This window comes from Kingella sp. SNUBH-2017, assembly GCF_028680565.1.
In the GTDB taxonomy this organism is placed as follows: Bacteria; Pseudomonadota; Gammaproteobacteria; order Burkholderiales; family Neisseriaceae; genus Kingella_D; species Kingella_D pumchi.
This window is the reverse complement of record NZ_JAPHVK010000004.1, coordinates 1-163,304: the sequence shown is the minus strand read 5'-3', so window position 1 is coordinate 163,304 and position 163,304 is coordinate 1. Positions and strand designations below refer to the sequence as shown.

The window sequence follows — 163,304 nt, the reverse complement described above, 5'->3', positions numbered from 1 at the left end:
GCGGTTTGGTCCCACTCCTTCCCATCCCGAACAGGACAGTGAAACGAACCAGCGCCGATGATAGTACGGTCTCCCGTGTGAAAGTAGGTCACCGCCAAACCCTTATTCATACCCCCTGCCTAATAAATCATAGGCAGGGGGTTTCTGCTTGCGGGGGAGGAAGGACGTGTGGATTCACTAAAAACAGCATGAAAATCTAACAACCCCGTCTTAAAGACAGTATGAAAAACTTTTCAGGCTGCCTTTAGACTTTGACGTCAGGCAATTTTTTACAGCTTCAATACAAATTTACGATAAAGATATTCTCCGCCAAGCAAAAATCCCATTAGAACATAGGAAATAATGCCGGTATAAAGCGCCCATAGATGGTAGGCTTCAACAAATACCAGCAATGCGGCCAGACTGCCGTTTAGCAGAAAAAAAGCACACCATATCTGAGTGATTCGGCGTGTATAAACGACTCCTTCCGGAGGAAGGTCGGGATGCTGTAAGCGGGCGATTTTTTCGATCGCACTCTGTTTTTGGGTAAGGCTTAGTGTAAAGACAAACAACATTAAGCCGCTCACCCATACCGGATACCAATACATACTGTCCGGCAGCCTGAACAACAGGGTAAGGGCAAAAAATGCCGCAACCAATAGCGAAATGCGTTTTTGGATGCGGTCGGACTGAAGATAAGCGCGGCCGAGCCACAGCGCCATCATCAGTCCGGCCAAAGCGTAAAACCAACCCTGGCTGCGACCGTAATACCACAGCAGCGGGTAGATCAGGCTCAGCAGCGTGAGCAGGATTTTGGCGGTAGTACTCACTGGGTGGCGTTATCGGACTGGTAAAGTTTCAGTACCGCCTGCACCACATCGTCCACAGTGCGCACGTTGCGAAAATCGTCGGCCTGCAGTTTGTAGCCGGTTTGGCGCTTGATTTGGTCGAGCAGGTCGATGGCATCGATGCTGTCGATTTCCAAATCTTCATACAGATTGGTGCTGCCGGTGACATTGCTGGTGTCGATTTCAAACATGTTTTCCAGAATATCGAACAAAAAAGCGCGGATTTCGGTTTCGGTCATGGCAGATCCTCAGCTGGCACGTTGTTTTTCGATAAAGGCGGCAAGGGTGGAAACATTGGCGAAGCTGTCGCGCAGTTCCTGGTTTTCGCCGTCGAGCTGGAAGCCGAAATGTTTTTGCACGGCTAATCCCAGTTCCAGCGCGTCCACCGAGTCCAAACCCAGGCCTTCGTCGCCAAACAGCGGCGCCTGATCGTCAATATCGGCGGCGCTGATGTCTTCCAGCCCCAGGCTGTCGATAATCAGTTGTTTGATTTCTTGTTTCAAGTCAGTCATTTTTGCTTCTTTCGTTAAAGTAGTGTTGCAAATAATCGTTCAAACGGCGCGCGGCAATCGGCAACGGATGCTTGGCGAGCCAGTCTTGCGGGTCGATATCGTCGCCCACGCGGAAAACGTAAACCGGTTTTTGCAGCGGGATTTTGTACCACGGCTGGCCTTTTTTGAAATTGGGCGGTTGCATTCTGATGACCACCGGCGTGATGGTTTTTGCGCTACGCAAGCCCATCGAAACCGCGCCGCGGTGAAACTTCACCACTCCGTCCCAGCCGGTGCGGGTGCCTTCGGGGAAAACCAGCAGGCATTCTTCCTGCAAAATCTTATCCACCGCTTCGACAAAATCCATATCTTCATGGTTGGGCAGATAGCCGCAGGAGCGGATTTGGCCGATCATGGCCGGGTTTTTCAGCAAATCGGCTTTCACAATACAGTTGGCTTCCGGTACGCGGCTGAGCAGCAGCACCACATCCAATAGCGACGGATGGTTGGCCAAAATCAGCTGCCCCGGCCGGCCGAGCCGCTCGAATCCTTCAAAACGCACGCTCAAAATGCCCGCCGCAGTCAGATAATGGCTGAACCACAGCCAGGTTTTGGTTACCGTGCGCCGCGCCCGTTTGCGGCTGGCCAAATCGGGCGACGGATTGAGTAAAAACGGAATCAGAAACAGCTGCAGCAGCACGCCGAATACGCCGAAAAACACAAAACCCAGCCCGGTGGCAACCAGCCGCCATGCGCGATTGGCGCGGCTGCTTAAGGACGTTTTTTCTGCCATTGCCAAACCTTGTCCGCATAAAGGTGCTGCCATTCAAGGCAGCCTGAAAGCTCGTGTTGCAGCCACGACAGCGCGCCCCAATAGCCGTTTTGCGCCTGTTGTCCGGCTGCGGCAGGCATTGCGCTCAAACGCCAGCCGTCGCCGCGGCCCAGCAGCATCGAGAGCGCATAAGGGAAAGGTGCGCGTTCGGCAGGGGCGGCCGGATATTGCGCTTGCAAAGGCTCGTCCACCACCGCCACCAGCACCTTGTCGGTACCGTCGGCAAGAAAGCCCGCCGCTTCGGCCAGCGCCGCTTCCAAACCGTCGCCGCGCACCGACAGCGCGGTGTATTCGCTCATATCGCCGCGCAGCATCGACCATTGGCCGGCCAGCGCGTTGTGTACCGACAGCCCGAACGATGTGGGCGACACTTCATTTTCGCGCAGCAGCCCCACCCACAGCGCAAAGCTGCGGTTGATTTCGCCGTCGTGCGACGCCAGTACCAGCGGGCAGCGCTCGTTTTCGGCAACAAGCGGATGGGCAGCCTGAAACAGCAGCCGCGCCGAAACGCCCAGTCTCCGCCGCTGCATGGCGGGCAGGAAAGCCACCGGCGGCGGCGTGTCGGGCAAATCTTCCGCCCGCAGCCGTCCGCCTGCCCACGCCGCCCATTCTTCGCTGCTGTGCAGACGGGTGGACGCGGCATGCCAGCCGAGCAGGTTGAAAGAGAAAGAAAGGGAAGCGTTCATGCGTTTTCAGGCTGCCTGTGTTAAGCGGGCGGCGCATCAGATGCCGCCGCCGGACTGCCCGCTTTGCCGCGGGCGCAAGATGGCGCGGATTATAGCAAAAGGCAGCCTGAAACCCTATGCCCAAAAGGCGTTTGAACGGTTTTTCAGGCTGCCTGAAACGCACTCGGCAGCCTGAAAAGTATTTTGGGACGGCATCGCTGCCAAAGCGGCGCAAAGCAGCCTGAAAACGGCGGCGGCTTGATTGGAATCAGCCTGTGCCGCCGAATGCCGCCAGCTGCCGGTATGCCGGCTGCCGCCAGCGGCCGAATCCCTGCCAGTGTATCTGCACTTTCAGGCTGCCCGGCCACACGGCGGCAAGTAGGAAAGCCTGCTCGCCGGCGGCTGATTGGCAGCCTGAAAGCAAAGGACTGTTGCCAATCGCAAACACTTTTCCCGCCCAGTTTTCATCGTTTGCATGCAGCTGCCAAACGCCGTTATCCGAGCGGCGCAGGCCGACTGCGGCCATATCCGCCAAAACCAAACCGGCGGCTTTGAGCAGCGTTTCTTTCAGCGTCCACAGCAGGTAATGGCCGGCGGCATCGGCGCCGTTTTCTTCCAGCCAGCGGCATTCGTCGGCATGGAGTATCCACTCGCGCCAATGGGCGAAACGGCGCGGGCGCAGCGCTTCCAAATCAATGCCGACGGCAAAACCGTGGGCAAGCGCAAGCGCCGCATGGCCGCGGCTGTGGCTGAGCGAGGAAACGGCGCCGGCCTGCTGTTTGAGAAAACGGCTCACCTGCCAATCGGTGCTGCCGCCGCGCGTGGGATGGGCGGCAAGCAGGGCGCGGTCGGCAGCGGACAAATCCTGCGGCCGGTAACCGGCGGCGCAGTCGGGGCCGGCCAGATAGAGATGCAGGGTATTTTGCGATTGCTGCAAAGCGTTCATTTCAAGTAAACTGCGTTAAGTTTTGTAGCCGTTTGTCTAATCGTTTCACTTTTAGGAGACCGTAATGAAGAAAAGCCATTTTGTCCTGCCCGCGCTGATTGTAGCCGCTTTCGCCGTGAGCGGCTGTAAAAACAGCCAAAGCCCCGAAGACGGTGCCCGTAGCGACAGCCACAGCAGCCAGAGCGACAAAGCATCCAAACAAACTTCCGGCAGATACTGCCGCCTGCTCAAAGACGACGATCCCGGCCGCAAAGGCCGCAAAGTGGTGTACCGTTGCGACGGCCGCGCGGTGATGGCTTCCGAAGAAGCAAAACAACTGCTCGAACCCGGCATTCCGGTGAGCTTTGCCGGCGGCGGCCGCGTGATTGAATCCGGTCTGACCACCCGCCAGGCCGCCAACGCCACCGGCCGTTCCGATGAAGTCGCCTGCCAGCGCGCCTTTATCAACGCCGCCCACAAATTCCAGGAAACCGCCGCCAAACGCGGCGCCACCCGCGTGAGCAACTTCCACAGCATTTACGACCGCAAACCGATGCACGGCGGCCAGTACGACTGCGAAGTCGGCACCTTCCACGCCCGCGTGGTATTCAAAGGCGACCTTGCCCGCTAAACGCTTACAGCATCCGAAGAATGCAGGCAGCCTGAAAACCCTTTTGCCGCCCGAATCCGGCGGCGCAGCAGGTTTTCAGGCTGCTTTTTTTCCTTGGATAGGGAGGATTTATGCTGAAAACGCTGGCTTTATTCGTGCTGACCGCGCTGGCCGAAATCATCGGCTGCTGGCTGCCCTATCTGTGGCTGCGCCAGGGAAAAAGCGCCTGGCTGCTGCTGCCTGCCGCCGCTTCGCTGGCGCTTTTTGCCTGGCTGCTTACACTGCATCCGACTGCCAGCGGTCGCGTGTATGCCGCTTATGGCGGCGTGTATGTGTGCGTGGCGCTGCTGTGGTTGTGGCTGGCCGACGGCATCGCCCCGCGCCGCAGCGACTGGCTGGGCATGGCGCTGTGCCTGTGCGGCATGGCAGTGATAATGCTCGGCGGCAAACGGCTTTAAAGGGCGCAAAGCAGCCTGAAAACCTTTGCGCCGCTGTCGGGAGCCCTTGGAAAACGGGCAAAACCGTTTTCAGGCTGCCTGAAAGCACCGCCCGCGCGGGCATGACGCCGCAGCCGTTTGGCGGTAAAATCGTGCCCTAAATCCGCACCGCTTGCCGTTTTGTTTTGCCGGCAGCGGTGTTCTTGCCGTCTAAACGCCGCGTTGTTGCCCGGCCGCCGCCTGTTTTGCCGTTTCAGGCTGCCTTTTTTGTCTGCTGCCCATGAACATCATTGCCCTGATTCCCCACTACCGCCATCCGACCACCCTGCCGCAGGTGGTCGCCGCCCTGCGTGCTGCCGGCCTGCCGGTGCTGGTGGTGGACGACGGCTCGGGCGAAGAATACCGCGCAGCGGTGGAAGCGGTGTGTGGCGAGAGCGTTCAGGCTGCTTTCCGGCCGGTAAACGGCGGCAAGGGCAGCGCGGTGAAATGGGGGGTGAAACTGGCCGCCGAACAGGGCTACAGCCATGTGCTGCAAATCGACGCCGACGCCCAGCACGATTTTGCCGACATTCCGCGCTTTGTCGAAACCGCGCGCGCGCAGCCGCAGGCGGTGGTTTGCGGCCGGCCGGTGTACGATGGCAGCGTGCCCAAAGCGCGGCTTTACGGCCGCAAAATCACCGATTTTTGGAACGCGGTAAACACCTGCTCGCGCGACATCAAAGACGGCATGTGCGGCTTCCGCATCTATCCGGTTGCCCCGTTTTTGGACGTGGTGCATCACGAAAAGGTGGGTGATCGTATGGATTTTGACAATGAAATCCTGATCCGCCTGTACTGGCGCGGCCTGCCCTTTGTGTGGCTCGACACCCGCATCGCCTACCGCGAAGAAGGCATTTCCCATTTCAGGCTGCGTGCCGACAACTGGCTGATCAGCAAAATGCACACGCGGCTGTTTTTCGGCATGCTGGCCTGGCGCTTGGGCGGCGGCCGCAAAAAACGGCAGCGCCACTGGTCGGCGCAGCGTGAGCGCGGCAGCCCGCTGTTTCTGAAAATCAGCGTGTGGCTGGTGCGCTATCTGCCGCTGTGGATCGCCCGCCTGGTGTCGGCGCTGGTGGCGGCGTATTTTTATCTGACTTCGCGCAGCCAGCGCCGCGCCGTGCGCCAGTACCAAAGCAGCCTGAAACAGTCTTTTCCCGATGCGCCGCTGCCCGCACGCTTTGCCGTGTACCGCCAGTTTGCCGCCTTCGGTCAGGCGGTGGCCGACCGCTTTGCGGTGTGGCAGCGCAAAATCACCGCCGACAATCTGGTGTTGGAAGACCCCGACGGCCTGTTCTCCACCGTGCGCTGGCACGAAGGGCGCGGCCAGATTCTGATCTGCTCGCATCTGGGCAATATGGAAATCTGCCGCGCGCTGGTGTCGCGCCATCCCGGCTTCAAAATGAACGTGCTGGTGTATGACGCGCATTCCGCCGAGTTCAGCCAGGCGCTCAAAGCCGCCGGCGCCAGCTACATCCAGCTGATTCAGGTGGACAAGCTCGATGCCGCGCAGATGCTGTCGCTGTCGCAGAAACTCGATGCCGGCGAATGGATTGCCATCGCCGCCGACCGCACGCCGGTGCGCGGCAACAAAACTGTGGCCGTCGATTTTCTCGGCCGCCGCGCCGAGCTGCCGCAGGGGCCGTGGCTGCTGGCCGGCCTGCTCAAAGCCCGCACCAACACCATTTTCGTGCTGCGCGGCCGCGGCCGGCGCTACCATCTCTGTCTCAAGCACTTTGCCGACATTCCCGCCTGGACACGCGCCAACCGCGAGCAGCAGATTGCCGAAGCCGCCCAGCGCTATGCCCGCCTGCTCGAGCAATACGCCCGCCGCGCGCCGCTGCAATGGTTTAATTTCTACGATTTTTGGAATACCCCGCATGGCTAAACACGTTTATCTGCGCCACAGCACCGAGATGGAAGTCCCGTTTTTCGACGTTGATGTGATGAACATCGTCTGGCACGGGCACTACGTCAAATATCTCGAAGTCGCCCGCTGCGACCTGCTCGACTTTATCGGCTACAACTACGCGGTGATGCTCGAGCGCGGCTATATGTGGCCGGTGGTCAAGCTCGATCTCAAATACGTGCGCCCCGCCCGTTTCGGCCAGAAAATCCGCGTTGAAATGGCGCTTACCGAGTTTGAAAGCTGCCTGAAAATCGACTACACCATCTGCGACGCCCACAGCGGCGCCAAGCTCACCCGTGCCACCACCACCCAAGTCGCCCAGCGCATGGACAACGGCGAAATGCAGTTCCAAACGCCCGACTGCTGGCAGGACGCGCTGCGCGGCACCGCCGGTTTTCAGGCAGCCTGAAAACGCCGGCAGCAAAAACGGGATAAGGCTTTCAGGCTGCCTTTGCTTTTGCCCGAACAGGCAGCCTGAAAACGGCAAAAACGCCAAACGGCACGGTAAAAACCGTGCCGTTTGTTTTTCAGGCTGCCGGGAATCAGAAGCGGGTGCCGAGGCTGATGTGCCAGCGCAGCCGTTTGTCGTGGTGGCCGTAGGCGACGTCGAAAGAAAAAGGGGCAACCGGGCTGAACCAGCGCAGGCCGATGCCGGTGCCGTGGCGCATGGTCATGTCTTTGAAGTTGCGGGCAACGCCGCCAACATCGTGAAACAGCGCGAGGGCGAAACTTTCTTTAATCGGAAACTGATATTCGGCGCTGGCCACCGCCATTGCGCGGTCGGGCAGGATGGCGGAGCTGTCGCTTAAGCGGCGGCCGATGCTGTCGAGCTCGTAGCCGCGCACCGACGAGGCGCCGCCGGTGCGGAACATCAGGGTGGAGGGCACTTCGCCTTCGGTTTGTTTTTGGGTACTGTACACATAGCCCAGTTCGCCGCGCAGCACCAGCGTGCCGATTTTCTTGTTTTCCGGCGTGAAGTAGTAGCCGGCATTGGCTTTGACCCGCGCCAGCGGCGCCGAAGAGAGCAGCTTGCCGAGAGTTACGCCGACTTTGCCGTCGAGATAGTAGCCGTTGGCCGGGCGCAGCAGGGTTTCGATGTTCTGCCGCTTCCAAGATGCAGTGAGCATGGTAGCGTGGCTGCGGCCGATGCGGGTTTTGCTGTCGGGCACTTCGCTGTTTTCAAAAACGAACTCGATGCCCAGCCGCGCATCGATGCCGTCGCGGTCGCGCACGCGCCACAGGCCGCCGCTAACCGCGCGTTTTTCCAGCTTCTGCGTGGTGCTGCGCGAATAGCCCAGGCTGGTGGTGTAGTAGTAGCCGTGGTTGTTGCGCGGCTGGCTGATGCCGACGGAGGTATTGGTCTGGTAACGGTCGATGGAAGTGGACAGCGAGCCGACGTAGCCGCGCTTGAACAGGTTGTAGTGCGAATAGCCGAGGCTGCCGCCCAAGCCGTAGGCGGAATCAAAACCAAGACCGGCTTCGAATTTCTGGCGCTTGACTTCGGATACCGCCACTTTCACCGGCACGCGGTCGTTTTCCATGCGCTCGAAGTCGGCCTGCACCGAAGCGCCGGCGTAGTGGCCGTCGCCCTCGAGCGACTGCTGGTAGTCAAGCAGGCTGTCGAGGCTGTAGGGATCGCCCGGGCGGAATTTGGCCAGATCGCGCACTACGCTTTCGGGATAACGCTCGGTGCCGCTGATTTCAAAGTCGCCGAAATAAACCGGCTGCTTGCTGTCGATGGTTACTTTCAGATCGGCGCTGTTGGTGGCGGGATTGATGGTGGCGCGGGTGGTGGAAAATTCCGCCAGCGGGTATTTGCGCCGCGCCACCGCGCCGAGCACCGAAGTTTTGCTGCTCGACCAGTCTTCCTGGCGGAAAGGCGCGCTCACCGGCAGCCGCCAGCCGGAGAAGGCGTCTTTGTAGTAGCTGCCCAAATCGTCTTCCTGCAGGATGTCGCCCAACAGTGCCACCCCCACTTTGTCGATGCGGGTGCGCTTGCCCAGGTCGATTTTCAAAAGATAGCCCTTGCCTTCGGGAACAATGTTGATTTTGGCGTTGAAATAGCCTTCGGTTTTGAGCATGTTGAGCGCGTCGTTGGGCGCGTCTTCCAAAAGATAGCCGACTTGTTCGCTGTCCAAATCTTCGGTGCGCTGGTAGTGGATCAGCGGCAGGTGCTGTTCGAGCATTTTTTTGATGTCTTTGTCGGCCACTTCGATGCGCACGGGGTGGCGCGGCGTGTATTTGGGCGTGTCGTCGATATCGTCGTCGCTGTCGGCCGGTTTGAGCCAGCGCTCTCGGATGCGGCTTAACACGCCGGTTTTTTTGTCTTTGCTTTCTGCGGCGGCGCTTTCGGCGTTTTCAGGCTGCTTTTGTTCCGTTTGTTGAATGCTCTGTTCGGGCTGCGTTTGCGCGGCCGCCGGCGCCGAGGCAGCCTGAAAGCTGTCGTCGGCAAGGGCGGGCAGGCTCAGCCACAGGCTGAGGCAGAGCAGAAAACAAAAGGGGCGCTTAGACATGTGCGGGTGGTGCGGAAACAAAAAAGAGCCACATTCTAACATCGAACGGCAGCGTCTGCTTTTCAGGCTGCCTGCCGCGCCGAAGGCAGCCTGAAAACAGCGGCGCGATGCCTGCCGCTTTGCTGCGTTTTGCCGCCGCCCGGTTTTCAGACTGCTTTGCCCCGCGCGGCGCGGTGGCGCATGATTGCAACACACGGCTACCGCTGCCGTATCCGCGCGCCGTTTTTTGATACCGCTTCTTGTCGGCAGGCAGGGTTTCAGGCAAACTGCCCGCTTTTTCGCGGCACCGTTTCAGGCTGCCGGTTTTCCGTTTCCGATTTCCCCGATTTATGTCCGAATTTTCTTCCCGCAACCGGATCGACACCCTGCTGAAGGTGGAAACGCCCGAGGCTGTCGATATCTATCTGCGCCCCGCTTCAATATTCTCGCGCTCGCGCGCCTATCTTTTGGACTTGCTTATCCGCTTTATTTGGCTTTGGCTTTCAAGCTGGCTGCTGAGCCTTCTTATCGGCCTGCTCGGCGTGAATTCCGATGTGTTTATGATGCTGTTTTTTCTGAATCTGTTTTTTGTTTTGTGGCTGTACCACGTGCTGTTTGAAGTGCTGTGGAGCGGGCAGACGCCCGGCAAGCGCGTTTTCGGCCTGCGTGTGGTAAACGACGACGGCACGCGGGTGGGCTGGAGCGCGGCGATGATGCGCAATCTGGTGCGGCTGGCAGACGGCCTGCCGTTTTTGCACGGCGTCGGCATGGTGGTGGCGCTGTGCGACCCCTACGGCCGCCGCCTGGGTGATATGCTGGCGTCCACGGTGGTGGTTTATGCCGAGAAAAACCGCGCTGCCGCCGCGCGTTTGTCGCTGCGCGGCGTCGAAGCGGTGGCGCCGCCGGTGGTGCTGACGCGCGAGGAGCAGCAGGCGGTGCTCAGCTTTGCCGAGCGCCGCTCGTCGCTGGCGCCGGTGCGGGCGCAGGAGTTGGCGGAGATGATGGCGGTGTCGATTTTCGGCGGCCAAATCGGCGGCGACCCGCAGCAGCTGATACTGGGGTTGGCGAAATACTATGCCGGCGAAGAGCGTAAGCAGGAGGGCGTTGCGGCATGAGACAGCTGTTTTTTGAAGAGCAAAACAACGCTTTCTGGCAGAAATTCGAGCAGGATTTGCAGCTGCTGGAGCAGGACAAGCGCCTGCCGCCGGCGCGCACCGAGTGCTTTGTGCAGCACTACCGCACCGTCTGCCACCATCTGGCGCTGGCAAACGACCGCCATTATTCGGGCAGCCTGACTTCCTATCTGCAGGCGCTGTGCGAGCGCGGCCACCAGCTGCTTTACCGCGGCCAGCGCCAAAGCCTGCTGCCGCGCTTTGTCGAATTTGTCCGCAGCGGTTTTCCGCAGGCGGTGCGCGCCGAGAAAAAGCTGGTCATCGCCGCCCACCTGATGTTTTACCTGCCTTTTTTGCTGGCCTTTTTGCTGGTGCTGGTGCTGCCGGAGAGCAAGCTGGACGAGGTCCCGGGCTTCGATAGTTTTTCCGATTTGGAAACCATGTATAACGATATGCAGAAAGCCTATGGCGACGGCAGCAACCGCGATTTCAGCCAAAACATGATGATGTTTGCCTATTATGTGTTCAACAATATCGGCATCGCCTTTCGTGCGTTCGGCAGCGGTGTTATGTTCGGGCTGGGCACGGTGTTTGTTACCGTGTTCAACGGCTGGATGATCGGCGGCAGCATGGCCTATATGATCGGCAAACCCAGCGGCCCGGCGTTTTTCTCGTTTGTGATTACCCACGGCGCTTTCGAGCTGACCGGCATCGTGCTGTCGGCGGCCGCCGGTTTGCGGCTGGGCGCTGCGCTGCTTTACCCGCAGGGCTTGTCGCGCCGCGATGCCTTGAAAGTGCAGGGTAAAAAAGCCATCGCGCTTTTAAACGGCGCTTTTTTGATGCTGTTTATTGCCGCGATTATCGAAGGCTTTTGGTCGCCGCTCACCAGCGTCCATATGGCTGTCAAATATGTGGTCGGTCTGGGTATGTGGGTTTTGGTTTATGCCTATCTGATGTTTGCCGGCCGGCAGGGGGGCGCAGAATGAATATTTGGGAAACGCGCCTGAACTTCCGCCCGCGCAACGGCTGGGAAGCGCTGGATTTGGGCACGCGCCTGTTTCAGGAACGCCCGTTTCTGTACATGGGGCTGTGGGCGGTGTATTCGCTGCCGTTTTACGGCCTGCTGATGCTGGTGTTCTGGCAGCAGCCGGCGTGGGCGGGATTTCTGATCTGGCTCTTGAAGCCGGTGTTTGAAGCGCCGCTGCTGCAGCTGATGTCGCGGCAGGTATTTGAAGATCTGCCGGGCTTTTCAGGCTGCCTGAAAAGCAGCTGGCGCAGTCTGTGGCGGCCGCGGCTGATCGGCGATCTGACTTGGCGCCGCCTGAGCATCCGCCGCAGCCTGGTGCTGCCGCTGACGGTGCTGGAAGGCTTGGGCGGCAAAGCGTGGTCGCGCCGCAGCAGCGAGCTGTCGCGCCGCAGCAGCGCGATGGCCGGCTGGCTCACTTTCGTCGGCATCCACATCGAAATGATCCTGTCTTTCGGCCTGCTGCTGCTCGGCATCTGGTTGTGGTGGGAAGATCCGACTTCCACCTTCTTCGGCAATCCCTTTACCAATCTGCGGGCGTGGAACGAACTCGGGCGGCTGTTTGAAACCCTGTTTGTTACCGACGACGGCATCGTGGTCAACCGCATTTCCAATCTGATTTATGTGCTGGTGCTGTGCTTCTGGCAGCCGATTTATGTTGCCAGCGGCTTCAGCCTGTATCTCAATTCGCGCACGCTGGCCGAAGGCTGGGACATCCGGCTGGCGGCGCGCAAAATCCAAGAGCGGCTTACCAAGAGCAAAAGCGCGCTGTGGGCGCTGCTGCCGCTGGTGTTTGTCGTTTTCGCCCTTTCAGGCAGCCTGAAAGCGCAGGCTGAGCCGCTACCGGACGAGCAGAAAATCGAGCGCATCAAGAAAAACGAACTGTCGTCCAAACCCTTTCCCCGTCTCGAAAAAGAAACCAAATGGGTGAAGAAAGACCAGAAATACAAACCGCCCGAACTCGATGTCGCCCTGCCCAAAACCAAAGCCAAAGCGCCGGTGGGCGTCAATATGGTGATTTACCTGATTGCCGCGCTGGCGCTGGGCGGCGTGTTGTTTCTGCTGTGGCGCTGGTCGGCGCATTACTCGGGCAAACTCGAAGGCGTTGAAGTGCCCGATACCCTGTTCGGCATGAAAATCACCCCCGAGAGCCTGCCCGACGACGTGGCGGGCGAAGTGCTGCGCCTGTTTGAGCGCGACCCGCGCGCCGCGCTCAGCCTGCTGTACCGCGGCAGCCTGTCGCAGGTTGCGCGCCGTTACGGCATTCCGCTGCGCAGCAGCGATACCGAGGGCGAAGTGCAGCGCCGCATCGAGCGCCTGAAGCCGGAACTGTCCGCCTACTGGCGGCTGCTGACCACCAATTGGGTGGCGCTGGCCTATGCCCACTGGCAGCCCGACCGCGAAGCGGTGCACAGTTTGTGCCGCGACTACCGCCGCCTGTTTGCCCTTGCCGAGAGTGAAGGCAGCCTGAAAAACCATAAGCGCAACACGGCAGGAGGTGCGGCATGAGTAAAGTCAGAATCCTGCTGCTGGTGCTGGTATTGGCGCTGCTCGGCGGCGGGCTGTATTTCGCCACCGGCTGGGAGCGGCGCCAAGTTACCGTGTGGAAAAACGACGTCCGCGCAGAATGGAGCCATCGGGAAAAAGAGCTGCTGGGCGTGCAGGCGCTGCTCAAAGCCCAAGGCCGCCAGGACAAAGACATCGAGCTGGTGCAGTTAAGCGACAACGTCAATCTGATCGCCCCCGGTACCAACCAGCTGCTGATTGTGTCCGACAGCAACCTGAAAACCCGTACCGATGCCGAAATCCTGCTCGACTGGGTGGCGCGCGGCAACCATGTCGTCATCGAAACACCGACCGATTACAGCATAGCCGAAGACGACGATGAAGATGAAGAAGACGAGCAGGAAGAGCGCTACGGCTACAGCAAAGCCCTGTTCGAAACCCTGAAGCTGAAGCACGGCGAAAAAGAGTTTCCGGAAGCGGAAAAAGAGCAAGAGGCGGTTGCCATCCATCCGGCCTGCGCCGACAGCGAGAAAAAACGTCTTGCCGCCGCTGAGGTGATGTCCGATGACGAAAAACGGCTGGAACGCGATTTCAATCAGGACAAGTACGCCCGATTGAACGTCAAACAGTGCAGCTTCTACATCAACAGCATCAAGCTGCCTGAAGGCAAAACCCTGTATTTCGACAATAACCACCACGGCCGCCTGCTGCAGCCGCAGGCCGGCAGCCAGGTGATGTTCCAAGGCGAAAACCATCTGAGCGGCAGCCAGATTGTCCGCGTGCGCCACGGCGAAGGCAGCCTGACTTTCAGCAGCACCACCAGTTGGCTGAAAAACCCCGAATACCCGCCGCGCGCCGACAGCGGCCTGAAGCTCTACGACCACGCCTATCTGGTGTCTTATCTGGCGCAGGGCAAAAGCAAAATCGTGCTGCTGGGCGAATTGCGCAGCCGCACGCCGCCGCTGCGCAAGCCGGTGCTGTGGATTATTCTCACCAAATACGCCGCCCTAAGCTGGCCGCTGCTGGCGGTGCTGGCGCTGGCGGTATGGCGGATTGCTGCCCGCATCGGTCCGGTGCGCAGCCTGCCGCCCGCGCCCGAGCGCTATCTGGGGCAGCATCTGCTGGCGCAGGGTCGCTTCTTGGCGCGCCACTTCTCCGAGCGCTCGATTCTGGCCGATTTGCAGCAGGAACTGCTCGAACATCTGGAGCGCCGTTATCCGTCGTGGCACCAGCTGACGCCCGCCAAGCGGCTGGACTTTGTCTGCAGCCAGACCAAACTTTCCGCCGATACCGTCAAACCCTGGCTCGAGCCGCTGCCTGCGCACGTCGGCCCCGTCGAATGGCTGGCCATGCTTTCCAAGCACCGGCTGCTGATGCGCCGCCTGCCGCATAAATGGTACTGAATCAGGCAGCCTGAAACCGAAAAAGCAGCCTGAAAACCATCCGCAGCGCTTTTCAGGCTGCCTGCATCCCAAGCAATTATCCGCAATCCGAACCTTAAGGAAGAACCGATGAACGAAACCCCAAACACCCAGTCCGCCGCCGCCCCGATGCAGCAGGGCATGCGCGCTGTCCAAGTCCTGCGCCAGCGTTTGAACGACGTGCTGATCGGCCAGTCGAAAGTGGTGGACGAAGTGCTGACCGTCTTTCTCGCCGGCGGCCACGTCCTGCTCGAAGGCGTGCCCGGTACCGGCAAAACCCTGCTGGTGCGCTCGCTGGCGCAGACCTTTGCCGGCGAATTCCGCCGCATCCAGTTCACCCCCGACCTGATGCCGTCCGACGTAACCGGCCACTACCGCTACGACGCCCACAACAACCGCTTCGAGCTGCGCCAGGGGCCGGTGTTCACCCACCTGCTGCTGGCCGACGAAATCAACCGCGCGCCGGCGAAAACCCAGTCCGCGCTGCTGGAAGTGATGCAGGAGCGCAGCGTCACGCTCGACGGCAACACCCACCGGCTGCCCAGCCCGTTTATGGTGCTCGCCACCCAAAACCCCATCGAGCAGGAAGGCACCTACCCGCTGCCCGAAGCCCAGCTCGACCGCTTTATGTTCAAAGTGATGATCGGCTACCCCAACCACCAGGACGAAACCCGCATGGTCGGCGCCGTGATCGCCAGCAGGGGCAACGACATTCTCAACGACAACACCCCGCAGCATGTGTTCCAGCCGCAGCAGATCGAGCAGCTGCAAAAGCTCGCCACCCGCGTGCAGGTCGATCCGCAGATTATCGACTACGCCGTGCGTCTGGTGCAGTCCACCCGCGACTGGCCGGCGCTTTCCGTCGGCGCCGGGCCGCGCGCCGGCATCGCCCTGATCAGCTGCGCCCGCGCCTACGCGCTGATTGCCGGCCGCGAATACACCACCCCCGACGACATCAAAGCCGTGTGGCTGCCCGCCATGCGCCACCGCGTGCGCCTGTCCACCCAGATGGAGATGGAAGGCGTGCACGTCGAGCAGGTGCTGAACGAGCTGGCCGCCAGCGTTTCCGCCCCGCGGCTGTAAGGCGCTGCCATGAGACCGACCAGACGGCTGATTGCCGTAATGGCAGCCTGCGTTGCGATAGCCGCCTTCGGGCTGCTGCTGCAAAAACTGGGGCAGGGCAGCGTCGGACTGTTGGCGAAGCAGGCCGGTGCCGGCGGCGCGGTATTGGTGGCGCTGGCCGCGCTGTTTGACGCCTTTTCCAGACGCCATCCGCCCGCGCCCCAATTCGAGCGCCACCTGCCGCACCAGTTTGCCCAAGGGCGGGCGCATACCGTCGAAATCACCGTCAGTCCGCCAAACCAGGGCTTGTGGCGCCAGCCGCAGCAGCTGATGCTGGCCGACCACGCTCCGGCCGACTGGGAATGCAGCCCGCCGCTGCTGCACGTCGATACCCTGCCCGGGCGCATCAGCATCGCCCGCTACCAGGCCAGTCCGCGCCACCGCGGCCGCGCCTACTTTTCCCACATCGAATACTGGCTGCCCAGCCCCTTCGGACTTTGGCAGCGCCGCCACCGCGCCGAATTGCCCGCGCAAATCGACGTGCTGCCCGATTTCAGCCGCATTCTCGGCGCCGATTTGATCGGCCTGCAGCGCTGGCTCAATCTGGTCGGCGTGAAAAAACTGCCCCGCCTCGGCCTCGGCCAGGACTTCCACCAGCTGCGCGACTACCAAGACGGCGACGACATCCGCAATATCGACTGGAAAGCCACCTCGCGCATGAGCCGCCCCATCGTCCGCACCTATCAGGACGAACAAGACCAGCAGCTCTTTTTCCTGCTCGACTGCGGCCGCAACATGCGCCTGCAGATGGGCGACAAAAGCCATTTCGACCACGCCCTGCAGGCGATGCTGCTGCTCTCTTACACCGCGCTCAAGCACGGCGATGCCTCCGGCCTGCTCACCTTCGCCCACCCCGAAAGCCGCTTCGTGCCGCCGCACAAAGGCATCGAGCAGCTCGGCCGGCTGGTGCAGGGCGTGTTCGACATCGAACCCTCGCAGCAGGCCGCCGACTTTGAAAGCGCCGTCAATCTGCTGCTGCAAAAGCAGAAACGCCGCGCCCTAGTCGTCGTGCTCTCCCACATCGACCACGAAGACGACCAACGCCTGCTGCAGCACGTCCAGCGCCTGCGCAAGCACCACATGGTGCTGTTCGCCGCCCTGCGTCCGCACGCCGTGGACAGCGCGCGGCAGGATGCCGTAAACAGCGAAGACGACGCTCACCGCTATCTCGGCGCCCTGCATTACGAAAAACAAAGCGCCGAAATCATGCAGAAATTCCAGTTTGCCGGCATCCTCGCCATCAACGTGCTGCCCAAAGAACTGAGCAGCCAGCTGATCAACCACTATCTGAAACTCAAACGCGGCCGGGGTTGGTAGGCAGCCTGAAACGCCCGTCGGCACGCAAAAAAGCAGCCTGAAAAAGTTTCAGGCTGCTTTTTGTTTTACTGCCTTTCGTTTGGGGGCTGTCTGGCGGCGTTTTTTGCGTTTGGAGCGGCCGAAGTCGAAAATATCGAAGCAGTTGCAAAACTCCAAGGCGCAGTCGGCGCTGCGGCAGAAGCGGGATTTGAAGGCGGCGCTGTCGCCGCAGGTTTCGGGCAGATGCAGGACATCCGGCGCGCAGTCGGCAATATCGGGAACGCAGTCGCCGCGCTGGTGGTAGGCCATACCGCCGGCGCGGCGGCGCAGGTTTTCCGCCCGACAGCGTTCAAAGCGCTTTTGCAGCACCCGCCAGCCTTTGAGCAGGCCGTAGCGGCGGATCAGCCGCCGGCCGACGCCGGAGCAGCCGCTGCCGCCGTGCTTCAGCCGGTAGGCGCAGCCGTAGCCTTTGTGCGGCGAGATGCGGCGCTGGTAAACGGCAATCGCCGCCAGCACCAGGCGGGCGGGCAGTTTTTTCAGGCTGCAGAAAATGGCGTTCATGGCGGCGGTGTCGGGTTTGAAAGCAGCCTGAAAAGCCCAATCCGGCTTTCAGGCTGCCTGAAAGTGAAAAACGGTTTTCAGGCTGCTTGGGGTGTGGCGGCAGCCTGAAAGCTGAAGTTAAAAGGTGTAGCCGGTTTCCAGTTCGTCGTCGCCCACCAGCTCGAGCAGCAGGGCGTAGAGCGGGGCGAGGGCGGGGTAGCGGCGGGTGGTGCGGCGCAGATAGTTGAGAAAACGCGGAATCTCGGGGCGGTATTTGTCTTTGCCGTCGCGCCACCACAGGCGGGCGAAGATGCCGGCTACTTTGAGATGGCGCTGCACGCCCATGAATTCGTACCAGCGGTAGAAGGTGTCGAACTCGGCGGGCACGGGCAGGCCGGCGGCGCGGGCTTTTTCCCAGTAGCGGATAACGAGGTCGAGGGTGAATTCTTCTTCCCATTCGATAAAGGCGTCGCGCAGCAGGGAAACGAGATCGTAGCTGATCGGGCCGTAGAGGGCGTCTTGGAAGTCGAGAATGCCGGGGCGGCCGCCGGTGAGCATGATGTTGCGCACGATAAAGTCGCGGTGGACGAAGACTTTGGACTGCGCTTCGATTTCGGGCAGCAGCGCGTCCAAACCCTGCTGCCAAAGCTGGCGCTGTTTGAAGTTGAAGGGTTTGCCCAGCTCTTTGGCGGCGAACCAGTCGGGAAAGAGATTGGCTTCGCGCAGCAGGATGTCGCGGCTGTATTCGGGCAGCACGCCGGGGCGGGAGGCTTTTTGCAGGATGATTAACTCGTCCAGCGCTTTGAGCAGCAGGGCTTTGTGGGTTTCAGGCTGCGTATCGTGCTGCATGGCGGCGAGATACTGCACTTTGCCCAGGTCGTTGAGCGCGATAAAGCCTTGTTTTTCGTCGCGCGCGAGAATCTGCGGCACATTGAGCATGGAGAAGATTTCGCGCACGCGCACATAGGGTTCGGTGTCCATTTTGTCGGGCGGGGCGTCCATGCAGACAATGCTTCGCCCGTCGGCAAAACGGGCGCGGAAATAACGGCGGAAATCGGCGTCGGCGGCGGCGAATTCGAGGGCGAATTCCTGGCCGGGAAACTGCTGCTGCAGCCAACTTTTTAGCTGGGTCTCTCGTTGCATAATCGGATTTTCGGTTAAAATGGCCGCCATTTTAATGTAAAACCGCATACGGGGTATGATTTTGCCGCGTTTATCCGCACACACACCACTGGTTCTGGCTTTGGGCGCCGTTTTCTCAACGGCGGCCGCTGCCGAGGGCACCGCAACGGCGGCGGACGGCTGGAGCCGTTCGGATTTGAGCTGCCGTGCCGGCGCGCAGTCCGGCGACGATTTGCCGCCGGCCAAAGGCAGCGGCGGCGCGGTTTTGCCGGAAAACGCCACCCGCATCAGCGCCGATCGCATCGCCGGCCAGACCAATGTGCGCGCGCGGGCGGAAGGCGATGTCATCATCGAGCGCAACGACCAGACCCTGAACGCCGATTGGGTCGATTACGACCAGCAGGCCGATGTCGTGCGCGCCGGCGACAGCTTCACCCTGACCCGCGGCGACGGCCAGACCGTGCGCGGCAAGGAGCTTCATTACGATTTGTCGCGTGAAAGCGGCCGTACGGCGGATGCGCAGTTTGCCGTCGAACACGAAAGCCGCCGCCTGCAGGGCGTCAGCGCCGAAATGGAAATGCGCGACAAAAACCATTACGCGATGCGCGGCGTGAAGTTCAACACCTGCAATCCGGGCGACCGCTCGTGGTACATTCAGGCTGCCGAACTGAAAGCCGACCGCGAAAGTGGCATCGGCACCGCCCGCCACGCGCGGTTGGTATTCGGCGGCGTACCGGTGCTTTACACGCCGTGGGCGGACTTCCCGCTCAACGGCAACCGCAAAAGCGGCCTGCTGGTGCCGACCATTAAAATCGGCTCCGACGGCACCGAGCTCGAGCTGCCCTATTACTTCAATCTCGCGCCCAATTACGATGCCACACTCGCCCCGGGCATCATCACTGCGCGCGGCGCCACGCTCGGCGGCGAGTTCCGCTATCTGCAGGACAAATATTCAGGCAGCCTGAAAGCCAAATACCTGCCGCACGATCGTCGCAGCCCGCACCGCCACCGTTACGAAGCCGAATTCGCCCATCTGCACCGCTTCAATACCGACCTTTCCGGCGGCATCGACTACCGCCAGGTGTCCGACGATGACTATTACCGCGACTTTTACGGCCGCAACGAAATCGCCGAAAACGTCCACCTTAACCGCAGCGCCTGGCTGGACTACCGGCGCGACCTGTTCGGCCAGCCGGTGCAGATGCGCCTGTCGGTGCAGAGATACCAAACCTTGAGCGACGCGCAGGGGCGCAAGCAGCGGCCCTATGCCATCCTGCCGCGCTTCTCGGCCGCCTGGCAGAAAAATTTCGGGCTCGGGCAGTTTAATATCGACACCCAGTTCACCCGCTTCGAGCACAGCGAGCTGCAAAGCGGCAGCCGGCTGGTGATTTATCCTTCGTGGCAATGGGATTTCAGCCGCCCGTGGGGTTATGTGCGGCCGAAAATAGGCGTCCACGCCACCCGCTACTGGCTCAAGGGCAAAGACGGCTACGAGAGCCGCACGCTCTCTCGCGTGCTGCCGCTGACCAATGTTGATGCCGGCCTGGCTTTCGAGCGCAAAACCACGCTGTTTGGCAAAAGCTATCTGCAAACTTTAGAACCGCGCGCGTTTTACAACTACATCCCCTCCAAATCGCAAAACGATCTGCCCAATTTCGATACTTCGCTCAACGGCTTCAGCTATGCCCAGCTGTTTCGTGAAAACAGCTATTCCGGCCAAGACCGCATCAATGCCAGCAACAGCCTGTCGGTCGGCCTGCAGAGCCGTTTGATCGACGCCGCCACCGGCGCCGAGCGCTTTCGCGCCGGCATCGGCCGCAAATACTATTTCCGCGACGACAACGTGCTGCTGGACGGCAGCATCGAGCACGGCCGCCGCTGGCGCAGCGACATCGCCGCCTTTGCCGGCGGCCGCATCGGCGACAACTGGCACGCCGACCTTTCCTGGCACTACAACGAATCGGCCAAAGCCACCCAGCGTTTCGACATCGGCGCCAGCTACAATCCCGAGCCGGGCAAAGTCATCAGCGCCCGCTTCAAATACGGCGCCCGCGAAGAAATCTACACCGGCTTTTACGGCAAGCTCAAACACATCGACTTCGCCGCCCAATGGCCGATAAACGAGCGGCTTTACGCCATCGGCCGCTTCAACTACAGCCTGTCGCCGCACACTCCGCTCGAGCAGATGGCCGGGCTGGAATACAAAAGCGCCTGCGGCTGCTGGAGCGTGAGCGTGGTCGGCCAGCGCTATGTAAACGGGCTCAACAGCCGCAAAAACGCCTTTTTCGTCACCCTGCAGCTCAAAGACCTGAGCAGCCTGGGCAAAGACCCTTACGAACAGCTGCGGCTCGCCATTCCGGGCTACAGCAAAACCAACGAGGTAAACCGCAAATGAACGCACCCGTCCGCACCGTCGCCGCCCTGATGCTGGCCGCCGCCTTTCAGGCTGCCTTTGCCGCCGGCGACGCCATCCGCCCGCTCAATAGCATTGCCGTCGAAGTCAATTCCAGCATCATCACCTACGGCGACATCGCCCGCATGGTCAAAGAATTGCGTGCCAATCCCGCCAACAAAGACATTCCCGACGAACAATTAAGCCAAGCCGCCAAAAGCCGGCTCGTCGAACGCACGCTCTTGGCCGACGCCGCCCGCCAGCAGGGCTTGAAAGTGCCCGGCGCCGCGATAGACGCCGAACTTTCCCGCCGCGCGCAAGAGCAGAAAATCACCGTCGATGCCCTGTACCAGCGCGCCGCCGCCGCTGGCTGGAGCCGCAGCCAGTACCGCCTTGAAACCGCCAAAGACATGCTGATCGAGCGCATGTTCTACGACATCGGCAGCAGCGTGCGCGTCAGCGACGGCCAAATCCGCCAATACATCGACCAAGCCCGCGCCGCCGGTCAGCCGCTGCCCGCCGCCCAGCCCTACACCGTTTACACCGTGCGCCGCATCCTGCTCAACGCCGAGAGCGAAGCGCAGATGGATGGCGTCGGCCAGCGGGCGGCGCAGATTGCCCAGGCGCTGGCCAAAGGCAGTGACTTTGCCGCCGTCGCCCGCCGCTACTCGCAAGACAGCAGCGCCGCCAACGGCGGCCTGATTGAAGGTGTGAGCGACGGCATGCTGCCCGAGCGCGTCGAAGCCGTGCTGCACAGTTTGCAGCCCGGCCAGATGTCGCCGCCGATTGCCGCCGGCAAAAGCTGGCAGATTATCCAGCTGGTCGGCAGCCGCACCGAAAGCGATCCGGCCAAAGCCCAATATCAGGCGGTGCGCAGCAAGCTGGCCGGCGAAGCCCGCCAGCAGGCGCTGCAGCAGTTTGTCGGCCAGCTTCAGCAAAGCGCCGTAGTACGCGAATACTGATTACGCGGCAAGGTTCGTTTCAGGCAGCCTGAAAGCCGTTTTCAGGCTGCCTCCGATTAAGAGAAAACACCCGATGAAAAGACTACTCATCCCCCTGCTGCTTGCCGCCCTCGGCAGCAGCGCCGCCGCCCTCAGCCCCCGCGCGGGTACAGAAATCGAATGCCCCGTCGGCGGCGAAAAATTTTGGGCGCAGATGTACGACGACGTTCCCTACCAAATCTGCCCGGGCAACAAACTTGTCTTCAAAACCGACCGCTACGGCAAATTCACCCCGCAGGAGCTGGCGCGCTACCGCCGAATCGTAAACAGCCAAGCCTACCGCAGCCTGCCCAAAAATGCCGGCGACGAATACTATCTGGCCGCCTTTGCCGAACTTTCCGGCGAATACAGCGCCAGCCGGGTCGGCTATTTGTATTTTGAAGCCGCCAACGGCGCCGCAGATCTCAGCCGTACCGAAAAACAGCGTCTTTACGCCAAAGCCTTCCGCTATCTCAAACAGGCGTTGCGCGAAACCCACGACCCCATCGAGCTGAACAACACCCGCTACGCGCTGGCCAATATGTACCGCATCAGCGGCGACTTCGCCCAAGCCGGAAAAATACTGCAGCAGTTGCAAAAACAGCCCTTAAGTCCGCGCAACCGCAAGCAGCTGGAGTATGTTCTCGAGTCTGTCCGTCTCAAAGACCGGGGTCACATCCTCAGCGTATTCGACGGCAGATAGGCAGCCTGAAAATCCGTTTCAAAAGTTGAATGTCAACACGCCCTAGCCGTTCCATCCCCAAAAGGAGAAAGCATGAAACTCTATGTTTACGACCACTGTCCTTTCTGCGTCCGCGCCCGCATGGCCGCCGGTCTGCTCGGCAGCGAAGTCGAAACCCTGTACCTACCCAACGACGACGAAGCCACGCCGATCAGCATGACCGGCGTTAAAGTGCTGCCCATCCTGCAAAAGCCCGATGGCAGCTTTATGGGCGAGAGCCTGGACATCGTACGCTATTTCAACGAACAGGCCGCTGGCGACAAACTCGACGAAAACGTGCGCCCCGAAATCCAAGCCTGGTTCGACCGTATGCTCAAAGCCGTGCTGCCGCTGGTGTGGCCGCGCGACATCCAACTGGGTCTGCCCGAATTTCCCAACGATGCCGCCATCGCCTATTTCCGCGAGAAGAAAACCGCCGTTATCGGCGACTTTGACCGGCATCTGGCCGACACCCCGCAGCTGCTCGCCGGTATTGCCGCCGATTTGGCACAAATCGACGGTTTGATCCATTCTCCCGAATCCGTCGGCAGCCGCATCGGCATGGAAGACATTCTGGTTTTCCCGCTGCTGCGCAACCTGACCATGGTGCGCGGCCTGCAACTGCCGGCCAAAACCGCCGCCTATGTTGAAAACATGAGTAAAAAAAGCGGCGTGCCGCTGTTTGCCGAGCGCGCCGTTTAAGCCGGTTCAGGCAGCCTGAAAGCTGCCGACCGGACAATCCAAAACAAAAAGCAGCCTGAAAACCGGATTCCCGGTTTTCGGGCTGCGCGGCTTTCAGGCTGCGGCAAGAGAAAACCGCCGGCGGCCGAAGCTGCGGGCGGTTTTGGGCGTTTGCTGCTTTATACGTTGCGTTTGAACATATTGCCGTATTTCTGGTTGAATTTGTCCACGCGGCCGGCGGTATCGACGATTTTCTGTTTGCCGGTGTAAAAAGGATGGCATTGGGAGCAGACTTCGATGTTGAAGTCCTCTTTTTCCATGGTGGATTGGGTAGTGAATTTGTTGCCGCAGGAGCAGCTTACGTTCACTTCGTGGTAGTTCGGGTGGATGTTTTGTTTCATGGGGTTTCCTTTAGGGTTGCGGGCATAGGGAATGTGCCTATGCTTCAAGAAGCGGCGCATTATCCTGATTTCGGTGTCTTTTGGCAAGCAAAACCGCAGGATGGCCGCCGGATAGGCAGCGCAGATGGGGCGGTGGCGGACGGCTTTCAAGGGGGCGGCCGCGGCGGCGGGAATTGCAACGGGAATCTTTATAGTACAATCACGCCCTTTGAACGGAACCGAAGGCTGCCTGAAAGCATGAAAACCCTACCTTATTGGCTGCTGTCGCTGGCGGTGGTTGCCGCCGACCAAATCAGCAAATTCGCGGTGCTGGAGCGTTTTGCGCTGTACGAGCGGCTGAATGTGATCGACGGCTTTTTTGATCTGACGCTGGTTTACAATCCCGGCGCGGCGTTTAGCTTTCTCGCCAATATGGGCGGGGCGCAGCGCTATATTTTCGTGGTGCTGGCCTTTGCCATCAGCATCTGGCTGGGCTGGAACGTGGTCAAAGGCGGCTTCGGCCGCTTGGGCAACTGGGCGGCGGCGATGATTATCGGCGGCGCGATGGGTAATGTAATCGACCGCTTCCTGCACGGCCAGGTAGTCGATTTTCTGCTGTTTTACTGGCAGAACCACTATTACCCCGCGTTTAACGTGGCCGACAGCTTTATCTGCGTCGGCGCGTTTTTGCTGGTGTTGGAGAGTTTTGCGCAGGGGCGAAAAAACAAAGGGCAGGCAGCCTGAAAAGGCTCAGATACGGATTGCAGACATGGGCAACAAAACCATTATTCTGGCTAACCCGCGCGGCTTTTGCGCCGGCGTGGACCGGGCCATCAGCATAGTCGAAAAAGCGCTGGAAAAATTCGGCGCGCCGATTTATGTGCGCCATGAAGTGGTGCACAACAAATTCGTGGTGGACGGCCTGCGTGCCAAAGGTGCCATCTTTATCGAAGAGCTCAAAGATGTGCCGCCGGGGGCAACGCTGATTTATTCCGCCCACGGCGTTTCCAAAGCCGTGCAGGACGAAGCGGCCGAGCGCGGTTTCCGCGTGTTTGACGCCACCTGCCCGCTGGTTACCAAAGTGCACAAAGAAGTGGCGCGGCTCGATGAGCAGGGCTATCAGGTGATTATGATTGGCCACGCCGGTCATCCCGAAGTGGAAGGCACGATGGGGCAGCTGCCCGAAGGCGCGATTTTGCTGGTGGAAACCGTGGCCGATGTGGCCAAACTCGAAGTACGCAATCCCGACAAACTTGCCCATGTCAGCCAGACCACGCTGTCGGTGGACGAAACCCGCGACATCATCGCCGCCCTGCGCGAGCGTTTCCCCGCCATCAAAAGCCCGCACAAAGAAGACATCTGCTACGCCACCACCAACCGCCAGGAAGCGGTGAAAGCTCTGGCCGACGAATGCGACATCGTGATTGTGGTCGGCTCGCCCAATTCGTCCAATTCCAACCGCCTGCGCGAAGTGGCGGCGCTGCGCGGCGTTGAAGCCTATATGGTCGATAACGCCAGCTATCTGCAGCGCGAATGGTTCGACGGCAAAAAAAGCGTCGGCGTAACCGCCGGCGCGTCCGCCCCCGAAGTGCTGGTGCAGGAAGTGATCGACACCCTGAAATCATGGGGTGTGAGCGATTTGAAGCAGGGGCAGGGCACCGAAGAGAGCATTGTTTTCGTGCTGCCCAAAGAGTTGCGCGAATAAGGCACCCGCCGCCATCAAGGCAGCCTGAAAAAGCCTTTCAGGCTGCCTTGACTTTGCCTGCGCCGCCCCAATATCGGCGCCCATCTGTTATTTAACCCAATTTTAAACACACCATGAGCCAACAAGACTATTACGAAGCGCTCGGCGTTTCCCGCTCCGCCGGCGCCGACGAAATCAAAAAAGCCTACCGCAAGCTGGCGATGAAATACCATCCCGACCGCAATCCCGGCGACGCGGCGGCCGAAGAAAAATTCAAAGAAATCCAAAAAGCCTACGATGTTTTGTCCGACCCGCAGAAAAAATCCGCCTACGACCAGTTCGGCCACAGCGCCTTTGAAGCCGGCGGCGGCCAGGGCGGTTTTGAAGGCTTTGGCGGTTTCGGCGGCGCGCAGGGTTTTGACTTCAGCGACATCTTCAGCCAGATGTTCGGCGGCGGTGGCGGTCGCCAGCCCAGCTATCAGGGCGAAGACTTGCAGTACGGCATCGAAATTTCGCTGGAAGAAGCCGCTGCCGGCCTGAAAAAACAGATTACCGTGCCCAGCCACGAAGAATGCGGCGTCTGCCACGGTACCGGCGCCAAACCCGGCACCAGCGCCACCACCTGCCGCACCTGCCACGGCTCGGGCACCGTCCACGTGCGCCAGGCGATTTTCCAAATGCAGCAAACCTGTCCGACCTGCCACGGCTCGGGCAAGGAAATCAAAGACCCCTGCCTGCAGTGCCGTGGCGACGGCGTGGTGAAAAGCAGCAAAACCATCGACATCAGCATTCCCGCCGGCATCGACGACGGCCAGCGCATCCGCCTGACCGGCGAAGGCGAACCCGGCAGCCACGGCGCGCCCGCCGGCGATTTGTACGTCCACGTGCGTGTGCGGCCGCACAAAGTCTTCCACCGCGATCCCGAAAACCCCACCGACCTGCACTGCGAACTGCCGATCAGCTTCACCGTGGCCGCGCTCGGCGGCGAAGTGGAAGTGCCCACGCTCACCGGCAAAGTCAAACTCAACGTGCCCGCCGGCACCCAGGGCGGCAAACGCCTGCGGGTGAAAGGCAAAGGCGTCAAATCGGTGCGCGGCAACCATATTGGCGACCTGTACTGCCACATCGTTGTTGAAACACCGGTTAATCTGACCGACCGCCAAAAAGAGCTGCTCGAAGAATTCGAGCGCATCGCCACCGGCAGCGGTCACAACCAGCGCCCGCGCGAAAAAAGTTTTTGGGACAAGGTCAAAGACGTTTTCGACTAAACCCCGCCGCCACAAAGCAGCCTGAAAGCCGGTTTTCGGTTTTCAGGCTGCCTTTGCAAATGACTCAAAAGCAGCCTGAAAGTTCCCCGCATCCCATTCCCGCGCCGGCAGGCACCTTGCCCAAGCCGCTTTCAGGCTGCCTTTCTCCCTTTATTGCCCAGAGTATTGCCAACCATGAATCCGCCTTCTCCACCCGCCGGCGTGCTGCTTTTCGGCTTCGGCTTTGTCGGCCGGCCGCTGGCCGAACGCTTTTATCTGAGCGGCATCCCCGTGCGCGCGGTCAAGCGCCGCTGCGCTTCGGACGACGTCAATCTGCCGCTGGCCGTCGATTTCACCGATTTGTCGGCGCGGCCGTGGCAGCCTGAATGGGCGGATTTCCCAACGTGGATACTGCTGCTGCCGCCTTCGCAGCTGGCCGGCTATGCCGACGCGGTGGCGCATCTGGCCGACTGCGCCGACCGGCACGGCGTGCGCCATCTGCTGTTTGCATCCAGCATCAGCGTGTATGGCGACGAAGCGCGCCGCTGCGACGAAAACAGCAGCCTGAATCCGCAAACCGAGTCCGCCCGCCAGATCGCCGCCGCCGAACAAGCCTGCCTGGGCAGCGGCGTGGCGGCGGTGGACATTCTGCGCCTGGGCGGACTGTATGCCGCCGAGCGCCACCCGCTCGAGCGCCTGCTCGCACGCGGCGGCGCGATTGCCGGCGGTAACCGGCCGGCCAATATGCTGCACCGCGATGCGGCGGTGGACGCCTTTTTTCAGGCTGCCTTAAACCCCAACGGCCGGCGCATCCGCAATCTGGTCGAAACCCCGCATCCCAGCCGTAGGGACTTCTACACCGCCGAAGCCGCCAAACTCGGCCTGCCGCCGCCGCAGTTTGATCCGGCCGATGAGAGCGGCGGCAAAACCGTATTCAGCCTATACGCCGGCGAACCGTATGCGCCTTAGACTGCGGGCAGCCTGAAAAGGCTGCCCGCATTGGTTTTGCCGCGTCGGCAAACCTGCTTTCAGGCTGCCTTGAAATTGCCGCCGTTTGACTATCCCAAAGCAGCCTGAAAGCCGCAAATGGCGTTTTCAGGCTGCTTTTGCCCTTTGCGCGGCGGCGCCGGTTTTTTCGCACAGGAAATCGATGAAGCTGCGCACTTTGGCGCTGAGGAAGGTGCGGTTGGGGTAGGCGGCGTAGAGGGTGGCGGTGAGGATGTGCCAGTCGGACAGGATGCGCACGAGGCGGCCGCTTTCAAAGTCGCGGCGCACCGTCCATTCGGGCAGGTAGCCGATGCCGCAGCCGGCAAGCACCATCTGGTGCACCATCAGGGTGTTGTCGGCGCGTACGGGGGCGGCGGGGGCGAGGGTGAAGCTGTCGCCGCCGCGCGTGATGCGCACGCTATCCATGTCCACATAGCTGGGCAGAACGAAGTCGAGCCGCGCGGCCTGCTGCGGGGTGGCGGGGGTGCCGTGTGCAGCGAGGTAGTCGGGCGCGGCAGCGAGGTAGAAGCGGATGTCGGAGAGCGGGCGCACAATCAGGCTGGGCGGGAGATCGTCGGTGCTGACGCGCAGGGCGAGGTCGATGCCTTCGGCGATCAGGTCGGCCTTGCGGTTGTCGAGTATCAGGTCGAGGGAAACCTGCGGGTGGCGGCGGCGGTATTCGGCCAGCCAGCCGCTGAACACGGGGTTGGAGAACCACATGGGCATGGTGATTTTGAGACGGCCCTGCGGGGTGTCCGCGCCGCCGGCGGCGCGTTCGGCGGCGGTGTCGAGCGTTTCGAGGGCTTGGACGCAGCAGCGGTGGTATTGTTCGCCGGCTTCGGTGAGGTGCAGGTTGCGGCTGTTGCGTTGCAGCAGTTTGGCGCAGACCTGCTTTTCCAGATGGGAAACGTGCTTGCTGGCCATGGCGGTGGAGATGCCGAGCTTGTCGGCGGCGCGGGTGAAGCTGCCGCAGCGGATGACTTCGCGAAATACGCGCAGGCTGAACAGGGTGTCCATGTGTGTCTTTCGTTTCCTGTCGGGAAAGGTTGCGTCAATGCCGCGAGTATATATCTGCGGCGGGGCTTTATCTATAATGCCTGCTTTGTGATAATTGTTGTTATTTGAAAGGAAGTCCCCATGAACGCTTTGAACCGTTTCGCCCCCGCCGTGCTTTCCCTGCTGCGCATTGCTTCGGCCTATATGTTTATGCTGCACGGCACGGCCAAGTTTTTCTCTTTCCCCGTTTCGATGGGCGGCGGCTCGCCGTTGGGCATTTATCTGGCGGCGGCGATTTTGGAAGTGGGCGGCGGCTTGCTCTTGCTTTTGGGCTTGCTGACCCGTCCCGTTGCCTTTATTCTGTCCGGCCAGATGGCGGTGGCCTATTTTATGGCGCACGCTTCGCAGGGCAACGCGCTGTTCCCGATTGCCAACGGCGGCGAGTCGGCCGCGCTGTTCAGCTTCCTGTTTCTCTATTTTGCCGCAGCGGGCGGCGGTGCGTGGTCGCTGGACAATCTTTTGTGCAAATCCCGTTCCCAATAAGGAGTCCGATATGTCTTACCAAGCCCTGCAACAGGCGGCCGAAGCGCGCCGCTCGGTGTACGCCCTGAATAAAAACCTGCCGCTGCCTGCGGGCGAAGTGGCGGCGATTGTCGAGCACGCGGTGCGCCACACGCCCTCGTCTTTCAATTCGCAGTCCACCCGCGCGGTGGTGTTGTTTGGTGCGGAACACGAAAAACTGTGGCAGTTTGCCGAAGACGCGCTGCGCGCCGTCGTGCCCGCCGAGTCTTTCGAGCCGACGGCGCAGAAGCTGGCGATGTTTAAAGCCGCTGCCGGTTCGGTGCTGTTTTTTGAAGACCAGGACGTGGTAAAAGGCTTGCAGGAAAAATTCCCGCTTTATGCCGACAACTTCCCCGTATGGGCGGAACACGCCGACGCCATGCACCAGTATGCGGTGTGGACGACGCTGGCTGCCGCCGGTATCGGCGCCAATCTGCAGCACTACAATCCGCTGATTGATGCCGCCGTTGCCCGCGAATGGGGCATCCCCGCTTCGTGGATGCTGCGCGCGCAGCTGGTGTTCGGCGGTATCGCCGCGCCGGCAAGCGACAAAACCTTTGCGCCGCTGGATGGACGCTTTAAGGTGTTTGGCGCCTAATATCACGGCTTATACGCAAAGCGGCAGGCAGCCTGAAAATCTGGTTTAAAGGTTTTCAGGCTGCCTGTTTGCCGTTTTTCAGGCTGCTTGGACGGCGCAGCGTTTTCAGGCTGCCCGCCGCGGCGAAAACGGCTACAATCGGCCGCTGTCGCCCCCATCCGAAAGACTGCCATGCCGCCCAAGCTGCGTTCTGCCGCCGCCACCTTTGCGCTCACCCTGCTGCCTGCGGGCTTTTTGGCGCTGATGGTGGCGGCGCCGCTGTATTCGCTGCTCTCGTATCAGGAAGGCGTGCCGCTGTGGCGCGAAGTGGCGGGCGATGCCTATTACCGCCGCCGCCTGCTGTGGACGCTGCTGCAGGCGGCGGCCACCGTGCCGCTGACGATGATTATCGGCATCCCCGCCGCCTGGGTGCTGGCGCGGCTCAAGTTTCGCGGCCGCGCGCTGGTGCTGCGGCTGCTGATGCTGCCCTTCGTTACGCCGACGCTGGTGGCCGGCATCGGCGTGCTGGCGCTGTTCGGCAGCCACGGCGCGCTGTGGCCGGGCTGGGAAGACACGCCGTGGCTGCTGCTTTACGGCAATGTTTTTTTCAACCTGCCGGTGATGGTGCGGGCGGCCTATCAGGGGCTGCTGCAGGTGCCGGCCAACCGCCTGTATGCCGCGCAAACGCTGGGCGCCGGCGCCTGGCGGCAGTTTTGGCTCGTCGAGCGGCCGGTGCTGCTGCCCTGGCTGGCCGGCGGCGCCTGCATGGTGTTTCTCTACTGCTTTTCCGGCTTCGGGCTGGCGCTGCTTTTGGGCGGGCAGGACTACGCCACCATCGAAGTCGAAATCTACCAGCTTATCGCCTACCAGCTCGATATGGAACACGCCGCCGTGCTGGTGTGGCCGGTGCTGGCCGTCAGCGCGCTGGCCGGCGGCGGCTATGCGCTGGCCAGCCGCTGCAGCAGCGAAAACCGCGTCCGCCCGTGGCAGCCTGAAAGCGCCCGCGGCATCGGCCAGCACCTGCTGCAATGGGCGTCTTTGCTGCTGCTGGCGCTCTGCTGCGCCCTGCCGCTGGCGGCGGTGGCTTTTCAGGCTGCCCTGGCCGGCGCCGACGGCTGGCGTGTGCTGCTGGAAAAAGAAACGCTGGCCGCCGCCGCCAATACCCTGCGCTTTACCGCCGCCGCCGTCGCCCTGTCTGCCGTGCTCGGCGTGGCGCATGCCGCGCTGGCACGCCGGCTCGCCTGGGTGCGCGCGCTGACCTTTCTGCCGTTTATGGTGTCGCCGGTGTGCCTGTCTTTCGGCGTGCTGCTGCTGTATAACGACTGGGCGGCCGAATTGCCGATGCTGATCGCGCTTTATGCCCTGCTGGCCTATCCTTTCGTGACCAAAGACGTGCTCGCCGCCTGGGACGCGCTGCCGCAGGCCTATACCGACGCCGCCCGCGTGTACGGCGCCACGCCTTTTCAGGCTGCCAGCCGCGTTACCCTGCCGCTGCTGCTGCCCGCCCTGCGCCGCGGCCTGACGCTGGCGGCCGCCACCGGCATCGGCGAATTTGCCGCCACGCTGTTTTTGTCGCGCCCCGAATGGACAACGCTCACCACCCTGATTTACCAATATCTCAGCCGCCCCGGTGCCGAAAACCGCGCGCAGGCGCTGGTGCTGACGCTGGTGCTGATGCTGCTGGCCGCCGCCGTTTTCCTGCTGCTGGATGCCGCCGAAAGGCGCCGCCGCCGCACCTAAATTCCGTTCAGGCAGCCTGAAAACGGCTTTCAGGCTGCTTTTTCCCATTCCCATTCTCTACCCACCTTAAGGAGCAAAATATGCCCGCATTCAACCACCCCTATTTCGGCCTGCTCGATAGCGACGCCATTGAAGACGATGTCGATGTGCTGTGGGAGAGCGAAGCCGATGTTGCCGGCCGCAGCGTCGAAATTCAAATCTGGGCGCGGCAGGGCGCTGAAGCCGATGCCGCCGAGCTCGACCAGTTTGCCGAGCGCCTGCAAAACCTGGCCGAACTCGACCGCCGCGCCCGCGCCGCGCTGGTGCGGTATCTGCAAGACGATGGCGAATACATTAGCCTGCACCGCGAAGAAATGGACGGCGGCGACGCGCTGCCCGCCGAGCCTGCCGTCTTTGCCGATGCCATGACGCTGTACGGCATCGCCCTGTGGCACCAAGACCCCTTCGGCGAAGGCGATGCGCTGGTGCTCGACTATATGATCGACCCCGAGCGCAGCGACCAGATTCTCGCCGTGTCCTGCACCGCCGCCGGCGACATCACCGGCGTAAACTGGGAAAGCTGACGCCCCAAAAGGCAGCCTGAAAAGCACCAAACGGCTTTCAGGCTGCCTTAATCGTTTGAACAAACGTTAAAGCAGCCTGAAAATATCTTGCCGGCTTGGGTGTCGGTTAAACAGGTTTCAAACCGCCGCGCCGTTTGCCAGCGCCGCGCCGCTCTCAACGCCGGAAACAAAGCCTTCCACCAGCGCCGAAAAGCGCTCGGGATGGCTGAGAAACGGCGCGTGGGCGGCTTTGTCGAACACTTCCAGCCGCGCGGCAGGCAGTTTGGCGGCCAGATATTCGCCCATCCGCGGCGGGGTGATGGCGTCTTTGTTGCCGTAAACCAGCAGCACCGGCTTGCGGATATCCGCCAGCAGCGGCCGCGCGTCGGCCTGATTGACCGCGTCCAGCGCCTGCTGCAGCGCCGCGGGCGCGCCGTGGCGGACAACATCGGGCAGCACGGCGTCGATCATCGGCCGCGCGTCGGCGACGTTCAACAGCTGCAATTCAAGAAACTGGCGCATGTATTTCGGATAGTCTTCGCCAAACAGCGCCACCATGCGCTCGAACATGGTTTTGTGCACGCCCTCGGGATAGTCGGGCGCGGCGTGCAGCTTGGCAAACGACGCGCACAGCGTCAGGCTGCGGACTTTGTGCGGGTGGCGGGCGGCCAGATGCAGCGCCGTCAGCCCGCCGAGCGACCAGCCGAGAATATGCGCCGGCGCATCCAGCGACTGCGCCAGCGCGTCGGCGGCAGCTTCAACCGAAAACGCACCCTCCAGCGGCGCGTCGCCGTGGCCGGGCAGGTGGGGGGCGGCGGTTTCGCGCCGCGTAAAGTGCGGGCGCAGCAGGTCGAAAATCCGGCCGTTGGCGCCCCATCCGTGAATCATCAGCAAGGGGGAAGCGTTCATGTTGTCTTTCCTGTTTCCAAAGCGCTGCCTATTATGCCACGCCTTTCAGGCTGCCTCGCCACCCAAAGCGGGCTTGGACGGTCTGTGCGCGGGCTGCGCGGACGACTTGCGGCGGCTTTATTCCGATGCGGTCTCAGTATGCCCGCTGTGCGCCCTGCCCAGCGCGGCGGGCGCGGTGTGCGGTGCCTGCCAGAAACAGCTGCCGCCGCACGAAGGGCTGTGGGCGTCGCTGGCCTACCGTGCGCCGCTGGTGCAGATGGTGCACCAGTGGAAGCATCTGGGCGACAGCGCGATGCTGCGGCCGCTGGCGGCGCTGATGGCCGGCAACCCGCCGCCGTGGCTGAATGAAGCCGGCATCGATACGCTGCTGGCGATGCCCTTGAGCCGCGAGCGGCGGCTGTTTCGCGGCTTCAACCAAAGCGGCGAGCTGGCAGCGGCGCTCGGCGGCCGTTTCAGGCTGCTGGTGGCGGCGCAGGATGCGGTATCGCGCCGCCACCGGCCGCCGCAGAGCACGCTGCCGCGCGACGAGCGCCGCCGCAATGTGCGCGGTATTTTTCAGGCTGCCCCGTCGGAGTTGGCGGGAAAAAAAGTGTTGCTGATCGACGATGTGATGACCACCGGCGCGAGCGTGGCAGAACTCGGGCGCAGCCTGCGCCGCGCGGGGGCTGCGGCGGTTTTCGTGTGGATTCTGGCGCGAAATCAATAGGGTAATTTGGCAAAAAATATTTGACGTGCGGGCACGCTTTGCGGCATAGTTCGCTGGTTTTTTTGTTAGGAAAAGTGCAAAACACTTTATAAATCATAACAATAAAAACTATCGTTTGTTTTTTCAGATTTATGTTCGACGTCGTCCTCTACCAGCCCGAAATTCCGCAAAATACCGGCAACATCATCCGCCTGTGCGCCAATACCGGCTGCAGGCTGCATTTGGTGAAGCCGCTCGGTTTTCCGCTCGACAGCGCCAAGATGCGCCGCGCCGGGCTCGATTACCGCGAATTTGCCGAGCTGGCGGTGCACGAAAGTTTTGCCGACTGCCTGGCCGCCCTTTGCGGCCGCCGCATTTTCGCGCTGACCACCAAAGGGCAGAGCCGGCCGGATCGCACGGCTTTTCAGGCCGGCGACGTTTTTGTCTTCGGTTCGGAAAGCCGCGGGCTGCCGGCCGAAATTCTCGACACGCTGGCGGCGGAGCAGAAAATCCGCCTGCCGATGATGCCCGAGAACCGCAGCATGAATCTGTCGAACACCGTTGCCGTTACCGTTTTCGAAGCGTGGCGGCAACTCGGCTACGCCGGTTCCGTCTAGCGGGAGTTCCCGCAGGCAGCCTGAAACCGGCCGCGCCACCCACCCCTCCAACTCAAGAACTGGACTTCGTTTTGACCCAACTTAAAAATACTTTTTTCACCACCCTCACCGTTATGATGGCTTTGGGCAGCCTGAGTTCCTGCGCCTCCAAAACCCAAGCCCCGCAAGGCAGCGCCCAAAAGGCCGCCGCCCGCACCGTTTACAAAGCGCCGCAAAACGCGGAAAAACTGCATCCCACCGCCAATTTGAGCTACAAAGTGGCCGGCCGGCGCTACTATCCCCAAGCCCACGTCAAGAATTTCGTCCAAACCGGCCGTGCCTCGTGGTACGGCCCCGGTTTCCACGGCAGGAAAACTTCCAGCGGCGAGCGTTTCAACATGAACCAGCTGACCGCCGCCCATCCCACCCTGCCGATTCCCAGCTACGCCAGAGTCACCAATTTGGCCAACGGCAAAAGCGTGATTGTGCGCATCAACGACCGCGGCCCCTTCCACGGCAACCGCGCCATCGACCTTTCCAAAGCCGCCGCCTCCCAACTGGGCTTTCTGAAAAGCGGCACCGCCCAAGTGCGCATCGAGCAGGTGCCCTCGCCCAAACGCAACAACACGCCGGCCACCATCGTCGCCCAGCAGCAGCCCGACGACAGCACCGGCAAGGTTTACGGCAGCGGCAACGAGCTGTATGTCAGCCTGCGCACCTTCGCCGACAAAGCCGAAGCCCAGGCTTTTCAAGAGCTGACCGCTAGCCGCCTGAGCGCCGCCAAGCTGGAGCAGACCGCTTCGCTGGTGGAAGACAAAAGCGGCTACATCGTCCGCGTCGGCCCCTTCGCCGAGCAGCGCAAAGCCGACGAAATGCACAGCCGCCTGAGCCGCCAAAACGTGATTTAAGCCTTTTTCAGGCTGCCTGCAAGGCAAACGCCCGCACCGCAACGGTGCGGGTTTTTATTTGCCTGTTATCCGGCTGCGAACAGGACTTTCAGGCTGCTTTTACCGGATTCGGGCAGCCTGAAAGCTGCGGCGGCGGCAAAACGCCGTATAATCCGCCGTCCGCGCCGCCTGCCGCTTCAGGCAGCCTGAAACGACAGACAGCGCGTTTTTTTTTTCACACTTTTCCCCATCCGCCCATGATCAGCAGACTCTCCGGCACGCTGTTGGAAAAACAGCCGCCGCAAATCGTGATAGACGTCCACGGCGTCGGCTATGAAGTCGATGTTTCCATGCAAACCCTTTACAGCCTGCCCGCTATCGGCAGCACGGTGCAGCTTTACACCCAGCTGATTGTGCGCGAAGACGCGCATCTGCTGTTCGGTTTTGCCGAACGCGACGAGCGCGCCGCCTTCCGCCAGCTGCTGAAAGTAAGCGGCATCGGCGCCAAAACCGCGCTCGGCATCCTGTCGGCGATGAGCGTGGCCGAGCTGGCGCAGGCGGTGGCGCAGGAAGACGTGAAACGGCTGTCGTCCGCGCCCGGCATCGGCAAGAAAACCGCCGAGCGTATGGTGTTGGAATTGCGCGGCAAACTGGCCGGCGGCGACGGCCTGCCCGCTGTGGCCGCGGCAGCCGAAGGTGGCAGCGAAGACGTAGTCGGCGCGCTGCTGGCGCTGGGCTACAGCGAGCGCGAAGCCCGCGCCGCCGCCAAAGACCTGCCCGCCGGCACCGAAACCGGCGAAGGCGTGCGGCTGGCGCTGCGCAAGCTGCTGAAAAGCCAGTAACCGCCGTTTGTTATGGTTTTCAGGCTGCCCGCGCCGCCGGCAAAGGCAGCCTGAAAACCCCGTTTTGCCGCCTTTCAGGCTGCTTTTAAGGAACCCCGATGAGCGAAACCCCTTCCGTGCGCACCGTCGCCTGCCCCACCTGCCGCCGTCCGGTGGCGTGGACGGCCGAGAGCCGCTACCGCCCGTTTTGCAGCGAACGCTGCCGCCTGATCGACTTGGGCGCGTGGGCGGACGAGCGGCACGTTGTGCCCTGTGCCGACGACGATCCCGATTTCGACGGCCTGCCGCCGCATTGAAAGCGCACCATGAACGCAACCGATTTTGCCGTTTCCCCCAGCCATGCCGGCGTCGATGAAGCCGGCCGTGGCCCGCTGGCCGGCAGCGTGTTTGCCGCCGCCGTTATCCTGCCCGCCGCTTACGATCTGCCCGGGCTGGCCGACTCGAAAAAGCTCAGCGAAAAACAGCGCGACCGCCTGGCCGCCGCCATCAAAGAGCAGGCAACGGCCTGGAGCATCGCCAGCGCGAATGTGGCGGAAATACTCGAACTCAACATCCTGCACGCCACCATGCTCGCCATGCGCCGCGCGGTGGCCGGCCTGGGGCGGCAGCCTGAAAAAGTGTGGATAGACGGCAACCGCGTGCCGCCGGATTTGGCGGTGCCGGCGCAGGCGGTGGTGAAAGGCGACGGCAAAATCGCCGTGGTTTCCGCCGCCAGCGTGCTGGCCAAAACCGCGCGCGACGCCGAAATGTACGCGCTGGCGCAGCGCCACCCCGAATACGGCTTCGAGCGCCACAAAGGCTACGGCACCGCCGAACACCTGGCCGCGCTGCGCCGCCACGGCGCCCTGCCCGAACACCGCGCCGCCTTCGCCCCCGTGCGCGAAGTACTGGCACAGGGGCAGCTGTTTGGCGACAGTTAAACGCTGTATGATTCGCATTTCCGTCAAACATAAAGAGTCTGCCATGTCCCATTTCCGCCACGAAGACGCCGAACAATACGACCAGCGCATCAGTTTCGTTCTGCCCGGCCACGAGCTGCTGCACCAAAGCAGCGCCGCGCTGCTCGCCACCCTGCTGCCTGACGACGCCCGCATTTTGGTGGTAGGCGCCGGCACCGGTGCCGACGTGCTGGCGCTGCACCGCCAGAATCCGAGCTGGCATTTCACCTGCGTCGAGCCGCTGGAAGCGATGCTGGAGCAGGCGCGCGCGAAAACCGCCCACATCGTCAATCTGCATTTTCATCTGGGCTTTCTCGCCGAGCTGCCGCCCACCGAGCCTTTCGACGCCGTGCTCTGCCAGCTGGTGTCGCACTTTATTCCCGAGCGCGCCGCCAAGGGCGAATTGCTGGCGCAAATCGCCGCGCGGCTGAAACCGCAAGGCTGGCTGGTGCAGACCGACGTGGTGGAAAGCGACGAAATGCCGGCGCTGACCCAATTTGCCTTGGCCAAAGGCATGCCGCCCGAAGCCGCGCCGAGAATCGCCCAACGCTTTGCCGAAGACATCCACCCCCTAAGCGCCGAAGACTTCGAGCGCCTGGCCGGCGAAAACGGCTTTGCCGTGCGCAAACACTATTTCCGCAGCCTGACCGTTTCCGGCTGGCTGCTGCAGCGGCAGAACTAAGTGCCGCGCCAGCCCCGCCGCCAAACAAAAGCAGCCTGAAAGCCGTTTGCAATGGTTTTCAGGCTGCTTTGCGTGCGGGGTAGGGCGAATGCCATGCACCGTTTTGCATCGGTTTGCTGTTTGGGTGCGCGGAGCGTCCCTGCGGCTGACAGCGTAAGGCAAAAGCAGCCTGAAACCGCTTAAAACGGCTTTCAGGCTGCTTTTTATGTTTGCCGTTTCCGTAGGGTGCGCACCGCGCACCGGCTATCCGGTTGGGTTGCTTTGGTGCGCGGGGCGCACCCTACGGTTGTTGTGTTCGAAAGGGGGAAAACGACGTCGTACATCGGGCTTTCAGGCTGCTTTGCGTGTTTGCCGTTTCAGGCTGCCGGCAAGGTGGCAGGCAGCCTGAAAGTTTAATCTTCGCTGTCCAAAAAGTCGTGGCGTTTGTTGTGGTAGGACTCTTCGTTTTCGCCGTGGTGCCAGTAGGGGACGGCGTAGCAGCGGGCGGCGGGCAGCGACCAGTCGCGGCGGGCGCTGTGGCGCAGTTCGGCCACCATGCCGGCTTCGCCGGCGATCCAGACGAAGGTGTCGCTGTCTGCGGCGGGGCGCAGGCTGCGGAAGCGTTCGATCAGCGGCGCGGCCTGTTCCATGCCGCCGAAAAAGGTGTGCAGGCGCACGGCTTCGGGCAGCGGCAGCGCGGGCAGGTCGGCCTTTTCGGGCAGCCACAGCAGCACGTCGCCGGCGGCAGTTGCGGGCATGTCTTCAATCATCGAGCCGATGGCGGGCAGCGCCGACAAATCGCCGGCAAACAGGTAGCGGGCGGCGGGTTTGAGCATCGGCGAGGGGCCAGCGGGGGCGGAAACGCCGAGGGTTTGGCCGGCGGCGGCGTTGCGGGCGAAATCGGCGGCGGGGCCGGCGTCGCTGTGCAGGACGAAATCAATGCTGATGGTGCAGGCGTCGCGGTCGTAGCCGCGCAGGGTGTAGGTGCGGCCGATGGGGCGGGTGGATTTGTCTGCCCATTTGGGCCCCTGCGGCGTGGCTTCGGGCAGCACCGGCACTTCCTGGCCGGGCAGCGGCAGCAGCAGTTTGATGTGGGCGCCGTTGCAGACAAAGGGGTAGTCGGCCAAATCGGGGCTGTGAAAAACGATGCGCCGCAGGTTGGGGCTCAAATCCTGGTGGCTGAGCACGCGGATGTGGCGGGCGCGTTTGGGATTGGGGGCGGTCATGGTCGGAATCGGGATGGTGTGGTGGTTCGGATGCGGCGCGGCAGTCTGAAACGGCAAAACGCCGCGGCAAAGAGTTTTCAGGCTGCCTGTAATCCGCGCTGTTTGGCGCGGGCAACAGGCAGCCTGAAAGGTGCAAGCGGGTTTATTTCACGAAGCGGGCGTCGGCCTTGAAGGGCGCGCTGCTGGTGGGCTTGGCGGTGTAAAAGCGGGTGAAGGTGCTGTCGAGCTTGGTATGGATGTGTTTGCCGTCGACGGTGGCTTCGGCTTCGAGTTTCACGCCGCCGCCGCTGGCTTCGCCTTTTTTCATGTTCGGCAGCTCAAGCTCGCGGATGCGCAGCACGGGGTTTTCGACTTTGGCTTCTTTGCTCATCAGCTGTTTGCCGACCGGACGGATTTTGTCTTCGGCGCTGTGCGGGGCGGAGCCGCCGTCATCGTCCACCACGCCGATGTTCAGCAGGCGGGCATGGGCGATGTCGGCCTTACCTTTGACTACCGGCACGCCGATGAAGAGCTTGATGCCGCGGTGCACATAGGCGGTTTCGCGCCATTGGGTCTGGCCTTCTTTGGGCGGTTTGGTTTCGGCGGTAACAGAATAGGTACGACCCATCACCATGATTTTGTAGCCGGGGATTTTTTGTTTGCCCAGGCCGTCGGTGATGTCGTCCACCAGCTCGGGGGCGGAGAAGTCTTTGTTGGCGAGCACGCGGGCGGAGGTTTCGGCCAGATAGGCGGGTTTGCCGTCGATGCTCAGGGTTTGCTCGTGGCCGAAATCGGCCGCGGCGGCGGGCAGGGCGGCGGCGCCGAAAGCGGCGGCCAGCAGCAGGGCGGTTTTTTTCATGGTTTTGCCTTTCGTTAAAAGCGGTTGGGGGAAGAGCGGTTTTCAGGCTGCTTGGGTTTCAGGCAGCCTGAAAACCATAAAAACAATAAATATCAGGGCTGAGGCCGGCAGGTGTCATCGGCCTTGCAGCGGGCAAACAGCCATTTAAGGTTGTCGTTAATCGCCGGCAGCAGCACGGTGGCGTGGGTTTCCTGCGGATAGAGTTTCCATTCGCTGTGCAAAACCTGCGGCGGCACGGCGGAGAGCTCTTGGGCGATGTGGCGGGCGTCGCGCACCATGCCGCGTTTTTCCAAAAGCTCTTTGCGCGCGGCTTCCTGCGGCATCCACGGCACCAGCGTCTGCTCGTATTCGCCGACGGTAATGCGCAGCCCCAGCGGCGCGCGGCCGGCGGTTTGTTTTTTCAGCTTGGCGGCGTTTTTGACAAAGGGCGGGATGTTTTCAAGAATGCGGCGCTGGTTCCACCACACCGAAGGGCTGGCGGCCAGGTAGTTGTTGAAACTGTCGGGGTGGACGAGCAGGCTGTAGAGCGTAAACAGGCCGCCGTAGGAGTGCCCCATCAGCCATTGCTGGCTGCGGTTTACCGGATAGCGGGCGGCGATTTCGTCGCGCAGCCGGCCGGTGAGAAAACGGTGGAAATGCTCGCCGCCGCCAAAGCGCTTGCTCATGCGGTCGCCGCTTTGCGCGTAATCGGCCGAGGGCGGCGTGTAGTCTTCGGCACGGGCGGCGAAATCAAAAAGTTCGCCGTTGGGATAGCCGACGCCGACAATCAAGAGCGGCACGGCATTGTTCTCTTCTGCCCGCATCACCATGTTTTGTGCGGCGCCGGTAACCATCGGAAACAGCGCGTCGCCGTCGAGCACATACAGCACCGGATAGCCGCTTGCCGGCGCTTTGCCCACCGCCGCCACTTGGATGCGGTATTCGCGCTTTAGGCCGGCACTGTCGCGCAAGATAAATTCCTGCGCGCCCACTTGGGCGGCGGGATGGCTTTCAGGCTGCGCCGCCGGCGCGGCAAAGGGCAGCAGCAATAGGGCGGCGGCAAGGTATTTTTTCAAAGGTGAAGTCATGGTGTGTGCGGGTCGGCCAAAGCAGCCTGAAAAACAAACAGCACGGCATTCTGCAACAAATGCAAAAGATTATCAAGATTTGGCAGTTTTGCGTTAGCCGCGCGCTTTCAGGCTGCCTGCCGCGCAATCGGCTATAATTTGCCGGCATTGTTTTATTCAGTAGGGGTTTGTTTCATGCATCTTGACCGACTCGCCGGCCGCGATGCCCACCTGCGCGGGCTGCTGCATGCCGCGCGCCATTGGCAGCAGCTCGATGCGCTGTTCAAAAGCCTTCTGCCGGCCAATGTTGCCGCGCACTGCCATGCTGTTTGTGTGCGCGAAGGCAGCCTGGTGGTTTATGCCGACAGCGCGATGGCGGCGGCGCGGCTGAAAATGCTCGCCGGCAGCCTGCTGGCCGGCTTGCAGCAGGCCGATGCCGGCATCAGCGGGCTGAGCATCAAGGCGCGGCCGCAGCCTGCCGCCGCCGCGCCGGAAAAGGACTTTCACATCAGCGAGCAGGCGTTGGACTGCTTCGAGCGCACTGCCGGCGAGCTGGCGCACCATCCCGAGCTGGCCGCCGCCATGCGCGCGCTGGCCGAACGCCACCGCCGCTGAACTGCCGTTTCAGGCTGCCTGAAACGGCTTTTTGGTTAAACCAAAACAACGCCGCCCGCGGCACGAAATCCGCTAAAAACCGCCGCCAAGCCGGCGATAATTTACATCCTTTTACGCATTCCCGCATAAAACCTGATAATGGCTTTCAAAAAAGAGCGCATAATACGCGCTTTGCCGTTTCGCCCTTTGGCTTCCCATTCTTTTCTTTACCGTTTTAAGGAGTTTGTTATGAAATATTACATGAGCCTGATTGCCGCCGCTGCCCTGGCCTTGAGCGCCTGTGGCGACAACAAGCCCGCCGAACAGCCCGCCGCGCCGCCGGCGCAGGAAACCGTGGCTTCCGAAGCCGCGCCCGCATCTGATGCGCCTGCCAGCAAAGCTGCGTCCGCTCCTGCCAGCGAAGCCGCCGCTCCGGCTGCCGGCGAGTGCGCCACCGTGGTGGAAAGCAACGACGCCATGCAGTACAACGTGAAAGAACTCAACGTTAAAGCCTCGTGCAAAGAGTTCACCGTTACCCTGAAGCACACCGGTTCCGCCAAGAAAGCGGCGATGGGCCACAACATCGTAATCGCCAAAACCGCCGACGTATCCGAAATTCTCAAAGGCGCCAACGAAGCCGGTGCCGACAAAGACTACCTGCAGGCCGACGACCCGCGCATCCTTGCCCATAGCGGCATGATCGGCGGCGGCGAAGAAACCACGCTGAAGCTCGACACTTCCAAGCTGAGCAAAGACGGCGACTATGAATTCTTCTGCTCCTTCCCCGGCCACGAAGGCGTGATGAAAGGCAGCGTGAAGCTGGTGGACTAATCCCCGCATCCGAACCCAAGGCAGCCTGAAAAGCCCGCGCGGCGTTTTCAGGCTGCCTTTTTGCGCTCTGGCAGCGCCGTATCCGCTATATAATCCGCCCGCCGCACGGCCTTGCGCCCTGCTAAACCGTTTGTCCTTTTCCACCGCCGCCGAACAGGCAGCCTGAAAACTTCCCGCACCCGCCATCATGTTACGCAAACTCTATTCCGCCCTATGGTATTTCGCCGCCCCGCTGATCCGCCGCTATCTGCGCCGCCGCGCCGAGCAGGCGCCCGCCTATCTCGAGCATTGGAACGAGCGCTTTGGCGGCGCCTATCCCGATCCCGTGCAGGATGCCATCTGGGTGCACGCGGTGTCGGTGGGCGAAACCCGTGCCGCCGTGCCGCTGGTGGCCGAACTGCGCCGCCGCTTTCCCGACGCGCCGCTGCTGCTCACCCAGATGACCCCCACCGGCCGCACCGCCGCGCAAAGCCTGTTTGCCGATGCCCAATGCCGCTATCTGCCCTACGACCGCCCCGACTGGATCCGCCGCTTTCTGCGCGAACACCGGCCGCGCTTCGGCGTGCTGATGGAAACCGAATTGTGGCCGAACCTGCTCTACGGCTGCCGCGAAGAAAACGTGCCGCTGTTTCTCGCCAACGCCCGCCTGTCGCCCCAGTCTTTTGACAGCTACCGCAAAGTTTCGCGGCTGGTTACGCCGATGCTGGGGCAGCTTTCAGGCTGCTTTGCCCAAACTGAAGCCGATGCCGCGCGGCTGGCCGAGCTTGGCGCGCCGGCGCCGCTGGTGTGCGGCAACACCAAATACGATGTTGAAATCCCGCCCGCCGCCGAAGCGGTTGCCGCCGCGTTTCGCAGCCTGATTGGCGATCGGCCGGTATTGGTTGCCGCCAGCACCCGCACCCACGGCGACGAAGACGAAGCGGCGAAAATCCTTGCAGCCTGGCGCGCCTACCGCGGCGATGCGCTGCTGGTGCTGGTGCCGCGCCACCCCGAGCGTTTTCAGGCTGCTTTCGACAGCGCCGCGGCGCTCGGTTTCAAAGTGCAGCGGCGCAGCGACGGGCAGCCGCTTGCCGCCGACACCCAAGTGTGGATCGGCGACAGCATGGGCGAGATGTTTGCCTACTATCTGGCCGCCGATCTGGCGTTTGTCGGCGGCAGCCTGGTCGATACCGGCTGCCAGAACATCATTGAGCCGCTAGCCTGCGGCAAACCGGTGCTGTTCGGCCCGTCCACCTACCATTTTCAGGCTGCCTGCGAAGGCGCGCTGGCCGCCGGCGCTGCCCTGCAGGTGCAAAGTGCCGACGAATTAACCGCGCTGGCCGGCGAGCTGCTGGACAAGCCGCCGCGCTATGCCGAGCTGGCGGCGCAGGCGCAGGATTTTGTCGGCCGCCACCGCGGCGCCAGCGCCAAAACCGCCGATGCTGTCGCCCAAGCGCTGCGCCAACGGCAAGGCGTTCAGGCAGCCTGAAAAAACCAAACCTGTTGCGGTGCGGTTTTTTGCCATAAAAATGCGAAAATCAGGCGAAAAACGCGGCGGGCAGCCATTTTGTAGGCATTTTCCCGCCACTGTCCGCATTTTCGGGCGCCAAAGTTTGGGCAGCCCCGCCGCGATGGGCTAGAATCCCGCCTGCCGCCGCGCCTGCTGCGGCACCCGCTATTAGCTATTAAGGAGACCCCCCATGCGCCGCATTTTGCTGCCCTTTACCCTTTCCGCCGTTTTGCTCGGCCTGTCTGCCGCCGCGTCTGCCGGCGAAAGCATCCATTTCAACAGCCCCAGCGGCAAAATCCACTGTGCCGGCGATTCCCGCCTGGAGTTCGGCAAAGACGGCTGGTGGGGCGTTACCTGCGAAATCCGCGATTCCGTGGAAAACATCCGGCCGCAGCAAAAACGCCCGAGCGTTGAAGAATGCCCGCTCGATTGGGGCAACAGCTTTTCGCTGGAAGCCAACGGCCGGCCGACCGTCGATTGCCGCGGCGACACTTCCATGAAAGCCGGCAGCCCCACTCTGGCCTATGGCAAAACCATCCGCGGCCGCGGCTGGCAGTGCACCAGCCACCAAGACGGCATGCTGTGCAAAAACCGCAGCGGCCACGGCTTTAAGCTGAGCAGCAAGCTCCAGCAGTTGTTCTGATGCCGAATCTTTCAGGCTGCCTGAGCGTCTTTCAGGCAGCCGGCGCGGTTCGCGACTGTTAAATCTAACCATCTAAACCGATCTTTTTTCAGGCTGCCTGCCGGTTTTCAGGCTGCCTGTTACCCGCCACGGAATCCCGCCATGAGCGCCACACCTGAATACGAAACCTTCCGCCAAGCCTATCTGGACTACGCCGCAAGGCAGCCTGAAAACGACAAACGCTGCCTGCTGGCGGCTTTGTCGGCGGCGGATGCCCATTATCCGGCCGACGCGCAGACTTCTTTCGGCGAGCCTTTGCTCGCGCACCTTCTGGCGGCGGCGGATACGGCGGCGCAGATGGATCTGCTGCCCGACGCGGTGGCGGCAACGGTGCTGGCCGATATGCCGCGCCACTGGCCGCAATGGGAAGAAGAGTTGGCCGAATGCTGCGGCAAAACGGTGTGCACGCTGGTGCGTGGCATCGACGAAGTGCGCAAGCTCACCCATTTTGTCCGCGTCGATGCGCTGGCTTCGCCCGAAGAGCGCGCGGCGCAGGCCGAAACCATGCGCAAGATGCTGCTGGCGATGGTGTCGGACATCCGCGTGGTGCTGATTGCGCTGGCGCTGCGCACCCGCACCATGCAGTTTCTCGGCAGCGTGCCCGACAGCCCGGAAAAACGCGCCGCCGCCAAGGAAACGCTGGATATTTTCGCGCCGCTGGCCAACCGCCTGGGCGTGTGGCAGCTCAAATGGCAGCTCGAAGACTTGGGCTTCCGCCACCAGAATCCCGAAGAATACCGCCGCATTGCCAAGCTGCTCGATGAAAAGCGCGACGAGCGCCTGCAATACATCGACGCCTTTTTAGGCAGCCTGAAAGCCGAGCTGGCGGCGCACGGCATCCGCGATTACGACGTTGCCGGCCGCCCCAAACACATCTATTCCATCTACAAAAAGATGGTGAAGAAAAAGCTCGATTTCGACGGCCTGTTCGACATCCGCGCCGTGCGCGTGCTGGTGGGCACCGTGCCGGAGTGCTACACCGTGCTGGGTATCGTCCACAGCCTGTGGCAGCCGATTCCCGGCGAGTTTGACGACTACATCGCCAATCCCAAAGGCAACGGCTACAAATCGCTGCATACCGTGATCGTCGGCCCTGAAGACAAGGGCATCGAAGTGCAGATCCGCACCAAAGAAATGCACCAGTACAACGAATTCGGCGTGGCCGCGCACTGGCGCTACAAAGAAGGCGGCAAAGGCGATTCGGCCTACGAGCAGAAAATCGCCTGGCTGCGCCAGCTGCTCGACTGGCGTGAAAACATGGCCGAAAGCGGCAAAGAAGATCTGGCCGCCGCCTTCAAAACCGAGCTGTTCAACGACACCATCTACGTACTGAGCCCGCACGGCAAAGTGTTTTCCCTGCCCGCCGGCGCCACCCCCATCGACTTTGCCTACGCCCTGCACAGCGATTTGGGCAACCGCTGCCGCGGCGCCAAAGTGGACGGCCAGATCGTGCCGCTCTCCACCCCGCTGGAAAACGGCCAGCGCGTCGAAATCATCGCCGCCAAAGAAGGCGCGCCGTCGGTAAACTGGCTCTACGAAGGCTGGGTCAAATCTTCACGCGCCATCGCCAAAATCCGCGCCTACATCCGCCAGCAAAACGCCGACGCCGTGCGTGAAGAAGGCCGCAGCCAGTTTGAAAAAACCATCGCCAAGCTCGGCAGCAAGCCCAATTACCAGCAACTGTGCGAAAAACTCGGCTTCAAAAGCACCGACGAGCTTTACACCGCACTCGGCCAGGGCGAAATCACCCCCCGCGCCGTGCAAAAAGCCGCCGGCGCCCTGGACGAAACGCCAAAAGAGCCGGTGAGCGAGATCAGCATCGTCAAAAAATCCAAAATCAGCCAAGGCCGCAAAAACGGCATCCTGGTGGACGGCGAAGCCGGCCTGCTCACCACGCTGGCCAAATGCTGCAAACCCGCGCCGCCTGACGCCATCGTCGGCTTCGTTACCCGCGACCGGGGCATTTCCGTACACCGGCGCGGCTGCCCGTCTTTCGAGCATCTGGCCGCCACGCAGCCTGAAAAAGTGATGGCCGCCGAATGGGCGGCGCAGCACGACGGCAGCCAAGTGTTCGCCATCGACATCGAAATCCGCGCCCAAGACCGAAACGGCCTGCTGCGCGACGTTTCCGAAACGCTCTCGCGCCACAAAACCAACGTAACCGCCGTGCAAACCCAAAGCCGCAACCTGGAAGCCAGCATGCGCTTCACGCTGGAAGTCAAACAGGTAAACGACCTGCCGCGCGTACTGGCGGCGCTGGGCGAGATTAAGGGCGTAATCAGCGTGGCGCGGCTGTGAAAAAGCAAAAGGCAGCCTGAAACCTTTTCCCGCCCCAATCTCACCAAACAACGTCATTCCCGCGCAGGCGGGAATCTTGCTCGGTATTTGAAAATATTTGAAAAAACAAACCATTGCTGAAATTCCGACAAGATTCCCGCCTGCGCGGGAATGGCGTCGGGCGGGAAATTGGGTGTTTGGCAAAAGTAAAGCCGGCTTGGGTTTGTAATCTCAACTACGCTGATTTTTGAAGCAGCCTGAAAAAACAAGGCAGCCTGAAAACGTATTTTCCGTTTTCAGGCTGCCTTTTTATGCGGCCGAACTACAGCGCCAGCCAGCCGAAGCAGTACACCATAATCCCGGCAATCGCCACATAGGCCAGGGCATAGGGGATGGCGGAGCGCAGGAAGCTGCCTTCCTGGCCTTGCTGGTCGATGGCGGCGGCGGCGATGGCGATGCTCTGCGGCGAAACAATCTTGCCGCCGGTGGCACCGGCGGTGTTGGCGGCGGCCAGCCAGCTTTTGTCCACGCCGATCTGGTCGGCCACGGTGGCCTGCAGTTTGCCGAACAGGATATTGGACGAAGTGTCGCTGCCGGTGGCGAAGGTGCCGATGGCGCCCACCAGCGGGGCAAACAGCGGATACAGCCCGCCGGTGGCGGCAACCAGTGCGTTGGCAATCACGTTGATCATGCCGCTGTGGCTCATAATCGCGCTCATGGCCACCAGGCTGATGATGGTGGTGGCTGATGCTTTCATTTTCAGCGTGGTGGCGCCCAGAATCGCCATCAGCTTACCGGCTTTCACGCCCTGCACCAGGCCGCCGATAAAGGCGCCGAGAAACAGCATCAGGCCGGCATTGGAGAGCCAGCCGAAGTTGAAGGTTTTGCCTTCGGCGTAGATCGGCAGGTGGATTTTGCTCACCAGATGGCTTTTCAGAAAGCCGCTCACGGGGCCTGACAGCGGGCTGGCAAGGATGATAAACAGCAGGATAAAGCCGTACACCGCCCAGGCTTTGCCGATCTGCCCCCAAGTGAAGCTGCCGCCTTTGCCGCCTTCGGCAATTTTTGCATAGGCCACGATGAAGATAATGCAGGCGATGCTGCCCAAAATGGCCGGCGTTTCCGCGCCGATAAAGTAGGCGGCGGCAAACTGCACCGCCAGCGAAATCCCGCCGATAACGGCGGCCAGGATAATATTCGGAATCAGGTATTTGCGGCTGCGGTCAGTAAGAAACAGAATCACAAACGGCACCAGAAACATCAATACCGCCAACTGGATAACGGTATCGCCCGCCACGGCATGGGTTTGCGCGGCGGTCACTTCGGTGCCGTACACTTCTTTGGCCAGCGTCAGCACCGGCACGCCCACCGCGCCGAAGCCGGTGGCCACGCTGTTGCCGATCAGCGAAACCAGCGCGGAAAAGGCGGGCTTGAAACCCAGCCCGACCAAAATCGCCGCCGGAATCGCCACCGCCGTGCCAAAGCCCGCCATGCCTTCGAGCAGGCCGCCGAAGCCCCACACAATCAGCAGCACTTGCAGGCGCTTGTCTTCGGAGATGCTGATAAATTGCTGTTTGATCACGTCAATCTGCTTGCTTTCCAGCAGCACGTTGTAGCTGAACAGCGCCATCAGGATAATGATTAAAATCGGAAAAACGGCTTTGAGCACGCCTTCGGCAAACGCCCAGCCGACATAGGCGGCGGAATAATTTTTAGGCAGCGTGCCGAAGCCGTCCATATTCGGTACGGCAAATACCGCCACCAGGGCGGCGGCGGCCAGCGCCAGCAGCGCGCTTTTGTCGCCGCTCATTTTCAGCCACATCATCAGCACCAACAGCAGCAGAATGGGCAAAACAGAAAGCAAAATGCTCATGGTGTTCTTTATCCTCGGGTTGAAAGCCGCGATTGTAGCTTATTTCGCCCCGCGCATAGCCGGAATTGTTTGCGGCTAAGGGCTATATATCCGGCCGGCAAAAACGTAGTCGGCCTTGAGCCGCAATGCCCCGCCGTTTTTCAGGCTGCCTGCGGCTTTGGCTCGCAGTATAAAAAAGGCAGCCTGAAAGTCGGATTGGCGGTTTTCAGGCTGCTTTTGGTATCGCCGGAAAGTGAAAACGCCCCTGATGCGGATGGGGGGGGCGTTTGCCTTTTGGCGCGGTGCGGGCTTATCAGGACTCGAAGCGTTTGAACACCAGCGAGCCGTTGGTGCCGCCGAAACCGAAGGAATTGGAAACTGCGGCGCGGATGGGCATTTGCCGGGCTTGGTTGGCGCAGTAGTCCAAATCGCAGCCGCCTTCGATGTCTTGGTGGAAGATGTTGATGGTGGGCGGGGACACTTGGTGGTGAACCGCCAGCACGCTGTACACCGCTTCCACGCCGCCGGCGGCGCCCAGTAGGTGGCCGGTCATCGATTTGGTGGAATTGACCACCAGTTTTTTGGCATGCTCGCCGAACACGGCTTTGAGCGCATTGGTTTCGTTGGCGTCGCCCAGCGGTGTGGAGGTGCCGTGGGCGTTGACGTAGTCGATTTCGTCGGCGTTCAGGCCGGCGTCGGCCAGCGCGTGGCGCAGGGCGAGGGCGGGGCCTTCGGCATTGGGGGCGGTGATGTGGTGGGCATCGGAACTCATGCCGAAGCCGACCAGCTCGGCATAGATTTTGGCGCCGCGTTTTTTGGCGTGCTCCAATTCTTCCAGCACCAGAACGCCGGAGCCTTCGCCCATCACGAAGCCGTCGCGGTCTTTGTCCCACGGGCGGGAGGCGGTGGCGGGGTCGTCGTTGCGGGTGGAAAGGGCTTTCATCGCGGCAAAACCGCCGATGCCGAGGGTGCATACCGCGCCTTCGGCGCCGCCGGCCAGCATCACGTCGGCATTGCCGTATTTGATCAGGCGGGCGGAATCGCCGATGGCGTGGGCGCCGGATGTGCAGGCGGAAACGATGCCGTAGCTGGGGCCGCGGTAGCCTTTGAGAATGGTAACGTGACCGGAAATCAGGTTGATCAGCGAGGCGGGGATGAAGAAGGGGTTGATTTTGCGCGGGCCGTCGGCAAAAACGGCGCGGGCGGTTTCTTCGATGGAGGGCAGGCCGCCGATGCCGGAGCCGATATTGACGCCGACGCGGTCTTTGTCGAGAGTCGGGCAGTCGTCAAGGCCGGCGTCGGCCACCGCCTGCAGGGCAGCGGCGATGCCGTAGTGGATGAAGCTGTCCATGCGGCGCGCTTCTTTGGGGCCGATGTACTGGTTGATGTCGAAATCTTTGACTTCGCCGGCAATCCGGCAGGCGAGATCGGAGGCATCAAAACGGGTAATGGCGCCGATGCCGCTTTTGCCGGCCAGCAGGTTGTCCCATGCGCTCGGGATATCGTTGCCTACCGGCGAAACTTGTCCCAAGCCTGTGATGACTACTCGTCTTTGATTCATAAGTGTTTCTCTGTGTGATGTAAAGAATGCGCCGCCGCTGCCGGTTTTTGTGCCGGTCAAGAGTGCGACAGCCTCCGATGCAGGAATATCCTTAATCAGAGGCTGTGGCGTAAGTGCGGCGAAATTAGGCCTGGTGCGCTTTGATGTAGTCGATCGCGGCCTGAACGGTTCTGATTTTTTCGGCTTCTTCGTCGGGAATTTCGCAGCCGAAAGCTTCTTCCAGAGCCATTACCAGTTCAACCACGTCCAGAGAATCGGCACCCAGGTCGTCTTCAAAGGAAGATTCGGGTTTGATGTCGGCTTCTTGAACGCCCAGTTGCTCGGCAACGATGCTGATGACTTTTTGTTGGATGTCTGACATTTGTGTAGTCCTTAAAATGAAAACTAAGCCTTGCGGCGGGAAAATTAGGGAAGTATCGCTGCGGCGGCGAACGCCTAGAGCTTTTTACCTATAATTGATGCTGCGCGATTTTAAACGCAATTATGCGATTTTGGCTACTCTTGGCCGAAAAATCTTTTCAGGCTGCCTGTGCGCCGTGTTATTCGCTGATGGGAACGTAGCCGGCAACCGCATCGGCGCCGTCGCCGAAAAAGTAGTTTTCCATCTGCTGCGCCAGATACTGGCGGGCTCGGGGGTCGGCCAGGCTGAGACGGTTTTCGTTGATGAGCATGGTTTGGTGGCGCGTCCAAGCGTCCCATGCTTCTTGGGAAACGTTTTCGAAAATGCGCTTGCCCAGTTCGTTGGGCAGCGGCGGGAATTTCATGCCTTCGGCTTCTTTGCCGAGTTTGACGCAATGTACCATGCGGCTCATTTGGTGTTCTCCTAAAGAGGAATGTGTGGAAACCGGCGCGCATATTAGCAAAATTTGCCGTAGCCGTCATGCGCCGAACTTTGGCACATAGGTGCCGAAATTGAGCCGAAATAAATGAGAGTGAGTATATATTATATTGTTTATTCTTGATTTTTTGCTTTTTAGGCTGCTTTTTGCGTATGCGCTTGCGCTTGGTAGGGGTGAAACTTGACGTAAGTCAATGATTGTTGCCGTATTACGGGTAAAGGCGCTGAAATTGCTTCTAAGGGCGCATATCCCCGCAACAGCCGCAGCAGCGGCCGTTGCGCACACCCACAACCCCTTGAAGGAGCATTTATTATGTCTTTTATTTTCTGGACTGCCGATCTGGACACCGGCTTTGACGACATCGACGAGCAGCACAAAATCCTGGTTGACCACATCAACAAACTCTACGATGTCAACGAAACCGGCGATCGCGAACAGATTTTGAACGAAATCCAAGGCGTAATCGACTACGCCGGTGTGCATTTCGGCCTGGAAGAGCAGATGCTTGCCGAAGCCCAGTATCCGATGCTGGAGCCGCACAAAAAAGTACACCAAAACTTCGTTACCAAGATGGTTGATTTCCAAAGCCGCTATGAAAACGGCGACAACGAAGCCGTAGCCGAAATGCTGAACCTGCTCGACGGCTGGTTGTTCCGCCACATCCGTCTGAACGACCACGGCTATATCGACTGTGTGAAAAAATCCGGCGTGCGCCGTTAAGCCGCTATCCGATAAAAGCAGCCTGAAAACCATGATTGGGGTTTTCAGGCTGCTTTATTGTTTGAGCGTTCCCGCTTTGTATCCCGGCCGACCGCCGTTATTGCGCCGGTGATGACGAAAAAGCCGGCTGCGTGCGGTGGGTGGCGTTTGAAAAGGCAGCCTGAAAGGTTTTCAGGCTGCCTTTTGCCGTATGAATCGGGCTTTATTTCACAATCTGTGCCAGCTCGCCTTTGGCATAGCGTTCGGCCATTTTTTCCAGCGATACCGGCTTGATTTTGCCGGCTTGGCCTTCGCAGCCGAAGGCTAAGTAGCGGGCGATGCAGATGTCCTTCATTGCTGACACGGTTTTGGCCAGGTATTTGCGCGGGTCGAATTCCGACGGGTTTTCGGCCATAAAGCGGCGGATGGCGCCAGTGGATGCCAGGCGCAGGTCGGTGTCGATATTGACTTTGCGCACGCCGTATTTGATGCCTTCGACGATTTCTTCCACCGGCACGCCGTAGGTTTCGCCGATGCTGCCGCCGTATTCGTTAATCACTTTGAGCCATTCTTGGGGAACGGAGCTGGAGCCGTGCATTACGATGTGGGTGTTGGGCAGCGCTTCGTGGATTTCTTTGATGCGGTCGATGCGCAGCACGTCGCCGGTGGGCGGGCGGGTGAATTTGTAGGCGCCGTGGCTGGTGCCGACGGCAATCGCCAGCGCATCGACGCCGGTGTCTTTCACAAAACGCACGGCGTCTTCCACGCTGGTGAGCATTTGGTCGTGAGAGAGCTTGCCGACTGCGCCGACGCCGTCTTCTTCGCCCGCTTCGCCGGTTTCCAGATTGCCTAATACGCCGATTTCGCCTTCCACCGACACGCCGCAGGCATGGGAGAAATTGACTACCGTGCGGGTTACATCGACATTGTATTCGTAGCTGGACGGGGTTTTGCCGTCGGCCAGTAGCGAGCCGTCCATCATCACCGAGCTGAAACCGAGCTGGATGGAGCGCTGGCACACATCGGGCGAAGCGCCATGGTCTTGGTGCATCACCACCGGAATATGCGGGAACTCTTCCACCGCTGCGAGAATCAGGTGGCGCAGAAAGGGCGCGCCGGCGTATTTGCGCGCGCCGGCCGAAGCCTGCACGATTACGGGCGCGTTTACCGCATCGGCGGCTTCCATAATGGCGCGCATCTGTTCGAGATTGTTGACGTTGAAGGCGGGCAGGCCGTAGCTGTGTTCGGCGGCGTGGTCGAGCAGCTGGCGCATTGAAACGAGTGCCATAAAGCGGGTGCTCCTGTTGTAAGCAGTACGGGTAATTAGCGATATAACTGTAACGCTATGTAATGAAGCGCGCGATTATATCAGCAGCGCCAAAGGCAAACCAAGGGCGCAGGCAGCCTGAAAACGATAGCTGATTCAGTTTTTTTACTTTTATCCGCGTAAACTTGCTTGACAATAGCGTAAATTTTTTTAAAGATACGCAGCCGCGACCGCATGGTAGCGGCCGCCGTTTTTTTATTGCCTGTAGTCTGCGGTATTTTTTTTGAATTATCAGCCGGCTACGCACGCGGCGTATCGTAAAGGCAGCCTGAAAGCTGCCGCCACCCTCCCTCCGCGCTTTCGGGCTCGGGGGCAAAAGAAAAATAGCTGAAAGGATGGTATTCAAGTGAACCAAGCATATCGAATCTGGCTGGCCTTGGGGCTGGGCGCGGCGCTTGCCGCCTGCAGCGGCGAACCTGCCGCGCAAAAACCCATACAGGTGAGCAACGAACCGGCCGAAAAGCAGGAAATTGTGGTCAATAACGGCGCCGAGCCGGAAACGCTCGACCCGCACAAATCTTCCGGCGTGCCCGAAAGCAATATTCTCAACCAACTGCTGGTCGGTCTGACAGGCACCGATCCCGACGGCAAAACCGTTCCCGCGCTGGCGGAAAAATGGGAATCTGCCGACAACCAGACTTGGGTGTTCCACCTGCGCGAGGCGCAATGGAGTAACGGCGATCCGATTACCGCCGATGATTTTGTTTACAGCATGCGCCGCGTGGTCGATCCGCTGACCGCTTCGCCCTACGCTTCCTATCTGGGCGATGCCAAAGTGAAAAACGCCGAAGAAATCGCCAACGGCAAAGCCAAACCGGAAGAGCTGGGCGTAAAGGCGCTGGATGCCAAAACCCTGCAAATCACCCTGTCTTCGCCGGTACCGTATTTCCCCGATATGCTGGTGCACAGCTCCACCCGTCCGGTTAATGCCAAAGTAGTGGAAAAGCACGGCAGCAAGTGGACTCTGCCTGAAAACTTCGTCGGCAGCGGCCCTTTGCGTATTGCCGAGTGGGTGGTCAACGAAAAAATCGTGCTCGAGCGCAACGATAAATTTTTCGGTAACGCCGACAACAGCATCAGCCGCCTGACCGTTTTGCCGATTTCTTCGCCGATTACCGATGTCAACCGCTTTAAGGCGGGCGAAATCGATATGACTTACAACGATCTGCCCAGCGACCAGTTCAAGCAGCTGAAAGAAGAAATGGGCGATCAGATGAAAATCTCCCCCTATCTTTGCACCTATTATTACGAGTTCAACCACCGCCAGGCGCCGTTTGACAATCCGAAAGTGCGCCGCGCGCTGTCGCTGGCTTTCGACCGCGAGCTGTTTGTCGAGAAAATTGTCGGCCGCGGCGAAGCGCCGGCCTACCAGCTGACACCGACCGCCACCCAGGGCATGAAAGACTATGTGCCGGACTGGAAAGCCTGGGATAAGGCCAAGCGCTTGGAAGAAGCGAAAAAACTGCTGCAGGAAGCCGGCTACAGCGCCGAGAAGCCGCTGAAGTTTGAAATTCTCTACAACACCAACGAAAACCATAAGAAAAACGCTGTCGCCGTCGCCGCGCTGTGGAAAGAGAATCTCGGTTTTGTCGAAGCCGAACTCAACAACCAGGAATGGAAAACTTATCTCGACGGCAAGCGCAACGGCAAATTCCAAATGGCGCGCTCCGGCTGGTGCGGCGACTACAACGAACCGTCGGCCTTCCTTAACGTGTTCAAGTCCAACAACAGCAGCAACTACGGCCGCTACAACAGCCCGGCTTATGACGATTTGATGCGCCGGACGCTGGCACCCGGCGTCAGCAGCGAAGAGCGCGCCGAGCTTTATCACAAGGCCGAAGCTGAGCTCGACAAAGACAGCGCGTCGATTTTCGCCTACCACTATGTGAGCGCCCGTTTGGTCAAACCCTATCTGAGCGGCTATTCCGACCGCGACCCGCTGAACTACTGGCAGGCAAAAGACTGGAAAGTGATGAAACACTGACCGCCGCCGCTTGAGCTTCTCCCAATAAGGAAAAAGGTTTCAGGCTGTTCAGGCAGCCTGAAAACCGTTTTCCCATAATAAACTTCACAAACACTACCGCTATGCTGAAACTGATTCTCCGCCGCTTCTTGGAAGCCATTCCAACCATGCTGGTGCTGATTACCGTGTCCTTCTTCGTGATGCGGCTGGCGCCTGGCAGTCCCTTTACCGGCGAGCGTAACCTGCCGCCCGCCGTTCTGGCGAATATCGAAGCCAAATACCATCTGAACGACCCCATCTGGCTTCAGTATCTCAACTATCTCAAACAGCTGGCGCACGGAGATTTGGGGCCGTCCTTCAAATACAAGGACTACTCGGTCAACGAGCTTTTGGCGCAGGCGCTGCCGGTGTCTTTGGAAGTCGGCGTGTACGCCTTCATCATTGCCGTAATTGTCGGCATGCTGCTGGGCATTTTCGCCGCGCTCAAGCAAAACAGCTTTCTCGACTACGGCACCATGGCGCTGGCGATGACCGGCGTGGTCGTGCCCAGCTTCGTCAAAGGCCCGCTGATGGTGCTGGTGTTTGCCGTGATGCTCAAATGGTTTCCGGCCGGCGGCTGGAACGGCGGCGCGGTGCAGAATATGGTGCTGCCGGTGTTTGTGCTGTCGCTGTCGTATATCGCCGGCATTTCGCGGATTATGCGCGGTTCGATGATTGAAGTGATGAACAGCCCGTTTATCCGCACCGCCCGCGCCAAAGGCCTGTCCACTCCCTATATCGTGCTCAAGCACGCCCTGCGCCCCGCGATGCTGCCGGTGATTTCCTATCTCGGCCCGGCTTTCGTGGGCATCATCACCGGCGCGATTGTCATCGAGACCATCTTCGGCCTGCCCGGTATCGGCCAGCTGTTTGTCAACGGCGCGCTGAACCGCGACTACGGAATGGTACTCGGCCTGACCATTCTCGTCGGCGTCCTGACCATTCTCTTTAATGCGGTGGTCGACATCCTGTACGCGATGATCGATCCCAAAATCCGCATCGACTAAATCCCTGCCCGCCGCCGTGCAGCCTTTGCGCCAGCCCGATGCTGTCCCAAAGCGCTGCGCCGCCGCAGGCAGCCTGAAAAATACCCATACCGCAATCAAGGAACCATTTTGCTATGTTGAGCAAGAAACAAACCGAAGCCGTTGAGCAGATGGCGGCGGAAGCCGAAATCAAAGGCCGCAGCCTGTGGCAGGACGCCTGGCGCCGTTTCAAACGCAACAAGGCCGCGCTGGCCAGCGTGTTAATCGTCGCGCTGATTACCCTGTTCGTAATCTTCGTACCGCTGTTTTCCGGCTTCAATTACGCCGATCCCGACTGGAGCAATATGCAGATTGCCCCGTCAGTAGAAACCAAACACTATCTGGGCACCGACACCCTCGGCCGCGACCTTTTGGTGCGTGTGGCCATCGGCGGGCGCATTTCGCTGATGGTCGGCCTGGCCGGCGCGCTGGTGGCGGTGGTGGTCGGCACCGTGTACGGCGCGGTATCCGGCTATCTGGGCGGCAAGGTCGATACCCTGATGATGCGCTGGCTGGAAATTCTCGGTGCCTTCCCGTTTATGTTTTTCGTGATCCTGCTGGTTACTTTCTTCGGCCGCAACCTGATCCTGATTTTCGTCGCCATCGGCATGGTGTCGTGGCTGGACATCGCCCGTATCGTCCGCGGCCAGACCCTCGGCCTCAAGCGCAAGGAATTTATCGAAGCGGCGCACGTTTGCGGCGTGTCCGACGTCAATATCGTGCTGCGCCACATCGTGCCCAACGTGCTGGGCGTGGTAGTGGTGTATGCCTCGCTGCTGGTGCCCGGCATGATTATGTTCGAATCCTTTCTCAGCTTCCTCGGCTTGGGCGTGCAGGAGCCGATGACCAGTTGGGGCGCGCTGCTGCAGGAAGGCGCGCAGACCATGCAGGTAGCGCCGTGGCTGTTGCTGGTGCCCTCCGCCTTTCTGGTTACCACGTTGTTTTGCTTTAACTTCATCGGCGACGGCCTGCGCGACGCCCTCGACCCGAAAGACCGCTGAGTATTTTCAGGCTGCCTGAAACAAACGGAAAAAAACTATGGACACACCACTGCTGCAAGTACGCGATTTGCGCGTGCAGTTCAAAACCGAAGACGGCCAGGTTACCGCCGTCAACAATCTCAACTTCGCGCTGCGTCAGGGCGAAACCCTCGGTATCGTCGGCGAATCCGGTTCCGGCAAATCGCAAACCGCCTTCGCCATCATGGGGCTGCTGGCGAAAAACGGCATCACCTCCGGTTCGGTGCAGTACGACGGCCGCGAGATTCTCGGCCTGCCCGCCAAAGAGCTGAACAAAATCCGCGCCGAACAGATCGCCATGATTTTCCAAGACCCGATGACCTCGCTCAATCCCTATATGCGCGTCGGCGACCAGTTGGCCGAAGTGCTGCGCCTGCACAAAGGCATGAGCAAGTCCGACGCCTGGGCAGAATCGCTGAAAATGCTCGATGCGGTCAAAATTCCCGAAGCGAAAAAACGCATCGGCATGTATCCGCACGAATTTTCCGGCGGCATGCGCCAGCGCGTAATGATTGCGATGGCGCTGCTGTGCCGTCCGCGCCTGCTGATTGCCGACGAACCCACCACCGCGCTCGACGTAACCGTGCAGGCACAGATTATGGCGCTGCTGAACGAGCTCAAACGCGACTTCAACACCACCATCATTATGATTACCCACGATTTGGGCGTGGTGGCCGGCATCTGCGACCGCGTGCTGGTGATGTACGCCGGCCGCACCATGGCCTACGGCCCCACCCACGAAATCTTCTACCACCCCACCCATCCCTACACCATCGGCCTGCTCGGCGCCGTGCCGCGGCTGGACGGTAACGAAGCCGAACTCAAAACCATCCCCGGCAACCCGCCCAACCTGCTGCGCCTGCCGCAGGGCTGCCCCTTCCAAGAGCGCTGCAGCTATGTGATGGACATCTGCCGCACCACCCCGCCCGAACTCAAATTCCTGCCCAACGACCGCCAGCGCGCCTGCCATTGGGAACACCCGCACCACAACATCGCCATCGAACCCGCAGTCGTTCAGGAAGGAGCCGCACGATGAGCAGCCAGCCCCTATTGCAAGTACGCGACGTGCAAACCCACTTCAACATCAAGCGCGACGGCGCGATGTTCTGGCAAAAACCCGCCACCCTCAAAGCCGTCAACGGCGTGTCTTTCGATCTCAAAGCCGGCGAAACCCTCGGCGTGGTCGGCGAATCCGGCTGCGGCAAATCCACCCTTGCCCGCACCATTATCGGCCTGGTCAAAGCCCGCTCCGGCAGCATTTTGTTTGACGGCGAAGAGCTGGTCGGCCTGTCGCCCAAAGCCATGCGGCTCAAGCGCAAAGACATCCAGATGATCTTCCAAGACCCGCTGGCCTCGCTCAATCCCCGCATGAGCGTCGGCCGCATCATCGCCGAGCCGCTGCGCACCTACTATCCCAATCTCAGCGACGAAGAAGTCCAGCAGCGCGTGTATGTCATGATGGAAAAAGTCGGCCTGCTGCGCAGCCAGATCAACCGCTACCCACACGAATTTTCCGGCGGCCAGTGCCAGCGCATCGGCATCGCCCGCGCCCTGATCCTGCAGCCCAAGCTGATTATCTGCGACGAGCCGGTGTCCGCGCTCGACGTTTCCATTCAGGCACAGGTGGTCAACCTGCTCAAGCAGGTGCAAAAAGAAATGGGGCTGGCGCTGATTTTCATCGCCCACGACCTTTCCGTGGTCAAACACATTTCCGACCGCGTGCTGGTCATGTACCTGGGCAACGCCATCGAGCTTGGCACCGACAGCGCCGTGTACGACCACCCCACCCACCCCTACACCCAGGCGCTGATGTCCGCCGTACCGCTGCCCGATCCCGATGCCGAGCGCAGCAAAGTCATCCAGCTTTTGCCCGGCGATCTGCCCAGCCCCATCAATCCCCCTTCAGGCTGCGTCTTCCGCACCCGCTGCCCGATTGCCGACAGCGAATGTGCCGAAAGCAAGCCGGCCATGGTCGGCAACGACATCCACCAAGCCGCCTGCCTGAAAAACCGCGTCCCCGAGATTGCCCAGCGCTAAAGTACGGATGGTAAAAAGCAGCCTGAAAGCCCGCAAAAACGGTTTTCAGGCTGCCTTTGTTTTTCAGGCTGCTTTCTAGTAAGGCAGGTTGGGTCTTGACCCAACCTACGCTTGCTGCCCAACCATCCAAAAAAACTGGCTACCCTGCAAAGCAGCATCCGCACACTACTAAAACCGTTTCAGGCTGCTTTTTCCTTTGATATCGAAACCGAAACTCAAGGGCTGGTGCAGTATTTGGTCAGCCAGAAAGCCATTTCGTTCAACAACCAAACGGTCGTTTATAAGCGAAAGCACTAGTTGCCTATGCTTGCTTTCAGGCTGCCTTTATTCAAACGGCACAGGCAGCCTGAAAAAAACAGGCCGCGTTCTGAAGCATAGCGCCGAAAGTTCTATATCCGGCGGGCACCGGCCTTTACAATCCCGCCCTTTTACCGTGAAGGAGAGCATGATGCTGAAAAAAGTTCTGTTGGCTGCCGCGCTGGCGCTGGGTCTTGCCGCCTGCAGTCAGGAAAACGGCGCCCCCGCGCCAAGCAGCGCGCCGCAGCCTGAAGCCGCGGCCGGCAGCCTGATAAACAAAATCAACAATAAAGAAACCCTGCTGGTCGGCACCATGGGCACTTACGCGCCCTTTACCTACCACGATCAGGACGGCAAGCTCACCGGCTACGATGTCGAAGTTACCCGCGCGGTTGCCGCCAAGTTGGGGGTGCAGGTCGAATTTAAGGAAACGCCGTGGGATGCGATGATGGCCGGCCTGAAAGCGGGGCGCTTCGATCTGGTGGCCAACCAGGTGGCGCTGACCACGCCTGAGCGCCAGGCGACGTTTGACAAGGCCGAGCCCTACAGCTGGAGCGGCAAGATGATTGTCGCCCGCACCGACCACGCGCCGATTGCCAAGCTCGAAGACATCAAGGGCGTGAAAACCGCGGTGATGCTCTCGTCCAACTACGACGAAGTCGCGCAGAAAATGGGCGCCGACATCGTCCACACCGACACCATGGCGCAGGGGCTGCTGATCGTGCAGCAAAAGCGCGCGGAGATTACGCTGAACGACGAACTCTCGCTCTTGGACTACCTGAAGAAAACCCCCAACTCCGGCCTGAAATCGGTATGGCGCACGCCGTCTGAAGAGAAGCTCGGCGCCGGACTGGTAATCAACAAGGGCAACGATGAAGCGCTGGCGAAAATCAATGCGGCGATGAAAGAGCTGCAGCAGGACGGCACGCTGAAGAAACTCGGCGAGCAGTTTTTCGGCGAAGACGTCAGCGTGAAATAGGCAGCCTGAAAGCCTGTTTTGCCTGATAAAGCAGCCTGAAAGCGGGATAATCCGTTTTCAGGCTGCTTTTTGCCCGCCGTGCCGGCAAAACGGCATGTGCGGCGCCCTATTATTTGGTACCCTGCGTGCTGACCGTATCGGTATCGTTGCCGCCGTCCCTTTTTGCCCGACTGCCCGCCATGCGTATTCTCAGCTACAACATTCAGGCTGCCATCGCCGCCGACAGCTATCTCAGCTACCTCACCCGCCTGCACCGCCAAGTGCTGCCCGGCGCCGCCAAAGAGCGCACGCTCTCGCGCATCGCCGCCTATATCAGCGCGTTTGACGTGGTCTGCCTGCAGGAAATCGATCTCGGCGGCCTGCGCAACGGCTTCAAAAGCCAGGTGCGCCAGCTGCTCGATGCCACGCCGTTCAGCCATTATGTCGCTCAGACCAACCGCGCCGTCGGCAAGCTGTCGCTGCACGGCAATCTGATTTTGTCGAAACAGCCGCTGCGCGAAGTGTGCAACGTGCCGCTGCCCTCGCGCATTCCCGGCCGCGGCATGCTCGCCGCCGCCATCGGCCGGGGCGACGATGAAATCGTGGTCGCCAACGTCCATCTCAGCCTCGGCCGGCTCGACCAATACCGCCAGCTGCGCCACATCCGCCAAGCCCTGTCGCCCTACCGCCGCGTGTGCCTGCTGGGCGACTTCAACTGCCCGCCGCAGGCGCGCCAGCTTTCGGTGCTCACCGCCCACGGCTACCGCCACATCAAAGGTTGTCTGCCCACCTATCCCAGCTGGCGGCCGACGCAGGCGCTCGACCATATCTTTCTCAAAGGCAGCCTGAACGGCCACGGCCTGCCGCAATTATTTGTCGCATCCGACCATCTGCCGGTGGCGGTACTGGTGGAAACCGCAGTCGGTGGCGATATTTAACGGCAGCCTGAAAGCAGCAGCCTGCCGCATCCCCAAAGCAGCCTGAAAGCCGCAATCGTGCTTTCAGGCTGCTTTCTGCTGTGAAGCGTGCCGGCTGTGCCGTTCTCCGCGGCAGCCTGAAAACCGCAATGCCCCCGTTTTACACCGGCAGGCGGCGCCGCTTTCAGGCTGCCTGTATCCGGCCGCAGCCGCCGTTTTTCAGGCTGCCGGCACGCGGGGCAAAGGCAGCCTGAAAGGCGGGGCGGCGGCGGGGCTGTGTTAGAATCGCGCCTTTGTTTTTCAGGCTGCCTGCCATGTCCGCTCCCCGCTACATCCCCCTGCGCGCCCACAGCGAATTTTCGATTACCGACGGCATTATCCGCATCAAAGACCTGGTCAAACGCGCCGCCGCCGACGGCAGTCCGGCGCTGGGACTCACCGACCTGATGAACGTGTTCGGGCTGGTGAAGTTCTACAAAACCTGCATGGGCGCGGGCATCAAGCCGCTGATGGGCGCGGACGTGCGCATCGCCAATCCCGACCGCCCCGAAGCGCCCTACCGTGCGCTTTTGCTGATCCGCAACCACGCCGGCTATGTGCGCCTGAGCGAACTCTTAACCGCCGCCTACACCGATGCCGCCCGCAGCGAGCCGGCCTGTTTGCAGCCCGAATGGCTGGAAGCCGGCGACAACAGCGGGCTGCTGTGCCTGTCCGGCGCACATCTGGGCGAAGTGGGCGCGCAGCTGATGCTGGGGCAGCCTGAAAAAGCCGCCGCCGCCGCCCGCCGTTATGCCGCGCTGTTTCCCGATGCCTTTTATCTGGAATTGCAGCGCCTGCCGGAAAAGCCGGAATGGGAAACGGCGGTTTCAGGCAGCCTGAAACTGGCGCAGGAAATGGATTTGCCGGTGGTGGCGACCCATCCGGCACAGTTTGTGGCGCGCGAAGACTTCACCGCCCACGAAGCGCGGGTGTGCATTGCCGGCGGCTGGACGCTGGCCGACAAAAAACGGCCGCAGGAATTCGCGCGCAGCCAGTATTTCGCCACGCCGCAGGAAGTGGCCGAACGCTTTGCCGACGTGCCCGAGGCGCTGGCCAACACGCTGGAAATCGCCAAGCGCTGCAATCTCACGCTCACTTTGGGCAAAAACTTCCTGCCGCTGTTTCCCACGCCCGAGGGCATGAGTTTGGACGACTATCTGACCAAACTCTCCAACGAAGGCCTGCAGGAGCGCATGGCGCAGCTGTATCCCGACGAGTCCGAACGCGCGGCGAAAATGCCGGAATATCAGGCGCGGCTGGATTTCGAGCTGGGCATCATCATCCAGATGCAGTTTCCGGGCTACTTCCTGATCGTGCAGGACTTTATCAACTGGGCGAAGCAAAACGGCTGCCCTGTCGGCCCGGGACGCGGCTCGGGCGCCGGCTCGCTGGTGGCCTATTCGCTGAAAATCACCGATCTCGACCCGCTGAAATACGCGCTGCTGTTCGAGCGTTTTCTCAATCCCGAGCGGGTGTCGATGCCCGACTTCGATATCGACTTCTGCCAGTCCAATCGCGGCCGCGTGATCGAATATGTGCGCGAAAAATACGGCGCCCAGGCGGTGAGCCAGATTGTCACCTTCGGCACGCTGTCGTCCAAAGCGGTGATCCGCGACGTCGGCCGCGTGCTCGATCTGCCCTTTTCGCTGTGCGACAGATTGTCCAAGCTGATTCCGTTGGAAGCCAACAAGCCGCTGAGCCTGGAAAAAGCGATGGAAGCCGAACCGCAGATCCGCGAGCTGATCGAAGCCGAGGAAGCGGACGAGCTGATGGTGCTGGCGCAAAAACTCGAAGACCTGACGCGCGGCCTGGGTATGCACGCCGGCGGCGTATTGATCGCACCGGGCAAGATTTCCGATTTCAGTCCGGTGTATCAGGCCGATGCGTCGTCGTCGCCGGTATCGATGTACGACAAGGGCGACATCGAAGACATCGGCCTGGTGAAATTCGACTTTCTCGGCCTGCGCAACCTGACCATTATCGAAATGGCGCAGGACAATATCCGCGCCACCACCGGCGATGCCGTCGATGTGGCCGCCATCCCGCTCGACGATCAGGCGGCCTACCAGATTTTCCGCGACGCCAACACCACCGCCGTTTTCCAGTTTGAATCCAGCGGCATGAAGCGGATGCTGAAAACTGCCCACACCACCAAGTTTGAAGAACTGATCGCCTTTGTGTCGCTCTACCGCCCGGGGCCGATGGACAACATCCCCGATTTCGTCGCCCGCATGAAAGGCGAGAAATTCGCCTATATCCACCCGCTGCTGGAGCCGGTTTTGGAGCCGACTTACGGCATTATGGTTTACCAGGAGCAGGTGATGCAGGCCGCGCAGATTATCGGCGGCTACTCGCTCGGCGGCGCCGACCTGCTGCGCCGCGCGATGGGCAAGAAAAAGCCCGAAGAGATGGTCAAGCACCGCGAAATCTTCGCCGAAGGCGCCGCCAAACAAGGCATCTCCCGCGCCAAAGCCGACGAAATCTTCGACTATATGGAAAAATTCGCCGGCTACGGCTTCAACAAATCCCACGCCGCCGCCTATGCCCTGATTTCCTATCAGACCGCCTGGCTCAAAGCCCACTATCCCGCCGAATTCATCGCCGCCACCATGTCCAGCGAACTGGACAACACCGACCAGCTCAAAGTCTTTTTCGACGACGCCCAAAGCAGCCTGAACGGCATCACCTTCCTGCCGCCCGACATCAACGAATCCGACTACCGTTTCGTACCCGACGGCCAAAAACACATCCGCTACGCGCTCGGCGCCATCAAAGGCACCGGCGAAGCCGCTGTTGCCGACATCGTTGCCGCCCGCAAGGCCGGCGGAAAATTCAAAGACCTGTTCGACTTTTGCGAGCGCGTCGGCAAGCAGCACGTCAACCGCCGCACCATCGAAGCCCTGATCCGCGGCGGCGCCTTCGACAGCATCGAGCCCAACCGCGCCATGCTGTTGGCCAACGTCGAACTGGCCATGAACCATGCCGAACAAAAAGCCGACAACGCCAACCAGGGCGGGCTGTTCGATATGGTCGAAGACGCCATCGAAGCGCTCACGTTCGTTCCCCACGCCCCGTGGAGCGAAGCCGAACAGCTGGCCGAAGAAAAGCAGGCCGTCGGCTTTTACCTTTCCGGCCACCCCTTCTCGCCCTACGCCGGCGAAGTGCGCGAACTGGCCAAAACCCCGCTCGCCCAACTGCGCCCGCAAGAAGGCAGCGTGCGCGTGGCCGGCTTTGCCACCGGCATCCGCAGCATCATGGGCAAGCGCGGCCGCGTCGTCTTTATCCAGCTCGAAGACGACAGCGGCAAAGCCGAAGTAACCGTTGCCGGCGAACTGCTCGACGAGCTGCCGCGCGAAACACTCAAAAGCGACCAGATACTGGTGTGCGACTGCCGCATCTCCGCCGACACCTTCAGCAGCGAAGGCGGCTTGCGCATCCACGCCAACAGCGTACTCACGCTCAACCAGGCGCGCTGCCACTATGCCGCCGCCCTGACCCTGCATCTGGAGCCGCACCACGACATCGCCGCCCTGGCCGAACTGCTGCGCCCGCACACTGACCCCGCCGCCGAGCGCCGCATCCCCGTGCGCCTGAACTACCGCAACCGCCACGCCGCCGGCAGCCTGATGCCCGCCGCCCAATGGCGCACCGCCCCCAGCCCCGAACTGCTCGCCGCCCTGGAAACCCTGCTCGGCAACCGCGCCGTGCAGATCGACCGCTAAACGGCAGCCTGAAAAAAGCAGCCTGAAAGCCACACAAACGGCTTTCAGGCTGCTTTTTGTATTTCAGGCTGCTGCGAATATCACCGGCAGCCTGAAACAGGAAGCAGATTAGGCAGGTAGAGACCTTTGCAAAATACCTCTCTTCACCTTTTCGCTGACAGCCGGAACCCAAACACAGGTTTTCAGCTGTTTTCGCCCCAAATCACTCCTGATTTTACCCAAATACCCCCTTAATCCTCCCCGGATACCTGATAATCAGGCATCCGGGCCGCCTTTTAGGCGGCAACAGGCACACTTAGCCTGTTAGCCGCTTTCAACAGGTTCAAACACATCGCTTTCAGATGACTTTGCGCACTCACTTTGAGCAGACCAAAATAGGCTGCCCGGGCGTAGCGGAATTTACGGTGCAGCGTACCGAAGCTTTGTTCCACCACATAACGGGTCTTCGACAAATATCGGTTGCGTTTGGTTTGCGCTTCCGTCAGCGGACGGTTGCGGTGGGCTTTGCGCATAATGCCGTCCAACAACTGATGGTCTTTCAGATGTTGCCGGTTTTCCGCACTGTCGTAGCCTTTATCGGCATAGACGGTCGTATCTTTGGCTATACCTTCCAACAAAGGCAACAGGTGGTTGCACTCATGGGTATTGGCGGGGGTGATGTGCAGTTTCTCGATATAGCCTTCCTCATCGGTGCGGGTATGTTGTTTGTAACCGAGTCTGTATAAACCGTTTTTCTTTGTCCAGCGGGCATCGCTGTCTTTACTCGGTGTGGTTTGTCCGCTGACTTGTCCTTCTTCATCGACTTCTATGGCCTGACGCTGTTTGCTGCCGGCGGTCTGAATAATGGTGGCGTCAATGACGGCGGCGGATGCTTTCTCTATTTTTAGGTTTTTTTCGGTCAGTTGGCAGTTAATCAATTTTAGCAATTCGGACAGGGTGTCGTCTTGCGCCAGCCAGTTGCGGTAGCGGCATAAGGTACTGTAATCGGGGATGCTCAGTTCGTCAAAACGGCAAAACAGGTTGAAATCGATGCGGGTGATGAGGCTGTGTTCGAGTTCGGGATCGGAGAGGCTGTGCCATTGGCCGAGTAGGACGGCTTTGAACATGGATAGCAGGGGATAGGCGGGACGGCCGCGGTGGTCTCTAAGGTAACGGGTTCTTTGACGATTCAGGTACTGTTCGATCGGCTGCCAATCAATCACTTGATCCAACTTCAATAGTGGGAAGCGGTCGATGTGTTTGGCAATCATGGCTTGTGCGGTTTGCCGGAAGAAGGTGCTCATGAGAAATCCCCTAAATGTCTTGGTGGGAATTTAGGGGATTTTGGGGGGATTTTGCAAAGGTCTCGTATTGACTGTTTTTTACTAATTAAAAAAACTACTTATTATTCTTTCTACTTCTGATTGATATTGAAATATTTCATCTTGAGTGTTTAATCTCTTATCTCTCATTGAGGGGTAATAAGAAATACCAAGGCCATTAAAACAGAACCCCACAATATAATTATAGATCCCATTATCCTCATGAACTTGATTAATAATCAATTGATTATATCCAAATTTTAAGTAATCAATTTGATGAACTCTAGGAATTTCAGGATTTCTTCTTTCCCATGCTTCATATTCAATATTACTAGAGTAAATTTTTTTATATCCAAATGAATTCAAATTATTTTTATAATTTTCAATATTAATTTTGCATTTATCTTGGATTAGAATTACATTGCTCATCAAACCGGCAGGCCAAGACTTTTGAAAATGTTTTTTAGTTTTTTGATTATAGGGCAGTAAATGTATATTTCCCGTACTCCAGTCTGCATATACATTTATTTCCATTGAATCACCTTGATAAACCTTGTGCTCATTAGAAGGCCATAATGTACCATTTTTCATGCTAAGATTAGATAAATATCCATATGGAATATTTAATTGTTTTTTATTAATTTCAAACTTAATTACTCTTTCAAATCCTGTAATGGGTTCCTTATCATCATAATCTGACGCATTGAGCTCCTTTTCGCTATTAAAACTTTTTTGTTGTAGAAAAAGTAAAAAAATAAATGCCGTAATTGCGAGCAATACATTTTTCATTAATTTTCTCTTAAACTTTTATTTGGAATTTGGTAAATGTTACCAGCTAGTTATTTCTGCTTTTATTGGGAAACATCACCATTATTCTATTTGAATCTAAATTTGGGTAATTCTATTTCCACCAAACCAACACGTCAACGCAAACGAATCTTAATCCAACCATCTAGAACATTTACACAACAGGCAGCCTGAAAACCGGTTTTTCAGGCTGCCTTTGCCGTTTTCCTAACCGTTTTGCAAACGGTAGAGATAGCGGTAATAGCCGTCTTCCCGCGCCAATAGTTCTTCATGCGTTCCGGCTTCCACGATTTGCCCTTTGTCCATGGCGATGATGCGGTGCGCCATGCGTACGGTGGACAGGCGGTGGGCGATGATGAGTACGGTGCGGTTGCGGCAGATGGCCTGCATGTTTTGCATAATGGCGCGTTCGGATTCGTAGTCGAGCGCGCTGGTGGCTTCGTCGAAAATCAGGATGCGCGGGTCGCTGATCAGGGCGCGGGCGATGGCGATGCGCTGGCGTTGGCCGCCGGACAGGCCGGCGCCCTGTTCGCCGACTTCGGTGTCGTAGCCTTCGGCAAGTTCCATAATAAAGTCGTGGGCGCCGGCGAGCTTGGCAGCCCCCGTAGGTCGGATTCTTGAATCCGACTGCCGGCCGCAGGGGCGGCATGCGGGTGGGTAGCAGCAATGTCGGATACAAGTATCCGACCTGCAGCAAGGCGCTGAACCGCACACTAAAAGCAGCCTGAAAACCGATTTTTGGCTTTCAGGCTGCTTTTTTTGCCCTTGTCCGCTTTTCAGGCTGCTTTGCCGGCCAGCTCGTGGGCGAGGCGCACGGCTTCGAGCAGGCTGCCGCTGCGGGCGCGGCCGCTGCCGGCCAGATCGAGGGCGGTGCCGTGATCGACGGAGGTGCGGATAAAGGGCAGGCCGAGGGTGATGTTGACGCCTTCGCCGAAGGAGGCGTATTTCAATACCGGTAGCCCCTGGTCGTGGTAGGCGGCGAGCACGGCGTCGGCGTCTTTGAGCATAAAGGGTTGGAACAGGGTGTCGGCAGGGTAGGGGCCGCGGATGTCGATGCCTTCGCTTTGCAGTTGGTGCAGCGCTGGGATCATCACGTCGATTTCTTCGCGGCCGAGATGGCCGCCTTCGCCGGCGTGGGGGTTCAGCCCGGCCAGCAGGATGCGCGGCTGCGCAATGGCGAATTTGTGCCGCAGATCATGGTGCAGGATGCGGGCGGTTTCGAGCACGGTGTCGCGGGTGATGGCGGCGGGCACGTCTTTGAGCGGCAGGTGGGTGGTGAGCAGCGCCACGCGCAGGCCACCGCCGGCGAGCATCATCACCACGCGTTTTGCGCCGGCTTTGGCGGCCAGATATTCGGTGTGGCCTTGAAACAGGCAGCCTGAAAGGTGCGCGTCGTTAATCACGCCTTTGTGCAGCGGCGCGGTAACCATGGCGGCAAAGCGGCCGGCGGCGATGCCAGCGTGGGCGGTGTCGAGCAATTCGAGCACATAGGAGGCGTTGGCGGGGTCGGCTTCTCCGGCGCGGCAGGGCGCGCGCAGCGGAATGTGCAGCACTTCGAGCGTGCCGCTTTCGGGCGGGTGTTCGGGGTGGTAGTCGGCGATGGCGACGTTTTTGCCGAGCTGCTCGGCGCGTTGGCGCAGCAGGCCGATATCGCCGAGCACCACGGTGCGGCGGGGCAGGGCGGCAGCGGCCAGATCGAGGCAGATGTCGGGGCCGATGCCGGCGGGTTCGCCGCTGGTAACGGCAAGCGGTAGGGGGTTCATGGCGGGGCGGGAAACACAAAAAAAGGGTGGCGATGATACTGGCGCGGCACGGCGGCGGGCAAGGGCTTTGCCGGCAGTGGCGGCACAGGCAGCCTGAAACGGTTTGGCGGCGGCAAAAAAGCGGTTTTGACGAAATCCGTTATAATTGCCGCCGGATGCTGCCGTTTTTGCCGCTTTCAGACAGCCTGAAAGCGGCAAAAACGGCAGCCTGAAAAAAACCAAAACCGAAAGAGAGTCCGTTATGAACCGTACCCGCCGCCGTCTGCTGCTGTCGGCCGTATCTGCCGCCGCCGTTTTGTCTTTGAGCGCCTGCCCAAGCACTTCGGCGCCGCCGCAAACTTCGAAAAACACGCCGCCTTCGTCGAAAACCAAGCCCAAAGCGGTAATCGGGCTGGCGCTGGGCGGCGGCGCGTCTAAAGGGTTTGCCCATATCGGCGTGATCAAAGTGCTGAGAGCAAACGGCATTCCGGTGCAGGTGGTAACCGGCACCAGCGCCGGCTCGATCGTCGGCAGCATGTACGCCAGCGGCATGTCGCCCGACCGCATGGAATTGGAAGCGGAGATTCTTGGCAAAACCGAGCTGGTGGATCTCACCTTATCCACCAGCGGCTTTATCAAGGGCGAGAAGCTGCAAAACTGGATCAACCGCAAGGTCGGCAACCGCCCGATCCAGCAGTTCCCGCTGAAATTCGCCGCGGTGGCCACCGATTTTTCCACCGGCAAGGCGGTAGCCTTCAACCACGGCAATGCCGGCCAGGCGGTGCGCGCTTCGGCGGCGATTCCCAATGTGTTCCAGCCGGTGCTGATCGGCGGGCGCAAATATGTTGACGGCGGTCTGGCGCAGCCGGTGCCGGTGAGCGCCGCCCGCAGCCAGGGGGCGAATTTCGTGATTGCCGTCGATATTTCCGCCAAGCCCACCCAGGCGGTGAGCAAGGACTTTCTGTCTTATCTCGATCAGACGCTCAATATTATGAGCATCTCCGCGCTCAACAACGAGCTTTCCAAAGCCGATGTGGTGATCAAACCGCAGGTGCAGGATATGGGCTCGGTGGGCGGTTTCGACCGCAAGGCCGAAGCCATCCGCCAGGGCGAAGCCGCCGCCCGCGCCGCGTTGCCGAAAATCAAAGCCGCATTGGCGCGCTACCAGTATTAAACCGCACGGCGGCGGCTTTCAGGCAGCCTGAAAGCCGCCGCAGGAAAACCCCATGAGCCATACCGTCCACCTGTCTTTTGAAGACATCGACAACACCGTTTTGCAGCGCCTGTGCGGCGCGTTTGACGGCAACCTTGCCGCGCTGGCCAAAGCGCTGGACATCGACATCAGCCGCCGCTTCGCCGACTTCACTTTCACCGGCGGCAACGCCCACGCCGGCCGCCGCGCCCTGCTCGCGCTGGCCGAAGCCGCCGAACACGGCGATTTGGACGACGGCACCATCAGCCTGGCCGCCGTCGAAGCCAAAACCGCCGATGCCGCCTTCGAGCCGCAAAACGACGGCAGCCACCAGTATTTCTTCCGCATCCGGCGCGGCAAACTCGGCGGCCGCACCCCGCGCCAAAACGGCTATATCCGCGCGCTGCTGAACCACGATGTTGTGTTCGGGCTCGGCCCCGCCGGCACCGGCAAAACCTACCTAGCCGTCGCCGCCGCCGTCGATGCCATGGAAAAACACCAGATCGAGCGCATCGTGCTGGTGCGCCCCGCCGTCGAAGCCGGCGAAAAACTCGGCTTTCTGCCCGGCGATCTGGCGCAGAAAGTCGATCCCTATCTGCGCCCGCTCTACGACGCGCTTTACGATCTGATGGGTTTTGACCGCGTAAGCAAACTCTTGGAAAAACAGCTGATTGAAATCGCCCCGCTCGCCTATATGCGCGGCCGCACGCTCAACGGCGCCTATGTGATTCTCGACGAAGCGCAAAACACCACGCCCGAGCAGATGAAGATGTTTCTGACCCGCATCGGCTTCGGCGCCAAAGCCGTGATTACCGGCGATTTGAGCCAGATCGACCTGCCGCGCAACATCAAATCCGGCCTGCGCGACGCCAAAGAAAAACTCGCCGGCATCGAAGGCATCTACTTTCATACCTTTACCAGCGAAGACGTCGTCCGCCATCCGCTGGTGCAGAAAATCGTCGATGCCTACGATGCGGCGGAAGAAGCCGCAGACGGCAAAAACGGCTGAATCCGCCTTTCAGGCTGCCTTGATCGTTCAGGCAGCCTGAAACTTTTGCCCGTGCCGGATAGCAGGGCGATCGGCAAAACAAATATTTTTGCTGAAAGTTTTTGGCGCAGGTCAAACAGTGGCCACGGCCGGTTTGGGCTTTCAGGCTGCATCGGTTACAATCGGCAGCGATTTTTTCCACTCTCAAAGCAAGGCAGGAATTATGGACAGCGACATCATCATCGTTGGCGGCGGCCCCGCCGGTTTGGCATTCGCCCGCCAGTTTAAAGACAGCGGCCTGCGCATCACCGTTATCGAAAAAGCGCCCGAAGAGAGCCTGCAGAATCCCGCTTACGACGGCCGAGAAATCGCGCTCACCCACCGTTCGCGCGAAATCATGCAGCGGCTGGGCATGTGGCAGCGCATCCCCGAAAACGAAATCTACCGCCTGCGCGATGCCAAAGTGTTCAACGGCAAGTCCGACTACACCCTACATTTTGCCGAGCCAAAACACGCCCGCGGCGGCCCCACCGACCGCTTGGGCAATCTGATTTCCAACCACAACATCCGCCGCGCCGCCTACGAAGAAGCGGTGTCGCTGCCCAATGTTAGCCTGCGCTGCGGCGTCGGCGTCAAAAGCGTGCGCACCGACCGCGAAGCCGCCACGGTGGAACTAGAAAACGGCGAAACCCTGCACGCGCGCCTGCTGGTTGCCGCCGACAGCCGCCTGTCGCAAACCCGCCGCCAGCTCGGTATTTCCGCCGATATGCACGATTTCGGCCGCACCGTGATCGTGTTCCGCACCAAACACACCGTTTCCAACGAACACACCGCCTGCGAATGCTTCTTTTACGGCCGCACGCTGGCGCTGCTGCCCTTGGAAGAGCACATGACCAACTGCGTGGTAACCATCCAAAACACCCGCGCGTCCGAACTTTTGGATCTGACGCCCGAAGAGCTGGCCAAAGAAGCGCAGAAAATGCTCGGCGGCCGCCTGGGCGATATGGAGCCGGCCGGCACCGTCCACAGCTATCCGCTGATGGGCGTGCATGCCAGCAAGTTTTACGCCACCCGCGCCGCGCTGATCGGCGATGCCGCCGTCGGCATGCATCCGGTTACCGCCCACGGCTACAATCTCGGCCTGGAAAGCACCGACATTCTCGCCAAGCTGATTCTGAAAGCCGAGAAAAAAGGCCGCGACATCGGCTCGCACAAGTTGCTGGAAAAATACAATATCGAACACCAGCTCCACACCCGCCCGCTGTATCACGGCACCAATGCGATGGTGAACTTCTTTACCACCGAAACCCGTCCGGTCAAAGCCCTGCGCGGCGCCGTACTGCGCATCAGCAACAATCTGCCGCCGCTGAAAAAACTGATCAGCCGCCAGCTTACCGGTTGATTTTGTTCTATCGGCAAAAAAGCAGCCTGAAAACCAAACATGGTTTTCAGGCTGCTTTTTTGGTTTGAAGACCGGTTTTCCCGCAACAGGCAGCCTGAAAAGCAGCGTTGGGCAAAGATTTTTTCTGTTTTCAGGCTGCCTGCCGCAGGGGGCGTAGCGTGTACCGTTTGCCGCGTTCCGTTGTCCAAGCAGGCAGCCTGAAAACAATCAGTCCCGCTTTCAGGCTGCCTTTTTCCCCGCATCCGCTTACAATCGCCATTCCATCATTTGCCGCAAGGAGTGCCGTTATGACCCCCCATCCCGCCCTGTTCAAAACCCAAGCCTATATCGGCGGCCGCTGGCTGGATGCCGGCAATGGCACCGTGCTGGCGGTGGACAATCCCGCCACCGGCGAAACCGTCGGCAGCGTGCCGGATATGGGCGCGGCGGAGGCCGAGCGCGCCGTTCAGGCTGCCTATGCCGCGCTGCCAAACTGGCGCGCCAAAAGCGCCGGCGAGCGTGCCGCGTTGCTGCGCCGCTGGTTTGAGCTGATGCTGGTAAACAAACGCGCGCTGGCCGAAATCCTGACTTTGGAGCAGGGCAAGCCGCTGGCCGAGGCCGAGGGCGAGATTGCCTACGGCGCGTCGTATGTCGAGTGGTATGCCGAAGAGGCCAAGCGGGTGTACGGCGACACCATCCCCGCGCCCGCGGCCGACCGCCGCGTGCTGGTGCTCAAACAGCCCGTCGGCGTGTGCGCCGCCATCACGCCGTGGAATTTTCCCAATGCGATGATCGCCCGCAAAGCCGCGCCCGCGCTGGCCGCCGGCTGCACCTTTGTCGTGCGCCCCGCATCGCAAACGCCGTTTTCCGCGCTGGCGCTGGCGGTGCTGGCCGAACAGGCGGGCATTCCGGCGGGCGTGTTCAATGTGATTACCGGCGCCGCCCGCCCCATCGGCAAAGTGCTGACCGAACACCCGCTGGTGCGCAAATTCAGCTTCACCGGTTCCACCGAAACCGGCCGCGAGCTGATGCGCCAATGCGCCGGCAGCATCAAAAAAGTGTCGCTCGAGCTTGGCGGCAACGCGCCCTTTATCGTGTTTGACGACGCCGATGTGGCTGCCGCCGTGGCCGGTGCCGTTGCCGCCAAATTCCGCAACGCCGGCCAAACCTGCGTGTGCGCCAACCGCATCTATCTGCAGCGCGGCGTGTACGACGCCTTTGCCGCCAAGTTCGCCGCCGCCGCAGGCAGCCTGAAAACCGGCAGCGGCTTCGATGCCGCCAGCGATTTGGGCCCCTTAATCGACGACAAAGCCGCCGCACACACCCGCGAGCTGCTGGCCGACGCGCTGGAAAACGGCGGCCGCGTGCTGTGCGGCGGCAGCGGGGCAGGGCGCTTTTTCGACGCCACCGTTATCGGCGGCGCCAACGGAACAATGCGCGTGGCCCGCGAAGAAATCTTCGCCCCGCTCGCCCCGCTGTTCGTTTTCGACAGCGAAGAAGAAGCCGTCGCCCTGGCCAACGACACCGAATATGGTCTCGCCGCCTATTTCTACAGCCAAAACCTTGCCCGCTGCGTGCGCGTGGCCGAAGCGCTGGAATACGGCATGGTGGGCGTGAACACCGGCATCATCTCCAACGCCGCCGCCCCGTTCGGCGGGGTCAAGCAGTCCGGATTGGGGCGCGAAGGCTCGAAATACGGGCTGGACGAGTATCTGGAAACCAAATATGTGGCGCTGGGCGGGATTTGATTGAAGGCAGCCTGAAAGCCTGGGTTCAGGCTGTTTGTTTGCAAACGCCGCAAACACAAAACAAAAAAGGCAGCCTGAAAGTTTCAGGCTGCCTTTGACGGCATTAAACCGATGGCGGTTTAGAAGGTGTATTGGACACCGGCACCAACGTAGTGGTTGCCTTTCCAAGTGAACTTCTCACCGTTTTCTTCACGCTCTTTTTTGCGGAAGTAGTAGTCGTAGTCGGCACGCAGACCGAGGTTTTCGGTGAATTTGTACAGGCCGCCGATACCCAAAGTCGGACGGGCTTTGGTTTTGAAGCTGTAAGAGTCGCCGTCGGTATCTTTGAGCTTGTGTTTGACACCGGCCACACCGGCTTTACCGAACAGGCGGAATTTTTCACCGATATCGCCACCAACGGTTACACGGCCGCCGTAAGTGTGGTTTTGCACTTTGTTTTTGCCGCCGGCACCGTCGTCAAAACGGTGCTTGTCGCCGCCTTGGTAGTAAAGCTCGGCGCCCAGCAGGTTGTTGAACTGGACACCGGCACCGATTTGGCCGGCCGCGCGGGTGTTGCTTTCGCTTTCGGTGTAACCCGGCTCTTCGTATTTGTAGCCGTCCTGCAGCGCGCCCAGAGTGCCGAACACATAGGGACGGATGCCGCTGGAAGCCTTAGGCTCGGGAGCGGGTTCGGGTGCCGGCTCGACTACCGGCTGCGGCTCGGGCGCCACTACCGGCTCGGGCTGGCGTTGTTCCATCGGGGCGACGGGGCGCGGTGCGTTGTCAGAGAAACGGTTGTCGCATTGCTGCATGCTCACGCGAACGGCACGGCCGCTGGCGTCGGAGTACACGTTTACCGGCATATCGGGGCTGTAGGGTACGTATTTGCCCTGCAGCGCGCGGGCTACGCCGTCGCGGCCGAATTTGTGGCCCACGCCCATGTCGCAGGCGCCCAGCGCGTATTGCGGGCCGAGGTCGCGGATGGTGGCAACGGCTACTTTGCGTTCGCCTTTGCGCAGCAGCGGTTTTTTATGGGTGGCAGACTGGTAAAAGCGGGCGGTGCCGTTGTGGACGGCGGCGTCGCATTCCTCAGCGGTGTCGTAACCCACGTTGCCGTGTGCGTCGGAAACCATGCCGGCTTGGGCGCCGGCGGCCATCAGAGCCAGGGCGGAAGCGGTGATTGCAGGTAAGAATTTCAAACGTTTCATAATCGTTTTCCTATAAAAATGGGAAGCTCCTCAACACAAATCCCGAGGCGGACAAATGCTTCGGGCGTATCGGGATAAAGTGATTCTACTATGCGCCGGCCTTTTCCGTATAGGAAATTTCAATATTTTCCGATAAATTCGGCGACAAAGCGGCAATTTTATGGCAAGTTCCGGCTTTCAGGCTGCTTTGCCGTTTCATTGTTTTGCCGGCAGTCTGAAAATATCTGTCTCTTTTATCCAGCAGCACCGGCGGGTTTTCAGGCTGCCTGAAAGCGAAAGCCGGCGCCGTTTTGCCAACTGTTTGCGATTATGTCTTATACCATTGAAGCTGTTGCCACCATCCGTTCCCCCTATACCCAGAAATTCGGCATTCCGCGCCAGCCGCATCTGGTGCCGGCCGCGCGCTGCCGCATCGAATTTGCGCCGCAGTTTGGCGCCGACAGCGTGCGTGGGTTGGAAGGTTTCGGCTATATCTGGGTGCAGTTTGTCTTTCACGACGCGCTGGCCGAAGGCTGGGCGCAGATGGTGCGGCCGCCGCGTTTGGGCGGGCGCAAAAAGGTAGGTGTTTTCGCCAGCCGCAGCCCGCACCGGCCGAACCATTTGGGTTTGTCGCTGCTGAAACTCGAAGCTGTGGGGCAGGAAAACGGGCGGGTGTTTCTCGAATGCAGCGGCGCCGATTTGCTTGACGGCACGCCAGTGGTCGATGTCAAACCCTATATTCCTTTTGTTGAAGCCCGCCCCGATGCCGCCGCCGGCTTTGCTGCCGAAGCCCCGCCGCAGCTGCGGGTCGAATGGCAGCCTGAAAGCGGTGCTGACAGATTAGACGAGGCTTTCAGGCTGCTTGTCGAGCAAAGCATCGCCCAAGACCCGCGCCCGGCCTATCAGGATATTCCGGATCGCGAGTATGCGATGGCCGTAGGCGGGGCGGATGTACGGTTTTTTATCGAGAAGGGCTGTGCGCGGATTATTGCCGTTTCAGGCAGCCTGAAAGATGCGAATGGCAGCAAGTGAAAACGTTTCTGATTGGCTTTAAACATACGCTTGATTTCACAAATAGAACTTGTTGCAAAACGGAAACAGAGCGTAAACGGCGTATGCAAAAAAAAGTAAAAAAATTCATGCGCCGCGGCAGCAGAGGGGCATAAAATCCTTGCCTGCCGCCACCGCCCTCTATACAATGCGCCGCTTATCGCTTGGAGAGGTGGATGAGTGGTTGAAGTCGCACGCCTGGAAAGCGTGTATACGTGAATAGCGTATCGAGGGTTCGAATCCCTTCCTCTCCGCCAAGATTTAAAGAAATCCCGTATCAATCAGGGTGGTTTTGATTGGTGTGGGATTTTTTGTGTGTAACGGCTGTTGGGAAAGCGGCAGCCTGAAAAAAACGGTGTGTTTTGTGCCTTTTGCTTAATTTTGCCGTTTCGGCTCAAATTTGAAAGCAAAATCGGGCTAAATCCGGCTAGGGTGCAATCTCATGCCATTTACAATAGTTTACAAAAAAATCTGTCTCTTTTTAAGACGGTTTAATTAAGGGCGGCATTTTGTTAAATTGACCGCTATTTGTTTTACATCAAAGCGGCGAAACGGTTTTCAGGCTGCCTGAAAACCGTTTCGCTAGGTTTAAATTTTGTTGTACCCCTTTGTTTTTTACACTTTTAGGAAGAAAGCTATGAATAAGGTTTATAAAGTTGTTTGGAGCGATGCCGCCAATGCATGGGTGGCCGTATCCGAAATCAGTACCGCCCATGGTAAATCCAAATCAAGCAAAACCATTGCTGTAGCGGTGGCTGCTGTGGGTATGATGCTCTCGTCTGCTGCTTATGCAGGTCCTGGTATCTATATTAACGATGGTACTGATCCTTCCTGTATGGCAATTTCGGATAGTACGAATTGGGGTGGCATGTATACCATCTATCATGGAGAAAAAATCCAGTATGTTAACGGTGGTTATGTGCCGGCTGGTGCTAATCCTACATTGGATTATTTCAATGTTAAACAACGTGCTTTTAATCCATGTTCATCTACCAGTATAGCAATAGAACATCATAATACGCAGACCAACCGTACTTTGTTTTATGGAAAGGACGGTGCTGCGACTGATGCCGATAATGGTGCAAAGAATTTGTCGCTTGGCGGCCGTTTGGATGTAAATAGCGGCATCATTGGTGTGGGTGACTTAGGCACTAATGGTGTGGGTGCAACTTATAGCATTCGTCTAGGTAAGGGCTCAATGTTGTCGGATGAAAATAAAAATCCAACAGCAATCTCTATCGGGGTGGGCGATGATTATAATCGGTCAGGTGCTAAAGGTGCTGGTTCTATTGCTATCGGCTATAACGCATTGGCAGAGGGTGCTAACTCGTCTATTGCCATGGGTAATGGTGCAACAGCAGGACATAATCTCTCTGTTGCGATTGGTACTCTTTCAAGCACAGCAAAAGGGAAGGCGGGGACTGTTGCGCTCGGTTATGCTGCTAAAGGATTAGATGAAAATGCAACTGCGATCGGCTATCAGGCAGAGGCTGCTAAGGGTGGTTCTGTTTTAGGACAAGGATCCAAAGCTACTGCTGAAGATACGGTAGCTTTAGGTCGTAGTTCCAATGCTAGCTTGCAGAATGCTGTAGCTTTGGGCTCCGGCAGTACAACCGGCACTAATGCGTCCGGTGTCACCAGTGCGACTGTTGGCAGCATCACTTATGGCGGAGGGGCTAATTCATTTGCTGGATCTAGCAATGTAGATGCTGGTGATCAAGTGTCAATTGGCAGTGCCGGTAATGAGCGCCAAATCAAACATGTTGCCCCTGGCGAAATCGATGCTTCTAGTACTGATGCCATCAATGGTAGCCAGCTCTACCATGTTGCCAGCGGGTTGCAGACACAAATTGCCAATATTTCTACTGGTAGCGGCTCGCATTTTTATCATGTAAACGGTAAAACTACCGACAACAACTACAACAACGACGGCGCAACCGGCGATCAGGCGATGGCTGCTGGCATTAATGCCAAGGCAGAGGGTGATAAATCCATTGCGATTGGCAACGCAGAAGTTGCCCAACAGTCTACAGGTCTTTCCAAATCGGAAGGCGCTGTAGCGATTGGCGATACTTCTTATGCGGCAGGTGGTCACTCCATAGCCTTGGGTAAAGGCCGTGCAGAAGAAGAAAATGCCGTTGCTATTGGCTTGAATGCCCGCGCTAGCCAAATAAATACAACAGCAATGGGGGCTAATGCGGTTGCTTCTAAAGCACATGGTATCGCTATTGGTAGCAGTGCAAACAGCAATGAGCAGAATGCAATTGCCATCGGTCGTGATACTTCTGCAACCGTTATCGGTGCGGTAGCACTTGGTTCGGGTTCGCAGGCAACCCGCAACGCAATCAGCGAAACGGCTGTTCAAGCAACTCAAAATGCAACGGTTGCCAATAACCAGGTTTATGCTTTGGATAATACCAGCCAGACCGACCGCAACAATATCCAAGCTACCGTAAAAGGCACTGCCGGCGCGGTATCTGTGGGTACTCAGAACGCTACCCGCCAGATTATCAACGTGGCCGCCGGTACGGAAGATTCTGATGCGGTAAACGTCGCACAGCTGAAATCGGTTGCTAATTTGGTGAAAGACGGTACGCCTACTAAAGTTTCGCCAGCTGCCGGCAGCAAAATCACCGTAAACAATAAAGGTACTGCAACTGCACCTGATTACGAGCTGGATTTGAATGACGATGCCAAAGGCAGCCTGAAAAAAGCCGATACCGCCATGCAAAAATTCAAAGTGGCTTCTGTGCCGACCAAAGGTGGTACTGCAGGCGCAGGTGAAGAGGTGGCAGACGGTGATACTCTGACTTTTGAAGCTGGCGACAACGTTACCATCAACCAAAGCGGCAAAAAAATCACCATCAATGCCAATCCCGCCGCAGGTGCGGTCAGCAAAGTGGAAGCCGCTACAGGCAGCCCGATTACTGTGAGTGGCGACGGATCCGCTGCCACCCCTTATCAGGTGGGAGTCAATACCGTTGCTTTGGGTAGTGGTGCCAAAGGCGTGATTGCTACCCCTGATGCTGCCGATGCAGGCAAGCTGGTTACTGCCGGTGAAATTGCCAAAGCCATCAATAACTCCGGCTTTGTCGTTACCTCCGGCCAAACAGGTTCCGGGCAAGTAAGCGGCACAAGCGAAGAAGTGGTTAATCCCGGCGAAACTGTTAAATTTACTGCCGGTAACGGCATCAAGATTGACCAAAACAACGGTGAATTTACTATCAGCAGCACCGGCGGCACAGGTGGTGCGTCTGCTCCGACCTTCTCTGACGGCCAAGGTACGGTTGCCAAAGTTACCAATAACGGTGGTGTAACCAATGTTACATTCGATACCCCGTTGAGTTATGTTGATAACGCAGGCGCGAGCACCAATGCTCCCAGCAATAAGGTTAATCTGATTGGTGCAACTGCTGGCAGCCCGGTTGTGTTGGGTAATGTGGCAAATGGCGTAGCAGATAACGATGCGGTCAATGTGTCGCAACTGAAAGCCAACGGCTTTAATGTGGCCGTTGCCCATACAGGCACTGGTGCGTCCAGCGATAGCACGCCTGCCGGCGCAACCGGTGCTGCCGATAAGAAAATTGTGGGTGATGAAACGCTGACATTTGAAGCCGGCAACGGCATTAACGTGTCGCAAAACGGCGGCAAAATCACCATTACCAACATCGGCAGCGGTGCAGGTGGCAGCGGTAACACGCATTATTACAGCGTTCAATCTGCTCAAACGGCCGCAGGCAGCAACTACAACAACGATGGCGCGACTGGCAACAACTCAATGGCAATGGGTCCATTTGCTAAGGCAAATGCACGCAACGATATTGCTGTCGGTCATCAAGCAGGTGCTTTGAGTGGTTCAGGTCCTGCTGGTGGCGCAAGTGGCGAACGTGTGATGATTGGTGCGAATGCAACAGTTGGTTCTAACCAAGCCATTAGCGTGAATGCAGGCGGCTCTTTGGGCAGGGTTAATTTGGCAGTGAAATCCGTTGGACAATCGGTTGCGATTGGTGGTGGGACTGGTGCGCAGCCTGAACACCGCACCTATGCTTATGGCGACCAATCTTTGGCATTGGGTAGCGATACGCTGGCGTATGGTGATAGCTCTGTGGCGATTGGTGGCGATGATTTGGACAGCGCAGGTAGCCAACAAACCAGCTATACCGACCCGACCAATGGCAATCAAGTCAATGGCACAGTACGTCAAGCCTATCAAGCCTTAACAGGCGACACAATGCAAAATGGCGTGTACATCAAAACCGCTTCTAAACAAGCGGGTGTGTCTGTTGGTGTGCAAGCCCAGTCTGGCGATTTGGGCGTGGCATTGGGTGCTAAATCTACCGCATCAGGCACAGCCAACACTGCAATCGGCACAGGCGCATCAGCCAATAAAGACAATGCCATTGCTTTGGGCGCAGGCAGTAAAACCAATACCAACGCCACCCAAGTTACTTCCGCCACGGTTGGTGGTTTAACTTATGGCAACTTCGCGGGTAATAGTTCCGTAGCTGTGGGCGACCAAGTATCGGTTGGTAATACAGGCTTTGAACGTCAAATCAAACACGTTGCACCAGGGGAAATTTCTGCCGCGAGCACCGATGCCATTAACGGCAGCCAACTGTACGCCACCCAAAAAACATTGGGTAATGTTGGTAACACGGTTAAAACTATCTTGGGTGGCAATGCTGCAATAGACGCTGACGGCAATATTACGATGAGCAATATTGGTGGCACAGGTCAAAACACCATTCACGATGCGATTCAGGCTGCCAAAACCAAAGTTCAGGCTGCCGATAACAGCCCCGTAACCGTAACGGGCACAGGTTCCAGCACCGACCCATACAAAGTAGGTGTGAACACCGTTACCCTGACTGCACCCGCCACAGGTACAGATGCAGGTAAAGTAACCGTTCCTACTGGCACAGACGCAGGCAAACTGGTAACCGCAGGCGACATTGCCAATGCCATCAACAGCAGCGGCTTTAAAGCTACTGCGGGTGGCAACACCACAGGCGCAGCGCCTACCGAGCAGCTGATTAAAGCAGGCGACACCCTGACATTGAAAGCAGGCAATGGTTTGACCGTAGAACAAAGCGGCAGCACATTCACTTACGCTTTGAATGCACAGCAAATCACTCAAAATGCGCAAACGCCTGTGGTGTACACCCAAGCCGATGGCAGCAAAGTGTACAAACACACCGACGGCAACTTCTACACCCAGCCGAACGGCGCAGGTACCCAAGTTGGCACAGGTGATGTTATTGCCTCCATGAACGGCGGCGACAACAGCACCACCAATCCGACCACCTTGGCGAACGTGAAGAGCAATCTGGCCGATGCCGCATCTGCGCTGAGCAACCCCACCAACAACAGCCGCGCCGATTTGGCAGGCAAAGGCAATAACGCCGCCACTGTAAACGACGTACTGAACGCCGGCTTCACCGTTCAAGGCAACGGCACCGCTTCGGATTTCGTTACCCACGGCGACACCGTCAACTTTGTTAACGGCCAAGGTACTGTAGCCAACGTCAAAACCACCAACGGCGTAACCGAAGTGAAATTCGACACCCCGTTGAGCTATGCCGATGCCGCAGGCAACAACACCGGTACGCCCAGCAATGCGGTGAATCTGGTTGGCGATACCGCCGGCTCTCCCGTTACTTTGGGTAATGTTGCCGCTGGTAAGAAAGACACCGATGCAGTTAACGTCAAACAGCTCAAAGACTCGCAGACCAAAGTTGTTGCAGGCACCAATATCGCTTCTGTTGACCATGATGCTGCCACCAACACCTACACCGTCAATGCCAAAGGCAGCGAGACCAGCGGTGTGGATGACGAGACCGTGGTAACGGCTACTCCCGATGCCACCACCAACGTTACCAGCTACAAAGTCGGTTTGGCAGACAAAGTTAAAGACGACATCAAAAAAGGCGTTGATGCCAAAGATGCAGTAGACAACAAAGGTCTGACCTTTACCGCCGATAACGGCGACACCGGTGTGAAAAAACTGGGCGACAGCGTAGCCATTAAAGGCGACAGAAACATCGTTACCAGCGCCGATGCCAGCGGCATCAACATGCGTCTGGCCGATGTGCTGAATATCGGCCCGAGCACTGGTGGCAACCCCGTTACCATCAACGGCAACACCGGCACCATTGGCGGACTGACCAACAAAACCTGGGATCCGAACAGCATCACCAGCGGCCAGGCAGCGACCGAAGACCAGCTGAAACTGGTAGCTGACCAGGCAGGCCAGAAAGGCAGCTTCACGCTGACAGCCCAAGGAGCCAACGGCTCTACCGTGGGAGACGGTTCCACTGTTGACCTGAACAACACCGACGGTAACATTGTTGTCAGCAAAACTGCCAGCGACAACAACGTTACCTTCAACCTGGCCAAAGACCTGAAGGCAGACAGCCTGACCATCAACAACGGTGGTCCGGTAATCAACGGCAACGGCATCAACATGGGTGACAAGAAAATCACCAATGTGGCTGACGGCGATGTTACTGCCACCAGCAAAGATGCGGTTAACGGCAGCCAGTTGTATGCTGTTCAGCAGGAAGCACAAAAACGCAATACCGTGAAAGCCGGCAATAACGTCACCGTTACCGAGGCTCCCAATGCCAACGGCGGCACCGAATACACCATCAATGCTGAAAAATCAGTGGTAGGCGGTGTGAACGATGAAACCGTGGTAACCGCGACCAACGATCCCACAACCAACACTACTACCTACAATGTTGGTTTGGCAGACAAAGTTAAAGACGACATCAAAAAAGGCGCTGATGCTGCCGATGCCGTTAATAACAAAGGTCTGACCTTCAAGGGTGATAGCGGCGATACCGGTGTGAAAAAACTGGGCGACGAGGTCAGCATTACCGGCGACAGCAACATCACCACCAAAGCCGACGGTAACGGCGTTCAAGTCAGCCTGAACCGCGATGTGGATGTTGACAGCGTGAAAGCCGGCGACAGCACGCTCAATAACGACGGCCTGACCATCAACGGCGGCCCGAGCGTAACCAAGACCGGTATCGATGCGGCTGATAAGAAGGTAACCAACGTTGCTAATGGCGATGTTACCGCCACCAGCAAAGACGCGGTTAACGGCAGTCAGCTGCATCAGCACGGTGACGGTGTGAAAAACATCATTGGCGGCAATACCACCTATGATCCGAATACCGGCAGCTACACCAACAACGATATCGGCGGCACCGGCCAGTCCACCATTGACGATGCCATCCGTCACATCAACAGCACCGCCAATGCCGGCTGGAACCTCCAGACCAACGGCGGCGCTACCGAAAAAGTCGGTTCCGGTGAAACTGTGAACTTCAAAAACGGTAACAACATCAGCATTACCAACACCGGCAAAGAAATCACCATCGCCACCAACCCCGACCTGACGGCCGACAGCCTGACCATCAACAACGGCGGCCCGGTAATCAACGGTAACGGCATCAACATGGGCGATAAGAAAATCACCAATGTTGCCGACGGCGATATTTCCGATACCAGCAAAGACGCGGTGAACGGCAGCCAGTTGCACGCTACCAACCAAAACGTAGCCAACAACACCGCCAACATCGCCAAAGGCTTCAATTTCGGTGACGGCAATACCGCCAACAACTACCAGCTTGGCGACACCATCAGCGTGAAAGGCGACAACAACGTTACCAGCACCACCGTTAACGGCGGCGTACAGCTTGGTCTGAACCAGAATCTGAGCCTGACCAGCGTTACCACCGGCAATACCAAAATGGACAACAACGGCCTGACCATCAACGGCGGCCCGAGCGTAACCACCAATGGTGTTGATGCAGGCGGTAAGAAAATCACCAACGTTGCCGCAGGTGAAGCCGATACCGATGCCGTAAACGTCGGCCAGCTGAACCAGAAACTGGGTGCGATTGCCGGTGCCAACACCGCCCACGTTGCCGCGCTGGAGCAGAAGATCAACAATGTTGAAGACGAAGCCGATGCCGGTACCGCCAGCGCCATGGCTACCGCCGGCCTGCCCCAGGCCTACCTGCCCGGTAAGAGCATGATTGCCGTCGGCGCCAGCAACTACCGCGGTAAAACCGGTTACGCCGTAGGCTTCTCCGCCATTACCGACGGCGGCAACTGGATCATCAAAGGTACCGCCAGCGGCAACAGCAAAGGCCGTTTCGGTGCGTCCATCGGTGCCGGTTACCAGTGGTAAAAACCGTTTTTCAGGCTGCCTTGCCACGGCAGGCAGCCTGAAACCCCGCAATATTTTTTAAGGAACAATTATGATCAAAAAAACCTCCCGTCTTGCCCTAATGATTGCTTCTGCCGCCCTGTTGGCCGCCTGTGCTTCCGGCAGCAAAAGCGAAGACGGCCTCAAATGGCCGCGCCCCTACAGCGTGACCTTCAACAAAAACCGCGGCACTTTCCCCGACTTGGGCAGCCTGAAACAAATCCGCCAAGGCGACACCAAAGACCAGCTCTACTACCTGATCGGCCGTCCGCACTATGACGAAGGCTTCCGCGTGTCCGAATGGAACTACCTGTTCCACTTCAATACCCCCGGCCAGGGCACCGACAACATCACCACCTGCCAGTACAAAGTGAAGTTCGACAAACACCGCCGCGCCCAAAGTTTCCACTGGCGCGCCGTTGATCCCGAAAATGCCGTCTGCCCGCCCGCCCAAGAGCAGCCCGCTCCCGCCATGATGGCGCAGCCGCAGATGCAGATGCAGCGTATCGTGCTTTCTGCCGACGCCCTGTTTGCCTTCGACAAAGGCGATCTGGCCCACATGAACGCCCAAGGCAAAGCCGAACTGGATGATGTAGCCGCCAAACTCGGCCGTCTCGAGCGCCTGGATCAGGTTCGCATCATCGGCCACACCGACTATCTGGGCAGCGACAGCTACAATATGCGCCTGTCGCAGCAGCGCGCCGAAACCGTGCGCAACTACCTGATCAGCCGCGGCGTACCCGCCAACGTGCTGTATGCCTACGGTGCCGGCGAAACCCAGCCGGTTAAGCAGTGCGACAACCGCGGCAACCGCGCCGAACTGATTGCCTGCCTGCAGCCCAACCGCCGCGTTGAGCTGGAAGTAAACGGCATGTCCATCAGCAACAACCGCTGATTTCAGGCTGCTTTGCCAAACTGCACCCCGCCGGCGGGGTGCAGTTTTTCCGCTTTCAGGCAGCCTGAAAAAACAGCCGCCGCAGCCGTAATATTGAAACCTGCTGCCGTCAGACCTATTTGGGCAGACAGCCCAAGGCAGCCTGAAAGCCTTATTTCTTCAAACCATCCGATTGCGCTACAGCAGCTTTGCCATGATTTCGCCAAGACTCCGCACCCCGCTCAATCCGCGCCGGCTGCGCGCCCACCTGCGGCGCGGCGGGCTGGTGGCTTACCCCACCGAATCCTGCTACGGCCTGGGCGCCGCGCCGGACAACCGCCGCGCGCTCAACAAAATCCTGCGCCTGAAAAAACGGCCGCAGGGCAAAGGGCTGATTGTCGCCGCCGACAGCCTGCAGCGCTTGCGTTCCCTGCTGCGTCCCCTGTCCGCTGCCGACAGCCGCGAGCTTGAAAGCGTGTGGCCGGCGGCCAAAACCTTTGTGCTGCCGGCCGCGCGGCGCGTGCTGCTCGAATTGCGCGGCCGCGGCCGCAGCAAGCTGGCGGTGCGTGTGCCCGATCACGCTCTGGTGCGCCGCCTGTGCGCGCTGGCCGGCATGCCGCTGGTTTCGACATCGTGCAACCGCTCCGGCGGCCGCCCCTGCAAGAGCGAACGCGAAGCCCGCCGCCTGTTCGGCCGGCAGGTGTGGGTAATCGGCGGGCGCACCGGCGGCCGGCGCGCGCCGAGCGAAATCATCGATTGGGACAGCCGCCGCCGCCTGCGTTAAAGCGCGCTATCAGAAAAACCGCCCCTTATCGTCTAAGCGCTTGTCCGCATGTTGCCGTGCAAGCCGTTTTGCCTTTTCAGGCAGCCTGAAAGCAGCCTGAAAACCGAACCGGTGCCGATAAACGGGTTTGCCGAGAAGCATCCCGCCGCAGGCAGCCTGAAAGTACCGCGCGCTTCGGCGCTATAATCGCCCCGCCGCATTTTGCCCGCAGGCAGCCTGAAACGGCCTGCCCTTGGGTTTTCAGGCTGCTTTTGCCGGCCGCACAAGGATTTTTTCATGCTCAAACACCATCAGAAGGCGCAGCAGAGTGTGCGCGCCGGCACGCTGTATATCGTCGCCACGCCCATCGGCAATCTGGCCGACATCACCCTGCGCGCGCTGGCGGTGCTCGCCGCCGCCGACTGGGTGTGCGCCGAAGACACCCGCGTTTCCGCCCAGCTTTTGAGCGCCTACGGCATACAGGCCAAACTCGTCAGCCTGCGCGAGCACAACGAGCGGCAGATGGCCGACAAAGTCATCGCTGCGCTGGCCGAAGGCAAAACCGTCGCCCAGATTTCCGATGCCGGCACACCGGCGGTGTGCGACCCCGGAGCCAAACTGGTGTCGCAGGTGCGCGAAGCCGGCTTTCCGGTGGTGCCGGTGCCCGGCGCATCGGCGGTGATGGCGGTGCTCAGCGCTGCGGGCGTGGAAGCGCCGGATTTTTATTTCCATGGTTTTCTGCCGCCCAAATCCGCCGCCCGCCGCAAGCTATTTGAAGGCTGGCAGCGCCAAACCTGCGCGGTGCTGGCCTTTGAAACCCCGCACCGCATCGCCGACACGCTGGCGGATATGGCCGCACTGTTTCCCCAGCGCCGCCTGCTGCTGGCGCGCGAAGTCAGCAAAACTTTTGAAACCTTTTTAAGCGGCAGTGTGGCCGACATCCAAGCCGCGCTCACGGCCGACAGCAACCAGTCGCGCGGCGAAATGGTGCTGGTGCTGTACCCAGCCGCAGTTGAAAAGTACGACACGCTGCCCGAAGAAGCCGCCCGCGTGATGGGCATACTCGCCGCCGCGCTGCCCACCAAGCAGGCGGCCGAGCTGGCAGCGCAGATTAGCGGCGAGAGCAAAAAAGCGCTCTACGACTACGCCCTGTCGCAAAAACGCGGCTGAACTTTTTTCAGGCTGCCTGAAACCGGCGCGGCGCCTGCCGTGCGGAGAAAACCATGACCGAACACATCCGAGACTATCTGCAAACGCAAAACCTGAAACTCGATGCCGACGCCGTGCGCGTGGCCGAGTTGGCCGCCCAAGCCGTGATGGCGCAGGGGCAGGCGCTTATCGAGCACGACGTATTGTGGTACGAGCAGCCCGAAGCGCGGCTGGCCGAGCATATCGAAGAAAACGATCAGCATAGCGGTTTGCTCAAACAGCTCTTTATGGCGCTCGATTCCGCCTACGCCCGCCATCCCGTGCAAAGCGCCGTGCTTTACGGCCTGCTGCCCGACGACAGCGCGCTGGTGCGGCTGGTGCAGCAGGGCCAGCCTATCGAGCAGCGGCTGGCCACCGACGATACCACCGCCGCGCAATACCTTGCCGCCCACAGCAGCCGCACCGGCTGGCTGAATCTGGCCGACGACGTTTCACGCTGGCTGGAAATCGGCGAGCTGTCCGGCGAGCACAACCGCCGCAGCGCCGCCCAGATGAGTCTGCCGGTATACGGTGCCGACGGCCGCGTGTTCGGCGTGCTGCACATTGAGCAGGCCGAAGGCACGTTTGCCGCCGAAGCGCAAACCGAATGGCTCGGCCTGGCGCTGGCCTGTCTCGCCCCGCTACAAACCCTGCTGCCGCGCCCGCAGGCAGACGAAGAAGACCAAGCGCTTTAATTAAGCGCGCCCAAAGCAGCCTGAAAAGCGTTTTCAGGCTGCCTGAAAGATCTTTGCGGACAATAAACACACACCACCCAAGCAAACAGAAAGGCCTTATGGATAACCACATCCGATACCTTACTTCCTGCCGCCTGCCCACCGAATACGGCGTGTTCACCATGCACGGTTTTGAAGACAGCCGCAGCGGCCAGGAACACATCGCCCTGACCATGGGCGACTGGCGCGACGGCGCCCCCGTGCTCTCGCGCATCCACTCCGAATGCCTGACCGGCGACGCGCTGGCATCGCAAAAATGCGACTGCGGCCCCCAGCTTCAGGCTGCCATGCGCGCGGTGCAGGCCGAAGGGCGCGGCGTCATCGTCTATCTGCGCCAAGAAGGCCGCGGCATCGGCCTGATCAACAAAATCCGCGCCTACGCCCTGCAGGATCAGGGCATGGACACCGTTGAAGCCAATCTCGCGCTTGGCCTGCCGGTCGATGCCCGCGATTTTTCCATCGCCAAACACATTTACGATCATCTCGGCGTCGCTTCCGTGCGCCTGCTGACCAACAATCCGGAAAAACTGCAAACCATGCGCGACAGCGGTATCAACATCGCCGAGCGCCTGCCGCTGCTGGTGGGCCGTAACCCCGAAAACCAAAACTATCTCGACACCAAAGCCGGCAAACTCAAACACATGATGGAGCGTTGATATGGCTTTTGCCTTCGCCCTGCTGGCCGCGCTGGTTCACGGCTATATCTTTTATCTCGAGCGGCTGCGCTACGGTTCGCCCACCTTTTGCCGCACCTTCGGCATCGCCCGCGAAGACTTGGCTGCCGCCCGCGCCGCTTTTTACAATCTGGCGGTTTATAACCTGAGCATCGGCGCGCTGGCTTTGACCGGCGCCCTGCTGCACGCGTTTTCGTCCGACGGCGATACCCGGATTTTCGCCGCCGGCATCCAAAGCGCCGTGCTGCTGGTGATGCTGGCCGCCGCCGGCTATCTCGCCGCCAGCGCGCCTAGCAAACGCCGCGCCGCCGCCGTGCAGGGCGTACCCGCCGCACTCTCGCTGCTCGGTTTGATCTGCGGGTAAGCCCGGGCGCGTAAGGCAGCCTGAAAATAAAATCCTTTGGACATCATTTTGTTAATCCGAAACGCACAAAAAAAGCGTTAAGCGCTCTTGCGTGTTTTCGTTAAATTTGGTTTAATGCCGTCTTTCGCTGCCCTGCAGCGGATACGGGTGATTAGCTCAGTTGGTAGAGCGTCTGCCTTACAAGCAGAATGTCGGCGGTTCGACTCCGTCATCACCCACCACCAAACGCGCGGTGGTAGCTCAGTTGGTTAGAGTACCGGCCTGTCACGCCGGGGGTCGCGGGTTCGAGCCCCGTCCGCCGCGCCAGAATTTAAAAAACCGTATCCTGTCGGATGCGGTTTTTTGCTATGCGCCTGCCGCGGCCTTTTTCAGGCTGCCTGCGGCAGGTTCGCCAAGGAAGGATTATGGACGACCGCTGGTTTATCCACCGCCATCTGGCCGCCGAAATGGACGGCCGCCTGCAGATTCTGACCCGCACGCCGCAGCGCATCCTGCTTTGCGGTGCCGACGGCGACCACAGCCGGCGCCTGCTGGCGGCGCGTTATCCGCAGGCCGTGTTCAGCGAATACGATCCGCGCCCCGAGTTTCTCGCCGAAGCCGCCGCCGGCCGCAAAGGCGGCTGGCTCTCGCGCTTGGCAGGCAAAACGGCGCCGGCGCAGCACTGCCAGAGCCTGCGCGATCCGCTGCCGCCGATGCAGGCCGATATGCTGTGGTCGAATCTGGCGCTGGCCACCGAAAGCGACCCGCTGCCGGTATTCGATGCCTGGGCGGGCGGTTTGAAAACCGACGGCCTGCTGTTTTTCAGCCATTTTGGCATCGACAGCCTGCCCGAAGTGCGCGCGCTGCTGGCTGAAAACGGCATCGCCTGCGCCGCGAGCGCGCTGATCGATATGCACGATTTGGGCGATATGCTCGCCGATCACGGCTTTTACGATCCGGTAATGGATTCGGCCAAGCTGGTGCTGGAGTACCAAAGTGCCGAGAGTTTCCGCCGCGATATGGATACGCTCTCGCTGTGGCCGGCATTGCAGCCTGAAAACGAAAGCGCCGCCCGCGAGCTGGCCGCCCAAGCGGTAAAAGACGGTCGCCTGCAGCGGATTACGCTGGAAACGGTGTTCGGCCACGCCGTGAAAAAACTGGTGCTGCCGCAGGGCGAAAACCTGGTGCAGTTTTTCCCCAAAGGCGGCAAAGCCTGAGCCGTTTCAGGCTGCCTGGGGGCAGAATAGTGAAAGGCAGCCTGAAACCCCGTTTTTCGCCTTTCAGGCTGCTTGACCGGCCTTATTGTTTATAATTTCCCGTTTTTACCGCCGCTGCGTTTTCAGGCTGCCTGAAAGCGCGTCGGGCAAAGGATTCGCACATGAAACTGTTGGATTCGATTTTCAGCTGGTTTGAAAACCGCATCGACCCCTATCCCGAACATGTTCCGCCCACGCCCGATGCCGGGCTGTTCCGCTTTATTTGGAGCTGCATCGACGGCGTGCGCGGCTGGATACTGGTGCTGGCGGTGTGTTCCGCCGTTATCGGCATACTCGAAGCCGTGCTGTTCCAATTCGTTGGCGAAGTGGTGGACTGGCTGGGCAAATACAGCCCAGAGACCCTGCTGGCGGAGAAAGGCGCGGCGCTCACCGCCATGGGCTTGCTGCTGGCGTTTTTCATCGTTTGGCGCTTTTTCGCGTCCAACGTGCGCCTGCAAACCCTGCAGGGCGTGTTCCCGATGCGTTTGCGCTGGAATTTCCACCGCCAGATGCTCAACCAGTCGCTCGGTTTTTATCAGGACGAATTTGCCGGCCGCGTGTCCGCCAAAGTGATGCAGACCGCGCTGGCGGTGCGCGAAACGGTAATGACCATCGCCGATATGGTGGTGTATGTGCTGGTGTATTTCCTGACCAGCGGCGTGATTCTCGCCACGCTCGACCGTTGGCTGCTGGCGCCCTTTATCGGCTGGACGGTGCTGTTTTTCCTGCTGATGAAACTCCTGATTCCGCGCCTGGCCAAAACCGCCCAGCGACAGGCCGACGCCCGCAGCATAATGACCGGCCGCATCACCGACGCCTATTCCAATATCGCCACCGTCAAACTCTTTTCCCACGGCGCGCGCGAAGCCCGCTACGCCAAAGAGTCGATGGAAGAATTCATGCAGACCGTTCACGCCCAGATGCGGCTGGCCAGCCTGCTGAGCACCTTGTCTTTCGCCGTAAACGCACTGTTGATTTTCAGCACCACCGCGCTGGGCATCTGGCTGTGGATACGCGGCGAAGTCGGCGTCGGCGCGGTGGCCGTCGCCACCACCATGGCACTGCGCGTAAACGGTTTGTCGCAGTACATCATGTGGGAATCGGCGATGCTGTTTGAAAACATCGGCACGGTAACCGACGGCATGGGCACGCTCTCCAAGCCGCAAACCATTTTGGACAAACCCAAGGCCCGCGCCCTGGAAGTCAAGCACGGCGACATCCGCTTCGAGCATCTCGATTTCTCCTACGAATCCGGCAAGCCCCTGCTCAACGGCTTCAACCTGCACATCAAAGCCGGCGAAAAAGTCGGGCTGATCGGCCGCAGCGGCGCGGGTAAATCCACCATCGTCAACCTGCTGTTGCGCTTTTACGAGCCGCAAAGCGGCGACATTCTGATCGACGGCCAAAACATCAACGACATCACCCAGGAATCGCTGCGCGCGCAAATCGGCCTGGTTACCCAAGACACCAGCCTGCTGCACCGCTCCGTGCGCGACAACATCCTGTACGGCCGCCCCGACGCCGGCGACGAAGAAATGTTTCAGGCTGCCGAGCGCGCCGAAGCCGCCGACTTCATCCCCAATTTGTCCGACGCCAAAGGCCGGCGCGGCTACGATGCCCACGTCGGCGAGCGCGGCGTCAAACTCTCCGGCGGCCAGCGCCAGCGCATCGCCATCGCCCGCGTGATGCTCAAAGACGCGCCGATTCTGCTTTTGGACGAAGCCACCAGCGCGCTCGATTCCGAAGTCGAAGCCGCCATCCAAGAGAGCCTGGACAAAATGATGGACGGCAAAACCGTGATCGCCATCGCCCACCGCCTGTCCACCATCGCCGCTATGGACCGGCTGATCGTGCTCGACAAAGGCCGCATCGTCGAAGAAGGCAAGCACGAAGAGCTGCTGGCCAAAGGCGGGCTCTACGCCAAACTGTGGGCGCACCAGAGCGGCGGCTTCCTGCCGCAGCACGTCGAGCATTAAGCACAGGCAGCCTGAAAAAAGCCAAACGGTTTTTCAGGCTGCCTTTTTCTACGCTTTCAGGCAGCCTGAAAGCAAAAAACGGCACCGCAGGCGCTGTGCGGTGCCGCTGTATTTAAGCCGCGCGGCGGCTGTTTACAGATAGAATTTTTCCAGTACTTTCAGGCTGCCGTCCAAGCGGTAAACCAAAGGCTGGCCGGTGGGGATTTCCAGCTTCATGATTTCGTCGTCGCCGATGCCTTCGATGTGCTTGGCCAGCGCGCGCAGCGAATTGCCGTGCGCCGCCACCAAAACGCGCTTGCCGGCGAGAATGGCGGGGGCGATTTCGTCCTGCCACAGCGGCAGCACCCGCTCCAGCGTGATCTTCAGGTTTTCGCCGTCGGGCACGGTGTCGGCGGCCAGATGGGCGTAGCGGCGGTCTTTGCGTGCGGAAAACTCGTCGTCTTCAGGCAAGAGCGGCGGCAGGGTGTCGTAGCTGCGGCGCCAGATGTGCACCTGGTCGGCGCCGTATTTTTCCGCGGTCTGCTGTTTGTCCAAGCCCTGCAGCGCGCCGTAGTGGCGCTCGTTCAGGCGCCAGCTTTTGGTTTGCGGCACCCACAGCTGGCCGCTTTCTTCCAGCACGATGTTGCAGGTTTTGATGGCGCGGGTCAGCACCGACGTGAACGCCTGGTCGAATTCGTAGCCGGCGGCGGCGAGCTTCTGCCCCGCCGCCTGCGCTTCGGCAACGCCCTGCGCGCTGAGATTGACGTCGCGCCAGCCGGTAAACAGGTTTTTGGCGTTCCATTCGCTTTGGCCGTGGCGGATAAATACAAGTTCCATCATTGTTCCTAGGGTTGGGGGAAAACGCGGCGGTTTATAGCAAAAAACGCCCGCTTTTGCCAGCGCGGCAGGGTTTCAGGCAGCCTGAAAGGAAGGCATGAACACGACAGACACGGTTTCGGGCTGCGGCCGCTGGTTTCTCTACCTGCTCGCCTGCGGCGACGGCTCGCTCTACTGCGGCATCTGCACCGACCCCGCACGGCGGCTGGGCGAACACCGCAGCGGCCGTGGCGCGCGCTACACCCGCAGCCGCGGCGCCGGCGAAATGCGCCTGATCGGCTGCTGCTTCGACCGCTCCGCCGCGCTGCGTGCCGAAGCGCGGGTAAAAAAACTGCCGCGCCAAGCCAAGCTGGCCTTGTGGGCGGCGGCAGAGAGTAGGGCGGTGGCGGCAGCCTGAAAGCCGTTTTCTGTGTTTTTGCATCCGTCCGGCGCTTCGCCGTTAAAAGCAGCCTGAAAACCGGATTGGGGTTTTCAGGCTGCTTTCGGCGTTTTGCCAAGTGGGCATTTTTAGATAAAACCAGGCGGCGATGGCGCCGCTGTCGAAACAGGTTTTCCGAACTGTTGCACAAAGCCTACAGTATGCCGTGGCAGCGCTGTACCCGCGTTTTTCAGGCTGCCGCCCGCCGGCGGCGCGTTGCGCGCGGCTGCCTTGCCGTTTGGCCGTTTTCAGGCTGCGTTGAGCCGCTTGGCGCTGCCGGCAGGGCGCATACAAATGCGCTGGCGGGCGGCGGTTTTACGGTATGATGCGCGTCTTTTATTTTTGTAGTACGAGTACCTCAAGCAAGATGAACAAACTGCTTATCGGCCTGTTGGCGCTGGCTGCCGGCCAGGCCGCGCTGGCCGCCCAGACCACCCCCGTTCCCGACGTTTCGCCGTCCGCCCAGGGCTGGCACGTTGTTATCAACATCCCGCAGCAGCGGCTGTTTCTGTATTCCAACGGCAAGCTGCAGAAGGCTTATCCGGTGGCGGTGGGCAAGGCGCACACCCAAACCGTGCTCGGCGAGCACCGCATCGGCGCCAAGGCTTTTAATCCGACCTGGCACATTCCCAAATCCATCCAGCGCGAGCGCGGCGACGGCGTAACCAGCGTTCCGCCCGGCCCGAGCAATCCGCTGGGGCCGGTGTTCGTGCGTTTGGGCGAGCCCAAACTCGGTCTCGGCATCCACGGCACCAGCAATCCTTCCAGCGTGCCCGGTGTGCGCAGCCACGGCTGCGTGCGCATGAAGTCGCCCGACGCGCTGCAGTTTGCCAAAACCATCACTTCCGGCTCGCCGGCATCGGTGGTGTACGAAATGGCGGCGCTGAACGTGGACGACGGCGGCAATCTGTGGCTGGCGGCCTTTGGCGACCCCTACCGCAAAAACAATCTGAAAACCGCCACGCTGAAGCAAAGCATCGCCGCTTGGGCGCAGAGCAACGGCCGCAACGTCAGCAGCGCCAAAGTCGATCAGGTGCTCAAAGCCCGCCGCGGCACGCCGGTGTGCATCAGCTGCAGCGGCGCCGCCAAAATCCAGGGCAATCTGCGATCGCTGGCCTGGCACAGCGGTTCGGCAAAACTGACCGCCGCCAAAGCCAACGTGCCGGTACGCCCGACCCAAGACCAGGTACTGCCCGAAGGCAGCAGCATCGAAGTCGATACCGGCGAAAACGAAGTTCCGTTGAAACCGCAGCGCGGCGACAGCAAACGCGGCGGCACCTACAAAGCGACTTCGGTGTTCGACGACGAACAGCCGATCAGCGTATTCGAGCCTGGCGAAAAACCGCTCACGCCGGTCAACAAACCATAAACCGCCCTTTCAGGCTGCCCGAACACGGTTTCAGGCAGCCTGAAAAAATATCTGCGGTGGCTGCCGCGCATACGCTGTCGGCGGTATGGTGTTTCAGGCTGCTTTTTTCTATTTTCGTTTTCTGTTTTTTCTTTTCCCATGAGCATCTACGCCCTCAAACCCAAATTCCAAAACCTGCTGCGGCCGCTGGTGGCGCGTCTTTACCGCCGCGGCATCAGCGCCAACCAAGTTACACTGGCGGCCTGTGGATTGTCGCTGCTGTTGGGCGCGCTGCTGACGGCTTGTGCCGGTACGGCGCCTTTGTTTTGGCTGCTGCCGCTGTGGCTGTTTGTACGCATGGCGATGAACGCGGCCGACGGCATGCTGGCGCGCGAGTTCGGCCAGCAGTCGGCGCTCGGCGGCTGCCTGAACGAGCTGACCGACGTTGCCGCCGATGCCGCGCTGTATCTGCCCTTTGCGCTGGTTACGCCGTTTTCCGCCTTTCAGGCTGCCTGCTTTATCTGGCTCTCGGCCTTGAGCGAATTGTGCGGCGTGTTATCGCAGGTTTACGGCAGCGGCCGCCGTTACGACGGGCCGATGGGCAAGAGCGACCGCGCGTTTTTTATCGGCCTGGCCGCCGTCTGCTATGCGTGGGGCGGCGCGCTGCACAGTGCGTGGTACTGGCTGATGTGGCTCGCCTGCGCGGCGCTGGCGCTTACCTGTTGGCGGCGCATCCGCAACGGTTTGCAGGCAGCCTGAAAGCGGGAAAAATCGCCGCCGCGCTTGCCTTTGCCGCGTAAAAGCCGTAAAACCGCAGCTTTGTTTCCCAGCCGGCAGGCTTGCGTGCGGCCGGATCATCCGCCCGCAGCGGTTTTCAGGCTGCCTGCAAACCGGTTTGCCGCAGGGGAAATGCCACCACGGAGGGACTATGCATATTTCGCAAAAAACTGCCGACAAACTGCCGCTGCTGCTGGCTGCGGTTTTTTCCGCGGTATCGCTGTGGTCGGGCATCGCGCCGGTTGACCGCGCGGTGTGGTATGCCGAAACGGTGCCGATTTTCGCTGTTTTCATCGTGCTGGTAGCGACTTACCGCCGCTTTCGTTTCAGCAACACCGCCTATGTGCTGATGAGCATGTGGATGCTGCTGCACATGGTCGGCGCCCACTATACGTTTGCCAACGTGCCTTTTGAAGCCGGCAACCGCCTGCTGGAGCCGCTGTTGGGCGAGGGGCGCAACCATTACGACCGGCTGGGGCATTTCATCATCGGTTTTTACAGCTTCCCGATGGCCGAATGGCTGCTGCGCCGGCGTTTGTGCGGCACGGTGCTGGCGCTGTGTTTTTCGCTGTTTTTCGTGATGTCGGTGGCCGCGGCTTATGAAATCATCGAATGGCAGTATGCGGTGCGCGAAGGCGGCAGCGCCGGTATCGAGTTTCTCGGTTCGCAGGGCGATGTGTGGGACGCGCAAAAAGACATGCTGGCCGACACCCTGGGCGCGCTGGCGGCGCTGGTGCTGTTTGTGCTGGTGCGCCCCGACCGCAGCGGCCGCTATGCCAGCAAACGGGTCAACTGATTTTTTCAATATAAAAAAGGAGTTACCAATAAATGTCTGCAACCCTGGTATCCGCCGTTATTGGCGCCGTTATCGGTGGCGGCATTTCGATACTGGTGCTGAAAGTGATGTCGCAAAAAATGGCGGCCAGCCATCCGGTGCTTACCATCACCGTGCCGCAAAACGCCGAATCGTCGCCCGAGTGGCAGGCATGGGCGCAGAAAAACGGTTTCAAAGCCAAAGACGGGCAATGGGTCAAAGGCACCGGCATGCTGACCAGCTTTAGCGAAATCCGTTTTGACGGCGGCCGGATGAAAGTGCGCGAGTGCGTGAACTTTTTATTCGGAATCAACCGTTTCGCCCTGAATGCGCCCGGTATGTTTGCCAAGCCGGTACGTGCGCGCAAACTCAAAAAATTAAATGAACTACTCGCCCAATGGCAGCTGCCGCCGGTAGCAATGCAATAGCCTGCCCAAAGGCAGCCTGAAAGGCCGAAACCGCTTTTCAGGCTGCCTTGAAATGTTCAGGCAGCCTGAAAACACCGTTCGTACCAACACAAAGGATTCCCCATGCAGGAGCAGCAAAAAACCTTCCGCGCCGACGACGGCACCGAATTGTTTTACCGCTACCGCCCCGCTGCCGACGGCAGCAGCGGCAAAGCGCTGGTATTGTTCCACCGCGGCCACGAGCATTCCGGCCGCATGATGTTTGTGGCCGACGAGCTGGGCTTGGACGATTTCGCCTGCTTCGCCTGGGACGCCCGCGGCCACGGCATGAGCCCGGGCGCGCGCGGCGACAGCCCGAGCATCGGCACTTCGGTGGCCGACGTCGATGCCTTTATCCGCCACATCGGCAGCGCCTACGGCATCGAGCCGCAAAACATTTGTGTTATCGCCCAAAGCGTGGGCGCGGTGCTGGTGTCGGCCTGGCTGCACGACTACGCACCGGATATCCGCTGCGCCGTGCTCGCGTCGCCGGCGTTCAAAGTCAAACTCTACGTGCCCTTCGCCCGCAGCGGCCTGCGCCTGCTCTACAAATGGCGCGGCAATTTTTTCGTCAACAGCTATGTCAAATCGCACTATCTGAGCCACAACCGCGAGCGCCAGCAGAGCTACGACAGCGACCCGCTGATTGCCCGCGCCATTTCCGTGCGCATTCTGCTGGGCCTGTACGACACCGCCGAGCGCGTGGTGGCCGACGCGCAGGCGATCGGCGTGCCGGTGCAGCTGTTCATATCCGGCAGCGACTGGGTGGTGCACCACGCGCCGCAGCACGCGTTTTACAACCGGCTGGGCAGCCGCATCAAAGAGCGCCATGTGCTGCCCGGTTTTTATCACGACACCTTCGGCGAAAGCGGCCGCGAAGCCGTGTTTGATCAAATGCGCCGCTTTATCCGCGAGCGTTTCGCCGCCGCGCCCGAGCGATCTGAGCTGCTGGATGCCCATCTGCACGGCGAGAGCCGCCGCGAAGCCGACGAGCTGGCAACGCCGCTGCCGGCATTCAGCCCGCGGGGCCTGTTTTGGCGCGGCTACCGCGCCCTGCTCAAACTCGGCGCCCGCTGGAGCGCGGGGCTGAAACTCGGGCAGGAAACCGGTTTTGATTCCGGCAGCACGCTCGATTATGTTTACCGCAACCAGGCGCAGGGCAGCAACGCCTTCGGCCGCTGGGCCGACCGCCAGTATCTGAATGCCGTCGGCTGGCGCGGCATCCGCCAACGCAAAATCCACATCGCCCATGCCGTTCAGGCTGCCTGCGAAAAGCTGCGCGCCGAAGGGCGGCCGGTGCATGTGCTCGACATCGCTTCCGGCCACGGCCGCTATGTGCTTGATGCCTTTGCCGGTATCGACGCTCCCGATTCCGTGCGCCTGCGCGACTACAGCCCGCTCAACGTCGCCGCCGGCCGCCGCCTGATCGCCGAGCGCGGTCTTGGCAAAATCGCCACTTTCGACGAAGTCGATGCCTTTAAGCGCGCCAACTACCAAAACCTTGAGCCGCGCCCCACGCTGGCCATCGTTTCCGGCCTGCATGAATTGTTTGCCGACAACGATTTGGTGCTCGAATCGCTGCGCGGCATCGGCGATGCGCTCGAAGCGGGCAGCCTGCTGGTTTACACCGGCCAGCCCTGGCATCCGCAGCTGGAAATGATCGCCCGCGCGCTCACCAGCCACAAGGCCGGCAGCCCCAACTGGGTGATGCGCCGCCGCAGCCAGGCCGAAAGCGACCAGCTCGCCGCCGCCGCCGGTTTCCGCAAAATCCGCCAGTGGATAGACGAAGACGGCATTTTCACCGTCAGCCTGGCCGTTAAAGAATAAGGCAGCCTGAAAAGTTTTCAGGCTGCCTGCCCGCCCCAACCCCCCCCGCAACCGTTTCAGGAAAACTCCTATGCACGAATGGCAGCAAGGCCGCTGGCAGGGCGCCGAGCAGCTCGAATCGCCCAATTTTTCCCCGCGCGAAGCCGGCAGCGAAGTGAGCCTGGTGGTGCTGCACAACATCTCGCTGCCGCCTTTCGAATACGGCAGCGACGCGGTGCAAAGGCTGTTTACCAACCGCATCGACCCCGCCGCGCATCCCTTTTTCGCCCAGATTGCCGGCCTGCGCGTGTCCAGCCATTTTTTCATCGCCCGCAACGGCCGCGTGCAGCAGTTCGTATCCTGCGACGATGCCGCCTACCATGCCGGCGTGTCGTCCTTTCGCGGCCGCGAGAAGTGCAACGGCTTTTCGGTCGGCATCGAAATCGAAGGCTGCGACTTCGAGCCCTTTGCCCAAGAGCAGTACGCTGCGCTGGAAACCCTGCTCGCCGCCCTAATGCGCGCCTATCCCATCTGCGCCGTTACCGGCCATCAGGACATCGCCCCACAGCGCAAAACCGACCCCGGCCATTTTTTCGACTGGCCGCGCCTGATCCGCGCCGGTTTTCCCGTTGACCGCAACGGCGCCGACGGCGTTTATGCCGGTCAGGCAGCCTGAAAACGCTGCCGCACGGGCTTTTGGCCTTTTCGGGCTGCCTGAAAGACGTCCGTTGTCCCAACCCGTTTTGTTCACACACAATACATTCGGAGACCCGCCCCATGAAACCCATGCTTCCCCGTTTGGCCGCGCTGTTTGCCGCCACCCTGTTTACCGCCGCCTGTCTGGCCGAGCCGGCCGCCGGCGCCGAAGAAGCGGGCTATGCCGCCACCGTAACCGCAGTTGCCGACGGCGACACCGTGCGCGTGAGCGACAGCCATGGCCGCAGCCGCCGCGTGCGGCTGGCCTATATCGACGCGCCCGAGATGAGCCAGGCCGGCGGCATCGCCAGCCGCGACGCCCTGCGCCAAGCCGTGCTTGGGCAGAAAGTGCGCGTCGAAGTGTTCGATACCGACCAATACCGCCGCGAAGTCGCCCGCATCAGCCTGTCCGGCCGCGACGTCAATCTCGGCCAGCTGGCAAACGGCCACGCCTGGCACTACCGCAGCATCGCCCGCCGCCGGCAGGACAAAGCCGACTACGCGCGCTACGCCGAAGCCGAGCAAAACGCCCGCAAAACCCGCAGCGGCCTGTGGCGCAACAGCGGCGCCGAAGCCCCGTGGGACTACCGCCGCCGCGAACGGCACCACGACAACCGCGCCGAATAAACCGTTTGCCGCTACCGCTTTCAGGCTGCCTGAAAGCGGTTTTTTTGCGCCCGATTGCCGCGTACAGGCAGCCTGAAACAATCTCGCGGGCATCTGCTTTGCCGCCTGTGGAAAACGGCGGCCAAAAGTGAGAAAAAGTTGATGCCGGCCAAATCAAGTTGAAAAATTTTAATAATGCTTGCAGCCCTTTGCCCATCGGGGCTGGAGCAAAATTGTGGATAAATCTGTGGATTTCATGTTTATAATTTTAAAGGAATTTATTTTTTGTTGATAATTTATCCGATTTGCCAAGCGGCGCAAGGCGGGCTAGTATCGCCACAGTTTTACGTTTCCAATCAGTAACATTGCTGATTGGAAATTGTGTCTTTACGCTGCTTTTTAACGCGAAAATCCAAGGATAACCCCGATGCAGACCCTGAAATTCACCATCGAGCAGATTGTCTGGCAGGAAGTGCCGGGCGAAGTGTCGCTGGCGTTTTTGTTTTCAGGCTGCCAGCTGCGCTGTAAGGGCTGCCACAGCGCGGACACTTGGAAAGTGGGCTTGGGGCAGGAATTGACCCTTGAATATCTCGAAGGCCGTCTGCAGCGCTATGCGGGCTTGATCAGCTGCGTATTGTTTATGGGCGGCGAATGGGTGCCCGAAGAGCTGGAAAAAATGCTGCGCGCCGTGGCGGCGGCGGGCTTGAAAACGTGTTTGTACACCGGCTTGGAGCGCGACGAATTGGAAGCGGTTTCAGACGGCATCATCCCGCTTTTGACCTATCTGAAAACCGGCCGCTGGGTGATGGAATTGGGCGGCTTGGACAGCCCGACGACCAACCAGAAATTTACCGATTTGCGCACGGGTGAGGTGCTCAACCATTTGTTCGTCAAAGACAAACCCGCGCCCAACAAAGTGATTCCGATTGCCGCCCGTGAGGTGGCAGCGGCAGGCTTGGCGGAGAACCGCGAAGCCCTTCTTCAGACGGCCTGAACCGTCTGTTTTCCCCCGTTTTCAGGCTGCCGTCTGAAACCCGCAAAGGCAGCCTGAAAACCATTCCAACCCAACTTTAGGAGGATTTAACATGATTCGGCTGCATCCCGAACAGTTAAACGGCAAACTGCAATTCATGCACGACTATATTTCTGCGCACAACGCGGCCGACGGCTCGAAGATGGACGCCAACGCCAACGTCACGCAGAAAAACATCGCCACGATGGAAGCGGAAATCATGAAAGACTTTTTCGTGCAGATGAACCGTGCCCAAGTGTCGCGTAAAATCGCCGAGATTTTCGACGAAGACACCGCGCGCGAATACATCCGCCAAATCGAGGCGCACGAAATCTATGTGCACGACGAAACCAGCCTGAAACCCTATTGCGTGTCGGTAACGCTGTATCCGTTTTTGCTCGACGGCTTAACCAAGCTCGGCGGCGAATCCAAAGCGCCCAAGCATCTGGCGTCGTTCTGCGGCTCGTTTATCAATCTCGTGTTTGCCATCAGCGCCCAGTTTGCCGGCGCGGTAGCCACCGTGGAATTTCTCACTTATTTCGACTACTTCGCCCGCAAAGACTACGGCGACAACTATCTCGAAACCCATGCCGCAGAAATCGCCAACCACCTGCAACAAGTGGTGTACAGCATCAACCAGCCCGCCGCCGCACGCGGTTACCAGAGCGTGTTTTGGAATATTTCGGTGTACGACCAATACTATTTTGAAGCCATGTTCGGCGATTTCGTTTTCCCCGATTTTGAAAAACCGGTGTGGGCGAGCGTCGCCAAGCTGCAAAACTTCTTCCTGAAATGGTTTAACCAAGAGCGCACCAAAGCCGTATTGACCTTCCCCGTCGTAACCGCCGCCATGCTCACCGACGGCGGCAAGTGCAAAGACGGCGTGTTTGCCGACCAAATGGCTAAGGAATTGTCCGAGGGCAACTCGTTTTTCGTGTATTTGTCGGACAACCCCGACTCGCTCGCGTCCTGCTGCCGCCTGCGCAACGCCATCGAAGACCGCACCTTCAGCTACACGCTCGGCGCGGGCGGCGTGGCCACCGGTTCGATTAACGTGATTACCATCAATATGAACCGCCTGGAACAAGACGGCCGCGATTTGGCCGCCGAAGTTGCCAAAATCCACAAATATCAATACGCCTACCGCAAGCTGATGGAAGAGTATCAGGCTGCCGGCATGCTGCCCGTGTACGACGCCGGTTTTATCACGCTGGACAAACAATTCCTGACCATCGGCATCAACGGCATGGCCGAAGCCGCCGAAGCCTGCGGCATCACCGTGGGCTACAACGACGACTATATTCAGTTTGTCCAAAGCCGTCTGAAAGTGATTTTCGACGCCAACCAGGCCGCCAGCCGCCACTACGGCGTGAAATTCAACACCGAATTCGTACCCGCCGAAAACCTCGGCGTGAAAAACGCCAAATGGGACAAAGCCGACGGCTACAAAGTCAGCCGCGACTGCTACAACTCCTATTTCTACGTGGTGGAAGACGAGCAAATCAACGCGCTCGACAAATTCCTGCTGCACGGCAAAGAGCTGGTGGACTGGCTCGACGGCGGCTCGGCGCTGCACCTGAATCTCGACGAAGCCCTGCCCGAAGCCGGCTACCGCTCGTTGCTCGACATTGCCGCACGCACCGGCTGCAACTACTTCTGCGTCAACGTGCGCATCACCATCTGCAACGACTGCGGCCATATCGACAAACGCACCCTGCAAGCCTGCAGCGGCTGTGGCTCGCACGACATCGACTACGGCACCCGCGTCATCGGTTATCTCAAACGCGTTTCCGCTTTCAGCAGCGGCCGGCGCAAAGAGCACGCGCTCAGGCATTACCACCGCCAAAATGCCGAGCAAGAGCGCGAAGCCGCCTGATTTAGGCAATGGAAAAAGCAGCCTGAAAACCGGAAAACCGGTTTTCAGGCTGCTTTTTTGTGGCGCTATGCCGTTGCCGTATGGTTTCAGGCTGCCTACACGCTCTCGTCTATCTCTTCTTCGCCCCGCAGCAACGCCTGCATCGCTTCGGCAATGCGCGTGTCCTGCCGCAGGCCTTCTTCCAACATCGCCTGGTTTTCAAAGGTATGCAGCTCGGGGTTGTACAGCACCGCCATTTTGCCCATGCCGTTTCTATCCATGCGGAAGAACAAATCGCCCGCTTTTTCGGCGGTTTCCTGCGGCTGGCCGAGCATTTCGAGGGCGCGTTTGCCGGCGCGGATGCCGGAATCGAAGGTCTCGCGCACGATTTGGTCGGCACCAGCCTGGAAGAGCTTGAAGGTATGGATGCGGTCGTAGGCGCGGGCGAGGATTTTGATGTTGGGATTGGTTTCGCGGGCGAAGCGGACAATGTTGAGCGTGGTCTCGTAGTCGTCAATCGCAATCACCAGCACGGCGGCTTTTTCGATGCCGGCGGTGCGCAGCAGCTCGGGGCGCGAGGCGTCGCCGAAATAGGTTTTCACGCCGTATTTGTTCATGCCCGCCACGGTTTTTTCGTCTTTGTCGATGATGGTCATCGGATAGCCGGCCGAGCTGAGGATGTAATAGACAATCTGCCCGAAGCGGCCGAGGCCGACCTGCAAAACCGAATGCTGCTTGTCAATGGCATCATCCGCACGGGCGGCGGCGGCTTTTTTCGGCAGCTTGCCGTGCAGAATCATAAACAGCGGCGTGAGCACCATCGACAGCACCACAATCGCGGTCATATTGGCGTTGTTGGTGTCGCTGATTACCTTTTGCGACAAGGCAGAAGAAAACAGCACAAAGGCAAACTCGCCGCCCTGCGCCATCAGCACCGCCCGCTCCAAGGCTTCATCGTGGCTGCTTTTGGCCAGCCGCGCCACGGCGTAAATGCAGACGGCCTTCGCCGCCATCAGCGCGAACACGCCCGAAAGAATCAGCTTCCAGTTTTGCGCCACCACGTGCAAATCCAGCGACATGCCCACGGCAAGGAAAAACAAGCCCAGAAGCAGCCCGCGGAAGGGTTCCACATCAGCTTCGAGCTGGTAGCGGAAGCTGGATTCGGACAGCATCACGCCCGCCAAAAACGCGCCCATCGCCATCGACAGCCCGCCTTTGTCCATTAACACGCCTGCGCCCAGCACCACCAACAGTGCGGCGGCGGTCATCACTTCGCGGGCTTTGCTGCGCGCCAGCAGCCTGAAAAGCGGGTTCAGCAGCCAGCGCCCCGCCGCCACCAGCACGACCACGCAGCCCAGCGCAATGCCGATGCTCTGCCACAGCGGCTGCCCGCTTTCGGTGTGCGTGGGCGAAAGAAAAGCAACAATCGCCAACAGCGGCACAATCAACAGGTCTTCAAACAACAGAATCGACACTATTTTCTGCCCGCCGGGGCTGTCGATTTCGCCCCGCTCGCCCAGCACCGACATCACAATCGCGGTGGAGGTGAGCACGAAGCCCGATGCGGCGATAAAGGAAATCTGCCACGAAAAGCCGAACAGCATCCCCACAATGGTCAGCAAAATGGCGGCCACCACCACCTGCATGCTGCCCAGCCCGAAAATCTGCTTACGCAGATGCCACAGGTGCGACGGTTTCATTTCCAAGCCGATAACGAACAGAAAAATCACCACGCCCAGTTCGGCGACGTGCAAAATGGTATGCCCGTCCGAAAACAGCCCCAAGCCGAACGGCCCGATCGCCAGCCCCGCCGCCAGATAGCCCAATACCGAGCCCAAGCCCAGCCGTTTAAACAAAGGCACACCCACCACCGCCGCACCCAATAGCGCGACAACGTGGGGGATGTCCATGCCGTGTTGTGTTGCAGACATGATGTGTTGCTCCTGATGATTGTTGTTTTGTATAAGGGATAAGGCAGCCTGAAAACGGTTTCTTGCTTTCAGGCTGCCTGGTGCTATTTGTCTGCCGGCTGATCCTGCTCCGAGCGCTTGCGCCATTTTTCCGCTTTTTTCATGTCCCGTTTGACGCCGATGCCCTGGGCGTATATCTGCGAGAGTATCGCCGCCGCACGGCTGTCGCCGGCTTCGGCGGCTTTTTCGTACCATTTGGCCGCTGCCGCCATATCCTGCGGCAGGCCGTCTGCGCCTTCCTGATACAGCAGCGCCAGCTCTGCCGCCGCTTTTTCGTGCCCCTGCCGTGCCGACTGCTCAAACCATTTTGCCGCTTGCCGCGCATCGCGGCGGATGCCCAAATCCTTGTATCCCCACAGATAAAGCGTGCCCAGATAATATTGCGTGCTCATATCGCCGTCTTCGGCCGCCCTGTGCATCCAGTACGCGGCTTCGCGCAGGTTTTTCACGCCCTCCGGACCGATGGCGTAAATCCGTGCGACATAAGGCTCGGCCACCGAGCGCACGGCGTAATTGCTGCTCTGAGCCAGCGGCAGCAATAGTTCCAGCGCGCGGCGGTAGTCGCGGTCGGTATAGGCGTTTACGCCTTGGTTGAACTGATTCCAAGGCGGGTCTTCAAATACCACATCGGCCTGCGCCTGCGTCAGGCTGAGTGCGAGCAGCAGGGTGGCAGCGGTTTGGGCAAGTTTGGTTTTCATCGCGGTTTTCCTGTTGTTTGGTTTGACTGCTTGGTGCGGCACAGGCAGCCTGAAAACGGCAAAAACGGCTTTCATGCTGCCTTATGTGCCTGCGGGGCATCGTTGCTTGGCCGTGCGTTCAATCCTGCAACAGGGTTTTCGGGCCCGGTTCGCATTCTTCCGCCGTGCCGCCCGTTTTCAAGCGGATGAGATCCAACATCATGCACGCTTCGGATTGTCCCTGCTTGGCCGACTGCCGATACCATTTTTCCGCTTGGCGCAAATCCTTGGGCACGCCCTTGCCGTCCCGATACATATCGGCGAGAAAAAGCTGCGCTTTGGCATCGCCCGCTTCTGCCGCCTTGCGGTACCACTTGGCCGCCTCGGCATAGTCTTGCGGCACGTCTTTTCCTTCGGCATACAGCAGCGCCAAGCCCATTTGGGCATCAGCCAAGCCTTGCTGTGCGGCTTTGCGCCACCAATCGACAGCCTGCACGCTGTCTTTTTCCACGCTGCTTCCGCCCCAATACAGCAGCCCCAAATAATATTGGGCGCGGGCGTCACCCTGATCTGCCGCGCGGCGCAACCATTTGACCGATTCGGCCATATCCTGCGCCACGCCCTCACCTTTGCCGTACATCGTTGCCATCAGCGCCTGCGCTCGGGCATCGCCGGCTTCGGCCAGCGGCCGCAATACCGCCAGCGCCTGACGGTAATCCTGCTTCATATAGGCGGCCAGCCCTGCGGCCAGCTGCCGGCCGTTATCCGGACTGTTGTCCGGCGCGGCCTGCGCCACAGGCAGGCAGAGAGCCAACAGCACGGCTGCGGCTGTTTTAAAAAGATGGGGTTTGCTCATGGGTTTCCTTTGGGTAGTTTCTTAAACAATTCATCGTCAAGGCAGCCTGAAAACGGCAAAAACGGCTTTCATGCTGCCTTATGTGCCGTCGTTAAAGGCTAAATCCTGCTGCCGTCCGGCGGGCTGAAGTTGGGCGACGCCGATGCCGATCAGGCGGAAGGCGGTGTCTTGCGGCGGGATGCGGCCGGCAAGGATGTGGGCGGCGGCCAGCAGCGCGGTTTCGTCGGGCAGGGCGGCGGAATAGGTGAGCGAGCGGGTGATGACGCGGAAATCGGCGGTTTTTAGTTTTAGCGTCAGGCTGCGCGCCTGTACGTTTTTGCGTGCCATCTGCCGCCACAAATCGGCGGCCAGCTGCGGCAGCAGGGCGGCGGCCTGCTCCAGCGGCAGATCGTTTGCTAGCGTGGTTTCGGTGGAAATCTGCAGCCGCTCGCGGTTGGGCTTGACCGGCCGGCTGTCGTGGCCGCGCGCCAGATCGTACAGGCGGTGGCCGTAGCGGCCGAACAGGTTGGCCAGTTCGCCGCGCGCCAGGCGCCGCAAATCGCCGCAGGTGTAAAGGTTGAGCGCGTGCAGTTTGTTGAGCGTTACGCGGCCGACGCCGGGGATTTTGCCCAAGGGCAGCACGGCGAGAAAGGCATCGACTTTGTGCGGCGGCAGCACAAACTGGCCGTTTGGCTTGCGCCAGTCGGAAGCGATTTTGGCGAGGAATTTGTTGGGGGCGACGCCGGCGGAGGCGGTCAGGCCGGTGGTATCGAGAATGTCGGCGCGAATCTGCCGCGCGGTAGCGCCGGCGGTGGCCAGGCCGAGTTTGTTGGCACTGACGTCGAGATAGGCTTCATCCAGCGACAGCGGTTCGACCACATCGCTGTAGCGGGCAAACACTTCATGAATCTGCTGCGACACGCTGCGGTACAAATCAAAGCGCGGCGGCACAAACACCGCCTGCGGGCAGCGGCGGCGGGCGGCGGCAGAGGACATCGCCGAATGCAGCCCCCAGCGGCGCGCTTCGTAGGACGCGGCGCACACCACCGAGCGCGCGCCTTCCCACGCCACCACCAGCGGCCGGCCGCGCAGCTCGGGGCGCTCGCGCAGTTCGACCGAAGCGTAAAAGGCGTCCATGTCGATGTGGATGATTTTGCGGATGGCGGGGTCGGTCATAAGCGGCAAAAGCAGCCTGAAAGCCGGAAAAACCGTTTTCAGGCTGCCTGAAAATGGGTGGGACGGTTTGGGTTCAGAAACGGCGGTGCGCCAGCGCGGGCAGGCGGCGGCGCACCGATTGCAGTTTTTCAAAATCGAGATCGGCGCACAGCACGCCTTCGCCTTCACTCAGGCAGGCGACGATGTCGCCCCAGGGATCGACAATCATGCTGTGGCCGTAGGTGCGCCGGCCGTTGTCGTGGCGGCCGCCCTGCGCGGCGGCGAGCAGATAGCATTGGTTTTCGACGGCGCGGGTGCGCAGCAGCAATTGCCAATGGGCGCTGCCGGTGGTGTAGGTGAAGGCGGCCGGCAGCATCAGCACGTCAAAGGGCGCTTGGGCGCGGAACAATTCGGGAAAGCGCAAATCGTAGCAGATGCCCTGGCCGATGCCGCGCCCGCCGATTTCCAAGCGCGGCACGCCGCTGCCGGCGGCGATGGTATCGGCTTCGGCGTAACGTTCGCGGCCGTTGTCGAAACCAAACAGGTGGGCTTTGTCGTAGCGGCTCAGGCAGCGGCCGTTTTCGTCGAATACCAGCAGGCTGTTGAACACTTTTTCAGGCTGCCCGCTCGCAAGCGGAATGCTGCCGCCAAACAGCACCACGCCGCATTCGGCGGCGGTTTCGCCCAAGGCAGCCTGAAAACGGCCGCTGCCGAAAGGCTCGGCAAGGGCGAGCTTGTCGCGCTCCTGCCCCATCTGCGGCCAGTATTCGGGCAGCAGCACCCATTGCGCGCCCTGCTGGGCGGCATCGCGCACCAGGCGGCGCATGGTTTGGATATTGGCGGCGGGGTCGCTGCCGGACACCATCTGCACCACGGCGGCTTTCAGGCTGCCTGTATTCATGTTGTCTCTCCCGTAGCGGACGGCGCGGCGGCCGCGGTTTCTTGTCCGCTGCCGCTGCCGTCATCGGCCGGCAGCGGGTCGGCAACCGGGCAGCCGGCTTCGGCCAGCACCGCTTCGGCGGCTATCCGGCCGCTGTCGCGGCGCAGCAGCTGGTGCAGCTCGGTAAACGCCTGCGCCAGCTCGGCGCTTTTTTCAGGCTGCCGGTACCAGTCGAGCATGGCGGCGGCCAGCAGCTCGGGCTTGGCGCGGCGTTGCAGCAACTCCGGCACCGCTTCGCGGCCGAGCAGGATGTTGGGCAGACCGACGTGCGGCACTTTGATACGGTGGCGCACCAGCGCGTAAGTCAAAGGCGAAATGCGGTAGCTGATCACCATCGGCCGCTTGCACAGCGCCACTTCCAGCGTGGCGGTGCCGCTGGCCACCAGCACCGCATCGGCGGCGGTGCAGGCCAGATCGGTTTTCGCCGCCTGCAGGCGGATCGGCAGTTTTTCAAACTCTTTCTGCTTCAGATAATGCTGCAGCCGCTCGCGGGCGGCGGCGGTGGGATAGGGCAGCAGAAAGCGCGCTTCGGGCAGATCGCGCAGCATCAGCGCGGCGGCGCGGAAAAACAGCGGCGCCATATAGTCGATTTCGCTGACACGGCTGCCGGGCAAAAGCGCGAACACCGGAATGTCCTGCGCCAGCTTCAGGCGCTCGCGCGCCGCGGTTTTGTCCGCTTCCAGCGGCAGCGACTGCGCCAGCGGATGGCCGACAAAGCGCGCCCTGCCGCCGGCTTCGCGGTAGAGCGGCGGCTCCATCGGAAACAGGCACAGCACTTCGTTTACCTGGCGGACGATTTTCTTCACCCGCCCGCGCTTCCACGCCCACACCGACGGGCTGACGTAATGCACGGTGGCGATGCCCGCGGCTTTGAGCTGCTCGGCCACCCACAGATTAAAGTCCGGCGCGTCGATGCCGACGAAGACATCAGGGCGCCGCTGCTTCAGCTCTTCGGCCAGACCGCGGCGGATACGCAGGATTTCCGGCAGTTTTTTCAGCACTTCGGCATAGCCGCGCACTGCCAGTTTTTCCTGGTCAAACAGGCTCTCGAAGCCTTCGGCCGCCATGCGCGGCCCGCCGATGCCGGTAAAACGCGCTTCGGGGCAGCGCTCGCGGATGGCGCGGATCAGGTGCGCGCCGAGCAGATCGCCGGACGCTTCGCCGGCACACAGGGCAATCAGGGGAGACGGGTTGTTCATGGCGGGGATTTCGCAGGAAAAAAAGCAGGCGGGACAAGGCGGCGATTATAGCGGACGGCCTGCTTTTCAGGCAGCCTGAAAAGCGCGGCGGCGGCAATAAAAACAGGCAGCCTGAAACTTTTCAGGCTGCCTGTATCGCTGCGGGCGGCTTGCTTGGACGGCACGGCGCTCGGCAGGCTGTGCCGCACCCGCGTCCGCAGCCGGCGGGACAAAAAAGCAGCCTGAAAGCCGGATTACGGTTTTCAGGCTGCTTTGTGCCGCATCAGAATTTGTAGCTGTACTGCACGCCGAAGATGTTGGCGTAGTTGTTGAACTTGGCGCGGGCTTCGCCTTTGCTGTCCACATCGCTGCCGCTGGCGCGCGCGCCTTTGAACTCGGTGTCGTTGATGTGGACGTGAGTGTAGGCGACATCGAGCACGTGGTTTTTGTTGAAGGCGTATTTGACGCCGGCGGAGAACCAGATGCGGTTGCCGTCGGGCAGGGTGTTGAGCCGCGAATCGGCGCCGCGCACCGGACTTTGGTCGAAGGCGATGCCGGCGCGCAGCTGCAGCGGTTCGCTCAGCTGGTAGGCGCCGCCGAGCCCTACTTTGAAGGTGTTGCGCCAGTTGGGGCTGATGGTGGTGGAATCGGAGCGGCGGCCGGTGGCGGGCGTGGTGGCGGTGGCTTTGGCGTGCGCGAATTTCAGCTCGGCGGTTTTGAAGCGGCTGTGGCGCGTCCAGCTCACGTCGGCAAACAGTTTCAGCCTGCTGTTGGCTTTAAACATGCCGTGCACCGACAGCATTTCGGGGGTAACGATTTTGACTTGGGCGTCTTCGCTAAGGGCGTAGCCGTTGGCGGCGAAAGCGGCGCGTTGGGCTTTGGCAACGGCGCCGTCGGCCGTCCATTCGGCGGTGCCGCGCAGGGTGTGGCTGACGTGCGAGCGGTAGTTGACGCCGATGCGGGCGCGCTCGTTGATGTCGTACAGCCAGGAAAGCTGGAAGCCCGCCGCCCAGTCTTTGCCTTTTACATCGGCATGGGCTTCAAAGGCGGGGCGGCCGCCGAGTGCGGGCGGCACCGCGGGCATGCTCGAACTCCAGTCGGCCGATTTGCGCAGCTTGGCTTCGGCGTATTGGGCGATGACGCCGACGCCGACGGCGTGTTTGTCGTTAATCTTAAACGCCACCGCCGGCTCGACGGCGATGGTTTTCAGACCCAGTTTGTTCAGATGAAAGCGCAGCACCGAGTCGTCGCGGTAGGTGGTGGACGAGCCGAAGGGCACGTACACGCCCAAGCCCAGCGTGGTGCGCTCGTTCAGGCGGTAGGCGCCGTAAACGTGGGGGGCGAACACCGTGCTGTCGGTGATTTTGCCGCTGTTGCTGCCGGCCACCTGGGTGCTGCCGTCGTAGTATTTGGCGGCGGCGTCGCTGTATTTGATGGTGGGCAGCACCATATTGGCGGCGACACTGATTTCGTGGTTTTCCAGTTTGGTAAGGCCGGCGGTGTTGTAAAACAGGGTGGAAGCGTCGTCGGCTTCGGCGGCGGCGGCATTGGCGGTGCCCTGCGCGGTAACCGACTGGGTGCCGAAATGGTAGCCCGAAGCGGCGGCCTGCTGTGCCAGCGCGGCCAGGGTTAAGAGTGCAAGCGGTTTGAGTAGTCGTGCAGACATGGTGTTTCCTTATTCAAAGCTGGCAAACCGTTTTTCAGGCTGCCTGAGACAATAGGCAGCCTGAAAAGCGTTTTCGCGGCGGTTTGCCAAAACGCTGCCGCCGGACAATCCGGCGGCAGCAAATTCGGGTATCTATTCTAAAGTAAATTTTTGTAAGCAGCCAGCGTCTTTACCTGCGCGGTGGGCAGGCAAGGCAGCCTGAAAAAGCAGCCTGAAAAGCCGGTGGGCGCTTTTCAGGCTGCTTGGGCTTTGGGTTTATTTTTGTTTGAAAGTCCAGTCTTTCACCTGCCAGTTGGCCAGCGGGTCTTTTGTGGAGAAGCCGCTGACGCCGGGTTTCACCAGCTGCAGGCGCACGCTGTAAAACAGCGGGATCAGCGCGGAGTCTTTATCCAACTCGGCTTCGGCCTGCCGGTAGAGCTCGGCGCGCTTGGCGGCTGTGGCATCGGCCGACAGGGTCTCATTGAGCAGCTTGTCGTAGCTGTGGCTGCGGTAGCGGAAGGTGTTGTTGCCGTTGTTGGACTTGAGCATGTTCAAAAAGGCCGAAGGCTCGTTGTAGTCGGCGCACCAGCCGGCGTAGGCGATTTGGAAGTTGCCGCTGTTGCGGGTGTCTTGGAAGGTTTTGAATTCCTGGTTGATCGGCTCGACCTGGATAAAGCCCACGGCCTGGCGCCACAGGGCGGCGGTGGCGGTGGCGATGCGTTTGGCCGCAGGGCTGGTGGGGTACAGCAGCTCGAATTTCAGCGGTTTTTCTTCGTTGTAACCGGCTTCGCGCAGCAGTTTTTCCGCTTCTTTGGCGCGGTGTTCCTGCGTCCAGTCGTGCCAGTCGGGCACGTTGTTTTTCATGCCCTGGGTATTGGTGGGCGTGAGCTGGTAGGCCGGCTGCTCGCCTTTGGCCTGCACTTTGTAGGCAAGGATTTCACGGTCGAGCGCCAAGCTTAGGGCGCGGCGCACTTTGGGATTGTTAAACGGCGCTTTGTCGTGGTTGGGCTCGTAATACCACGAGCACAGGGTGTCGGAATTTCTCAGCTGATCGGCCAGCGTGCGTTTGATTTGTTTGTACTCGTCGACCGGGATGCCGTAGGTAATGTCGATTTCGCCGGCTTTGTAGCGGTTCAGCTCAGCGGTGGCATCGCTTATCGGCAGGAAGGTGATGCGCTCGATGGCGGTGCGCTCGTTGTCGTAATAGCCGGGGTTGCGCTCGAGTTTGACGTGGCTGTTTACCGCCCAGTCTTTGAGCAGGTAGGCGCCGCTGGAAATGTAGTGGCCCGGTAGCGTCCATTTGTCGCCGTATTGCTCGATGGCCTTGCGGTTGACCGGATAGGTGGCCGACAGCGTCAGCATGTCGGGGAAATAGGGCACCGGCGCGGTAAGGGTAATCTGCACGGTTTTGGCATCCAGCGCTTTGACGCCCAGCGTTTCGGGCTTGCCGTTGCCGGTGGCGATGGCTTCGGCGTTTTCCACTTTGGCATCGGCCAGATAGGTGCCGTAGGGCGCGGCGGTGGCGGGGTCGGTCAGACGGCGCAGGCTGTACACCACGTCGTCGGCGGTAATCGGGTCGCCGTTGCTCCATTTGGCTTCGCGCAGGTGGAAGGTCCAGATTTTCTGGTCTTTGTGCTCCCAGCTCTCGGCCAGCGCCGGCACGGTGTTGCCTTCGGCATCGGTGGCGACCAGGCCGATTAGGAGCTGGCGGATGATGGCGGAACCGCCGGTGTCGGCGTTTCGTTGCGGGTCTAGGGTGGTCGGCTCGGCGGCATTGTTGATGGTCAGGCCGTCTTTGGGCTGTTTGGGCACGGCATCGCCGTGGTTTTCTTGGCTGCCGCCACAAGCGCAAACGCCCAGCGCCAGGGCGAAAACGGTCAGAAGGGCGGCGGTTTTGCGCGCGGATTTCGGGGTGTGCATAGGCGGTTCCTAATCTATCGAAAGCAAGGCCGGCGGGCGGCAAAAAAGGGCGCTATATTAAGAAAGTTTCGGTTTCTGTCAAGCAGTTTGCGGCAAGGGCGGGGCAGGCAGCCTGAAAGCGCTTCAGGCGAAATGGTCAAAGCCCTGCGCGGCATAGGGGCGAAGGTGGCCGTTTTCGCGCAGCCACAGCCTATCGGCGCCGTTTTCAGGCTGCGTGCGGCCGATGCGGCTGAGCGGGACTGCGCAGTCGCACCTGATTTGCTCGATGCGCTCTCGCGCGGCGGGCGGGGCGGTGAACAGCAGTTCGTAATCGTCGCCGCCGTCGAGCACGCAGGATAGCCAGTCGGCATAGGGCAGCTGCCGTTTGAGTTCGGGCGAACTTGGCAGCGCGGCGGCGTCGATTTCGGCGGCAAGCTTGGAGGCGCGCAGGATGTGGCCCAAATCCTGCGCCAGCCCGTCGGAAACGTCCTGCGCGGCATGGGCGGCACCCCGCAGCAGCCGGCCGAGTTCCGGCCGCGCGTCGGGGCGCAGCAGCCGGTCTTCGCATTCGGCCAGCAGTGTTTCAGGCAGCCTGAAAACGCCGAGGCGGTGGCGCAGGGCGGCGGCGGCCAGGCCGATGCGGCCGGAAACCCAGATGTCGTCGCCCACCCGTGCGCCGCTGCGGCGCAGCGCCTGGTTGCGCGGGGTTTCGCCGGCGATGGTCAGGCTGAAGCACAAATCGCCGCGGGTGGTGTCGCCGCCGATCAGGCTGATGCCGTAGCGCTGCGCCTGGGCAAACAGGCTGTCGCAAAAGGCGGCCAGCCAGTTTTCGTCCAATTCGGGCAGCGCGGCGGCCAGCAGCATCCAGCGCGGCTTTGCGCCCATCGCCGCCATATCGGAAACGTTTACGGCCACGATTTTGTGTGCCAGCGCGTCGGGCGGGTGGTCGGCGAAGAAATGGCGGCCTTGCAAAAGCATATCGGTGCTCAGGTGCAAATCACAGCCGGGCGAAGGGCGGACAACGGCGGCATCGTCGCCGATGCCCAGCACCACGCCGTTTTCAGGCTGCCTTGCGGCGGCCAGATAGCGGCGGATAAAGTCAAATTCGTTCATGGCAGGCGGCCTGAAAAACCAAAAAACGGCGCGGATTATAGGCGATAAACGCCGGCTATCCGCGCCATCGCTGCCGCTTCGGCGCTTGCGGTTATAATCGCCGGCTCTTGGAAAACGGCAACAGCGCGCCATATCCCGTCCGTCTGCCCGTTTCAGGCTGCCTGTGCAAGCAGCTTTCAGGCAGCCTGAAAACCGCCGGCCGTTTACGAAAACCTGTTTATTTACGAAAGACCGATTATGGAAAACGCCCTTCTTCACCTTGGCAGCGAGCCGCGTTTCGACCGCATCCGCGCCGAAGACGTCCGCCCCGCCATGCAAAGCGCCATTGCCGATGCCCGCGCCGCGATTGCCGCGGTTAAGGCGCAGCCTGAAACCACCTGGCTCAACACCGTCGAGCGCCTGACCGACGCCACCGAGCGCGTCGGCCGCATCTGGGGCGTGGTTTCCCATCTGAACGCGGTGGCCGACACCCCCGAATTGCGCGCGGTTTACAACGAGCTGATGCCGGAAGTAACCGTGTTCTTCACCGAAATCGGCCAGGACATCGAACTTTACGCGCGCTTCAAAGCGATTAAAAACTCGCCCGAATACGCCGCCTTGTCGCCGGCGCAGCAAACCAAACTCGCCCACGATTTGCGCGATTTCGTCTTGAGCGGCGCCGAACTGCCGCCAGAGCAACAGGCCGAGTTCGCCGCGCTGCAAACCGAAGGCGCCCAGCTGGCCGCCCAGTTTTCGCAAAACGTACTCGATGCCACCGACGCCTTCGCGCTTTATTTCGACAGCGCCGAGCCGCTCTCAGGCATTCCCGATGATGCGCTGGCAATGTTTCAGGCTGCCGCCCAGGCCGAAGGCAAAAGCGGCTACAAAGTCGGCCTGCAGATGCCGCACTACATCGCCGTGATGCAGTATGCCGAGCGGCGCGAATTGCGCGAGCAGATTTACCGCGCCTACCTTACCCGCGCCAGCGAATTGGACAACGACGGCAAATTCGACAACAGCGCCAACATCACCCGACGCCTGGAAATCGCCCTGAAAGAAGCGCGGCTGCTGGGCTATGCCAACTACGCCGAACTCTCGCTCGCCACCAAAATGGCCGACACCCCCGCCCAAGTGCTCGAATTTCTCAACGGCCTTGCCCGCCGCGCCAAGCCCTTTGCCGAGCGCGATTTGGCCGAAGTGCGCGCCTTTGCCGCCGCCGAATTGGGCATCGAAGACGCCCAGCCCTGGGATCTGACCTACGCTTCGGAAAAACTGCGCCAGGCCAAATACTCCTTCAGCGAAACCGAAGTCAAAAAATACTTCCCCGTCGATAAAGTGCTCGCCGGCCTGTTCGCCCAAATCGGCCGGCTCTACGGCGTCAGCCTTGCCGAAAAACCCGTGCCGGTGTGGCATGCCGACGTGCGCCATTTCGAGCTGCAAAAAGACGGCGAGACCATCGGCAGCGTCTATATGGATCTTTACGCCCGCGAAGGCAAACGCGGCGGCGCATGGATGAACGACTACAAAGGCCGCCGCCGCTTTGCCGACGGCGACAAAGCCGGCACGCTGCAGCTGCCCACCGCCTATCTGGTGTGCAACTTCACCCCGCCCGTCGGCGGCAAACAGGCGCGCCTGAGCCACGACGAAATCATCACCCTGTTCCACGAAACCGGCCACTGCCTGCACCACCTGCTCACCCAAGTGGACGAATTGGCTGTTTCCGGCATCAACGGCGTCGAGTGGGACGCAGTCGAATTGCCCAGCCAGTTTATGGAAAACTTCGTGTGGGAGTACGACGTGCTGGCGGCGATGTCCAGCCACGAAGACAACGGCGAGCCGCTGCCGCGCGAATTGTTCGACAAAATGACCGCCGCCAAAAACTTCCAGCGCGGCATGTTTATGGTGCGGCAGATGGAATTTGCCCTGTTTGATATGCGCATTTACAGCGAAACCGACGAAGGCAGCCTGAAAAACTGGCCGCAGGTGCTCGATGCCGTGCGCCGCGAAGTAGCCGTGGTGCCGCCCGCGCCCTACAACCGCTTTGCCAACAGCTTCGGCCACATCTTCGCCGGCGGCTACTCGGCCGGCTACTACAGCTACGCCTGGGCCGAAGTATTGAGCGCCGACGCCTACGCCGCCTTTGAAGAAAGCAGCGACGTTGCCGCCACCGGCCAACGCTTCTGGCAGGAAGTGCTCGCCGTCGGCGGCTCGCGCCCCGCCGCCGAGTCCTTCAAAGCCTTCCGCGGCCGCGAACCGAGCATCGACGCACTCCTGCGCCACAGCGGCTTTGCCGAAGCAGCCTGAAACCATCCGGCAGCCTGAAAACGAAAAAGTAGCCTGAAAACCCGTGCCGAGGGTTTTCAGGCTGCTTTGTTTGGGCTTTCAGGCTGCCTTTGCAGCAAAACCGCAAGCCGTTGCGGGTTTATTCGCCCAACTCTGCCGCCGCCTGCTGCGCCCAGGCCATGGTTTCGGCGAAGGCAGGACGGGCGGTGTGGCGCTCGATATAAGCGGAGAAAATGGGGTCGGCGGCATCGAGCACCTGCATGTTGCGGGAAAAGTGCAGCAGGAGGGCGGCATAGTACAAATCGAGTGCGCTAAAGCGGCCGCCGACGATATAGTCGTGTTCGGACAAATGCTTGCGCAGCACGCCGAAGGCTTCCTCGAAGCTGCCGTAGCCGATGCCGCTGTGGAATCTCGGGTGGTCCGACGGGCGGTCGAAGAATTTGTCCATGCAGGCGTATTCGAGCTGGATGCTGAAGCACAGCCAGCGGTAGTATTCGCCGCGCTCGATGCTTCCGGCGGCGGGAATCAGGTTTTTTTCGGGAAACTGCTCGGCCAGATAGGTGATGATGGCAATGGTTTCGGTGAGTATGGTGCCGCCGGCTTTGAGTGCGGGCACTTTGCCCAAGGGATTGACGGCCAGATAGTCCGCTTCATGCAGCTTGGCGGAGGACAGCGCCACAATATTGCACGGCGCGGCGCATTCTTTGAGCATCCACACGGCATAGGTGCCGCGCGAAAAGGGAGTGGTGTAAAGGGTGAGTTCGGGGGTAGGCATCATGCGCTCCTGTGTGTGGTGGGAAAGCGGCGATGATAGCACGGCGCTGCGACAGTTTCTGTCAGCAGCGTTTGGCGGCAAAGGCAGCCTGAAAGCGCCAAATTGCCTGCAAACGGCACTCCCTCTCCCGTCAAAACGGGGGAGGGAGCAAGGGGCGCGGCAGGAATGACGGCGGGCGGGCGTCAGCCATGCTAAAAGCAGCCTGAAAACCGCTAACAAGGTTTTCAGGCTGCTTTGTTTGGGTTTCAGGCTGCCTTTTGCCCGTCTGCGGGCGGCGTTTAAAACATTGAGCGGCCGCTGGCGGTTTTGTCGGGTACGGCTTGGATCACGTCCCAGTGTTCGACGATTTTGCCGGCTTTGTCAAATCGGAAAATATCGACCACGGCTTCGCCTTTGTCTTGCGGCGAGGTGCGGCTGAGGACGTGCAGCATCACCAAATCGCCGTCGGCCATCACGCGCTTGATCTCAGCGCGGGATTGGGGGTTTTCTTTTAAAAACGGCACAAACGCATCGACAAAAGCCTGTGCGCCGTCGGCGACGCCGGGGTTGTGTTGCAGGTAGGTTTTGCCGATGTAACGATCGGCGGCTTCCTGCACGCGGTGTTGGTTGAAGGCCATTTCGTAAAACGCCAGCGCGTTGGCTTTGTTGCGCTCGGCTTGGCTTTACGCGTGCGCTTTGGCGGGGGCGGCTTTGGCTTTGGGCGCGGCGTGGACGGCGGTGGTGCCGAGCGCGGCGGCGGTAAGCAGCAGGGCGATGGTTTTTTTCATGGGTTTTCCTTTCGATGGTGTGAAATGGGGTTTGCCGGTGGCGGCAGTGGATTTATTGCTTTCAGGCTGCCTGCGCTTACGCTTCGGCCACGGTAAAGCGCTCAAACAGGTGGGCGCGGTTTTCGGCATCGTCGGCAATCGCGGCAGCCAGGTCGGGCAGGGCGATGTCGGCGGAGCTGCCGTCGGCGTTGAGCAATACGTCGTCGGCGCCGGTGCGGTAGCGGCCGGTTTTTTCAAATTTCACCGGATTGACGGCAAACATGGCGGCGGGTGAGAGGAAAGCCCAGTTGACGTCGCGGCGTTCGCGCAGGCGGTTAAGCAATTCGCGGGCGGCGTTGGCGCCGGGATAGACGTCGGCGGGAAAATCGGGGGTGTCCACCAGCTGCAGACCGGGCGCGACGTTCAGGCTGCCCGCGCCGCCGATTACCAGCAGATAGGGCACTTCGGCGGCCTGCGCGGCGGCAATGATGTTGTCGGCGCCGCGCGTGAAATCGGCGGCCAGATTGGGGTTGTCCCAGCCGGGGTTGAAGGCGCTGACTACGGCGTCGAAGCCTTTAAGCTGCGCGGCAAAATCCGGCGCATTGACGTCGGCGGACACGGCACGGACATTGGCAGCCTGAAACACTTTGGCGCTGTTGCGGGCAAAGGCGGTAACGTCGTGGCCGCGTGAAGCCAATTCCTGTACCACGGCATTGCCGACCAGGCCTGTTGCGCCGATTACTGCGATTTTCATGGGATTTCCTTTCGTGAAGTTTGTGAAAACAGGCGCAGTATAGGCCGCCGCCGGCCGCTTGATAATCCGCCGCCGGCTGTTTATATTGTGAAGCCGAACTTAACAAAAGCAGCCTGAAATGCAAGACACCAAACCGCTTTTGGTCTTCGCCGCCGTACTCGAACACGGCAGCATGAACGCCGCCGCCGCCGCGCTGGGGATGACGCCTTCGGCGGTCAGCCAGCATATTTCGCGGCTGGAGGCGCTGCACGGGGTGAAGCTGCTCCACCGCAGTACGCGCCGCCTGTCGCCCACCGATGCCGGCCGCAGTCTCGGCATCCATTGCGCGCGCCTGCTGCACACGCTGGCCGATGCGCATCAGGCGCTGGAAAACCTGAAAACCGAAGCTGCGGGCGAAGTGCATATCGCGCTGGCATCGGTATTGGCCGACGCGCCGCCGTTTCAGGTTGCCCTGCAGCGGCTGCGGCAGGAATATCCCAATATCCTGCCGGTGCTGCACGCCGAAGACGCACTGGCCGACTTGCAGCGCGAGCCGATCGACATCGCCCTGCGCGGCGGCCTTACCGCGCTGGAAGCGCCCGATCTGATCGCCCGCCCGCTGGCTTCGTGGCGCTGGCAGATTTGCGCCGCGCCCGATTATCTGGCGCGGCACGGCACGCCGCAGCAGCCGGACGATCTGCACCGCCACCGCTGGATTTACTGCCTGCCGCTGCGCTTTGAAATGACGCGCGGCAGCGAGCGTTATCTGTTCGACGGCGCCGGCCACACCGCCTGCCGCCAGCTGGCCACGGTGCGTAGCCTGACTTTGGGCGGCCTGGGGCTGTCGCTGCAGCTCGAAGGCGAAGTGCGCGAACTGACCGCCCGCGGCCTGCTGCAGCCGCTGCTGGCCGATTGGACGCTGGGCGCGGTCGATTTGTACGCCGTAACGTCCGTGCGCGTGCAGTCGGCGAAAACCGAAGCGGTGCTGCGTATCCTGCAGGAATGCTTTGCCGCCGATGCCCAAAATTTTCAGGCTGCCTGAAAGCCGCAGGCAGCCTGAAAACACAGAATGCTGTGGTATAAAGCAGCAGGCGGCCGCTTGCAGGCAGCCTGAAAAACAACAAACATAAGGAGAAAGCATATGACAGAGGGCGGCAAACGCATCGTTTTCAAAGTAGGCACCAGCTCGCTGACCCATCCCGACGGCAGTCTCAACCGCAGCAAGTTGCACAACATCACGCGCCAGCTGGCGGTATTGCACGCGGCGGGGCATGAGTTGGTGTTGGTGTCCTCGGGCGCGATTGCGGCGGGCTTCGGCTCGCTCGGTTTTAAAAAACGGCCGACCCAAATCGCCGACAAACAGGCCGCAGCGGCGGTGGGGCAGAGCCTGTTGATGGAGGAATACACCGCCAATCTGCTGCTCAAAAACATCGTTTCGGCGCAAATCCTGCTCACGCGCGACGATTTTGCCGACAAGCGCCGCTATCAAAACGCCTTTCAGGCCATGAGCGTACTGCTCGCCCGCCGCGCCATTCCCATCATCAATGAAAACGACGCGGTGGCCGTGGCCGAAATCAAAGTAGGCGACAACGACACCTTGAGCGCCCAAGTGGCGGGCATGATGCAGGCCGATTTGCTGGTATTGCTCACCGATGTGGACGGCCTGTACACCGGCCATCCGCAGCGCGACCCCGCCGCCCGCCGCATCGAAAAAGTGGCGCAAATCAGCGCGGATTTGATTGCGATGGCAGGCGGCGCAGGCAGCGCCAACGGCACCGGCGGCATGCTCACCAAAATCAAAGCCGCCACGCTCGCCACCCACGCGGGCGTGCCGGTGTACATCTGCTCGTCGCTGCAAGGCGAAGCGCTGCTTCAGGCTGCCGCCGCGCAGGACAAAGGCACGCTGTTTGCCGCGCAAAAAACCATGAAAACGCAAAAGCAATGGCTGGCCTTTTACGCCGCCAGCCGTGGCACTTTGCACGTGGACGCAGGCGCGGAAACCGCGCTGGTGCGCGAGGGCAAAAGCCTGCTGGCTTCGGGCATCACAGCGGCGCAAGGCCAGTTTGCCGAGGGCGAAGTGGTTACGGTGTACAACGCCGAGGGCACGCATATTTTGGGCAAAGGACGGGTGAAAACCGATGCAGGCCGCTTGAACGCCCTGCTGGCCGCGCCCAAACCCAAAGGCGTGGTCATCCACCGTGATGATTGGATTACCGTTACGCCCGAGTTGGAATTGTTTTTGCATGAGATTTGAGCCCGTAGGTCGGATACTCGTATCCGACAACCCCGCTTTTCAGGCTGCCTTTACCCCGCAATAAAAACCACAAAGGAGAAAAAATGACCCCCACCCAAACCCTGTTCGAGCAAGTCAAACGCGCGAAAAAATCGGTGAACACCGCCGATACGCCAACCAAAAACCGCGCCCTGGCCGCGATGGCCGACGCGCTGGTCGCAGCCACGAACAACATTCTTGCCGCCAACCGCGCCGATATGGAAGCCGCCGCCGCGCATCTTTCCGCCGCCATGCTCGACCGTTTGCGCCTGGATGAAGCGCGGATTGCGGCGATGGCCGAGGGCATCCGCGCGCTTATTCCGCTGCCCGATCCGGTGGGCGCAACGCTGGATACGCGCACGCTGGAAAACGGTTTGACCATCCGCAAAATCCGCGTGCCGCTGGGCGTGGTCGGCATTATTTACGAGAGCAGGCCGAATGTTACGTCCGATGCCGCCGCGCTGGCGCTCAAAAGCGGCAATGCGGTGGTGTTGCGCAGCGGCAGAGAAGCCTACCGCTCCGCCGCCGCGATTGTCGCCGCGCTCAAAGCCGCGCTGGCCGGTTCAGACGGCATTTCGCCCGAGTGCATCCAGCTTGTGGAAGACACCAGCCGCGACAGCGCCCATGCGATGATGAAAGCCGTGGGCCACTTGGATTTGCTGATTCCGCGCGGCGGAGCGGGGCTGATACGCGCGGTAGTGGAAAACGCGCATGTGCCGGTTATCGAAACCGGCACCGGCATCTGCCATGTGTACATCGACCGCGACGCCGATTTGGACATGGCCTTAAACATCATCGACAACGCCAAAACCAGCCGCCCGTCGGTGTGTAATTCGGCCGAAGTGTGCTTGGTGCACCGCGACATCGCCGCCGAATTTCTGCCGCGTATGCAGCAGCGTTTGGTGGCTGAGCGGCAGGCGCAGGGTTTGACGCCGGTGGCGCTGCGTTTGGACGGTGCCGCGCGGCAATGGATTAGCGGCCAAGCCGCCGCCGAAGCCGATTTTGACACCGAGTTTTCCGACTATATTTTGGCGGTGAAAATCGTGGATTCGGTTGAAGCGGCCGTTGCCCATATCGACGCGCACAGCACGCGCCACTCCGATGCCATCGTTACCGCCAATGCCGACACCGCCCGCTATTTCGCCGCCCAAGTGGACAGCGCCGCCGTGTATGTCAACGCGTCCACCCGCTTCACCGACGGTGGCGAATTCGGCCTCGGCTGCGAAATGGGCATCTCCACGCAAAAACTCCACGCCCGCGGCCCGATGGGGCTCGAAGAGATGACGACTTACAAATACATCGTCGAAGGCAGCGGCCAGATACGTTAAAGCCGCCCGCAGGCAGCCTGAAAGGTTTTCAGGCTGCTTTTTTGCTTTCAGGCTGCCTGCGCCAAAGCAGCCTGAAAGCCCGCTGCCGCGCTATAATCTGCCTGTTAGACACGCCAAACGCAAAGGAAACGACTATGCCCGAATCCAACCGCATTCTGTGCCGCGAAACCAGCCTGCTGGCTTTTAACCGCCGCGTTTTGGCGCAGGCTTGGGACGAGAGCCTGCCGCTTTTGGAGCGGCTGCGTTTTCTGTGCATCGTGTCGTCCAATCTCGACGAATTTTTTGAAGTACGCATGGCGCGGCTCAAGCGCCAAGAGCGCGAGCAGCCGGATATCCTGTTTGATTCCGGCCTGACGCCGGCACAGACCATCGCCGCGGTGGGCGCGGAAGCCAAAAAGCTGATCGGCGAGCAGTACCGCCTGTTTAACGACGTGCTGGTGCCGGCGCTGGAGCGCGAAAACATCCGCTTTGTGCGCCGCAAAGACTGGACGCCCGAGCAGCGCGCGTGGATCGAAGGCTATTTCAACCGCGAGCTGCTGCCCATTCTCACCCCCATCGGCCTGGACGCTTCCCACCCGTTCCCGCGCCCGCTCAACAAATCGCTCAATTTCCTGGTCGAACTCAGCGGCAAAGACGCTTTCGGCCGCGCTTCGGGCATGGCGGTGGTGCAGGCGCCGCGCATTCTGCCGCGCGTGGTGCGGCTGCCTGAAGACATCAGCGGCGGCGGCGAAGCCTTTGTATTTTTGTCGTCGATACTGCACGAATATGTGTACAAACTCTTTCGCGGCATGGCGGTGGAAGGCTGCCACCAGTTCCGCCTGACCCGCGACAGCGCGCTGATGGTGGACGAAGAAGACCTGCGTAACCTGCGCACCGCCATCAAAAACGAATTGCACGACCGCGAATTCGGCGACGGCGTGCGCCTGGAAGTGGCCGAAGGCTGCCCCGAGCATCTTTCCGATTTTCTGCTGGCGCACTTCGGGTTGGCGCGCAGCGACCTTTACCGCGTGGACGGGCCGGTGAATCTGGTGCGGCTGATGGCGGTGCCCGATATGATCGACCGCCCCGATCTGCGCTTTACCCCTTATACGCCGCAGTTTCCCGCCGATCTGAATCCCAGCGAATCGATGTTCGACCAAATCGCCGCGCGCGATATTCTGCTGCACCACCCCTACCAGTCTTTCGATCCCGTGATCCAGTTTGTGCACGACGCCGTGCGCGATCCCGACGTTGTCGCCATCAAAATGACCATCTACCGCACCAGCACCCATTCCGAGCTGGCGCGCGCGCTGATGGCTGCCGCGCTCGCCGGCAAGCAGGTAACGGTAGTCGTCGAACTGATGGCGCGCTTTGACGAAGCCAATAATGTGAACTGGGCGGGGCGGCTGGAAGAAGCCGGCGCCCACGTGGTGTACGGCGTGTTCGGCTACAAAGTCCACGCCAAAATGGCGCTGGTCATCCGCCGCGAAAACGGCAGCCTGAAAAGCTACGCCCATCTGGGCACCGGCAACTACCACCAGGGCACGTCGCGCATCTACACCGATTTCGGCCTGTTCACCGCCGATACCGCCATCACCCGCGATGTCAACGCACTCTTTATGGAAATCACCGGCTTAGGCCAGGCCACCAAGCTGAAAAAAGTGTACCAAAGCCCGTTTACCCTGCACAAAATGGTGATGGACGCCATCGAACGCGAAACCGCCAACGCCGCCGCCGGCCGCCCCGCCCGCATCATCGCCAAAATGAATTCGCTGATCGAGCCGCAGGTCATCGAAGCGCTCTACCGCGCCAGCGCTGCCGGCGTCGAAATCGACCTGATCGTGCGCGGCATGTGCGCCCTGCGCCCCGGCGTGCCCGGCCTGTCCGACAACATCCGCGTGCGCTCGGTAATCGGCCGCCTGCTCGAACACGCCCGCGTCTATTACTTTTACAACGGCGGCGCCGAAGACGTGTACATCGCCAGCGCCGACTGGATGGGGCGCAACTTCTTCAACCGCATCGAAACCGCCACCCCCGTGCTCGACCCCGCGCTCAAAGCGCGTGTCATCCGCGAAGGCCTGCAACTGGCGCTCGCCGACACCGCCAAAGCCTGGCAGATGGACGGCAGCGGCCACTACGAACGCATCCGCCCCGCCGCCGGCGAAGCCCCCGCCGGCGTACAGGAAACCCTGCTGGCCGAATACGCCTGCTGACGCCCCCAGCCGTTTTCAGGCTGCCCGACGATACGCAGGGCAGCCTGAAAAAGCAAAAGCAGCCTGAAACCCCCCTTTCAGGCTGCCTGATTCCCCCGTTTTTACCGAACCGAAAGGAAACCCATGAAACCCCGTCTAACCGCCCTTGCCGCCGCGCTGCTGCTGGCCGGTACCGCCCACGCCGGCAGCCTGAAAAGCCTGCCGCTGGACGATGCCGGCTGCGCGAAAAATCTGGAACTGCAGCGCGGCGAGCGCTACCGCATCAACGGCCGCGCCAAGGACGTCCTGCTGGTCATCTCCGAGAAGGTCGGTTTCAGCGTGCACACTTTGGGCGGTAAACCGCTGCCCGTCGAAACCCGCCATGTGATGGACAACGGCCCGCCCTTTGATTCCGTCCGCGCCGCGCGCCTGAAAAAAGGGCGTTTTGTCTTAAACATCACCCAAAGCGGCACCGCTTCGCTTATCTGCGTTCATGCCGACGGCTGAACGCGGGTTTTGCCGCCGCCAAAAGGCAGCCTGAAAGCCTTTCAGGCTGCTTTCTCCCTCCCTTAACAGAAAGGAAATCCCATGAAATCCCGTTTCGCCCTTCTCACCGCCTTGCTGCTGCTGGCTGGCGCTGCCCACGCCGGCAGCCTGAAGAGCCTGCCGCTGGACGATACCGGCTGCGCCGAAAACCTGAAACTGAAAAGCGGCCAGCGCTACCGCATCGACAGCCGCTCCGACGATGCCCTGCTCACCGTGGACGGCGATGCCGGCTTTGCCGTACGCAACGCCAAAGGCCGCCGCCTGCCCTCCGAGCTCGGCCACGACGGCGACAGCGGCGCCGCATTCCGGTTTGTCGAACTGAACAAAGGCCGCTACACCTTCAGCGTAAGTAAAAGCGGTACCGTCAAACGCATCTGCGTCAACGCCGCCAACTAAGCCCTGCCGTTTGGCAGGGAGCGGGCAGGCCGTCCCCAAAAAAAGCAGCCTGAAAACCGAAATCCGGCTTTCAGGCTGCTTTTTTGCCAATGGGAAACCGGCTGCTTACAGCCCCAAATCCCAGTTGCCGACGTCGGGTTCGACGCAGAAGTCGTCGTGGCAGTTTTCGTAGTAGCGGAAGACCGCGTCGATCACTTCGTCTTCGCTGTCGCACAGGCGGATAAGCTGCATGTCGTCTTTGCCGATCAGGCCGCGCTCGGCGAGCTGCTGCTGCATCCACTCGAGCAGGCCGCGCCAGAATGCGCTGCCGACGAGAATAATCGGCCGCTGCGGGATTTTGCCGGTTTGCACCAGCGTCAGGCTTTCAAAAAATTCGTCGAGTGTGCCGAAGCCGCCGGGCATCACGATATAGGCCAGCGCGTGTTTGACAAACATCACTTTGCGCGGGAAAAAATGCTGGAAGGTTACCGACAAATCCTGATAGGGATTGGCGTGCTGCTCGTGCGGCAGCACGATGTTGAGGCCGACGGCGGGACTGCGGCCGGCGTGCGCGCCTTTGTTGGCGGCTTCCATAATGCCGGGGCCGCCGCCGGAAATCACGGCGAAACCGGCGTCGGAGAGTTTGCGCGCCAGGCTTTCGGCAAACAGGCAGTCGGGATGGTCGGCGGCTAGGCGGGCGCTGCCGTAGATGCTCACCGCCGGCTGCACCGCGCGCAATTCTTCGCCGGCCTGGACGAATTCGGACAGGATTTTCAGCAGGTGGTAGCTTTCGCGCGCGCCGATTTCGCGGCGCTGGGTTTCCGGCAGCATCGGCTGCGGCAGTTTGTGTTGCAGGGTCATGCTTGGCTCCGATAGAAGTTTTTTCAGGCTGCCTGCGGGGCAAAGGCAGCCTGAAAGACGGGGAAAACGGCTAGCCGCGCGCGCCGATGGCCAGCTCTGCGGGCAGCGACAGATGGCTTAAGCCAGGCAGGCTGGCAAAGCCTTCTTCGCGCACGATGCGGCAGAAGTCGCGCAGATAAACGCGCTTGGCGTCTTCGCTGCGGATGGCGGCATACAGTTCGCTCTGCAGCGGCGTATCGCCGATTTGGCGGGTAACGATGTAGTTTTTCTCCACATAGGGCATCACCGACCAATACGGCAGCGCGGCAATCCCGCGGCGGCTGGCCACCAGCTGCACGATGGCGATGGTCAGCTCGCTGTGGCGGCGCGCCGGATTGACGCCCTGCGGCAGCAGCACTTTGCGCAGCAAATCGAGCATATCGTCGGGCACCGGATAGCTGATCAGGGTTTCGTCGGCAAAGTCCTGCGCCTGCCACACTTCTTTGCCGGCCAGCGGATGGTCGGGCGCGCAGATGCCGACCATTTCGTAGGCAAACAGCGGCTCGTAGGCGATGTCTGCCTGCGGCACCGCTTCGGACACAATCGCCACGTCGGCGCGGCGGCTCAGCAGCAGGCCGACCGGATCGGCCTGGAAGCCGGACACAATGTCCAATTCCACCTGCGGCCATTGCGGGCGGAACACGCCCATCGCCGGCATCAGCCAGTCGAAGCAGGTATGGCATTCCACCGCCAGCCGCAACTCGCCCGCTTCGCCGTGGACAATCTGGATCAGGTCGCGCTCGGCGTCGGCCACGCGCGGCAGCAGCTCGCGTGCCAGCTTCAGCAGCCGCTCGCCGGCCGGCGTAAAGCGCAGCGGAGCCGACTTGCGCTCAAACAGCGGCGTTTCAAAATGGTTTTCCAGTAGCCGGATCTGGTGCGAGAGCGCCGACTGGGTGAGAAACACCCGCTGGGCGGCCAGCGACACGCTGCCGGTTTCCTGCAGGGCGACTAGGGTGCGCAGATGGCGCAGTTCGACTATCGATTCCATAAGGCGGATTTTTTCAGGCTGCCTGTGCGGCATTAAACGAAGCAAAGCGCAAAACAAACGCGGGCGGATGCCCTGCGGCCGCATTCTACACGTTTCAGGCTGCCTTTTGCTTTTACACCGCCGAAGGCAGCCTGAAAGTGCGGTATCATCGCGCGTTTGTTTTTCAGGCTGCCCCATTCAGAAAGGAAACCCCCATGACCCGCAACGAACAACTTTTCACCCGCGCCAAAAACATCATTCCCGGCGGCGTCAATTCGCCCGTGCGCGCCTTCGGCAGCGTCGGCGGCGTGCCGCGCTTTATCCAAAAGGCCGAGGGCGCCTATGTGTGGGATGCCGACGGCACGCGTTATATCGATTATGTCGGCTCATGGGGGCCGGCGATTGTCGGCCACGCGCATCCCGAAGTGATTGAAGCCGTGCGCGAAGCGGCGTTGGGCGGGCTGTCGTTCGGCGCGCCCACCGAGGGCGAAATCGTGATTGCCGAAGCCATCGCCAAACTCGTGCCCAGCGTCGAGCAGGTGCGTTTGGTGAGCTCGGGCACGGAAGCCACCATGTCGGCCATCCGCCTGGCGCGCGGCTTTACCGGCCGCGACAAAATCATCAAATTCGAGGGCTGCTACCACGGCCACTCCGACAGCCTGCTGGTCAAAGCGGGCAGCGGTTTGCTCACGTTCGGCAACCCGTCGTCCGCCGGTGTGCCCGCCGATTTCACCAAGCACACGCTGGTGCTGGAATACAACAATGTCGCGCAGCTGGAAGAAACCTTCGAGAAAATCGGCGGCGAAATCGCCTGCGTCATCGTTGAGCCCTTTGCCGGCAATATGAACTTGGTGCGGCCGTCTGAAACCTTCGTCCAAGTCCTGCGCGAACTCACCGCCAAACATGGCGCGGTGCTAATTTACGACGAAGTGATGACGGGTTTTCGCGTCGCGCTCGGCGGCGCGCAGTCGCTGCACGGCATCACGCCCGATTTGACCACCATGGGCAAAGTGATCGGCGGCGGTATGCCGCTGGCGGCGTTTGGTGGGCGCAAAGACATTATGGCCGCCATCTCCCCGCTCGGCGGCGTGTATCAGGCCGGCACTTTGTCGGGCAACCCCGTCGCCGTGGCCGCCGGTTTGAAAACGCTGGAAATCATCCAGCGCCCCGGGTTCTACGAAAACCTGGCCGCGCGTACCGAACAGCTGGTGCAAGGCTTTCAGGCTGCCGCCGCAGCTGCAGGCGTCGCCTTCTGTGCCGACAGCGTGGGCGGCATGTTCGGCCTGTATTTTGCCGACGGCCTGCCGCAAAACTACGGCGACATGGCACGCTCCAACGTGGACGGCTTCAAAACCTTCTTCCACGGCATGCTGGATAAAAACGTCGCCTTCGGGCCTTCGGCCTACGAAGCAGGCTTCGTCTCCGCCGCGCATACGCCTGAGCTGATTGAAGAAACCGTCGCCGCCGCCAAAGAAGTGTTTCAGGCGATGGCCGTCTGAAAAAACTGAAAAAAGCAGCCTGAAAGCGGAAAAACCGGCTTTCAGGCTGCTTTTGTATGCCTTTATTTCGAGTAGTCTCCGAACCAGAACTCGCGAAACATGATCGGATACACCGTTACCGTGGCGATGGCATCCGCTGCCAGGGTAAACGGGGTGAACAGGACGGCGGCGGCTTTCTTGCCGACGGAGGCGGATTTGATGTAGGAGCGGCCAATTTGCACCGGCAGGCGGCTCTCGAAACGGTATTCGGCGGGTACTTTCAAATTGCCGACGGCGTAAATTTTGCCGGTAACCGCGCTGCAGGTTTCGTAGCCGTCCGGTTTTTTGTCAAAACCCAAAGCGGCAAGCTGTTTGGCTTCGGCGGGATTGTCGGTTTGGTAGCCCAGGCAGTATTCGCTGCGGAACGTTCCGTTTTCTTGGCGAGACTCTAAAACAAAGGTGTTGTTTCTGTAGCGCTTATTTTCTTCAAGATCGCCCTTGCTTTTGAAAGAAAAGGCTTTGGGAAATTGCGCGCGCAGCTGCGCCAGGTGCTGCGGGCTTTCCTTATCCTGGTCTAAAACGTACCAGTATTTTTCGCCTACCATAATCAGGCTGCCTTTTTTAAACTGGCTGCTGTCGGCGGTGGCAACGGCAAAGGCGGTAATGTTGTCGCTCTCGTCTGCGGCAAATTCGTAGTATGAGCCGGCCATGCGCTCCCACATGATGCCGGTCATACAGCCGCCCAGCAGCAGGCAGACGGCAAGGGTGGGGATAAGGGCTTTTTTCATGGGGGGGTTCCTTTGTGTGTTAGGGTCTGCAGAATGTAGCACACGATGCCCGATTGGGCAGCCTGAAAGCGGTTTTGCCGTTTTCAGGCTGCTTTTTGTGTGTCTTTTGCGCCGTGTTTTTGTGTGCGGCGGCGCAAAACGGGGCGGATTGTCGTTTGGATTTCGCATCTTCGGCTACAAACTGCCGCTGTTTGGGGCAGCCTGAAACTTTTCAGGCTGCCTTTACGCTTTTTAGTGTTGTGTAGGTTTGTGTTATCTTAATGGCGGGCGGCAGATTCTGTGTCGGCCGCGCCAACCAAGAAAAACCATTAGGAGAGATTTATGAACCATCCTACTTCGTCCGCGCCGGACAAGCGCCAGCCGGACAATGTCGAGCTTTTGAGCGCGCAGGCGCCGATTACCAATTTCCGCGGTCTGCTGATTGCGCTGGTGGCGGCAGCGGTAAGCGCGGCGCTCTATCAAATCCTGCCTTACGAGAGCAATGTCAATAAAGGGCTGTGCATTCTGGCCTTTGTGGCGATTATGTGGTTTACCGAAGCGGTGCACATCACCGTAACCGCGCTGATCGTGCCGCTGTTTGCTATCTTGTTTCAGATTCCCGAAATGGGCACCAAGCAGGCGCTGGCGGGCTTTGCCGACCCGATTATCTATGTGTTTTTCGGCGGCTTCGCGCTGGCGACGGCGCTGCATATGCAAAAGCTCGACCGCAAAATCGCCGTGTGGCTGATTTCGCTTTCGCGCGGCAATACTTTTGTCGCGGTGCATCTTTTGTTTTTGGTTACGGCGGTGCTGTCGATGTGGATCAGCAATACGGCAACGGCGGCGATGATGCTGCCACTGGCGATGGGGCTGATGAGCCATCTGGACAAGGAAAAAGACCGCAATACTTTCGTATTCGTGCTGCTGGGCATCGCCTATTGCGCCAGCATCGGCGGGCTGGGTACGGTGGTCGGCTCGCCGCCGAACGCGATTGCCGCCAAGGCGCTGGGCTTGGATTTTGCCGGCTGGATGAAGTTCGGCCTGCCGATGATGCTGGCGCTGTTGCCGCTGATGCTGTTTTCGCTGTTTATCGTGCTCAAACCCAATCTGTCGGCCAAAGTGCAGGTGGAACACGAAGACATCCCGTGGACGCTGCACCGCGTGATTGCGCTGCTGATTTTTCTGGCCGCCGCGGTGGCGTGGGTGCTGGGCAAGCAGATTGAAGAGCGTTTCGGCATCAAAAACCCCGATACTTTCGTGGCATTGACTGCGGCGGTGGCGGTGGTGGTGTTCGGCGTGGTGCGCTGGCGCGAAGTGGCGCGCAATACCGACTGGGGCGTGCTGCTGCTCTTTGGCGGCGGTATCACCCTGAGCACGCTGCTGCAAAAATCGGGCGCATCCGCCGCGCTGGGGCAGGAAATGGCGGGCGCTTTTGTGCTGGCGCATCCGTTTATTGTGATTTTGGCGGTATCGACCTTTATCATTTTCCTTACCGAGTTCACCAGCAACACCGCTTCCGCCGCGCTATTGGTGCCGGTGTTCGCCAGCGTCGCCGAGCAGATGGGCATGCCCAAGGAAGTGCTGGTGATGGTCATCGGCATCGGCGCGTCTTGTGCCTTTATGCTGCCGGTGGCGACGCCGCCCAATGCGATTGTGTTCGGCACCGGCATCGTTACCCAGCGCGATATGCTTAAAGTGGGCATGGTGCTGAACCTGCTTTCAATCGCGCTGGTGGCGGCGTGGGCGTATTTCTTTTTGATGTAAACCGCTGCCAAGCGCAAAAAAAAGCAGCCTGAAACGGTTTTTCCCGTTTCAGGCTGCTTTTTTCAGGCTGCCTGCCATGTGCCGCAGGCAGCCTGAAAGCATTTATTCCGTTTCCGTTTCGGCGAGCAGCGCCAGCAGTTCGGCGCCGTAGCGATTGCTTTTTTCTTCGCTGATGCCGTGCACGGTTTGCAGCTCGGGCAGGGTTTGCGGGCGGCGGGCGGCGAGAGCGCGCAGGGTGATTTTGCTGAGTATTTGGTGTTCGGCCAGCTCTTGGGTGCGGGCGGTGTCGGCGCACCAGCGGTTCAGGCGGCGCATAACGGCGCGCTCGCGCTTGGCTTCGGGCGGCAGGCTGTGGGCGTAGGGTTGGCAGACTTCGAGCATGGCGGCGCCGTATTTGGCGATGCGCACGGCGCCGAGACCGTAAACGGCGGCCAGGTCGGCGTCGGTTTCGGGGGTGAAGGCAACCATGTCGCGCAGGCTGTCGTCGGGGCAGACGCTGTGCTCGGGGCAGCCTTCGGCATCGGCGGTTTCGCCGCGCCATTGCGTGAGCGCCTGCCACAGGGCGCGGTCGCGGCTGCTGTGGAGAAATTCGTCTTCGGGGTTTTCAGACTGACCAGCGGGGCTTTCAGGCAGCCTGAAAGCGCTGTCGCCGCTGTCGGTTTCGCTGCCGATGCTGCGGCAGATGTCGAGAATCTCGCTGCCGAATTTGTCGATTTTGGCGTCGCCCAAACCATAGACTTGGTGCAGGTCATCGCTGGTTTCAGGCTGCGTTTGGACGATGCTTTGCAGGGTTTTGTCGCCGCAGATGATGTAGGCGGGGACGTTGTCGGCGCGGGCGCGTTCGCTGCGCCATTGTTTGAGCGCCTGCCACAGCCGCTCTTCGCGCTCGGTGCGCAGCCATTCGCTTTTCTGCGGCACTTGGATGGCGGATTTTTCGCGTTTGAGCGTGCGCAGCATCACGCGCTGTTCGCCTTTGAGTACGGCGCGGGCGGCGGGGGTGAGCAGCAGTGCCTGGTGGTTGGCGGTGTCGTTGTCGAGCAGCCCCAGGCCGATGCATTGGCGCACGATGGCGCGCCAGTCTTTGTCGCTGCGTTTGGCGCCGATGGCGAAGGTGGAGAGTGTGTGGTGGCCGTTGCGGCGGATCCAGTCGTCGTCTTTGCCGCGCAACACGTTGATCACGTAGCCGGCAGCAAAGCTCTGGCCGACGCGGTACACGCAGCTCAGCAGCTTTTGCACGTCTTCGGTGGCGTCGAAGCGCTCGGGCGGGTGCAGGCAGTTGTCGCAGTTGCCGCAGGGTTCGGACGTTTCGCCGAAATGGCGCAGCAAAAGCTGGCGGCGGCAGCCGGCGGTTTCGCAGACGTCGAACATGGCGTTGAGCTTTTGGATTTCGATTTGCTTTTGCCAGTCGTCGGCGCCGCTTTCCTGAATGCGCTCTTTCAGGAGTACGAGATTGTTCATGCCGTAGCACAGCCAGCTGGCGGCGGGCAGGCCGTCGCGGCCGGCGCGGCCGCTTTCCTGATAGAAATGTTCGATGCTCTGCGGCATGTCGAGATGGCAGACAAAGCGCACGTCGGGTTTGTCGATGCCCATGCCGAAGGCGACGGTGGCGACGATGATGATGCTGTCTTCGCGGATAAAGCGGCTTTGGTTGGCGCTGCGGGTGTCCATGCTCAGGCCGGCGTGGTAGGGCAGGGCGTTGAAGCCGTTTTCGCAGAGAAAGGCGGCCACGTCTTCCACGCTTTTGCGGCTCAGGCAGTACACAATGCCGCTGTCGCCGGCGGGGCGGCGCTTGAGAAAGTCCAAAAGCTGCTTTTTGCCGTTGTTTTTTTCGATGATTTGGTAGTAGATGTTCGGCCGATCGAAGCTCGATACGAACTCGGGGGCGGACTGCAGGTGCAGATAATGTTTGATGTCGGCGCGGGTTTCGGCATCGGCGGTGGCGGTGAGTGCGATGCGCGGCACGGCGGGATAGCGCTCGGCCAGCAGCCCCAGCGCGCGGTATTCGGGACGGAAATCATGCCCCCACTGGCTCACGCAGTGGGCTTCGTCGATGGCAAACAGGCTGACGGCGGTGTGGTCGAGAAAACGCAAAAAACGCTCGGAAACTAGCCGCTCGGGGGCAACGTACAGCAGTTTCAGGCTGCCTTCGCGGATGTCGTCGGCCAGATCGCGCACCGTTTGCGGCGGCGTGCCGCTGTGCACCGCCGCCGCATGCACGCCGGCCGCACGCAGCGCGGCTACTTGGTCGTCCATCAGCGCAATCAGCGGAGACACCACCACCGCCGTGCCTTCGCGCAGCAGCGCCGGAATCTGATAGCACAGAGACTTGCCGCCGCCGGTGGGCATCAGCACCAGCGCGCTGCCGCCGCCGGCAAGCGTATCGACAATCTCGGCCTGGCGGCCGCGGAATTCGGGATAGCCGAAAACGTCGCGCAGGATCTGCAGGGCGCTGGAATGGGGCATGGCGGGCTTACCTTCGGGGCAGGTTCGTGGCAAAATCGCGATTTTAACATTTCAGGCAGCCTGAAGAAGCTGTTTTCAGGCTGCCTGAAAGCGCAACCGCTGGAGAGCGCCCATGAAGCCACTACTGCCCGCCATTCTCGCCACCGCCCTGCTGCTGTCCGCCTGCGCGGGCGACGGGCCGGTACAGTCCAAACTGCCCGACGACCCCGCCGCCAAAGCGCTCGGCATCTGGAAAGACCTGGGCGACATCCGCGAGGGAAACATCCGCGCCGCCTACGACACCGGCAGCATCAAACGCAGCGGCGACACCGTGCGTCTGCGCGACCGCAAAATCGTGCTCAAGCCGGAAAAAGAGAGCTACCACAACACGCCGCGTTTCCAAACCGCCATCGGCGAATGGGAATTGGACTGCAAAAAACGCACCTTCCGCCTGCTGGAAATCCACCTGTGGGACGAAAACAAAAAACTGGTATCGCACCGCAAATACACCGCCGCCCAAGCACCCGCCCGTCCGGTAGTGCCCAACAGCCCGGCACTCAAACAGCTCGAGCTGGCCTGCGGCTCTTAAATGTCCGTCTGAAAAAGGCAAAAGCAGCCTGAAAACCGTATTGGCGGTTTTCAGGCTGCTTTTTGGGGTTTGGATAGGGTGGAAACGGTACAGTATTGTAGCTTGGGTCGAGACCCAACACGGTAGAACACCCTTGCGGATGTTGGATTTGGCAACCCAAGCTACATCCTGCTGAAAACAGCATAAAGGCAGCCTGAAAACTTTGTTATCGGTTTTCAGGCTGCTTTTTGGATTTGGGACGGGGTGGAATCGGCGCTGGTTTTTGGTGCGCGGGGCGCACCCTACTTGTGCCATCCCGCCGCAATCCCGCTGTAGGGTGCGCCCCGCGCACCGTTTTGCGTTTGGCGGCGGTTTTCAGGCTGCCGGTGTTTCGTCTTCGTTTTCCAGCGCTGCCTGCAGGGCGGCTTCGATGCGGTCGGCATCGAAGGATTTGGCGATCAGCTCGAAGCGGCTGTCGCGGCGCCAGGCGACTTGGTTGGCGCCCCATTGGCCGTCGGTCCAGTTGAGCCAGACCCAGGTGCCGAGCACTTGGAATACGCCTTTGGCGCGCACCAGGCCGTCGGCGAGCGCGGGCAGGTCGTTGAAAAACTGGGTGAGCCGCTCGCCGTCGAAATTGCGGCCGGCGGGGAAGGTGTAGCCCTGCGACTGGAAGCCGAGGGTGTTTTCCGGCAGCACTTTGACGCGGTAGCGCGATTTTTCCGCCACCGGCAGATCGAGCCAGGCGATGTCGATTTCGGCGTTTTGTACTTCGGCCACCAGCGTTTTCGGCGGAAACAGGGCAGCGGCCTGCTTGCGGAAGGTCTCGAGCGTAGCGGCATCGCACAGGTCGGTTTTGTTGGCGACCAAAACGTCGCACACGCCGACCTGGTCTTTGTAGAGCGGGTTGGCGGCGTAATCGGGATTGGTGAACTGGCGCGGATCGACAAGGGTGAAGACGGCGGCGATTTCCAGCGCGTCGGCAAACTCGGGAGATTTGAGTTCGTCGATTACGCCGGCGGCATGCGCCAGCCCGCTGGCTTCGATCAGGATACGGTCGGGGCGGCGCTTGGTGAGCATTTTGCGCACGGTGTCGCCCATCTGGCCGCCGGCGGTGCAGCACAAACAGCCGCCGGAGATTTCGGCCACCGGAATGCCGTTGTCGGCCAGCACCGCGCCGTCGATGCCGATTTCGCCGAATTCGTTGACGATCAGCAGCCATTGTTCGGCGGGGCTTTTTTGCTGCAGCAGGCGGCGCAGGGCGGTGGTTTTGCCGGTGCCGAGAAAGCCGGAAAACAGGTGGACTTTGGTTTTTAATGACATTTGGCGCAGATTCCGGTGAGAACGACGTGTTCTTCGTTAAGGTTGAAGCCGCCGGCGGCAACGGCCGAGCGCAGTGCCGCCCATTCGGCGGTCAGGCTTTGCTCGTCCACCGCGCCGCATTCGGTGCAGACCAAAATAAAGCTGCTGTTGTGTTCGTGGGCGCCGGCGTGGCAGTGGCTGTCGCAGTCGTGGCGGGCGTGGGTGCACAGCACATAGCCGTTGACGGCGGGGATTTTGTGCAGCACGCCGTGTTCCGCCCAAAAGTCGAGCGCGCGGTAGGCGGTGGGCGGGGCGACTACCGAGGCGCTGCTGCGCTGCATCTGCGCCAGCACGGTATAGGCTTTGATCACGCCGTCGAACTCAAGCACGATGTCGAGCACCTGCTCGCGCAGGGGGGTAATCTGCAGGCCGCTTTTGCGGCATTGGTCGAGGATTTTTTGTTTGGTTTCCATAATGTGCTGCCTGAAAAAGATGCGCCATTATATAGGGAAACGCGCGGTTTTTCAGGCTGCCGCGGTCGCAGCGGCGTTTTGCCGCTATACTGCGTGCCGCCGGCAGCCTGAAAGCCTTTCAGGCTGCCTTAAAGCCGGAACAACACACGATGAACCAGCCCTTTTCTTCGCTTTTGATGATGTGCGGCGGCGGCATGCGCTTCGGTGCCTATTTGGGCGCTTATGCCGCTTTGTGCGAGCGCGGCCGCCGCCCCGATGCGCTGCTGGCGTCCTGCGGCGGCGGTTTTGCCGCGCTCACGGTGGCGCTGGCGCCGCAGCCGGAAGATGCCCGCCGCCTGCTGTGTTCGCCGGCGATGCACCGCGTGCTGATGCTGGCGTGCGCATCGTCGGCACCGCGCCGGCAGACGCTTTTTCAGGCTGCTTGGCGCTGGTATCTCTACCGTTCGCCGCAGCGGCTGGCGCGTTATCTGGCGGCGGAGGGCTTCGATTATCTGGCGGACGAACTGGCGCGGCTGGCGCTGTTTGCGCTGGCCGACGGCGCAAACGCGCACAACTGGCTCGATCCGCTGTTTCAGGCTGCCGGCGGCATTCGGGCGGATGCGCCCGCGCTGCTGATCTCTGCCGCGCGGTTGGAAAACGAAAACGGCCGGCCGCGGCTGCGCCAGCTGCTGTTTGCCCCGAGCGCTCAGGCGCCGCTGCCGGCGGTGCCCGACTGCGCCACCGCCGCGCTGTCGCCGCGGATTGCCGCCGCCGTCGAAATACGGCCGCTCAAGGATTGGCAGGCGGCGCTGTATGCCACCATCAGCGATATGTATTATCTGGCGCCGCTGTCCGCGCCCGAGGGCGGCGTGTATCTGGGCGGCGTGGTCGATCTGCTGCCCATCGAACAGGCGGCGGCGCTGGCCGGCACCGTGTACGCCGAGCACAAACCGCCCTACGCCCGCGCCCTTGCCCTGCCCGCCATCGCCCGCGTGCTGGGTTTCGACGCCGAAGCGCGCCGCCAGCAGGCTGCCGCTTTTGCCGCCCCCGCCGGCCGCATCCTGCGCCTGCCGTTTGCCGATATCCGCACCGCGCTGCGCGGGCACTGCCCGAGCCGCCGCTTCAACCTGCGCAGCGGCCGCATCGAACCGCAGGCCGTGCCGTATGCCGCTTTCGCCGCGCAAATGGCCGCGCAGTGGGACTACGGCTACCGGCGGGCACAGCAGATGCTGGAGCAGGCAGCCTGAAAGACTTGCCAAAGCCAAAAACCTTATCCAAATGACGTCGTTTATTGTTTTCAGGCTGCTTTGGGCATTTTGCAAAGCAGCCTGAAAACGGCAGATGGCACTTCAAACGTAAAAAGCAGCCTGAAACGGCTTTCAGGCTGCTTTTAGGGGTAGGGCAGCCTGAAACGCCTTTGCGCTTTCCGCTACAATGCCGCTGTTTTTACCGCGGGCGCCGCGTTTTCAGGCTGTCTTGCCCGTTCAACCGTTCCCAGCAAAGGAGCCGATATGGAATCCCAACCCGCCATTCTGATTATCGGCGGCAGCAGCGGCATCGGGCTGGCGCTGGCGCGGCGGCACGCGGCCGAAGGCTGGCGGGTGGCGGTGGCCGGCAGCAGCGCCGCCAAGCTCGACACCGTGCGCGCTGAGTTTCCGGCGTGGCAGACTTTCGTTGCCGACTTGCGCGATGCGGCCGCAAGGCAGCGGTTGTTTGCCGAAATCGACGCCGCCAGCGTGCGCTACCGGCGGGTGGTGTATGCCGCCGGCCGCTATCTCAACGAGCGGGTGTTTACATTAAACCGTGACGACAGCGCGGCGATGCTGGCGGTCAATCTGCAGGCCTTTGCCGACTGCTTTGACTGGGCGGCGGCGCATCTGCAAAACGGCGGCGCCGGCGGCGAAATGGTGTGCATCGCTTCGTCGGCCGGCTTGCTCAACTATCCCTATGCCAGCCTGTACGCCCAATGCAAGCGGGCGATGCTGGCCTGCGCCGATGCCTACCGCACCGCGCTCGCTCCGTTCGGCATACGGGTGCTGGCCGTCGCCCCCGGCTATGTCGATACCGCCGCCCTGCGTGCTTTAAACGGCGGCGATGCCCGCCACAAGCCGTTTCTGGTCAGCGAAGAACGCGCGGTTGCCGAGATTCTCGCCGCACTCTCCGCCGGCCGCGACACGCTGGTCTTCCCCCGCCGCATGCGCCTGCTGCTCTTTTGCTGTGCGCTGCTGCCTAAGCCGCTGCTGGCATGGGCGATGCGCCGCAAGCTCGATAAAAAAGTGCTGCACCGCCCGCCTGCCGGCGGCAAACAATAGCGGCGCAAAAAAGCAGCCTGAAAACCATTATTCGGTTTTCAGGCTGCTTTTGCGTTTGTCATGCTGTTCGTCGTTTTCAGGCTGCCTGTTGCCGCCGTCTGGGTAGCGAGCGGGCAGGCAGCCTGAAAAAAACCGGATGCTTGGGCATCCGGTTTTTGCGGGCGGTTTAGCGTTTTTTACCGGTTACGGTAGCGATCGCCAGGTTGGTGTCGCGTTTGAGCGCCACGCTCTGCACGCCTTCGGGGTATTGGATGTCGGACAGGTGCAGGATGTCGCCGGCTTGGACGTTGGCGCAGTCCAGAATCAGGGCTTCGGGAATGTTTTTCGGATCCAGAATCACGTCAACGGTGTTGCTCAGCAGCGATACGCGGCCGCTTTGCAGCTTCACGGCCTGTGAGTTTTCGGCGTTGACGATGTGAACCGGCAGGCGCATGCGCAGCGGCTCGTTGCTGTTTACCGCTTGGAAGTCAATGTGCAGCACTTGGCGTTTGAAGGGGTGCATCTGGTAGTCGCGCACGATTACGTCTTGGCTTTTGCCGTCGATGTTCAGCTTGAGAATGCGGTTGAAGAAGGACTCTTTTTCCAGCGCGTAGAACATTTCTTTGTGGTCTACGGCGATGGCTTGGGCTTCTTGTTTGTCGCCGTAAACAACGGCGGGAACTTGTCCGCTTTTGCGCAGGCGGCGGCTCGCACCAGTACCTTGTTCGCTGCGGATCGTTGCTTGGATTTCGTTAGACATGGTTTTTCCTTAAAGTGGGAAATGAAAATACCGCTTCCGGGCTGCGACCAACCCTGCGGCAGGCTTTGCAGGCAGCCTGAAAAGGGCAAAAACGCTTTTCAGGCTGCCTGTTCGGTTCGGCTAGGGCAGAAACAGCGCGCCGGGCTGAACCAAATCTTCGTTAAACAAATAGGACACCGATTCTTCGTTGCTGATGCGGCGCACGGTTTCGGCCAGCAGGCCGGCGATGGTTACCTGGCGGATGCGGCCGCAGTTTTTGGCGGTGTCCGAGAGCGGAATGGTGTCGGTTACCACTACCTGGTCGATATCGGATTCGCCCAGTCGGCTGATGGCTTCGCCGGAGAATACCGGATGGGTGGCGTAGGCCAGCACGCGCTCGGCGCCGCGCTCTTTGAGAGCGGATGCGGCTTTGCACAGGGTGTTGGCGGTGTCGATCATATCGTCCACCAGAATGCAGGTGCGGCCTTGGATGTCGCCGATGACGTTCATCACTTCGGCAACATTGGCTTTGGGGCGGCGCTTGTCGATAATCGCCAGATCGGCGTTGAGCACTTTGGCAACGGCGCGGGCGCGGACGACGCCGCCGATGTCGGGGCTGACCACGGTCAGGTTTTCCAGGCGCTGCTGCTGGATGTCGTGAATCAGGATCGGCGTGGCGTAGATATTGTCCACCGGAATATCGAAAAAGCCCTGGATTTGGTCGGCGTGCAGATCGACGGTGAGAATGCGGTCGACGCCGGCGGAAACCAGCATATTGGCCACCAGTTTGGCGGAAATCGGCACGCGGGCGGAACGCGGGCGGCGGTCTTGGCGGGCGTAGCCGAAGTAGGGGATGGCGGCGGTGATGCGGCCGGCGGATGCGCGTTTGAGTGCATCGACCATGGTCAGCACTTCCATCAGGTTGTCATTGGTGGGCGCGCAGGTGGGCTGCAGGATGAAGACGTCGCGGCCGCGCACGTTTTCCAGAAGCTCGATTGCGATTTCGCCGTCGGAAAATTTGTTTACCGAAGCGTTGCCCAGCGTGGTGTCCAGATGTTTGACCACGCGGTAGGCCAGTTCGGGATTGGCGTTGCCGGTAAACACCATCAGATTGTCGTGTGCTGCCATGTCTTCGTCACTTGAAAAGGATTTTACTCGGGGAAACATACCGCTTCCTTGCCTTATGCGGGCCACTCGCCCGAAAGCCGCGGATTATACGCCGATAGCGGCGGCGCATCAAAGCAAAGTTTCAGGCTGCCTGAAAAGGGGTTTTCCGGTTTTGATTCAATAAAACAAGCGCGTATGGCTTGCATACGCGCTTATGTTTGGCTGGGGATGTAGGATTCGAACCTACGAATGTCGGAGTCAGAGTCCGATGCCTTAACCAGCTTGGCGAATCCCCAAGAAACGCTGGCTGGGGATGTAGGATTCGAACCTACGAATGCCGGAATCAAAATCCGGTGCCTTAACCAACTTGGCGAATCCCCAACACTTGAAAGGATGGCTGGGGATGTAGGATTCGAACCTACGAATGCCGGAATCAAAATCCGGTGCCTTAACCAACTTGGCGAATCCCCAACTTCGCGCCTGCAAAAAGCAGACCCGTTAAAGGGGGCGGATTATGTTTGCTTTTGGCCGGGCTGTCAAGGCTGCTTTGCCGTTTGGCCGCCGCTTTTTTCAGGCAGCCTGAAAACGCAGCGGGTGTTCGGCCAAGCCCGCCACGCACCAGCTTTCCAGCGTTTCGGGCAGGCGGCTGAGCACCGCTTCAGCTTCGGCCGCATTGTCGAAAGCTAAAAACAGGCAGGCGCCCGAGCCGGTCATGCGCGGGTTGCCGTAATCCTGCAGCAGCCTGAAGGCGGCAGTCACCGGCGGATATTCGGCCAGCACCACCGCCTGCATATCGTTGCGAAACGGCTGCAGCGCGGCAAAAGACGGCGCGGCGCAAGGGGTGCTGTCGCGCGGCAGGTCGGGATGGGCGAACACTTTGGGCGTGGCAACGTGCACGTTCGGCCGCACCAGCACATACCACTGCGGCGGCAGCGCCAGCGGCGTGAGGATTTCGCCGATGCCGCGGGCAAAAGCGCTTTGGCCGAACAGGAAAAACGGCACGTCCGCGCCCAGCGTCAGGCCGATTTTTTGCAGCGTGTTTGACGGCAGGTTCAAATCCCACAGGCGGTTGAGCACCATCAGCACGGTGGCCGCATCGGAGCTGCCGCCGCCGAGGCCGCCGCCGGTCGGGATGCGTTTTTCAACACGGATGTCCGCGCCCTTAAGGCAGCCTGAAAAGTTTTGCAGCGCCCGCGCCGCGCGTACGCACAAATCCTGCTCGGGCGGCACGTCGGAGAGCGGCGTGTGCAGCACGATGCGGCCATCATCGCGCGGCTCGATGTCAAGCGTGTCTTGCAAATCGATCAGGGTGAAGATGCTTTCCAACTCGTGATAGCCGTCGGCGCGGCGGCCGGTGATGCGTAAATCGAGATTGAGTTTGGCGGGGGCGGGATAGCTGGGCATAGCGTTCGGGATGGGTGTTTGGCCGGTTTCAGGCTGCCTGCGGTTTGGGGCAGCCTGAAAGGCTGTTGGAGATTAAACGGACGGCGATCGGGTTTTCAGGCTGCCTTGTTGCGACTGCAGGCAGCCTAAAAACCTGATCAGCTGCTGCGGGCGCGGCAGCGGCCTTGTGTGTCGGCGCGGCCGTGTTCGCGGCTGCTGTCGCTGAATACCAGCCGCAGGTTGAGCTGGCCGTTGTCCAGCACCAGCACGCGCGGGCTGCCGTCTTCGTTCAGGCTGCGGCGGATGCGCCAGCCGGCCTGCACCAGCGTGCCGTCGGTTTCGATGCGGTGCGGCAGGCCGTTTGCCCATTCGCCGTTCGCCCACACCGCCAGATGGGCGATGGGCAGACGGTAGCCTAACAGCTGCTCGCTCAATTCGTCGGGCGTGGCTGCTTCAAACTTTTGGCCTTTGCTGTCCACCGCCAGCACGCCCAAGTCGTCGCGGCACAGCTGGCCGACGGTACTGCCCAGCGGGGTGTTGACATCGACGGTTTCAACGCCGTTTTCCAGCGTCCAGTCAAAATGGGCGTAGCTGCCTTTTTCTTTCACTTTCACGCCCATGCGGCCGCTGGCGGCAAAGGTTTTCAGGCTGCGTTCGGTCTGCCATTCGGACGGTTTTTGTGCTTGCGGCACGCTACAGGCGGCCAGCAGGACAAGGCAGCCTGAAAGCAGCAGATAACGGTAGTTCATGCGGTTCTCCAAACAAATTCCCGAGCCGTTGCGCGGCATAAAGGGCAAAAAACGGCGGGCATTGTAACCGATGCCGCCGCCGGCCAAGGGTAAAGCCGTGTTAAGCCCGCCGCCTTTGCCCGCCCTTATGCGCTGCGGTTTTCAGGCTGCCTGCGCCGAAAAAGCAGCCTGAAAGTGCCTGCCGCCTGCGGCTGGCGGCCGCCATTCGCTATATAATGGCGGCCTTTGCCGATTTTTACCGACCACCCCGTTTTTCAGAAACCACCCCGTTTTTCAGAAAGCAGAACGCAGCATGAGCCGCATCCAAACCGTTTTCCAAGCCCTTAACGGCCGCAAGGCGCTGATTCCCTACGTTACCGCCGGCGATCCCGATCCCGACACCACGCTGGCGCTGATGCACGGCATGGCCAAGGCCGGTGCCGACATCATCGAGCTGGGCGTGCCCTTTTCCGACCCGATGGCCGACGGCCCCACCATCCAGCGCGCCGCCGAACGCGCGCTTGCGCAGGGCGTGTCGCTGAACGACGTGCTCGCCATCGTGCGCCGCTTCCGCGAAACGAACCAAAACACGCCGGTGGTGCTGATGGGCTATCTCAATCCCGTGCACAAAATGGGTTACGAAACCTTTGCCCGCGCCGCCGCCGAAGCCGGCGTGGACGGCGTGCTGACCGTGGACAGCCCGGTGGAAACTATCGAGCCGCTGCAGCAGGCATTGCAGGCGGCGGGTCTGGACTGCATTTTTCTGGTCGCTCCCACCACCGGCGAAGAGCGCATCGCCCAAATCGCCCAGCGCGCCGGCGGTTTTGTCTATTACGTTTCGCTCAAAGGCGTAACCGGCTCGGCCGAGCTCGATACCGCCGCCGTTGCCGAAAAACTCGCCGTGCTGCGCCGCCACATCCGCATCCCCATCGGCGTCGGCTTCGGCATCAGCGACGCCGCGTCTGCCGCGAAAATCGCCGCCGTGGCCGATGCCGTGATTGTCGGCAGCCGCATCGTGCGCGAAATCGAAGCCAATCCCGGCCGCGAAGCCGAGGCCGTTGCCGCCTTGGTCGGCGAACTGAAAGCGGCTGTTTGACGGCGCAGGCAGCCTGAAAGCCGAAAACACCTGCCCATACGGCAAAAGCAGCCTGAAAACCGCCCATCCGGTTTTCAGGCTGCTTTTTTGCGCGCCGGCGTTTTCAGGCTGCCTTAACGCGGCGGCCGCGCATCGGCCACCGCCGTGCCCGCCAGCATATCCTGCAGCGTGCGACGGCTGCCGACGCACAGCATCAGCAGGCACAGCGCCAGCAGCAGCGGCCGCACATAGCGCGTTTGGTCAAGCTCAGATTCCCAGGACGAGAAAAACAGCAGCGGCAGGCGGGAAGCCAGCAGCAGGCAGAGATAAAAGCCCGCTTCGCGCACCACCACCAGCCGCCAGAAGCCCGCGCGCTCGCCGTTGGCACCGACGATTTTCAGGCCGAACAGCATTTTGCCCAGCGACTGCCCGCGCACCGCCAGCAGCGCTACCTGCACCACCAGCAGCAGCGCCAGCAACACCATACTCAGGACGGCGGTGGTGCCTTCTTCCGCATAGTATGCCAGACTGAGCACCGGCGGCGGGGTGTAGGGATTCCACACCAGCATGGCCAGCGTCAGCGAGCGCCACTTCGGTTCCAGCGTAATCAGCACCGGCAGCCATACCAGCATAAACAGCGCGTAATTGAAAAGACAGGCGCCGATGCGCCGCAGACGCGGTGCCGGCGGGGGCGGCGCGGTTTCCGGCAGGTCGGTATTCGGCGGCGGGGCGTAGGGGCTGGGGGCAGCGGTATTCATGGCAAGTCTCGGTGAATGGCGGAAAACGGTTTCAGGCTGCCTGGGCGGCCGGCAGTCTGAAAAGGCGGGGGCGAATGTAGCAAGATTTGTCGCAGTCGGGCAGCCTGAAAGGCAAAAAAAGACGGCAAAAGCAGCCTGAAAACCACAATGGTGCTTTCAGGCTGCTTTTGCCGTCGGTTCACGCGTTCAACTGCTTCAAACTGCGGGCAACATATTCCCGTGCCGCGTCAACGGTATCGGGCATGGTTTTTTTCTCGCCGTGGTGGTCGGTTTTGGGCAGCGCGGCGAGAAAGCGTTCGACGTCTTCGGCAGCGAGCAGGCGGCCGTGCAGGTCGTAGCCGACGTTGAGCGCGCGGCCGGGGATGGCGGCGAGACGGTCGTGCAGGTGGCCGTAGAGATGGTACCAGCCTTTGTGGCAGCCTTCCCATTCGCTGATCGGGTAGTGGAACAGCACGGCGGTTTGGCCGCTCTCGGGCAGTCTGACTTTGAGATAGTCCTGCGCCGAGGCAAGCAGCGGACGGCCGTCGTATTTGGGGGTGTTGAGAAAATGATCGAGATGGGCGCGGATGATGCCGTCGTGGTTGCCGAAAACCAGATGGTGCTCGCCGTTGAGCCGCTCGAGATGGCGGCTGACGGTCTGTACGTCGCGGGCGAAACTCAAATCGCCGAGGTTATACACAATGTCGTCGGGCGACACGGTGTCGTTCCACACGCGGATGATTTGTTCGTTGAGCGCGTCGGTGCCGTCCTGGGCGCGAAACTGCGGGCAGAAGCGGGCGATATTGGCGTGGGAAAAATGCAAATCGGATGTGAAGTAGATATTGGGCATTTTGCTTGGTCTTTCTTGGTGTTCGGGTTTGCGGGGCAGCCTGAAAAGGCTTTCAGGCTGCTTTTGGATGGGACGAAACGGTAGGATTGTCTGTTTTGCCGTTCCACCTTACGATGATGTGGCTGGCGGCAGTAGTTGCCAGGCGTTTCGGGTATTCGGTTTTATTCGTTTGTTTTAAAGGAGTCATTATGTCCGCCAAATTCTTATTGCTGCTGGGTTTGCTGGCCGCTGCCGGTGTTCAGGCTGCCCCGTTGTCCTATAAGAACACAATGCTTACGGTAACGGCCGATTGCAACAAAAGTAAAAATCCGACCTGCCACCAGCTGACGGTTTCCTATCCCAAAACCGGCGACAAGGCGCTGGATGCGTGGGCATTGCAGGCGGTGAAAAAATCCGTCGGTACCCATAATCTGTCGGCACCGGCGCTCAAAGCTTTTTTGGCAAAAGACGAAGTGCTGCGCGAAACCAATAAAATGAATCGGGAGCGGCGCAAGAGCCCCTGCTATTTAAGCTATGTCCGGAGCATGGAGCTGGAAGGGCAGACGCCCAACTATGCCGTATTCGGCGAAGAAGTTTGGGAATACACCTGCGGCGTGCACGGCAACGGCACGCATACTTTGTCGGTGCTCAAACGCGGTACCGCCAATCCCCAGCCTGTGCCGCTGCAAGATATTCTGCTGCCCGGTAAAAAGGACAAACTGGTACAGTTGCAGAAAAACGGTTATGTAAAATATCTGATGAAAAAGTATTTTCCATCTGCCAAAGAAGCCCTTGACTATGCAAACGGATACAATAAGGAAGGTTTCAAAGGAACAGACAACTGGCGTTTTGCCAAAGGCGGCCTGGTTTTCTTCTTCCAAAGCTACGAAATCGGCGCCTACGTCATCGGCACGCCTGAAATCTATATTCCGGCTAAGGATTTGAACGGTATTGTCAAACCCGAAATCCTGCGCGAAGCGGCGCGCTACCAAATCAATCCCCGCATCTTGAAAGAGAATAAAAACGCCCGCTAACAGGATTCGATCCGTTTCCGAAGGCAGCCTGAAAAGTTTTCAGGCTGCTTGACGCTTGTTGTCCGGAATATTTTGCCTTACGCTGGCGCAGCTTGGCGGCACGCGCGTCGGCGTTTTGTTATCCGTTTTGTTTTAAAGGAAAATCATGTCTGCCAAATCCCTGTTTTTGCTAAGCCTGCTGGCTGCCGCCGGCGTTCAGGCCGCCCCTTTGTCGTTTAAAACCGTCTCCACCACGGTAAAGGCCAACTGCGTCAAAAGCAGCTTGCCCGATCGGACGGACTGCCACGAGCTGGAAGTTGCCTACCCGCAAACCGGCGACAAGGCGCTCGATGTGTGGGCGCGGCGCCAGATGCAGAAGGCCGTAGGCACCGATAATCTCTCGCCCAAAGCGCTTAAAGCCTTTTGGCTGAAAAACGAAGAAGTAGCGGAAGTCAACAAGGACAACAAAGAGCGGGAAAAAGACGACTCCGCTTGCCATCTGAGCGTTATCCACGCGCTCCAATTGGAAGGGCAGACACCGAATTACGCCGTCTTCGGTGAGGAAGACTGGGGCTACCACTGCGGCCCGCACGGCAACGGCACGCACACTTGGTCGGTGGTCAAACGCGGCACGGCCAAGCCCAAAGCGCTGGCACTCAAAGACATCCTGCTGCCCGGCGGCCACGCCAAGCTCGTCAAGCTGCAAAAAACGGCGACTGCCGAAGGTTTGCTGAAAGGACACAGCGACGATTTCTCATCACTTCAGGATGCCATCCGCTCGCTTGACGATTACAACGGCAAAAACTTCAAAGGCACCGACAACTGGCGCTTTGCCAAAGGCGGGCTGATGTTTGAGTTCCAAAGCTACGAAATCGGCCCCTACCTGCTCGGCCGCCCCGCCGCCTATATCCCGCTTGCCAAGCTCAAAGGCATCGTCAAACCCGAAATCCTGCGCGAAGCGGCGCACTACCAAATCAGCCCCGACATTCTGAAAGAAGACAAGAACGCCCGTTAGTTAAAAGATTTTTGTCCGCTTCCGAAGGCAGCCTGAAAACCCGATTTGCGGTTTCAGGCTGCTTTTGCCTTTTCAGGCTGCCTACAACTCCCGCAAAAACGCCTGCACAAAGGCGATTTTCTGCTGCTCGTCCAGCGCATTGAATTCGTCCTGCCGCTCGCGGATATGGTCGATCAGCGGGTAGAACTCTTCGTCGATGCGGCGTTTGTCGAGCTTGGCGGCGAGGTTGGTTTCGTTGCTGCGGCCGAGCAGTTTGGACACCAGATAATAGGGCGATTTGAGCTTGAACAGCATTTGCTGCGTGGCGGCGTCGAACACCATAAAGCCTTCGTGTTCCACCGTTTGCAGCAGGGTTTTCAGCTCGCCGAAACTCAGGCCGCGCAGGGTGGCGGGGCGGCGGATGTTGTGGGCGGCGGCCAGGCGGTCGAGTTCGGCTTCGGCAAACTGGCGGCCGGTGGCCACGTCAATCACGCCAATCAGGGTTTCGCCAAGCAGCTCGCGGATAATGTGCGGGTCGCTTTCGTCTGTGATTTCAAACAGAAAAGTGTGGTTTGGGTGGGCGGTAAACAGGTCTTCGTACTGCGCGCAATGGCTTTGCACCATATCGGCAAAGGCGCTGTCGAGCGAGCCGGTGGTGGAATAAAGCGTGGTGTTGTCGAAGGCCGCGCCGCGGCTGGGATGGCCTTCAGGCAGGCGCACGTGGGTGCAGCAGCCGAGAAAACCGTTGATTTTGACCACGGCATCCACGCGTTGCGCGTCGTCCATTTTCAGCGGGTATTTGCTGTTTTTTGCCGTGCGTTCGGAGTAGTTGAACACTTTTTTAAACGGGCGAACGATGATGTGGTTGTGCTCGTCGATCACCATGCCGCGCATTTCCAAGAGCGCGTCGTCGAAGCGGTTGTCGTAGAACACGCTGCGGGCGTATTTGAGCACGCGCAATCCGGGGTGGCGGCGCGAGGTTTTGGCGGTGAAGTTGCGCCGGCCGAGGGCGAGATACTCGGCGGTAACGAAGGTTTGCCGCGCTTCGTCAAAGGGCAGCGCATCGCAGGTAAAGCGTTCCATCTGCGCCAACAGCGCGGCCTGCGCGGCGGACATCGGCTGCACGGCGGGGATGTGGACTTCTTCGCGCAGGCGGTTTTGGTTCAGCTTCAGATAGGCGGCCAGCGTGTCGGTTTCGCCCACACCGTGTGCGTTGTCAAAGAAATTGTGCAGGCGGCACACTTCTACGGCAAAGCCGTGTTTCTTTGCCATCTGCATCATGGCGATGCAGGCGGACGATTTCTGGTTGGTGTTGGAATTGAGCACCAGCATCGGCCGCGCTCGCTCGGACTGGCCGCGCCTAAAGGCATCGCGCATCGCCGCCTGGCCGCGCCGCTGCGCTTTGTCCAAGGCTTCGGGCGACCAGCGGTACACGCCGTTTTCGTCGGTAAGCAGCAAATCGTTTTCGATGCGCACGACTTCGCCGTCGGGATACTGCGCGAGAAACTCGGCGGTTTTCTGCGCGGCAAAAGTCGATTTGCCCGAGCCTTGATGGCCGCGTAACAACAGGAAAGTTTGGGTTTGCATTTTTAGTCCTTTTGAATTGGGTTTGGGTTTGTGGGGTTTCAGGCTGCTTTGAAAGCAGCCTGAAAGGTATCGGCTGCCGTGTTCCCTCTCCCGCCAAAGCGGGGGGCTAGGGTGGGGGCGGTGGCTGCTGCGGAAACTTTTCAGGGTAACGGTAGCGGCAAACGCAGTTCTGCGAACTGCCACCCCCACCCCAACCCTCCCCCGCGCTTGGGGCGCAGGGGAGGGAGCAAGGTTGCGCTGGGATGGGTGTTTCAGGCTGCTTTTGGGCTTTCAGGCGGCCTAAAAACAATCAATACCGTCATTAAATACCGTCACTCCCGCGCAGGCGGGAATCTTGTTTAATGTTCAAAAATTTTTGAAAAAACAACCTACTGTTTAAGTTCAACCAAGATTCCCGCCTACGCGGGAGTGACGATGATTTAACTATTTCTTGTTTTATTTTAGGTTTCGCAAAGGTTTCAGGTAGCCTTGCGCCCCAAATCGTCGTAACAGCATTCCCACAGCGGCACTTCGTCGGCGGAAACGTTTCCTGCCAGCAGCGCGGTTTCAAGGGCCGCATGGAAGGCGGTGCGGGTGGCGGGGTTTTCAAACCATTGCGCAAAGGCTTGGTTGAAAACGGCGGGGTCTTGGCGGCGGCTGGCGGACAGGTAGAAATCCTGCCGCCATTTTTTGCTGCCGACGGGCAGCGCCGTCCACGTTTCGACAAAGTCGGCCAGCGCGGGCAGGCGGTCGGCGTGCTGCGTCCAGATGTCGAGCAGTTCGGCGGTAATGTCCAAACCGGCGTGGTGGAACATGACGAGTGCGGCGGCGGGGTTGCCGTAGTCGGGTGCGGCGGTGAGTTGTCGCACAAACCAGGCGCAGGCGAAGCGGTGCATAAAGTCCAATTCGGCAGCCGACCAAACTTCGGGCAGGTCGCAGCGGAGTTTGTCGAGCTGCATTTCTTCCAAGCTGCGGATGTCTTCGCCGCGCACGATGGCTTCGAGAATGCGTGGCAGAAAGTGTTTCATGTCGCGGGCAGTAGCTGCTTCGTCGTCCAATGGGACGCTGCCGAGGTAGGCCTGCAGATAGTCTTCGGGAATGTCGCGCAGGGGAAAGCGCAGTAGTTCGCGCTGGAAGTCTGCGGGTGAGCAGCAGTCGCAGGTGCAGACGGCCAGTGGGAAATCGGCGCGGCAGGGGGCGAACAGACGGTAGGCTTCTTCGATTAGGGCGGTGAGTTGGTTGGTGTCGGTCATGGCGGGCTTTCGGGGTTTGTGGTTTTCAGGCTGCTTTTCCATCTGTACCAAAGCAGCCTGAAAAAATGGTGGACGCGACGGGATTCGAACCCGCATCAATAGGGCAACTTGGGCATTACCCCAAGCCAAGCCTGCCGTTGGAAACGCGCGCCAGTTGCAACCCGTCATCGGAGCTGCGAACCTGCATCCTCAACCGTGCCGACAGACCTACTTCAAACCAAGCGGTTCTATCCGCCCTACCTGCTGTTACACAGACTGCCTAGCTGTACTTAAACATTTTTGGCAGCGGCGCTCCCTTCAGTGCCAGCGCGCCCGTGTATCGGATTATTTGCAAGCGGTACGAATGCACCTGCTTTTATTTAATATATTAAAAAATCAATAAAATAACTTATGCCGGTGTTGTTTCCAAAATATAGCGCACGCTGCCTTGACGTACAAAAGCGCGGCGTTTGTTGGCAAGGCGCAGCACGAATAAGCCGTCCCAGCCGCCGAAGGGGTTATCTTCGCCGCGGATTTGGCCGATGATGAAAACGTTGTCAAACACTTGCCCGTCCGACATTTTGATTTGGTAACGCATCTTGGGATAAATCCTAACGGCATCCTGCGCGGCGGGCAGCGCTTGGATGCGGATGTGTTCTTGGCGTTTGTTTTCGCGTTTGGCGGAGATGAGAGCGTACGCCACGAGAAACAAAAACGCGGCAGCTAGGGCTTGCCAGATGATCATGATGGTTTCCTTTCTTTGCCGGATAGGCAGCCTGAAAAATAGAGACGGCAAGGCAGCAATGTTTGGTGGGATTGGCTCTTGCTCTAAGCGGCTGAGCCACCTTCGCGCCGTGGCGCAAGGGCGGGACTCGAACCCGCGACCCGGAGATTATCAATGTAATCCCACCGGCATTTGCCTGCCGTGCCTGGCATATAGGAATCCGAGTGCCAGGTGCGGATTGAGTGCGGAAGAATGGTTTTAAGTTTTTGAAAAAATAAATAAGATATTTTCAGGCTGCCTGAAAGCAGATTTTCGCTTTATGCGAAATCATAGAATGAAAACTAGAAATTTATGGTTTGGAATACATAGTCTCGATATTTTGAGATATTAGGGGAATCGCCCCTGCCTGCCGGACAGTACAGGCAGCCTGAAAAGCATGCGGCGGTACGGTGCGCCCGTTACCCGTTTCCCCGTACAATCCGCCCTTTGCCAAACCCATCACGAAAGATTGCCATGACCCGTATTCCGTCCATCGCCCTTGCCGCCCTGCTTGTCGCCTGCGCCGCACCTGATAGTGCGCCGCAAGATGCGTCTGCCAAGGCGCAAACTAGCAGTCGGCGCGAGCAGTCCCACGCCCTGTTCAAACAAGGCCTTAACCACTATCGGGGCAACAACTACCCCGCCGCGCTGCCGTTGTTTCAGCAGGCTGCCGCGCTGGGGGATGCACGGGCCGAAGGCTATCTCGGCCGCATTTATCTCAGCAACTACGCGCAGAAAAACCACGAGCAAGCCTTTATTCACTTTAAAGCCGCCGCCGAACAAGGCGACACGGCCTCCGAATTCTGGCTTGCCGCCTGCTACGACAACGGCGCCGGCACCGCGCCCGACCCCGTTCGGGCCATGCGCTGGTACCGCGCCGCCAGCCGGCACGGCGACGAAACCGCTGCCCTGGCCAAACTGGCCATCGGACGGATCTATGAGCAGGGCAGGGGCACCGCGCCCGACCGCGCCGCTGCCGCCGAGTGGTATCAAAAAGCCATGGAAGCGACGGACGATAATAGCATCAAAGCCCAAGCGCAGGCCGCGTTGGACCGCCTGAATGCCGCAGCGGCCAAGCAGCCTGAAAAATAATAGGCCGCCCGCACACGCCGTCCGTGCCGTGCAAAGGCCGTCTGAAAAGTCTTTTTGCTTTTCAGACGGCCTTTTTGGGGCTTTCAGGCTGCTTTGGGGCTTTCAGGCTGCCTGAAACCGTTGCGCGCCTTGCTCCCTCCCCTGCGCCCCAGCGCGGGGTAGGGTTGGGGAGGGGGTGGCAGTTTGCAAAACTGCGTTTACCGCTGCCGTTGTCCCGTAAAAATTTCCCCAGCGGCAACCGCCCCACCCTAGCCCTCCCCCGCAAGCGGGAGAGGGGATGCGCTGGCTGATATGTTTCAGGCTGCCTTATGCGAGCGCAGTTTCGCGGCGAAAAACACCAGTGTCGCCGCTACGGCCAGGGCGCAGCCCATGGCCAGGTGGATGCCGTCGAGCATTTTGGCCTGCGGCGTGGCGGCGGATGAGAGCTGTTCGCCAATATTGGTGGCGCCGACGAAAAACGCTGCGCCCACCGCGCCCGCAATCGGGTTGATGGTGGTCATAATCGCCGCGCCGTGCGGGTTGAGCTGCTTGGGCAGGGCGTTCAGGCCGAGAGTTTCGCCGGTAACGCAGCCGGACACGGACACCGCCATCAGGGCAAACATCGCCGAGAGCACGGCGGTTTGCGTGTCGAGCCGCAAAAACAGCCACATCACCGAGAGCGACACCACCATCATCACGGTGGCGGGCAATACGACAAAACGCCCGCCTTTTTTGTCGAGCAGACGGCCAAACAGCGGCGCGGCGGCGGCCTGCGCGATGCTGGCGGGCAGCAGAATCAGGCCGGTGGCGGTGCCGGTGAGCAGCAGCACCTGCTGGGTGTACATCGGCATCATCAGTTCCAGCCCCAAAAACAAAAACACCGCGCCCGCCAGTATCACCACGCTGTAACGAAACTGCGCATAGCCGAAAGCGCGCAGGTTCAACAGCGGCGTGGCCAGATGAAACTGGCGGCGGGCAAACCAGGCAATCAGCACCAGCGAAGCGGCAGAAAGCAGCACAAAACGCTCCCACGGCAGCGCGGCGAAATTGCTGCTGGCGTACACCAGCGCGCCGAAGCCCGTTATCGACAATACCGCCGAGAGCGCGTCGATTTTCGGGCGGGTAATCCGGCTCAGGTTCACCGTTAAAAACTTCGCCACCAGCGCCATCGCCGCCAGCATAAACGGCGCGGTAAAGCCAAACAGCACGCGCCAATGGGTGTGGTCGATGATGATGCCCGAGAGCGTCGGTCCCATCGCCGGCGCGGCGGTGAACATCATGGTAATCATGCCCATCGCCGTGCCGCGCCGCTCGGGCGGGTAAATCGACAAAATACCGTTAAACAACAGCGGCACGAAAAACGCCGCCGACACCGCCTGCACCATCCGCCCGGCCACCAGTACGCCGAAAGTCCGCGCAAAGGCGCATACCAGCGAGCCGGTTAAAAACACCGCCTGCGTCAAAAGCACCATGCGGCGCGTGTCCAGCCATTGGATCACCCCCGCCGTAATCGGCGTAAACGCACCCATCACCAGCAAAAAACCGGTGGTCAGCCACTGCACCGTGGTTTTGTTCACGCCGAAGTCGCGCATAAATCGCCCCCATCGCTTTCAGCAAGCGCAGCCGGCACAGGCAGGATGGGCGCGGAACGCACGCGCTTTTCAGGTAGCCCATCCCCCTTTTCAGGCTGCCCAATCCCCTAATTTTCAAAGAGATGAATATGACACCGAACAACCCAACGGGCGCATCTTGGTATGCCGACCCATCGCAGGGCAGCCTGCCCGATTCGTTCAACCTGTTTCAGGAACAATTCTTAAAGCCTTTGGGAAAAACCACTGCGAACATCGAACGGGAAAAAGAAAGTGCCGAATACGGCGCGGTTCGTTTTGAAATGGACGGACAAACCTGTTTGTTTCGTCAGGCCAAACACACGCCCAAAAAAATCGGCCAATTTGTCGTGCTTTGGAAACGCCCGGCAATGTCCGGCGAAATCGCGCCGTTTGACCGCGACGACGGCATTGATAAGGTGATTGTCTTGGCAGACGAACATCCGCGCTTCGGCGTGTTCGTTTTCCCATGTAGGCTGCTGACCGAAAAAGATATTTTTTCTGAAGAATCCATAGGGGGAAAACGCGCGTTTCGGGTTTACGCCCCTTGGGTGATGCCGTCGGCGGCACAGGCCAAGCGGGCCAAAATTTGGCAATGCGCCCACTTTGTGGAACTTACGGATACGGCTCAAGGGCTGGCACAATTAGCCAAGCTGCTTTAAGCCGAAAGGCAGCCTGAGAACGTGTTCATTATCTCAGCCTCTGCTGTAAACTATCGGTATGAACAGAAAAACCTACCCAAGCGATATCAGTCGCGAGCAATTTGCGCCTCTCCTTCCCCTGCTGGAAAGTGCCCGTAAACGTATAGCACCGCGCCACGCCAGGTGGACTTGTACGATGTCTCGTGCCATTCTCTACCTGCAACGCACTGGCTGCTCCTTCGGCGTGAGCGCGACATTGAGCAGCGTGTCGTTGAGATAACCGAAAAACGCGCCGATAAATAATGTGGCAACGATGGTTTTGGCGGGGAAGTCGGGGTGGTCGGCGTGGTATTCGTGTTCGGCAGGGGAATCGTTTTGGGCTGTGTGCATGGGAAAGGGTTGGGCTGAGGTGGATAAAGGGGCGGATTCTAACATTGCGCAACCCAAGCAGCCTGAAAACGGTTTTCAGGCTGCTTGGCGATACGGCAAGGGGCAGGCAGCCTGAAAGGCGCCGATGCGGTTTCAGGCTGCTTTCGGGTGTGGTTTGCTGCCGCAAAATGTGGCGGGATTGGATTTTCAGGCTGCCTGATACGGAATCGGGCAGCCTGAAAATATTTGCTATCGGGTTGGCCAACGGTAAGGGCGCAAGGCTTACACAAAGCCCATCGCGCTCTGGCTGCCTTCTTTCAGGCTGCATTCGCGGCGGATAGCTTCGAGCAGCGCGGCGGCATCGGCAAAGGGAATGATGCGCGCCTGGCGGGCGGCGGTGGCAAAATCGCCCGGGGCGAGCTGGCGGATGCGCGACAGCTCGGCTTTCAGGCTGTCGGGGCAGTCCAGCCCCAGCGCGGCGCAGTGGGCTTCAAAGAGCTGCCAGGCTTGGTCGTGGCGCAGGTGGGAAAACTCGATTTTGAAATCGAAGCGGCGCAGCGCGGCTTGGTCGAGATTGGCCATCAGATTGGTGGTGGCGACAAAAATGCCGGGGTAGTTTTCCATCTGGGTGAGCATTTCGTTTACCTGGGTCACTTCCCAGTTTTGCCGCGCCGAGCGGCGGTCCTGCAAAAAGCCGTCCACTTCGTCGAACAGCAGCACCGCTTCTTCGCTGCGGGCTTCGTCGAAGGCTTGGGCGATCAGCGCTTCGGTTTCGCCGACGTATTTGGACAGCAGATCGGAGCCGCGCTTGTAAATCATGCGGCGGCCGGACTGCTCGGCCAGCCAGGCGGCGTAGGCGCTTTTGCCGGTGCCGGGCGGGCCGTACAGGCACAGGGTGCCGCGGCCGGCGCGGGCGATGCCGGCGCCGAGGGCATCGACGTCCTGGCGGCTGTTGATCCAGCGGATGTCGTAAAGGTCGGGCAGGCGGGCGCCGCTGTCGAGGGCGTGGATGTTGCCCTGCGCTTTGAGGGTGTTGTGCAGCAGTTTTTGAAACAGCTCGCCTTTTTGTTCCTTGTCCCAGCCGGCGGCGGCGTGCTCGGTAACCTTGTGGGCTTTTTTCAGCAGCGCCGGCACCAGCGCTTCGTGCTCGGCCAGGCTGCGGATTTTGGACTTGGGCAAAAAAGACTCGGCATAGCCGGCGATCATGTCGGCGCGGCGGGTGGCGGGCGGCGCTTTCATTTCGATGACGATATCGAAGCGGCGCACGGCGGACGGGTCCATCAGCGAAACGTTGTTGCACACCCACACCATCGGCACGGCGTTGTTTTCGAGCATGCGGTTGAGCCAGGCTTTGTTGAGACTGAAATGGCTCTGGCCGCGGTCAAACAAGTCTTCGATTTCGTCGAACATCAGCATGGTGCGCTGGCCGGCGAGAATGTTTTGCGCCATGCGCAGGGCGTTCATGCGGTCGAAGCGGTCGGCGGGGCGGTCGTCGTTGTTGCCCGTCCACGAGATTTCGTAGAGTTCGACGTCCAGCGCTTTGGACAGGGCGCGGGTGAACTCGGTTTTGCCGGTGCCGGCCACGCCGTGAATCAGGATGTTGCAGCCGCGCGCCTGATGCTCGAAAGCGTGCGCCAGATGGTTTTTTGCCGCCGGCACCAGCACGCCCAGATGGGCAAAATCATCCAATGCCAGCTCGGTTTGCGGCGCGACTTGGATGTGCTGCTTGAGAATTTCGGCGGGGGTAACCGGCAGCGACACCATCAGTTCGGCAAAGCGGTGGGAGAGCAGGTCGATTTTGCTGCGCAGGTAGAACTCGTCGTCGTGGTCGAGACTGACCAGCCCGATGGACGCCAGCCGGCCGCGCGGCGCCAGCGCATCGGCGATGTCGCTTTCCGGCAGGCGCAGCAGCGCGGCGAGCGCGGCGCAAACGGCGGAGTCGTTCATCTCGCCCAGCAGCGTGCAGGCGCGCGCCAGATCGGCACGGGTGTGCAGCAAAATGGAAAAAGCCAGCACGCGGCAATCGGTGTCGGAAAAGCCGAAACGCTGCTCCCACTGCGCCAGATTGCCGCGCAGCGTGTCTGAGATGCCCTGCTGCCACACGTCTTCAAAACGGTGGTTTTCCTGCCATTGGCGGTAGCTTTCTTTCAGGCGGCGGCGGGCGGCCACTGGGTCGAATTCGTCCTGCTCTTCGTCGAACCAGTCTTCCGCGCCGATCAGCTTGGCGGTGCCGGCGTGCTCGAAGCCGTGCGGGCCGACCAGCTGCTTCTGCCCGTTGAGCGGATAAAGAATGTCCCACGCCCAATGCACAATCAGGGTGTCGAGCGGGGTGGTTTGGGTGGTGGTGTTCATATTTCACTCGCGGCAAAGGGTAATGGGAAAGAGACGGCGCAGGTAGCCTGAAAAACGGTGTGCGGGTTTGAGCGGGAAGGCCGGATGCGGGAATCCGGCCTATGGCTGCTGCTTTGGGCTTTCAGGCTGCCTTTGTAGGGTGAGCACCGCGCACCTTTAACCGTGTCGGCAGCCGTTTGGTGCGCGGTGCGCACCCTACGCATCCCTTGCAAGCAGGTTGCTTTTAGGTTTTCAGGCTGCCCGCGTATCCGTGGCAAACGGGCTGTTTTCGGCTTTCAGGCTGCTTTTGGATTTTTCGGCGGCGGCAAATGCAAAGCGGGCGGCACGCCGCCCGCTGTCCGGCAGCCGTTTTCAGGCTGCCAGCGTTTCCACCTGTATCATTTCGCCCTGCGGCACCACCGGCGCGGCCGGCGGCAGATCGCTGCGGCGCAGACGGGGAGCGGGCGGCGGTTCGAGACGGGCGGCAGCGGCAATCAGCGCGCCGACCTGGGTTTCGACCAGCTGCAGGCCGCCCAAGTCCAGTGTGGCAGCCAGACGGGCAATGCTCTGGCGGTCGTAACTGCTGTCGTTGCTGCCGGCGGCGGCTTTGGCAGCGGGCGCGGCGGCAGCGGCAGACGGCGCTTGCACGGCGGCGGTTGCGGCGCTTACGCTTGCTGCGGCAGGCTCTAAAGCGGCAGCGGGCGTTGGTGCATCGGCGTTTGCCGCGTTCGGGCTGCCTGCGTTTTCAGGCTGCTTTTCGCTATCGGCGGCAGCCTGAAAGGCAGCGTCGCCGTCCAATACCGCGGCTACAGCCTGCTGCACGCGCTCGGCGCTGTCGGCAATCCACACGTTTTCGTCGTTGGCGGCATTGTCGGCGGCGGACGTTTCAGGCTGCGTTGCCGGCGGCGGGGTCAGGCCGAGCACATGGGCGGCAGCCTGCTGTACCAGCAGCGCGGCTTCGGCGACATCGAAATACTGCTCGACTTTGGCGGCCGACGGAATGTGGCGGCGCTTGTCGTTGCGTTCTTTGCGCTGGCGCGGGGCTTCGGCGTTTTCCTGGCCGCCCAGATGCACTACCAGCGGTTTTTGTTTGCCGCCGCGGTTTTTGTTGCGGTTTTTGCCTTCCTTGCCGCCGGTTTTGCCGTTATCGGCAGCGGCGGTTTCCGCTCCGGCATTTTCAGGCTGCTTGGCGGCCGGCGGCGCGGCTTGGGCGTCGGCCTTGGGCGCACGCTCGTTCTGCTGGCGCTCGTTTTGGCGTTCGGCCTTGGGCTGGCGCTCTTGGCGCGGCGCTTTGGGCTGCTGGCTGCGTGCGTTGTCGCGGCTGTCGGCTTTGGCGGTGTCGCGTTTGTTGTCGGCACGCTCGTCGCCTTTGGCTTCGGCTTTTTCAACTTTTTGCTTGGGGTTTTCGCTTTCGGCGCTGCGTGGTTTGCTGTGGCGGTTGGGACGCTGGCGCGCGGCCTGCGGTTTGTCGCTTTTGGCGGCGGGTTTGTCTGCTTTGGCGCTGCCGCCGAACAGGCTGCCCAGCCAGTTTTTCAGGCTGCCCAGCAGCGAGGGCTTGGCCACCGGTGCCGGCGAGGCGTGTTTGAGGCCTTTGACGGCGGGTTCGGGGCGGGCGGCTTTTTCGCTTTTCTTGCCGGCAAAGGGCACGCTGTCGCCGTTTTCAGGCTGGCTGACACGCTTGTAGCTGGGTTCGGCGTCGTCGTCCACGTCGTCGGTGCGCACGCGGCTGATTTCGTAGTGCGGGTTTTCCAGGCCGGTGTTGGGAATCAGGAAAACGGAAACGTCCAGCCGCTCTTCCATGCCGAAGAGTTCGGCGCGCTTTTCGTTGAGCAGGAAGGTGGCGACATCAACCGGCACCTGCACGTGCACTTCGCCGGTGTTGTCTTTCATGGCGGCGTCCTGAATCAGGCGCAGAATGTGCAGAGCGGTGGATTCGATGCTGCGGATGACGCCGGTGCCGGCGCAGCGCGGGCAGGCGACGTGGCTGGACTCGCCGAGCGCGGGTTTGAGCCGCTGGCGGGAGAGTTCGAGCAGGCCGAATTTGGAGAGTTTGCCCATCTGCACGCGGGCGCGGTCTTTTTTCAGGGCGTCGCGCAGGGTGTTTTCGACTTCGCGCTGGTGCTTGGGGTCTTCCATGTCGATGAAGTCGATGACCACCAGTCCGCCCAAATCGCGCAGGCGCATCTGGCGGGCGACTTCTTCGGCGGCTTCCATATTGGTTTTGAAGGCGGTCTCTTCGATGTCGGCGCCGCGGGTGGCGCGGGCGGAATTGACGTCGATGGAAACCAGCGCTTCGGTGTGGTCGATGACGATGGCGCCGCCGCCCGGAAGGTTTACCGAGCGGGAAAAGGCGGTTTCGATCTGCTGCTCGATCTGCAGGCGGGAAAACAGCGGGGTGTGGTCTTCGTAGAGCTTGAGTCGGCCGAGATTGGCGGGCATCACGTAGCTCATAAACTCGAATACCTGCTCGTAAACTTCGCGGTTGTCGACCAGGATTTCGCCGATGTCGGGGCGGTAGTAGTCGCGGATGGCGCGGATCAGCAGCGAGCTTTCCATAAACAGCAGATAGGGCTTGCTGTGGGCGGCGGCGGCTTCTTCGATGGCCTGCCACAGTTGCAGCAGGTAGTTGAAATCCCACTGCAGTTCTTCCACGCTGCGGCCGATGCCGGCGGTGCGGGCGATCAGGCTCATGCCGCGCGGCACTTCGAGTTCGGCCATCGCCGCTTTAAGTTCGGCGCGCTCGTCGCCTTCGATGCGGCGGGAGACGCCGCCGCCGCGCGGGTTGTTGGGCATCAGCACCAGATAGCGGCCGGCCAGCGAGATAAAGGTGGTGAGCGCCGCGCCTTTGTTGCCGCGTTCGTCTTTTTCCACCTGCACGATGACCTGCATGCCTTCTTTGAGCACGTCTTGGATGCGGGCTTTGCCGCCTTCGTAGTCTTGGAAATAGGCGCGGGAGACTTCTTTGAAGGGCAGAAAGCCGTGGCGGTCGGTACCGTAATCGACGAAGCAGGCTTCCAGCGAGGGTTCGATGCGGGTGATGACACCCTTGTAGATATTGCCTTTGCGCTGCTCTTTGCCCAGGGTTTCAATGTCCAGGTCGAGCAGGGTTTGGCCGTCAACGATGGCCACGCGCAATTCTTCCGAATGGCGGGCGTTAAACAGCATGCGTTTCATGGGTTTGCACCTTTTTGCGAGTGCGGCGCCCGAAAGAATGTCGCAGTAATCAGTTTTTAAACGTAATACCCCGCGCTGCACGCGGCAGCCGGGGAACAAGAGAGAGAAATAAAGATCGATTTTGCAATGGGGCTGTGCCGGATGGGTCCGGCAGGCAGCCTGAAAATAAGAAACTGTGTCTGCCGGCCGCATTCGGGGCGGCAACAGATTCTGAGACAGCCGTCGTCTTTCTTGTATTTGGGATGGGCAGCGGGGATGCAGGCTGCGCGGCGGTGTCGGCGCCGCGTCTGACGCGCTGTTTTGCGGCCGCTGCCGTTTAAACTTAATTACGGTTTCATCCGGCAAGGCTGTGTGGTGCCGGACGAAGGAATTGCTTTGCGGGGTGCCGTTTTCAATTAAAATAGACTGCCGCCCGCCGTTTCGATTAAGGTTTTCCGGCTTGTCCGAACAGGATTTTCTCTTTTCGACAATGCATTTTCGGCGGGAAGGCAGCCTGAAAAACCGCGCGCCGCCGCTCATTAGCAGATTGCGGCGGGCACAGCCAGCGATTATAGAGAAAATGCCTACGATTAGCAAAGATTCGGTCAGTCATCTGACCGTCGGCAGCGAAGAAGCCGGCCAGCGGCTCGACAACTATCTGGTCAAAATCCTAAAAGGCGTACCCAAAAGCCACATCCACCGCATCATCCGCGCCGGCGAAGTGCGCGTGAACAAAAAACGCGCCAAGCCCGAGCAGCGCACCGCCGAACACGACATCATCCGTCTGCCCCCCATCCGCACCGCCGCTCCCGCAGGCAGCCTGAAAAACGGTTTTCAGGCTGCCCCGCCGCCGCGCGAATTCGAGATTGTTTTTGAAGACGACGCCCTGTTGGTAATTGACAAACCCGCCGGCGTCGCCGTGCACGGCGGCAGCGGCGTCAGCTTCGGCGTGATCGAACAAATCCGCCGCGCCCGCCCCCAAGCGCGCTATCTCGAACTCGTCCACCGGCTCGACAAAGACACCAGCGGCCTGTTGATGATTGCCAAAAAACGCAGCGCCCTGGTGAAGCTGCACGAAGCCATCCGTGCCGGCGAGCCGGAAAAAAGCTATCTGGCGCTGGGCGTCGGCGCCTGGCAGCCTGAAAAACGCCACGTGCGCGAGCCGCTGCTCAAATACACCGGCGCGCAGGGCGAAAAAATGGTGCGCGTCTCGGCCGACGGACAAAGCGCCCACACCGTTTTCAGGCTGCTCGAACACTACGGCGGCAGCGTGCTGCACCAAATCGGCATCTCGCAGCTGAGTTTGGTTGAAGCCACGCTGAAAACCGGCCGCACCCACCAAATCCGCGTGCACATGCAGTCGCAACATTGCCCGATTGCCGGCGACGAGCGCTACGGCGACTACCAGGCCAACCGCCGCCTGCCCAAAATCGGCCTGCGCCGCATGTTCCTTCACGCCGCTCGCCTGAAACTGCGCCACCCCTTAAGCGGCGAGCCGCTCACGCTCGAAGCGCCGCTACCGGATGATTTGCAGAATCTTCTGGTAATGCTCAAAGCAGCCTGAAAGCTGCCGTTTCTGTTTTTCAGGCTGCTTTTCAGGCTGCCTGAAAGCCGTTTTTTGAAAGAGACCCATGTCCGAAATCGTTACCCTTACCGCCGGCAACGGCCAGACCGTGCGCTTTTACAACGAAATCAAAGCGCAGGGCGGCATGAAAGACGTTTATTTCTCGCCCGACGGCGGCTATGTCGTCGCCTTTTACCGCCGCGAAGCCGATGCCGACACCCGCGAGCGGCTGGAAATGATTACCGGCGCCTACCGCGAGCGCATTTTCGGCCAGGAAGGCGGCAGCTACCTGCAAAACCTTTACTGCTGGCCGACGGCGGTGGTCGAATGGCAGGGGCGGCTGGGCGTGGTCGCGCCGTTTTACCGGCCGTGCTTTTTCTTTGAACACGGCAGCCGCAACAACGATATGCTCGGCATCAAAGGCAAGGAAAAAGACGGCAAATGGTTCGCCAGCGCCGCCAACCGCAGCAAATTCCTCGACCCGCGCGAATTGGGCAACTGGATGATGCACCTGAAAGTCTGCATTATGCTCGCTCGCGCTGTGCGCCGCATGCACATGGCCGGGCTTTCGCACAGCGATTTGGGCTACAAAAACTGCCTGATCGACCCTACCACCGGCCAGGCCAGCCTAATCGACATCGACGGCCTGGTGGTACCCGGCAAACACCCGCCCACCGTCGTCGGCACGCCCGACTTTATCGCCCCCGAAGTCGTCGAAACCGCCCATCTCGACAAAAACGACCCTGCCCGCAAGCTGCCCTCGCGCAGCACCGATTTGCATGCGCTGGCCGTTTTAATCTATATGTATCTGCTCTACCGCCACCCGCTGCGCGGCGACAAAGTCCACGATGCCGACGACAGCCAGCGCGATGAAGAACTAATGATGGGCGCCGCCGCGCTGTTTGTCGAACACCCCGCCGATGCATCCAACCGCATCCGCATCGAGCATCTCAAGCCGCACGAACTGCCGTGGAAAGACACCGCTGCCGTGCCCTATACCGTTTGCGGCCCCTATCTGGCCGCTCTGTTCGAGCGCGCCTTTATCGACGGCCTGCACCGCCCCGCCGAGCGCCCGTCCGCCGACGAATGGGAGCAGGCGCTGGTCAAAACCGTCGATCTGCTCCAGCCCTGCGCCAATGCCGAATGCGGCCAGAAATACTATCCCTTTGACAACCGCGTCCAGCCCAAATGCCCGTTTTGCGGCACGCCCCACCGCGGCAGCCTGCCGGTGCTGAACCTCTATTCGCAAGACCCCGACGGCAAATACCGTCCCGACCAGCACCGCATTATGGTCTATAGCGGCCAGTCGCTGTTTGCCTGGCACGCCGACCGCAACATCTTCCCCAACGAGCGGCTAAAACCCGAAGATACCCGCCGCGTCGCTTATTTTGTCGAGCATCAGGGGCAGTGGTGGCTGGTAAACGAACGGCTCGACGGTCTGTATGACGCCGTCGCCAAAACCCCCGTCCCGCCCGGTGAAAAAGTCCTGCTGACCGAAGGCGCGCAACTGCTGCTCCAGTCCGATCCCGGCGGCCGCCTTGCTGCCGTACAGATGGCCGGAGCAGCCTGAAAACGGGTTTTCGCAGTAAAAGCAGCCTGAAAAACCGAGCGCACGGTTTTTCAGGCTGCTTTTTTGGTTTCAACAGGTAGCCGATGTTGTCAAAACCAACATTGGCGAGAGTTGGGGGCAGTTTACAGATCTACGCGTGCTGCACCGTAGGTAAAAGAAAACACGACAGCCAGCCGGTATCTGCAAACCGCCCCCAAAATAAAGTGTCTAAGGAGATTTTTTAGTCCACTCCTTGGCACATTTCCTTGGCACATTTTTTGCTTGTTTTTACCCAAGTAATTCTTTCATGCAATAGCAATATAGTTGCTTTTTTAATTCATGGAGCCCTGCTATGAACAAACACTGCCATAAAATTGTTTTCAACCGCCGCCGCGGCATTCTGATGGCCGTAGCCGAGACCGCAGTCGGGCAGGGCAAAAGCCCCGGCGAGCGCTCAGGCGGAGAAACCGGTGGCGGTAACGGCAGTCTAAAAACCCATTCAGGCTGCCGTTTGCATTTGGGCACGCTGGCTTTCAGCCTGCTGCTCGGTTTCGGTTCGGCCCTGATTGTGCCCGCCGCCGCTGCCGACATCCAAGCCGACAAATCCGCCCCCAAATCCCAGCAGCCCGTCATCCTGCAAACCGGCAACGGACTGCC

The 163,304-nt window shown here is 60.3% G+C and carries 143 protein-coding genes, 6 tRNA genes, 1 rRNA gene and 3 pseudogenes; 92 read left to right on the top strand and 61 right to left on the bottom strand.

The window, feature by feature from the left end; translation table 11 throughout:
• Positions 1 to 100, top strand: a 5S ribosomal RNA gene (gene rrf / locus OP500_RS05155); the annotation flags it as partial.
• 169 nt (positions 101 to 269) lie between these two features.
• On the opposite strand, the gene OP500_RS05150 is transcribed toward rrf, so the two are convergent.
• From OP500_RS05150 to OP500_RS05125, 6 genes are all read right to left on the bottom strand, one after another.
• Positions 270 to 809 (bottom strand): hypothetical protein, encoded by a 540-nt coding sequence (locus OP500_RS05150; RefSeq protein WP_238748118.1) that lies wholly within the window; start codon positions 807 to 809, stop codon positions 270 to 272.
• Entirely contained in the window at positions 806 to 1,066 is a 261-nt protein-coding gene (locus OP500_RS05145) for an acyl carrier protein (RefSeq protein WP_238748117.1), read from the bottom strand. The genes OP500_RS05150 and OP500_RS05145 overlap by 4 nt, the downstream gene beginning before the upstream one ends.
• 9 nt (positions 1,067 to 1,075) lie before the next feature.
• Positions 1,076 to 1,339, bottom strand: coding sequence for a phosphopantetheine-binding protein (locus OP500_RS05140; RefSeq protein ID WP_238748116.1), 264 nt, complete (start codon positions 1,337 to 1,339; stop codon positions 1,076 to 1,078).
• Positions 1,332 to 2,111, bottom strand: a complete 780-nt coding sequence (locus OP500_RS05135) for a lysophospholipid acyltransferase family protein (protein ID WP_238748115.1) — start codon at positions 2,109 to 2,111, stop codon at positions 1,332 to 1,334. Before OP500_RS05135 ends, OP500_RS05140 begins: the two co-directional genes overlap by 8 nt.
• Positions 2,090 to 2,836 carry a beta-ketoacyl synthase chain length factor gene (locus OP500_RS05130; protein ID WP_238748113.1) on the bottom strand — a complete coding sequence of 249 codons (747 nt, stop codon included), beginning with the start codon at positions 2,834 to 2,836 and terminating at the stop codon, positions 2,090 to 2,092. The genes OP500_RS05135 and OP500_RS05130 overlap by 22 nt, the downstream gene beginning before the upstream one ends.
• A 247-nt stretch (positions 2,837 to 3,083) precedes the next feature.
• Positions 3,084 to 3,761 (bottom strand): 4'-phosphopantetheinyl transferase family protein, encoded by a 678-nt coding sequence (locus tag OP500_RS05125; protein ID WP_238748112.1) that lies wholly within the window; start codon positions 3,759 to 3,761, stop codon positions 3,084 to 3,086.
• 64 nt (positions 3,762 to 3,825) lie between these two features.
• On the opposite strand from OP500_RS05125, the gene OP500_RS05120 reads away from it, so the two are divergent.
• From OP500_RS05120 to OP500_RS05100, 4 genes are all read left to right on the top strand, one after another.
• Complete coding sequence (locus OP500_RS05120; protein ID WP_274070373.1) at positions 3,826 to 4,371, top strand: hypothetical protein; 546 nt, start codon at positions 3,826 to 3,828, stop codon at positions 4,369 to 4,371.
• A gap of 110 nt (positions 4,372 to 4,481) precedes the next feature.
• The gene (locus OP500_RS05115; RefSeq protein ID WP_274070372.1) at positions 4,482 to 4,808 is read left to right on the top strand and encodes a YnfA family protein; all 327 of its coding nucleotides are present in this window, start codon (positions 4,482 to 4,484) and stop codon (positions 4,806 to 4,808) included.
• A 259-nt stretch (positions 4,809 to 5,067) separates the two neighbouring features.
• On the top strand, positions 5,068 to 6,711 hold the full coding sequence (locus OP500_RS11245; RefSeq protein WP_337992792.1) for a glycosyltransferase family 2 protein: 1,644 nt from the start codon (positions 5,068 to 5,070) through the stop codon (positions 6,709 to 6,711).
• Positions 6,704 to 7,141, top strand: coding sequence for an acyl-CoA thioesterase (locus OP500_RS05100; protein ID WP_238748109.1), 438 nt, complete (start codon positions 6,704 to 6,706; stop codon positions 7,139 to 7,141). Before OP500_RS11245 ends, OP500_RS05100 begins: the two co-directional genes overlap by 8 nt.
• A 133-nt stretch (positions 7,142 to 7,274) precedes the next feature.
• Here the strand turns inward: OP500_RS05100 and OP500_RS05095 are convergent, their stop codons facing one another.
• Together OP500_RS05095 and OP500_RS05090 are read right to left on the bottom strand one after the other, a co-directional pair.
• Positions 7,275 to 9,245, bottom strand: a complete 1,971-nt coding sequence (locus OP500_RS05095; RefSeq protein WP_238748108.1) for an autotransporter assembly complex protein TamA — start codon at positions 9,243 to 9,245, stop codon at positions 7,275 to 7,277.
• Positions 9,238 to 9,597 carry a hypothetical protein gene (locus tag OP500_RS05090; protein WP_274070371.1) on the bottom strand — a complete coding sequence of 120 codons (360 nt, stop codon included), beginning with the start codon at positions 9,595 to 9,597 and terminating at the stop codon, positions 9,238 to 9,240. The genes OP500_RS05095 and OP500_RS05090 overlap by 8 nt, the downstream gene beginning before the upstream one ends.
• Here OP500_RS05090 and OP500_RS05085 point away from each other — a divergent pair.
• The 6 genes from OP500_RS05085 to OP500_RS05060 all read left to right on the top strand — a co-directional run bounded on the left by OP500_RS05085 (position 9,575) and on the right by OP500_RS05060 (position 16,726).
• Positions 9,575 to 10,339, top strand: a complete 765-nt coding sequence (locus OP500_RS05085) for an RDD family protein (RefSeq protein WP_238748107.1) — start codon at positions 9,575 to 9,577, stop codon at positions 10,337 to 10,339. The genes OP500_RS05090 and OP500_RS05085 overlap by 23 nt on opposite strands.
• The gene (locus OP500_RS05080; protein ID WP_238748106.1) at positions 10,336 to 11,322 is read left to right on the top strand and encodes a stage II sporulation protein M; all 987 of its coding nucleotides are present in this window, start codon (positions 10,336 to 10,338) and stop codon (positions 11,320 to 11,322) included. Before OP500_RS05085 ends, OP500_RS05080 begins: the two co-directional genes overlap by 4 nt.
• Complete coding sequence (locus OP500_RS05075) at positions 11,319 to 12,869, top strand: DUF4129 domain-containing protein (protein ID WP_238748104.1); 1,551 nt, start codon at positions 11,319 to 11,321, stop codon at positions 12,867 to 12,869. The genes OP500_RS05080 and OP500_RS05075 overlap by 4 nt, the downstream gene beginning before the upstream one ends.
• Entirely contained in the window at positions 12,866 to 14,269 is a 1,404-nt protein-coding gene (locus tag OP500_RS05070) for a DUF4350 domain-containing protein (protein WP_238748102.1), read from the top strand. The genes OP500_RS05075 and OP500_RS05070 overlap by 4 nt, the downstream gene beginning before the upstream one ends.
• A 108-nt stretch (positions 14,270 to 14,377) precedes the next feature.
• Positions 14,378 to 15,370 (top strand): AAA family ATPase, encoded by a 993-nt coding sequence (locus OP500_RS05065; protein WP_238748101.1) that lies wholly within the window; start codon positions 14,378 to 14,380, stop codon positions 15,368 to 15,370.
• A gap of 9 nt (positions 15,371 to 15,379) precedes the next feature.
• A complete protein-coding gene (locus tag OP500_RS05060) occupies positions 15,380 to 16,726 on the top strand; it encodes a DUF58 domain-containing protein (RefSeq protein ID WP_274070370.1) in 1,347 nt (448 codons plus the stop codon).
• A 48-nt stretch (positions 16,727 to 16,774) separates the two neighbouring features.
• Here the strand turns inward: OP500_RS05060 and yidD are convergent, their stop codons facing one another.
• Together yidD and amgK are read right to left on the bottom strand one after the other, a co-directional pair.
• Entirely contained in the window at positions 16,775 to 17,266 is a 492-nt protein-coding gene (gene yidD, locus OP500_RS05055) for a membrane protein insertion efficiency factor YidD (RefSeq protein ID WP_238748099.1), read from the bottom strand.
• 117 nt (positions 17,267 to 17,383) lie between these two features.
• The gene (amgK, locus tag OP500_RS05050) at positions 17,384 to 18,388 is read right to left on the bottom strand and encodes an N-acetylmuramate/N-acetylglucosamine kinase AmgK (protein ID WP_238748098.1); all 1,005 of its coding nucleotides are present in this window, start codon (positions 18,386 to 18,388) and stop codon (positions 17,384 to 17,386) included.
• Between the two features lie 55 nt (positions 18,389 to 18,443).
• On the opposite strand from amgK, the gene OP500_RS05045 reads away from it, so the two are divergent.
• The 4 genes from OP500_RS05045 to grxB all read left to right on the top strand — a co-directional run bounded on the left by OP500_RS05045 (position 18,444) and on the right by grxB (position 23,162).
• The gene (locus tag OP500_RS05045; protein WP_238748097.1) at positions 18,444 to 20,762 is read left to right on the top strand and encodes an LPS-assembly protein LptD; all 2,319 of its coding nucleotides are present in this window, start codon (positions 18,444 to 18,446) and stop codon (positions 20,760 to 20,762) included.
• On the top strand, positions 20,759 to 21,721 hold the full coding sequence (locus tag OP500_RS05040) for a peptidylprolyl isomerase (RefSeq protein ID WP_274070369.1): 963 nt from the start codon (positions 20,759 to 20,761) through the stop codon (positions 21,719 to 21,721). The genes OP500_RS05045 and OP500_RS05040 overlap by 4 nt, the downstream gene beginning before the upstream one ends.
• Before the next feature lie 73 nt (positions 21,722 to 21,794).
• Positions 21,795 to 22,442 (top strand): hypothetical protein, encoded by a 648-nt coding sequence (locus OP500_RS05035; RefSeq protein WP_274070368.1) that lies wholly within the window; start codon positions 21,795 to 21,797, stop codon positions 22,440 to 22,442.
• Positions 22,443 to 22,514: 72 nt separating this feature from the next.
• A complete protein-coding gene (gene grxB, locus OP500_RS05030) occupies positions 22,515 to 23,162 on the top strand; it encodes a glutaredoxin 2 (protein WP_274070367.1) in 648 nt (215 codons plus the stop codon).
• Between the two features lie 158 nt (positions 23,163 to 23,320).
• Here the strand turns inward: grxB and rpmE are convergent, their stop codons facing one another.
• The gene (rpmE, locus tag OP500_RS05025) at positions 23,321 to 23,542 is read right to left on the bottom strand and encodes a 50S ribosomal protein L31 (RefSeq protein ID WP_238748092.1); all 222 of its coding nucleotides are present in this window, start codon (positions 23,540 to 23,542) and stop codon (positions 23,321 to 23,323) included.
• A gap of 237 nt (positions 23,543 to 23,779) precedes the next feature.
• Here rpmE and lspA point away from each other — a divergent pair, with 237 nt between their 5' ends.
• From lspA to OP500_RS05005, 4 genes are all read left to right on the top strand, one after another.
• Positions 23,780 to 24,265: a signal peptidase II gene (gene lspA, locus OP500_RS05020; protein ID WP_238748091.1), complete on the top strand. Its 486-nt coding sequence runs from the start codon at positions 23,780 to 23,782 to the stop codon at positions 24,263 to 24,265.
• 25 nt (positions 24,266 to 24,290) lie between these two features.
• Complete coding sequence (gene ispH, locus OP500_RS05015) at positions 24,291 to 25,226, top strand: 4-hydroxy-3-methylbut-2-enyl diphosphate reductase (RefSeq protein WP_274070366.1); 936 nt, start codon at positions 24,291 to 24,293, stop codon at positions 25,224 to 25,226.
• Between the two features lie 113 nt (positions 25,227 to 25,339).
• Complete coding sequence (gene dnaJ / locus OP500_RS05010; protein WP_238748089.1) at positions 25,340 to 26,473, top strand: molecular chaperone DnaJ; 1,134 nt, start codon at positions 25,340 to 25,342, stop codon at positions 26,471 to 26,473.
• A gap of 174 nt (positions 26,474 to 26,647) precedes the next feature.
• Positions 26,648 to 27,421 (top strand): NAD-dependent epimerase/dehydratase family protein, encoded by a 774-nt coding sequence (locus OP500_RS05005; protein WP_238748088.1) that lies wholly within the window; start codon positions 26,648 to 26,650, stop codon positions 27,419 to 27,421.
• A 126-nt stretch (positions 27,422 to 27,547) separates the two neighbouring features.
• Here OP500_RS05005 and OP500_RS05000 read toward each other — a convergent pair whose 3' ends face one another.
• Positions 27,548 to 28,456 carry a LysR family transcriptional regulator gene (locus OP500_RS05000; protein WP_238748087.1) on the bottom strand — a complete coding sequence of 303 codons (909 nt, stop codon included), beginning with the start codon at positions 28,454 to 28,456 and terminating at the stop codon, positions 27,548 to 27,550.
• Positions 28,457 to 28,576: 120 nt separating this feature from the next.
• Between OP500_RS05000 and OP500_RS04995 the strand changes: the two genes are divergently transcribed.
• The 4 genes from OP500_RS04995 (at position 28,577) to OP500_RS04980 (ending at position 31,876) form a co-directional block, all read left to right on the top strand.
• Positions 28,577 to 28,978, top strand: a complete 402-nt coding sequence (locus OP500_RS04995) for a DoxX family protein (protein WP_238748086.1) — start codon at positions 28,577 to 28,579, stop codon at positions 28,976 to 28,978.
• A gap of 10 nt (positions 28,979 to 28,988) precedes the next feature.
• Positions 28,989 to 29,594, top strand: coding sequence for a nitroreductase family protein (locus OP500_RS04990; RefSeq protein ID WP_238748085.1), 606 nt, complete (start codon positions 28,989 to 28,991; stop codon positions 29,592 to 29,594).
• A 171-nt stretch (positions 29,595 to 29,765) separates the two neighbouring features.
• The gene (locus OP500_RS04985) at positions 29,766 to 31,313 is read left to right on the top strand and encodes an ABC transporter permease (protein WP_238748084.1); all 1,548 of its coding nucleotides are present in this window, start codon (positions 29,766 to 29,768) and stop codon (positions 31,311 to 31,313) included.
• 80 nt (positions 31,314 to 31,393) lie between these two features.
• Positions 31,394 to 31,876: a DUF2004 domain-containing protein gene (locus tag OP500_RS04980; protein ID WP_238748083.1), complete on the top strand. Its 483-nt coding sequence runs from the start codon at positions 31,394 to 31,396 to the stop codon at positions 31,874 to 31,876.
• 117 nt (positions 31,877 to 31,993) lie between these two features.
• Here OP500_RS04980 and bioH read toward each other — a convergent pair whose 3' ends face one another.
• Positions 31,994 to 32,764, bottom strand: a complete 771-nt coding sequence (gene bioH, locus OP500_RS04975) for a pimeloyl-ACP methyl ester esterase BioH (protein WP_238748082.1) — start codon at positions 32,762 to 32,764, stop codon at positions 31,994 to 31,996.
• Between bioH and OP500_RS04970 the strand changes: the two genes are divergently transcribed.
• From OP500_RS04970 to OP500_RS04940, 7 genes are all read left to right on the top strand, one after another.
• A complete protein-coding gene (locus OP500_RS04970; RefSeq protein ID WP_238748081.1) occupies positions 32,763 to 33,470 on the top strand; it encodes a ComF family protein in 708 nt (235 codons plus the stop codon). The two genes, bioH and OP500_RS04970, sit on opposite strands and share 2 nt — an antisense overlap.
• 131 nt (positions 33,471 to 33,601) lie before the next feature.
• The gene (trmL, locus tag OP500_RS04965; RefSeq protein WP_238748080.1) at positions 33,602 to 34,066 is read left to right on the top strand and encodes a tRNA (uridine(34)/cytosine(34)/5-carboxymethylaminomethyluridine(34)-2'-O)-methyltransferase TrmL; all 465 of its coding nucleotides are present in this window, start codon (positions 33,602 to 33,604) and stop codon (positions 34,064 to 34,066) included.
• Between the two features lie 71 nt (positions 34,067 to 34,137).
• Positions 34,138 to 34,953: a septal ring lytic transglycosylase RlpA family protein gene (locus OP500_RS04960; RefSeq protein WP_274070365.1), complete on the top strand. Its 816-nt coding sequence runs from the start codon at positions 34,138 to 34,140 to the stop codon at positions 34,951 to 34,953.
• 236 nt (positions 34,954 to 35,189) lie between these two features.
• Positions 35,190 to 35,774, top strand: coding sequence for a Holliday junction branch migration protein RuvA (gene ruvA / locus OP500_RS04955; RefSeq protein ID WP_238748077.1), 585 nt, complete (start codon positions 35,190 to 35,192; stop codon positions 35,772 to 35,774).
• A 98-nt stretch (positions 35,775 to 35,872) separates the two neighbouring features.
• Positions 35,873 to 36,070: a DNA gyrase inhibitor YacG gene (gene yacG / locus OP500_RS04950; RefSeq protein WP_238748076.1), complete on the top strand. Its 198-nt coding sequence runs from the start codon at positions 35,873 to 35,875 to the stop codon at positions 36,068 to 36,070.
• Positions 36,071 to 36,079: 9 nt separating this feature from the next.
• Positions 36,080 to 36,694 (top strand): ribonuclease HII, encoded by a 615-nt coding sequence (gene rnhB / locus OP500_RS04945; RefSeq protein ID WP_238748075.1) that lies wholly within the window; start codon positions 36,080 to 36,082, stop codon positions 36,692 to 36,694.
• A gap of 43 nt (positions 36,695 to 36,737) precedes the next feature.
• Entirely contained in the window at positions 36,738 to 37,394 is a 657-nt protein-coding gene (locus OP500_RS04940) for a class I SAM-dependent methyltransferase (protein ID WP_238748074.1), read from the top strand.
• A 392-nt stretch (positions 37,395 to 37,786) separates the two neighbouring features.
• Here the strand turns inward: OP500_RS04940 and OP500_RS04935 are convergent, their stop codons facing one another.
• The 3 genes from OP500_RS04935 to OP500_RS04925 all read right to left on the bottom strand — a co-directional run bounded on the left by OP500_RS04935 (position 37,787) and on the right by OP500_RS04925 (position 40,504).
• Positions 37,787 to 38,656, bottom strand: coding sequence for a siderophore-interacting protein (locus tag OP500_RS04935; RefSeq protein ID WP_238748073.1), 870 nt, complete (start codon positions 38,654 to 38,656; stop codon positions 37,787 to 37,789).
• An 85-nt stretch (positions 38,657 to 38,741) separates the two neighbouring features.
• Positions 38,742 to 39,437, bottom strand: coding sequence for a hypothetical protein (locus OP500_RS04930; RefSeq protein WP_238748072.1), 696 nt, complete (start codon positions 39,435 to 39,437; stop codon positions 38,742 to 38,744).
• 92 nt (positions 39,438 to 39,529) lie between these two features.
• The gene (locus tag OP500_RS04925; protein WP_274070364.1) at positions 39,530 to 40,504 is read right to left on the bottom strand and encodes an alpha/beta hydrolase; all 975 of its coding nucleotides are present in this window, start codon (positions 40,502 to 40,504) and stop codon (positions 39,530 to 39,532) included.
• 174 nt (positions 40,505 to 40,678) lie between these two features.
• On the opposite strand from OP500_RS04925, the gene OP500_RS04920 reads away from it, so the two are divergent.
• The 5 genes from OP500_RS04920 to OP500_RS04900 all read left to right on the top strand — a co-directional run bounded on the left by OP500_RS04920 (position 40,679) and on the right by OP500_RS04900 (position 46,377).
• A complete protein-coding gene (locus OP500_RS04920; protein ID WP_238748070.1) occupies positions 40,679 to 41,098 on the top strand; it encodes a DciA family protein in 420 nt (139 codons plus the stop codon).
• A gap of 228 nt (positions 41,099 to 41,326) precedes the next feature.
• On the top strand, positions 41,327 to 41,908 hold the full coding sequence (gene azu / locus OP500_RS04915; protein WP_238748068.1) for an azurin: 582 nt from the start codon (positions 41,327 to 41,329) through the stop codon (positions 41,906 to 41,908).
• A gap of 187 nt (positions 41,909 to 42,095) precedes the next feature.
• Positions 42,096 to 43,376 carry a lipid IV(A) 3-deoxy-D-manno-octulosonic acid transferase gene (gene waaA / locus OP500_RS04910; protein WP_274070363.1) on the top strand — a complete coding sequence of 427 codons (1,281 nt, stop codon included), beginning with the start codon at positions 42,096 to 42,098 and terminating at the stop codon, positions 43,374 to 43,376.
• Positions 43,377 to 43,587: 211 nt separating this feature from the next.
• Positions 43,588 to 44,040, top strand: a complete 453-nt coding sequence (locus OP500_RS04905) for a DUF6636 domain-containing protein (RefSeq protein WP_238748066.1) — start codon at positions 43,588 to 43,590, stop codon at positions 44,038 to 44,040.
• Between the two features lie 141 nt (positions 44,041 to 44,181).
• Complete coding sequence (locus tag OP500_RS04900; protein ID WP_238748065.1) at positions 44,182 to 46,377, top strand: RelA/SpoT family protein; 2,196 nt, start codon at positions 44,182 to 44,184, stop codon at positions 46,375 to 46,377.
• 301 nt (positions 46,378 to 46,678) lie between these two features.
• On the opposite strand, the gene OP500_RS04895 is transcribed toward OP500_RS04900, so the two are convergent.
• The 4 genes from OP500_RS04895 to OP500_RS04880 form a co-directional block, all read right to left on the bottom strand.
• Entirely contained in the window at positions 46,679 to 48,229 is a 1,551-nt protein-coding gene (locus tag OP500_RS04895; protein WP_238748064.1) for an L-lactate permease, read from the bottom strand.
• A 292-nt stretch (positions 48,230 to 48,521) separates the two neighbouring features.
• Positions 48,522 to 49,769, bottom strand: coding sequence for a beta-ketoacyl-ACP synthase II (fabF, locus tag OP500_RS04890; RefSeq protein WP_274070362.1), 1,248 nt, complete (start codon positions 49,767 to 49,769; stop codon positions 48,522 to 48,524).
• Positions 49,770 to 49,893: 124 nt separating this feature from the next.
• A complete protein-coding gene (gene acpP, locus OP500_RS04885; RefSeq protein WP_238748062.1) occupies positions 49,894 to 50,130 on the bottom strand; it encodes an acyl carrier protein in 237 nt (78 codons plus the stop codon).
• Between the two features lie 178 nt (positions 50,131 to 50,308).
• A complete protein-coding gene (locus OP500_RS04880; protein ID WP_238748060.1) occupies positions 50,309 to 50,581 on the bottom strand; it encodes an oxidative damage protection protein in 273 nt (90 codons plus the stop codon).
• A gap of 339 nt (positions 50,582 to 50,920) precedes the next feature.
• Between OP500_RS04880 and OP500_RS04875 the strand changes: the two genes are divergently transcribed.
• A complete protein-coding gene (locus tag OP500_RS04875; protein WP_238748058.1) occupies positions 50,921 to 51,328 on the top strand; it encodes a bacteriohemerythrin in 408 nt (135 codons plus the stop codon).
• A 202-nt stretch (positions 51,329 to 51,530) separates the two neighbouring features.
• Here the strand turns inward: OP500_RS04875 and fba are convergent, their stop codons facing one another.
• Complete coding sequence (fba, locus tag OP500_RS04870; protein WP_238748055.1) at positions 51,531 to 52,595, bottom strand: class II fructose-bisphosphate aldolase; 1,065 nt, start codon at positions 52,593 to 52,595, stop codon at positions 51,531 to 51,533.
• Between the two features lie 385 nt (positions 52,596 to 52,980).
• On the opposite strand from fba, the gene OP500_RS04865 reads away from it, so the two are divergent.
• The 8 genes from OP500_RS04865 (at position 52,981) to dnaE (ending at position 64,650) form a co-directional block, all read left to right on the top strand.
• Positions 52,981 to 54,618 (top strand): ABC transporter substrate-binding protein, encoded by a 1,638-nt coding sequence (locus OP500_RS04865; RefSeq protein ID WP_238748053.1) that lies wholly within the window; start codon positions 52,981 to 52,983, stop codon positions 54,616 to 54,618.
• A 101-nt stretch (positions 54,619 to 54,719) separates the two neighbouring features.
• Positions 54,720 to 55,643, top strand: coding sequence for an oligopeptide ABC transporter permease OppB (gene oppB / locus OP500_RS04860; RefSeq protein WP_238748050.1), 924 nt, complete (start codon positions 54,720 to 54,722; stop codon positions 55,641 to 55,643).
• A gap of 113 nt (positions 55,644 to 55,756) precedes the next feature.
• Positions 55,757 to 56,662 (top strand): oligopeptide ABC transporter permease OppC, encoded by a 906-nt coding sequence (gene oppC / locus OP500_RS04855; protein WP_238748049.1) that lies wholly within the window; start codon positions 55,757 to 55,759, stop codon positions 56,660 to 56,662.
• A 37-nt stretch (positions 56,663 to 56,699) separates the two neighbouring features.
• A complete protein-coding gene (gene oppD, locus OP500_RS04850; protein ID WP_274070361.1) occupies positions 56,700 to 57,716 on the top strand; it encodes an oligopeptide ABC transporter ATP-binding protein OppD in 1,017 nt (338 codons plus the stop codon).
• On the top strand, positions 57,713 to 58,717 hold the full coding sequence (gene oppF, locus OP500_RS04845) for a murein tripeptide/oligopeptide ABC transporter ATP binding protein OppF (protein WP_274070360.1): 1,005 nt from the start codon (positions 57,713 to 57,715) through the stop codon (positions 58,715 to 58,717). Before oppD ends, oppF begins: the two co-directional genes overlap by 4 nt.
• 445 nt (positions 58,718 to 59,162) lie before the next feature.
• On the top strand, positions 59,163 to 59,993 hold the full coding sequence (locus tag OP500_RS04840; RefSeq protein ID WP_274070359.1) for a transporter substrate-binding domain-containing protein: 831 nt from the start codon (positions 59,163 to 59,165) through the stop codon (positions 59,991 to 59,993).
• Positions 59,994 to 60,172: 179 nt separating this feature from the next.
• Entirely contained in the window at positions 60,173 to 60,910 is a 738-nt protein-coding gene (locus OP500_RS04835) for an endonuclease/exonuclease/phosphatase family protein (protein ID WP_274070358.1), read from the top strand.
• 293 nt (positions 60,911 to 61,203) lie between these two features.
• On the top strand, positions 61,204 to 64,650 hold the full coding sequence (dnaE, locus tag OP500_RS04830) for a DNA polymerase III subunit alpha (RefSeq protein WP_274070357.1): 3,447 nt from the start codon (positions 61,204 to 61,206) through the stop codon (positions 64,648 to 64,650).
• A gap of 275 nt (positions 64,651 to 64,925) precedes the next feature.
• On the opposite strand, the gene OP500_RS04825 is transcribed toward dnaE, so the two are convergent.
• From OP500_RS04825 to pdxA, 4 genes and pseudogenes are all read right to left on the bottom strand, one after another.
• Entirely contained in the window at positions 64,926 to 65,933 is a 1,008-nt protein-coding gene (locus OP500_RS04825; protein WP_274070356.1) for an IS5 family transposase, read from the bottom strand.
• Positions 65,934 to 66,014: 81 nt separating this feature from the next.
• A complete protein-coding gene (locus tag OP500_RS04820; RefSeq protein ID WP_274070355.1) occupies positions 66,015 to 66,740 on the bottom strand; it encodes an RTX iron-regulated FrpC family protein in 726 nt (241 codons plus the stop codon).
• A 225-nt stretch (positions 66,741 to 66,965) separates the two neighbouring features.
• Positions 66,966 to 67,358 (bottom strand): annotated as a pseudogene (locus tag OP500_RS04815) (ATP-binding cassette domain-containing protein); the annotation flags it as partial.
• Between the two features lie 176 nt (positions 67,359 to 67,534).
• Positions 67,535 to 68,521, bottom strand: coding sequence for a 4-hydroxythreonine-4-phosphate dehydrogenase PdxA (gene pdxA / locus OP500_RS04810; protein ID WP_274070354.1), 987 nt, complete (start codon positions 68,519 to 68,521; stop codon positions 67,535 to 67,537).
• Between the two features lie 241 nt (positions 68,522 to 68,762).
• Between pdxA and OP500_RS04805 the strand changes: the two genes are divergently transcribed.
• The 4 genes from OP500_RS04805 (at position 68,763) to OP500_RS04790 (ending at position 73,809) form a co-directional block, all read left to right on the top strand.
• Positions 68,763 to 69,674 (top strand): patatin-like phospholipase family protein, encoded by a 912-nt coding sequence (locus OP500_RS04805; protein WP_274070353.1) that lies wholly within the window; start codon positions 68,763 to 68,765, stop codon positions 69,672 to 69,674.
• A 52-nt stretch (positions 69,675 to 69,726) separates the two neighbouring features.
• Positions 69,727 to 70,701 (top strand): PhoH family protein, encoded by a 975-nt coding sequence (locus OP500_RS04800; protein WP_274070352.1) that lies wholly within the window; start codon positions 69,727 to 69,729, stop codon positions 70,699 to 70,701.
• 202 nt (positions 70,702 to 70,903) lie between these two features.
• Positions 70,904 to 72,082 (top strand): 5-demethoxyubiquinol-8 5-hydroxylase UbiM, encoded by a 1,179-nt coding sequence (gene ubiM / locus OP500_RS04795; RefSeq protein ID WP_274070351.1) that lies wholly within the window; start codon positions 70,904 to 70,906, stop codon positions 72,080 to 72,082.
• 287 nt (positions 72,083 to 72,369) lie between these two features.
• The gene (locus tag OP500_RS04790) at positions 72,370 to 73,809 is read left to right on the top strand and encodes an NAD-dependent succinate-semialdehyde dehydrogenase (RefSeq protein WP_274070350.1); all 1,440 of its coding nucleotides are present in this window, start codon (positions 72,370 to 72,372) and stop codon (positions 73,807 to 73,809) included.
• A 119-nt stretch (positions 73,810 to 73,928) separates the two neighbouring features.
• Here the strand turns inward: OP500_RS04790 and OP500_RS04785 are convergent, their stop codons facing one another.
• The gene (locus tag OP500_RS04785) at positions 73,929 to 74,996 is read right to left on the bottom strand and encodes an outer membrane protein (protein WP_274070349.1); all 1,068 of its coding nucleotides are present in this window, start codon (positions 74,994 to 74,996) and stop codon (positions 73,929 to 73,931) included.
• A 309-nt stretch (positions 74,997 to 75,305) separates the two neighbouring features.
• Here OP500_RS04785 and tsaA point away from each other — a divergent pair, with 309 nt between their 5' ends.
• The 13 genes from tsaA (at position 75,306) to OP500_RS04720 (ending at position 92,054) form a co-directional block, all read left to right on the top strand.
• A complete protein-coding gene (gene tsaA / locus OP500_RS04780; protein ID WP_274070348.1) occupies positions 75,306 to 76,007 on the top strand; it encodes a tRNA (N6-threonylcarbamoyladenosine(37)-N6)-methyltransferase TrmO in 702 nt (233 codons plus the stop codon).
• A 184-nt stretch (positions 76,008 to 76,191) separates the two neighbouring features.
• Positions 76,192 to 76,282, top strand: a tRNA-Ser gene (locus OP500_RS04775).
• 338 nt (positions 76,283 to 76,620) lie between these two features.
• Positions 76,621 to 84,228, top strand: a complete 7,608-nt coding sequence (locus tag OP500_RS04770; protein WP_274070347.1) for a YadA-like family protein — start codon at positions 76,621 to 76,623, stop codon at positions 84,226 to 84,228.
• A gap of 70 nt (positions 84,229 to 84,298) precedes the next feature.
• The gene (locus OP500_RS04765; RefSeq protein WP_238745117.1) at positions 84,299 to 85,141 is read left to right on the top strand and encodes an OmpA family protein; all 843 of its coding nucleotides are present in this window, start codon (positions 84,299 to 84,301) and stop codon (positions 85,139 to 85,141) included.
• 193 nt (positions 85,142 to 85,334) lie between these two features.
• Positions 85,335 to 85,904: an L-threonylcarbamoyladenylate synthase gene (locus tag OP500_RS04760; RefSeq protein ID WP_238745115.1), complete on the top strand. Its 570-nt coding sequence runs from the start codon at positions 85,335 to 85,337 to the stop codon at positions 85,902 to 85,904.
• 276 nt (positions 85,905 to 86,180) lie between these two features.
• Positions 86,181 to 87,053 carry a 16S rRNA (cytidine(1402)-2'-O)-methyltransferase gene (gene rsmI, locus OP500_RS04755; protein WP_238745113.1) on the top strand — a complete coding sequence of 291 codons (873 nt, stop codon included), beginning with the start codon at positions 86,181 to 86,183 and terminating at the stop codon, positions 87,051 to 87,053.
• Between the two features lie 53 nt (positions 87,054 to 87,106).
• Positions 87,107 to 87,766: a hypothetical protein gene (locus tag OP500_RS04750; RefSeq protein WP_274070346.1), complete on the top strand. Its 660-nt coding sequence runs from the start codon at positions 87,107 to 87,109 to the stop codon at positions 87,764 to 87,766.
• Positions 87,767 to 87,864: 98 nt separating this feature from the next.
• Positions 87,865 to 88,461 carry a GTP cyclohydrolase II gene (ribA, locus tag OP500_RS04745; protein WP_274070345.1) on the top strand — a complete coding sequence of 199 codons (597 nt, stop codon included), beginning with the start codon at positions 87,865 to 87,867 and terminating at the stop codon, positions 88,459 to 88,461.
• 1 nt (position 88,462) lies between these two features.
• Entirely contained in the window at positions 88,463 to 88,843 is a 381-nt protein-coding gene (locus OP500_RS04740) for a DUF1304 family protein (RefSeq protein WP_274070344.1), read from the top strand.
• 145 nt (positions 88,844 to 88,988) lie between these two features.
• Positions 88,989 to 89,064: transfer RNA gene (locus OP500_RS04735), tRNA-Val, on the top strand.
• A gap of 8 nt (positions 89,065 to 89,072) precedes the next feature.
• Positions 89,073 to 89,149 (top strand) — tRNA-Asp (locus tag OP500_RS04730).
• Between the two features lie 98 nt (positions 89,150 to 89,247).
• Positions 89,248 to 90,039, top strand: a complete 792-nt coding sequence (locus tag OP500_RS04725) for a methyltransferase (RefSeq protein WP_274070343.1) — start codon at positions 89,248 to 89,250, stop codon at positions 90,037 to 90,039.
• Between the two features lie 167 nt (positions 90,040 to 90,206).
• Complete coding sequence (locus OP500_RS04720; protein ID WP_238745125.1) at positions 90,207 to 92,054, top strand: ABC transporter ATP-binding protein; 1,848 nt, start codon at positions 90,207 to 90,209, stop codon at positions 92,052 to 92,054.
• Between the two features lie 132 nt (positions 92,055 to 92,186).
• Here the strand turns inward: OP500_RS04720 and OP500_RS04715 are convergent, their stop codons facing one another.
• Positions 92,187 to 92,870, bottom strand: a complete 684-nt coding sequence (locus OP500_RS04715; protein WP_274070342.1) for a 2,3-diphosphoglycerate-dependent phosphoglycerate mutase — start codon at positions 92,868 to 92,870, stop codon at positions 92,187 to 92,189.
• Between the two features lie 97 nt (positions 92,871 to 92,967).
• Between OP500_RS04715 and OP500_RS04710 the strand changes: the two genes are divergently transcribed.
• The 10 genes from OP500_RS04710 (at position 92,968) to nrdD (ending at position 102,669) form a co-directional block, all read left to right on the top strand.
• Positions 92,968 to 93,267: a GIY-YIG nuclease family protein gene (locus OP500_RS04710; RefSeq protein ID WP_238745103.1), complete on the top strand. Its 300-nt coding sequence runs from the start codon at positions 92,968 to 92,970 to the stop codon at positions 93,265 to 93,267.
• A gap of 388 nt (positions 93,268 to 93,655) precedes the next feature.
• On the top strand, positions 93,656 to 94,657 hold the full coding sequence (locus OP500_RS04705; RefSeq protein ID WP_274070341.1) for a L,D-transpeptidase: 1,002 nt from the start codon (positions 93,656 to 93,658) through the stop codon (positions 94,655 to 94,657).
• A gap of 138 nt (positions 94,658 to 94,795) precedes the next feature.
• On the top strand, positions 94,796 to 95,395 hold the full coding sequence (locus OP500_RS04700; RefSeq protein WP_274070340.1) for a CDP-alcohol phosphatidyltransferase family protein: 600 nt from the start codon (positions 94,796 to 94,798) through the stop codon (positions 95,393 to 95,395).
• Positions 95,396 to 95,564: 169 nt separating this feature from the next.
• Positions 95,565 to 96,209, top strand: coding sequence for a DUF2238 domain-containing protein (locus OP500_RS04695; RefSeq protein WP_274070339.1), 645 nt, complete (start codon positions 95,565 to 95,567; stop codon positions 96,207 to 96,209).
• 32 nt (positions 96,210 to 96,241) lie between these two features.
• Positions 96,242 to 96,655 (top strand): hypothetical protein, encoded by a 414-nt coding sequence (locus OP500_RS04690; protein WP_274070338.1) that lies wholly within the window; start codon positions 96,242 to 96,244, stop codon positions 96,653 to 96,655.
• Positions 96,656 to 96,757: 102 nt separating this feature from the next.
• Positions 96,758 to 98,500: a bifunctional alpha/beta hydrolase/class I SAM-dependent methyltransferase gene (locus tag OP500_RS04685; RefSeq protein ID WP_274070337.1), complete on the top strand. Its 1,743-nt coding sequence runs from the start codon at positions 96,758 to 96,760 to the stop codon at positions 98,498 to 98,500.
• Positions 98,501 to 98,570: 70 nt separating this feature from the next.
• Positions 98,571 to 99,155 carry a 1,6-anhydro-N-acetylmuramyl-L-alanine amidase AmpD gene (gene ampD / locus OP500_RS04680; protein ID WP_274070336.1) on the top strand — a complete coding sequence of 195 codons (585 nt, stop codon included), beginning with the start codon at positions 98,571 to 98,573 and terminating at the stop codon, positions 99,153 to 99,155.
• Between the two features lie 101 nt (positions 99,156 to 99,256).
• Positions 99,257 to 99,802: a thermonuclease family protein gene (locus OP500_RS04675; RefSeq protein ID WP_274070335.1), complete on the top strand. Its 546-nt coding sequence runs from the start codon at positions 99,257 to 99,259 to the stop codon at positions 99,800 to 99,802.
• A 406-nt stretch (positions 99,803 to 100,208) separates the two neighbouring features.
• Complete coding sequence (gene nrdG, locus OP500_RS04670; RefSeq protein ID WP_274070334.1) at positions 100,209 to 100,775, top strand: anaerobic ribonucleoside-triphosphate reductase activating protein; 567 nt, start codon at positions 100,209 to 100,211, stop codon at positions 100,773 to 100,775.
• A gap of 91 nt (positions 100,776 to 100,866) precedes the next feature.
• Positions 100,867 to 102,669, top strand: a complete 1,803-nt coding sequence (gene nrdD / locus OP500_RS04665; RefSeq protein ID WP_274070333.1) for an anaerobic ribonucleoside-triphosphate reductase — start codon at positions 100,867 to 100,869, stop codon at positions 102,667 to 102,669.
• 95 nt (positions 102,670 to 102,764) lie between these two features.
• Here the strand turns inward: nrdD and OP500_RS04660 are convergent, their stop codons facing one another.
• The 9 genes from OP500_RS04660 to thiL all read right to left on the bottom strand — a co-directional run bounded on the left by OP500_RS04660 (position 102,765) and on the right by thiL (position 114,060).
• A complete protein-coding gene (locus OP500_RS04660; protein WP_274070332.1) occupies positions 102,765 to 104,579 on the bottom strand; it encodes a monovalent cation:proton antiporter-2 (CPA2) family protein in 1,815 nt (604 codons plus the stop codon).
• Positions 104,580 to 104,662: 83 nt separating this feature from the next.
• Positions 104,663 to 105,316 (bottom strand): tetratricopeptide repeat protein, encoded by a 654-nt coding sequence (locus tag OP500_RS04655; RefSeq protein ID WP_274070331.1) that lies wholly within the window; start codon positions 105,314 to 105,316, stop codon positions 104,663 to 104,665.
• Positions 105,317 to 105,434: 118 nt separating this feature from the next.
• The gene (locus OP500_RS04650) at positions 105,435 to 106,151 is read right to left on the bottom strand and encodes a tetratricopeptide repeat protein (protein ID WP_274070330.1); all 717 of its coding nucleotides are present in this window, start codon (positions 106,149 to 106,151) and stop codon (positions 105,435 to 105,437) included.
• Between the two features lie 78 nt (positions 106,152 to 106,229).
• A complete protein-coding gene (gene dinB, locus OP500_RS04645; protein ID WP_274070329.1) occupies positions 106,230 to 107,306 on the bottom strand; it encodes a DNA polymerase IV in 1,077 nt (358 codons plus the stop codon).
• Positions 107,307 to 107,379: 73 nt separating this feature from the next.
• A complete protein-coding gene (locus OP500_RS04640) occupies positions 107,380 to 108,186 on the bottom strand; it encodes a carbon-nitrogen hydrolase family protein (RefSeq protein WP_274070328.1) in 807 nt (268 codons plus the stop codon).
• Positions 108,183 to 109,424, bottom strand: a complete 1,242-nt coding sequence (lpxB, locus tag OP500_RS04635; RefSeq protein ID WP_274070327.1) for a lipid-A-disaccharide synthase — start codon at positions 109,422 to 109,424, stop codon at positions 108,183 to 108,185. The genes OP500_RS04640 and lpxB overlap by 4 nt, the downstream gene beginning before the upstream one ends.
• 262 nt (positions 109,425 to 109,686) lie before the next feature.
• Complete coding sequence (locus tag OP500_RS04630; protein ID WP_274070326.1) at positions 109,687 to 111,069, bottom strand: OmpP1/FadL family transporter; 1,383 nt, start codon at positions 111,067 to 111,069, stop codon at positions 109,687 to 109,689.
• A gap of 255 nt (positions 111,070 to 111,324) precedes the next feature.
• Positions 111,325 to 112,968 (bottom strand): ABC transporter substrate-binding protein, encoded by a 1,644-nt coding sequence (locus OP500_RS04625; RefSeq protein ID WP_274070325.1) that lies wholly within the window; start codon positions 112,966 to 112,968, stop codon positions 111,325 to 111,327.
• 123 nt (positions 112,969 to 113,091) lie between these two features.
• The gene (thiL, locus tag OP500_RS04620; RefSeq protein WP_274070324.1) at positions 113,092 to 114,060 is read right to left on the bottom strand and encodes a thiamine-phosphate kinase; all 969 of its coding nucleotides are present in this window, start codon (positions 114,058 to 114,060) and stop codon (positions 113,092 to 113,094) included.
• Positions 114,061 to 114,294: 234 nt separating this feature from the next.
• Here thiL and OP500_RS04615 point away from each other — a divergent pair, with 234 nt between their 5' ends.
• Positions 114,295 to 116,343, top strand: a complete 2,049-nt coding sequence (locus OP500_RS04615) for a M3 family metallopeptidase (RefSeq protein ID WP_274070378.1) — start codon at positions 114,295 to 114,297, stop codon at positions 116,341 to 116,343.
• A 118-nt stretch (positions 116,344 to 116,461) separates the two neighbouring features.
• Here the strand turns inward: OP500_RS04615 and OP500_RS04610 are convergent, their stop codons facing one another.
• From OP500_RS04610 to OP500_RS04600, 3 genes are all read right to left on the bottom strand, one after another.
• Positions 116,462 to 117,100, bottom strand: coding sequence for a glutathione S-transferase family protein (locus tag OP500_RS04610; protein WP_238745064.1), 639 nt, complete (start codon positions 117,098 to 117,100; stop codon positions 116,462 to 116,464).
• 275 nt (positions 117,101 to 117,375) lie between these two features.
• The gene (locus OP500_RS04605) at positions 117,376 to 117,729 is read right to left on the bottom strand and encodes a nuclear transport factor 2 family protein (protein WP_274070377.1); all 354 of its coding nucleotides are present in this window, start codon (positions 117,727 to 117,729) and stop codon (positions 117,376 to 117,378) included.
• Positions 117,730 to 117,940: 211 nt separating this feature from the next.
• Positions 117,941 to 118,597, bottom strand: a complete 657-nt coding sequence (locus OP500_RS04600; RefSeq protein ID WP_274070323.1) for an NAD(P)-dependent oxidoreductase — start codon at positions 118,595 to 118,597, stop codon at positions 117,941 to 117,943.
• Between the two features lie 118 nt (positions 118,598 to 118,715).
• Between OP500_RS04600 and OP500_RS04595 the strand changes: the two genes are divergently transcribed.
• From OP500_RS04595 to OP500_RS04570, 6 genes are all read left to right on the top strand, one after another.
• Entirely contained in the window at positions 118,716 to 119,618 is a 903-nt protein-coding gene (locus OP500_RS04595) for a LysR family transcriptional regulator (protein ID WP_274070322.1), read from the top strand.
• A gap of 99 nt (positions 119,619 to 119,717) precedes the next feature.
• Positions 119,718 to 120,830 carry a glutamate 5-kinase gene (proB, locus tag OP500_RS04590; RefSeq protein ID WP_274070321.1) on the top strand — a complete coding sequence of 371 codons (1,113 nt, stop codon included), beginning with the start codon at positions 119,718 to 119,720 and terminating at the stop codon, positions 120,828 to 120,830.
• An 83-nt stretch (positions 120,831 to 120,913) separates the two neighbouring features.
• A complete protein-coding gene (locus tag OP500_RS04585; protein ID WP_274070320.1) occupies positions 120,914 to 122,176 on the top strand; it encodes a glutamate-5-semialdehyde dehydrogenase in 1,263 nt (420 codons plus the stop codon).
• A 134-nt stretch (positions 122,177 to 122,310) separates the two neighbouring features.
• Positions 122,311 to 124,368, top strand: a complete 2,058-nt coding sequence (gene ppk1, locus OP500_RS04580) for a polyphosphate kinase 1 (RefSeq protein ID WP_443135142.1) — start codon at positions 122,311 to 122,313, stop codon at positions 124,366 to 124,368.
• A gap of 123 nt (positions 124,369 to 124,491) precedes the next feature.
• Positions 124,492 to 124,854: a hypothetical protein gene (locus OP500_RS04575; RefSeq protein ID WP_238745050.1), complete on the top strand. Its 363-nt coding sequence runs from the start codon at positions 124,492 to 124,494 to the stop codon at positions 124,852 to 124,854.
• 81 nt (positions 124,855 to 124,935) lie between these two features.
• The gene (locus tag OP500_RS04570) at positions 124,936 to 125,289 is read left to right on the top strand and encodes a hypothetical protein (RefSeq protein WP_238745048.1); all 354 of its coding nucleotides are present in this window, start codon (positions 124,936 to 124,938) and stop codon (positions 125,287 to 125,289) included.
• Between the two features lie 105 nt (positions 125,290 to 125,394).
• Here OP500_RS04570 and OP500_RS04565 read toward each other — a convergent pair whose 3' ends face one another.
• Complete coding sequence (locus tag OP500_RS04565) at positions 125,395 to 126,129, bottom strand: TIGR00730 family Rossman fold protein (protein WP_238745046.1); 735 nt, start codon at positions 126,127 to 126,129, stop codon at positions 125,395 to 125,397.
• Positions 126,130 to 126,199: 70 nt separating this feature from the next.
• Positions 126,200 to 127,156, bottom strand: coding sequence for a LysR family transcriptional regulator (locus OP500_RS04560; protein ID WP_274070319.1), 957 nt, complete (start codon positions 127,154 to 127,156; stop codon positions 126,200 to 126,202).
• A gap of 194 nt (positions 127,157 to 127,350) precedes the next feature.
• Between OP500_RS04560 and hemL the strand changes: the two genes are divergently transcribed.
• The gene (gene hemL, locus OP500_RS04555; RefSeq protein WP_274070318.1) at positions 127,351 to 128,634 is read left to right on the top strand and encodes a glutamate-1-semialdehyde 2,1-aminomutase; all 1,284 of its coding nucleotides are present in this window, start codon (positions 127,351 to 127,353) and stop codon (positions 128,632 to 128,634) included.
• Between the two features lie 62 nt (positions 128,635 to 128,696).
• Here hemL and OP500_RS04550 read toward each other — a convergent pair whose 3' ends face one another.
• Positions 128,697 to 129,401, bottom strand: coding sequence for a hypothetical protein (locus OP500_RS04550; protein WP_274070317.1), 705 nt, complete (start codon positions 129,399 to 129,401; stop codon positions 128,697 to 128,699).
• A 321-nt stretch (positions 129,402 to 129,722) separates the two neighbouring features.
• Here OP500_RS04550 and OP500_RS04545 point away from each other — a divergent pair, with 321 nt between their 5' ends.
• Positions 129,723 to 131,144, top strand: coding sequence for an SLC13 family permease (locus OP500_RS04545; protein ID WP_274070316.1), 1,422 nt, complete (start codon positions 129,723 to 129,725; stop codon positions 131,142 to 131,144).
• A 102-nt stretch (positions 131,145 to 131,246) separates the two neighbouring features.
• On the opposite strand, the gene recQ is transcribed toward OP500_RS04545, so the two are convergent.
• Positions 131,247 to 133,607 (bottom strand): DNA helicase RecQ, encoded by a 2,361-nt coding sequence (gene recQ / locus OP500_RS04540; protein WP_274070315.1) that lies wholly within the window; start codon positions 133,605 to 133,607, stop codon positions 131,247 to 131,249.
• A 112-nt stretch (positions 133,608 to 133,719) separates the two neighbouring features.
• Between recQ and OP500_RS04535 the strand changes: the two genes are divergently transcribed.
• Positions 133,720 to 134,175 carry a surface-adhesin E family protein gene (locus OP500_RS04535; protein ID WP_274070314.1) on the top strand — a complete coding sequence of 152 codons (456 nt, stop codon included), beginning with the start codon at positions 133,720 to 133,722 and terminating at the stop codon, positions 134,173 to 134,175.
• A gap of 354 nt (positions 134,176 to 134,529) precedes the next feature.
• On the opposite strand, the gene OP500_RS04530 is transcribed toward OP500_RS04535, so the two are convergent.
• Complete coding sequence (locus OP500_RS04530) at positions 134,530 to 135,474, bottom strand: CobW family GTP-binding protein (RefSeq protein WP_443135141.1); 945 nt, start codon at positions 135,472 to 135,474, stop codon at positions 134,530 to 134,532.
• Complete coding sequence (locus OP500_RS04525; protein ID WP_274070313.1) at positions 135,465 to 135,926, bottom strand: Fur family transcriptional regulator; 462 nt, start codon at positions 135,924 to 135,926, stop codon at positions 135,465 to 135,467. Before OP500_RS04525 ends, OP500_RS04530 begins: the two co-directional genes overlap by 10 nt.
• Before the next feature lie 149 nt (positions 135,927 to 136,075).
• Between OP500_RS04525 and OP500_RS04520 the strand changes: the two genes are divergently transcribed.
• Both OP500_RS04520 and OP500_RS04515 read left to right on the top strand, forming a co-directional pair.
• Positions 136,076 to 137,152: a patatin-like phospholipase family protein gene (locus OP500_RS04520; protein WP_274070312.1), complete on the top strand. Its 1,077-nt coding sequence runs from the start codon at positions 136,076 to 136,078 to the stop codon at positions 137,150 to 137,152.
• Positions 137,153 to 137,416: 264 nt separating this feature from the next.
• A complete protein-coding gene (locus OP500_RS04515; protein WP_274070311.1) occupies positions 137,417 to 138,217 on the top strand; it encodes an SDR family NAD(P)-dependent oxidoreductase in 801 nt (266 codons plus the stop codon).
• A gap of 166 nt (positions 138,218 to 138,383) precedes the next feature.
• Here OP500_RS04515 and OP500_RS04510 read toward each other — a convergent pair whose 3' ends face one another.
• From OP500_RS04510 to OP500_RS04480, 7 genes are all read right to left on the bottom strand, one after another.
• Entirely contained in the window at positions 138,384 to 138,956 is a 573-nt protein-coding gene (locus tag OP500_RS04510) for a 50S ribosomal protein L25/general stress protein Ctc (RefSeq protein ID WP_274070310.1), read from the bottom strand.
• Positions 138,957 to 139,076: 120 nt separating this feature from the next.
• Positions 139,077 to 140,063, bottom strand: coding sequence for a ribose-phosphate pyrophosphokinase (locus OP500_RS04505; protein ID WP_274070374.1), 987 nt, complete (start codon positions 140,061 to 140,063; stop codon positions 139,077 to 139,079).
• 198 nt (positions 140,064 to 140,261) lie between these two features.
• Positions 140,262 to 140,338, bottom strand: a tRNA-Gln gene (locus OP500_RS04500).
• Positions 140,339 to 140,346: 8 nt separating this feature from the next.
• A tRNA-Gln gene (locus OP500_RS04495) sits at positions 140,347 to 140,423 on the bottom strand.
• Positions 140,424 to 140,436: 13 nt separating this feature from the next.
• A tRNA-Gln gene (locus OP500_RS04490) sits at positions 140,437 to 140,513 on the bottom strand.
• Positions 140,514 to 140,612: 99 nt separating this feature from the next.
• On the bottom strand, positions 140,613 to 141,446 hold the full coding sequence (gene ispE, locus OP500_RS04485) for a 4-(cytidine 5'-diphospho)-2-C-methyl-D-erythritol kinase (protein WP_274070309.1): 834 nt from the start codon (positions 141,444 to 141,446) through the stop codon (positions 140,613 to 140,615).
• A gap of 137 nt (positions 141,447 to 141,583) precedes the next feature.
• Positions 141,584 to 142,174: an outer membrane lipoprotein LolB gene (locus OP500_RS04480; protein WP_274070308.1), complete on the bottom strand. Its 591-nt coding sequence runs from the start codon at positions 142,172 to 142,174 to the stop codon at positions 141,584 to 141,586.
• A 292-nt stretch (positions 142,175 to 142,466) separates the two neighbouring features.
• On the opposite strand from OP500_RS04480, the gene trpA reads away from it, so the two are divergent.
• Positions 142,467 to 143,249, top strand: a complete 783-nt coding sequence (gene trpA / locus OP500_RS04475; protein ID WP_274070307.1) for a tryptophan synthase subunit alpha — start codon at positions 142,467 to 142,469, stop codon at positions 143,247 to 143,249.
• A gap of 113 nt (positions 143,250 to 143,362) precedes the next feature.
• Here trpA and OP500_RS04470 read toward each other — a convergent pair whose 3' ends face one another.
• Both OP500_RS04470 and OP500_RS04465 read right to left on the bottom strand, forming a co-directional pair.
• A complete protein-coding gene (locus OP500_RS04470) occupies positions 143,363 to 143,986 on the bottom strand; it encodes an RDD family protein (RefSeq protein WP_238745021.1) in 624 nt (207 codons plus the stop codon).
• 178 nt (positions 143,987 to 144,164) lie between these two features.
• Positions 144,165 to 144,815 (bottom strand): metallophosphoesterase, encoded by a 651-nt coding sequence (locus OP500_RS04465; RefSeq protein WP_238745019.1) that lies wholly within the window; start codon positions 144,813 to 144,815, stop codon positions 144,165 to 144,167.
• A 188-nt stretch (positions 144,816 to 145,003) separates the two neighbouring features.
• Here OP500_RS04465 and OP500_RS04460 point away from each other — a divergent pair, with 188 nt between their 5' ends.
• Both OP500_RS04460 and OP500_RS04455 read left to right on the top strand, forming a co-directional pair.
• Positions 145,004 to 145,828 carry an RsiV family protein gene (locus OP500_RS04460; RefSeq protein ID WP_238745017.1) on the top strand — a complete coding sequence of 275 codons (825 nt, stop codon included), beginning with the start codon at positions 145,004 to 145,006 and terminating at the stop codon, positions 145,826 to 145,828.
• 145 nt (positions 145,829 to 145,973) lie between these two features.
• Positions 145,974 to 146,822, top strand: a complete 849-nt coding sequence (locus OP500_RS04455; RefSeq protein WP_238745015.1) for an RsiV family protein — start codon at positions 145,974 to 145,976, stop codon at positions 146,820 to 146,822.
• An 81-nt stretch (positions 146,823 to 146,903) separates the two neighbouring features.
• Here the strand turns inward: OP500_RS04455 and OP500_RS04450 are convergent, their stop codons facing one another.
• The 3 genes from OP500_RS04450 to OP500_RS04440 form a co-directional block, all read right to left on the bottom strand.
• Entirely contained in the window at positions 146,904 to 148,388 is a 1,485-nt protein-coding gene (locus tag OP500_RS04450; RefSeq protein WP_238745013.1) for an RNA ligase, read from the bottom strand.
• Between the two features lie 458 nt (positions 148,389 to 148,846).
• Positions 148,847 to 149,620 carry a hypothetical protein gene (locus tag OP500_RS04445; protein WP_238745011.1) on the bottom strand — a complete coding sequence of 258 codons (774 nt, stop codon included), beginning with the start codon at positions 149,618 to 149,620 and terminating at the stop codon, positions 148,847 to 148,849.
• A gap of 388 nt (positions 149,621 to 150,008) precedes the next feature.
• Positions 150,009 to 150,344, bottom strand: a complete 336-nt coding sequence (locus tag OP500_RS04440) for a hypothetical protein (protein WP_238745009.1) — start codon at positions 150,342 to 150,344, stop codon at positions 150,009 to 150,011.
• Between the two features lie 492 nt (positions 150,345 to 150,836).
• Here OP500_RS04440 and OP500_RS04435 point away from each other — a divergent pair, with 492 nt between their 5' ends.
• Entirely contained in the window at positions 150,837 to 151,454 is a 618-nt protein-coding gene (locus OP500_RS04435; protein WP_238745007.1) for a tetratricopeptide repeat protein, read from the top strand.
• Between the two features lie 296 nt (positions 151,455 to 151,750).
• Here OP500_RS04435 and OP500_RS04430 read toward each other — a convergent pair whose 3' ends face one another.
• On the bottom strand, positions 151,751 to 153,025 hold the full coding sequence (locus tag OP500_RS04430; protein ID WP_238745005.1) for an MFS transporter: 1,275 nt from the start codon (positions 153,023 to 153,025) through the stop codon (positions 151,751 to 151,753).
• A gap of 128 nt (positions 153,026 to 153,153) precedes the next feature.
• On the opposite strand from OP500_RS04430, the gene OP500_RS04425 reads away from it, so the two are divergent.
• Together OP500_RS04425 and OP500_RS04420 are read left to right on the top strand one after the other, a co-directional pair.
• Positions 153,154 to 153,702 carry a MepB family protein gene (locus OP500_RS04425; RefSeq protein ID WP_274070306.1) on the top strand — a complete coding sequence of 183 codons (549 nt, stop codon included), beginning with the start codon at positions 153,154 to 153,156 and terminating at the stop codon, positions 153,700 to 153,702.
• Positions 153,703 to 153,760: 58 nt separating this feature from the next.
• Positions 153,761 to 153,922, top strand: a pseudogene (locus OP500_RS04420) (IS5/IS1182 family transposase); the annotation flags it as partial.
• On the opposite strand, the pseudogene OP500_RS04415 reads toward OP500_RS04420, so the two are convergent.
• The 3 genes and pseudogenes from OP500_RS04415 to OP500_RS04405 all read right to left on the bottom strand — a co-directional run.
• Positions 153,922 to 154,071: pseudogene (locus OP500_RS04415) on the bottom strand (MFS transporter); the annotation flags it as partial. The pseudogenes OP500_RS04420 and OP500_RS04415 sit on opposite strands and share 1 nt — an antisense overlap.
• Positions 154,072 to 154,332: 261 nt before the next feature.
• The gene (locus OP500_RS04410) at positions 154,333 to 156,402 is read right to left on the bottom strand and encodes an AAA family ATPase (RefSeq protein ID WP_274070305.1); all 2,070 of its coding nucleotides are present in this window, start codon (positions 156,400 to 156,402) and stop codon (positions 154,333 to 154,335) included.
• A 351-nt stretch (positions 156,403 to 156,753) separates the two neighbouring features.
• Positions 156,754 to 159,555, bottom strand: coding sequence for an Rne/Rng family ribonuclease (locus OP500_RS04405; protein WP_274070304.1), 2,802 nt, complete (start codon positions 159,553 to 159,555; stop codon positions 156,754 to 156,756).
• Between the two features lie 559 nt (positions 159,556 to 160,114).
• Here OP500_RS04405 and OP500_RS04400 point away from each other — a divergent pair.
• From OP500_RS04400 to OP500_RS04390, 3 genes are all read left to right on the top strand, one after another.
• Positions 160,115 to 161,098 carry an RluA family pseudouridine synthase gene (locus OP500_RS04400; RefSeq protein ID WP_274070303.1) on the top strand — a complete coding sequence of 328 codons (984 nt, stop codon included), beginning with the start codon at positions 160,115 to 160,117 and terminating at the stop codon, positions 161,096 to 161,098.
• A 67-nt stretch (positions 161,099 to 161,165) separates the two neighbouring features.
• On the top strand, positions 161,166 to 162,668 hold the full coding sequence (locus OP500_RS04395; RefSeq protein ID WP_274070302.1) for a helix-hairpin-helix domain-containing protein: 1,503 nt from the start codon (positions 161,166 to 161,168) through the stop codon (positions 162,666 to 162,668).
• A gap of 331 nt (positions 162,669 to 162,999) precedes the next feature.
• Positions 163,000 to 163,304, top strand: a 305-nt coding sequence (locus OP500_RS04390) for an ESPR domain-containing protein (RefSeq protein WP_274070301.1), incomplete at its 3' end; no start/stop codon positions are given.

Coding starts and splice junctions, on each gene's coding strand:
- OP500_RS05145 (WP_238748117.1), bottom strand. CDS start 1,066: ATGACCGAAACCGAAATCCGCGCTTTTTTGTTCGATATTCTGGAAAAC.
- OP500_RS05140 (WP_238748116.1), bottom strand. CDS start 1,339: ATGACTGACTTGAAACAAGAAATCAAACAACTGATTATCGACAGCCTG.
- OP500_RS05135 (WP_238748115.1), bottom strand. CDS start 2,111: ATGGCAGAAAAAACGTCCTTAAGCAGCCGCGCCAATCGCGCATGGCGG.
- OP500_RS05130 (WP_238748113.1), bottom strand. CDS start 2,836: ATGAACGCTTCCCTTTCTTTCTCTTTCAACCTGCTCGGCTGGCATGCC.
- OP500_RS05125 (WP_238748112.1), bottom strand. CDS start 3,761: ATGAACGCTTTGCAGCAATCGCAAAATACCCTGCATCTCTATCTGGCC.
- OP500_RS05120 (WP_274070373.1), top strand. CDS start 3,826: ATGAAGAAAAGCCATTTTGTCCTGCCCGCGCTGATTGTAGCCGCTTTC.
- OP500_RS05115 (WP_274070372.1), top strand. CDS start 4,482: ATGCTGAAAACGCTGGCTTTATTCGTGCTGACCGCGCTGGCCGAAATC.
- OP500_RS11245 (WP_337992792.1), top strand. CDS start 5,068: ATGAACATCATTGCCCTGATTCCCCACTACCGCCATCCGACCACCCTG.
- OP500_RS05100 (WP_238748109.1), top strand. CDS start 6,704: ATGGCTAAACACGTTTATCTGCGCCACAGCACCGAGATGGAAGTCCCG.
- OP500_RS05095 (WP_238748108.1), bottom strand. CDS start 9,245: ATGTCTAAGCGCCCCTTTTGTTTTCTGCTCTGCCTCAGCCTGTGGCTG.
- OP500_RS05085 (WP_238748107.1), top strand. CDS start 9,575: ATGTCCGAATTTTCTTCCCGCAACCGGATCGACACCCTGCTGAAGGTG.
- OP500_RS05080 (WP_238748106.1), top strand. CDS start 10,336: ATGAGACAGCTGTTTTTTGAAGAGCAAAACAACGCTTTCTGGCAGAAA.
- OP500_RS05075 (WP_238748104.1), top strand. CDS start 11,319: ATGAATATTTGGGAAACGCGCCTGAACTTCCGCCCGCGCAACGGCTGG.
- OP500_RS05070 (WP_238748102.1), top strand. CDS start 12,866: ATGAGTAAAGTCAGAATCCTGCTGCTGGTGCTGGTATTGGCGCTGCTC.
- OP500_RS05065 (WP_238748101.1), top strand. CDS start 14,378: ATGAACGAAACCCCAAACACCCAGTCCGCCGCCGCCCCGATGCAGCAG.
- OP500_RS05060 (WP_274070370.1), top strand. CDS start 15,380: ATGAGACCGACCAGACGGCTGATTGCCGTAATGGCAGCCTGCGTTGCG.
- yidD (WP_238748099.1), bottom strand. CDS start 17,266: ATGAACGCCATTTTCTGCAGCCTGAAAAAACTGCCCGCCCGCCTGGTG.
- amgK (WP_238748098.1), bottom strand. CDS start 18,388: ATGCAACGAGAGACCCAGCTAAAAAGTTGGCTGCAGCAGCAGTTTCCC.
- OP500_RS05045 (WP_238748097.1), top strand. CDS start 18,444: ATGATTTTGCCGCGTTTATCCGCACACACACCACTGGTTCTGGCTTTG.
- OP500_RS05040 (WP_274070369.1), top strand. CDS start 20,759: ATGAACGCACCCGTCCGCACCGTCGCCGCCCTGATGCTGGCCGCCGCC.
- OP500_RS05035 (WP_274070368.1), top strand. CDS start 21,795: ATGAAAAGACTACTCATCCCCCTGCTGCTTGCCGCCCTCGGCAGCAGC.
- grxB (WP_274070367.1), top strand. CDS start 22,515: ATGAAACTCTATGTTTACGACCACTGTCCTTTCTGCGTCCGCGCCCGC.
- rpmE (WP_238748092.1), bottom strand. CDS start 23,542: ATGAAACAAAACATCCACCCGAACTACCACGAAGTGAACGTAAGCTGC.
- lspA (WP_238748091.1), top strand. CDS start 23,780: ATGAAAACCCTACCTTATTGGCTGCTGTCGCTGGCGGTGGTTGCCGCC.
- ispH (WP_274070366.1), top strand. CDS start 24,291: ATGGGCAACAAAACCATTATTCTGGCTAACCCGCGCGGCTTTTGCGCC.
- dnaJ (WP_238748089.1), top strand. CDS start 25,340: ATGAGCCAACAAGACTATTACGAAGCGCTCGGCGTTTCCCGCTCCGCC.
- OP500_RS05005 (WP_238748088.1), top strand. CDS start 26,648: ATGAATCCGCCTTCTCCACCCGCCGGCGTGCTGCTTTTCGGCTTCGGC.
- OP500_RS05000 (WP_238748087.1), bottom strand. CDS start 28,456: ATGGACACCCTGTTCAGCCTGCGCGTATTTCGCGAAGTCATCCGCTGC.
- OP500_RS04995 (WP_238748086.1), top strand. CDS start 28,577: ATGAACGCTTTGAACCGTTTCGCCCCCGCCGTGCTTTCCCTGCTGCGC.
- OP500_RS04990 (WP_238748085.1), top strand. CDS start 28,989: ATGTCTTACCAAGCCCTGCAACAGGCGGCCGAAGCGCGCCGCTCGGTG.
- OP500_RS04985 (WP_238748084.1), top strand. CDS start 29,766: ATGCCGCCCAAGCTGCGTTCTGCCGCCGCCACCTTTGCGCTCACCCTG.
- OP500_RS04980 (WP_238748083.1), top strand. CDS start 31,394: ATGCCCGCATTCAACCACCCCTATTTCGGCCTGCTCGATAGCGACGCC.
- OP500_RS04970 (WP_238748081.1), top strand. CDS start 32,763: ATGTTGTCTTTCCTGTTTCCAAAGCGCTGCCTATTATGCCACGCCTTT.
- bioH (WP_238748082.1), bottom strand. CDS start 32,764: ATGAACGCTTCCCCCTTGCTGATGATTCACGGATGGGGCGCCAACGGC.
- trmL (WP_238748080.1), top strand. CDS start 33,602: ATGTTCGACGTCGTCCTCTACCAGCCCGAAATTCCGCAAAATACCGGC.
- ruvA (WP_238748077.1), top strand. CDS start 35,190: ATGATCAGCAGACTCTCCGGCACGCTGTTGGAAAAACAGCCGCCGCAA.
- yacG (WP_238748076.1), top strand. CDS start 35,873: ATGAGCGAAACCCCTTCCGTGCGCACCGTCGCCTGCCCCACCTGCCGC.
- rnhB (WP_238748075.1), top strand. CDS start 36,080: ATGAACGCAACCGATTTTGCCGTTTCCCCCAGCCATGCCGGCGTCGAT.
- OP500_RS04940 (WP_238748074.1), top strand. CDS start 36,738: ATGTCCCATTTCCGCCACGAAGACGCCGAACAATACGACCAGCGCATC.
- OP500_RS04930 (WP_238748072.1), bottom strand. CDS start 39,437: ATGAAAAAAACCGCCCTGCTGCTGGCCGCCGCTTTCGGCGCCGCCGCC.
- OP500_RS04925 (WP_274070364.1), bottom strand. CDS start 40,504: ATGACTTCACCTTTGAAAAAATACCTTGCCGCCGCCCTATTGCTGCTG.
- OP500_RS04920 (WP_238748070.1), top strand. CDS start 40,679: ATGCATCTTGACCGACTCGCCGGCCGCGATGCCCACCTGCGCGGGCTG.
- azu (WP_238748068.1), top strand. CDS start 41,327: ATGAAATATTACATGAGCCTGATTGCCGCCGCTGCCCTGGCCTTGAGC.
- waaA (WP_274070363.1), top strand. CDS start 42,096: ATGTTACGCAAACTCTATTCCGCCCTATGGTATTTCGCCGCCCCGCTG.
- OP500_RS04905 (WP_238748066.1), top strand. CDS start 43,588: ATGCGCCGCATTTTGCTGCCCTTTACCCTTTCCGCCGTTTTGCTCGGC.
- OP500_RS04900 (WP_238748065.1), top strand. CDS start 44,182: ATGAGCGCCACACCTGAATACGAAACCTTCCGCCAAGCCTATCTGGAC.
- OP500_RS04895 (WP_238748064.1), bottom strand. CDS start 48,229: ATGAGCATTTTGCTTTCTGTTTTGCCCATTCTGCTGCTGTTGGTGCTG.
- fabF (WP_274070362.1), bottom strand. CDS start 49,769: ATGAATCAAAGACGAGTAGTCATCACAGGCTTGGGACAAGTTTCGCCG.
- acpP (WP_238748062.1), bottom strand. CDS start 50,130: ATGTCAGACATCCAACAAAAAGTCATCAGCATCGTTGCCGAGCAACTG.
- OP500_RS04880 (WP_238748060.1), bottom strand. CDS start 50,581: ATGAGCCGCATGGTACATTGCGTCAAACTCGGCAAAGAAGCCGAAGGC.
- OP500_RS04875 (WP_238748058.1), top strand. CDS start 50,921: ATGTCTTTTATTTTCTGGACTGCCGATCTGGACACCGGCTTTGACGAC.
- fba (WP_238748055.1), bottom strand. CDS start 52,595: ATGGCACTCGTTTCAATGCGCCAGCTGCTCGACCACGCCGCCGAACAC.
- oppB (WP_238748050.1), top strand. CDS start 54,720: ATGCTGAAACTGATTCTCCGCCGCTTCTTGGAAGCCATTCCAACCATG.
- oppC (WP_238748049.1), top strand. CDS start 55,757: ATGTTGAGCAAGAAACAAACCGAAGCCGTTGAGCAGATGGCGGCGGAA.
- oppD (WP_274070361.1), top strand. CDS start 56,700: ATGGACACACCACTGCTGCAAGTACGCGATTTGCGCGTGCAGTTCAAA.
- oppF (WP_274070360.1), top strand. CDS start 57,713: ATGAGCAGCCAGCCCCTATTGCAAGTACGCGACGTGCAAACCCACTTC.
- OP500_RS04840 (WP_274070359.1), top strand. CDS start 59,163: ATGATGCTGAAAAAAGTTCTGTTGGCTGCCGCGCTGGCGCTGGGTCTT.
- OP500_RS04835 (WP_274070358.1), top strand. CDS start 60,173: ATGCGTATTCTCAGCTACAACATTCAGGCTGCCATCGCCGCCGACAGC.
- dnaE (WP_274070357.1), top strand. CDS start 61,204: ATGTCCGCTCCCCGCTACATCCCCCTGCGCGCCCACAGCGAATTTTCG.
- OP500_RS04825 (WP_274070356.1), bottom strand. CDS start 65,933: ATGAGCACCTTCTTCCGGCAAACCGCACAAGCCATGATTGCCAAACAC.
- OP500_RS04820 (WP_274070355.1), bottom strand. CDS start 66,740: ATGAAAAATGTATTGCTCGCAATTACGGCATTTATTTTTTTACTTTTT.
- pdxA (WP_274070354.1), bottom strand. CDS start 68,521: ATGAACCCCCTACCGCTTGCCGTTACCAGCGGCGAACCCGCCGGCATC.
- OP500_RS04805 (WP_274070353.1), top strand. CDS start 68,763: ATGAACCGTACCCGCCGCCGTCTGCTGCTGTCGGCCGTATCTGCCGCC.
- OP500_RS04800 (WP_274070352.1), top strand. CDS start 69,727: ATGAGCCATACCGTCCACCTGTCTTTTGAAGACATCGACAACACCGTT.
- ubiM (WP_274070351.1), top strand. CDS start 70,904: ATGGACAGCGACATCATCATCGTTGGCGGCGGCCCCGCCGGTTTGGCA.
- OP500_RS04790 (WP_274070350.1), top strand. CDS start 72,370: ATGACCCCCCATCCCGCCCTGTTCAAAACCCAAGCCTATATCGGCGGC.
- OP500_RS04785 (WP_274070349.1), bottom strand. CDS start 74,996: ATGAAACGTTTGAAATTCTTACCTGCAATCACCGCTTCCGCCCTGGCT.
- tsaA (WP_274070348.1), top strand. CDS start 75,306: ATGTCTTATACCATTGAAGCTGTTGCCACCATCCGTTCCCCCTATACC.
- OP500_RS04765 (WP_238745117.1), top strand. CDS start 84,299: ATGATCAAAAAAACCTCCCGTCTTGCCCTAATGATTGCTTCTGCCGCC.
- OP500_RS04760 (WP_238745115.1), top strand. CDS start 85,335: ATGATTTCGCCAAGACTCCGCACCCCGCTCAATCCGCGCCGGCTGCGC.
- rsmI (WP_238745113.1), top strand. CDS start 86,181: ATGCTCAAACACCATCAGAAGGCGCAGCAGAGTGTGCGCGCCGGCACG.
- OP500_RS04750 (WP_274070346.1), top strand. CDS start 87,107: ATGACCGAACACATCCGAGACTATCTGCAAACGCAAAACCTGAAACTC.
- ribA (WP_274070345.1), top strand. CDS start 87,865: ATGGATAACCACATCCGATACCTTACTTCCTGCCGCCTGCCCACCGAA.
- OP500_RS04740 (WP_274070344.1), top strand. CDS start 88,463: ATGGCTTTTGCCTTCGCCCTGCTGGCCGCGCTGGTTCACGGCTATATC.
- OP500_RS04725 (WP_274070343.1), top strand. CDS start 89,248: ATGGACGACCGCTGGTTTATCCACCGCCATCTGGCCGCCGAAATGGAC.
- OP500_RS04715 (WP_274070342.1), bottom strand. CDS start 92,870: ATGGAACTTGTATTTATCCGCCACGGCCAAAGCGAATGGAACGCCAAA.
- OP500_RS04710 (WP_238745103.1), top strand. CDS start 92,968: ATGAACACGACAGACACGGTTTCGGGCTGCGGCCGCTGGTTTCTCTAC.
- OP500_RS04705 (WP_274070341.1), top strand. CDS start 93,656: ATGAACAAACTGCTTATCGGCCTGTTGGCGCTGGCTGCCGGCCAGGCC.
- OP500_RS04700 (WP_274070340.1), top strand. CDS start 94,796: ATGAGCATCTACGCCCTCAAACCCAAATTCCAAAACCTGCTGCGGCCG.
- OP500_RS04695 (WP_274070339.1), top strand. CDS start 95,565: ATGCATATTTCGCAAAAAACTGCCGACAAACTGCCGCTGCTGCTGGCT.
- OP500_RS04690 (WP_274070338.1), top strand. CDS start 96,242: ATGTCTGCAACCCTGGTATCCGCCGTTATTGGCGCCGTTATCGGTGGC.
- OP500_RS04685 (WP_274070337.1), top strand. CDS start 96,758: ATGCAGGAGCAGCAAAAAACCTTCCGCGCCGACGACGGCACCGAATTG.
- ampD (WP_274070336.1), top strand. CDS start 98,571: ATGCACGAATGGCAGCAAGGCCGCTGGCAGGGCGCCGAGCAGCTCGAA.
- OP500_RS04675 (WP_274070335.1), top strand. CDS start 99,257: ATGAAACCCATGCTTCCCCGTTTGGCCGCGCTGTTTGCCGCCACCCTG.
- nrdG (WP_274070334.1), top strand. CDS start 100,209: ATGCAGACCCTGAAATTCACCATCGAGCAGATTGTCTGGCAGGAAGTG.
- nrdD (WP_274070333.1), top strand. CDS start 100,867: ATGATTCGGCTGCATCCCGAACAGTTAAACGGCAAACTGCAATTCATG.
- OP500_RS04660 (WP_274070332.1), bottom strand. CDS start 104,579: ATGTCTGCAACACAACACGGCATGGACATCCCCCACGTTGTCGCGCTA.
- OP500_RS04655 (WP_274070331.1), bottom strand. CDS start 105,316: ATGAAAACCAAACTTGCCCAAACCGCTGCCACCCTGCTGCTCGCACTC.
- OP500_RS04650 (WP_274070330.1), bottom strand. CDS start 106,151: ATGAGCAAACCCCATCTTTTTAAAACAGCCGCAGCCGTGCTGTTGGCT.
- dinB (WP_274070329.1), bottom strand. CDS start 107,306: ATGACCGACCCCGCCATCCGCAAAATCATCCACATCGACATGGACGCC.
- OP500_RS04640 (WP_274070328.1), bottom strand. CDS start 108,186: ATGAATACAGGCAGCCTGAAAGCCGCCGTGGTGCAGATGGTGTCCGGC.
- lpxB (WP_274070327.1), bottom strand. CDS start 109,424: ATGAACAACCCGTCTCCCCTGATTGCCCTGTGTGCCGGCGAAGCGTCC.
- OP500_RS04630 (WP_274070326.1), bottom strand. CDS start 111,069: ATGTCTGCACGACTACTCAAACCGCTTGCACTCTTAACCCTGGCCGCG.
- OP500_RS04625 (WP_274070325.1), bottom strand. CDS start 112,968: ATGCACACCCCGAAATCCGCGCGCAAAACCGCCGCCCTTCTGACCGTT.
- thiL (WP_274070324.1), bottom strand. CDS start 114,060: ATGAACGAATTTGACTTTATCCGCCGCTATCTGGCCGCCGCAAGGCAG.
- OP500_RS04610 (WP_238745064.1), bottom strand. CDS start 117,100: ATGATGCCTACCCCCGAACTCACCCTTTACACCACTCCCTTTTCGCGC.
- OP500_RS04600 (WP_274070323.1), bottom strand. CDS start 118,597: ATGAAAATCGCAGTAATCGGCGCAACAGGCCTGGTCGGCAATGCCGTG.
- OP500_RS04595 (WP_274070322.1), top strand. CDS start 118,716: ATGCAAGACACCAAACCGCTTTTGGTCTTCGCCGCCGTACTCGAACAC.
- proB (WP_274070321.1), top strand. CDS start 119,718: ATGACAGAGGGCGGCAAACGCATCGTTTTCAAAGTAGGCACCAGCTCG.
- OP500_RS04585 (WP_274070320.1), top strand. CDS start 120,914: ATGACCCCCACCCAAACCCTGTTCGAGCAAGTCAAACGCGCGAAAAAA.
- ppk1 (WP_443135142.1), top strand. CDS start 122,311: ATGCCCGAATCCAACCGCATTCTGTGCCGCGAAACCAGCCTGCTGGCT.
- OP500_RS04575 (WP_238745050.1), top strand. CDS start 124,492: ATGAAACCCCGTCTAACCGCCCTTGCCGCCGCGCTGCTGCTGGCCGGT.
- OP500_RS04570 (WP_238745048.1), top strand. CDS start 124,936: ATGAAATCCCGTTTCGCCCTTCTCACCGCCTTGCTGCTGCTGGCTGGC.
- OP500_RS04565 (WP_238745046.1), bottom strand. CDS start 126,129: ATGACCCTGCAACACAAACTGCCGCAGCCGATGCTGCCGGAAACCCAG.
- OP500_RS04560 (WP_274070319.1), bottom strand. CDS start 127,156: ATGGAATCGATAGTCGAACTGCGCCATCTGCGCACCCTAGTCGCCCTG.
- hemL (WP_274070318.1), top strand. CDS start 127,351: ATGACCCGCAACGAACAACTTTTCACCCGCGCCAAAAACATCATTCCC.
- OP500_RS04550 (WP_274070317.1), bottom strand. CDS start 129,401: ATGAAAAAAGCCCTTATCCCCACCCTTGCCGTCTGCCTGCTGCTGGGC.
- OP500_RS04545 (WP_274070316.1), top strand. CDS start 129,723: ATGAACCATCCTACTTCGTCCGCGCCGGACAAGCGCCAGCCGGACAAT.
- recQ (WP_274070315.1), bottom strand. CDS start 133,607: ATGCCCCATTCCAGCGCCCTGCAGATCCTGCGCGACGTTTTCGGCTAT.
- OP500_RS04535 (WP_274070314.1), top strand. CDS start 133,720: ATGAAGCCACTACTGCCCGCCATTCTCGCCACCGCCCTGCTGCTGTCC.
- OP500_RS04530 (WP_443135141.1), bottom strand. CDS start 135,474: ATGTCATTAAAAACCAAAGTCCACCTGTTTTCCGGCTTTCTCGGCACC.
- OP500_RS04525 (WP_274070313.1), bottom strand. CDS start 135,926: ATGGAAACCAAACAAAAAATCCTCGACCAATGCCGCAAAAGCGGCCTG.
- OP500_RS04520 (WP_274070312.1), top strand. CDS start 136,076: ATGAACCAGCCCTTTTCTTCGCTTTTGATGATGTGCGGCGGCGGCATG.
- OP500_RS04515 (WP_274070311.1), top strand. CDS start 137,417: ATGGAATCCCAACCCGCCATTCTGATTATCGGCGGCAGCAGCGGCATC.
- OP500_RS04510 (WP_274070310.1), bottom strand. CDS start 138,956: ATGTCTAACGAAATCCAAGCAACGATCCGCAGCGAACAAGGTACTGGT.
- OP500_RS04505 (WP_274070374.1), bottom strand. CDS start 140,063: ATGGCAGCACACGACAATCTGATGGTGTTTACCGGCAACGCCAATCCC.
- ispE (WP_274070309.1), bottom strand. CDS start 141,446: ATGCCCAGCTATCCCGCCCCCGCCAAACTCAATCTCGATTTACGCATC.
- OP500_RS04480 (WP_274070308.1), bottom strand. CDS start 142,174: ATGAACTACCGTTATCTGCTGCTTTCAGGCTGCCTTGTCCTGCTGGCC.
- trpA (WP_274070307.1), top strand. CDS start 142,467: ATGAGCCGCATCCAAACCGTTTTCCAAGCCCTTAACGGCCGCAAGGCG.
- OP500_RS04470 (WP_238745021.1), bottom strand. CDS start 143,986: ATGAATACCGCTGCCCCCAGCCCCTACGCCCCGCCGCCGAATACCGAC.
- OP500_RS04465 (WP_238745019.1), bottom strand. CDS start 144,815: ATGCCCAATATCTACTTCACATCCGATTTGCATTTTTCCCACGCCAAT.
- OP500_RS04460 (WP_238745017.1), top strand. CDS start 145,004: ATGTCCGCCAAATTCTTATTGCTGCTGGGTTTGCTGGCCGCTGCCGGT.
- OP500_RS04455 (WP_238745015.1), top strand. CDS start 145,974: ATGTCTGCCAAATCCCTGTTTTTGCTAAGCCTGCTGGCTGCCGCCGGC.
- OP500_RS04450 (WP_238745013.1), bottom strand. CDS start 148,388: ATGCAAACCCAAACTTTCCTGTTGTTACGCGGCCATCAAGGCTCGGGC.
- OP500_RS04445 (WP_238745011.1), bottom strand. CDS start 149,620: ATGACCGACACCAACCAACTCACCGCCCTAATCGAAGAAGCCTACCGT.
- OP500_RS04440 (WP_238745009.1), bottom strand. CDS start 150,344: ATGATCATCTGGCAAGCCCTAGCTGCCGCGTTTTTGTTTCTCGTGGCG.
- OP500_RS04435 (WP_238745007.1), top strand. CDS start 150,837: ATGACCCGTATTCCGTCCATCGCCCTTGCCGCCCTGCTTGTCGCCTGC.
- OP500_RS04430 (WP_238745005.1), bottom strand. CDS start 153,025: ATGCGCGACTTCGGCGTGAACAAAACCACGGTGCAGTGGCTGACCACC.
- OP500_RS04425 (WP_274070306.1), top strand. CDS start 153,154: ATGACACCGAACAACCCAACGGGCGCATCTTGGTATGCCGACCCATCG.
- OP500_RS04410 (WP_274070305.1), bottom strand. CDS start 156,402: ATGAACACCACCACCCAAACCACCCCGCTCGACACCCTGATTGTGCAT.
- OP500_RS04405 (WP_274070304.1), bottom strand. CDS start 159,555: ATGAAACGCATGCTGTTTAACGCCCGCCATTCGGAAGAATTGCGCGTG.
- OP500_RS04400 (WP_274070303.1), top strand. CDS start 160,115: ATGCCTACGATTAGCAAAGATTCGGTCAGTCATCTGACCGTCGGCAGC.
- OP500_RS04395 (WP_274070302.1), top strand. CDS start 161,166: ATGTCCGAAATCGTTACCCTTACCGCCGGCAACGGCCAGACCGTGCGC.